193 protein-coding genes and 16 pseudogenes (2 of these 209 only partly in view) are annotated in these 225219 nt (G+C 73.5%); 91 read left to right on the top strand and 118 right to left on the bottom strand.

The genetic code is table 11. The features are described 5' to 3' along the window. The 5 genes and pseudogenes from F3L20_RS14015 to F3L20_RS13995 all read right to left on the bottom strand — a co-directional run. Nucleotides 1–1284, bottom strand: partial view of a vWA domain-containing protein gene (locus F3L20_RS14015; protein ID WP_240810895.1) — the 5' portion only. The gene continues 537 nt to the left of window position 1, outside the view; only the first 1284 of its 1821 coding nucleotides appear in the window; its start codon is at nt 1282–1284; its stop codon lies off the left edge, out of view. Next, complete coding sequence (locus tag F3L20_RS14010) at nt 1281–2342, bottom strand: ATP-binding protein (protein ID WP_150154678.1); 1062 nt, start codon at nt 2340–2342, stop codon at nt 1281–1283. Before F3L20_RS14010 ends, F3L20_RS14015 begins: the two co-directional genes overlap by 4 nt. Nucleotides 2343–2478: 136 nt before the next feature. Continuing rightward, nucleotides 2479–2985 carry a hypothetical protein gene (locus F3L20_RS14005; protein ID WP_150154677.1) on the bottom strand — a complete coding sequence of 169 codons (507 nt, stop codon included), beginning with the start codon at nt 2983–2985 and terminating at the stop codon, nt 2479–2481. Between the two features lie 42 nt (nt 2986–3027). Next, nucleotides 3028–5045: pseudogene (locus tag F3L20_RS14000) on the bottom strand (phage holin family protein). A gap of 153 nt (nt 5046–5198) precedes the next feature. Then, nucleotides 5199–5600 (bottom strand): hypothetical protein, encoded by a 402-nt coding sequence (locus F3L20_RS13995; protein ID WP_150154676.1) that lies wholly within the window; start codon nt 5598–5600, stop codon nt 5199–5201. 83 nt (nt 5601–5683) lie between these two features. Here F3L20_RS13995 and F3L20_RS13990 point away from each other — a divergent pair, with 83 nt between their 5' ends. Together F3L20_RS13990 and F3L20_RS13985 are read left to right on the top strand one after the other, a co-directional pair. After that, nucleotides 5684–6457: an MBL fold metallo-hydrolase gene (locus tag F3L20_RS13990; protein ID WP_150154675.1), complete on the top strand. Its 774-nt coding sequence runs from the start codon at nt 5684–5686 to the stop codon at nt 6455–6457. Next, entirely contained in the window at nt 6454–7107 is a 654-nt protein-coding gene (locus tag F3L20_RS13985; protein WP_382683611.1) for a DedA family protein, read from the top strand. The genes F3L20_RS13990 and F3L20_RS13985 overlap by 4 nt, the downstream gene beginning before the upstream one ends. A gap of 9 nt (nt 7108–7116) precedes the next feature. Here the strand turns inward: F3L20_RS13985 and F3L20_RS13980 are convergent. The 5 genes and pseudogenes from F3L20_RS13980 to F3L20_RS33970 form a co-directional block, all read right to left on the bottom strand. After that, nucleotides 7117–8156, bottom strand: a pseudogene (locus F3L20_RS13980) (MBL fold metallo-hydrolase). Further along, nucleotides 8153–9397, bottom strand: coding sequence for an aminotransferase class I/II-fold pyridoxal phosphate-dependent enzyme (locus F3L20_RS13975; RefSeq protein ID WP_150154674.1), 1245 nt, complete (start codon nt 9395–9397; stop codon nt 8153–8155). Before F3L20_RS13975 ends, F3L20_RS13980 begins: the two are co-directional and overlap by 4 nt. 177 nt (nt 9398–9574) lie before the next feature. Continuing rightward, nucleotides 9575–10480: a hypothetical protein gene (locus F3L20_RS13970; RefSeq protein ID WP_150154673.1), complete on the bottom strand. Its 906-nt coding sequence runs from the start codon at nt 10478–10480 to the stop codon at nt 9575–9577. Between the two features lie 132 nt (nt 10481–10612). Continuing rightward, a complete protein-coding gene (locus tag F3L20_RS13965; protein ID WP_150154672.1) occupies nt 10613–11413 on the bottom strand; it encodes an RNA polymerase sigma factor SigF in 801 nt (266 codons plus the stop codon). A 144-nt stretch (nt 11414–11557) separates the two neighbouring features. After that, nucleotides 11558–11698, bottom strand: a complete 141-nt coding sequence (locus F3L20_RS33970) for a hypothetical protein (protein ID WP_167534522.1) — start codon at nt 11696–11698, stop codon at nt 11558–11560. A gap of 254 nt (nt 11699–11952) precedes the next feature. Between F3L20_RS33970 and F3L20_RS13960 the strand changes: the two genes are divergently transcribed. The 3 genes from F3L20_RS13960 to F3L20_RS13950 all read left to right on the top strand — a co-directional run bounded on the left by F3L20_RS13960 (nt 11953) and on the right by F3L20_RS13950 (nt 13418). After that, nucleotides 11953–12345, top strand: a complete 393-nt coding sequence (locus F3L20_RS13960; RefSeq protein ID WP_024883832.1) for a DUF2795 domain-containing protein — start codon at nt 11953–11955, stop codon at nt 12343–12345. Between the two features lie 28 nt (nt 12346–12373). Then, nucleotides 12374–12799, top strand: coding sequence for a CBS domain-containing protein (locus F3L20_RS13955; protein WP_145826362.1), 426 nt, complete (start codon nt 12374–12376; stop codon nt 12797–12799). 73 nt (nt 12800–12872) lie between these two features. Continuing rightward, entirely contained in the window at nt 12873–13418 is a 546-nt protein-coding gene (locus tag F3L20_RS13950; RefSeq protein WP_145826363.1) for a type 1 glutamine amidotransferase domain-containing protein, read from the top strand. A 140-nt stretch (nt 13419–13558) separates the two neighbouring features. On the opposite strand, the gene F3L20_RS13945 is transcribed toward F3L20_RS13950, so the two are convergent. Further along, nucleotides 13559–13846: a DUF6158 family protein gene (locus tag F3L20_RS13945; RefSeq protein ID WP_150154671.1), complete on the bottom strand. Its 288-nt coding sequence runs from the start codon at nt 13844–13846 to the stop codon at nt 13559–13561. A 60-nt stretch (nt 13847–13906) separates the two neighbouring features. Between F3L20_RS13945 and F3L20_RS13940 the strand changes: the two genes are divergently transcribed. Continuing rightward, nucleotides 13907–15019, top strand: coding sequence for a Vms1/Ankzf1 family peptidyl-tRNA hydrolase (locus F3L20_RS13940; protein ID WP_150154670.1), 1113 nt, complete (start codon nt 13907–13909; stop codon nt 15017–15019). A gap of 12 nt (nt 15020–15031) precedes the next feature. Here the strand turns inward: F3L20_RS13940 and F3L20_RS13935 are convergent, their stop codons facing one another. Then, nucleotides 15032–16651 carry an ABC-F family ATP-binding cassette domain-containing protein gene (locus F3L20_RS13935; protein ID WP_150154669.1) on the bottom strand — a complete coding sequence of 540 codons (1620 nt, stop codon included), beginning with the start codon at nt 16649–16651 and terminating at the stop codon, nt 15032–15034. A 160-nt stretch (nt 16652–16811) separates the two neighbouring features. Between F3L20_RS13935 and F3L20_RS13930 the strand changes: the two genes are divergently transcribed. Then, nucleotides 16812–17633: a methyltransferase domain-containing protein gene (locus F3L20_RS13930; protein ID WP_150154668.1), complete on the top strand. Its 822-nt coding sequence runs from the start codon at nt 16812–16814 to the stop codon at nt 17631–17633. Between the two features lie 35 nt (nt 17634–17668). Here the strand turns inward: F3L20_RS13930 and F3L20_RS13925 are convergent, their stop codons facing one another. The 13 genes and pseudogenes from F3L20_RS13925 to F3L20_RS13865 all read right to left on the bottom strand — a co-directional run bounded on the left by F3L20_RS13925 (nt 17669) and on the right by F3L20_RS13865 (nt 27999). Beyond that, nucleotides 17669–18118: a gas vesicle protein K gene (locus tag F3L20_RS13925; RefSeq protein ID WP_240810894.1), complete on the bottom strand. Its 450-nt coding sequence runs from the start codon at nt 18116–18118 to the stop codon at nt 17669–17671. Beyond that, nucleotides 18115–18303, bottom strand: coding sequence for a gas vesicle protein (locus F3L20_RS13920; RefSeq protein ID WP_024883840.1), 189 nt, complete (start codon nt 18301–18303; stop codon nt 18115–18117). Before F3L20_RS13920 ends, F3L20_RS13925 begins: the two co-directional genes overlap by 4 nt. Next, nucleotides 18300–19079 carry a GvpL/GvpF family gas vesicle protein gene (locus F3L20_RS13915; RefSeq protein WP_150154667.1) on the bottom strand — a complete coding sequence of 260 codons (780 nt, stop codon included), beginning with the start codon at nt 19077–19079 and terminating at the stop codon, nt 18300–18302. Before F3L20_RS13915 ends, F3L20_RS13920 begins: the two co-directional genes overlap by 4 nt. Next, nucleotides 19076–19438 (bottom strand): gas vesicle protein, encoded by a 363-nt coding sequence (locus F3L20_RS13910; RefSeq protein WP_150154666.1) that lies wholly within the window; start codon nt 19436–19438, stop codon nt 19076–19078. Before F3L20_RS13910 ends, F3L20_RS13915 begins: the two co-directional genes overlap by 4 nt. Further along, a complete protein-coding gene (locus F3L20_RS13905; protein WP_150154665.1) occupies nt 19435–20712 on the bottom strand; it encodes an SRPBCC family protein in 1278 nt (425 codons plus the stop codon). The genes F3L20_RS13910 and F3L20_RS13905 overlap by 4 nt, the downstream gene beginning before the upstream one ends. Then, a complete protein-coding gene (locus tag F3L20_RS13900) occupies nt 20709–21410 on the bottom strand; it encodes a DNA primase (RefSeq protein ID WP_150154664.1) in 702 nt (233 codons plus the stop codon). Before F3L20_RS13900 ends, F3L20_RS13905 begins: the two co-directional genes overlap by 4 nt. Next, the gene (locus F3L20_RS13895) at nt 21407–21673 is read right to left on the bottom strand and encodes a gas vesicle protein GvpG (protein ID WP_024883845.1); all 267 of its coding nucleotides are present in this window, start codon (nt 21671–21673) and stop codon (nt 21407–21409) included. Before F3L20_RS13895 ends, F3L20_RS13900 begins: the two co-directional genes overlap by 4 nt. A gap of 4 nt (nt 21674–21677) precedes the next feature. Continuing rightward, on the bottom strand, nt 21678–22451 hold the full coding sequence (locus F3L20_RS13890; RefSeq protein ID WP_150154663.1) for a GvpL/GvpF family gas vesicle protein: 774 nt from the start codon (nt 22449–22451) through the stop codon (nt 21678–21680). Next, entirely contained in the window at nt 22448–22867 is a 420-nt protein-coding gene (locus tag F3L20_RS13885) for a gas vesicle structural protein GvpA (protein ID WP_145826373.1), read from the bottom strand. The genes F3L20_RS13890 and F3L20_RS13885 overlap by 4 nt, the downstream gene beginning before the upstream one ends. 192 nt (nt 22868–23059) lie before the next feature. Then, a pseudogene (gene gvpO / locus F3L20_RS34540) lies at nt 23060–23188 on the bottom strand (gas vesicle protein GvpO); the annotation flags it as partial. 307 nt (nt 23189–23495) lie between these two features. Further along, a complete protein-coding gene (ligD, locus tag F3L20_RS13875) occupies nt 23496–24422 on the bottom strand; it encodes a non-homologous end-joining DNA ligase (protein ID WP_150154662.1) in 927 nt (308 codons plus the stop codon). Beyond that, nucleotides 24419–26266 carry a transketolase gene (locus F3L20_RS13870; protein ID WP_150154661.1) on the bottom strand — a complete coding sequence of 616 codons (1848 nt, stop codon included), beginning with the start codon at nt 26264–26266 and terminating at the stop codon, nt 24419–24421. The genes ligD and F3L20_RS13870 overlap by 4 nt, the downstream gene beginning before the upstream one ends. Beyond that, nucleotides 26263–27999 (bottom strand): NAD(P)/FAD-dependent oxidoreductase, encoded by a 1737-nt coding sequence (locus F3L20_RS13865; RefSeq protein ID WP_150154660.1) that lies wholly within the window; start codon nt 27997–27999, stop codon nt 26263–26265. The genes F3L20_RS13870 and F3L20_RS13865 overlap by 4 nt, the downstream gene beginning before the upstream one ends. 143 nt (nt 28000–28142) lie before the next feature. Here F3L20_RS13865 and F3L20_RS13860 point away from each other — a divergent pair, with 143 nt between their 5' ends. Then, nucleotides 28143–29093, top strand: a complete 951-nt coding sequence (locus tag F3L20_RS13860; protein WP_150154659.1) for a TIGR03557 family F420-dependent LLM class oxidoreductase — start codon at nt 28143–28145, stop codon at nt 29091–29093. Nucleotides 29094–29185: 92 nt separating this feature from the next. On the opposite strand, the gene F3L20_RS13855 is transcribed toward F3L20_RS13860, so the two are convergent. Then, entirely contained in the window at nt 29186–29629 is a 444-nt protein-coding gene (locus F3L20_RS13855) for a phage holin family protein (RefSeq protein WP_150154658.1), read from the bottom strand. Between the two features lie 123 nt (nt 29630–29752). On the opposite strand from F3L20_RS13855, the gene F3L20_RS13850 reads away from it, so the two are divergent. Beyond that, nucleotides 29753–30100: a VOC family protein gene (locus F3L20_RS13850; RefSeq protein ID WP_150154657.1), complete on the top strand. Its 348-nt coding sequence runs from the start codon at nt 29753–29755 to the stop codon at nt 30098–30100. A 25-nt stretch (nt 30101–30125) separates the two neighbouring features. Here F3L20_RS13850 and F3L20_RS13845 read toward each other — a convergent pair whose 3' ends face one another. From F3L20_RS13845 to F3L20_RS13820, 6 genes are all read right to left on the bottom strand, one after another. Next, entirely contained in the window at nt 30126–32084 is a 1959-nt protein-coding gene (locus F3L20_RS13845) for a DUF5107 domain-containing protein (protein ID WP_150154656.1), read from the bottom strand. Between the two features lie 105 nt (nt 32085–32189). Continuing rightward, complete coding sequence (locus F3L20_RS13840; RefSeq protein ID WP_150154655.1) at nt 32190–32747, bottom strand: GNAT family N-acetyltransferase; 558 nt, start codon at nt 32745–32747, stop codon at nt 32190–32192. Nucleotides 32748–32788: 41 nt separating this feature from the next. Continuing rightward, nucleotides 32789–33721: a S66 peptidase family protein gene (locus F3L20_RS13835; protein ID WP_150154654.1), complete on the bottom strand. Its 933-nt coding sequence runs from the start codon at nt 33719–33721 to the stop codon at nt 32789–32791. Next, a complete protein-coding gene (locus tag F3L20_RS13830) occupies nt 33718–35682 on the bottom strand; it encodes an LpqB family beta-propeller domain-containing protein (protein ID WP_150154653.1) in 1965 nt (654 codons plus the stop codon). Before F3L20_RS13830 ends, F3L20_RS13835 begins: the two co-directional genes overlap by 4 nt. Before the next feature lie 5 nt (nt 35683–35687). After that, nucleotides 35688–36992 carry a M20/M25/M40 family metallo-hydrolase gene (locus F3L20_RS13825; RefSeq protein WP_150154652.1) on the bottom strand — a complete coding sequence of 435 codons (1305 nt, stop codon included), beginning with the start codon at nt 36990–36992 and terminating at the stop codon, nt 35688–35690. After that, a complete protein-coding gene (locus tag F3L20_RS13820) occupies nt 36985–37818 on the bottom strand; it encodes a M55 family metallopeptidase (RefSeq protein WP_150154651.1) in 834 nt (277 codons plus the stop codon). Before F3L20_RS13820 ends, F3L20_RS13825 begins: the two co-directional genes overlap by 8 nt. A 175-nt stretch (nt 37819–37993) precedes the next feature. On the opposite strand from F3L20_RS13820, the gene F3L20_RS13815 reads away from it, so the two are divergent. The 7 genes from F3L20_RS13815 (at nt 37994) to F3L20_RS13785 (ending at nt 44666) form a co-directional block, all read left to right on the top strand. Further along, nucleotides 37994–38887 carry an SDR family oxidoreductase gene (locus F3L20_RS13815; protein ID WP_150154650.1) on the top strand — a complete coding sequence of 298 codons (894 nt, stop codon included), beginning with the start codon at nt 37994–37996 and terminating at the stop codon, nt 38885–38887. Between the two features lie 230 nt (nt 38888–39117). Continuing rightward, entirely contained in the window at nt 39118–40302 is a 1185-nt protein-coding gene (locus F3L20_RS13810) for a substrate-binding domain-containing protein (protein ID WP_145826388.1), read from the top strand. A gap of 3 nt (nt 40303–40305) precedes the next feature. Further along, a complete protein-coding gene (locus tag F3L20_RS13805; RefSeq protein WP_150154649.1) occupies nt 40306–41046 on the top strand; it encodes an ABC transporter ATP-binding protein in 741 nt (246 codons plus the stop codon). Continuing rightward, nucleotides 41043–41783, top strand: a complete 741-nt coding sequence (locus tag F3L20_RS13800; RefSeq protein ID WP_150154648.1) for an ABC transporter ATP-binding protein — start codon at nt 41043–41045, stop codon at nt 41781–41783. Before F3L20_RS13805 ends, F3L20_RS13800 begins: the two co-directional genes overlap by 4 nt. Further along, complete coding sequence (locus tag F3L20_RS13795; protein ID WP_150154647.1) at nt 41783–42709, top strand: branched-chain amino acid ABC transporter permease; 927 nt, start codon at nt 41783–41785, stop codon at nt 42707–42709. Before F3L20_RS13800 ends, F3L20_RS13795 begins: the two co-directional genes overlap by 1 nt. Next, nucleotides 42706–43770 (top strand): branched-chain amino acid ABC transporter permease, encoded by a 1065-nt coding sequence (locus F3L20_RS13790; RefSeq protein ID WP_150154646.1) that lies wholly within the window; start codon nt 42706–42708, stop codon nt 43768–43770. Before F3L20_RS13795 ends, F3L20_RS13790 begins: the two co-directional genes overlap by 4 nt. Next, nucleotides 43767–44666, top strand: a complete 900-nt coding sequence (locus F3L20_RS13785; protein ID WP_150154645.1) for an alpha/beta fold hydrolase — start codon at nt 43767–43769, stop codon at nt 44664–44666. The genes F3L20_RS13790 and F3L20_RS13785 overlap by 4 nt, the downstream gene beginning before the upstream one ends. A gap of 67 nt (nt 44667–44733) precedes the next feature. Here F3L20_RS13785 and F3L20_RS13780 read toward each other — a convergent pair whose 3' ends face one another. Continuing rightward, nucleotides 44734–47166 (bottom strand): MFS transporter, encoded by a 2433-nt coding sequence (locus tag F3L20_RS13780; protein ID WP_150154644.1) that lies wholly within the window; start codon nt 47164–47166, stop codon nt 44734–44736. A gap of 166 nt (nt 47167–47332) precedes the next feature. Then, a complete protein-coding gene (locus tag F3L20_RS13775) occupies nt 47333–47779 on the bottom strand; it encodes an SRPBCC family protein (RefSeq protein ID WP_150154643.1) in 447 nt (148 codons plus the stop codon). 158 nt (nt 47780–47937) lie between these two features. On the opposite strand from F3L20_RS13775, the gene F3L20_RS13770 reads away from it, so the two are divergent. From F3L20_RS13770 to F3L20_RS13755, 4 genes are all read left to right on the top strand, one after another. Then, nucleotides 47938–48975: an Rv2578c family radical SAM protein gene (locus F3L20_RS13770; RefSeq protein ID WP_150154642.1), complete on the top strand. Its 1038-nt coding sequence runs from the start codon at nt 47938–47940 to the stop codon at nt 48973–48975. Between the two features lie 133 nt (nt 48976–49108). Continuing rightward, entirely contained in the window at nt 49109–50695 is a 1587-nt protein-coding gene (locus F3L20_RS13765) for an alpha/beta hydrolase (protein ID WP_150154641.1), read from the top strand. Between the two features lie 47 nt (nt 50696–50742). Beyond that, nucleotides 50743–51141, top strand: coding sequence for a RidA family protein (locus F3L20_RS13760; protein ID WP_150154640.1), 399 nt, complete (start codon nt 50743–50745; stop codon nt 51139–51141). Continuing rightward, nucleotides 51138–51662: a GNAT family N-acetyltransferase gene (locus F3L20_RS13755; RefSeq protein ID WP_150154639.1), complete on the top strand. Its 525-nt coding sequence runs from the start codon at nt 51138–51140 to the stop codon at nt 51660–51662. Before F3L20_RS13760 ends, F3L20_RS13755 begins: the two co-directional genes overlap by 4 nt. Nucleotides 51663–51708: 46 nt before the next feature. On the opposite strand, the gene F3L20_RS13750 is transcribed toward F3L20_RS13755, so the two are convergent. Further along, nucleotides 51709–52314 carry an adenylosuccinate lyase gene (locus F3L20_RS13750; protein ID WP_150154638.1) on the bottom strand — a complete coding sequence of 202 codons (606 nt, stop codon included), beginning with the start codon at nt 52312–52314 and terminating at the stop codon, nt 51709–51711. 382 nt (nt 52315–52696) lie between these two features. Between F3L20_RS13750 and F3L20_RS13745 the strand changes: the two genes are divergently transcribed. The 9 genes from F3L20_RS13745 (at nt 52697) to pssA (ending at nt 63604) form a co-directional block, all read left to right on the top strand. Further along, complete coding sequence (locus F3L20_RS13745; RefSeq protein ID WP_150154637.1) at nt 52697–54508, top strand: 3-hydroxyacyl-CoA dehydrogenase family protein; 1812 nt, start codon at nt 52697–52699, stop codon at nt 54506–54508. Nucleotides 54509–54668: 160 nt separating this feature from the next. Then, nucleotides 54669–55484, top strand: a complete 816-nt coding sequence (locus F3L20_RS13740) for a TetR family transcriptional regulator (protein WP_206338893.1) — start codon at nt 54669–54671, stop codon at nt 55482–55484. A 380-nt stretch (nt 55485–55864) separates the two neighbouring features. Next, the gene (gene ccrA, locus F3L20_RS13735) at nt 55865–57208 is read left to right on the top strand and encodes a crotonyl-CoA carboxylase/reductase (protein WP_150154635.1); all 1344 of its coding nucleotides are present in this window, start codon (nt 55865–55867) and stop codon (nt 57206–57208) included. A 14-nt stretch (nt 57209–57222) separates the two neighbouring features. Next, entirely contained in the window at nt 57223–59250 is a 2028-nt protein-coding gene (locus F3L20_RS13730) for a protein meaA (protein ID WP_150154634.1), read from the top strand. Then, complete coding sequence (locus tag F3L20_RS13725) at nt 59247–60209, top strand: HpcH/HpaI aldolase/citrate lyase family protein (protein WP_150154633.1); 963 nt, start codon at nt 59247–59249, stop codon at nt 60207–60209. The genes F3L20_RS13730 and F3L20_RS13725 overlap by 4 nt, the downstream gene beginning before the upstream one ends. Nucleotides 60210–60214: 5 nt before the next feature. Then, nucleotides 60215–60727, top strand: a complete 513-nt coding sequence (locus F3L20_RS13720) for a MaoC family dehydratase (RefSeq protein WP_150154632.1) — start codon at nt 60215–60217, stop codon at nt 60725–60727. 3 nt (nt 60728–60730) lie between these two features. Beyond that, nucleotides 60731–61936, top strand: coding sequence for an acyl-CoA dehydrogenase family protein (locus tag F3L20_RS13715; RefSeq protein ID WP_150154631.1), 1206 nt, complete (start codon nt 60731–60733; stop codon nt 61934–61936). Nucleotides 61937–62106: 170 nt separating this feature from the next. Next, a complete protein-coding gene (locus tag F3L20_RS13710; protein WP_024883881.1) occupies nt 62107–62763 on the top strand; it encodes a phosphatidylserine decarboxylase in 657 nt (218 codons plus the stop codon). Nucleotides 62764–62785: 22 nt separating this feature from the next. Further along, nucleotides 62786–63604 (top strand): CDP-diacylglycerol--serine O-phosphatidyltransferase, encoded by an 819-nt coding sequence (pssA, locus tag F3L20_RS13705; RefSeq protein ID WP_145826599.1) that lies wholly within the window; start codon nt 62786–62788, stop codon nt 63602–63604. A gap of 251 nt (nt 63605–63855) precedes the next feature. On the opposite strand, the pseudogene F3L20_RS13700 reads toward pssA, so the two are convergent. Beyond that, a pseudogene (locus tag F3L20_RS13700) lies at nt 63856–64955 on the bottom strand (glycerate kinase). Nucleotides 64956–65162: 207 nt separating this feature from the next. On the opposite strand from F3L20_RS13700, the pseudogene F3L20_RS13695 reads away from it, so the two are divergent. The 3 genes and pseudogenes from F3L20_RS13695 (at nt 65163) to F3L20_RS13685 (ending at nt 67702) form a co-directional block, all read left to right on the top strand. Beyond that, nucleotides 65163–66285: pseudogene (locus tag F3L20_RS13695) on the top strand (ADP-ribosylglycohydrolase family protein). A gap of 135 nt (nt 66286–66420) precedes the next feature. Then, nucleotides 66421–66924 (top strand): NUDIX domain-containing protein, encoded by a 504-nt coding sequence (locus F3L20_RS13690; RefSeq protein ID WP_150154630.1) that lies wholly within the window; start codon nt 66421–66423, stop codon nt 66922–66924. A 52-nt stretch (nt 66925–66976) separates the two neighbouring features. Beyond that, a complete protein-coding gene (locus F3L20_RS13685; protein ID WP_150154629.1) occupies nt 66977–67702 on the top strand; it encodes an SIR2 family NAD-dependent protein deacylase in 726 nt (241 codons plus the stop codon). On the opposite strand, the gene F3L20_RS13680 is transcribed toward F3L20_RS13685, so the two are convergent. The 5 genes from F3L20_RS13680 to F3L20_RS13660 all read right to left on the bottom strand — a co-directional run bounded on the left by F3L20_RS13680 (nt 67699) and on the right by F3L20_RS13660 (nt 76465). Then, nucleotides 67699–68181 carry a methylated-DNA--[protein]-cysteine S-methyltransferase gene (locus F3L20_RS13680; protein ID WP_150154628.1) on the bottom strand — a complete coding sequence of 161 codons (483 nt, stop codon included), beginning with the start codon at nt 68179–68181 and terminating at the stop codon, nt 67699–67701. The genes F3L20_RS13685 and F3L20_RS13680 overlap by 4 nt on opposite strands. Before the next feature lie 22 nt (nt 68182–68203). Beyond that, complete coding sequence (locus F3L20_RS13675; RefSeq protein ID WP_150157323.1) at nt 68204–69676, bottom strand: AlkA N-terminal domain-containing protein; 1473 nt, start codon at nt 69674–69676, stop codon at nt 68204–68206. 85 nt (nt 69677–69761) lie between these two features. Further along, nucleotides 69762–70655: a DUF72 domain-containing protein gene (locus F3L20_RS13670; protein ID WP_150154627.1), complete on the bottom strand. Its 894-nt coding sequence runs from the start codon at nt 70653–70655 to the stop codon at nt 69762–69764. A gap of 38 nt (nt 70656–70693) precedes the next feature. Then, on the bottom strand, nt 70694–74614 hold the full coding sequence (locus F3L20_RS13665) for a glycoside hydrolase family 2 TIM barrel-domain containing protein (RefSeq protein WP_150154626.1): 3921 nt from the start codon (nt 74612–74614) through the stop codon (nt 70694–70696). Nucleotides 74615–74941: 327 nt separating this feature from the next. After that, complete coding sequence (locus F3L20_RS13660; RefSeq protein WP_150154625.1) at nt 74942–76465, bottom strand: potassium/proton antiporter; 1524 nt, start codon at nt 76463–76465, stop codon at nt 74942–74944. A 357-nt stretch (nt 76466–76822) separates the two neighbouring features. Here F3L20_RS13660 and F3L20_RS13655 point away from each other — a divergent pair, with 357 nt between their 5' ends. Together F3L20_RS13655 and F3L20_RS13650 are read left to right on the top strand one after the other, a co-directional pair. Then, nucleotides 76823–77254, top strand: coding sequence for an NfeD family protein (locus F3L20_RS13655; protein WP_145826415.1), 432 nt, complete (start codon nt 76823–76825; stop codon nt 77252–77254). Between the two features lie 4 nt (nt 77255–77258). Then, nucleotides 77259–78281, top strand: coding sequence for an SPFH domain-containing protein (locus F3L20_RS13650; RefSeq protein ID WP_150154624.1), 1023 nt, complete (start codon nt 77259–77261; stop codon nt 78279–78281). A 236-nt stretch (nt 78282–78517) separates the two neighbouring features. Here F3L20_RS13650 and F3L20_RS13645 read toward each other — a convergent pair whose 3' ends face one another. Beyond that, entirely contained in the window at nt 78518–79561 is a 1044-nt protein-coding gene (locus tag F3L20_RS13645) for a saccharopine dehydrogenase family protein (protein ID WP_206338892.1), read from the bottom strand. 127 nt (nt 79562–79688) lie between these two features. Between F3L20_RS13645 and F3L20_RS13640 the strand changes: the two genes are divergently transcribed. Beyond that, on the top strand, nt 79689–80624 hold the full coding sequence (locus F3L20_RS13640; protein ID WP_150154623.1) for a helix-turn-helix domain-containing protein: 936 nt from the start codon (nt 79689–79691) through the stop codon (nt 80622–80624). 79 nt (nt 80625–80703) lie between these two features. Here the strand turns inward: F3L20_RS13640 and F3L20_RS13635 are convergent, their stop codons facing one another. The 4 genes from F3L20_RS13635 to F3L20_RS13620 all read right to left on the bottom strand — a co-directional run bounded on the left by F3L20_RS13635 (nt 80704) and on the right by F3L20_RS13620 (nt 85555). Beyond that, nucleotides 80704–81216 carry an O-acetyl-ADP-ribose deacetylase gene (locus tag F3L20_RS13635; RefSeq protein WP_145826418.1) on the bottom strand — a complete coding sequence of 171 codons (513 nt, stop codon included), beginning with the start codon at nt 81214–81216 and terminating at the stop codon, nt 80704–80706. Then, the gene (locus tag F3L20_RS13630; protein ID WP_150154622.1) at nt 81213–82622 is read right to left on the bottom strand and encodes a phytoene desaturase family protein; all 1410 of its coding nucleotides are present in this window, start codon (nt 82620–82622) and stop codon (nt 81213–81215) included. The genes F3L20_RS13635 and F3L20_RS13630 overlap by 4 nt, the downstream gene beginning before the upstream one ends. A gap of 155 nt (nt 82623–82777) precedes the next feature. Then, nucleotides 82778–83623, bottom strand: coding sequence for an inositol monophosphatase family protein (locus tag F3L20_RS13625; protein WP_150154621.1), 846 nt, complete (start codon nt 83621–83623; stop codon nt 82778–82780). A gap of 102 nt (nt 83624–83725) precedes the next feature. Then, nucleotides 83726–85555 carry a gamma-glutamyltransferase family protein gene (locus tag F3L20_RS13620; RefSeq protein ID WP_150154620.1) on the bottom strand — a complete coding sequence of 610 codons (1830 nt, stop codon included), beginning with the start codon at nt 85553–85555 and terminating at the stop codon, nt 83726–83728. A 277-nt stretch (nt 85556–85832) separates the two neighbouring features. Here F3L20_RS13620 and F3L20_RS13615 point away from each other — a divergent pair, with 277 nt between their 5' ends. Next, on the top strand, nt 85833–88223 hold the full coding sequence (locus tag F3L20_RS13615; RefSeq protein ID WP_150154619.1) for a beta-N-acetylglucosaminidase domain-containing protein: 2391 nt from the start codon (nt 85833–85835) through the stop codon (nt 88221–88223). A gap of 65 nt (nt 88224–88288) precedes the next feature. On the opposite strand, the gene F3L20_RS13610 is transcribed toward F3L20_RS13615, so the two are convergent. From F3L20_RS13610 to F3L20_RS13585, 6 genes are all read right to left on the bottom strand, one after another. Further along, nucleotides 88289–88966: an N-acetylmannosamine-6-phosphate 2-epimerase gene (locus F3L20_RS13610; protein WP_150154618.1), complete on the bottom strand. Its 678-nt coding sequence runs from the start codon at nt 88964–88966 to the stop codon at nt 88289–88291. Next, a complete protein-coding gene (locus F3L20_RS13605; RefSeq protein ID WP_150154617.1) occupies nt 88963–89934 on the bottom strand; it encodes an ROK family protein in 972 nt (323 codons plus the stop codon). The genes F3L20_RS13610 and F3L20_RS13605 overlap by 4 nt, the downstream gene beginning before the upstream one ends. After that, the gene (locus F3L20_RS13600; protein WP_150154616.1) at nt 89931–90890 is read right to left on the bottom strand and encodes a dihydrodipicolinate synthase family protein; all 960 of its coding nucleotides are present in this window, start codon (nt 90888–90890) and stop codon (nt 89931–89933) included. The genes F3L20_RS13605 and F3L20_RS13600 overlap by 4 nt, the downstream gene beginning before the upstream one ends. An 88-nt stretch (nt 90891–90978) precedes the next feature. Next, nucleotides 90979–92451 carry an exo-alpha-sialidase gene (locus F3L20_RS13595; protein ID WP_150154615.1) on the bottom strand — a complete coding sequence of 491 codons (1473 nt, stop codon included), beginning with the start codon at nt 92449–92451 and terminating at the stop codon, nt 90979–90981. Nucleotides 92452–92476: 25 nt separating this feature from the next. Then, on the bottom strand, nt 92477–93496 hold the full coding sequence (locus F3L20_RS13590) for an acetylxylan esterase (protein WP_150154614.1): 1020 nt from the start codon (nt 93494–93496) through the stop codon (nt 92477–92479). A 252-nt stretch (nt 93497–93748) separates the two neighbouring features. Beyond that, nucleotides 93749–94501, bottom strand: coding sequence for a FadR/GntR family transcriptional regulator (locus F3L20_RS13585; protein WP_150154613.1), 753 nt, complete (start codon nt 94499–94501; stop codon nt 93749–93751). 202 nt (nt 94502–94703) lie between these two features. Here F3L20_RS13585 and F3L20_RS13580 point away from each other — a divergent pair, with 202 nt between their 5' ends. The 7 genes from F3L20_RS13580 (at nt 94704) to F3L20_RS13550 (ending at nt 103522) form a co-directional block, all read left to right on the top strand. Next, the gene (locus F3L20_RS13580; RefSeq protein ID WP_150157321.1) at nt 94704–96257 is read left to right on the top strand and encodes an ABC transporter substrate-binding protein; all 1554 of its coding nucleotides are present in this window, start codon (nt 94704–94706) and stop codon (nt 96255–96257) included. A gap of 75 nt (nt 96258–96332) precedes the next feature. Beyond that, the gene (locus tag F3L20_RS13575; RefSeq protein ID WP_150154612.1) at nt 96333–97283 is read left to right on the top strand and encodes an ABC transporter permease; all 951 of its coding nucleotides are present in this window, start codon (nt 96333–96335) and stop codon (nt 97281–97283) included. Continuing rightward, nucleotides 97283–99256 (top strand): dipeptide/oligopeptide/nickel ABC transporter permease/ATP-binding protein, encoded by a 1974-nt coding sequence (locus F3L20_RS13570; RefSeq protein WP_150154611.1) that lies wholly within the window; start codon nt 97283–97285, stop codon nt 99254–99256. The genes F3L20_RS13575 and F3L20_RS13570 overlap by 1 nt, the downstream gene beginning before the upstream one ends. Next, entirely contained in the window at nt 99253–100278 is a 1026-nt protein-coding gene (locus F3L20_RS13565) for an ABC transporter ATP-binding protein (RefSeq protein ID WP_240810892.1), read from the top strand. The genes F3L20_RS13570 and F3L20_RS13565 overlap by 4 nt, the downstream gene beginning before the upstream one ends. A 123-nt stretch (nt 100279–100401) precedes the next feature. After that, nucleotides 100402–101466, top strand: coding sequence for a lipoate--protein ligase family protein (locus F3L20_RS13560; protein ID WP_150154610.1), 1065 nt, complete (start codon nt 100402–100404; stop codon nt 101464–101466). Nucleotides 101467–101645: 179 nt separating this feature from the next. Beyond that, nucleotides 101646–102311, top strand: a complete 666-nt coding sequence (locus tag F3L20_RS13555) for a hypothetical protein (protein WP_150154609.1) — start codon at nt 101646–101648, stop codon at nt 102309–102311. Between the two features lie 359 nt (nt 102312–102670). Continuing rightward, entirely contained in the window at nt 102671–103522 is an 852-nt protein-coding gene (locus F3L20_RS13550; protein ID WP_150154608.1) for a CAP domain-containing protein, read from the top strand. Nucleotides 103523–103562: 40 nt separating this feature from the next. Here F3L20_RS13550 and F3L20_RS13545 read toward each other — a convergent pair whose 3' ends face one another. The 9 genes from F3L20_RS13545 to F3L20_RS13505 all read right to left on the bottom strand — a co-directional run bounded on the left by F3L20_RS13545 (nt 103563) and on the right by F3L20_RS13505 (nt 115030). Beyond that, nucleotides 103563–105083 (bottom strand): NCS1 family nucleobase:cation symporter-1, encoded by a 1521-nt coding sequence (locus F3L20_RS13545; RefSeq protein WP_150154607.1) that lies wholly within the window; start codon nt 105081–105083, stop codon nt 103563–103565. Between the two features lie 27 nt (nt 105084–105110). After that, the gene (locus F3L20_RS13540; protein ID WP_150154606.1) at nt 105111–106112 is read right to left on the bottom strand and encodes a TIGR03842 family LLM class F420-dependent oxidoreductase; all 1002 of its coding nucleotides are present in this window, start codon (nt 106110–106112) and stop codon (nt 105111–105113) included. A gap of 11 nt (nt 106113–106123) precedes the next feature. Then, nucleotides 106124–107527: a dihydropyrimidinase gene (gene hydA, locus F3L20_RS13535; RefSeq protein ID WP_150154605.1), complete on the bottom strand. Its 1404-nt coding sequence runs from the start codon at nt 107525–107527 to the stop codon at nt 106124–106126. A gap of 70 nt (nt 107528–107597) precedes the next feature. After that, entirely contained in the window at nt 107598–108440 is an 843-nt protein-coding gene (locus F3L20_RS13530; RefSeq protein ID WP_150154604.1) for a nitrilase-related carbon-nitrogen hydrolase, read from the bottom strand. Nucleotides 108441–108595: 155 nt separating this feature from the next. After that, the gene (locus F3L20_RS13525) at nt 108596–110155 is read right to left on the bottom strand and encodes a PucR family transcriptional regulator (RefSeq protein ID WP_150154603.1); all 1560 of its coding nucleotides are present in this window, start codon (nt 110153–110155) and stop codon (nt 108596–108598) included. A 26-nt stretch (nt 110156–110181) separates the two neighbouring features. Beyond that, nucleotides 110182–111468, bottom strand: coding sequence for an aspartate aminotransferase family protein (locus F3L20_RS13520; RefSeq protein ID WP_150154602.1), 1287 nt, complete (start codon nt 111466–111468; stop codon nt 110182–110184). Continuing rightward, on the bottom strand, nt 111465–112307 hold the full coding sequence (locus tag F3L20_RS13515) for a nitrilase-related carbon-nitrogen hydrolase (RefSeq protein ID WP_150154601.1): 843 nt from the start codon (nt 112305–112307) through the stop codon (nt 111465–111467). The genes F3L20_RS13520 and F3L20_RS13515 overlap by 4 nt, the downstream gene beginning before the upstream one ends. Before the next feature lie 172 nt (nt 112308–112479). Further along, nucleotides 112480–114624, bottom strand: a complete 2145-nt coding sequence (locus F3L20_RS13510) for a hypothetical protein (RefSeq protein WP_150154600.1) — start codon at nt 114622–114624, stop codon at nt 112480–112482. Between the two features lie 124 nt (nt 114625–114748). Continuing rightward, nucleotides 114749–115030: a helix-turn-helix domain-containing protein gene (locus tag F3L20_RS13505; protein ID WP_150154599.1), complete on the bottom strand. Its 282-nt coding sequence runs from the start codon at nt 115028–115030 to the stop codon at nt 114749–114751. A 32-nt stretch (nt 115031–115062) separates the two neighbouring features. Here F3L20_RS13505 and map point away from each other — a divergent pair, with 32 nt between their 5' ends. Together map and F3L20_RS13495 are read left to right on the top strand one after the other, a co-directional pair. Then, nucleotides 115063–115833 (top strand): type I methionyl aminopeptidase, encoded by a 771-nt coding sequence (gene map / locus F3L20_RS13500; protein WP_150154598.1) that lies wholly within the window; start codon nt 115063–115065, stop codon nt 115831–115833. A gap of 610 nt (nt 115834–116443) precedes the next feature. Further along, entirely contained in the window at nt 116444–118972 is a 2529-nt protein-coding gene (locus F3L20_RS13495; protein ID WP_150154597.1) for an ATP-dependent Clp protease ATP-binding subunit, read from the top strand. An 81-nt stretch (nt 118973–119053) separates the two neighbouring features. Here F3L20_RS13495 and ggt read toward each other — a convergent pair whose 3' ends face one another. Next, nucleotides 119054–120871: a gamma-glutamyltransferase gene (ggt, locus tag F3L20_RS13490; RefSeq protein ID WP_150154596.1), complete on the bottom strand. Its 1818-nt coding sequence runs from the start codon at nt 120869–120871 to the stop codon at nt 119054–119056. 194 nt (nt 120872–121065) lie between these two features. Here ggt and F3L20_RS13485 point away from each other — a divergent pair, with 194 nt between their 5' ends. Further along, complete coding sequence (locus tag F3L20_RS13485; protein WP_145826444.1) at nt 121066–121827, top strand: hypothetical protein; 762 nt, start codon at nt 121066–121068, stop codon at nt 121825–121827. Between the two features lie 423 nt (nt 121828–122250). On the opposite strand, the gene F3L20_RS13480 is transcribed toward F3L20_RS13485, so the two are convergent. The 5 genes and pseudogenes from F3L20_RS13480 to F3L20_RS13460 form a co-directional block, all read right to left on the bottom strand. Beyond that, nucleotides 122251–122658: a DUF6278 family protein gene (locus tag F3L20_RS13480; protein WP_150154595.1), complete on the bottom strand. Its 408-nt coding sequence runs from the start codon at nt 122656–122658 to the stop codon at nt 122251–122253. A gap of 73 nt (nt 122659–122731) precedes the next feature. Then, nucleotides 122732–123511 carry an exodeoxyribonuclease III gene (locus F3L20_RS13475; protein WP_150154594.1) on the bottom strand — a complete coding sequence of 260 codons (780 nt, stop codon included), beginning with the start codon at nt 123509–123511 and terminating at the stop codon, nt 122732–122734. An 84-nt stretch (nt 123512–123595) separates the two neighbouring features. Then, the gene (locus F3L20_RS13470) at nt 123596–124231 is read right to left on the bottom strand and encodes an MBL fold metallo-hydrolase (protein ID WP_150154593.1); all 636 of its coding nucleotides are present in this window, start codon (nt 124229–124231) and stop codon (nt 123596–123598) included. Nucleotides 124232–124290: 59 nt separating this feature from the next. Next, nucleotides 124291–125583 (bottom strand): 4-carboxymuconolactone decarboxylase, encoded by a 1293-nt coding sequence (pcaC, locus tag F3L20_RS13465; protein ID WP_150154592.1) that lies wholly within the window; start codon nt 125581–125583, stop codon nt 124291–124293. A gap of 533 nt (nt 125584–126116) precedes the next feature. Further along, nucleotides 126117–127116, bottom strand: a pseudogene (locus F3L20_RS13460) (MerR family transcriptional regulator). A 111-nt stretch (nt 127117–127227) separates the two neighbouring features. Here F3L20_RS13460 and F3L20_RS13455 point away from each other — a divergent pair. The 4 genes from F3L20_RS13455 to F3L20_RS13440 all read left to right on the top strand — a co-directional run bounded on the left by F3L20_RS13455 (nt 127228) and on the right by F3L20_RS13440 (nt 129870). Continuing rightward, on the top strand, nt 127228–128064 hold the full coding sequence (locus F3L20_RS13455) for a DUF4397 domain-containing protein (RefSeq protein ID WP_150154591.1): 837 nt from the start codon (nt 127228–127230) through the stop codon (nt 128062–128064). Beyond that, nucleotides 128057–128716 carry a class F sortase gene (locus F3L20_RS34535; protein ID WP_240810891.1) on the top strand — a complete coding sequence of 220 codons (660 nt, stop codon included), beginning with the start codon at nt 128057–128059 and terminating at the stop codon, nt 128714–128716. Before F3L20_RS13455 ends, F3L20_RS34535 begins: the two co-directional genes overlap by 8 nt. A gap of 210 nt (nt 128717–128926) precedes the next feature. Further along, nucleotides 128927–129301, top strand: a complete 375-nt coding sequence (locus F3L20_RS13445) for a hypothetical protein (RefSeq protein ID WP_024883932.1) — start codon at nt 128927–128929, stop codon at nt 129299–129301. 203 nt (nt 129302–129504) lie between these two features. Then, nucleotides 129505–129870 (top strand): ArsR/SmtB family transcription factor, encoded by a 366-nt coding sequence (locus F3L20_RS13440; RefSeq protein WP_150154590.1) that lies wholly within the window; start codon nt 129505–129507, stop codon nt 129868–129870. A 51-nt stretch (nt 129871–129921) separates the two neighbouring features. Here F3L20_RS13440 and F3L20_RS13435 read toward each other — a convergent pair whose 3' ends face one another. The 5 genes from F3L20_RS13435 to F3L20_RS13415 form a co-directional block, all read right to left on the bottom strand. Beyond that, nucleotides 129922–132132: an SWIM zinc finger family protein gene (locus F3L20_RS13435; protein ID WP_150154589.1), complete on the bottom strand. Its 2211-nt coding sequence runs from the start codon at nt 132130–132132 to the stop codon at nt 129922–129924. Continuing rightward, nucleotides 132129–134984, bottom strand: coding sequence for a DEAD/DEAH box helicase (locus tag F3L20_RS13430; protein ID WP_150154588.1), 2856 nt, complete (start codon nt 134982–134984; stop codon nt 132129–132131). The genes F3L20_RS13435 and F3L20_RS13430 overlap by 4 nt, the downstream gene beginning before the upstream one ends. Before the next feature lie 86 nt (nt 134985–135070). Beyond that, complete coding sequence (locus F3L20_RS13425; RefSeq protein ID WP_150154587.1) at nt 135071–135676, bottom strand: sugar kinase; 606 nt, start codon at nt 135674–135676, stop codon at nt 135071–135073. Next, nucleotides 135673–136821 (bottom strand): ROK family glucokinase, encoded by a 1149-nt coding sequence (locus F3L20_RS13420; protein ID WP_150154586.1) that lies wholly within the window; start codon nt 136819–136821, stop codon nt 135673–135675. Before F3L20_RS13420 ends, F3L20_RS13425 begins: the two co-directional genes overlap by 4 nt. Before the next feature lie 233 nt (nt 136822–137054). Then, nucleotides 137055–137792, bottom strand: a complete 738-nt coding sequence (locus F3L20_RS13415) for a GntR family transcriptional regulator (protein WP_206338917.1) — start codon at nt 137790–137792, stop codon at nt 137055–137057. Nucleotides 137793–137920: 128 nt separating this feature from the next. Between F3L20_RS13415 and F3L20_RS13410 the strand changes: the two genes are divergently transcribed. Next, the gene (locus tag F3L20_RS13410) at nt 137921–138943 is read left to right on the top strand and encodes a Gfo/Idh/MocA family protein (RefSeq protein WP_150154585.1); all 1023 of its coding nucleotides are present in this window, start codon (nt 137921–137923) and stop codon (nt 138941–138943) included. A 349-nt stretch (nt 138944–139292) separates the two neighbouring features. On the opposite strand, the gene F3L20_RS13400 is transcribed toward F3L20_RS13410, so the two are convergent. After that, entirely contained in the window at nt 139293–139967 is a 675-nt protein-coding gene (locus tag F3L20_RS13400; RefSeq protein ID WP_150154584.1) for a response regulator, read from the bottom strand. A 58-nt stretch (nt 139968–140025) separates the two neighbouring features. After that, complete coding sequence (locus tag F3L20_RS13395) at nt 140026–141276, bottom strand: sensor histidine kinase (protein WP_150154583.1); 1251 nt, start codon at nt 141274–141276, stop codon at nt 140026–140028. Between the two features lie 179 nt (nt 141277–141455). Between F3L20_RS13395 and F3L20_RS13390 the strand changes: the two genes are divergently transcribed. Continuing rightward, nucleotides 141456–141659, top strand: a complete 204-nt coding sequence (locus F3L20_RS13390; protein WP_150154582.1) for a hypothetical protein — start codon at nt 141456–141458, stop codon at nt 141657–141659. Between the two features lie 52 nt (nt 141660–141711). On the opposite strand, the gene F3L20_RS13385 is transcribed toward F3L20_RS13390, so the two are convergent. Then, a complete protein-coding gene (locus F3L20_RS13385) occupies nt 141712–142140 on the bottom strand; it encodes a ribonuclease domain-containing protein (RefSeq protein WP_150154581.1) in 429 nt (142 codons plus the stop codon). Between the two features lie 180 nt (nt 142141–142320). On the opposite strand from F3L20_RS13385, the pseudogene F3L20_RS13380 reads away from it, so the two are divergent. Then, nucleotides 142321–143072, top strand: a pseudogene (locus tag F3L20_RS13380) (SDR family NAD(P)-dependent oxidoreductase). Nucleotides 143073–143204: 132 nt separating this feature from the next. On the opposite strand, the gene alc reads toward F3L20_RS13380, so the two are convergent. Beyond that, nucleotides 143205–144320: an allantoicase gene (alc, locus tag F3L20_RS13375; RefSeq protein ID WP_150154580.1), complete on the bottom strand. Its 1116-nt coding sequence runs from the start codon at nt 144318–144320 to the stop codon at nt 143205–143207. Nucleotides 144321–144351: 31 nt separating this feature from the next. Then, on the bottom strand, nt 144352–145692 hold the full coding sequence (allB, locus tag F3L20_RS13370) for an allantoinase AllB (RefSeq protein WP_150154579.1): 1341 nt from the start codon (nt 145690–145692) through the stop codon (nt 144352–144354). Nucleotides 145693–145929: 237 nt separating this feature from the next. Between allB and F3L20_RS13365 the strand changes: the two genes are divergently transcribed. Beyond that, entirely contained in the window at nt 145930–146736 is an 807-nt protein-coding gene (locus tag F3L20_RS13365) for an IclR family transcriptional regulator (protein ID WP_150154578.1), read from the top strand. Between the two features lie 105 nt (nt 146737–146841). Here the strand turns inward: F3L20_RS13365 and F3L20_RS13360 are convergent, their stop codons facing one another. After that, nucleotides 146842–147156 (bottom strand): DUF5955 family protein, encoded by a 315-nt coding sequence (locus F3L20_RS13360; protein ID WP_167534521.1) that lies wholly within the window; start codon nt 147154–147156, stop codon nt 146842–146844. A 205-nt stretch (nt 147157–147361) separates the two neighbouring features. On the opposite strand from F3L20_RS13360, the gene F3L20_RS13355 reads away from it, so the two are divergent. Next, nucleotides 147362–147961, top strand: a complete 600-nt coding sequence (locus F3L20_RS13355) for a nucleotidyltransferase family protein (protein ID WP_150154577.1) — start codon at nt 147362–147364, stop codon at nt 147959–147961. A gap of 209 nt (nt 147962–148170) precedes the next feature. Next, nucleotides 148171–149796, top strand: a complete 1626-nt coding sequence (aceB, locus tag F3L20_RS13350; RefSeq protein WP_150154576.1) for a malate synthase A — start codon at nt 148171–148173, stop codon at nt 149794–149796. 51 nt (nt 149797–149847) lie between these two features. On the opposite strand, the gene F3L20_RS13345 is transcribed toward aceB, so the two are convergent. From F3L20_RS13345 to F3L20_RS13330, 4 genes and pseudogenes are all read right to left on the bottom strand, one after another. Further along, nucleotides 149848–150762 (bottom strand): HipA family kinase, encoded by a 915-nt coding sequence (locus F3L20_RS13345; RefSeq protein WP_150154575.1) that lies wholly within the window; start codon nt 150760–150762, stop codon nt 149848–149850. An 84-nt stretch (nt 150763–150846) separates the two neighbouring features. After that, on the bottom strand, nt 150847–151110 hold the full coding sequence (locus tag F3L20_RS13340; RefSeq protein ID WP_150154574.1) for a hypothetical protein: 264 nt from the start codon (nt 151108–151110) through the stop codon (nt 150847–150849). A 20-nt stretch (nt 151111–151130) separates the two neighbouring features. Then, nucleotides 151131–152159 (bottom strand): TerC family protein, encoded by a 1029-nt coding sequence (locus F3L20_RS13335; RefSeq protein WP_150154573.1) that lies wholly within the window; start codon nt 152157–152159, stop codon nt 151131–151133. 105 nt (nt 152160–152264) lie between these two features. Then, nucleotides 152265–153832 (bottom strand): annotated as a pseudogene (locus F3L20_RS13330) (IucA/IucC family protein). 101 nt (nt 153833–153933) lie between these two features. On the opposite strand from F3L20_RS13330, the gene F3L20_RS13325 reads away from it, so the two are divergent. From F3L20_RS13325 to F3L20_RS13315, 3 genes and pseudogenes are all read left to right on the top strand, one after another. Then, nucleotides 153934–155439, top strand: coding sequence for an IucA/IucC family protein (locus F3L20_RS13325; protein WP_150154572.1), 1506 nt, complete (start codon nt 153934–153936; stop codon nt 155437–155439). A gap of 45 nt (nt 155440–155484) precedes the next feature. Next, on the top strand, nt 155485–156756 hold the full coding sequence (locus F3L20_RS13320) for a VWA domain-containing protein (RefSeq protein ID WP_150154571.1): 1272 nt from the start codon (nt 155485–155487) through the stop codon (nt 156754–156756). Then, nucleotides 156756–157551 (top strand): annotated as a pseudogene (locus F3L20_RS13315) (hypothetical protein). The gene F3L20_RS13320 and the pseudogene F3L20_RS13315 overlap by 1 nt, the downstream one beginning before the upstream one ends. Nucleotides 157552–157613: 62 nt before the next feature. Here F3L20_RS13315 and F3L20_RS13310 read toward each other — a convergent pair. The 3 genes from F3L20_RS13310 to F3L20_RS13300 form a co-directional block, all read right to left on the bottom strand. After that, nucleotides 157614–158138, bottom strand: coding sequence for a DUF3291 domain-containing protein (locus F3L20_RS13310; protein ID WP_150154570.1), 525 nt, complete (start codon nt 158136–158138; stop codon nt 157614–157616). A gap of 323 nt (nt 158139–158461) precedes the next feature. Beyond that, complete coding sequence (locus tag F3L20_RS13305; RefSeq protein ID WP_150154569.1) at nt 158462–159010, bottom strand: YciI family protein; 549 nt, start codon at nt 159008–159010, stop codon at nt 158462–158464. A gap of 117 nt (nt 159011–159127) precedes the next feature. After that, entirely contained in the window at nt 159128–159754 is a 627-nt protein-coding gene (locus F3L20_RS13300) for a winged helix-turn-helix transcriptional regulator (protein ID WP_150154568.1), read from the bottom strand. 81 nt (nt 159755–159835) lie between these two features. On the opposite strand from F3L20_RS13300, the gene F3L20_RS13295 reads away from it, so the two are divergent. The 3 genes from F3L20_RS13295 (at nt 159836) to F3L20_RS13285 (ending at nt 162864) form a co-directional block, all read left to right on the top strand. After that, the gene (locus F3L20_RS13295; RefSeq protein WP_150154567.1) at nt 159836–161044 is read left to right on the top strand and encodes a pyridoxal phosphate-dependent aminotransferase; all 1209 of its coding nucleotides are present in this window, start codon (nt 159836–159838) and stop codon (nt 161042–161044) included. A gap of 87 nt (nt 161045–161131) precedes the next feature. Beyond that, entirely contained in the window at nt 161132–162517 is a 1386-nt protein-coding gene (locus F3L20_RS13290; RefSeq protein WP_150154566.1) for an ankyrin repeat domain-containing protein, read from the top strand. A gap of 17 nt (nt 162518–162534) precedes the next feature. Then, entirely contained in the window at nt 162535–162864 is a 330-nt protein-coding gene (locus tag F3L20_RS13285) for a hypothetical protein (protein ID WP_150154565.1), read from the top strand. A 22-nt stretch (nt 162865–162886) separates the two neighbouring features. Here the strand turns inward: F3L20_RS13285 and F3L20_RS13280 are convergent, their stop codons facing one another. Next, a complete protein-coding gene (locus tag F3L20_RS13280) occupies nt 162887–163687 on the bottom strand; it encodes a GNAT family N-acetyltransferase (protein ID WP_150154564.1) in 801 nt (266 codons plus the stop codon). Between the two features lie 192 nt (nt 163688–163879). Continuing rightward, nucleotides 163880–164794, bottom strand: coding sequence for a helix-turn-helix domain-containing protein (locus tag F3L20_RS13275; RefSeq protein WP_150154563.1), 915 nt, complete (start codon nt 164792–164794; stop codon nt 163880–163882). A 159-nt stretch (nt 164795–164953) separates the two neighbouring features. Here F3L20_RS13275 and F3L20_RS13270 point away from each other — a divergent pair, with 159 nt between their 5' ends. The 3 genes from F3L20_RS13270 (at nt 164954) to F3L20_RS13260 (ending at nt 167018) form a co-directional block, all read left to right on the top strand. Then, nucleotides 164954–165862 (top strand): MBL fold metallo-hydrolase, encoded by a 909-nt coding sequence (locus tag F3L20_RS13270; RefSeq protein WP_150154562.1) that lies wholly within the window; start codon nt 164954–164956, stop codon nt 165860–165862. A 97-nt stretch (nt 165863–165959) separates the two neighbouring features. Beyond that, a complete protein-coding gene (locus F3L20_RS13265) occupies nt 165960–166415 on the top strand; it encodes a hypothetical protein (protein ID WP_150154561.1) in 456 nt (151 codons plus the stop codon). Between the two features lie 144 nt (nt 166416–166559). After that, entirely contained in the window at nt 166560–167018 is a 459-nt protein-coding gene (locus F3L20_RS13260; protein ID WP_150154560.1) for a hypothetical protein, read from the top strand. A gap of 79 nt (nt 167019–167097) precedes the next feature. On the opposite strand, the gene F3L20_RS13255 is transcribed toward F3L20_RS13260, so the two are convergent. Further along, entirely contained in the window at nt 167098–167553 is a 456-nt protein-coding gene (locus tag F3L20_RS13255; protein WP_150154559.1) for an ATP-binding protein, read from the bottom strand. 158 nt (nt 167554–167711) lie between these two features. Between F3L20_RS13255 and F3L20_RS13250 the strand changes: the two genes are divergently transcribed. From F3L20_RS13250 to F3L20_RS13225, 6 genes are all read left to right on the top strand, one after another. After that, nucleotides 167712–168539, top strand: coding sequence for a helix-turn-helix domain-containing protein (locus tag F3L20_RS13250; protein ID WP_150154558.1), 828 nt, complete (start codon nt 167712–167714; stop codon nt 168537–168539). Further along, a complete protein-coding gene (locus F3L20_RS13245) occupies nt 168536–168733 on the top strand; it encodes a DUF397 domain-containing protein (RefSeq protein ID WP_150154557.1) in 198 nt (65 codons plus the stop codon). The genes F3L20_RS13250 and F3L20_RS13245 overlap by 4 nt, the downstream gene beginning before the upstream one ends. Then, nucleotides 168730–169374: a hypothetical protein gene (locus F3L20_RS13240; protein ID WP_150154556.1), complete on the top strand. Its 645-nt coding sequence runs from the start codon at nt 168730–168732 to the stop codon at nt 169372–169374. Before F3L20_RS13245 ends, F3L20_RS13240 begins: the two co-directional genes overlap by 4 nt. 58 nt (nt 169375–169432) lie before the next feature. Further along, nucleotides 169433–169855: an acyl-CoA thioesterase gene (locus F3L20_RS13235; RefSeq protein ID WP_150154555.1), complete on the top strand. Its 423-nt coding sequence runs from the start codon at nt 169433–169435 to the stop codon at nt 169853–169855. Between the two features lie 300 nt (nt 169856–170155). Beyond that, nucleotides 170156–171037: a lysozyme gene (locus F3L20_RS13230; RefSeq protein ID WP_150154554.1), complete on the top strand. Its 882-nt coding sequence runs from the start codon at nt 170156–170158 to the stop codon at nt 171035–171037. Between the two features lie 108 nt (nt 171038–171145). Further along, the gene (locus tag F3L20_RS13225) at nt 171146–171796 is read left to right on the top strand and encodes a peptidoglycan recognition protein family protein (protein ID WP_150154553.1); all 651 of its coding nucleotides are present in this window, start codon (nt 171146–171148) and stop codon (nt 171794–171796) included. A 16-nt stretch (nt 171797–171812) separates the two neighbouring features. Here F3L20_RS13225 and F3L20_RS13220 read toward each other — a convergent pair whose 3' ends face one another. The 7 genes from F3L20_RS13220 to F3L20_RS13190 all read right to left on the bottom strand — a co-directional run bounded on the left by F3L20_RS13220 (nt 171813) and on the right by F3L20_RS13190 (nt 177571). Beyond that, nucleotides 171813–173201 (bottom strand): nucleobase:cation symporter-2 family protein, encoded by a 1389-nt coding sequence (locus tag F3L20_RS13220; RefSeq protein ID WP_150154552.1) that lies wholly within the window; start codon nt 173199–173201, stop codon nt 171813–171815. A gap of 282 nt (nt 173202–173483) precedes the next feature. Next, nucleotides 173484–174863: an 8-oxoguanine deaminase gene (locus F3L20_RS13215; RefSeq protein ID WP_150154551.1), complete on the bottom strand. Its 1380-nt coding sequence runs from the start codon at nt 174861–174863 to the stop codon at nt 173484–173486. Between the two features lie 116 nt (nt 174864–174979). Beyond that, nucleotides 174980–175885 carry a factor-independent urate hydroxylase gene (pucL, locus tag F3L20_RS13210; RefSeq protein WP_150154550.1) on the bottom strand — a complete coding sequence of 302 codons (906 nt, stop codon included), beginning with the start codon at nt 175883–175885 and terminating at the stop codon, nt 174980–174982. Between the two features lie 5 nt (nt 175886–175890). Beyond that, nucleotides 175891–176283 carry a hydroxyisourate hydrolase gene (gene uraH, locus F3L20_RS13205; RefSeq protein ID WP_150154549.1) on the bottom strand — a complete coding sequence of 131 codons (393 nt, stop codon included), beginning with the start codon at nt 176281–176283 and terminating at the stop codon, nt 175891–175893. A gap of 6 nt (nt 176284–176289) precedes the next feature. After that, nucleotides 176290–176799: a 2-oxo-4-hydroxy-4-carboxy-5-ureidoimidazoline decarboxylase gene (gene uraD, locus F3L20_RS13200; RefSeq protein WP_150154548.1), complete on the bottom strand. Its 510-nt coding sequence runs from the start codon at nt 176797–176799 to the stop codon at nt 176290–176292. 155 nt (nt 176800–176954) lie between these two features. Then, a complete protein-coding gene (locus tag F3L20_RS13195) occupies nt 176955–177266 on the bottom strand; it encodes a helix-turn-helix domain-containing protein (protein WP_382683770.1) in 312 nt (103 codons plus the stop codon). A 53-nt stretch (nt 177267–177319) separates the two neighbouring features. Next, nucleotides 177320–177571: a hypothetical protein gene (locus F3L20_RS13190; RefSeq protein ID WP_150154546.1), complete on the bottom strand. Its 252-nt coding sequence runs from the start codon at nt 177569–177571 to the stop codon at nt 177320–177322. 108 nt (nt 177572–177679) lie between these two features. Here F3L20_RS13190 and F3L20_RS13185 point away from each other — a divergent pair, with 108 nt between their 5' ends. From F3L20_RS13185 to F3L20_RS13170, 4 genes are all read left to right on the top strand, one after another. Next, nucleotides 177680–178510: a TIM barrel protein gene (locus F3L20_RS13185; RefSeq protein ID WP_150154545.1), complete on the top strand. Its 831-nt coding sequence runs from the start codon at nt 177680–177682 to the stop codon at nt 178508–178510. Nucleotides 178511–178618: 108 nt separating this feature from the next. Continuing rightward, nucleotides 178619–179509 (top strand): 2-hydroxy-3-oxopropionate reductase, encoded by an 891-nt coding sequence (locus F3L20_RS13180; RefSeq protein ID WP_150154544.1) that lies wholly within the window; start codon nt 178619–178621, stop codon nt 179507–179509. A gap of 312 nt (nt 179510–179821) precedes the next feature. After that, complete coding sequence (locus F3L20_RS13175; RefSeq protein ID WP_150154543.1) at nt 179822–180058, top strand: hypothetical protein; 237 nt, start codon at nt 179822–179824, stop codon at nt 180056–180058. 166 nt (nt 180059–180224) lie between these two features. Beyond that, nucleotides 180225–180968, top strand: a complete 744-nt coding sequence (locus F3L20_RS13170) for a TIGR04222 domain-containing membrane protein (RefSeq protein ID WP_150154542.1) — start codon at nt 180225–180227, stop codon at nt 180966–180968. Between the two features lie 72 nt (nt 180969–181040). Here F3L20_RS13170 and gcl read toward each other — a convergent pair whose 3' ends face one another. Continuing rightward, nucleotides 181041–182825 carry a glyoxylate carboligase gene (gcl, locus tag F3L20_RS13165; protein WP_150154541.1) on the bottom strand — a complete coding sequence of 595 codons (1785 nt, stop codon included), beginning with the start codon at nt 182823–182825 and terminating at the stop codon, nt 181041–181043. Nucleotides 182826–183039: 214 nt separating this feature from the next. On the opposite strand from gcl, the gene F3L20_RS13160 reads away from it, so the two are divergent. From F3L20_RS13160 to F3L20_RS13150, 3 genes are read left to right on the top strand one after another with little or no spacing between them, the layout of a single operon-like run. Then, nucleotides 183040–183711: a hypothetical protein gene (locus tag F3L20_RS13160; RefSeq protein ID WP_150154540.1), complete on the top strand. Its 672-nt coding sequence runs from the start codon at nt 183040–183042 to the stop codon at nt 183709–183711. 42 nt (nt 183712–183753) lie between these two features. Beyond that, nucleotides 183754–184299, top strand: a complete 546-nt coding sequence (locus F3L20_RS13155; RefSeq protein WP_150154539.1) for a GNAT family N-acetyltransferase — start codon at nt 183754–183756, stop codon at nt 184297–184299. After that, nucleotides 184296–184763, top strand: a complete 468-nt coding sequence (locus F3L20_RS13150; RefSeq protein ID WP_150154538.1) for a GNAT family N-acetyltransferase — start codon at nt 184296–184298, stop codon at nt 184761–184763. Before F3L20_RS13155 ends, F3L20_RS13150 begins: the two co-directional genes overlap by 4 nt. Nucleotides 184764–184813: 50 nt before the next feature. Here F3L20_RS13150 and F3L20_RS13145 read toward each other — a convergent pair whose 3' ends face one another. The 4 genes from F3L20_RS13145 to F3L20_RS13130 form a co-directional block, all read right to left on the bottom strand. After that, on the bottom strand, nt 184814–185536 hold the full coding sequence (locus tag F3L20_RS13145) for an SDR family oxidoreductase (protein ID WP_150154537.1): 723 nt from the start codon (nt 185534–185536) through the stop codon (nt 184814–184816). A 4-nt stretch (nt 185537–185540) separates the two neighbouring features. Further along, nucleotides 185541–186458 (bottom strand): LysR family transcriptional regulator, encoded by a 918-nt coding sequence (locus F3L20_RS13140; RefSeq protein WP_150154536.1) that lies wholly within the window; start codon nt 186456–186458, stop codon nt 185541–185543. Nucleotides 186459–186523: 65 nt separating this feature from the next. Further along, nucleotides 186524–188137 (bottom strand): AMP-binding protein, encoded by a 1614-nt coding sequence (locus tag F3L20_RS13135; RefSeq protein ID WP_150154535.1) that lies wholly within the window; start codon nt 188135–188137, stop codon nt 186524–186526. Then, nucleotides 188134–189807, bottom strand: coding sequence for an AMP-binding protein (locus F3L20_RS13130; RefSeq protein WP_150154534.1), 1674 nt, complete (start codon nt 189805–189807; stop codon nt 188134–188136). Before F3L20_RS13130 ends, F3L20_RS13135 begins: the two co-directional genes overlap by 4 nt. A 125-nt stretch (nt 189808–189932) precedes the next feature. On the opposite strand from F3L20_RS13130, the gene F3L20_RS13125 reads away from it, so the two are divergent. From F3L20_RS13125 to F3L20_RS35260, 3 genes are all read left to right on the top strand, one after another. Then, nucleotides 189933–190790, top strand: coding sequence for a helix-turn-helix transcriptional regulator (locus F3L20_RS13125; protein ID WP_150154533.1), 858 nt, complete (start codon nt 189933–189935; stop codon nt 190788–190790). 155 nt (nt 190791–190945) lie between these two features. Then, nucleotides 190946–193756, top strand: a complete 2811-nt coding sequence (locus F3L20_RS13120; protein WP_150154532.1) for an ATP-binding protein — start codon at nt 190946–190948, stop codon at nt 193754–193756. A 265-nt stretch (nt 193757–194021) separates the two neighbouring features. Further along, nucleotides 194022–194174 carry a hypothetical protein gene (locus F3L20_RS35260; RefSeq protein WP_167534520.1) on the top strand — a complete coding sequence of 51 codons (153 nt, stop codon included), beginning with the start codon at nt 194022–194024 and terminating at the stop codon, nt 194172–194174. 145 nt (nt 194175–194319) lie between these two features. Here F3L20_RS35260 and F3L20_RS13115 read toward each other — a convergent pair whose 3' ends face one another. Then, complete coding sequence (locus F3L20_RS13115; protein ID WP_150154531.1) at nt 194320–195435, bottom strand: winged helix DNA-binding domain-containing protein; 1116 nt, start codon at nt 195433–195435, stop codon at nt 194320–194322. Between the two features lie 1227 nt (nt 195436–196662). Between F3L20_RS13115 and F3L20_RS13110 the strand changes: the two genes are divergently transcribed. Continuing rightward, entirely contained in the window at nt 196663–197592 is a 930-nt protein-coding gene (locus F3L20_RS13110; protein WP_150154530.1) for a polysaccharide pyruvyl transferase family protein, read from the top strand. Between the two features lie 60 nt (nt 197593–197652). Further along, nucleotides 197653–197973, top strand: a complete 321-nt coding sequence (locus F3L20_RS13105; protein WP_150154529.1) for a DUF3040 domain-containing protein — start codon at nt 197653–197655, stop codon at nt 197971–197973. 57 nt (nt 197974–198030) lie between these two features. Here the strand turns inward: F3L20_RS13105 and F3L20_RS13100 are convergent, their stop codons facing one another. The 7 genes and pseudogenes from F3L20_RS13100 to F3L20_RS13070 all read right to left on the bottom strand — a co-directional run bounded on the left by F3L20_RS13100 (nt 198031) and on the right by F3L20_RS13070 (nt 204423). Then, nucleotides 198031–198927: a glycosyltransferase family 2 protein gene (locus F3L20_RS13100; RefSeq protein WP_150154528.1), complete on the bottom strand. Its 897-nt coding sequence runs from the start codon at nt 198925–198927 to the stop codon at nt 198031–198033. Continuing rightward, complete coding sequence (locus tag F3L20_RS13095; protein WP_150154527.1) at nt 198924–199799, bottom strand: glycosyltransferase family 2 protein; 876 nt, start codon at nt 199797–199799, stop codon at nt 198924–198926. Before F3L20_RS13095 ends, F3L20_RS13100 begins: the two co-directional genes overlap by 4 nt. Then, nucleotides 199796–200792: pseudogene (locus F3L20_RS13090) on the bottom strand (glycosyltransferase family 9 protein). Before F3L20_RS13090 ends, F3L20_RS13095 begins: the two are co-directional and overlap by 4 nt. Before the next feature lie 48 nt (nt 200793–200840). Next, nucleotides 200841–201791 (bottom strand): glycosyltransferase, encoded by a 951-nt coding sequence (locus tag F3L20_RS13085; protein ID WP_150154526.1) that lies wholly within the window; start codon nt 201789–201791, stop codon nt 200841–200843. Continuing rightward, nucleotides 201788–202777, bottom strand: coding sequence for a glycosyltransferase family 9 protein (locus F3L20_RS13080; RefSeq protein ID WP_150154525.1), 990 nt, complete (start codon nt 202775–202777; stop codon nt 201788–201790). Before F3L20_RS13080 ends, F3L20_RS13085 begins: the two co-directional genes overlap by 4 nt. Continuing rightward, on the bottom strand, nt 202774–203409 hold the full coding sequence (locus tag F3L20_RS13075) for a D-glycero-alpha-D-manno-heptose-1,7-bisphosphate 7-phosphatase (RefSeq protein ID WP_431193195.1): 636 nt from the start codon (nt 203407–203409) through the stop codon (nt 202774–202776). Before F3L20_RS13075 ends, F3L20_RS13080 begins: the two co-directional genes overlap by 4 nt. A gap of 13 nt (nt 203410–203422) precedes the next feature. Beyond that, a pseudogene (locus F3L20_RS13070) lies at nt 203423–204423 on the bottom strand (glycosyltransferase family 2 protein). Nucleotides 204424–205158: 735 nt separating this feature from the next. On the opposite strand from F3L20_RS13070, the gene F3L20_RS13065 reads away from it, so the two are divergent. The 3 genes and pseudogenes from F3L20_RS13065 (at nt 205159) to F3L20_RS13055 (ending at nt 206696) form a co-directional block, all read left to right on the top strand. After that, nucleotides 205159–205338: a hypothetical protein gene (locus tag F3L20_RS13065; RefSeq protein WP_150154523.1), complete on the top strand. Its 180-nt coding sequence runs from the start codon at nt 205159–205161 to the stop codon at nt 205336–205338. A 71-nt stretch (nt 205339–205409) separates the two neighbouring features. Then, nucleotides 205410–205848 (top strand): annotated as a pseudogene (locus F3L20_RS13060) (SRPBCC family protein). A 120-nt stretch (nt 205849–205968) separates the two neighbouring features. Then, nucleotides 205969–206696: pseudogene (locus F3L20_RS13055) on the top strand (DinB family protein). A gap of 3 nt (nt 206697–206699) precedes the next feature. Here the strand turns inward: F3L20_RS13055 and F3L20_RS13050 are convergent. The 5 genes from F3L20_RS13050 to F3L20_RS13030 form a co-directional block, all read right to left on the bottom strand. Beyond that, the gene (locus F3L20_RS13050; RefSeq protein ID WP_150154522.1) at nt 206700–207848 is read right to left on the bottom strand and encodes an XdhC family protein; all 1149 of its coding nucleotides are present in this window, start codon (nt 207846–207848) and stop codon (nt 206700–206702) included. A gap of 45 nt (nt 207849–207893) precedes the next feature. Next, the gene (locus F3L20_RS13045; RefSeq protein ID WP_150154521.1) at nt 207894–209351 is read right to left on the bottom strand and encodes an NCS2 family permease; all 1458 of its coding nucleotides are present in this window, start codon (nt 209349–209351) and stop codon (nt 207894–207896) included. Between the two features lie 217 nt (nt 209352–209568). Beyond that, on the bottom strand, nt 209569–211959 hold the full coding sequence (locus tag F3L20_RS13040) for a xanthine dehydrogenase family protein molybdopterin-binding subunit (RefSeq protein WP_150154520.1): 2391 nt from the start codon (nt 211957–211959) through the stop codon (nt 209569–209571). Between the two features lie 2 nt (nt 211960–211961). Further along, nucleotides 211962–212537: a (2Fe-2S)-binding protein gene (locus F3L20_RS13035; protein ID WP_150154519.1), complete on the bottom strand. Its 576-nt coding sequence runs from the start codon at nt 212535–212537 to the stop codon at nt 211962–211964. Beyond that, entirely contained in the window at nt 212537–213427 is an 891-nt protein-coding gene (locus F3L20_RS13030; RefSeq protein ID WP_150154518.1) for an FAD binding domain-containing protein, read from the bottom strand. The genes F3L20_RS13035 and F3L20_RS13030 overlap by 1 nt, the downstream gene beginning before the upstream one ends. Before the next feature lie 341 nt (nt 213428–213768). Between F3L20_RS13030 and F3L20_RS13020 the strand changes: the two genes are divergently transcribed. Together F3L20_RS13020 and F3L20_RS13015 are read left to right on the top strand one after the other, a co-directional pair. Further along, complete coding sequence (locus tag F3L20_RS13020; protein WP_150154516.1) at nt 213769–215460, top strand: PucR family transcriptional regulator; 1692 nt, start codon at nt 213769–213771, stop codon at nt 215458–215460. Nucleotides 215461–215617: 157 nt separating this feature from the next. Then, entirely contained in the window at nt 215618–216385 is a 768-nt protein-coding gene (locus F3L20_RS13015; protein WP_167534519.1) for a hypothetical protein, read from the top strand. 283 nt (nt 216386–216668) lie between these two features. On the opposite strand, the pseudogene F3L20_RS13010 reads toward F3L20_RS13015, so the two are convergent. Beyond that, nucleotides 216669–217426 (bottom strand): annotated as a pseudogene (locus F3L20_RS13010) (GntR family transcriptional regulator); the annotation flags it as partial. A gap of 237 nt (nt 217427–217663) precedes the next feature. On the opposite strand from F3L20_RS13010, the pseudogene F3L20_RS13005 reads away from it, so the two are divergent. Then, nucleotides 217664–218533: pseudogene (locus F3L20_RS13005) on the top strand ((2Fe-2S)-binding protein). 360 nt (nt 218534–218893) lie between these two features. Next, nucleotides 218894–219946 carry a DUF2637 domain-containing protein gene (locus tag F3L20_RS13000; RefSeq protein WP_150154515.1) on the top strand — a complete coding sequence of 351 codons (1053 nt, stop codon included), beginning with the start codon at nt 218894–218896 and terminating at the stop codon, nt 219944–219946. Between the two features lie 88 nt (nt 219947–220034). On the opposite strand, the gene F3L20_RS12995 is transcribed toward F3L20_RS13000, so the two are convergent. Further along, the gene (locus tag F3L20_RS12995; protein WP_150154514.1) at nt 220035–220454 is read right to left on the bottom strand and encodes an ATP-binding protein; all 420 of its coding nucleotides are present in this window, start codon (nt 220452–220454) and stop codon (nt 220035–220037) included. Nucleotides 220455–220665: 211 nt separating this feature from the next. Further along, a complete protein-coding gene (locus F3L20_RS12990) occupies nt 220666–221283 on the bottom strand; it encodes a hypothetical protein (RefSeq protein ID WP_145826536.1) in 618 nt (205 codons plus the stop codon). Nucleotides 221284–221540: 257 nt separating this feature from the next. Here F3L20_RS12990 and F3L20_RS35600 point away from each other — a divergent pair. Next, nucleotides 221541–223278: pseudogene (locus tag F3L20_RS35600) on the top strand (helix-turn-helix domain-containing protein). Between the two features lie 6 nt (nt 223279–223284). Here F3L20_RS35600 and F3L20_RS12980 read toward each other — a convergent pair. Beyond that, nucleotides 223285–225030: a pyruvate dehydrogenase gene (locus tag F3L20_RS12980; RefSeq protein ID WP_150154513.1), complete on the bottom strand. Its 1746-nt coding sequence runs from the start codon at nt 225028–225030 to the stop codon at nt 223285–223287. Nucleotides 225031–225096: 66 nt separating this feature from the next. Further along, on the bottom strand, nt 225097–225219 hold the 3' portion of the coding sequence (locus F3L20_RS12975; protein WP_276615862.1) for a protein phosphatase 2C domain-containing protein. The gene runs 1140 nt beyond the window's last position; the window shows 123 of its 1263 coding nt (coding positions 1141–1263); the start codon falls outside the window, past its right edge; the stop codon is at nt 225097–225099.

Raw genomic sequence — 225219 nt, 5'->3', positions numbered from 1 at the left:
GGGCAGCGGCGGATGGCTGAGCGTGCGGATCTCCTGGACCAGTCCGGCGGGCAGCAGCCCGCGCTCCTGGCGGTCGTGCAGGTCCAGGCCCTGGGCGAGACCGCGCCGGTAGAAGCCGTCGAGGCCGACGCAGTCACGGGGCGGGCCGAGCGGGGCGCCGAGCACGTCGCCGAGTCCCTTGCCGCGCGGGGTGGCCAGGCGCCGTGCGCGGCGGTCGCCCTCGATGCGGTCGTAGACCTCCTCGGCGGACAGCCCGGCGAGGTCCTTGTCGTACAGCAGGCCCTCGGGGATCGTGCCGATGTCCATCTCCACCAGCCAGCCGTTGATGACGAAGTCGCAGGCGACGTTGAAGAGGAACGGGTCGCGCGGGCCGCAGCGGTCACCGTGGCGCAGGGCGGCGTGGAGCATCTCGTGCGCCAGCACGAACCGCCACTCCTCGTCCTCCATGCGCCGCAGCGGGTTGACGTAGATCTCGCCGGCCTCGGCGTTGACTGCGGCGACGGAGATGCCGTGGGCGCGGGCCAGTTCCGCGTCGGCGACCAGGGTCATGCCGGAGGCGACGCCGCCGAGCAGCGGGTAGGAGGAGACGAACCAGCTCAGCGCCTTCTGCCAGGGGCGGCGCGGGGCCGGCGTGCCGTCCAGGCTGTCCCGGCGGCCGCCCGCCATGTCCATCGCGGCGGACACCGTGCGGGTGAGCGCCGTGGCGAACGCCAGCTGGTGGTCCGGCGGCTGCCCGTACCAGCCCTGCCATCGCTCCAGGTGCAGGTCCGCGTCGTCGCCCGCGGTGCCGCAGCGCTCGTAGACGGCGGGGATCCCGCTCCGCCGCCAGGCGGCGGCGAGCCGCTCCTCGTCGCCGTCGGGGTAGGCGGCGGGCAGGTCCTCGGGCGCCTTGCCGACGGGGAAGCCGAGCAGGAAACGGTTGACGACGACGCAACGGGCGGCCAGCTCGCAGCGGTCCGGCTGCGTACGGGGCCCTTCGGCGGCGGGGACATGGCCGAAGCCGAGGTGCAGGACGGCGTGCGCGAGGGCCCACGCCCAGGTCTCCGGGTCGGCCTGCCGGTCGGGGTGGACGTGCAGCACGGCGTCCGAGTCGACGCGCACCAGACCGTCCCGCGGGGCCAGGGCGCAGTCCTCGCGGCGGCAGACGTCGACCTCGACGGCGGCCAGGGCGGGGTTGGCCCGCATCAGCCGCAGCCCGTCGGCGAACCGCTCCGCCGCGAGGTCGCGCTTGCGCTGCCCCTTGCCGCCCTTGGGCTGCGGGCCCTTGCCGCGGGTGCGGCTCACCGGCGCGCCTCCACCAGCCGGGGCATGTCACGGGCCGCCTCGACGAGGAACCACGACGGCAGCAGCGGGTTGCCGTCGGCGTCGGGCGCGATGACGGTCTGGGCGACCTCGACGGAGATCTCGGCGAGCTGCACCAGCAGCGCCTTGGCACGGTACGCGGTCTGCCGGCCGGCCGCGGACATGTGCTCCTTGGTCGCCGGGAGTTCCTTCAGCAGACGGCCGCGGAAGGACTCGGCGAGGTAGTAGAGCAGGTCGCGGTCCTCCGGGCGGTGCGGCCAGCGGGCCTCGCCCTTGAGCACGGCGTCGATGCCGAAGCGGCTGCGCACGATCTTGACGTAGCCGCAGAAGGCGGTGGCGTGCGCGGGGGTGAGCGTGCCGTGCGCGAGGACCTTCAGGGTGTCCTCGTCGAGGTCGCGGCCGAAGGAGTGCAGCGCGTCGGAGAGCATGTGCCACGAGCGGGGCGTGGAGAACGGCTCCTCGGTCTTGGGCGGCTTGGACCACAGGTGGTCGGGACGGTCGGTGAGGTGGTCGATGATCCACGGGTGGATGCCGTTGTTCGCCGCCCACACCAGCCAGTCCTTCGGGGACGCCTCCAGGTGCACGTGGGTGAGGCGGTTGACCAGCGCGGAGGCGATGGGCCGGGCGAGGGCGTTGTCGGTGGAACGGTTGCCGGCGCCGATCACGACGGAGCCCTTGGGCAGTTCGTAGTCGCCGATGCGGCGGTCGAGGATCAGCGAGTAGAACGCCTTCTGCACGTCCGGGGTGGCCGCGTTCAGCTCGTCGAGGAACAGGCAGTACGGCTCGTCGCGGGCGATCGCCTCCGGCGGGCAGAACACCGAGCGGCCGTCGCGGATCTGCGGCACGCCGATCAGGTCCTCGGGGGCCAACTGGGTGCCCAGCAGGCTCACGCACTCCAGCCCGAGGCTCTCGGCGAACTCCCTCACCAGGGAGGACTTCCCGATGCCGGGCGCACCCCAGAGGAACACCGGCCGCACGGTGGCGAGGCCGAGCAGCAGCTCCGGGACACGGGCGGGGGTGACGGTGACGGCTGCCTGCACGCACGAACTCCTGGTTACGGAAAGAGGGACGCCCGAAAGGGGCGCACACGTCGACGAAACCGGTCCCGGGCACTTCGGGGCAGGACGGGCGCCGGATCCAGTGAACTGCGTCGCGCGGAGACGGGGCAACGCCTTTTCAGCGGGGCCGGGCGCGTTCCAGGGTCCCGGCCACCCAGTCGTGGAACACCAGCCGGGGGAAGAGGCGGCCCTCGGTCCGGAAGGGGAAGGCGAAGCCGAGCGTCCCGCGCAGGTCCCGGTGCGCCAGACGGACGTGGGCGTGGGTGTCGGGAACGAAACGGGGGGCGCCATAGGGGCCGATCCGGTTGATCCTCGCGTGGATGCGGTCGCCGTACACCAGGGCGGCGCAGCCGTGTTCCCGCGCCCTGTCCCGGGGGACCGCGTCGACCCAGCGGTGCAACTCGTCGAGGTACCCGTGGCGGGAGAGCTCCCGCAGGTCGGTGCGCTCCGTGCGGGCGCCCCCGTGACCGTCGAGGGACACCATGAGCTGGGGCACCCCCCGGCCGCGGCTCCACCGGCCGGGGAGGTCCCGCACGACACGGTCCAGGACACGCAGGACGTCCGCGCGCGCCGCCGGGTCCACCGCCCGCAGCGTGTCCAGCGTGTACGCGGCCTCCCCGTTCACCCGGCCATCATCGGGGACCGGCGGCGGCGGGACAACGGTCGTTCAGGCCGCGCGTTCGCGGTGGTCCGGCAGCGGCCGGGTGTCCGCCTCCCGCGCCTCGGCCAGCCAGCGGCGCAGGACGTGGTGGACCTGTTCGGCGCCGGCCAGCTCCGTGCCCTCGGGCACCGGGGCGGACAGGACCAGCGGCGACAGCAGGAAGGGACGGGACTGGGCGCCGCCGAGGCCGCCGTGGGAGCCGATCTGCTCCTCGAACGCGAGCACCTCGCCGTCCGCGGGGTCGTGGAAGGAGTTGACCATGATGTCGGCGGTGTGCGGGAAGGTGTGGGTGCGGCGCACGACGTCGGCCGCGCCGGGCCCGAAGGCCGCCAGGGGCCCGGGGTTGTCGTCCAGCTCGTCCAGCGGGATCTCCGCGCCGTACGCGCCGAGCACCACCCCGCCGTGGCGTTCGCTGCGCACCAGCAGGAAGCCGACGCCCGGGTGGTTGGCGAGGGTCGGCAGCAGCGCGGGGTGGCGGGCGTCGATCTCCTCCTTGGTCATCCGGTGCGGCACGTCGGGGAAGGACACCAGGCCCAGGTTCCCGGAGGCCAGCACGACCGGCTCCGAGCCGCGCGAGGGGCGGTACTGCTCGGTGCCCTCCTCGACGGGCCTGCGCAGCGCCGCGCGGACCGCCGCGCGGGCCTCCGCGCCGCTGTGGGTGCGCCGGGCGCGGCGCGGCACGGGCAGGCCGCAGCCGGCCCGCACCAGGTCGCCGAGGGTCAGGCCGTAGCGGGAGCGGAAGGTCTCGCCGGGGCTCTGCCCGTGGTCGGACAGCACCACGATGCGGTACGGGCGGGGCGCGTGCTCGGCGACGTTCGCGATCAGCGCGAGGGCGCGGTCGAGGCGCTGGAGGACCTTGTCGGTGTCCCGGCCCGTCGGCCCGGAGTGGTGGGCCACCTCGTCGTAGGCGACCAGGTCGGCGTAGACGGCGCCGCGGCCGGCCAGCAGGTCCCCCATCACGGCGGCCACCACCACGTCCCGTTCGACGACGGTGGCGAAGGCCCGCACCAGGGGGTACAGCCCGCCGCGCGAGACGCGCGGGCGCTGCCCGCGCATCCGGGCCCGGACGGACTGGCCGATCTCCCGGCCCACCTCGGCGACGAAGGACAGCGCGGTGCGCACGGCGTTGGCGGGGTCGGAGAAGTAGGCGAAGTAGCCCGCTCGGGAGCGGGCCGCCGGTCCCCTGCGGCGGGTGGCTATGGACAGCACCAGCGCCTGCTCGTCGGCCCCGCCGCTGAACAGGTTGCCCCGGCTGGCGCCGCCGTCCGCGAGCAGGCCGGCGTGGCCGGAGTGCTCGATGGCGCGCGCCTGGAGTTCGGCGGCGCTGGTGGGCCGGTTGCACACCATCACCTCGCGGCGGGCCTTCTCGTACCAGCGGAAGGCGGGCACGTCGAAGTTGCTGCCGTGCAGGATGCCGAGCTGGCTGGCACCGGTCTGGCTGGACCAGTCGGTGCGCCAGGGGGTGAGGCGGTGACTGGGGCGGTCGCCGCCGGTGCCGAGCCAGCGGGCGACGGTAGGCATCAGCCCCTTGTCGACGGCGGACAGCAGGACGTCGTGGCCGACGCCGTCGAGCTGCACGAACACCGTGCCGGGAGTCGCGGGGCAGGGCGGGGTGGAGCGCCGTCTTCGGTCCGCGAGCCGGTACAGGCGGCGGCGGTAGGCGTCGTCGTCACGGACGGCGAGGGCACCGCCGGTGGCCGAGGCGACGGCAGACATCACGGCGGCGACCACGACGGCCGTCTCCGGGGCCGCGGAGCCCGTTCGACGGGGTTGACGCGCAGCGCCACCCAGAGCAGGGCGCCGTTGAGGAAGAACACCAGCAGGCCGAGGACGAGGGCGGGCACCAGCAGCAGCAGCCGCACCAGCAGGGGCCAGACCAGGGCGGACAGCAGACCGAAGGCGCCCGCCCCGAGCGCGGCGGTGACCGCGATGTCGGTGGCGCTGCTGCCGTCGGCCGAGCGCAGCCGGAAGTCCGGCAGGATGCCCGCGAGGGCCAGCATGGTGAGCGTGGAGACCACCCACACCGTGACACTCCGACCGATCTGACTGGCGACCCGTCGCCATCGCCCGCCACCCACGCCCCGTACACCTCACGTTCCGGTCTCTGGACCGCCTCCACCCTGTCACAACGGCCTGATGAGGCGTTTCGTCCCCCCTGGTGCGTGGTCCGGGGCGCCTCAGCGGCCGTCGTAACCGGCGGTCGGCATGGACAGCCTGCGGTGCACCCGGGCCTTCATCGCCGCGTCGTACGACGGCTCCGCGCGGCCCACCGTCTCCACCCGCACCCCGCGCCGCGCGCACTCGGCGGTGAACTCCGCCACGGACGACAGCGCCCGCTCCAGCACCCGCAGGCTGGGCGCCACGAACAGGTCGGCGCCGGGACGCACCCCGTCCCACAGCAGGGAGTGGTCGGAGCGCAGGCCGTGCACGAGGAGTTCGCGGGCCACCACGTAGCCGTGCTCTGCGGCCCAGCGCGCGCACATGGTGTGCTGGCCGCGGGAGTCCACCAGGAACGGATCGGCGTCCAGTTCCTCCAGCGGCGTCAGGCTCGCGATGGTCGTGACCCGCACCGGCGCCATGGCGTCCCCCTCACCTCGGGTTTTCGCCGACGACCCTACTCCTGCGCGTAGGCTTCGGGGAGTCGCGCGAAGGAGGCGTAGAGGTGCCGGTGGAGGTCACGTGGTGGGGACACGCCACCTGCACGCTGGAGGACACGCACACACGCGTCCTCACCGACCCCCTGTTCGCACGCCGGCTGGCGCATCTGCGGCGCAGGCGCGGCGCGGTGCCGCCGCCCCCGGCGCTGCGCGCGGACGTGGCGCTGGTGTCCCATCTGCACGCCGACCACCTGCACCTGCCGTCGCTGGCCCGGCTCGCGCCCGGCACCCGGGTGCTCGTGCCCCGGGGCGCGCTCCGCGCGGTGCCGGGGCTGCGCCGGCTCACCGGGCTCGCCGTGAGCGAGGTGGCGCCCGGTGACGTGACGACCGTCGGCCCGCTGGTGGTGCGGGCCGTGCCCGCGCGGCACGACGGGCGGCGGCTGCCGGTGGGCCGCCACCGCGCGCCCGCCCTCGGGTTCGTGGTGGAGGGCGAGGCACGCACCTACTTCGCCGGGGACACCGGGCTGTTCAACGAGATGGCCAAGGAGGTCGGCCCGGTCGACGTGGCGCTCCTGCCGGTGGGCGGCTGGGGCCCGCACCTGGGCGAGGGGCATCTGGACGCCGGGCGGGCGGCCCAGGCGCTGGCACTGCTGGGCGCGGCGAGCGCGGTGCCGGTGCACTACGGCACGTACTGGCCGATAGGGATGGACGCGGTGCGCCCGCACGAATTCCACGCGCCGGGGCACGAGTTCGAGCGCCTGGCCGCCCGGTACGCGCCGGACGCGGTGGTGCACCGGCTCGGGCACGGGGAGAGCGTGCGCCTGGGGGTCACGCGGTGATATCCGCCGCCGCCCTCGGTCAGGCGGCCGGTGTCCTGGTGCCGCCGGCGGCCGTGGCGCCCGAGTCCACCCAGCAGGCCATCGGGTACCCCTCGCTGTTCCTGCTGGTGCTCATCGGGGCGCTGGTCCCGGTGGTCCCGACGGGCGCGCTGGTCAGTTCGGCGGCCGTGGTCGCCGTCCACCAGACGTCGCCCTACGCGATGGCGATGGTGTTCCTGACGTCGTCGCTGGCCGCCTTCCTGGGCGACGTGGCGCTGTACTGGCTGGGACGGCGCGGGATGACGTCGAAGAACGGCTCGCGGTGGCTGGAGGCGATCCGGGAGCGGGCGCCCGAGGAGCGGCTGGCGCAGGCCCAGGAGAAGCTCACCGACCACGGGGTGGCGGTGCTGGTGCTGTCCCGGCTGGTGCCGGCCGGGCGTCTGCCGGTGATGCTGGCCTGTCTGGTCGCGAAGTGGCCGTTGCGGCGTTTCGTGCACGGCAATCTGCCGGCCTGTCTGGCCTGGGCCGCGACCTATCAGCTGATCGGCGTCCTCGGGGGCTCGCTGTTCGACAAGCCCTGGGAGGGGGTGCTCGCGGCGATCGTGCTGACCGTGCTGATCAGCGTGGCCCCGGCGCTGTGGCGGCGGGTGCGCGGCACTCCGGCGGGCTGACGCCGCCGGTCATTCCATCACCCGCGATCCGCCCACCGGCAGGTCCCACAGGCGCTCCCGGGGCAGTCCGGCCGCCTCCCAGGCGTCGCGGACCCGGGTGAGGGGCTCCAGGACGGGTTCCGCGGAGAGCACGAAGGTGCCCCAGTGCATGGGCGCCATGTGGCGGGCCCCCAGGTCCTGGGCCGCGCGGACCGCCTCCTCCGGGTCGCAGTGCACGTCGGCCAGCCACCAGCGCGGGTCGTACGCGCCGATCGGCATCAGGGTCAGGTCGATGCCCGGGTAGCGGCGGCCGATGCGGGAGAACCAGTGGCCGTAGCCGCTGTCGCCGGCGAAGTGCACCCGCACGCCGTCGGGGGCGGTGAGCACCCAGCCGCCCCACAGCGAACGGCAGGTGTCGGTGAGGGTGCGCTTGGACCAGTGGTGCGCCGGTACGAAGTCGAAGCGCACACCGCCCAGTTCGGCCGCCTCCCACCAGTCCAGCTCGGTGACCCGGGTGAACCGGCGGCGGTGGAACCAGCGGCCGAGGCCGGCCGGCACGAACATCGGGGTGTCGCGCGGCAGCCGGCGCAGGGTGGGGGCGTCCAGGTGGTCGTAGTGGTTGTGGCTGATGACGACCGCGTCCACGCGCGGCAGCGCCTCCCAGGCCACGCCGACGGGCGTGACGCGGGCGGGGGTGCCGAGGATGCGCCGTGACCACACCGGGTCGGTGAGCACGGTGAGCCCGCCGATCCGCACCACCCAGCTGGCGTGGCCCGCCCAGGTCACGGCGAGCGTGCGGGCGTCCACGTCCGGCACCGGGCCGGGGCGTACGGCAGGTCGGGGATGCCGGCGAGGCCCTCCGGGGTGGGCCGTACCGCGCCCTCGCGGGCGAAGCGGGCGAAGGCCTTGAGTCCGGGCAGCGGGGCGGTCAGGCGGTCGTGGAAGGCGCGGGGCCACGCCCGGCGCTCGGCGAGCGGACGCGGCTCGGCGAGCGGGGGTGGGACCCGCCGGACGGGGGCCCGCGTCCCCGCTGCGGACGTCGTTCCGGTCGACCGGTGCCGCTGCGTCATCGAGAGGACTCCCATCGCCGAGCGCCGTCACGGAGATCGTCGAAGACCGATGCCAGATGGTGCAACGCGCGTCGCACCTGTGGCAGTTCCGCCGGGTCGTCCGCGTCCAGGCACCGCGCGCGCTCCTCGGGGCTCTCGCCCAGCAGGGGGGCGGTGCACAGCCGTACGCGGTGCGTCTCGAAGTCGTCGCCGAAGCGGTGGCCGCCGGGCGCGGGCATGCCGAGCCGGGCGGTGAGGAAGTCCTCCAGTTCCTGGGCGTCGCCGATGCCCCGCTCGGAGAGCCCGGGCGCCAGGGGGGTGAGGTCGGCGTAGAGGTGCCGGCCGCACCGCGGGGGGCGGGCCAGGGCGCCCGCGGAGACCACGGCGTGATGCGCGGCGGCGGCCACGCGCGCGTGCACGCGGACGGAGGCGGCGACGCGCGCGGTGACCGGTTCGGGTTCGGACAGGGCGTACCCGGCGGCCGCGGCGACGGGGGCGGCCACCCGGGCGTCGAGCGCGGTGAGCACGTCGAGCACGCGCGCGTGCAGCGCGGCGCCCTCCTCGCCCGCGGGGAAGCGGGCCACGGCGGCGGGCCAGCCCGGCGGGAGCAGGGAACCGGCGAGGTCGGTGACGACGGTGACCCGGTCGGGCAGCATCTCGGCGGGGCTGAGCAGCACCGTGTCGTGCGGGTCGTGCAGGGTGTCGCGCCAGGTCTCGTCGCTGACCAGGTGCAGCCCCTCGCCGGCCGCGGCCTCCAGGGTCTCGTGCAGCAGCTCGGGCGGGGCGACGGTCGCCGTGGGGTCGTCGGCGACGGACAGCACCAGCAGACGCGGGTCGCGGCCCTCCGCGCGCATCCGGCGCACGGTCTCCAGCAGGGCGTAGGGGTCGGGACGCCGCCGCTCTCGGCGGGGTCGGCACGGGAAGACGGGTCTGCCGAGCAGACGCGCGTACGGCGGCCACCAGGAGGCGCAGGGCCTCGGTACGAGGACGTCGCCGTCGATGGCGGCGGTCAGCGCGGTCAGCAGGGCGGGCGCGCCGGGGGCGAGGGCGGTGCGGTCGGGGACGGCGGGCAGTCCGCGCCGGTCGCCGTGGCCGCACGCGGCGTCGAGCAGGGTGGCCCCGCCGCCGACCGGCTCGGCGCCGCCGCGCGCGGCGGCGGCCGCCAGGACGCCGGCCAGTTCGGGCAGCACCGGCAGCCCGTCGTCGGGGAACGGCGGCCCGAAGCGGACCGGGCCGTGACCTTCCGGTTCCGTCCGCCGCATCCCTACCTCCGCGCAGTTTCTGGTGCCCCGGTGCCGTGTCCCGGCGTCCGCTCGTGCCGCCCTCGGCGAACTCAGTACCCCGTGACCGGCCCGTCATGAGCACGGTGCCGGATCGCGTGCCGCGCGGCACGGCGGGCGGGGCCGCGGGCCAGGGCGGCGGGACCGAGGGGCCTGGGGTCAGGCATGCGTTCCGCCGGTGCGCCTGCGCAGCACACGGTGCGCGGCGGCGCCGATCGCGCCCGCCATCAGCAGACCGCCCGCGACCTGGGCGGGCACCGAGTCCGTGAAGGCACCGCCCCGGCCGGCCTGGACGCCCTGGTGGGCGGTCGGCGACGGGCAGGGCGTGCCGTGCGTGGCCGTGGGCTTCGGCGAGGAGGTGGGCTTGTGCGTGGGCGACGGGGTGGGCTTCGGCGGGGTGGTCCGGAGCGGGCCGCCCGGGATCGGTGGCCTCGGGTCCACGGCCGTGCGGGCAGGGGCTTTGTGGTCCATGGTCCCGGGGTCCGCCGCGTACGGGTCGGCCGCGTAGGGTTCCGCGGCGTACGGGTCCACCGCTGCGGGGTCCGTCGCTGCGGGGTCCGCCGCCGTACCCGCCGCTCCGGGTGCGCCTTGCGCGCCCGGGGACCCCGCGCGCTCCTCGGCGTCGGCGTCGGCGTCGGCGTCGGCGTCGGCGTCGGCGTCGGGGATCATCTCCTCCCACGCGGTGTCGGGCGCCGCGGGCGGCTCCGCCGCCGACTCGGGCGCGAGCGGGTCCGCCTCGCCGGCCTCCTCGGGCGCGAGGCCCTCGGAGGCGTCGAGGGATGTCGCGCCGTAGAGGTCCGCCTCGGTGAACTCCTCCACGAGGGTCTCCGCCTCGTACTCCTCGACGTCGTGCGCGCCCGGTTTCACGGGGCTCGGCGCCGCGCTCCACGACGGGTGCCCCGGCCGGCTGTGGCCGCCGGTCGGTGACGCGCACGGCGAGGGCGGGGCGGTCCCCCAGACGCCGACGCTGCCCGGGACCGTCCCGGCGGACGCGGCCGGTGCGAGCGCGCCGAGGACGGTGCCGGCGACGGCGGCGAGGGACAGGGCACGGGCGGTGCGGCGCATGGTGCGGGCTCCTTCGAGCGGCGGCTGGGACACGTCGGTCGTCCCGGTGCCATCACAGCCCGCCCGCCTCCGGCCCGCGCGCGGCCGGAGACCATTGGCGGGACCGGACGCGCCCGTGCGGGTGAAGGGCGGTCACTCCTCGTCGGTGTCGCCCATGACCTGCTCCCGCACCCGGCCGCAGCTGCGGGTGATCAGCCGGGAGACGTGCATCTGGGACAGGCCCAGCTCCTCGGCGATGCGGTTCTGCGTCATGTCGTCGAAGAAGCGCATGTACAGGATCGCCCGCTCGCGCTCCGGCAGCTCGGCCAGCCGGTCCTTGACCGCCTGGCGGTCGACCACGGTGTCCAGCGCGGGGTCGGGGCCGCCCAGGGCGTCGCCCAGGGAGTAGCCGTCGTCGCTGCCGGGCATCTCGGCGTCCAGGGACAGCGCGCTGAAGCTTTCCGACGCCGCCTGCCCGGTGCGCACCTCGTCCTCGGTCAGTCCGGCGCACTCGGCGATCTCACTCACGGTGGGGGCGCGGCCCTGGACGGTCCGGGAGAGGTCCTGGGCGGCGTGCCGGACGCGATTGCGCAGCTCCTGGACGCGGCGGGGGACGTGCAGGGTCCACATGTGGTCGCGGAAGTGCCGCTTGATCTCGCCGGTGACGGTGGGCACGGCGTAGCTCTCGAAGGCGTTGCCCAGCTCGGGGTCGTAGCGGTCGACGGCCTTGAGCAGGCCCAGGGCGGCGACCTGGCACAGGTCGTCGTAGCTCTCGCCGCGGCTGCGGAACCGTCCGGCGAGGCGGTGCGCCATGGGCAGCCAGGCCTCCACGATCTCGTCCCGCAGCGCGTCGCGCTCGGGCCCTTCGGGCAGTGCGGCGAGCCTGCGGAAGGCCGCCGCCGTGTCGGGTGCGTCGTCGTGGGGATGCGCCTTGGCGCCGGCTCGGGTGCGCATGGTGCGTCGCAGCTCCCTCGGAGGTGCTCGGGGACGGACGGTCACCGTGGCGACGCACCCGCCGGGACAGGGGCGCCGCGGCGGGGTTTCGCCACCACGGACGTGCCTCCTGTCCGAAGCACTCCAGGTCCGCCTGCCCCCGCGTCAGCCGCGCAAACGTCCCGCGGAGGACTCGCGTGGTTCGGGATCCGCCTCCCGGGGTGGCAGGACGAAGTCCTCGTAGCGGCCCAGCATCAGGATCACGCCGAGCATGAGGGACGGGACGAGCAGGGCGAGCACCGCCATGGCCGGTCCTTCCGGAAGCCGCGTGGGGGCGTGCGCTCCGGGTCACCCGGCGTCCCGCGCCAAACCCCGGCGATGCGCGTCCGCCGGCCGGTCCCGCACCGCCCGCCCGCTTTCCCCCCGGAAGGGCCCGGATCGCCGTCCGGAGGACGACTGCGTCCCGGCTCGGATCCGTCCCGGATCGCGGCCCTTGTACCGGTGTCGGCCCGCGCTCCTCGGGTACGCGGTCGGCACCCCCGAAGGACCTGGAGGGAGACATGCAGCGAGGCAGTGACCGGCTCAGCGTCCACCGTGACGACGAGATGAAGCACGAACTGCAGGGCCTGCTGCGGTCGGGGCATCCGACCCGCACCGAGGAGTGGCACGACCCGGAGCCCGTCGCCGACGACGACCCCGAGGTCGCGCGCGGCCCCGTGACACCGGGCCGCGGTCCGACGTCGCTGGAGTCGACACGACTGGAACTGGCCCGGATCCTGGGCCGCGGGGTGTTCCCCGCGGGTCCCCGTGAACTCATGCGTGCCCTGGACCGGCGGCACGCCCCCGACGCGCTCGTCGAGGCGCTGGAGCGGCTGCCGCGCAAGGACCGCTACACCGGTGTCCAGGAGCTGGCCGAGGCGCTGACCCGGTCGCGGGAGACGGAGACGGCGTGACCGCCCGGCACAGGGAGGCCTGCTGACCATGGCCCAGTACGTGAAGGACGTGATGACTCCCGGGGTGGTCGCCGTACGGCCGGACGCCTCGGTCGTCGAGGCGGCGCGGCTGATGCGCGGCCAGAACATCGGCGACGTGGTGGTGGCCGACGGACAGCGCGTCGTGGGCGTGGTCACCGACCGGGACATCACCGTACGGGCGGTGGCCGAGGGCAGGGACCCGTTCGGGGTGAGCGTGGAGTCGGTGTGCACGCCGGACCCGCTGACCCTCGCCCCGGACGACCCGGTGTCCTCGGCCGTCGCGCTGATGCGGGAGCACGCGGTGCGCCGGATCCCCGTGGTGGAGGGCGGCCTGCCCGTCGGCCTGGTGACGCTCGGCGACCTGGCCGAGGCCCGGGATCCCGGGTCGGCGCTGGCCGACATCAGCCGCGCGGAGCCCGACGACAGCGACTGAACGACGAACCGACCGGCGGACCGATCAACCGAACGACCGACTGACGAAACGAACGAAGGGACGTAGCGCCATCATGCGCATCGCATTTCTGACCGCACCCGAGGGCGTCGAGCAGGTCGAGCTGACCGACCCCTGGAAGGCGGCCGAGGACGCCGGGCACGAGCCCGTCCTCGTGTCGACCCGGTCCGGGGAGATCCAGGCGTTCAACCACCTCGACAAGGCGGACACCTTCCCCGTGCAGGAGGTCGTCGGCGACGCGTCGGCGGACTCCTTCGACGGGCTGGTGCTGCCCGGCGGGGTCGCCAACCCGGACTTCCTGCGGATGGACGACAAGGCCGTCGCGTTCGTCCGTGACTTCTTCGAGCAGGGCCGGCCGGTGGCCGCGATCTGCCACGCGCCGTGGACCCTCATCGAGGCCGACGTCGTGCGGGGCCGCGTGCTGACCAGCTGGCCGAGCCTGCGGACGGACCTCCGCAACGCGGGCGCGACCTGGGTCGACGAGCAGGTCAAGGTCTGCGACCACGGGTCGAACAAGCTGGTCACCAGCCGCAAGCCGGACGACCTGAAGGCCTTCTGCGAGACCTTCCTGGAGGTCTTCACGGCGGAGCGCGCCTCCTAGGCGGTCCGGCGGCCGCACAGGACCTGCGGCAGGAGATGACGGGAGTCCCGCCCGCGCGGGGCTCCCGCTTCGCGTTCAGGTGCCCGAGCGTTTCGTCTTCAGGTACCCGAGCGTTTCGCGTTCAGGTGTCCGTCTCGCGTTCAGCTGCCCGACGAGGTCGGCGTCGCGGAGTCCGCGGCGCCGCGCTCGCGGGCGCCCTCGCGGGTCCGGCCCGGGGCGACCGGGCGGTTCGGGTTGCGCCGCAGGTACTCGCCCTCCAGCTGGGCCATCCGCTCGTTGTGGGCGCGCAGCGCGTCGTTGGAGCCGTACAGCAGCGTGTCGTGACGCGTGCGGTGGATGGTCTCCAGTTCCTTCATGAGCTGCTGGTCCTCCAGGCGGTTCGGGTCGACTCCGGTCATCATGCTGCCCCGCTCGTCGTGTGCGTTCATGAGCCCCGGGTACCCGCCCGGCGGCACGGGCACCACCCCGAACGGCAACCGGGAGGGACCATGGACCTCGCATTCCTGAACCCGCTCTACGAACGTCCCGGCCCCTGGGCCTCCGTCTACGTCGACACCTCCCGGCACACGGAGAACACCCCGCACGAACGCCGGCTCACCGCCGAGGCGATGGCGCGGGAACTGGCCGGCCAGGGCGCCGGCGAGGCCACCTGCACGGCGGTGCGGCAGGCGCTGGAGGAGCTGCGGCACTCCGGCGAACCGCACGGCCGCGCCCTGTTCGCCCGGGACGGTGAGGTGGTGCTGGACCCGTCGCTGGCCCGGCCCCCGCAGCGCGACGGGGCCGACTGGGCGCCGCTGCCCCGGGTCGCGCCGCTGCTGGAGCTGGCCGGTGAGGACCCGGTGTGCGTCGTCGCGTACGTCGACCGCGCGGGCGCCGAGTTCGAGCTGCGCAGCGCGCTCGGCCGGGAGGACGCCGGCGGCGTCACCGGGCAGCGGCACCCCCTCCACCGGACCGGCACCGGCGACTGGTCCGTGCGCCACTTCCAGCTGCGGGTGGAGAACACCTGGGAGCACAACGCGGCGGAGATCGCCGACGCGCTCGCCGTCTGTCAGGAGGAGACCGGCGCCGACCTGGCGATCCTGGTCGGTGACGACCGTGAGCGGCGGACGGTGCGCGAGCGGCTGCCGCAGCGGATGCGGGGCATGGTCGCCGAGGCGTCGCACGGCGCCGGGAGCCGGCTGCTGGACGAGGACGTGGAACGGATCCGCGCCGAGCATGTGCGCGACCGTACGGCGGCCGAGCTGGAGCGGTTCCTGGCCGCCCGCGGCCCCGACGACGAGGGCCGGGCGGGCGCCGTGGAGGGCGTGCCGGCACTGGTGGAGGCGGCCCGGGAGCACCGGATCGAGGAGTTGCTGATCCGGCCGGACGGCCCGGACGCGCACCGTGAGGTGTGGATCGGCGAGGACCCGGACCAGCTGGCGGTCCGGCGCACCGACCTCAAGATCCTCGGCGAGCAGAACTCCTGGGCGGCACGCGCGGACGACGCGCTGATCCGGTCGGCCGTGACGACGGACGCGCCCGCCCTCTCGGTGGCCGCGGCGCCGGACGCGGGCGGCGACGCGCCGGTCGGCGGGCTGGGCGCGCTGCTGCGCTGGAGGTGACCCGCCCGCGGATCACCTCGCGCGTTCCACCCGGCGTTCGTCCCAGACCGGTTCGGATGTCTCGCGGACCCTGCCGTCGCTGCCGAAGACCAGGAAACGGTCGAAGGAGCGGGCGAACCAGCGGTCGTGCGTGACGGCGAGGACCGTGCCCTCGAAGCCCTCCAGGCCTTCCTGGAGGGCTTCGGCCGATTCCAGGTCCAGGTTGTCGGTGGGCTCGTCCAGGAGCAGGGCGGTGACGCCCTGCAGCTCCAGCAGCAGGATCTGGAAGCGGGCCTGCTGGCCGCCGGAGAGCCGGTCGAAGGTGCGCTCGGCCTGCTGGGTCAGCTCGTAGCGGCGCAGCCGGGACATCGCGGCGCCCCGGTCCTGGGAGTGCTCGGTCCACAGGATGTCGAGCAGCGTGCGGCCCAGCAGTTCGGGGTGGGCGTGGGTCTGCGCGAAGTGTCCGGGCACCACGCGCGCCCCGGTCCGCCAGGCCCCGGTGTGCGCGACGTCCTCGCCCGCGAGCAGGCGCAGGAAGTGTGACTTGCCGGAGCCGTTGGAACCGAGCACCGCGACCCGCTCGCCGTAGAAGACCTCCAGGTCGAAGGGTTTCATCAGGCCGGTCAGTTCGAGCTGCTCGCAGGTGACGGCGCGGACGCCGGTACGGCCGCCCTTGAGGCGCATCCGGATGTCCTGCTCGCGCGGCGGCTCGGGCGGCGGGCCCGCCTCCTCGAACTTGCGCAGCCGGGTCTGGGCGGCGCGGTAGCGGGAGGCCATGTCCGGGCTGTTCTCCGCGGCCTGGCGCAGGGTCAGCACCAGCTTCTTCAGCTGGGCGTGCTTCTCGTCCCAGCGGCGGCGCAGTTCCTCGAAGCGGGCGAAGCGCTCGCGCCGGGCCTCGTGGAAGGTGGCGAAGCCGCCGCCGTGCACCCAGGCGTCGGCGCCCGCGGGCCCCGGTTCGAGGGAGACGATCTTCTCGGCGGCCCGGGCGAGCAGTTCGCGGTCGTGGGAGACGAACAGGACCGTCTTGCGGGTCTCCGCGAGGCGCTCCTCCAGCCAGCGCTTGCCGGGCACGTCCAGGTAGTTGTCCGGCTCGTCCAGCAGCAGCACCTCGTCCGGGCCGCGCAGCAGCGCCTCCAGCACCAGCCGCTTCTGCTCACCGCCGGAGAGGGTGCGGACCTGGCGCCACTGGGCCTTGTCGTAGGGGACGCCCATGGCGGCGGTGGTGCAGATGTCCCACAGCGTCTCGGCCTCGTACCCCTGGGCCTCGGCCCAGTCGGCGAGCGCCTGCGCGTAGCGCATCTGGGCGGCCTCGTCGTCGACCGTCATGATGGCGTGCTCGGCTGCGTCCACGGCGCGGGCGGCCTCGCGGATGCGGGGCGGCGCCACGGACACCAGCAGGTCGCGCACGGTCGTCTCGTCCCGTACGGAGCCCACGAACTGGCGCATCACGCCGAGGCCGCCACTGACGGCGACGTTCCCGCCGTGCGGGGTGAGCTCGCCGGAGAGGATGCGCAGAAGGGTGGTCTTGCCCGCGCCGTTGGGTCCCACGAGCGCGACGACGGCGCCCTCCCCCACCCGGAACGACACGTCGCCCAGGAGAGCCCTCCCGTCGGGGAGGTGGTACTCGAGGTGCGCGGCTTCCAGGTGACCCATGGCGCGATTCTGCGGGGCGCCGGCGGCCGGTGGCAAACGGGTTTCCCCCGGCCCGTCCCGGCTCGGCATCCGTCCCGCATGATGAAACGCGGGTCTCATCATGCGGCCGTCGCGCGTAACGTGGACGTCCTCCTACGACAGTGGAAGGGGTGGGCCTGTCATGCCGCACGCACGGGAGACCGCCGTCTACACGCACGGGCACCACGAGTCGGTGCTGCGCTCTCACACCTGGCGCACCGCGGCGAACTCGGCCGCGTACCTCCTCGGGGCGCTGAAGCCGCACATGCGGATCCTGGACATCGGCTGCGGGCCCGGCACCATCACGGCCGACCTGGCCGCACTGGTGCCCGACGGACACGTCACCGGTCTCGACCGGGAGCCGGGCATCCTGGAGCGGGCCCGGGCGGAGGCCGGCGAGCGGGGCCTTGCGAACGTCGGCTTCGCGGTGGGTGACGTGCACGCGCTGGACTTCCCCGACGACACGTTCTGCGTGGTGCACGCCCACCAGGTGCTCCAGCACGTGGGCGACCCGGTGCGCGCGCTGCGGGAGATGGTCCGGGTGACGAAGCCCGGCGGGTTCGTCGCCGTACGGGACGCGGACTACGCGGCGATGACCTGGTATCCCGCCTCGCCCGGCCTGGACGACTGGCTGGACCTGTACCGGCGGGTGGCGCGGGCCAACGGCGGCGAACCGGACGCGGGCCGGCGCCTCAAGGCGTGGGCACTGGCCGCGGGGCTCACCGACGTCAGCGCGACGTCGAGCACGTGGACCTTCTCCACACCGGAGCAACGTGACTGGTGGAGCGGCCTGTGGGCGGACCGCACGGTGGCGTCCGCCTATGCGGGACAGGCCGTCGACACCGGGCACGCCACCCGCGGACGGCTGGCCCAGGTGGCCGGCGCGTGGCGCGAGTGGGGTGCCCGGGACGACGGCTGGTTCGCCGTGCTGCACGGCGAGATCCTCTGCCGCAAGGACGCCTGACCGGCGGTCCGGGGAGAGGCGGGCCGCCCCGGGAGTCAGTCCCGGGGCAGCAGCGGACCGAGCGGCCCGAGGTCGAGGTTGAGGTCCTCGGGGCGCAGGCCGTAGCGGTTGCGCAGCTCGGCCATCCGGTCCTCCAGGAGCATGAGGGTCAGTCCGACCCGCTCCTCCTGTTCCTCGGTCAGGTCCCCTTCGTCGAAGCGGCGCACCGCCTGGCGCTCCATGAGCTGGCGCAGGAGTTCGACGACGGTCAGCACCAGCTTCACCAGGTCGCGCTCCACGGTGTCCGGCTCCAGGTCGAGCCGTCGGCGGCGGCCGGCGTGCGGATCGCGCGGTTCCGGACGCGTGTCGAAGGACGCCTCCGGAGCCAGTGCGGACCGCCCGTCGACGGCGTCCGCGCCGACGTCGGACACGGTGAAGGGCTGCGGCGCGTCGGGCGCGTGGTGACGCGGCACGTCGGGCGCGTGGTGGCGCGGTTCGTCGCTCAAGGGGACTCCTCGAAGGGCGAGGGGACCTGCTGGTTCACCGAGCTGATGAGCGCGTTGAGGTCGATGCGGACCAGGTCCACGTCCGCGATCCGCAGCGTGATGTCGCCGGTGATCACCACGCCCCCGGCCAGCAGCCGGTCGAGCAGGTCGACCAGGGCGATCTCACGCCGTTCGACGACGGTCACGAGCCCTCCTCCCCGGTGTTCTCCTCGCCGGCGAAGGAGTAGGCCGCCCACGGCCCGGTGAGTTCCACCCGGAGTCCGGGGACGTCGTCCTTCGTCCGGTCCACCTGCTCCACGAACTGCTCCGACTCCGCCCGCGGCACCAGGTAGGCCGCGTTCAGCACGTTGCGCCCGCGGGCGCCGGACAGGGTGGGGTTCTGCGGCGCGTGCAGCCGGGAGTCCTCGGCGAACCCGGCGAGCGTGCCGTGCAGCCGGGTGGCGAAGGTCTCGGCCCGCTGCCACTGGTCCTCCCGCGACCGCGTCTGCTGACGGCGCCGGCGCAGGTAGTCCCGTCCGGACATCGCCGCCGGCTCGGGCGCGGAGGCCTGCTCCGGCTCGTTCTGCGGCTCCAGGAAGACCTTGACGCCCCACTCGACCCGGCCCTCGAGCCGGTCCAGCCGCCGCAGGAAGTTCTCCTCGCGCTCCTCGATCATCGACCGTACGCCGCTGTCGTCGCGGAACACGGTGCCGAGCCGCAGCGGCAGCGGCGTGGTGACGGTGGTGAGCGCGTCGATCACCCCCTGGTGCGCCCGCGCGACCGCGGTCAGCCAGTCGAGGTCCTCCAGGTGCGCGCGCAGCGGCTCCTCGGCGAAGTCCTCCTCGGGCACATGGCTGACCACGGCCACCAGGTCGTGGTGCGGCACCAGCCGGGGCGGGTCGCCGGCCACCCCGGTGAGCTGGGCCTGCAGCGGCGTGCCGAAGGGACGGCAGACCGCGTAGACGTAGCGCAGTCCGGTCACGGGGTCTCCTCCTCGGCGCGGCGCTGCTCCAGCTGCTCCTCGGCGCGACGCGGCGCCAGCTCCTCCAGCCGGGCCAGGCGCTCACGCAACTCGGCGTTCTCACGCGCCAGTTCGTCCCGCCGGGCGCCCGAGGAGAGCGCCGGGTCGGACTCCCACCAGTCGATCCCCATCTCCTTGGCCTTGTCCACGGAGGCGACGACGAGGCGCAGCTTGATGGTGAGCAGTTCTATGTCCAGCAGGTTGATACGGATGTCGCCCGCGATCACCACCCCCTTGTCCAGCACCCTTTCCAGGATGTCGGCAAGGTTGGCGCTGCTGCCCTGGCCATAGGGGTCGGGGAGTCGGCTGGGGGTGGTCATCGGCGGCTCCGGCCCTCGGTTTCCTCGTGCCCGGCCTCGTCCTCGGCCGGTTCGTCGTCCTCGTACTCGTCGTCGTCCTCGTCCTCGTAGTCCTCCTCCGGGGGCACGCCCTCCTCGTCCTCGTCCTCGCCGTCGGCGGCTTCCTCGTCCTCGTCCTCGTACGGGTCGTCGGTCTCGGGGGCGCCGGCCTCGTCCTCGTACCCGTCCTCGGGTTCGGTGCCGTCGTCCTCCTCGTCCTCCTCGTCGTACGCGTCCTCGGGCTCGGTGCCGTCCTCGTCGGCCTCCTCGTCCTCGGCCTCGGCGTCCGCCTCGGTGTCGGGCTCGCCCTCCTGGTCCTCGGACTCGGAGTCCTCCTGCTCGCCCTCGGCGCCCTGCTCCTCTTCCTCCTCGGCCACGGCGTCCTCGTGGCTGCGCACCACCTCGCCGTCGCGGATCTCGCCGCGCCAGCTGTCCTCGGCCTCGCCCTTGATCGTGATGAAGCGGGCGAAGTTCTTCAGGTCGAGCCGGGCGCGGCGGCCCTGGGAGCGCCAGATGTTGCCGGTCTTCTCGAAGAAGCCCGAGGGGTAGTACTCGATGACCAGCAGGACCCGCGTCAGGTTCTCGGCGATCTGGTGGAAGGAGACGACGCCCTTCATCGTGCCCTTGGCGCCTTCCGTGGACCACGCGATGCGCTCGTCGGGGACCTGCTCGGAGGTCGTCGCCTTCCAGCTGCGGCTGGACCACCAGATCTTCGCCTGCCAGTCCGAGGTGGTGTCGTCGGACTTGTTGGCGCTCTTGACGCCCTTGGCGAAGGTGCTGAAGTCCTGGTACTGCGTCCACTGGTCGTACGCCGTGCGCAGCGGCACACCGACGTCGATGTACTCCATGATGACGGTCGGCTTGTTGCCGGACGACTTCTTGCGCTTGCCCTTGCCGCCGCCGCCCAGGTTCTGCAGGGCGCCCTTGACGTTGTCCTTGGCGCGCGTGGCGCCGAGCTCGACGGCGGTGCGCAGGGGGCCCTTGCCCTCGGCGAGCTTCTTGCCGCCGTCTGCGGCGAGCTTGGCGAACCCGGGGCTGTTGCCCTCCGCGATGTCGTTGAGCTTGCCGGTGGTCTCGCCCAGCTTCTGGCCGACCCCGCTCAGCAGCCGGGTCGCCTGGGCCGCGAGGTAGTCCTGGACCTCGCTCTTGAGCCGGTCCGCGGCCTCGCTGTGGGCGATGTCGGACAGGGGGTTCTTCGTGGCGCCGTCCGCACCGTCACGCGCGGCGGACGTGGCCTTTCCCACGGTCTCGGTCATCGCTCACCGCCTCCCTTCGAGCTACGGGAACGGGCGCCGCCGCGGGAGGCGGACGCGCTCTTCTTCGCGGCCGTCTTCTTCGCGGCGGTCTTCTTCGCGGGCGCGGTCCGCCCGGACGCGGCCTTCTTCGCCGGGGCGGACTTGCGGGCCGGAGCCTTGTCGGCCGCCTTCCGCGCCCTCCGCCCGGCGTCCGGCTCGTCACCCCGGTCGTCGGTGTCCTCCGCGCCGTCCGTGTCGTCGGCGTCCTCCGCGCCGTCCGTGTCGTCGGCGTCCTCCGCGCCGTCCGTGTCGTCGGCGTCTTCGGCGTCTTCGGCGTCACGGTCCTCGGAGGTGCCGGTGTCCTCGTCCTCGTCGTCCTCCTCGTCCCGGTCCTCGGCGCCGCCCCCGGCCAGCTGGCCGCGCACCTCGGCGGTGCGGCCGTGCAGCCGGTCGGCGAGCGAGCTGATCTGCCGCTCGACCAGCGCACCGGAGGCCGCCTTGCCGACGCCGCGCAGATCACCGCGGACCTGGTCGCCCAGCTCCTTGAACTGCGGGTTGTCGCGCAGCTGCTGCTGCACCAGGTCGGCGACCGCCTTCGGGCTGAGGTTGAGCTTCTTGCCCGCCACCAGCCCGCCGACGGCCAGCGCCATTTTCAGCTTCTTGGTCCGTCCGAGGAGATATCCGGCCCCGATGGCGAGGCCCAGTCCCGTTCGATTCATCGTTGTGCCGTCCCGTCCCCAGTACCCGCGCCCGTGCGCGTCGCGATCTCCAGCCGGTCCAGGAGTGCGTCCTCCTGTTCGTCGAATTCCTCCTCGGTGATCTCCCCGGCCTCCAGCAGTTCCTCCAGCCGGGCCAGCTCGGCACGGATGGTCGCGGGGTCGTAGTAGATGCGTTCCGCTTCCTGAAGGACCTGCCGGATGGCCCAGGCGCCGCCGCGCGCCGGGGCGAGCGGCAGCAGCAGCACTTCCGAGATCAGGCCCATGACGTCACCTCGTTTCGGTGTCCGTCCCGCCGGCCGCCGTGCCCGCGGGCTCGGCGGGGCCGGGCTCGACGAAGCTGTACGGCGGCAGCGGGCCGTTCAGACGTATTTCCAGGTGGGGCATGTCCGAGCGGGCCTGCTCCACCGCGGCCAGGAACTCCTCCGCCGTCTCGCGCTTGACCAGGTACGAGACGTTGGCGAGCCAGCCCGTGGACTCGGGGCCCACGCTCTCCGCGTCGGCGATGCCCCGCAGCGCGTTCTCCAGCGCGGCGCCGTCCTCGGCCTCCCGGGCCTTGACCGCTTCGGCGACCATCTCGCCGAGGCGGATCTTGTCGTCGTAACTGCCGCCCCCGGACTGCCGGTTGGCCTCCGCGAGAGCGCGGATCTCCGGGTTCAGCGCCATGACGTGGTGCAGGACGGCCTCTTCCACGTGGTTGGCCTTGACGTTGTACTCGACGCGGTCGTCGAGGGCGCGCAGCCGCTCCAGGTAGTGGTCGGCCCGCTCGGCGAGGACGCCGGTGACGGACTCGTCGTCCGGGGCGACACTGCCGAACCGCATGGGCAGCACGCAGCCGCCCGCGCCGATCTCACTGAGCACGTTCTGGTGGGCGAGCAGCTCCCTGCGCTTGGGGCGCAGTCCCTCCGGCGCGTCGCTGACGACGGCCGCGAGGTCGCCCTGGGTCAGCACCCGCACCTCACGGGCCGGGTCGCCGACGCCGCCCATGCCCTCGGGCAGGGTCGGGTGCGAGGCCGCCGTGATGCCGTAGACGTAGGTGCTCACTCCTGCTCCTCCTTCCGGCGGGACGTGCTCTTACGGGCCCGCGGACGCGACTCGGTCTCTCCCTCACGCCCCTGCTTGAAGGCGTCGGAGATGGTCTCGGCGGCGCCGGAGAGGGCGCCCTTGGACTTGCCGCGGGCACCGGACTCGGTGACCTCGCCGACGATCTCGGGCAGCCCCGGGCTCTTGCGGGGTCCGGCCTCGAGGTCGAGCCGGTTGCACGCCTCCGCGAAGCGGAGGTAGGTGTCGACGCTCGCCACGACGACACGGACGTCGATCTTGAGGATCTCGATGCCGACCAGGGACACGCGCACGAATGCGTCGATGACGAGCCCCCTGTCCAGAACAAGCTCAAGCACGTCGTAGAGGCCGCTGCTGCCGCCTCCACCGCCGGACTGCTGTGCCGGTACTACTGTCATGCCGGCCCTTCCTCCTTCTTGTCGGTGGGTGTGGTCTCTGTACGTGTGGGCGCGCGAGGGCGGCCTAGCCGCCGGACCTGCGCCCGTCGGCGCGTCCGCGCTCGTAGCGGCGGACCCTCCGGTACCCGGTGAGGTCCCGTCGGGGTCCAGCTCCACCTGGTAGCTCGCCATCAGGCTCATCGTGTCGGGTACCCGCTCCAGCTCGAGGACCTCGACCTCCAGCGCCCAGCCCTCCGAGGTCTGCTCGAAGGACGACACGGACTCGGCCTCCATGCCGGTCAGCTCCGCGAGCTGCTCGCGCGCCTGGCGCAGCACCTGCATGGGCTTCGGCTTCTTCCGTTCCGTGGTGCTCTCGGTCGTGTCGCTGTCGTTCTCGGGCCGCTTGCGGGGTGCGGTTCGTTTACGGGGCGTGCGTGAGGTCCGGGCCTGCTGGGAGCCCTGGCCCTCACGGGGGTCCTGAGATTCCTGTGAATCCTGTGACTCTTCGGTGTTCTTCGTGTTCGACATGGCCACCTCCCCCTCCGTGTGGCCGCAAGCGTGTTCGCCAAACCTCCGTACCCTCACCCGGTTGCCACGTCCGGGTGTCGTCGCCGGTCGGAAGGGGGAAGCGCTCCCGCGCGCCGTCGGTTCAACCACGCAGGGCGGCGAGCCGGCGGCGCGCGGGAGCGAGGGAGCGTCCCCTGCGCGACAGCCCGGACCAGGGGCCGGCGCCGGCCTGCTCGACGGCGTTCTCCACCGTCCAGCGGCGGGCGTGCAGCTCGGGATCGTCGAGCTGGTCCCAGGTGATCGGGGTGGCGACGGGGGCGCCGGGCAGGGCACGGACGGTCCAGGGGGCGACGGCGGTCTGCGCGTAGGCGTTGCGCCCCACGTCGAGGTACAGCCGGTCGCCGCGGTCCTTCTTGCGGGCCGCGGTGGTGAGCCGGTCGGGGTGGGCGTCCGCCAGCGTGTCGGCGACCTCGCGGGCGAACTCCCGTACGGCGTCGAAGTCCTCGCTGCCGTCCAGGGGCACGATCACGTGCAGGCCCCGGGACCCGGTGGTCATCAGGGCGGAGGGCAGGGCGAGTTCGCCGAGCAGCTCCCCCAGCCGGCGGGCGGCCTCCCGCACCGCCTCGAAGTCGTCGCCGGACGGGTCGAGGTCGAAGACCAGCCGGTCGGGGCGGTCCACGTCGTCGGCGCGGGAGAGCCAGCGGTGCAGCGTGACGCCCGCCTGGTCGACCAGGTAGAGGAGGGTGGCGGTGTCGTCGCACACCGTGTGCGTGACGGTGCCGCCCTCCTTGGCGACCTCGGCCCGCCTGATCCAGTCCGGATAGCTGTCGGGGGTGTTCTTCTGCATGAACGCCGGTCCGCCGAGGCCGTCGGGCCGCCGGTCCAGCATCAGCGGCCGGCCCCGCAGGTGCGGCAGCATGTGCCGGGCGACGGCCCGGTGGTAGTCGACGAGGTCGCCCTTGGTGTACGCGCGGGCGTCGTCGTCGCCCGGGAGGAGCACCTTGTCCGGGCGGTGGATCTCCACCCGGCGGCGGCCGGCCCGTACCGTGCGCGACCCGCCGTCGCTCACGACACGATCGCCTCCCCCACCAGCAGCCGGCCGGCCGCGGCGATCGACTCGGCGTCGATGCCGGCGATGTGCAGCTGCTGCTCCGGGGAGGCCGAGCCCGGCACGTTCCGCACACCCAGCCGCACCAGCCGCGGGACGGGACGCCCGTCGCCGAAGGCCTCCGCGACCGCGTCGCCGAGGCCGCCCTCGGGGTGGTGGTCCTCGACCGTCACCAGACAGCCGGTCTCCTCGGCGGCGGTGCGCAGCGTCTCCCGGTCGACCGGCTTCACCGAGTACAGGTCGACGACCCGTACGGCGATGCCCTCGTCCGCCAGGGCGTCGGCGGCGGCCAGCGCCTCCGGCACGGTGACACCGGCGGCGACCAGGGTGAGCCGGTCGTCGTCGGAGGAGCGCAGCACCTTGCTGCCGCCGACCGGGAACTCCTCGTCGGGGCCGTAGAGCACCGGGCTCTCGCCGCGCGAGGTGCGCAGGTAGCGGATGCCGTCGAGGTCGGCCATGGCGGCCACCAGGCGGGCCGTCTGGTTGGCGTCGCACGGGTACAGCACGGTGGAGCCGTGCACCGCCCGCATCATCGCCAGGTCCTCCAGGCCCATCTGGCTGGGCCCGTCCTGGCCGATGGCGACGCCCGCGTGCGACCCGACGAGGTTGAGGCCGGAGCCGCTGACCGCCGCCATGCGGACGAAGTCGTGGGCGCGGGTGAGGAAGGCGGCGAAGGTGGAGGCGTACGGCGTCCAGCCCCGCGTGGCGACCCCGACGGAGGCGGCGACCATCTGCTGCTCGGCGATGTAGCACTCGACGTACCGCTCGGGGTGCTCCTTGGCGAAGAACTCCAGGCGGGTGGAGTCGCCCACCTCGCCGTCCAGGGCCACGACGTCGCCGCGGGCGGTGCCGAGGGCGGCGATCGCCTCGCCGAAGGCGTTGCGGGTGGCCACCTCCTCGCCCTTGTCCCAGCGGGGCAGCTCGGGGGTCGCGGTCCGGCGGGCGGGGGTGTGCCCGTCGGTGGCCGGCGGGTGGACGGTGATCCGCAGGTCGCGCGGGCCGCCGAGTTCGGCGATCGCGTCCTCGGCCTCCGGAAGCGGCTTGCCGTGCAGCCCCTCGCGGTCCTGCACGGACTTCACGCCCTTGCCCTTGAGGGTGCGGGCGATGATCGCGGTCGGCTGGCCCCGGGTGGACAGGGCCTCCCCGTAGGCGCGGTCGACGGCGTCCACGTCGTGGCCGTCCACCTCCACCGTGTGCCAGCCGAACGCCTGGAAGCGGCGGGCGTAGGCGTCGAGGTCGTGGCCGTGCCGGGTGGGGCCGCGCTGGCCCAGCCGGTTGACGTCCACGATCGCGGTCAGGTTGTCCAGGTTCTCGTACGCGGCCTGCTCGGCCGCCTCCCACACCGAGCCCTCGGCCAGCTCGCTGTCGCCGCACAGCACCCACACCCGGTAGTCGGTGTGGTCCAGCCGCTTACCGGCGAGCGCGATGCCGACGCCGACCGGCAGGCCCTGGCCCAGGGAGCCGGTGGCCGTCTCGACCCAGGGGAGCTTGCGGGGTGTGGGGTGCCCTTCGAGCCGGCTGCCGTCCTTGCGGAAGGTGAGCAGTTCCTCGTCGTCGATGGCGCCCGCCGCCTTGTAGGTGGCGTACATCAGCGGGGAGGCGTGGCCCTTGGAGAGGACGAAGCGGTCGTTGGCCGGGTGGTCGGGGCGCTCGAAGTCGTAGCGCAGGTGGTTCGCGAAGAGGACGGCCATCAGGTCCGCCGCGGACATCGACGACGTGGGGTGCCCGGAGCCGGCGGCGGCCGCCGCCCGGACACTGTCCACGCGCAACTGCTGTCCCAGCTCGGCGAGTTCACCGGTGTTCATGCGTCTCCTTCGGTAAAACGGTCGGTGCGCCGTACGGGCCCGGGCGCCACGTCGGGGCCGGGCTCCGGCTGGTCGGGCGGCGGGGCGAGGTCGGACGTGCCCCGCACGGGCTGGTTCCTGGCGGGTTCGCCACCGGGCCGGTTCTTCGCCGGTTCACCGCCCGGCTGGTTCTTGGCGGGCTCACCACCGGGCCGGTTCTTCGCCGGTTCGCCGCCGGGCCGGTTCTTCGCCGGTTCACCGCCCGGCTGGTTCTTGGCGGGCTCACCACCGGGCCGGCTCTTCGCCGGTTCGCCGCCGGGCCGGTTCTTCGCCGGTTCGCCGCCGGGCTGGTTCTTCGCGGGTGCATCTTCCGGGCGGGCCGTGGCCGGCCGGCCGCCGCCGTCGGGCGGACTGCCGGACGGGCTGCCCGAGGGGCGGTCGGTCCCGGGCCGGCCCGGGACGCGTGCCACCTCGGGGGACGCCGTGTCCAGGGGCACCGACCAGGACCGTACGAGGCCCAGCTGCACGGCCTGGCGTGGCAGTACCGCGTCGAGCAGCCAGTCGGCGGCCACCCGCACCCGGTTGCCCGGCATCGCGGCCAGGTGGTAGCCGCGGGTCACCGCACCGGCCGCCGCCCCGGAGAGGTTGACACCGAGCGGGTTGGCGGCGGCCTTCACACCGCCGAGGTCCACGACGAACCCCAGGTCCTTGTGGCGGTACGCGCGCCGCTCCCCGTCGCCGAAGGACGCGGCGATGTTCTGCGCGCACACCTTGCCCTGCCGCCAGGCGTGCTGGGCGGTCATCGGGGTGTAGGAGCCCGGCTTCTCCAGGTCGGGCACCGCGGCGGCGTCACCGCACGCGAACACCTCCGGCCGGCCGGGCACCTGCAGGTGCGGGTCCACCAGCAGCCGGCCGCGTTCCAGGGGCAGCCCGAGGGACTCGGCGAGCGGGTCGGGGCGTACACCCACGCACCACACCAGGGTGCGGGTGTCCACGAACTCGCCGTCGGTCAGCAGCACGCCGTCCGGCGTGGCCTCCTTCACGGACGTGCCCATCCGCACGTCCACGCCCCGTTTTCTCAGCACCGTGTCGGCGGTGCGGGAGAGCCGTTCGTCCAGCTCGGGCAGGACCCGGTCGGCGATGTCCAGCAGCATCCAGCGGGGCCGCATCCCGGTGCGCAGGGGCTGCTTGGCCACCTGCGCGTCGGTGAACAGCTGGCCGTGCGCGGCGACCTCCGTGCCGGTGTAACCGGCGCCCACGACGACGAACGTGCACCGGGAGGCGCAGCGTTCCGGGTCGTCGGTGGCGGCGGCGAGCTCCACCTGCCGGGTCACGTGGTCACGCAGGTACAGCGCCTCGGGCAGGCCGCGGAAGCCGTGCGCGTGCTCGGCGACGCCCGGGATGGGCAGCAGCTTGTTCACGCTGCCCGCCGCGAGCACCAGACGGTCGTAGGTGAGGGTGCCGCCCTCGCCCTCGGGGCCGGTGTAGTGCACCTGGCGTCCGTCGAGGTCGATCCGGTCGGCCTCGCCCAGCACCAGCTTGACGTGCGGCAGCGTGCCGGTCAGGGACACCGTGACGCGGCGCGGCTCCAGGATGCCGGCGGCGACCTGGGGCAGCAGGGGCAGGTACAGGAAGTAGTCGGTGGGGTTGAGCAGGATGATGTCGGCACGGCCCTTGGCCGTTTTCGACAGGGTCTGGGCCGTGCGGTATCCGGCGAAGCCGGCACCGACGATCACAATGCGGGGTCGACTCACGGTTCGCCTCCGGCGCGGTCGCGTACGTCGGGAGACTTCCGCGTCCCCCTGTGCGGGACCGCCAAACGTCCGGCCGGTTGCCGCCGGGCCGCCCGGGTACCCGGGCCGCGACCCGGACGGCCCATGTCACGGAGGCACCCCCCATGCCCCAGTACGGCTACTTCCTCTCGTGCGAGCAGTACGGTCCCGCCGAGCTGATCGAGCAGGCACGCATGGCCGAGCAGGCCGGCTTCCAGGCGCTGTGGATCTCGGACCACTACCACCCGTGGAACGACGAGCAGGGGCAGAGTCCCTTCGTCTGGTCGGTGCTCGGCGCACTGTCCGAGGCGGTGTCCCTGCCGGTGGGCACGGCGGTGACCTGCCCGACCGTGCGGACGCACCCGGCGGTGGTGGCCCATGCGGCGGCGACCGCCGCGGCGATGTCACCCGGCGGGTTCCGGCTGGGCGTGGGTACGGGCGAGGCGCTGAACGAGCACGTCGTCGGCGGGCCCTGGCCGCCCGCGCACGTCCGCCTGGAGATGCTGGAGGAGGCCGTACAGATCATGCGCCGGCTGTTCTCCGGCGAGGAGGTCAACCACCGCGGCACGCACTACACGGTGGAGAACGCCCGGCTGTACACGCTCCCGGACGAGCCGGTGCCGGTCGACATCTCGGGCTTCGGCCCGGCGGCGACCGCGCTCGCGGCGCGGGTGGGCGACGGCTACATCACGATGATGCCGGACGCCTCGATGGTGGAGCAGTACCGCAAGGGCGGGGGCGGCGGGAAGCTGATCAGCGGCGGCACGAAGGTCTGCTACGGCGCCGACCGCGAGGAGTGCGTGCGCACGGTGCACCGGCTGTGGGCGAACGAGCTGCTGCCCGGTGAGCTGGGTCAGGTGCTGCCCTCGCCCAAGCACTTCGAGCAGGCGCAGACGCTGGTCACCGAGGACATGGTGCGCGAGAACCGGGTGTGCGGCGACGACGCGGACGAGCACGTCGCCGAACTGCGCCGGTTCGCCGACGCGGGCTTCGACCGGATCTACGTCAACCAGATCGGTCCGGATCTGCAGGGCTTCTTCGACTTCTACCGCACGAAGGTGCTGCCGCAGCTGTAGGGCACGGCCGTGGGTGGGTACGGCGCCGGTGCGGCGCCGTACCCACCCACGGTCCCGTGAGCCTGCGGCTCGGGGTGCCGGCGGGCGGTGGGTCAGGAGTGGTCGGGGCGCGGGTCGTGGTCGGTGGCGGGGTCCGGGTGGGGGACCGCCGTTCCGGCCGTCGGGGGTGTGGACGGGACGGGGGGCACGGTGCCGGGTGCCGGCCGCGCGGACGGTGCCGCGTGGGACGTGCCGGCGGCGGGCGGGGTCGGGCGGGCTGCCGTACGGAGGGCGTAGGACAGGGCGGCCAGGAGGACCGCCGTGATCAGGGCCGCCGCCCAGCCCGGCAGGGCCAGGTCCAGGGCGAGGCCCACCGCCAGGGCGACCGCCGCGCCCGCGTAGAGCGCGGCGGCGCCGGAACCGGCGTACAGGGCTGCCTTGCGCCGCTGCCCCCGCGTCTGCTCGCGCAGTTCGGCGCGCACGGACTCCCGGGCCACCTGGGCCAGTTCGTCCGCCAGGTGCTTGTCCAGATGCTGCAAGTGCTCCAAGCGCTGCATGGCGTGCGGGTACCCCGCACCCGGGGCCGAGTAACTCCCGTCGGCCGTAAGGCGGGAGAGAGGGGTGTGGAGATCACCCGCACCCCCGCCCCTCCCGCGTGCCGCCCAACTAGGCTCGTGGTCATGGAGATTCTGGGTGCCACACTGCGCGTCTGCGTCGACGACATCGAGACCGCCATCCCCTTCTACGAGCGTCTGTCGGGCGGCGCGGCCCTGCGGTTCGAACGGGGCGGCGTCCAGGTCGCCGCCGTGGGCTGCTTCCTGCTGATGAGCGGTCCCGAGGCGGAACTGGACGTGCTGCGCAAGGTCGCCGCGACCATCGCGGTCCAGGACGTCGACGAGACCCGCCAGGTGCTGGAGGAGATGGGCGCGGCCGTCCTCGCGGGGCCGCTGCCCACCCCCGTCGGCCGCAACCTGATCGCGCGGCACCCGGACGGGGCGGTCTACGAGTACGCGGACCGCCGCTCCTGACATACCGACACGGCGTGACGTCCCGTCACGGCGTGGGTCGCATCCTGAAGTCGTACCGCTCGGGCAGTGGTTCCTCCGTGAGCCGGGCCCACAGCCGCCCGATGACCTCGTCGCCCTCCCGCAGGTCGGCGACCTGGAAGCCCGCGTCGAACACGGCGCGGGCCTCCTCCCGCCGGCCCTCGGCGAGCAGCAGGCCCGCCTCGATCAGCCGGAAGCGTCCGCGGGCCCGGGTCGCGGGGGCCAGCCGCCGCCACACGGACCGGGCGTTCTCCGTACGTCCCACCGCGAGCAGCGCCTCGATCGCCTCCCGCCCGAGCGCGGCGACGACGGCGGTCCACTCCCCGTCCGGTTCCCCGGCCTCACGGCACAGGTCGTCGAAGGCCCGCACATAGCGGTCGGCGGCGCGCTCGGGGTGGCGTTCCTCCCGGTCGGCGACGGCGAGGCAGCGCAGCACCGGCCAGGACGGGCCCGGCTGCGCCAGCCCGCGCTCCCAGCTGCGCACGGCCTGCGCCCGGTCGCCGCCGTGCCACTGGGCGACGCCCAGGTGGTACTCGGTGAGACCGGTCGCGGGCGCCGTCTCCAGCATGTCCCGCCAGTGCCGGGCCACCAGCGTCCCGCCCGGCGGCCGGCCGGCGGACGGCTCGGGCAGGGAACCGGCGCGCAGCAGACGCAGCCACGGCTCCTGGTCGTCGCCCAGGGTGGACTCGTCGAAGGGCGTGCCGGGCAGCTTCCACCCGGTGCGGAGCACTTCGAGGGCGCCCCAGCCGGACCCGGCGGCCAGCCGCTCGCCGGGTTCGGTGTCGGCGCAGGGCAGCCAGGCCGCGTAGGCCGCCTCGACGTCGGCGCGCGGCAGGACACCCTCCAGGCGGGTCTCGGCCTCGTCCAGGACCGCGCCCCACTCCCCCTCGCGCGGCGCCTCGAAGGGCCCGTACGCCTCCAGCCAGGACACCTCGCTCTCCGGCTCCAGCCGGACGTGTTCCAGCTGGGTGCGGGCGAGACCGGCCTGGATCTCGCAGTAGCCGGCGGTGCCGGGTTCGGTGAGCCACTGCTGCCAGCTCCGCCCGCCGGGTCCGCGGCCCCACACGAACAGTTTCCGCCCGCGCAGCGTGTCGGTGGAGGTCTGCACGAGGCCGTGGCCGTCGGCGTCCAGTGCGGCGATCCAGCGCCTGCGGGCCTCGGGGACCTCGTAGAAGTAGTCGGCGGCGTAGGTGCTGTTCGGCGGGTAGGTGCGGTCGGCGCCGTCGTACTCCGGGACGGGGACGCGGCGCAGGCGCTGCTCGTAGCCGAAGTGGTAGGCCTCCTCGGCGGGGGCCAGCACGCGGCAGTCCTCGGGGACGGCGATGTTGGACCACCAGTAGGTCGGCACCTGCCGCTCGTGCGGGTTGCGGATCCGCGCGCCGACATAGAGGAAGTCGGAGCCGTCCGGCAGCCACAGGTCGACCTGGAAGGGCAGGTCGCGCAGCCGCTCCCACTCCCACAGGCGGAGCATCTCCCCGCCGTCGGGGGCCGGGACGACGGCGGCGTGCACCGGTGAGCAGGAGAGGGTGGTGTGGCCGGTGGCGCCGATGTTCCATTCGATGCCGCCGGAGAACCAGGCGCCGTTGAGGGCGAAGTTGGCGGGCTGGAACACCGGGTTCACGTACAGCAGTTCGCGGCCCGTGGGCTTGTGGACGAGGGAGGCGATCCGGCCGCCGAGGCCGGGCAGGACGGTGGCCCGCAGCCGGTCGTTCTCGATGACGAGGGTGTCGAGCCGGCGTGGCTCGCGGTCACGGCCGTAGCCGTCGCGGACCGGAACCGGCAGCAGGCTGCGCAGGGGGGCGTAGCCGATCTGCCGGGCCATGTCGCGCGGCAGGTCCTTCTTGTCACGGTCCTCGATGCGGTGCATCTCGTCGAGGGGCCGCAGGGCGGGCAGGGGGTTGTCGGGGCCCAGCTGTGCCGCGGGCAGCGTCAGTACCTCACGTCGGATCGTCGTCACGATCTCCATGGAAGCCGCCGGACGCCCGCCTGAACAGAGGGCCGTCACGAGTACGTTCCGCGGGGGCGGCACCGGGCGCCGCACGGAGGGCACGACCGGGAGCCGCGCCCCCGGTCAGGCGCCGGGCGTCAGCATCTCGCTGGTGAGCGCCCAGCGTTCGTGGTCGCGCCAGGCGCCGTCGATGTAGAGCATCTTCGGGGAGAAGCCCTCCTTGCGGAAGCCGCAGGCGCGGGCCAGGGCGATGGAGGCGGCGTTGCCGGGCTGCACGTTGATCTCCAGCCGGTGCAGCCGCATCGGTCCGAAGGCGTACCGCGCGAGGAGGTCCAGTGCCTCGCGCATCAGCCCGCGTCCCGCCGCGTGGGCGAAGGCGCCGTAACCCAGCGCACCGCACAGGAAGCCGCCCTCGACGATGTTGTTGATGTTGACGAACCCGGCGAGGGCGCCGCCGGCGTCCTTCTCGCAGACCAGGAACCCGGCCTTGGTGGGGTCGTCGGTCAACCGCTTCGCGTACGCGGCGTAGGCGGGCGCCGTGTCCGGCGGGAACAGCCAGGGGTGGTGCAGGTCCTTGCTCTCCCGGGCGCGTGCGGTGAACTCGGCACCGTCGGCCTGGGTGAAGTGACGGAGCCCCACGCGGCGGCCTTCGGTGAGGTAGGGGGAAGCGGTGTGCGGCACCCTGTCACCCTACGACGGCGTCCGGCCGCGCGCGGCGGGGCTCAGCTCAGCGCGGGTTCCTCCAGGGTCAGGGTGCCCGCGTCGGCGTCGAGTTCGGCGGCGACCCCGAAGGGGAGGGTCAGGGCGTCGTCGCAGTGGCCGAAGCCGAACTGCTCGGCCACCGGCACACCGAGACCCCCGAGCCGGTCGGCGAGCAGGGCGCGCACCTGGTCGTACGGATCGCACTCGGCCCAGGAGCCGAGCAGCACCCCGGTGACGCCGTCGAGGTACCCGGCGCGCAGCAGCTGGGTGAGGTAGCGGTCGAGACGGTAGGTCTCCTCCCCCACGTCCTCCAGGCACAGCAGTCCGCCGCGCGCCGAGCCGTGGGTGTGCGGGGTGCCGATGCCGCCGACGATCAGGGAGAGGCAGCCGCCGAGGGTCACCCCGCGGGCCCGCCCCGGCACCATCGCGGTGCCGTCGGAGCGGATCGTGCGGACCGACTCGGGGGCGAAGAGGGTCGCTCTGAGGTGTTCCTGGGCGCGGGCGCTCTTGACGAAGTCGACGCCGGCGGCCATCGGCCCGTGCAGGGTGACCAGGCCGAGCCGCACCGCGAACGCCTCGTGCAGCGTGGTGATGTCGCTGAATCCAACGAGCACCTTCGGCCCGGCGGCCCGCATCGCCTCCCAGTCGAGGGCATCGACCATGCGCTGGGCGCCGAACCCGCCGCGCGCGCAGATCACCGCGTCGACGGACGGGTCGCACCAGGCGTCCTGCAGGTCGACGGCACGGTCGGCGTCGGTGCCGGCGAGATAGCGCAGCTCACCGTGCCGGTCGAGGACGTGCGGGGCGGCCACCGGGTCGAGACCCCAGCCGCGCAGCACGTCGAACCCGGCCGCGAGCCGCTCCTCCGGAAGGGGACCGCTGGGGGCGACCACGGCCACCCGGGCGCCGGGGGCGAGGCGGGGCGGCCGCCGCAGCGGCGCGAGCGCGGTCACTGCTCCAGCTCCAGGACGGGGACGCCGGACACCTTCAGCTCGAACACCTGGGCGTACAGGGACAGCTCGGCCTCCAGGGCGCGCACCATGGTCTCCGCGCGCCGGAAGCCGTGCCCCTCCCCCTCGAAGGTGAGGTAGGCGTGCGGGACGCCCCGGCCGGCCAGCCGGGCCAGGAACCGCTCGCACTGCACGGGCGGGCAGATCACGTCGTCGAGTCCTTGGAGCAGCAGGAACGGCGCGGTGAGCCGGTCGGCGTGGGTGGCGGGCGAGCGCTGCTCGTACCGCTCGGGCACCTCGGCACGCGGGCCGATCAGGGTCTCCAGGTACTGGGACTCGAAGTCGTGGGTCTCCCCCGTGCCCCAGCCGGTGAGGTCCAGCACCGGGTAGATGATCGTGCCGCAGGCGTAGACGTCGGTGGTGGTGAGGGAGGCGGCGGTGGTCCAGCCGCCGGCGCTGCCGCCGCGCACGGCGAGCCGGTCGCGGTCGGCGGTGCCCTCCTCGGCGAGGGCGAGCGCGACGGCGGCGCAGTCCTCGACGTCGACCACGCCCCACTGTTCGCGCAGCCGGTTGCGGTAGGCGCGTCCGTAGCCGGTGGAGCCGCCGTAGTTGACCTCGGCGACGCCGATGCCGCGCGAGGTGAAGTAGGCGATCTCCAGGTCGAGCACCAGCGGCACCCGGCTGGTGGGGCCTCCGTGCGCCCAGATCACGTACGGGGGCAGCTCGCCCTCGGGGCCGGCGCAGTCCGGGTTGCGCGGCGGGTAGACCTGGGCGTGGATCTCCCGGCCGTCCGGTCCGGTGAAGGTGCGGACGTGCGGCTCGGGATAGTAGGCGGGGTCCACGGCGTCCTGGTGCGCGGAGCCGATGACGCGGGCCCGGCCGGTCCTGGTGTCCAGCTCCACCACCTCGTGGGAGCTGGCCGGACCGGCGCCGACGGCCACGACCCGTTCGCCGAGCGCCGCGAGGCCGGGGGTGAACTCGCTCCACGGGCCGGCCGCGTCGACGACCTCGCAGGTCTCCGGATCGAGCACGCCGAGCCGCAGGGCGCCCTTGCCGTGCAGGACGGCGATCAGTCCGCCGTCCAGCGGGGCGAACCAGCTCAGGCCCAGCTTCCACAGCGGCCCGCCGAACTCCTCCGGGCGCGGACAGACCGGCTCCCCGTCCCGGTAGAGGTTCCACCAGCCGGTGCGGTCGCTCGCGTACAGCAGGCGGCCGTCGCCGGTCCAGTCGGCCTGGGCGACGGACTCCTCGGGTCCGCCGGCCACGGTGCGGGCGCCGCTCAGGGTGCCGTCCGGGCGGACGTCGGCGACGAGCAGCTCGGTGCCGTCCCACGGCATGCGGGGGTGGTCCCAGCCGATCCAGGCGGCGCGCGTTCCGTCCGGGGAGAGGCGCGGTCCGGTGACGAAACGGTGCCGCCCGTCGGTCAGTTCCCTCACGGCGGTCCGGTCGCCGGCGGCGGAGCCGTCGAGCGGCACGGCGGCCAGGACCCGGCGTACGTCGCTCGGGCCGTCGCCGGTGAACTCCTCCAGGACGCACCACACCTCGTCGCGCTCCGGCAGCACCACGGGGTCGGCCCAGCGCAGCCCCAGCCCGACCGGGGAGACCGGGGTGAGGGGGCGGGGCTCCTCGCCCGGCTCCCAGCGGTACAGGCGCTGGTCGGGGAAGTGCGCGAACACCACGAGCGGGCCGTCGTCGCGCACGGTGCCGGCCCAGGGGCGGCCGCCGTACTCGACGACCCGGCTGCGCACGTTCCACGGGGCGGGCAGCACGGACTCCTCCGTGCCGTCGGCGTGCCGCCGCACCAGGGTGCGCCGGCCCGCCTCGGCGGGCCGGGGTTCGGTCCACCACACCTCGTCGCCGACGAAGCCCGCGAACTCGGGACTGCCGTCGTGCGCCGCGGCGGTCGCCGCGTCGACGGGCGAGGGCCATTCGCCGTACGCCAGGGTCTGCACTGTCTCCCCCACTTGTTTCAGGCCGACCGCAGGAACCGGTCGAGCACCCGGACACCGAACTCGAGCGCCTCGACCGGGACGCGCTCGTCCACTCCGTGGAAGAGGGCCTGGTAGTCGAAGCCCTCGGGCAGCTTCAGCGGTGCGAAACCGTAGCCGGTGATGCCGAGCCGGGAGAACTGCTTGGCGTCGGTGCCGCCGGACATGCAGTAGGGCACGGTGTGCGCCCCGGGGGCGAACTCCTCGACGGCCTCCCGCATCCGGGCGAACGTCGGCGAGTCGACCGGCGCCTGCAGCGCCACCTCGCGGTGGGCGAACTCCCAGTCGACGTCCGGTCCGGTGAGCCGGTCCATGGTCGCCCGGAACTCGTCCTCGGCGCCCGGCAGGAAGCGGCCGTCGACATGCGCCACGGCCTCGCCCGGGATCACGTTGACCTTGTACCCGGCGTCGAGCATCGTCGGGTTGGTGCTGTTGCGGACGGTGGCCTCGACGAGCTTGGCCGCACCGCCGAGCTTGTCCAGCAGGGCGTCCACGTCGGACAGGTCGGCGTCGACGCCGTACACGGCGGCGATCTCGGTCAGCGCGGCCCGCACGGTCGGGGTGAGCCGCAGCGGCCACTCGTGCTCGCCGATGCGGGTGACGGCGGCGGCGAGGCGGGTGACCGCGTTCTCCTGGTTCACCTTGGAGCCGTGTCCGGCCCGGCCGCGGGCGGTGAGCCGCATCCAGCCGGTGCCGCGCTCGCCGGCCCCGATCGGGTAGAACTGCCGGCCCTGGCCGTCGTGGAAGGTGTACGCGCCGGACTCGCTGACGCCCTCGGTGCAGCCCTCGAAGAGGCCGGCGTGCCGGTCGGCGAGGAAGCCGGCGCCGTCCGCCGCGCTCGCCTCCTCGTCGGCGGTGAAGGCGATGACGACGTCACGGCGGGGCCGCACGCCCTCCCGCGCCCAGGACCGCACCACGGACAGGATCATCGCGTCCATGTTCTTCATGTCGACGGCGCCGCGTCCCCACACGACGCCGTCGCGGATCTCCCCGGAGAAGGGGTGCACGCTCCAGTCGGCGGGCTCGGCCGGCACGACGTCCAGGTGGCCGTGGAGCAGCAGCGCGTCGGCGGACGGGTCGGTGCCCTCCAGGCGCGCCACGACGTTGGTCCGGCCGGGGGTGCGCTCCAGCAGGACCGGTTCGAGACCGGCCTCGGCGAGCCGCGCCGCCGCGTACTCGGCGGCCGGCCGCTCGCGGCAGTCGCCGCCGCCCCGGTTGGTCGTGTCGATCCTGATGAGGTCGGACGTGAAGGTCACGACCTCCTCCAGGGCCCGCTGGTCAGCCATACTGCTCCTCCACCGCGGCCGAGGCGATCGTGGTGACCGCCTTGAAGGTGCGGATTGAGTCGTACATGGTGTCGCTGGTGTACAGCACCTTGCGCTCGCCGGTCCGGGACACGCCCGGGACGACGGTGACGGAGGTCGCCAGGTGCTCGGCGTCGAACTCCACCGCCACGGTGAACGGCCCCCCGCGGACCGGTTCGTGGCGCACCGCCAGCGCGGCCGCCTCCCTGGCGGCCGCGTGGATGTCGGCGGCCGTGCGCGCAGGGGTGCGGCACACCGCGGCGTAGCGCGACACGTGGTCCTTGACGGCGACCTTCAGCGCCTCGGGCGCGTAGCCGAGGGCGTCCTCGCAGGCCACGTCGTCGCCGGTGACCAGGATCACCGGCACGCCGTACTCGGCGGCCACGTGCGCGTTGAGCAGGCCCTCGCTGGCCCGTACGTCGTTGAGCCACACGCCGGTGATGGAGTTGGCGAGGAAGGTGTGCGCGAGGACGCCCTCCATGCCGGCGCCCGCGTGGTAGCCGATGAAGGCGATGCCGTCGACGTCGCCGTGCTGCACGCCTTCGACCATGGACAGGGACTTGTGCCGGCCGGTCAGCATCTCGGCGCGCTCGTCGAGCCGCTCCAGCAGCAGGTTGCGCATGGTCCAGTGCGCCTCGTTGATCAGCACCTCGTCGGCGCCGCCGTCGAGGAAGCCACGGACGGCCGCGTCCACGTCGGACGTGAACATCGACCGGCACCGCTCCCACTGGGGCGTCCCCGGCAGGACGTCGGCCGGCCAGGTGACACCGGTGGCGCCCTCCATGTCGGCGCTGATGAGGATCTTCATGCGGCACACGCTACGTCGTCCCGCCGACGTCCGGCCACCCTGTGGAAAACTCCCACCGGTCCAGACCACTGACGCACTCCCCGGTGCGGGGCAGCCGTCCCCGACCTGCGCGGATGCCCGCCCGGACCTACCGTGAACGGGACGAACGCCCGCCACGGAGCACCAGGAGCGTCGTATGCCGGTCACCCGGAACCCCTTGGAGGGAAGGACCGCCGTCGTCACCGGAGCGGCGCGCGGGCTGGGCGCGGCTCTGGCCCGGGAGCTGTCCGCGCGCGGCATGAAGGTGGCGTTGCTCGGACGGGAGGAGCGGACGCTGCGGCAGGTGCGGGAGGAACTGCCGGGCGAGGGCGGCTGCTGGGAGGTCGACGTCACCGACGACCGGGGACTGGCCGAGACCGGCGCGGACATCCGGGCACGTCTCGGACCGCCGTCCGTCGTCATCGCCAACGCGGGGGTCGCCGAGGGCGGGCCGTTCCCCGAGTCGGACCCGGCGGTGTGGCGCCGGGTGATCGAGGTGAACCTGGTCGGCAGCGCGGCCACCGCCCGCACGTTCATCGGGGACCTGACCGGCACCGCCGGCTACTTCCTCCAGGTGGCGTCACTGGCGTCGATCGGCTCGGCGCCGCTGATGAGCGCGTACTGCGCGTCCAAGGCGGGTGTGGAGTCGTTCGCGCACTCCCTGCGGGCGGAGATGGCCCACCGGCACGTGGGGGTGGGCATCGCCTACATCAACTGGACCGACACCGACATGATCCGGGGTGTGGACGACCATGCGGTGCTGCGCGAACTGCGCGGGCACATGCCGGCCCCGGCCCGGAAGGTGTACCCGGTGGAGCATGTGGCCGGGCGGCTGGTGGACGCGGTGCAGCGGCGCCGCCCGTCGGTCTACGTGCCGGGCTGGCTGCGCGCGACCCAGCTGGTGCGCGCGGCGATGCCGCCGGTGGTGACGGCGCTGTCCCGGCGCGAGCTGCCACGGCTGGCCGCCTCCCGGCCGTTCGAGGCGACGGGCCTGCTGGGCGCCGGGGGCCGCGCGGACCAGGAGGCCTCGCGGCACCGCAGCACGTCCTGACCTACGCGCCCCCGGACGGGCGCAGTCGTCGCTTCTCTCGTGACGGCCCCCTGGACGCCGCAACGACGTTGGCCCGCACCATGGTTGGTCGCCCTCTCATGTGTGCGGGCCACATTGTGGCTGGATCTGGCGCGGAACACACTGCCGGATACCGCTCAGCGCACAGTGATCATCCGTGACCGATCGTGCCGCTGGAGTCGTCCGCCGTCGCATCGAGGAGCCGTACGGTCATGCGTAGACCCCTTTTCCTGTCCGCCGCCGTGGCCCTGCTCGCCACCGCCTTCACCGCCGGCTGTTCCAGCCCCGGCAGCAGCACCGCCTCCGGTGCCGAGGAGGTGAAGGTCGCCCTCATCACCTCCACCAGCGGCCCGCTGGCCTCGTACGGAGAGCAGTACCTGCGGGGCTTCGAGGCCGGCCTCGACCACGCGACCGACGGCACCGGCACCGTCGACGGCGTGAAGGTGACGGTGCTGAAGGACGACGACGGCGGCGACCCCGCCAAGGGTGTCTCCCTCGCCAAGCAGCGCATCGGGCAGGGCGTGCCGATCATCGCCGGCTCCGCGGTCTCCGGTGTCGCCACCCAGATCGCGCCCGTCGCCGCGCAGAACAAGACCCTCTACATCAGCGGGCCCGCCGCCACCGACGCGCTGACCGGTGTGAACCGCTACACCTTCCGCTCCGGCCGCCAGACCTACCAGGACGTGCTGACCGCCAAGCACATCCTGGGCGACTCCCCGGGCAGGAAGGTCGTCGTGCTGGCCCAGGACAACGCCTTCGGGCAGGCCAACGCCGCCGCCGTCACCGCCGTCCTCGGCACCGGCGGCACCACGGTGAGCGAGGTGCTGGCCCCGCCCGCCGCCACCGACCTGACCCCCGTGGCGAGCAAGGTGAAGGCGGCCCGGCCGGACATGGTGTTCGTCGCGTGGGCCGGGGACACCGCCCAGTCGATGTGGTCCACCCTCGACCAGCAGGGCGTGCTGGACGCCGCCACCGTCGTCACCGGCCTGGACAGCAGGGCCAGTTACCCGGTCTTCGGCAAGGCGCGCGAGAAGGTGACGCTGCTCGCGCACTACGTGCCCGGCGCCGCCGGAACCCCGGAGGCCGAGGCGATGCGGGCGTACTTCGGGAAGAAGAAGTGGCAGGAGGACCTGTTCACCCCGGACGGCTTCAACGCCGCGCAGATGGTCGTCGAGGCGGTCCGGGCGGGCGGCGCGAAGGGCGACACCGACGCCATGGTGAAGGCCCTCGAAGGCTTCTCGTTCTCCGGGGTGAAGGGGCCGAACACCGTGCGGGCCGCCGACCACGCGCTGCTGCAGCCCACGTTCCAGGCGCGGTTCACCGGCGAGGGAGCGCCGCGCGTGTCGCGGACCTTCTCCGCCGAGCAGGTCGCCCCCGCCGAGTCGAGGATCGGCTGACGCATGACGCCCGTACTGCAACTGGAGCGGCTGAGCTGGTCGGTGGGCGGAGCTCACATCATCGACGACGTGTCGCTCGCCGTGCGCGAGGGGGAGCTCCTCGCCGTCATCGGCCCCAACGGGGCGGGGAAGACGTCCCTGTTCAACCTGATCACCGGACTGACCTGGCCGACCGGCGGCGCCGTCCGCCTCGACGGCCACGACATCACCGCCCTGCCCCCGCACCGCCGGGTGCGCCGGGGCGTCGGACGGACCTTCCAGTCGTCGTCGGTGTTCGCGACCATGACGGTCGCCGAGCACGTCGACCTGGCCGCCCGCTCGGCCGGGGTGCGCCGGATCGGCGCGGCGGACGTGACCGGCGTCCTGGACCGGGTCCGTCTGGCCCACCGGTGCGCGGACCTCGCGGCCGGCCTCTCGCACGGCGACAAACGCAAGCTGGAGCTGGCGATGCTGCTCGCGCCCACCCTCGGCGCGGGCTCGTCCGGCTCCCGGCTGATGCTGCTGGACGAGCCGATGGCCGGGGTGGCCTCCGAGGAGACCGGAGAACTCACCGACCTGATCCGCTCGTTGCACCATGACGAGGGCCGCACCGTGATGCTGGTCGAGCACCACATGGACGTGGTGCTCGGCCTCGCCGACCGGGTCGCCGTCATGCACCACGGCCGGCTGCTCGCCGCCGCGAGCCCCGCCGAGGTGATGGCGGACGCCACCGTCCAGCAGGCCTACCTGGGAGACGAGCTGTGACCGCGCCACCGATCCTGCGCGTCGAGGGCCTCGACGTGGACATCGCCGGGTCCCGCATCCTGACCGGCGTCACCTTCGACGTCCCCGCCTCCGGTGTGACCGCCCTGCTGGGCCGCAACGGCGTCGGGAAGACGACGACCATCCGCGCGGTGCTCGGGCTGCTGCCCGACGGCGGCCGGGTGACCGCGGGCCGCGTCACCTTCACCGGTGACGACATCACCCACGAGCCGACCCACCGCACGGTGCGCCGCGGCATCGGTTACGCCCCCGAGGACCGCGGGGTGTTCGCCGGACTCACCGTCGCGGAGAACCTCGCCCTCGCCGAACGCCCGGGGGTACCCCACCACTACGACCTGGTGCACGACCTGTTCCCGGAACTCGCCGCCCGCCGCGACCAGCGCGCCGGCACCCTCTCCGGCGGCCAGCAGCAGATGGTCGCCCTCGCCCGGACCCTGCTCAACGACAACACCCTGGTCGTCGTCGACGAACCCACCAAGGGGCTCGCCCCCCGCGTGGTCACCGAGGCCGCCGAGGTGCTGGAACGGGCCGCCGAACGCGTGCCGTTGCTCCTGGTCGAGCAGAACCTCGCCGTGGTGCGCCGGCTGGCCCGCAGCGCGGTCGTGCTGGACGCCGGCCGGGTGGTGCACACCGGCGACGCCCGCGACCTGCTCGCGGACACCGCCCGTACGACCGCGCTGCTGGGTGTCGGCAGCCGCCCGGACCACGGAGCCGCCTGATGGACACCCTCGTCCTGCTCACCCTGACCGGACTGGGCCTCGGAGCCCTCTACTTCCTCATCGCCTCCGGACTGGCGCTGATCTTCGGCCTGATGGACGTGCTGAACTTCGCGCACGGCGCGTTCCTCACCGTCTCCGTCTACACCGCCTGGCGCACCGCCGAGACGGTCGGCGGGCTGCCGGGGCTGCTGCTCGCCGCCGTCGTGGGCACACTCACCGGACTGCTGCTGGCGGCCGTGGTCGAACTGGTCCTGATCCGGCGGCTGTACGGCCGGGTCAAGGAGCAGATCCTGGTGACCGTCGGCCTGTCGCTGGCCGTACCCGCGCTGGTGCAGACCCTCTGGGGCGCCGACGCCCGGCCCTTCCCGGTGCCCGACGCGCTCGCCGGCACCGTGGGCGTCCTCGGCGCGCGCGTGCCCGTGAACCGGTTCCTGCTGATCGCGGTGGCGCTGCTGGTCCTCGCCGGCATCCACCTGTTCCTGTCCCGCACCCGCTACGGGCTGATCGTCCGCGCCGGGGTCGAGGACCGCGCGATGGTCACGGCGCTCGGCATCGACGTCACCCGCGCCTTCACCCTGGTCTTCGCGCTCGGCGGCGCCCTCGCGGGCCTCGCCGGTGTGCTCGGCGGCCTCTACTTCGGCTCGCTCTCCCCGCATCAGGGGACGTCGCTGCTGGTGTTCGCGTTCGTCGTGGTGATCATCGGCGGTCTCGTCCCGATCACCAGTGTGGCCCTGTCCGCGCTCAGCGTGGGCCTGGTGCAGCAGTACGCCAACTACTACGCGGGCGGCTACGGCGACCTGGCCGTCGTGTTCCTGCTGGCCGCCGTGGTGCTGGCGCGGCCGGCCGCCGGGACCGGGTCACCGCTGACGCGGCTGCGCCGCGCGCTCACCGCACCCCGCACCCGATCCGCAGGAGGCACGGCATGACCGCCGCCCGTACCCCGCGGGCCACCCCCGCCGCCGCGCCGGTGGATGCGGCTGCCGCACCGGCCGGCCCCGCACGCCTGCGCCGGCTGCGCCCCCTGACCGTCCCGGTGGCGGTGCTGCTGGTCCTCGCGCTGCTGCCGTACTCGGCGCTGGACGTCCCGCTCCTGCTCGACGGGCCGGTCAACTCCCCTGGTTCCCTTCAGCTGTTCGCGCTCTGCCTGGTCTTCGGCGCGCTCGCGCTCGGCTACGACCTGATGTTCGGGCGCACCGGGCTGCTCTCGTTCGGCCACGCCCTCTACATCGCCGGGGGCAGCTACGGCACCCAGCTCGCCATGACCGAGCTGGGCCTGAGCCTGCTGCCGGCGGCCCTGCTCACGCTGGTCCTCGGGGTGCTGGCCGCGCTCGTCCTGGGCGCGGTGTCGCTGCGCACGCTCGCGCTCGGCAGCGTGGGGTTCGCGATGGTCACCCTGGCCTTCGCGCAGGCGGGCTCGATCTACGTGGAGCGCAACCCGGGCGGTCTCACCGGGGGTGAGGAGGGGCTGCCGCTGTTCGTGGACGGGGTGCCGGACGCCCTGGTCGGCGTGCAGAACACCGCGAACGTGTACTGGCTGGCGCTCGCCTACCTGGTCCTGGTCGCCGCCGTGGTGTGGACGGTCACCGCCCGCCCGGCCGGCCGGGTCTGGCAGGCGATCCGGGACAACGAGCAGCGGGTGGCGGTCCTCGGCCGCAGCCCGTTCGCGCACAAGCTGGGCGCGTTCGTGCTCGCCTCGTCCCTCGCCGTGCTCGGCGGGGTGCTCCACCTGCTGGTCACCGCGGGCGCCACCCCGCACACCTCCACGCCCGAGTTCACCCTGACCCTGCTGGTGATGGTCGTGCTGGGCGGCAGCGGCACCCGCTGGGGGCCGGTCGTCGGCGGGGTGCTGTTCACCTATCTCGACCAGCGGCTCGGCGGCTGGGACCTGGGGGTGGAACCGATGCTGATCCTGGGCAGTCTCTTCGTCCTGGCCGTCTACCTGGCACCCGGCGGGATCACCGCCCTCGGCCGAAGGAGAAGCGCATGACCACGTCCGGGTCCGCCCTCGCGCGGGATCTGACCGTCCCGGTCCACGGCGGCCGGCTCGCCGTCACCCACTGGCCGGGCGACGGCCCGCCGGTCGTCGCCCTGCACGGCATCACCGCCAACTCGCTGGCCTTCGCCGCGCTGGCCGACGCCCTGCCCGGCATCGACCTGTACGCCCCCGACCTGCGGGGCCGGGCCGGGAGCGCGGAACTGCCCGGGCCCTACGGGCCGGGCGCGCACGTCGACGACGTGGTGGCGCTGCTCGACCACCTGGGGCTCGCGCGGGCGGTGCTGGTGGGCCACTCGATGGGCGCGTTCGTCGCCGCGCTCGCCGCCGCCCGTCATCCGGACCGCTTCCCGCGCGTGGTGCTGGTCGACGGCGGGCTGGGCTTCCCGCCGCCCCCGGGCACCGACATCGACGCGCTGCTGAAGGCGGTGATCGGGCCGGCGATGGACCGGCTGTCGATGACGTTCGAGAGCGCCGGGGACTATCTGGCGTTCTTCCGCGCCCACCCGGCGCTCGCCCCGCACTGGGGGCCGCAGGTGGCCGGCTACGTGACGCGGGACCTCACGGGCCGGGCGCCCGGGCTGCGCAGCAGTTGTGTGCTGGACGCGGTGCGCGCGGACGGCGCCGCAGTGCTCCACGACCCGGAGGTCCTGGCCGCCGTGCACCGGCCGCAGGTGCGCGGTGAACTGCTGTGGGCCGAGCGGGGGTTGCTCGACGAACCACAAGGGCTGTACGACGCCGGGCGCGTCGCCGCGGCCGCCCTGGACCCGGCACGGATGCCGGCCCGCCGGATCGACGGCACGAACCACTACTCGGTCCTGTTCCGGCCGGCCGTCGACGAGGTCGCCGCCGCCGTACGGGACGCGGTGGACGCGCCGGCCGGGGGGTGAGAGGACGGTGGACCGGAGCCGAGGAGGGGGGCGGCTCCGGTCCACCGGGGGCGGGGTGCGGGGAGGGTCAGTCCTCGTGCCCCAGCTGGAGGTCACGTTCGGTGCGGCCGCCGCCGGCCACCTGGAGGACGGTGGCGACCGGCGGGTAGCCGGCGGCGATGACCGTGTACTCGCCGGACGACAGGTCGACGAAGCGGAAGGTGCCGTCGGGGCCGGTGGTGAGGGTGTCGACGACGTTGCCCGCCGCGTCGAGCAGCGTCACCCGCGCGTCCTCCACCGGCCGTCCGCCTCCGGCCCGCACGGTGCCGCGCAGCACCGCCCCGCCCGCCAGTTCCACGTCCTGCCGGGTCTCGCGGGCCGCCTGCACCGTGACCGGCAGGGCCGCCGGACGGAAGGCGGGGGCGCTGGCCGCGAGGGTGTACTCCCCCGCGACCAGTTCGGTGATGACGTAGCCGCCCTCCCGGCCGCTGCGGGTGCTGGCGACGACCTCGCCGTGCACGTTGGTGAGGGTGACGGCGGCGTCCCGCACGGGGGTGCCGTCGGCGGTGAGGACGCTGCCCGCGAGCCGGCCGGCGCCGCCGAGGACGACGTCGAGCTCGACCGGCCGCTCGCCGACGGTCACGGAGACCGCCTGCGGCTGGTGGCCGCCGGCGGCGGCGATCAGGACGTACGAGCCCGGTCCTGGCGTGGCCAGCGCGTACCGTCCGTCGGGGCCGCTGGCGCCGCGTCCGGTCTGCTGCCCGGAGACGTCGATGAGGGTGAGGGCCGCGTGCGGCACGGGGGTGGCGTCGGGGTGCTGGACGGTGCCGCAGACGGGGATGCCGCCGCTGGGCGCGGAGCGGGCCGGCGGCACGCGGGGGTCGAACCGCGGTGCTTCCTGGGCAGGGTCGGCGGTGGGGGTGTGGTGGGACACCAGTGGTTTCTCCTTGAGGAAGAAGGCGATGAGCAGGCCGAGGACGAGCACCGGCACGAGGTAGAGGAAGATGCGCGGCATGGCGTCCGCGTAGGCCTGGATGTAGGCGTCGCGCAGCTCGGGCGGCAGGGCGTGCACGAGCTCGGGGGTGATCGACTCGGCGTCGGCCGGTGCGCCGGCCGTGCCGGCCGGGAGGCGCTCGGCGAGCGCGTCGGTGAGCCGGCCGGCGAACAGGGTGCCGAAGACGGCGGCGCCGACGCTGCCGCCGATCTGCCGGAAGTAGTTGTTGGCGCTGGTGGCGGTGCCGAGGTCCGCGGGACGCACGGAGTTCTGCACGGCGAGGATCAGGACGGGCATCACCATGCCGATGCCGGCGCCGAGGACGAACATCCAGACGCTGTAGTGCAGCCGCGGGGTGTCGGTCTCCAGGCGGGACAGCAGCCACATGCCGACGACGGACAGGGCGGCGCCGACGATGGGGTGGCCGCGGTAGCGGCCGGAGCGGCTGATCATCTGGCCGGAGACGATGGACGTCCCGACGATGCCGCCCATCATGGGGAGCATCAGCAGTCCGGACTCGGTGGCCGAGGCGCCGTCGACCATCTGCAGGTAGGTGGGCAGGTAGCTGGCGGCGCCGAACAGGGCGACGCCGATGACCAGGCCCACCAGGCCGGTGACGTTGAAGACGGAGTCGCGGAACAGCCGCAGCGGGATGAGCGGTTCGGCGGCGTGGCGCTCGACGGCCAGGAAGGCGGCGGTGGCCGCGACGGCGCCCGCGCCGAGGCCGAGCACGGTGCGGGAGCCCCAGGCGTACTCGGTGCCGCCCCAGCTGGTCAGCAGCACCAGGCAGGTGGAGGCGGCGGTCAGCAGCAGGGTGCCGAGCACGTCGAAGCGGCGGCGGCCGGTGGGCTTGGGCAGTTTCAGCACGGCGGCGACGACGGCCATGGTGACGAGGCCGAAGGGCACGTTGATGTAGAAGCACCAGCGCCAGGAGTGGTGGTCGGTGAAGTAGCCGCCGAGCAGGGGTCCGGCGACCGACGCGAGGCCGAAGGCGGCGCCGATCAGGCCCATGAAGCGGCCGCGCTGCCGCGGGGGCACGATGTCCGCGATGATCGCCTGGACGCCGATCATCAGGCCGCCCGCGCCGACGCCCTGCACCGCGCGGTAGGCGATCAGCTGGTCCATGGTGGTGGCCCGGCCCGCGAGCGCGGAGCCGACGACGAACACCAGGATGGCGAACTGGAAGACGCCCTTGCGGCCCAGCTGGTCGCCGAGCTTGCCGTACACCGGCAGTCCGACGGTGGCGGTGAGCAGGTAGGCGGTGATCGCCCAGGACATCTTGTCCAGGCCGTGCAGCTCCCCGACGATCCTGGGAAGCGCGGTGGCGACGATCATCTGCTCCAGGGCGGCGAGCAGCAGCGCCAGCATCAGGGCGACGAAGACCAGCCGGACCCGGCCGGGGCTCAGGGCCGGTCCGGTCTCCGGGGCCGGGGACGGCGGGTCCCCGGCCGGTGGCACGGGGGGCGGCGGCCCCCCGGCCGATGGAGCCGTGACCGGCTCGTCCTGCGTCAGAGTGATCCCGCCCACGTGCCGCTCTCCTCGTCGCACTGCCGGACAATTCCCGCGTAAAAGCGACAACTACGAGCAAGCGCGACGAGTTACGGCACGGAGACGGTCCGCCGAGAGATCACCCGAACCGGTGACGGAGGATTCAACTCCGTGTCAGCTCATCGGAGTTGGCGGCGACCGCCCCTCACTGCTTCTCGACCTCCGCGGCCAGGCGGGCCAGGACGGCGTCGTGGATGCGGGCGAGGCCCTTGGGGGCGAAGGTGCGCTCGAAGAAGCCGCCGATGCCGCCCGCCCCGTCCCACACGGTGGTCACGACGACCCGGGAGCGGCCCTCACCGGCCGGCGTGACCCGCCAGGTGGTGACCATCGAGGAGTTGCGGTCCTTCTCGACCAGCTCGCCGTCGGTCGGCTCGGTGACCTCCAGGAGGCAGTCGCGCACCCGCTTGCTGGTGGCCCGGAGCTTCCAGTGCACGAGGGTACCCTCTCCGTCACCGCCCTCACGGACCTCGTACTCGCTGTACTGCTCGGGCAGCAGCTTGGCGCGGGTGCCGCTGTAGTCGGCGAGGGCGTCGAACACTGTCTCCGCGTCCGCCGCGACGATCCGCTCCGTGGTGGCCTCGACCTGCGCCATCGCTTTCCTCCAGGGCTGGGTTCTCCAGGGTCGGGGCAAGCCAACCACCCCCGTGCCCGGCCGCCCAAATCGGGGTTCCGGAAGTGACCGAAGATGTCGCTCGCACGATCAAGGGAACATGTGTTCTATTCTGTGGCCAGCGACACCGAGGAGGCGTCATGCGCTGGGAGAACCTCTCACCGGACTCCGAACACAGCCGTGCCGACACCGCGCTGTTCGGCGCGGAGGCGGTCACGACCCGCACCTTCGACACGCCCGAGTTCCGTGGCATCACCTTCCACGAGATCCGGGCCCGCTCCATCGTCAACCGGGTGCCGGGTGCCTCCCGCATGCCGTTCGAGTGGACGGTGAACCCCTACCGGGGCTGCACGCACGCGTGCGTCTACTGCTTCGCCCGCAAGACCCACAGCTACCTGGACCTGGACACCGGGCTCGGCTTCGACAGCCAGATCGTGGTCAAGGTGAACGCCCCCGAGCTGCTGCGCCACCGGCTGGCCTCCCGCTCCTGGCACGGCGAGCACATAGCGATGGGCACCAACGTCGACTGCTACCAGCGCGCGGAGGGCCGCTACCGGCTGATGCCGGGCATCATCGAGGCCCTGCGCGACCACGCGAACCCCTTCTCGATCCTGACCAAGGGCACACTGATCCTGCGCGACCTGCCCCTGCTGCGGCAGGCCGCCGAGGTGACCGACGTCGGCGTCTCGGTCTCGGTGGGTTTCACCGACGAGGAGCTGTGGCGCACGGTCGAGCCGGGCACCCCGGCGCCCGAACGGCGGCTGGACGTGGTGCGCGCCTTCACGGACGCCGGCATCGGCTGCGGGGTGCTGATGGCGCCGGTGATCCCGTTCCTGGGCGACCGTCCGGAGCAGCTGAGGGCGACCGTGCGGGCCATCGCCGCGTCGGGTGCCACCTCGGTCACCCCGCTGGTGCTCCATCTGCGGCCCGGCGCCCGCGAGTGGTTCATGTCCTGGCTGGCGGAGCACCACCCGCATCTGGTGGCCCGCTACGAGCGGCTGTACGCCGAGGGCGCCTACGCCCCCCGGTGGTACCAGCGCCGGATCACGCGTCAGGTGCACGACCTGGCCCGGGAGTACGGCATCGGCCCGGACCGCGCGGAGGCGCGGCGCCGCGTCCCGGCCCCGGCACCCGAGGAACCGGAGGCGGAGCTGCCGACCCAGCTGACGCTGCTCTGAGGGCATCCGAGCGCATCCGGCGGCCCAATTGGGTCAACAACTGACGGAACACGTTCAGGTGGGGCGCCACATCGGGACGATGCCGCGTGAGCCGTGAGTGTCGCGGTCCGCAGCACATCGTCCTGGGAGAACCATGAGAAAACGCGCAGCCGTGCTGTGCGGCGCCGCCGCCGTCGTCGTGGCCTCGGGCCTCACGGCCGTGCCCGCCGAGGCCGGCGCCCCGCACGCCCCGGAGACGTTCCGCGCCGCCGCGCCCGCCTGGAAGAAGTGCGGCACCGACGACTACCCGACGCTGCAGTGCGCGTCCGTCGAGGTGCCGCTCGACCACGCCGCCCCCTCCGGGCGCACGATCACGCTGGCGCTCTCCCGCGTCCCGCACACCGCGAAGAAGTACCAGGGCCCGCTGCTGGTGAATCCGGGCGGCCCGGGCGGCAGCGGACTGACGCTCGCCGGGTTCGTGGCAGCGTCGCTGCCGAAGAAGGTGGCCGCCGAGTACGACGTCATCGGGTTCGACCCGCGCGGGGTGGGCGACAGCCGCCCGGCGCTGGACTGCGTGCCCGGCCACTTCGACGCCGTACGCCCCGACTCGGTGCCCACCTCGCCCGAGGTGGAGCAGGCCAACCTGAGGCGCGCGAAGTCCTTCGCCGAGGCGTGCGGCGAGAAGTACGGGGACCTGCTGCCGCACATGACCACCACGGCCGCCGCGCGCGACCTGGAAGTCGTCCGGCAGGCGCTGGGCGCCGAGCGGATCAACTACTTCGGCTACTCCTACGGCACCTACCTCGGCACCGTCTACGCCAAGCTGTACCCGCAGCGGGTACGGCGCCTGGTGCTGGACTCCGTGGTCGACCCCACCGGCGTCTGGTACGACTCCAACCTCGACCAGAACCAGGCGTTCAACTCCCGCCACCGCGCCTTCATGGACTGGGTCGCCAAGTACGACGCGACGTACCACCTGGGCACCGACGCGGAGAAGATCGAGACGGCCTGGTACGCGATGCGGTCCGCGCTGAAGGAGAACCCCGCGGGCGGGAAGGTCGGCGCGGCCGAGCTCGAGGACACCTTCGTCCCGGGCGGCTACTACAACGGCTACTGGCCCTACCTCGCCGAGGCGTTCGCCGCGTACGTGAACGACGACGACGCCGAGCCGCTGGTCGAGGCGTACGAGAACTTCGGCGCGAACGACGTCGCCGGGGACAACGGCTACAGCGTCTACACGGCGATCGAGTGCCGGGACGCCGGCTGGCCGCGGGACTGGGCACAGTGGCGCAAGGACAACTGGGAGATGTACGAGCGGGCGCCGTTCATGTCCTGGAACAACGCGTGGTACAACGCACCGTGCGCGTTCTGGCCGACCGAGTCGGTGCGCCCGGAGCGGATCAACACGACCGGCCAGGTGCCGCCGGCGCTGCTGTTCCAGGCCACGGACGACGCGGCCACGCCGTACCACGGGGCCGTCACCCTGCACCGCCGGCTGGAGCGCTCGGCCCTGGTGGTCGAGTCGGGCGGCGGCAACCACGGCATCACCCTGAGCGGCAACGCCTGCCTGGACCGGCACCTGGCGGCCTACCTGGCCGACGGCACGGTGCCGCGCGGCAGTCACGGGGACGCCGACGCGGTGTGCGCGGCGCTGCCCGACCCGAAGCCGCTGACGTCGAAGGCGGCGCCCGGCACGGCCCGCGGCTCGGTCCTGCACGGCCTGCTCGGCTCCCGCATCTGACGTTACCCAGGGGCGGTGGCGCGCGGCGGTGGGCCATGATGATCCGCATGACCCACCTCACGCGCATACCCGCCCCCGACGGAGTGGCGCCCGCGGCCCAGTACACCCACGTGGTGACGGGCACGGGCCGCCTGGTCGCCGTCTCCGGCCAGCTCGCCCTGGACGAGGACGGCGCACTCGTCGGTGAGGGCGACGCCGGGGCGCAGGCCCGCCAGGTCTTCGAGAACCTCCGGCGCTGTCTCGCGGCGGCCGGCGCGACGTTCGACGACGTCGTGAAGCTCACCTACTTCGTGACGGACATGACGCACCTGCCGGCCGTCCGCGCGGCCCGCGCCGCCCACGTCCCCGACGACCGCCTCCCGGCCGCCTCCGCCGTCCAGGTCGCCGCCCTGGTCCGCCCGGAGTTCCTCCTGGAGGTCGAGGCTCTCGCGGTGGTCCCGGCATGACCGGCCCGCGTATCCGTCCGATGACCCCCGACGACTGCGCGGGCGTCGCCGGGATACGGGTCGCCGGGTGGCGGTACGCGTACCGGGGGCTGGTCCCGCAGGCCCACCTGGACGGGATGGACGCCGGGGAGGAGGCCGAGCGGCAGCGGGCGCGGCTGGCGGCCGGCGACGGCAGCGTGGTCGACCTGGTCGCGGAGGCGGCGGACGGCACCCTCGCCGGGTGGGCCGCGTACGGCCCGTACCGGGACGGCGACGTGCGCACCGAGGACGCGGAGCTGTACGCGCTGTACGTGCCGCCGGAGCGCATCGGCCAGGGGCTGGGGCGCGTCCTGCTGGCCGAGGTGACCGGCCGTTGCGCGGCGGCCGGCCACCGGCGGGTGTTCCTGTGGGTCCTCCGGGACAACGCGCGCGCCCGGCGCTTCTACACGGCCGCGGGCTACACGGCGGACGGCACCGAGGAGCACTTCGAACTGGCCGGAATCCGGGTCCCCGAGGTGCGGTACGTGCGGGAACTCGTGTGAGCGGCACGCTGCCGGGGCCGGGCGGCGGGTGACGGCCCGTCATCCTCTAGCGCTGCCCGGGGATCCGGCCGCGCGCGCTCCCCTGGCGGGGGATGCGGGCCAGGGCCCGGACCGCCGCCTGGGCCAGTGCCGGGTGGGCGAGCGCCTCGCCGAGGACGGACTCCGCGCGGGGGTCGCCGAGTGCGCCCAGCCCTTCCACGCAGGCGAGCGCGACCCGTCGGTAGGGGTCCTGGGGGCGCAGCCGCCGCCGCAGGGTGGTGATCAGGGCCGGGACCGCCTCGGGGGCGCGCAGCTCGATGAGCAGGCGGACCGGGTGCAGGGCGTAGGCGACGCGCAGTTCGTTGGTGGCGAGGGCGGCCGCGGCGCGGGCGGTGCGCGGGTCGCCGAGGCGGGCCAGGGCGTGGGCGGCGGCGGCGCAGCGCGGCGGGTCGCGGTGGTTGAGCAGCAGCACCAGCGCCTCGAACGCCCTCCGGTCCCCGGCGGTCCCCAGCCGGAACGCGGCCAGTTCACGGGCCCACAACGGCTGTCCTGGAGCGGTGAGGACGCCGGCCAGGACGTCGTGGTCGTCCGTGGCGGCCAGCCGCTCGAAGGCGGCCGATCCGCCGGCCTCCGCCCGTAAGCGCTCCGTGAGCGTTCGCAACTCTTCGTCCATGCGACGAGGTTAGGGCGGTCACACCGGGCGCGGGAGCTACCTCACAAATCCGGGGGCTGGCGCGCTCGTTACCCGCGGGTTAATCTCAGACGAGCGAGTTACCCACTCGCACCCTCCTCACAGCGGTCTGGTGACGCGGCCGCTGATGGGGGCACCTCCCACGCCCTTCGGGCAGTGGGGGACGCAGTCGGTTCGGTACCCCGTGTACCGCAGTACGGCTCGGCCCCGGGACAGGGCCGGTCGGATCCTCCGCCGCTTCGCCGGCGGACCGGGCGTGTGCGCTCGCAGCCCGGCCAACACCCGCATCCAGCACGCACCCGGTGCGCCTGTCGGCGCACCGGGGCGCGGCTTCCGTCGTCACCCTCATTCCTGGAGTCCCGCGATGGCCACTCCCCTGTCCGACACCCCCCTGTCCCCGCTCCGGACGATCGCCGTGGTCGGCCTCGGCACGATGGGCACCGGCATCGCCGAGGTCCTGGCCGCCGCCGGCCGCGACGTCGTCGGCATCGACATCAGCGAGGCCCAGGCCGCGAAGTGCGTCGCCGCCCTGGAGGCCTCCACCGCCCGGGCCGTCGAGCGCGGCCGGCTGACCGGCCGGCAGCGCGAGGAACTCCTCGCCCGGGTCACCACCGCCACCGCCCTCTCGGCCGCCGCCGACGCCGACCTGGTGATCGAGGTCGCGCCGGAGTCGTACGAGATCAAGCAGCAGATCTTCCGTGAGCTGGACGGCGTCGTGCGGCCGGACACCGTGCTGGCCACCGGCACCAACGCGCTGTCCGTGACCCGGCTGGCCGCCGACTCCGCCCACCCCGAGCGGGTGCTGGGCATGCACTTCTTCAACCCGGCGCCCGCGATGAAGCTGGTCGAGGTCGTCTCCAGCGTGCTGACCGCGCCCGCCGCCGTCACCGCCGTCACCAACCTCGCCCTGGACCTGGGCAAGGAGCCGGTGGCGGTCGGCGACCGGCCCGGGTTCGTCGCCGACGGCCTGCTGTTCGGCTACCTCAACCAGGCCGCCGCGATGTACGAGGCCAACTACGCCTCCCGCGAGGACATCGACGCCGCGATGCGGCGGCTGGCCTGCCTGCGGCCTGCCGATGGGCCGCTGGCGCTGCTGGACCTGATCGGCGTCGACACCGCCCGCACCGTCCTGGAGGCCATGTACGCTGCCTCCCGCGACCGGCTGCACGCCCCCGCGCCGGTCCTCAAGCAGCTCAGCGAGGCGGGCCTGACCGGCCGCAAGGCGGGCCGGGGCTTCTACACCTACGAGGCGCCGGGCAGCGGCACGGTCGTCGAGGACGCCCTCACCCCGCGCGAGAACGGCCCCTCGGCCGCGGGCCGTGCGGTGCGCTCGGTGGGCGTGGCCGGCTCGGGCACGATGGCGTCCGGGATCGCCGAGGTCTTCGCCAAGGCGGGCTTCGAGGTCGTCCTGGCCGCCCGCAGCGAGGAGAAGGCACAGCGTGCCAGGGCACGCATCGGCACGTCGCTGTCCCGGTCGGTCGACAAGGGCCGGATGACCGCCGAGGCGGCCGCGAGCACCCTGGACCTGATCCGTGCGACGGGCACCTACGACGACTTCGCCGACGTCGACCTCGCGGTCGAGGCGGTCGCCGAGGACCTGGAGGTCAAGCGGCAGCTGTTCGCGACGCTGGACAAGGTCTGCAAGCCGGGCGCGGTGCTCGCCACCACCACCTCCTCCCTCCCGGTCGTCGCCTGCGCCCGCGCCACCTCGCGCCCGCAGGACGTGATCGGCATGCACTTCTTCAACCCGGCGCCGGCGATGAAGCTGGTCGAGGTGGTGCGCACGGTCCTGACCGGTGACGACGTGCACGCCACCGTGCGGGAGGTCTGCGCGAGGATCCGCAAGCACGCCGTGGACTGCGGGGACCGGGCCGGGTTCATCGTGAACGCGCTGCTGTTCCCGTACCTCAACAACGCGATCAAGATGGTGCAGGAGCACTACGCCACCCTCGACGACATCGACGCCGCGATGAAGCTGGGCGGCGGCTACCCGATGGGCCCGTTCGAGCTGCTGGACGTCGTCGGGCTGGACGTCTCGCTGGCCATCGAGAAGGTGCTGCACCGCGAGTTCCGCGACCCGGGTCTGGCCCCGGCGCCCCTGCTGGAGCACCTGGTGGCCGCGGGCTGCCTCGGCCGTAAGACCGGCCGCGGCTTCCGCGAATATGCCAAGCGCTGAGCGGTACCCCGGCGAGCCGCTCCCGGGCGGTGCCGAGTGGGGCGGGCTGCTGGATCCCGACCGGTTCCCGCCGCCCGCCCGCACCGCCCGCCCCCGCCCCCCGAGGCGGGGAAGCCCCGGTCACGCGCACCGAGCTGCGCGCATGCAGTACGTTCAGGGCATGTCCCAGCCCGCCAAGTCCGTACGTACGCCAGCCACGACCGAGCCGCCGGAGTCCACCGCCGGCTCGCGTGCCGCCGCCCAGCGGCTGAAAATGCGCCGGGAGCTCGCGGCCGCCGCGATGGAGCTGTTCGCGACCAAGGGGTACGAGGCGACCACCGTCGACGAGATCGCGGCCGCTGCCGGGGTGGCCCGCCGCACGTTCTTCCGTCACTTCCGCTCGAAGGAAGAGGCGATCTTCCCGGACCACGACGACACCCTGGTCCGCGCCGAGGCGGTGCTCAACGCCGCCCCCGCGCACGAGCATCCGCTCGACACGGTGTGCCGGGGCATCAAGGAAGTCATGAAGATGTACGCGGCGCGGCCGGACATCTCGGTCGCCCGCTACAAGCTGACCCGCGAGGTCCCGACGCTGCGCGAGGCGGAGATCGCCTCGGTGGCCCGCTACGAGCGGCTGTTCACCCGCTATCTGCTGGGCCACTTCGACGAGCACGCGCATGACGACGACGCCAATGACGACCCGCTGCTGGCGGAGGTCGCCGCGTCCGCGGTGGTCACGGCGCACAACCACGTGCTGCGGCGCTGGCTGCGGGCGGGCGGCCAGGGCGATGTGGAGGCGCAGCTGGACCACGCCTTCGCGATCGTGCGGAAGACCTTCGGCACCGGGATCATGGCGGGCCGGCGCTCCGCCGCCCCGGCGCGGCCGGCCACGGTCACGGCGTCCGCCCACGACGAGGTGCTGGTGACGGTCGCCCGGACCGACGCCCCGCTGGACGAGGTCATGCGGGCCATCGAGCAGGCGCTCAAGGAGCGCTGAACCACTCTTCACCGCTGTGATGACGGCCACCCCTCAGGGTGGCCGTTTTGCCATGTCAGGGGCGCTTTTCACCCGCACTTCCGGGCCGTTTCGATCGATCATCGCTCATCTGATGCGTAAAGATTTCACCTGAGCCCAAGTTCTGGCACGCAGTGCCTTGCCGACTGACACGGCGTGCCATACGTTGAAGGAGTCCGGGCGCGTCCCGGCGGGTCCACAGCCCGCACGTCCGGACGCCTGCGTCACAGGCAACCTCCCGCGCACACCACGCGCTGCCGAAGCACCACCGCCGAACCGACGGCACCCCTCAACCCTCAGCAGCACACCGACGTAACCCTCAGCGCCCCTCCCTCAGGGCGCCCATCGCCGGAGGCAACACCGTGACCGTCAAGGACATCCTGGCCGCGATCCAGTCGCCCGACTCCACGTCGGAGGACTTCGCCGCCCTGCCGCTTCCCGAGTCGTACCGCGCGATCACCGTGCACAAGGACGAGACGGAGATGTTCGCGGGCCTCGCCACCCGCGACAAGGACCCCCGCAAGTCGATCCACCTGGACGACGTGCCGCTGCCCGAGCTGGGCCCCGGCGAGGCCCTGGTCGCCGTGATGGCCTCCTCGGTCAACTACAACTCGGTGTGGACGTCGATCTTCGAGCCGCTGTCCACCTTCGGGTTCCTCGAGCGCTACGGCCGCACCAGCGAGCTGGCCAGGCGCCACGACCTGCCGTACCACATCATCGGCTCCGACCTCGCGGGCGTCGTGCTGCGCACCGGTCCCGGCGTGAACTCCTGGAAGCCCGGCGACGAGGTCGTCGCGCACTGTCTGTCCGTCGAGCTGGAGTCCTCCGACGGCCACAACGACACGATGCTCGACCCCGAGCAGCGCATCTGGGGCTTCGAGACCAACTTCGGCGGCCTCGCCGAAATCGCGCTGGTGAAGTCCAACCAGCTGATGCCGAAGCCGGACCACCTCAGCTGGGAGGAGGCCGCCGCCCCCGGCCTGGTCAACTCCACCGCCTACCGCCAGCTGGTCTCCCGCAACGGCGCCGGCATGAAGCAGGGCGACAACGTCCTCATCTGGGGCGCGAGCGGTGGCCTCGGCTCGTACGCCACCCAGTTCGCGCTGGCCGGCGGCGCCAACCCGATCTGCGTCGTCTCCAGCGACCAGAAGGCGGAGATCTGCCGGAGGATGGGCGCCGAGGCGATCATCGACCGCAACGCCGAGGGCTACAAGTTCTGGAAGGACGAGAACACCCAGGACCCCAGGGAGTGGAAGCGCTTCGGCAAGCGCATCCGCGAGCTCACCGGCGGCGAGGACATCGACATCGTCTTCGAGCACCCCGGCCGCGAGACCTTCGGCGCCTCGGTCTTCGTCACCCGCAAGGGCGGCACCATCACCACCTGCGCCTCGACCTCGGGCTACATGCACCAGTACGACAACCGCTACCTGTGGATGTCCCTGAAGCGCATCATCGGCTCCCACTTCGCCAACTACCGCGAGGCCTGGGAGGCCAACCGCCTCATCGCCAAGGGCAAGATCCACCCCACGCTCTCGAAGACCTACGCCCTGGAGGACACCGGCCAGGCCGCGTACGACGTGCACCGCAACCTCCACCAGGGCAAGGTCGGCGTGCTGTGCCTGGCGCCCGAGGAGGGCCTCGGCGTGCGCGACCACGAGAAGCGGGCCAAGCACATCGACGCCATCAACCGCTTCCGTAACGTCTGAGGGCGGGCAGGACCATGACAGAGCGTCAGAAGGACCGTCCGTGGCTCATGCGGACGTACGCCGGCCACTCGACCGCCGAGGCGTCCAACGAGCTGTACCGGCGCAACCTCGCCAAGGGGCAGACGGGGCTGTCGGTCGCCTTCGACCTGCCGACCCAGACCGGCTACGACTCCGACCACGTCCTCGCCCGCGGCGAGGTCGGCCGGGTCGGAGTGCCGGTCGCGCACCTCGGTGACATGCGCCGGCTGTTCCAGGACATCCCCCTGGAGCAGATGAACACCTCGATGACGATCAACGCCACCGCCATGTGGCTGCTGGCGCTCTACCAGGTCGTCGCCGAGGAGCAGGGCGCGGACGTCACCAAGCTCCAGGGCACGACCCAGAACGACATCGTCAAGGAGTACCTGTCCCGCGGCACCCATGTGTTCCCGCCGGGGCCGTCGCTCCGCCTGACGACCGACATGATCGCGTACACGGTCTCCCACATCCCCAAGTGGAACCCGATCAACATCTGCAGCTACCACCTGCAGGAGGCCGGGGCCACGCCGGTGCAGGAGATCGCGTACGCGATGTCCACCGCGATCGCCGTGCTCGACGCGGTGCGTGACAGCGGCCAGGTGCCGCAGGAGCGCATGGGCGACGTGGTCGGCCGCATCTCCTTCTTCGTGAACGCGGGCGTCCGCTTCGTCGAGGAGATGTGCAAGATGCGCGCGTTCGGCCGCATCTGGGACACCGTCACCCGCGAGCGGTACGGCATCGAGAACCCCAAGCACCGCCGCTTCCGCTACGGCGTCCAGGTCAACTCACTCGGGCTGACCGAGGCGCAGCCGGAGAACAACGTCCAGCGCATCGTGCTGGAGATGCTGGCCGTCACCCTCTCCAAGGACGCCCGCGCGCGTGCCGTGCAGCTGCCCGCCTGGAACGAGGCCCTCGGCCTCCCCCGCCCCTGGGACCAGCAGTGGTCGCTGCGCATCCAGCAGGTCCTCGCCTACGAGAGCGACCTGCTGGAGTACGACGACATCTTCGAGGGCTCGAAGGTGATCGAGGCGAAGGTCGAGGAGCTGGTCGCGGAGGCGACCGCGGAGATCGGGCGGATCCAGGAGATGGGCGGCGCGATGGCCGCCGTCGAGTCCGGCTACCTCAAGTCCCAGCTGGTCTCCTCGCACGCCGAGCGCCGGGCGCGGATCGAGTCCGGCGAGGAGAAGATCATCGGGGTCAACGCCTTCGAGTCCACCGAGCCCAACCCGCTCACCGCCGACCTGGACACCGCCATCCAGACCGTCGACCCCGCGGTCGAGGCCCGGGTGATCGCCTCGCTGCAGCACTGGCGCGACACCCGCTACCAGCCGCCCTTCAACCACCCGCGCCCCTGCAAGGCGCTGGAGAAGCTGAAGGAGGCCGCGCGGGGCACCGACAACCTCATGGAGGCCACCCTGGAGTGCGCCCGGGCCGGCGTGACCACCGGCGAGTGGGCCGGCGCGCTGCGCGAGGTGTTCGGCGAGTTCCGCGCGCCGACCGGGGTGTCGTCCGCTCCCGTGGCGGTCGCCGCCGAAGAGGGATCCCCCCTGTCGGACGTCCGCCGGAAGGTGGAACTGACGGCCAAGGACCTCGGCGTGGGCAAGCTGCGGTTCCTGGTCGGCAAGCCGGGCCTGGACGGTCACTCCAACGGCGCCGAGCAGATCGCCGTGCGGGCCCGCGACGCCGGGTTCGAGGTGGTCTACCAGGGCATCAGGCTCACCCCGGAGCAGATCGTGGACGCCGCGCTGGCGGAGGACGTGCACGCGGTCGGCCTGTCCATCCTCTCCGGATCGCACGCCCAGCTGGTGCCGGACGTGCTCGACCGGCTCCGTGTGGCCGGCGCCACGGACATTCCCGTGATCGCCGGTGGCATCATCCCCAGCGGTGACGCCGAACAACTGCGGGCCGCGGGAGTCGCCGCGGTCTTCACCCCGAAGGACTTCGACATCACCGGGATCATCGGCCGCATCGTCGACGAGATCCGCACCGCGAACAAGCTCGACCCCCTGGAGGTCCCCGCATGACCACGGTCAACCGCCTTCGCCCTCGGCGTTCCTGCCTGGCGGTACCCGGCTCGAACCCGCGCTTCCTGGAGAAGGCCCAGGGCCTCCCGGCGGACCAGGTCTTCCTGGACCTCGAGGACGCCTGCGCCCCGCTCGCCAAGCCCGGGGCGCGGCACACCATCGTCAAGTTCCTCAACGAGGGCGACTGGACCGGCAAGACCCGCGTGGTGCGCGTCAACGACTGGACGACCGAGTGGACGTACCGGGACGTCGTGACGGTCGTCGAGGGGGCCGGCCAGAACCTCGACTGCATCATGCTGCCGAAGGTGCAGACCGCCCAGCAGATCGTCGCCCTGGACCTGCTGCTGACGCAGATCGAGAAGACGATGGGCTTCGAGGTCGGCCGGATCGGCATCGAGGCGCAGATCGAGAACGCGCAGGGCCTGAACAACGTCAACGAGATCGCCCAGGCCTCCCCGCGCATCGAGACCATCATCTTCGGCCCGGCCGACTTCATGGCGTCCATCAACATGAAGTCGCTGGTCGTGGGCGAGCAGCCGCCCGGCTACCCGGCGGACGCCTACCACTACATCCTGATGAAGATCCTGATGGCCGCCCGCGCCAACGACCTCCAGGCGATCGACGGCCCCTACCTCCAGATCCGCAACGTCGACGGCTACCGCGAGGTCGCGCGGCGCGCCGCCGCGCTCGGCTTCGACGGCAAGTGGGTGCTGCACCCCGGCCAGGTCGAGGCGTCCAACGAGATCTTCTCGCCGTCGCAGGAGGACTACGACCACGCCGAGCTGATCCTGGACGCGTACGACTACTACACGTCCGAGGCGGGCGGCAAGAAGGGCTCCGCGATGCTCGGCGACGAGATGATCGACGAGGCCAGCCGCAAGATGGCCCTGGTCATCGCGGGCAAGGGGCGCGCGGCCGGGATGCGGCGCACGTCGACGTTCGAGATCCCGGAGGCCTGAGGACCATGCAGTTCGGACGCACCTACGAGGAGTTCGAGGTCGGGGCGACGTACAAGCACTGGCCGGGCAAGACGGTCACCGAGTACGACGACCACCTGTTCTGTCTCCTCACCATGAACCACCACCCGCTCCACATGGACACCAACTACGCCGAGAAGACGACGGACTTCGGCAAGAACGTGGTGGTCGGGAACTACATCTACTCCCTGCTGCTCGGCATGAGCGTGCCGGACGTCTCCGGCAAGGCCATCGCCAACCTGGAGATCGAGTCGCTCAAGCACGTGGCCCCGACCTTCCACGGCGACACGGTCTACGGGCAGACGACCGTCCTGGACAAGTGGCCGTCGAAGTCGAGGAACGACCGCGGCATCGTGTACGTCGAGACCAAGGGCTACAAGCAGGACGGAACCCTGGTCTGCGTGTTCCGCCGCAAGGTGATGGTGCCGACCGAGACGTACATCAAGGAGCGCGGCGGCGAGCAGCCCGGCCGCCCCGAGCTGAAGGAACAGGGGAAGTAAGCGATGGCCCGTCTCGCCCAGACCTCCGGTCTGACCGACGTCCAGCGGGAGATCCTCTCCACCGTCCGGGACTTCGTGGACAAGGAGATCATCCCGGTCGCCACCGAGCTGGAGCACCGCGACGAGTACCCGCAGCAGATCGTCGACGGGCTCAGGGAATTGGGCCTGTTCGGTCTGATGATCCCCGAGGAGTACGGGGGCCTGGGCGAGTCCCTTCTCACGTACGCGCTGTGCGTGGAGGAGATCGCCCGCGGCTGGATGTCGGTCTCCGGCATCATCAACACGCACTTCATCGTGGCGTACATGCTCAAGCAGCACGGCACGCAGGAGCAGAAGGACCACTTCCTGCCCCGGATGGCGGCCGGCGACATCCGCGGCGCCTTCTCGATGTCGGAGCCGGGGCTGGGCTCCGACGTGTCGGCCATCACGTCCAAGGCGGTGAAGGAGGGCGACGAGTACGTCCTCAACGGCCAGAAGATGTGGCTGACGAACGGCGGAACGTCGTCCCTCGTGGCCGTTCTGGTGCGGAGTGACGAAGGACACCCCGAGGGCACCGCGCCGCACAAGTCGATGACCACCTTCCTGGTGGAGAAGGAGCCGGGCTTCGGCGAGGTCCGCCCGGGCCTGACCATCCCCGGCAAGATCGACAAGATGGGCTACAAGGGTGTCGACACGACCGAGCTCATCATGGACGGCCTGCGCGTTCCCGCAGATCGGGTGCTCGGCGGCGTCACCGGCCGAGGTTTTTACCAAATGATGGACGGGGTCGAGGTCGGCCGCGTGAACGTCGCGGCGCGTGGCTGCGGCGTCGCTCAGCGTGCCTTCGAGCTGGGTGTCCAGTACGCCCAGCAGCGTCACACTTTCGGCAAGGCGATCGCCGAACACCAGGCCATCCAGTTCAAGCTGGCGGAGATGGCTACCAAGGTGGAGGCCGCGCATGCGATGATGGTCAACGCAGCACGCAAAAAGGACTCCGGGGAGCGAAACGACCTTGAGGCAGGGATGGCGAAGTACCTCGCCTCCGAGTACTGCAAGGAGGTCGTGGAGGACGCCTTCCGGATCCACGGCGGCTACGGCTTCTCCAAGGAGTACGAGATCGAGCGCCTCTACCGGGAGGCACCGATGCTGCTGATCGGTGAGGGCACCGCCGAGATCCAGAAAATGATCATCGGCCGCCGACTGCTCGAAGAGTATCGATTCCAGGGATAGATGTCCGGATACGGGGTGTTTTCTTGAGGAAGAGGATCACACCCCGTATGCACTCTTCGGCCGCCGACTTGGTTGTCTGGCTTACCCAGTTGCGGCCGGGAGCCGCTACGATCGCCGGAAAGCCGCCGTCCCCCGCAGTTGCGCGGCATCATCCGCTACGAAGGTCATCCATGCCCCACAGCCAAACCTCTGCACACCGCGACAGCCTCGCCGGCGTACGCCTCGCGCGCGGAGCATCGCCGTGGCTTCTGCCGACCGTCGCCACCGCAGCCGTGAGTCTGCTCCGCGCCCGCCGCTCGGGCGCCGCCAAGGCCGTCGCCGTCCCCGCCACCGCACTCGCGGCGGGGATGCTGTGGTTCTTCCGCGACCCCGAGCGCGAGATCGCCCAGGGCAGGGTCATCTCGCCCGCCGACGGTGTGGTGCAGAGCATCATGCCCTGGAAGGACGGACGCACCCGCGTCGCGATCTTCATGAGCCCGCTCAACGTCCACGTGAACCGCGCCCCCCTGGCCGGCACGGTGACGTCGGTGGAGCACATCCCCGGTGGCTTCGTTCCCGCCTTCAACAAGGAGAGCGAGAACAACGAGCGCGTGGTGTGGCACTTCGACACCGAGCTCGGTGACATCGAGATGATCCAGATCGCCGGCGCGGTGGCCCGCCGCATCGTCCCCTACGTGCCCCAGGGCACCAAGGTCGAGCAGGGCGAGCGCATCGGCCTGATCCGCTTCGGCTCGCGCGTCGACATCTACCTGCCCGAGGGTGTGGAGGTCGATGTCGAAGTGGGTCAGAAGACCGTGGCTGGGGTGACTCGCATTGACCGTGGTTGATCCCGAGACCCAGGCCGGCTGGGTGCCGGAGGCCGACGAGGCGGACGACGACGAGGAGATGCCCCTGTCGCTGCGCCTGTCGATAGCGGACACCCTCACGCTGGGCAACGCCACCTGTGGCTTCATGGCGGTGTACTTCACCACCACCGGCATCCTGATCCCCCATCTGCAGGGCAGCCAGGAGACCGGCATGGCCCGCCACAGCGCGGCCACCGCCGTCATCCTGATGCTGTGCGCGGCGGTCTTCGACCTGTTCGACGGCCTGGTGGCGCGCAAGCTGCGCTCCTCGCCGATGGGCGCCGAGCTGGACAACCTCTCGGACCTGATCAGCTTCGGTCTGGCGCCGGCGTACTTCGTCCTCGTCTACGGCATGGTCGCGGACGACGCGCACCAGAGAGTGGCCGCGGTCGGCGCGATCGTGGTGCTGCTGGCGGTGGTGCTGAGGCTGGCGAGGTTCTCCTGCGTCACGGTGAAGGACGGCACCTTCCAGGGCATGCCGTCGCCGTTCGGCGCGCTGACGGTCGTGTCGATCGTGCTGCTGGAGCTGCCGTTCGTGGCGACGCTGCTGGCGATCATCGGCACGGCGTGGCTGATGGTGAGCCGCGTGGAGTACCCGAAGCCGCGGGGCCGCCTCGCGGTGGCGATGCTCTCGTGGATCGTGCTGTCGATGGGGCTGCTGGCGGCCTGGGCGTTCGACGCGCCGAGCGGTCAGCTGCTGCTGCAGACGGGCTGTGCGCTGCAGCTGGTGATGGGCGCGGTGATTCCGCTCTTCGCCACGGCACGGCGGGTGAACAACTTCCGCGACAACCGTCGCGAGGCGCGGGCGGCGCAGCTGCCGTAACGCTGCCGCTGGGCCTTGGGCCCCGGACCCGGTTCGGGTCCGGGGCCCTTTGTCTGCACCGGGCGTGCGGCGGGACCCTCCTGGGGCTCCGCCCGCACCCCCGGGCCTTCGCCCACCCACCGCCCGTCCCGGGTGTGCCGTCCAGCCCGTCCGGCGTTCGAGGACGAGGCCCGTCAGGGCCGAAAGGGGGGTCCGGGGGCGCAGCCCCGCAGTCGGGTGGGAAGGGGCGGCGGGGGCGAGGAACCCGTTGGTCAGGTCAGGTAGTCCTGGGCGATCCGCTCCCCCGTGCGTTCCAGGATCGGGCCCGCGTCGGCGATGCACACCGCCACGTCCGGCTCCAGGTCCGTCAGGGCGTACGCCCGCCGGATCCCGGCCTTGCCGAGAACCTCCGGCGCCAGCGCCAGCCGCCCGCAGACCGCGATCACGTCCTTCCCCGCGGCCCGCGCCGCCGAGGCCACCCCCGCCGGCGCCTTCCCGTGCAGCGTCTGCTCGTCCAGCGACCCTCGCCCGTGATCACCAGATCGGCCCGCTCCAGCGCGGACGCGAACCCCAGCACGTCCAGCATCACCTCGATGCCCGGCCGGAACCGCGCCCCGAGCAGCAGCGCCCCGAAGCCGATGCCGCCCGCGGCGCCCGCCCCCGGCGATCCCGCGAGCGCGGATGCGTCCAGCACCATCGCGTAGTGCGCCAGTGCCGCGTCCAGCCGCTCGACGTCCTCCGGCGAGGCGCCCTTCTGCGGCCCGTACACCGCCGCCGCGCCCTTGGGCCCGGTGAGCGGGTTGTCGACGTCGCTGGCCAGCACGATCTCCACGGACCCGAGCCTCGGGTCGAGACCGGACAGGTCGGCCGACGCCAGCTCGGCCAGCGCCCCGCCGCCGGGCCCCACGGGCTCGCCCGACGCCGTGCGGAACCGGGCGCCCAGCGCCGCCAGCATCCCCGCCCCGCCGTCGGTCGTCGCGCTGCCGCCGACCCCGAACACGATGCTCCGCGCGCCCGCGTCCAGCGCGGCCCGCACCAGCTCCCCGGAGCCGTACGTCGAGGCGGTGAGCGGCGCGAGGATCCCGTCGGGCAGCCGCTGCAGCCCGCTGGCCTCCGCCATCTCCACGACGGCGGTGCCGTCCCGCAGCGCGTAGGCCGCGGTCACCTCGTCGCCGAGCGGGCCGCGGACCCGCACCTCGTGCCGTGCGAACCCGGCCGCCACGGCCGCCGCGACGGTGCCGTCGCCGCCGTCGGCCACCGGCAGCGCCTCGACCTCGATGTCCGCCCGGACCCTGTGCAGCCCGGCCGTCACCCGCTCGGCGACCTCCACGGCCGTCAGCGACCCCTTGAACTTGTCCGCGGCGATCAGCACCCGCTGTGCCGACGGCTTCGTACGCGTACCGCTTCCTGCAGCGTCCGCCACTTGCCTTCCCCTCGCTCATCGGGCCCCGCGCACGCCTGCGTGCCGGGGCCGGTCGCGCCGCTGCGACCCTAACCGCCGCACGCCGTGCCCGTCATGTCCGACCGGCCCGTGGACCTGTTCCGCGCACAACCGCCCGGAAACGGGTAGACCGGTCCCATGACCGCCACGACCGACGTGACCGACGGGCCCGACGTCACCGACGGGCCCGGACTCGCCGACCGGATCCTCGGCGGCTGGCTGGGCCGGATCGCCGGAAACATGCTGGGCAAGCCGGTGGAGCAGGGCGAGGTGTGGACGCGCGACCGCATCGACCGCTACCTGCGGGCGACGGACGCGCTGCCGCTCTACCGACTACGCGCTGCCGCTCACCGACTACCTGCCCGGGCCGCCGTCCGAGAGCGAGGAGCGGGCGCTGCGCCCGGAGTGGCGGTACTGCGTGCGGGGCCGGGTGCACGGCAGCTGCCGGGACGACGACGTCGACTACGCGATCCTCGGCCTGCACCTGCTGGAGACCCACGGCTTCGGGTTCAGCACCGAGCAGGTCGGCGACCTGTGGCTGCTGCGGCTGCCGTACCTGCAGACCTTCACCGCCGAGCGGGCCGCGTACCGCAACCTCGCCGGCGGTCTGAAGCCGCCGCTGACGGCGACGTACGACAACCCGTACCAGGAGTGGATCGGCGCGCTGATCCGGGCCGACGTGCACGGCTGGACCTCGCCGGGCGCCCCGCGCCGGGCCGCCGCCCTCGCCCGCAAGGACGCGGTGCTGTCGCACACGGGCAACGGCGTGTACGGCGCGATGTGGGCGGCGGCGCTGGTCGCGGCGGCGTTCACGGCGCCGACGGTGCGGCAGGCGGTGGACGAGGCGCTGACGGTGATCCCGGCGAGCAGCCGGCTGGCGCGCACCGTGCGCCGGGTGACGTCCCTGCACGGGAGCGGCCTGTCCTGGGAGGACACGCTCTCCACGCTGGAGGAGGAGACGGCGGGCCTCGGCTGGATCCACACGGTTCCGAACGCCGCCGTGCTCACCGCCGGCCTGCTGTACGGCGACGGCGACTTCTCCCGGACCGTGGCGCTGACGGTGCGGGGCGGTCTGGACACCGACTCCAACGGCGCGACGGCCGGTTCGGTGGCCGGCGTGATGTGCGGCGCGGCGGCCGTGCCGCAGCAGTGGAAGGAGCCGCTGCAGGACACCGTGCGCAGCGCGGTCTTCGGGTTCGACGGGGTGCGGATCAGCGAGCTGGCGGAGCGGACGCTGCGGCTGGCGCAGGCGGCGGTCTGAGCCCCTGTCGGCGTCGGCCGTGCTCCGGCGTGTGCGCCCGTCGTGTCGATCATGGGACGGCGTGTGCTGCCGTGCGCCGTCGGGGCAGGTGGCGACCGCCCCGGTGAGGCCCGTCGGCGCCGTTACCCTTCCCGCATGACCACCACGCAGGACACCCAGGACTTCGCCAGCTACGTCGCCTCCCTCCCCCGTGTCCTCGCCGGGGCCGCCGCGCTCTTCCGCGACGCGGAGGGGCGGGTGCTGCTCGTCGAGCCGAACTACCGGGAGGGGGGGGCGCTGCCCGGCGGCACCGTCGAGTCGGACGACGGGGAGAGCCCGCGCGACGGGGCGCGGCGGGAGACGGCCGAGGAGATCGGCCTGGACCGTGAGCTCGGCCGGCTCCTCGCGGTGGACTGGGTACGGACGCCGGGCGTCCCGCCGCTGGTGGCGTACCTGTACGACGGCGGTGTGCTCGGTGCGGACGAGCTGCGGGCGATCCGGCTCCAGGAGGAGGAGCTGCTGTCGTGGCGGCTGGTGGAGCGCGAGGAGATCACCGCGCACCTGCCGGGCTCCCTCGGCCGCCGGGTGCTGGCCGCCCTCGACGTGCTCGCCGACGGCTCGGGCACGGCGGAGCTGGAGGACGGCCACCGGGTGCACTGACCCGCCCGGAATCCGCTCGCCGCGCGCGCCCCTGCCGCCCTACCCTCGCCGCATGAGCAAGCCCCTCGTCGCCCTCCTGACCGGCGCCGGCGTCAGTACCGACTCCGGCATCCCCGACTACCGCGGGCCCGCCGGACTGTGGCGCCGCGACCCGGACGCGGAGAAGCTCGTGACGTACGAGTACTACATGGCCGACCCGGAGATCCGCCGCCGGTCGTGGCGGATGCGGCAGGAGAATGCCGCCGCGCTGCCCGAACCGAACGTCGCCCACCGCGCCGTGGCCGAGCTGGCGCGGTCCGGGGTGGCGGTGCGGGTGATCACGCAGAACGTGGACGGGCTGCACCAGCTCGGCGGCATGCCGGACCGCAAGGTGCTGGAACTGCACGGCACGGCGCGCACCGTCGTCTGCACCACGTGCCGTGCGCGGACGCCGATGGAGGACGCCCTGGCCCGCCTGTCGGCCGGCGAGGAGGACCCGCCGTGCGCGGACTGCGGGGGCATCCTGAAGCCGGCGACGGTGATGTTCGGCGAGGCGCTCGACCCGGTGGTGCTCGGGGAGGCAGTGGCGATCACCAAGGCGTGCACGGTGTTCGTCGCGGCCGGCACCAGCCTCCAGGTCCACCCGGCCGCGGGCCTCGCCCAGGTCGCCGTCGAGCACGGCGCCCGCCTGATCGTGGTCAACGCGGAACCGACGCCGTACGACGCCCTCGCCGACGAGGTCCTGCACGAGCCGATCGGCACGTCCCTGCCGGCGTTGCTGCGCCGGATCGCCGCCTAGAACAGGGGCGTCCCGCGTTCGAAGTCGAGCAGGCGCCGCTTGCGGTCCAGGCCACCGCCGTAGCCGGTGAGACCGCCGGTGGAGCCGATGACCCGATGGCAGGGCACGATGATGCCGACCGGGTTGCGGCCGTTCGCGAGTCCGACCGCGCGGGAGGCCTTGGGGTTGCCGAGGAGGTCGGCGAGCCGGCCGTAGGTGCGGGTCTCGCCGTAGGGGATGCGCGTCAGCTGCTCCCACACCCGGCGCTGGAAGGGGGTGCCGTGCAGGCGCAGGGGGACGGTGAACTCCTTCAGGTCGCCCGCGAAGTAGGCGGCGAGCTGTTCCTTCGTCTCGGCGAAAGGGATGTCGTCGGGGGCGCCGAAGGTCTCCTCGGCCGGGCGGTGCCGCTGGCCGGCCATGTAGAGGCCGCACAGGACGCCGTCGTCGGCGACGAGGGTCAGGGGCCCGTAGGGGCTGTCGATCACGGTGTGCTGTCTCATCGGCTGTGGGTCCTCCGCTGCGTCAGGCCGGCAGGAAGTTGATCGGGTGGCTGTCGGTCGCCCAGAGGTACTGGACGGCGTAGGCGCGCCAGGGGCGCCAGGCCGACGCGCGGGCGGTGAGGGCGGACGGGGTGGACGGGAGGCCCAGGTCGCGGGCGGCGCGGCGGACGCCGAGGTCGGTGGGGAGGAAGGCGTCGGGGTCGCCGAGGGCGCGCATGGCGATGACGTCGGCCGTCCAGGGGCCGAAGCCGGGGAGGGCGAGGAGCGCGGCACGGGTCGCGGACCGGTCGCTGTCGGCGCCCAGGCGGAGGTCGCCGTCCGCGAGCCGGCGGACCAGGGTGGTCAGGGTGGTGCGGCGGGTGCGGGGCATGGCGAGGGCGTCCGGGTCGAGCGCGGCCAGTTCCTCCGGGGCCGGGAAGAGGTGGGTGAGGCCGCCCTCGGGGTCGTCCACGGGGGTACCGTGCGCGGTGACCAGGCGGGCCGCGTGGGTGCGGGCGGCGGCCGTCGTCACCTGCTGGCCGAGGACCGCGCGGACGGCGAACTCCGCCTCGTCGACCGTGCGCGGCACCCGGCGGCCGGGTGCCTTGTCGACGAGGGGCGCGAGCGCGGGGTCGGTCCGCAGCTGCTCGTCGACGGCGACCGGGTCGGCGTCGAGGTCGAGCAGGCGGCGGCAGCGGCTGATGGCGACGGTGAGGTCGCGGGGGTCGCTCAGGGCGAGCCGGCAGGCGATGTGGTCGGGGCGCGGGGCCAGCGTCACGATGCCGTGGCCGTACGGGAGCCGCAGCGTGCGCCGGTAGGCGCCGTCCCTCCATTCCTCCACGCCGGGCACGGCGGTCGCGGCGAGGTGGCCGAAGAGGTTGTCGGGGTGGAGCGGGGCACGGAACGGCAGGCGCAGGGAGAGCGTGCCCGGGGTGTCGCGGCGCGCGGTGTCCCGCGGGGTCCGGGCGCGAAGGTCGCTCGGGGTGAGCGCGTACACCTCGCGCACGGTGTCGTTGAAGGTGCGCACGGAGGAGAAGCCGGCCGCGAAGGCGACGTCCGCCATCGGCAGGTCCGTCGTCTCGACGAGCGTCCGCGCGGTCTGCGCGCGCTGGGCGCGGGCCAGGGCGAGGGGTCCCGCGCCCAGCTCGGCGTACAGCTGGCGTTCGATCTGCCGGGTGCTGTAGCCGAGGCGGGCGGCGAGTCCGGTGACGCCCTCGCGGTCGACGACGCCGTCGGCGATCAGCCGCATGGCGCGGGCCACGAGGTCGGCCCGCACGTTCCACTCCGGGGAGCCGGGGCTGGTGTCGGGGCGGCAGCGCTTGCACGCCCGGAACCCGGCCTGCTGGCAGGCGGCCGCGCTCGGGTGGAAGACCATGTTCTCCGGCTTGGGCGGGACGACCGGGCAGCTGGGGCGGCAGTAGATGCCGGTGGTCAGGACGGCGGTGTAGAACCAGCCGTCGAACCGTGCGTCCTTCGACTGCACGGCGCGCACGCAGCGCTCGGTGTCGGTGTACATCCCCTGGTGCATGTCTCCAGGGTCGGCCACGGGGGCGTGGCCGGTCTGGCGGAAATCCGACATGCGGGTCCCGGGGCGTACGGGTTCACCCGCCGGGTGCCGCCAGGAGCTCCCGCATCGTTTCCGCCGCCCGTACCGCCGCGTCGCCGCAGCAGTTGTTGAACAGCACGTGGAGTTCATCCGTCCGCTGTGCCGCGCGGCGCAGGCGCGGCACCCAGGCGGCGAGTTCCGTCACGTCGTAGTCGTGACGGAAGCGGTCCTCCTTGCTGCCCCTCCCCCATGCCCCGCTGCGGCCGTGGAACCGTACGACCGCCAGGGCGGGGCGGGTGACCGGGAGGACGGGCGGCAGGGAGGCGGTGAGTCCCTGGGCCATGTCGACGCCGACCGTCGTGGCGCCCAGGGAGGCCAGCAACTCCCACGTCTCGTCCGCTCGTTCGGGGTGCCACCAGGCGGGGTGGCGGAACTCGACGGCGAGCTGCCAGCCCTTGGTGCGTTCCGCGCAGTCCTCCAGGAAGCGTTCGGCCGGGGCGCCGGGGGTGAACCAGGGCGGGAACTGGAACAGTACGGCGCCCAGCCGTCCGGCCGTGCGCAGGGGATCGACCGCCTCGGCGAAGCGGCCCCACACCTCGTCCAGCAGGGCGGGGTCGGCCGGTCCGCGTCCGCGTGCGTGGCCGTGTCCGGAGGTGGGCGCGCGGTCGCGCAGGTCGGCCGGGAGCGCCTCGGGGCGGGTGGGGTGCCCGGTGAGCAGGGAGAACGCCTTCACGTCGAAGCGGAATCCGTCCGGGGTGCGCTCCACCCACAGTTCGCTGTTGCGTCGGCGCGGCAACGCGTAGTAGCCGGAGTCCACTTCGACGACCGGCAGCTGTTCCGCGTAGTGCCGCAGCCGCCCTTCGGCGTCGCGCCGTCCGCGTGGATACCAGCCGCTCGCGACGAGTTGGCGGTCCGTCCACGAGCAGGCGCCGACCAGGATGTCACCCATGGGAGCCCGGTTACCCGGGCTCCCATGAGTGTGCCGGGTCATCGGGTGGCAGTGGGCTTGCGGGAGAGGGCGAGCGCCCGGTCCACGTCGGTGAGCGGGCGCAGCCGGTAGGTGTAGGCGTAGTCGCGGTCCGCGAAGAGCTTGAACTCGTCGTGGGTGTGCGCGCCCCAGCTGTCGTCGCCGCCCACGCCCATCTGCCGGTGGCCGACCCGCAGCACGACCGCGTCCCGCGGGGTGAGCTGGTAGTCGTGGCGGACTCCGGCGGACAGGTCCTCCGGGGTGAAGTGCGAGGCGTTGATCTCCAGGAGGGGTTCGCCGGACACCAGTAGCCCGTGTCCGTCGCGGCCGGTCAGGGCGGCCCAGCGGACGTCGGTCTTGTTGCCGTTCTCCTGGGGGCGGATGTACGGCGTCCACTGGTCGGCCACCGTCGAGGTGTAACGGCCGACGTCGGTGCCGTTGTTGCGGTCCCAGTGGTTCTCCTCGGGACCGCGCCCGTAGTAGTGCAGGCGGTCCAGGCGGCGGGGCAGGAACAGCAGCGTGCCGACCTCGGGGAGGTAGGGGAGGTTCGCGGCGCCCGGGTGGAGGGTGTTGTCCACCTTGATCTCGCCGTGGCCGAAGACCGTGTACGTGGTGGAGTACGCGGACGCGACGGTGGTGGGGAGGGTGCCGGTGACCCGGATCTCGACGGCCCGGTCGTCGAGCGCCCGTACGGTGACGCCGGTGACCGTGCGCCGGGCGCCCGCGTCGCGCCAGGTCCGGTTGCGCAGGTGCTGGCCGTTGCCCCGGTCGTTGTCGGTGGGCGCCCGCCAGAAGTTGGGCACCGGCCCGGAGGTGAGCAGGCGGGTCCCGCCCGCCCGGTAGTCGGTGAGGAGGCCGGTGCGCCGGTCGACGGTGACGGAGAAGCCCTGGCCGGTGATCCGGATGTCCTCCTCGCCCACCTCGTGGCGCAGCGCGGGAACTCCCGCGAGGGGCACGGGCACCACGGCGGGACTGTCGGCGTCGAGCGGGAGCTGGTGCCGGGCCACCTCGAAGCCGGCCTCGGCCCAGGGGGTGCGCTCCCGGGTGGTGAAGGACAGCTGGAGGAAGAACTCCGTGCCGGGGGCCGGGTTCCGGGGCAGGCGCACGGGCAGTTCGACGGTCTTCTCGGACAGCGGCGCCACGTCGAGCTGGTCCCGGGTGAGCCGTCCGCCGCCGACCACCTCGCCGTCGGCGACCAGCTCCCAACGACCGTCGAACTGACGGAGGGTGGTGAACAGGTACTCGTTGGTGAGGGTGACGGCGCCGGTGCCGCCGCCGGGGGTGCGGGCGGCGCCGATCGCCTGGTGGACGCGTTTGATCTCGGCGGCCTTGCCGGTGAGCCCGCGGTCGGCGGTGAGGATGCCGTCGGCGACGAAGGCGCCGTCGTTGGGGTTGTCGCCCCAGTCACCGCCGTACGCGAGGAAGGTCCTGGCCTCGGGGCGCTCGCGCTCGGCCCTCACCGTGGCGGCGTCGAACCAGAAGCGCACGCCGTCGTCGCCGGGTGCCCGCTCCTCGGAGGCGAGTTCGGCCGCGGTGAGGGCGCGGGCGTGGACCCGGGCGCGGCGGATCGTGCCGTCGAACTCCCGGGTCTGGTTGTCCGCGTCGGAGGCGAGGGACAGCGGGGCGGTGTTGCTCGTGGGCCGGCGGTCGGTGGTGCGGGTCGCGCGGACGGCACCGTCGACGTGCAGGGTGAGGGTGCCCGCGTCGGCGTCGAAGACGCCCGCGACATGGTGTTCCCGGCCGCTCCAGTCGTCCGGCACGGGCCAGTTGACGGCGATCCACTCGCCGCCGGAGTGGATGAAGAACTCCACCGTGCGGTCGGTCTGTTTGAGGGCGTACTGGGTGTCGCCCTTGGCCACGATGGGCTGGTGGTAGCCGGGCACGCCCGGCGTGAACCACGCCTCCAGGGTGAGGGAGCCGGTGAGGTCCAGGCTGTCGTGCCGTTCGAAGACGGTGATGCCGGACAGGCCCTTGTCGCGGTCGAGGCGGCCGCGGGTGGCGAGGATCTCGCCGCGCAGCGCCGCGGGTCCCGACTCGGTGAGCAGGGTGCGGTCGGGCACGGGGGTGTGCAGGGACTGGTCGGCGAAGTCCCAGATCCAGCCGCCCTGGAGGACGTCGTGGCGGCGCACCACGTCCCAGTACTTCTTGAAGTTGCCGTTGGAGTTCCCCATGGCATGGGAGTACTCGATCATCACGTACGGGCGGGTGTCGGCGGTGTCCCGGGCGCGCTGTTCCACGCGGGCGGGGCTCTCGTACATGCGGGAGCGGATGTCGCTGACGCCGGGCCGGTCGTCGCCCTCGTACTGGATGACGCGGGTGGTGTCGTAGGAGCGGATCCAGTCGTGCATGGCGGTGAAGGTGGAGCCGCCGCCCGCCTCGTTGCCGAGCGACCAGATGACCACCGAGGGGTGGTTCTTGTCGCGGTGGACCATGTTCTGCGCGCGGGCGACGCAGGCGGCGGTCCAGTCGGGGTGGTCGCCCGGGTAGCGGTCGCGGATGCCGTGGGTCTCGAGGTTGGTCTCGTCGACGAGGTAGAGGCCGTACGCGTCGGCGAGTTCGTACCACAGCGGGTTGTCGGGGTAGTGCGAGGTGCGGACGGAGTTCATGTTCATGCGCTTGACGAGGGTGATGTCCCGGACCATGTCCTCGCGGGTGAGGGCGGTGCCGCGGGCCGGGTGCATCTCGTGGCGGTTGGTGCCGCGGAAGGACACGGGACGGCCGTTGATCCGCATCAGCCCGTCCTTGAGGGCGAACTCCCGGATCCCCACGCGGTGGGAGAGGGTCTCGACGACCGTGCCGGCCGGGTCGCGGAGCTGGAGGACGGCCGTGTAGAGGTACGGGTCCTCGGCCGACCACAGCCGGGGGCGGGGCACGGCCCGGGAGGCCCGTACGGTGACGTCCCGGCCGGCGTCGACCGTGCCGAGGTCGGCGGTCCGCCGCAGCGGCCGTGACCACACGGCGTGCCCGCGCGCGTCGTACAGCTGCGTCTCGACGGTGTACCGGCCGCCGCCCGCGCCGTCGCCGTACGCCCGCACGTGCGCGGTGACGTCCAGCTCGGCGGAGGTGTACGTGTCGTCCAGCGGCGTCTCCAGCTTGAAGTCGCGCAGGTGGACGGGCGGGGTGGAGTACAGGAAGACCGAGCGGAAGATGCCGCTCAGCCGGATCATGTCCTGGTCCTCCAGCCAGTCGCCGTCGGAGTAGCGGTACACCTCCACCGCGATCTGGTTGGTGCCCGGGCGGAGGTGGTCGGTGACGTCGTACTCGGACGGTGTGTAGGAGTCCTCGTCGTAGCCGGCCAGTTCGCCGTTGATCCACACGTAGTGCGCGGACTTGACGCCCTCGAAGTGCAGGAAGACGCGGCGGCCCCGCCAGTCGCGCGGGACGGTGAAGGTGCGGCGGTACTGGCCCACCGGGTTGTAGCGGGTGGGCGCGGCGGGCGGCTGCGGCTCCTCGCCCTGGCCGTTGGGGCCCCAGTAGGGGTAGGTGATGTTCAGGTAGATCGGGAAGTCGTGGCCGTGCAGCTGCCACACCGACGGGACGGGGATGGTGTCCCAGTCGCGGTCGTCGGTGTCGGTGCGGTGGAAGTCGGGATCCCGGTCCTCCGGGCGGTCCGCGTAGGCGAACTTCCAGGTGCCGTCGAGGTCGAGCCGGTACGGGGAGCGGGTGCGGTCGGCGGCGAGGGCCTGGGGGACGCCGGCGTACGGCATGAGCGTGGTGTGCGGGGCTTCGGTGCCGACCCGGAAGACGCCGAAGTCGTTCCACTCCGGCGGGCCGTCGTCCGGCAGCGGGCGTGGGCCGGCCGCGTGCGCGGCGCCGGACGGGGCGGACAGGGCGAGGGCGCCGAGCGCGGCGGCGCCGGACTCCAGGAGACGGCGGCGGCTGACGACCGGCCGTCCGGGGCGGGCGGGACCTGCGGCGGGAGACACGTGCGGGTGCGGCATGACCGTGGCCTTCCTCGGTTCGACAGGGCACTGCACGGACTGAGGGCGCGTCGGATCCCCCGACGGCGCGGCGTCACGGCGGCGACGTCACCCCAGGGGAGAACCACGACGGGTGGTGACGGTGCGACTACTGGGCCCGCCACACCCTAGGACTCGCACACAAACGAAGCAATGATGCCGTCGGACTCTGTGCGGTCGTGGTGGTTCCGCACGGGCCGAGACCCGGACGGGCCACGGTCCGTACCCGCCACGGCCGGGACGCGCCACGGTCCGCGAGCGCCGGGGTCCGCGAGCGCCGGGGTCCGGACGCGGCAAGCCCGCGTCCCGTCAGCTGCCGGTGGTGGTGCCTTCCGGTTCCGGCGTGCCGTGCTCGCCCAGCCAGCGGGCGAGCTTGCCGCTCCGGCCGATGGCCCGCAGCCGGCGTTCGGCGTCCTCGCGGTTCTCCGGACTGGCGATGAGCAGGAGTTCGTCGCCGGCGCGCAGCACGGTGTCGCGGTCCGGCACCAGTGTGGTGCCCTCCCGGACGATCAGGGTGAGAACGGTCGGGGGCGGCAGCCGCAGTTCGAAGACGGCCACACCGTGCAGCTGGGAGCTCTCCGGGATGCTCACCGTCAGCAGGTCGGCGTCCAGGACGTCGAGCGGCGCGGCCTCCACCTGGATCTCGCGCAGCGCGTCGCCGCGCACCAGGCCCAGGCGCCGGGCGACGGCGGGCAGGGTGGGGCCCTGAAGCAGGGTGAACAGGGCGACCAGCACGAACACGATGTTGAGGATGTCGCGGGCGTGCGGCACGTCCTCCACCACGGGGAAGGTGGTGAGCACGATGGGGACCGCGCCGCGCAGGCCCGCCCAGGAGATGAACGCCTGCTGCCGCCAGGGGACGCGAAACGGCAGCAGGCAGAGCAGCACGGAGACGGGGCGGGCGATCAGCAGCAGCACCAGGCCGACGACGAGGGCGGGCAGGATCGCGGCGGGCAGTTCGCTGGGGTCGACGAGCAGGCCCAGCATGACGAACAGGCCGATCTGGGCCAGCCAGCCGGTGCCCTCGGCGAAGGACCGGGTGGCGGCGCGGTGCGGCAGCTGCGAGTTGCCGAGGACCAGGCCGGACAGGTAGGCGGCGATGATGCCGCTCGCGCCGGCCGCGCCGGCGGCGGCGAAGGCGATGATGCCGAAGCCGACCGTGGCCAGCGGGTACAGGCCCGTGGCGGGCAACGCGATGTGGCGCAGGGCGACGGCGCCCAGATGGCCGATCACGACGCCCAGCAGGCCGCCGACCACGAGCTGGAACAGCAGGCTGCCGAAGAGGGGCCCGATCGCCGGGATGTCGCTCGTGGTGGTGGAGAAGACCAGCACCAGGATGATGGTCGGCGCGTCGTTGAAGCCGGACTCGGCCTCCACCAGTCCGGTCAGTCTCCGCGGCAGGGGCAGTGCCCGCAGGACGGAGAAGACGGCGGCGGAATCGGTCGAGGAGACGATCGCCCCCAGCAGCAGCGCCACGTTCCAGTCCAGGCCGAGCAGCCAGTGCGCCCCGGACGCGGTGACCACGACGGAGATCACCACGCCGAGGGTGGCCAGCACACCGGCGGGCGCGACCAGCCGCCGGACGTCGCTCCACCGGGTGGTCAGACCACCTTCGACGAGAATCACGGCCAGGGCGGCGGTGCCGAGCGCCTGGGCCAGCTGCACGTTGTCGAACCGCAGGCCGAGCCCGTCCTCACCGGCCACGATCCCCACCGCGAGGAACAGCAGCAGACTGGGCAGACCCACCCGGTGCGCGGTACGGGCGGCGGCGATACTGGCCAGCAGCACCGTGCCCGCGATGAGCAGTGTCAGGTACAGCTCGGGCAAGGTCATCAATCGGTTCCTCGTGCCGTCCTCTGCCGTCCGCCGCCCCCGGCCCCGCCGTCGGCGCCGTGCCTCACGATCACACCGGGCGGAGCGGCGCAGGCGCACATACACGCCAGGTGGAGGCCGGCGCCGACGGGGTCAAGAGGGCTCTTCGAACCCTCACCCGGCGGGGCGGGTGGCCGCCATAAGGGTCACCACCCAATTGGAGGCGTGCCGGACATGTACGACGGGAATGCTCGGTGCACGGATCTCGGTTCCCGGGCCGCATCTGGGTAAAGTGGTCGCAAAGGTGCCGGTTCCCGCCGCTGTGTACCGCCGGCACTCCGGCCGAAGCCCTCCACCCCGGGTGAGAAGAGGCGCGACATGGACTCCTGGCTGATCTGGCTGATCGTCGCGGCCGTGCTGGCCGTGGCGGAGATTCTCACTCTCACCGCCGCCCTCGGGATGCTGGGCGTGGCCGCGCTGGTCACGGCGGGGGTCGCCGCCGTCGGGATGCCGCTGGGGGTCCAGCTGGTCGCGTACGCCGTCCTCGCCGCCGTGACCCTGCTGTTCGTACGTCCCCTCGCCCTGCGCCACGTGGTGCGGCCGCAGGGTCCGCGTTTCGGTGTGGACGCGCTGGTGGGCAAGCCGGCGCAGGTGCTGACGGCCGTGTCGGGCACCGGCGGCAGGGTCCGCATAGACGGCGAGGAGTGGACGGCCCGCAGTTACGACGAAACGCTGGTGATCTCACCCGGAACGACCGTCGACGTCATCGAGATCAGTGGCGCCACCGCGATCGTCTACCCACGGGACTGAAGCCATGGACATCTCCGCCTCGCTCATCGCAGGCCTGCTGGTCGCGCTCCTCGCGATCTTCACCGTCGTGCGCGCGGTCCGTATCGTGCCGCAGGCGCGCGCCCGCAACGTGGAACGGCTGGGCCGCTACCACAAGACCCTGAACCCCGGCCTCAACCTCGTCATCCCGTACATCGACCGGGTTCACCCGCAGATCGACCTGCGGGAGCAGGTCGTCTCCTTCAAGCCGCAGCCGGTCATCACCGAGGACAACCTGGTCGTCGAGATCGACACCGTCCTGTACTTCCAGGTCACCGACCCGCGCGCGGCCTTCTACGAGATCGCCAGCTTCCTCCAGGCGGTGGAGCAGCTGACCGTCACCACGCTGCGCAACGTGGTGGGCTCCATGGACCTGGAGAAGACGCTCACCTCCCGGGACACCATCAACAGCCAGCTGCGCGGCGTGCTGGACGAGGCCACCGGCAAGTGGGGGCTGCGGGTCAACCGGGTGGAGATCAAGGCGATCGACCCGCCGCAGTCCATCAAGGAGGCCATGCAGAAGCAGATGCGCGCCGAGCGGGACAAGCGGGCCGCGATCCTGGGTGCCGAGGGGCAGCGCCAGTCGCAGATCCTCACGGCGGAGGGTGACAAGCAGGCGGCGGTGCTGCGCGCCGAGGGCAACCGGACCGCCGCGATCCTGGAGGCCGAGGGCCAGTCGCGGGCCATCGACGAGGTGTTCCAGGCCGTCCACCGCAACGACCCCGACCCCAAGCTCCTCGCCTACCAGTACCTGCAGGCGCTGCCGCAGCTCGCGCAGGGCCAGGGCAACAACTTCTGGGTGATCCCGAGCGAGATCACCAGCGCGCTGCAGGGTGTCTCCAAGGCGTTCAGCGAGGTGCTGCCGCCCTCGCCGGCCACCCGGGAGAAGCCCGCCGCCGACGACGCGGCCGCGGCCAAGGCGGCCGACGACACGGCCGAGGCGGCACAGGCCGCCGCCGAGGCGGTGGCGGACGCGGCGGAGGCGGACGGCCGCCCGCCGCGGGCCTGAACGCACGCGGCGGGCGCAGGGTGGCCGACCCGAGCGGGGCCCGCCGTACGCGGCCGTGCGGCCCACCGCGCAGGGGCCCGTGGCCGCCACGCGGGGTGTCCGGCCGGCCACGGCAGAGCGCCGTTGGCCGTACATACGCCGCGGCTGCGTACGCGACCGCGGCGCGACCGTAAGGACAGCCGCCCAGGTGCGTGTGGCTCGCTGCGGGCACGCGTCCGGCGTGGTGGTCGGCCTGGTCAGGCGTTCTGCTTCCGCGGGTGCAGGTCGAGTGTGATGTGCGGGTCGAGCGCGTGCAGGAAGTCGGGGGCGTCGAAGATCTCGCCGGCTGAGGCGACGCCGACGGTCCTGGTGCGGCCGGTCAGGACGCGTTCGAGAGCCTCGGTGACGAGGGGCGCGGTGACGGCGTAGATGTCCTGGCCACTGGCCGTGGCCCGGCGTTCGGCTCCGCCGGAGCGGACGACGACGTCGACGAGGAAGGTCTGGTTCGAGCGCCCGCGCTCGTCGGCGGCGGTGGGGGCCGGCGTGTGAGGGGCGGCGACGTCTCGGGCCGCCTCGGCGCTCATGTAGGTGGTCACCTCAGGGATGGAGAGGTGCTGGGGGACGGTGACGACGTCCGCCATCGTGAACTCCCCGATCACCGGCCGGGATCCCATCGGTTCCGGGAAGGTCCACTCCAGGGTGGGCGCGGCGTCGGTGCGGCGCTCCCACTGTCCGCCGCTGTAGCGCAGGCGGTGGGCGCCGCGCCGCTCGCGGGAGACCGCGCCCGAGAGCCGGGTACCGGCGGTGGGGTGCCAGTCGCTGAGGGCGTAGGCGATGTGTGCCTCGTCGGCCTCGGTCCAGTCGCCCATCGCCGTGGTGGTCAGCAGGTCGCCGAGGCCGCCGAAGAAGGCCATGGCCGGGACGATCACCGCTTTCGCGTCCCGGGCCCGCTCCCGGTAGCGGGCGAAGGTGTCGAGGTTGGCCTCGAGCTCGGCGGCGACGTCCAGGTAGGGGATCCCCGCCCGGAGCGCGGCCTCGACGACAGGGCCGGTGGTCGACGCGAAGGGGCCGGCGCAGTTGATGACCGCCGCCGTGCCCGCCAGGGCCCGATCCAGCGAGGCCGGGTCCTCGACCGACGCCACCCGGGCCTCCTGCCCGTGTTCGCGGGCCATCTCCTCCAGGGTCCGCACGTTGCGCCCGGACAGCACCGGGACGAAACCGCGTGCGGCCAGCTCCGCGACCACGAACCGCCCGGTGTGACCGTAGGCGCCGAACACCGTCACCAGCTGACCTGACCCCATGGAACTCTCCCGTGTGCTCGAACGCCCGCCGCGAGGTCGATCCGCTGCGGCCTGACATCCCCATCCTGTCCCTCCGGCAGCGCCGCGCAGGAGTGTCGGAAACGACATGTCACGTACAGTTCCGGACATGCCCTCCGTTGCGCTGGCCGTCACCGACGGCATGCTCCACTACGAACTGTCCGTGGCTCTGGAGGTCTTCGGGGCCGACCTGACCCACGTCGTGGACCCCTGGTACGACTTCTCCCTCTGCGGGAGCGGTCCGGTGTCCGTGGACCGCTTCCGCCTGGAACCCGACCGAGGACTCGACCACCTCGCACACGTGGACACCGTGATCGTCCCCGGCTGGGCCGACACCGACCGCGACCCGCCCGCCGAGCTGGTCGAGGCGGTACGTGCGGCCCACGCGGCAGGTGCCCGCGTGGCCTCACTGTGCACGGGCGCTTTCATCCTGGGCGCGGCGGGACTGCTCGACGGCAGGCGCGCCACCACGCACTGGGCCCACACACGGGAACTGGCCCGGCGCCACCCGGCGGCCGCCGTCGACCCGGACGTCCTCTACGTCGACAACGGCGACGTCCTGACCTCCGCGGGCAAAGCCGCCGCCATGGACCTGTGCCTGCACCTGGTCCGCCTCGACCACGGCTCGGCCAACGCCAACAAGATCGCCCGACGCCTGGTCACCCCGCCCCACCGGGACGGCGGCCAGGCCCAGTTCATCGCCACGCCCCTCCCCGCCCCGGGCAACCATCCCCTGGGGGAACTCTTCCCCTGGGTGCTGGAGCGGCTGGACCAGCCGCTGACCGTGGAGGACCTGGCCCGTCGAGCCGGCATGAGCTCACGTCACCTCGGCCGCCATTTCAAGCACCTCACCGGCACCACGCCACTGCAATGGCTGCACACCCAGCGCCTTCGCCACGCCCAGGAACTGCTGGAGACCACCGACGCCACCGTGGACACCATCGCCGCGGTCACCGGCATGGGCACCGCCACCACCCTGCGCCGCCACTTCCACCGCAGCGTCGGCGTCCCGCCCGACGCCTACCGCCGCACCTTCCGTCCGTGAGGAGCGCCCAGGCCCTCACTGCAAGGAGAACAGTTCCCGGACAGGTGCCGGCACCGCGGGACGGGCTCAGGCGCGCCGGTCAGGTCGTCCGGGCGGTGAAGGCCCGGTAGGCCCGGTCGTCGAAGAGGACGAAGGTCACTTCCTCGACCGCCGTGTCCGTCGCGCGGACCGTTTCCACGGCGATACGGGCCGCGTCGTCCAGCGGCCACCGGTAGACGCCGGTGGAGACCGCGGGGAACGCGACCGTACGGGCGCCCAGTTCGTCGGCGACGCGCAGCGACTCCCGGTAGCAGGAGGCCAGCAGCGCGGAGCGGTCCTCGCTCTCGCTGTACACCGGCCCGACCGTGTGGATCACCCAGCGGGCGTCCAGCCGGCCGGCGGTCGTGGCGACCGCCTGCCCCGTGGGCAGCCCCCTGCCGTACCGGGAGGCGCGCAGGGCGCGGCACTCGGCGAGGATCTCCGGGCCGCCCCGCCGGTGGATCGCGCCGTCCACGCCGCCCCCGCCGAGCAGGGACGAGTTGGCCGCGTTGACGATCGCGTCTGCGCTCCGGCGGGTGATGTCGCCCTGGACGAGGGTGAGGGTGGGGGTCATGTCTGGCGGAGCCTCCTCCACACCGCCTTGGCGGCGTTGTGCCCCGGCATCCCGTGCACGCCCGGACCGGGCGGGGTGGCCTGCGAGCAGATGAAGACGGCCGGGTGCGGCGTCGTGTACGGGGAGAGGGACAGCTTGGGACGCAGCAGGGTCTGGAGCCCCGAGACCGCGCCGGTGGCGATGTCGCCGCCGACGTAGTTGGCGTTGCGGGCGGCCAGTTCGGGCGGTCCCGCGGTGGCGCGGGCCAGCACGCGGTCGCGGAACCCCGGGGCGAAGCGCTCCAGTTGGCGCTCGATGGCGTCGGTGAGGTCGCCCGTCCAGCCGTGCGGGACGTGGCCGTAGACCCAGAAGACGTGCTTGCCCGCCGGGGCGCGGGTGGGGTCGACGACCGAGGGCTGGACGGTGATGAGGAAGGGCGCGTCGGGGGCGCGGTTCTCCCGGGAGGCGGCGCGCAGCGCGGCGCCGATCTCCGCGCTGTCGGCGCCGATCTGCACGGTCCCGGCGGTGCGCGCCTCGGGGGCGGTCCACGGCACGGGCCCGTCCAGCGCGTAGTCGATCTTGAAAACGCCGGGGCCGTAGCGGTAGCGGGCGTAGTGGTCGCCGAAGCCGGCGATGCGGGCCAGCGCGGTGGGCGAGGTGTCGAAGACGTACGCCCGGGCCGGCGGCAGGTCGTCGAGGCGCTTGACCTCGTAGTCGGTCTGGACGGTGCCGCCGAGTTCGCGCAGGTACCCGGCGAGGGCGTCGGAGAGGGCCTGGGAGCCGCCGCGGGCGACGGGCCAGCCGCGGGTGTGCGCGGCGAGGGCGAAGACGAGGCCTATGGCCGAGGTGGCGAAGCCGCTGAGCGGGGCCATCACATGGGCGACGAGGCCGGCGAAGAGGGTGCGGGCCCGCTCGTCGCGGAACCGCCGGGTCAGCCAGGTGGACGGGGGCAGGCCGACGAGGCCGAACCGGGCGAGGGTGACCGGGTCGCGCGGCAGCGCGGTCAGCGGCAGCGACATGAAGTCGCGGACCAGGGTATCCCACCGGGGCAGGAACGGCGTCACGAGGCGGCGGTAGGCGCCGGCGTCGCGCGGTCCGAAGGAGGCCGCCGTCTCCGCGACGGACCGGGACAGTACGGCCGCCGTGCCGTCCGGGAAGGGGTGCGCCATGGGCAGCTCCGGGTGCAGCCACTCCAGGCCATGACGCTCCAGGGGCAGGGCGCGGAAGGCGGGCGAGCTGACGGCGAGGGGATGGGCGGCGGAGCAGGGGTCGTGCCGGAAGCCCGGAAGGGTGAGTTCCTCGGTGCGGGCGCCGCCGCCGACGGTGTCCTTGGCCTCGAAGAGGGCCACCGAGAAGCCGCGCCGGGCCAGCTCCACGGCGGCGGTCAGCCCGTTCGGCCCCGCCCCCACCACGACCGCATCGAGCATCGACGGCACCTTCGGACTCCTTCGTCAGCCGACGGCCACTTGAGGATCAGGATATGCCCGGCCGTGAACGATCTCGGCGGGCCTTCGGTCACACGGCCCGGACCGGGCCCCGCGTCCGGTGAGGGATCCGGGATCCGGCGACCGCCGTACGGCGGTCAGACGGCGCGCGACAGCAGCTCCACCACCCGCCGCGCGGTGGCCTCGTCGCGGGCCGCGGTGAAGGGCAGCGTGTTGCCGCCGCGAATGTCGTAGGGCCGCCCCGCGCGGGTGAGGTGGGCGCCGCCCGCCTCCTCCACCAGCAGCAGTCCGGCCGCGTGGTCCCAGGCCAGCTCCCAGTTGAACGCGGTGGCGTCCAGCTCGCCGCGGGCCACGGCCAGGTACTCCAGGCCCGCCGAGCCGCAGGGGCGTGGGGCGACGCCGTCGGTGCGCAGGCCGAGCAGGGCGCGCTTCTGCTCGTCGGTGGTGAAGTCGGGATGGGAGGTGGCGACGCGCAGGTCCCGGCCCGCCTCCGGGGAGCCGGAGCGCAGCGGCTCGCCGTCGAGGCGGGCGCCCTGTCCGCGGACGGCGGCGGCCAGCAGGCCGCGGGCGGGCGCGTAGGTCCAGGAGGCCCGCACCACGCCGTCGAGGGCGAGGGCGACCAGGGTGCAGAAGCCGGGCTCGCCCCGCACGAACTGGCGGGTCCCGTCGACGGGATCGACGATCCAGACCGGCGCCCGGCCCCGTATCGCCTCGTAGGAGGCCGGGTCGGCGTGCACCGCCTCCTCGCCGACCACCGCGGAGCCGGGCAGCAGGAGGGGCAGCTGCCGGGTCAGGTACAGCTCGGCGCCGCGGTCGGCGTCGGTGACCAGGTCGTGCGGTCCGCTCTTGCGGTCCACCTCGTGCTCGGCGAGGCGGCGCCAGCGCGGCATGATCTCCCGCGCGGCGGCCTCACGGACCGCTTCCTCCACGTCGTGGGCGTGCCGGGCCAGGAACTCGTCGATGGTTGCGTCGGTGTCGATCACTCCTCCATGAGAGCACGTGTCACCGACAGCCCCCGCCCCGCCCGGGGCGATCTCGGGTGCGCGCGGGCCGGAAATGGGCTGCCCGCCCCGTGGTCCATGGGCTCAGCGGCCCACCGCGTACCCCTGCCCGCCGCGCGGGTTGGCGGCCGCGGAGAGGACGCCGGTGTGCGGGTCGCGGGCCACCGCGCACAGCCGCCCCTCGGACCAGGCGTCGCCGACCGTGACGTCGTGGCCGCGGCGGCGCAGCTCCTCGACGACCTCGGGGTCGGTACGGGACTCGACGGTGACGCTGCCGGGCCGCATGCCGCGGGGGTGGAAGGAGCCGGGGAAGCTGTCGTTGTGCCAGTTCGGGGCGTCGATGGCGCCTTGGAGGTCGAGTCCGCCGCGCACCTTGGCGCGCAGGGCGACGGCGAGGAAGAAGTGGAGCTGCCACTGGTCCTGCTGGTCCCCGCCGGGGGTGCCGAACGCCATGACGGGCACCCCGTCGCGCAGCGCGAGGGACGGGGTGAGCGTGGTGCGGGGGCGGCGGCCCGGGGCGAGGCTGTTGGGCAGCCCCTCCTCCAGCCACGTCATCTGCAGCCGGGTGCCGAGCGGGAAGCCCAGTTCGGGCACGACGGGGTTGGACTGGAGCCAGCCGCCGCTGGGCGTGGCCGAGATCATGTTGCCCCAGCGGTCGACGATGTCGAGGTGACAGGTGTCGCCGCGGGTGGAGCCGTCGGCGGAGACCTCGGGTTCGCCGGGCACCGGGGAGGTGGGGCTCTTGGCGACGGTGGGCTCTCCGGCGCCCGGCGCGCTCGCGGCCTCGCGTCCGGTGGCCGCGAGGCGGGCGAGGGCGGCCAGCCGGGGGGTGCGGCCGCCGGGGCTGCCGGGGCGCAGTGCGTGGGAGGCGCGGGGGCCCACCCTGGTCCGGCGTTCGGCGTTGTACTCGGCGGACAGCAGGTCGTCGAGCGGCACCTCGGCCGCGTCGCCGTACCAGGCCTCGCGGTCGGCCATGGCGAGCTTGCAGTTCTCGATCAGCAGGTGCAGGTAGGCGGCGGAGCCGTACGGCGGCAACTCGGGCGGGAGCAGGGCGAGTTGCTGGAGCAGCACCGGTCCCTGGCTCCAGGGTCCGGCCTTGCACACGGTCCATCCGCCGAAGTCGTACGTCACCGGGTCCTCGTAGCCGGCGGACCAGGCGGCGAGGTCGTCGGCGGTCAGGGTGCCGGTGTGGTGCTCGCCGCTGGTGTCCAGGGTGGGGCGGGCGGACTGCCGCAGCAGCGCCTCGGCGACGAAGCCGGTGCGCCACACGTCCCGGGCCGCCTCGATCTGCGCCTCCCGGTCGCCCGCCCCGGCGACCTCGGCGAGCAGCCGCTTCCACGTGGCGGCGAGGGCGGGGTTGCGCAGGAGTTCACCGGGGCGCGGCGACCGGCCGCCGGGGAGGTAGACCTCGGCGGAGGTGGTCCACTCCGTCTCGAACAGCTCGCGCACGGTCTCCACGGTCTCGCCGACGCGTTCCACGGGCGGGTGGCCGTCCTCGGCGTAGCCGATGGCGTACTTCAGGACGTCGGCGAGGGGCTTGGTGCCGTGGTCGCGCAGCAGGAGCATCCAGGCGTCGAAGGCGCCGGGCACGGCGGCGGCGAGCGGTCCGGTGCCGGGGACCAGGTCGAGGCCGAGCGACCGGTAGTGGGCGACGGTGGCCCCGGCGGGGGCGACGCCCTGTCCGCACAGCACGCGCACCTCGCCGTCGGCCGGTGCGAGGAGGATCGGCACCTCGCCGGCCGGGCCGTTGAGGTGAGGTTCGACGACGTGCAGCACGAACGCCCCGGCCACGGCCGCGTCGTAGGCGTTGCCGCCGTCCTCGAGGACGGCCATGGCGGACTGGGAGGCCAGCCAGTGGGTGGAGGACACCATGCCGAAGGTGCCCTGAAGGGTCGGTCGGGTGGTGAACTGCATTCCCTGCCCTCGGTGTTCGCGTCGTCCGGCCCCGTCCGTCACCGCCCGGTCCGGGCCGGCCGGCCTCGGCCACTGCCGCACGCAGGGTAAGCGCGTGCTGCCGGGGTACGCCACCCCCGGGGCCGTACGGGGCTGCCCGTTGGCCGGAGTGAAGCCGGACCGCGAAGAGGTCTAGACCCCATACGTCTTACGTCTTACCGTCGGTGGTCGGCAACATCCTCGCGCACAAGCCGATTTCCCGGTCCGTACCCATGCTGGAGGTCTCGTGGGAAGACGCATGACAACCCTGACGGTGCTCGGCGCGTGCTTCGCGCTCGCAAGCACCCTGACGGCGGGGGCGCCCTCGGCCGGAGCCGCGCAGGCGGGTCCGCGCGCGGCCGCCCCCCTGCCGCCGGTGACTCCCGTCCCGCAGTCGATGTCCCGCGCCGGTGACGACGTCCCCGTCACGGGACGCGTGATCGTCGTGGCGGACGCGGACACCGACGTCCCCGCGCGCACCCGTCTCGTCGCGGAGCTGAAGGGGCACGGCGCCGACCGGGTCGACGTCGTCACGCCCGGGAACGTCCCCCGCGCCGCGGCCGGTGTGCTGACCGTGCGGCTCGGCCCGGCGGCCCGCCCCGACATGGCGGAAGGGCTCGCCGGCACTGCCGTACCCGACCACGCGGAGGGCTACGCCCTGCGGGTCGGTCGGGCCGGTCGGGGCGCCCAGGTCGTCCTGGGCGGCACGGACGGCGCCGGCCAGTTCTACGCCGTGCAGACGCTGCGGCAGTTGTTCGTCCGCTCCCCGGGCGGCGGCTGGAAGGTGGCCGGCGCCCAGGCCGGCGACTTCCCGTCGATGCCGCTGCGCGGCACCATCGAGGGCTTCTACGGACAGCCCTGGACGCACGCCGAGCGCCTCGACCAGATGGACTTCTACGGCGACGTCAAGGCCAACACGTACGTCTACGCGCCCAAGGACGACCCGTACCACCGGGGCAAGTGGCGCGAGCCCTACCCGGCGGACAAGCTGGCGGAGCTGGGCGAGCTGGTGGAGCGGGCCACGGCGAACCACGTGCGCTTCACCTTCGCCGTCTCGCCGGGTGAGTCGATCTGCTACTCCGACCCGGCCGACCGCAAGGCGCTCAAGGACAAGCTCCAGGCGCTGTACGACCTGGGCACCCGCGCCTTCTCCGTCCCCCTCGACGACATCGACCACAGCCGCTGGAACTGCGAGGCCGACCGGGCCGCGTACGGCGAACCCGGCACCGGGGCGGCCGGGCTGGCGCAGGCGGACCTGCTCAACGACGTGCAACGCGGCTTCGTCGCCACCCACGAGGGTGTGTGGCCCCTGCAGATGGTGCCGACCGAGTACTACAACCACACGGAGTCGGCCTACAAGCGGGCCCTCCGGGAGGAATTGGACCCCGCGGTCGAGGTGATGTGGACCGGGGTGGGCGTCGTGCCCACAGGGATCACGAACGAGGACGCGGAGCAGGCCGCCAAGGTTTTCGGCCGCAAGGTGTTCGTCTGGGACAACTATCCGGTCAACGACTTCGGCAACACCGGCGGACGGCTGCTGCTCGCGCCGTACGACAAGCGGGAGGCGGGCCTCTCCGACCACCTCTCCGGCGTCGTGGCCAACCCCATGAACCAGCCGTACGCCAGCAGGGTCGCCGTGTTCGGCACCGCGGACTTCGCCTGGAACGACCGCGCGTACGACGCGGGCCGCAACTGGCGCGCCGCCATGTCCTACCTGGCGGGCGGCGACGCGAAGGCCACCGGCGCCCTGCTGGTCTTCGGCGACCTGGAGCACATGGCCCCGACCTTCGGTGACACCCCGTGGCAGCCCCAGGCCCCCGAACTCGCCCGGCGCGTCCAGCGGTTCTGGACGGCGTGGGACGAGGGCGACCGGACCGGCGCGGTGCGGGCCCTGCGCGCGTACGCCACCGCCGTGGAAGACGCGCCGGCCACCATCCGTTCCGGTGCCGTGGAGCGGGGCTTCGCCGTCGACGCGGCGCCCTGGCTGGACGCCACCGAACTGTGGGGCACGGCGACGGTGCGGATGCTCGACGCGCTCGCGGCGCGGCAGGCCGGGGACCGCGAGACCTCCGACCGGCTGCTCGCCGAGTCGGGCGAACTGCAGCGGCAGGCCCGCGCCGTGCGGACCGACCCGCCGCGCAACGCGTGGGGCGCGGTTCAGCCCAAGGTCGGTGACGGGGTGCTCGACGCCTTCCTCACCCAGGCCGAACTGCGGCTGCGGCTGTGGGACTCCACGGGCGGCGCGCGGAACCTGGCACCCGAGGGGACGGCGTCCGCCTCCAGCGTGGAGCAGGACCTCGACCGGCTGGCCGCCCGGTACGTCAACGACGGCCGTCCGGACACGCGTTGGGCGTCCGGCTACGCGGACGACGCGTGGGTGCAGATCGAACTGGCCGCGCCGACGAAGGTCGCCGCGGTGACCGTGGCCTGGGAGAGCGCCTGCGCGACGGAGTACGCCGTGCAGACGTCCGTGGACGGGACGACCTGGCGGACCGGGTCCACGCAGCGTCCGGAGTCCTGCGGCAACGACGTCGTCCGGCTCCCCGCGGACGAGGCCGTGCGGTACGTCCGTGTGCAGGGCGTCGAACGCAGGACGACGTGGGGCTACTCGATCTACGAGCTGGGCGTCTACGGGACGCCCGCCTCCTGAACCCGTGACAAGGGGCAGCCGCCCGGAGGTGTCTCCGGGCGGCTGCCCCTTCCACCCGTCCGCGCTCAGCCGGACGTGAGCCCGGCGACGAACGTCGCGGTCAGCGCGGTCGGGGCGGTGATGGCGGTGCCCACGACGACGCCGTGCGCACCCGCCGCCAGCGCCGCGGCGGCCTGCTGCGGCGTCGCGATGCGGCCCTCGGCGATCACCGGCACGGCGAGCGCACCGGCCAGGTCGGCGACGAGGGCGAGGTCCGGCGCGGTCTGCACCGGCGATCCGGGAACGTAGCCGGAGAGGGTCGTCCCGACGAAGTCGGCGCCCTCCTCGGCGGCGTCACGGCCCTCGTCGAAGGTGGACACGTCGGCCATGACCAGGGCGCCCGCCTCGTGCACGGCCTCCACGAGGTCGGCGAAGGTGCTGCCGTCGGGGCGCGGGCGGGTGGTCGCGTCGGCGGCCACGACGGCGGCCCCGGCCTCCACGAGCGCGAGCGCGTGGCGCACGGTCGGCGTGATGAGGACGCCGCTGTCGCCGTCCTTCCACAGGCCGATCACCGGGAGATCCACGGCCGCGACGGTGGCGGCGACGACCTCCGGGTCGTTGACGCGTACGGCCGCCGCGCCGCCGGCCCGCGCGGCGAGGGTCATGCGGACCAGGGTGTCGGTGTGCCGCATCGGGTCGCCGGGCGGGGCCTGGCAGGACACGATCAGTCGGCCCTTCAGGGCGTCGGCCAGGGGCAGGGTCATCGCGGTGCTCCGGTGGTGCGGTCGGGGTGGTGCAGGGGCAGGGTCGAGGTCAGCGCGGCCGCGCCGAGGACCCCGGTGTCGGGTCCGCCCCGCGGCGGTACGGGACGCAGCCCCTTGAGGGGCGGCATGAGTTCACCGGTGAAGGCGGCGTGCAGGGCGTCCAGGTACAGGGCGCCGATGCGGGGCACCCCGCCGCCGACGACCACACGGTCGGCGCCGAGCGCGTTGGCGAGTCCGCCCAGGGCGCGGCCGGTGGCCTCGGCGCCGAGGACGACGGCGGCGACGGCGTGCGGCTCGCCCCGGGCGGCGCGGGCGGCGACCGTCTCCAGGCGCTCGGCGGGGGTTCCGCTCATGCGGGTGTAGTGGGCGGTGATGCCGGGGCCCGCCGCGATCGCCTCGAGGTGGCCGGTGGCACCGCAGGTGCACGGCAGTCCCTCGGCCTCGGGGCTCGGCAGATGGCCGAGGTGCCCGGCGACGCCGGCCGCTCCGTGCAGCATCCGCCCGTTCACGGCGACGGCGCCGCCCACGCCGGTGCCGACGGCGGCGTAGATCATCACGGACGCCTCCCGCCCGCGGCGTCCGGTCAGTTCCGTGGCCGCCGCCGCGCGCACGTCGTTGTCGCAGGCGACGGGGAGGCCGGTGCGGGTGGCGAGTCCGGCGGCCAGGCCGGTGCCGGCCCAGCCGCGGATGGTGTCGGTGGCGCTGGTGACGGTTCCGGTGGCGGGGTCGACGACCCCGGCGGCGGCGACACCGATCGCCGCGGCTTCCCGCGTCCGTACCGCGCGGGCGGCTCTGCCGAGGGCGTCCAGCACGACCTCCGCGCCCTCGGTCGCCGGGGTGGGCAGGAAGTGCCGGTCCAGGACGGTCCCGTCGGGGGCGACCAGGGCAGCGGCGATCTTCGTGCCGCCCAGGTCGAGGCCGATCACCGGAGCGTCGTCCGGACGCCGTCCCCGTATGCGTCCCCTCATCGGACCGGCAGCAGGCCGGCGCCGCGCAGCCGCTCCTCGACGAAGGAGACCGACGCGTCGCCCAGCTGGATCTGCGGGGCGGCGGTGGTGCCCTCGGCGAACACCCCGAGCAGGCGCAGCGCGTGCTTGAAGGCGCCGATGGCGGACGCGTTGCGGCCCATCTCGCTCTCCGGTCCGGCGTCGACCATGCCGAACAGCTCCACGAGCCGCTCCTGTTCCTTCCCTGCGCGGTCGAGGTCACCGGCGCGCACCGCGTCGTAGAGGCGTACGTAACCGGCCGGGTCCACGTTGCCGAGGCCCGGTACGACGCCGTCGGCGCCGGCCAGCAGGGCGGCGTCCACGGTGAGTTCGGACCCGGTGAGGACGCTGAAGCCGGGGGCGGGGCCGTCGGCGCGGCCGTGGCGTCCGCCGAGCTCGACGAGGAGCCGGCGCAGGCCGCCCTCGTCGCCGCTGCTGTCCTTGAGGCCGGCGAGGGTGCCGTCCTCGGCGAGCTCGCGGACCAGGGCGACGGAGAGCTTGCTGTGCACGGAGACCGGGAGGTCGTAGGCGTACAGCGGCAGGTCGACGCGGGAGCGCAGGGTGCGGAAGTGGTGCGCGATCTCGACGGGGTGGGTGCGGGCGTAGAACGGCGCGGTCGCGACCAGGGCGTCGGCGCCGGCCTCGCGGGCGGCCTCCGCGTGGACGAGGACGCGGGGCGTGGTCATGTCGATGACACCGGCGAGCACGGGGACCCGCCCGGCGACGGCCTCGACGACCCTACGCAGGACGGTCTCCCGCTGCCGGTCGGTGAGGAAGGCGACCTCACTGCTGGAGCCCAGGGCGAACAGCCCGTGCACTCCCCCGCTCACGAGGTGCTCCACGTGCCGGGTGAGGGAGGCGGTGTCGATCTCGCCCGACGCATCCAGGGGGGTGCAGACGGGCGGGACGACGCCGCGGAGGGGCTGGGACGAGGACATGGGTGTCTCCTGGGCTGTGCGGATGGTGGTACGGGGGCCCCGGGCCGCCCGCCGCCGCGTGGCGTGCGGGCGGCCCGGGGCGCCGGGGTCAGGACGTGGTCACGGTGAGGGTGCCGTCACCGTAGGACCGCTGGCTGCCGCGGACGAGGTAGGCCGCGGTCGTCGGCGCGGCGCCCGCGGTGGCGTTCGCCGGGACGGTGACGGGGATCTTCATGTTGGCGCCCTGGCCGGGCTTGAGCGCGGGCACGGTGACCGTGGGGGCGCTCCAGCCGGACGGCAGGGTCAGCGAGACCGAGCCGGAGGGGAGGTCCCTGTCGTTCTGACTGACGACGCGGACGGTCACCTCGGTGGTCCTCCCGGCGGGCAGGGACGCGGGCGGGGTGACGGTGACGGGCGCGCAGACGCCGCCGAGCCACTGCACGTCGAAGGAGGAGTAGGTGATGTGCTGGTAGTTGGCGCGCTCCCAGAGCAGGCCCACCCGGTCGTTGCCCGCGGTGCCGGTGCCGAGCGGCGTGAGGGTGGAGTAGGCGGCGGCGCCGGACTCCACCGTCTTGCGGACCGGCCAGTTCTGCCCGTTGTCGCAGGACAGGCGGACGGTGAGGTTGCTGCGGCTGTTGGTGGTCGCCGTGTTGCTGAACATCAGCCACTGGGCCCGGGGATGGGTGGCCGGCACGTCGGGTGCGAAGCGGGCGACGGACCCGTTGTTGGCGGGGTCGGGCAGCTCCTTGTCCTGCTGGAACGGCGTGTAGGTGACGCCGCCGTCGGAGGAGTACGCGACCGTGCGGTAGGGGGCGGAGCGGTTGTTGAGCATGATGCGGCCGTCGGACAGCTCGACGGTCTTGTTCTCGTCGCCGCCGGGGCCGACGGGCGTGCCCATTTTCCAGGTGGCGCCGTGGTCGTCGCTGTAGGCGCTGACCGCGTAGTTGGCGCCGTTGTTGCGGATGGCGTACTGCTGGATCAGGCGGCCCTTGTAGGTGCCGTTGCGCACCTGGATGCCCTCGCCGGAGGCGGCGAACATGCCCGCCCAGGCCGGGTTCTTGATCTCGGCGGTGATCCGCTCGTGCGTCCAGGTCAGGCCGTCGTCGTCGGAGTAGCTGTAGTCGGCCTGGAGGACGTTCGGGTCGCTCTCGTCGTTGCCGGTGCCCGAGCCGAAGAAGCCCTGGTTCACGGAGGCCGCGTAGAAGACGAACACGCGGCCGGTCTCACGGTCGACGAGGAGGCTGGGGTCGCCGAAGCCCTTGGGCGCGGCCTCCTTGCGGATCACCTGCTGGGCCTGCCAGGTGGTGCCGCCGTCGGTGCTGCGGCGCAGCACCACGCCGAGGTTGCCGGGCAGGTCGCCAAGGGTGGGGCGGGCGTCGTAGGCGGCGAGCAGCGTGCCCTTGGTGGTGCGGGTCAGGGCGGGGATGCGGTAGTACGGGGAGCCGCTGCCGGCGGTGGCGATGTCCTGCGAGACGAGCGTGCCGGGTGCGGGGACGGCGGCCTGCGCGGCGGGGGTGCCGGCGACCAGGAGGGCCAGGGCGGCGCCCGCGGTGGTGACGGCGAGAGTGGCTCTGCGCTGCATGAACGTGCCTCTTCTCGGTGAGGGGTCAGGCGAGCTGGGGATCGTGCAGGGTGGAGACGCCGGGGTCGGCGGGCCGGGAAGTGGAGAACAGCGCCCGTACCCAGGCGAGTTGTGCGCGCCGGTGGTGTCCGGCGCCGCCCTCGTGGCCGTTGAACTCGTAGACCTTGAGGTCCTTGGCGCCGCCGTAGAGGTGGTAGGCGGCGAAGCAGGTGGAGGGCGGGCAGACGGCGTCCATCATGGCGATGGAGAACAGGGCCGGGGCGGTGGCGCGGGCGGCCAGCAGGGCCGCGTCGACGTAGGACAGCGTGGTGAACACCGTCTCGACACGGTCGCGGTGCAGGCTCAGGTACTCCGCGATCTCGGTGTAGGGCGGTGCGCCGGCGATCAGTGCCGCGCGGCGGATGTCGCACAGGAACGGGGTGTCGGGCATGACGCCGGCGAGTCCCGGGACGAGTCCGGCGACGGCGAGCGCGATGCCGCCGCCCTGGCTGTGTCCGGTGACGACCACGCGGTCCGGGTCGACGGCCGGGTGGGCGCGGGCGGCCTCGGTGAAGCGCACGGCGTCGGTGTGGACGCGCCGGTAGTAGTGGTCGTCGGGGCTGTCGACACCGCGGGTCAGGAAGCCGGGCACGTCGCCGTGCAGGGAAGCGGTGTCGGGGGTGGCGCCGGCGGCGGTGGACCAGCCCTGGCCGCGGGTGTCCATGATGAAGTGGGCGTAGCCGGCGTTGGCCCAGAGCACCTGCTCGTGCGGCAGTCCGCGGCCGCGCCCGTAGCCGAGGAACTCCACGACGCAGCCGAGCGGCCCCACGGCCCCGGCGGGCAGGTGCAGCCAGCCCCGCACCGGTTCGCCCGCGAAGCCGGGCACGGTCACGTCGTAGGTCGTCACCTGGGTCAGGCCCGTGACCTCAAGGGTGTAGCGCGGGGGTGCGCCGGCCGCGCGCGCCGTGCGCAGGGTGCGGGCCCAGAACGCGTCGAGGTCGGCGGGTTCGTCGAGGTCGGGGCGGAGTGCGAGGCACTCGGCGAGGGTGAGGTCCGTGAGCGGCATGGAAGGGCCCCGGTGGGGTGAGGCGTGCGCGCGGCGCAGCGCGGTGACGGGCAAGAGCAGACGTCTGATGTCTGCTGTCCTGGGACCCTAGAGACCGGGCACACGGCCGTCAAGTGCCCCCGAGAAGCGGAGACCGCCCCCACGTGACGGACGGGACCGCGCCTCCATGGCGTCGGGATCGCCCCGCCCCCGCAAGGGAACGGCGGATGCGGCCCCCGGCGACTGGGGCCGCATCCGCCGTGTCGGCGCCGGTCAGCGGCGCGCCCGGGCCTCCGCGATGCGCTGCCGCACGGGCTCGTAGTGCTCGCTCAGCGCCGCGGCGAACTCGGCGGCGTCCCGTTCGCGCACCGCGTCCACGATGCGCTGGTGGTTGGCGATGGTGGCCGCCTCGTGCTCGTGCGTGAAGACGTCGAGGTGCGGCGCGACGATGACGTAGACGTCCCAGAACGCCGAGGAGAGCTGGCCGATGAGGTCGTTGCCCAGAGGTGCGAGCAGCAGGGTGTGGAAGGCGCGGTCGGCCTCGACGAAGCCGTGCCCCTCTCCGGCGCCGGCCCGGCGCATCTCGTCGACCAGCCCGGCCAGCCGGTCGATCTGCTGGTCGCTGAGCGCCTCGACGAGCCGCTCGGCCATGCCCCGCTCGAACAGCTCACGGACCTCAATGAGGTCGCTCATCACCTGGAAGTCGTCGTCCGGGCTGAGCAGTCCGCGGAACGCCAGGCTCTCCACCAGCGCGGACAGGCTCAGCCTGCCCACGTAGGTGCCGTGCCCGTGCCGCACCTCGACGATGTCGAGGGCGGTGAGGATCCTGATCGCCTCGCGCACGCTGGAACGGCTGGCACCGAGCGCCTCGCACAGGGCGGGCTCGGTCGGCAGCGGGTCGCCGGGGCGTAGCTCGTTGCGCAGAATGTACGACTTGATCCCGTCCACGACCTCCTGGCGCAACGGCTGTCGCACCGCCTTGGGTTCCGGTTCGGCACCCCGAATCGCCCTTTGTCCCACCGCCACCTCTTGACCCCTCTCCCTTGCCCGACTACGTTCCCACGCTATCAAGCATCAGACATCAGACGTCTGATGCATCTCGGCGAGATACGTTCACGCCCGAGCGTCGTACAGAATCAGCCATTCCGCTTCCTCGCCCGTCTTTGACTCCCGCCAGGAGGGTTCCTTGACCCCGCGCAGCGCAACCGGCGTCGACCGCCGCACCTTCATGAGATACACCGGCGCCCTCGGTGCGGCGACCGCCATCACCGCGGGCCTGTCCGCCTGCGGCGGTCCGGGCAGCACCGGTGACGGCTCCGGTGGTTCCGGCGGCGGCACCGACACCATCGAAGCGGGGCTGTCGTACCCGCTCTCCACGGGCTTCGACCCCATGGTCACCTCCGGCGCGACCCCGTTCGCCGCCAACATGCACATCTTCGAGGGTCTGGTGGACCTCGACCCGGCCACGCTGGTCGCCCGGCCGACGCTGGCCACCGAGATGCCGAAGAAGATCAACGCCACCACCTACCGGGCGACCCTCCGCAAGGGTGCCACTTTCCACGACGGCTCGCCGGTCACCGCCGAGGACGTGGTGTTCAGCTTCGAGCGGGTCCTCGACCCGAAGAACGCCTCGCTCATGGCGCAGTTCGTGCCCTTCGTCGACCAGGTGACCGCGGTCGACACGACGACGGTCGAGTTCAAGCTGAAGTACGCCTTCGCCCTCTTCCCCTCGCGGATATCCGTGGTGCGGATCGTGCCGAAGAAGATCGCCGGCGCCGACGCCAAGGCCTTCGACGCCAAGCCGGTCGGCTCCGGTCCCTACCGCTTCGTGTCGGCGGTCCGCGAGGACAAGATCGTCATGGAGGCGTACGACAAGTACAACGGCCCGCACCCCGCCAAGGCCAAGAAGATGGTCTGGCACCTGATCTCCGACCCGTCCGCCCGGGTCAGCGCGCTCAAGTCCGGCCGGGTCCAGGCCATCGAGGACGTGCCCTACATCGACGTGAAGGGCATCACCGGCAAGGACAAGGTGGAGTCCGTCCAGTCCTTCGGCCTGCTCTTCCTGATGTTCAACTGCAAGGACAAGCGCTTCGCGGACAAGCGGGTGCGCCAGGCCCTGCACTACGCGCTCGACACCGAGAAGATCATCTCCACCGCCCTGCTGGGCAACGCCGAGGCCGCCACCGGCTACGTGCCGGCCACGCACCCCGACCACCGCGAGGCCGCCACCGTCTACGGCCACGACCCGGCCAAGGCCAGGAAGCTGCTCGCCGACGCGGGCGTGGGCAAGCTGTCCTTCACCCTGCTGCTCACCGACAACGGCTGGGTCAAGGACATCGCTCCGCTGATCAAGGAGAGCTGGGCCGCGGTCGGCGTCGAGGCCAAGCTCGACATCCAGCAGTCCGCGGCGCAGTACGCCAAGATCGACAAGGGTGACTTCGAGGCCCTGGCCGCGCCGGGCGACCCGTCCGTCTTCGGCAACGACGCGGACCTGCTGCTGCGCTGGTTCTACTACGGCTTCTGGCCGGAGAACCGCTACGGCTGGGCGGGCAGCGCCGCCTACAAGAAGGTCAAGTCGCTGCTGGACAAGGCCGCCGCGGAGGCCGACGAGGCGAAGCGCACGGAACTGTGGGCCCAGGTGACCGACACGGTCGCCGACGAGGCCGCCCTGTACCCGGTGCTGCACCGCAAGCTGCCCACCGCCTGGCGGGACGGGACGCTGCCCGGGTTCAAGCCGCTGCCCACCACCGGGCTGTCCTTCATCGACGTCGGCCGCGCCTGACCCGCACGCCCCGGCCGACGGGCCGCCGCGCCGTGACGGGCGGCGGCCCCCGCCCCAATCGCTAGGAACCTCACGATGGTTGCTTTTCTCCGGCTCGCGCTGCGCCGCGTCGCGATGATGCCGGTGATGATCCTCGGCATCGCCCTGCTGGTCTTCGTCGTCCTGCAGTTCTCGCCGGCCGACCCCGCCTACAACGCCCTCGGAGACAGCGCGAGTCCCGAGGCACGTGCCGCGTTCGCCGAGGAGAACGGTCTCAACGACCCGCTGCCCGTCCGGTACTTCGCCTTCCTCGGCGATCTGGTGCAGGGGGACCTCGGGGTCACCGTGGCGCCCAGCCAGCCGGTCGCCGACCGGATCGCCAACGCGTTCCCGCTCACCCTCCAGCTGACGCTGCTCGGCCTCACGCTGGCCATCGTGCTGGCCCTGGCCCTCGGCGTCACCAGCGCCGTGTACCGCGACCGCTGGCCCGACCAGGTCTTCCGGGTGCTGTCGATGATCGGCATCGCCCTGCCCTCGTTCTGGATCGGTGTCCTGCTCATCCAGCAGTTCGCGCTGAACATGCCGGTCCTCCCGACCGGCGGCTACGTCAATCCGGCCGACTCCTTCACCGGCTGGCTGCAGAGCCTCACCCTGCCCGCCGTGGCCCTCGCCCTGCCGGTCGCCTCCTCGCTGGCCCGGCTGATCCGCACCTCGATGGTCGCCGAACTCGACCGGGACTACGTGCGCACCGCCCGCGGCAGCGGCCTGCCGCCGTCCCTGATCATCCGGTCGGTGCTGCGCAACTCCCTGATCACCCCGCTGACCGTGCTCGGCGTCAAGGTGGGCTACATGCTCAGCGGCGCCGTGGTCATCGAGGCGATCTTCGACCTGCCCGGCATGGGCAAGCTGATCCTCGAAGGCGTCAACGGGGGCGACGTGGGGCTGGTCCAAGGCACCGTGCTGACCATCGCCGTCGCGTTCCTCGTGGTCAACGTCGTCGTCGACCTGCTCTACCTGCTCGTCAACCCGCGCATCAGGACGGTGTGATGTTCGCTCCACGCTCCCTCGCCGAGCGGCTCCGGCCCGGCACCCGCCTGCGTCGCCTGCCCGTGCCCTCCCGGATCGCCCTCGCGGTCCTCCTCGTCGTCGTGCTGGGCGCCGTCTTCGCACCGCTGCTCACCCAGGACCCGCTCGCCACCGGCACCCCGGCCCTGCCGCCGGGCGCCGACCACTGGTTCGGCACCGACCGGGCCGGCCGCGACGTGTTCGCCCGCGTCGTGCACGGCGCCCGCTACTCCCTGGTCATCGGGTTCGGCGCGACCCTCCTCGCGCTGGCCATCGGCTCGTCCCTGGGCGCCCTGGCGGCCACCTCGCGCAAGTTCGCCGACGAGTCGGTGATGCGCACGCTGGACGTCGTCATGTCGTTCCCGCCGATCGCGCTGGCCGCCGTGCTGGTGGCCGTGTTCGGGGCCAGCGTCCCGGTCATCATCTTCACCATCGCCTTCGTCTACTCCCCGTCGCTCGCCCGGGTCGTCCGGGCCAACGTGCTGGAGCAGTACGGCGAGGACTACGTCGCCGCGGAGCAGGTCGTCGGCGCCCGCCGCCACTACATCGTGGCCCGGCACGTCGCCGTCAACTGCGCGGCTCCGGTACTGGTGTTCGCGACCGTCATGGTGGCCGACTCGATCATCTTCGAGGCGAGCCTGTCCTTCATCGGCGCGGGCGTGCAGGACCCCGACCCCAGCTGGGGCAGCGTGCTGGCCTACGGCCGGCAGATCCTGCTCTCCGGCGGCTGGTGGGCGACCCTCTTCCCGGGCCTGTGCCTGCTGATCACGGTGCTCGCGCTGAACGTCCTGTCCGAGGGCATGACGGACGCCGCCGCCTCCCCGGACAAGGCCCGCGCCGACGGCGGCGACACCGTCGAGAAGATCGCCGCCGCCGAGCCTGCCGCCGACCGGACCGCCGCCGACGCCGCGCTCACCGAGCTCGCCACCCGGATCGAGGCCACGGAAGGCGCCGTGCCGCCGCTGGCCGAGGACGCCGCCGACCTGCTCGTCGTACGCGACCTGTCGATCCGCTTCCCCGACCGCTACGGCGACATCGCCGTCGTCGACGGCATCTCCTTCACCGTCCGCGAGGGCGAGACGCTGGGACTGGTCGGCGAGTCGGGCTGCGGCAAGTCGATCACCAGCCTGGCCGTCATGGGCCTGCTGGCGCGCAACGCCGTGGCGACCGGCGAGATCCTCTACCGGGGCCGTGACCTGCTGAAGCTGTCGCCCCGGGAGCGGCGCGCCCTCATGGGCCCGGAGATCGCGATGGTCTACCAGGACGCCATGTCGTCGCTGAACCCGTCGGTGCTGATCGGCACCCAGCTCAAGCGGCTCACTTCCCGGGGCGGCACCCGGACCCCGGCCGAACTGCTCGAACTGGTCGGCCTGTCCCCCGAGCGCACCCTGCGCAGCTACCCGCACGAGCTCTCCGGCGGCCAGCGCCAGCGCGTGCTCATCGCGATGGCGCTCTCCCGCAGCCCGCGGCTGCTGATCGCCGACGAGCCGACCACGGCGCTCGACGTGACCGTGCAGGCCCAGGTCGTCGAGCTGCTGGTGAGGCTGCGCGACGAACTCGGCTTCGCCATGGTGCTGGTCTCGCACGACCTGGCCCTGGTCGGCGACCTCGCCCACCGGGTCGCGGTCATGTACGCCGGGCAGGTCGCGGAGGCCGGTGACACCCGGGCGCTGCTGACCGACCCGGCGCACCACTACAGCCGGGGCCTGCTGGGCTCCGTCGTCTCGCTGGAGGCGGGCGCCGAGCGGCTGCACCAGATCCGCGGTGTGGTGCCCGCGCCGAAGGCGTTCGGCGCCGGCTGCCGGTTCGTCTCGCGCTGCACCGCCGCCACCGAGCTGTGCGCCACCACCCCGCCGCGGGCCACCGACCGCGGCGACTCCCCCGACCACCTGTTCGCCTGCCATCATCCGGCGCCCGTGCGCCCGTCGGCCAAGTCGCTGGAGGGTGCCCGATGACCGCCCCCGAGGAAACCATGACGGACCCGCTGGTCCGGCTCGACGGCATCCATGTCCGGCACAAGGCGCGCAGCGGAGGCATCCTGCGCCGGGACGCCGTGCACGCCCTGACCGACGCCTCGCTGGAGGTCCGGCGCGGCGAGATTCTCGGCCTGGTCGGGGAGTCGGGCTGCGGCAAGTCCACCCTGGCCCGGGTGGTCACCGGGCTCCAGCGTCCGACCGAGGGTCAGGTGTACTTCAAGGGCCAGGACCTGTGGACGATGCCGGCGGCGGAACGCCGCAGCCGCTTCGGGGCAAGCGTCGGCGTGGTCTTCCAGGACCCGTCCACCGCCCTGAATCCGCGCCTTCCGGTACGGCGGATCCTGCGGGACCCGCTGGACGTGCACGCCCGGGGCACCCGCGCCGGGCGTGAGCAGCGCGTCGAGGAGCTGCTGGACCTGGTGGGCCTGCCCGGGCACACCCTGGGCGCGCTGCCCGGCCAGCTGTCGGGCGGGCAGCGTCAGCGGGTGGCGATCGCCCGCGCGCTGGCCCTGGAGCCGGAGCTGATCGTCGCCGACGAGCCGACCAGCGCCCTGGACGTGTCGGTGCGCGCGCAGATCCTCAACCTCCTGGTGGACCTGCGCGCCCGGCTCGGTCTGGCGATGGTCTTCATCTCCCACGACGTGCAGACCGTGCGGTACCTGGCCGACCGCATCGCGGTGCTGTACCTCGGCCGTGTGGTGGAGGAGGGCCGGTCCGCACAGGTCACGGGCGGCTCCCGGCACCCGTACACCGAGGCGCTGCTGTCGGCCACGCCGAGTCTGCTGGAGCGTCCGGAGCGGATCGTGCTGCACGGTCCGGTGCCCTCGGCGACGAACCCGCCGTCCGGCTGTCCGTTCCGCACCCGCTGCTGGAAGGCGGACGACGCCTGCGCCACCGTGTTCCCGGCCGTCTCCGACGGCCCGGACGGCCACCGCTGGCACTGCGTCCACCCGCAGCCGGCCGCCGGGCCCGACACCGTCCCGGCCGCCCACGCGGTCTGACCGCCGACACCGGCGGGGCCGGGATCCGTCCCCCACCCCGTCGGTGTCGGCGCCGGCGGGGAACGGGGGAACATCTCCCTTCCCGCCGGTGTTGGCGACCAGGGGTACAGGAGAGGCGGAGTCGTGCACGGTGAGTACAAGGTCCCCGGCGGCAAGCTCGTCGTCGTGGACATCGACGTGGAGGACGGCGCGCTGCGTCACGTGCGCGTGGCGGGCGACTTCTTCCTCGAACCCGACGAGGCACTGGACGCCGTGAACGGCGCCCTGGAGGGCGCCCCGGCCGACACCGACGCCGCCGGTCTCGCCGCGCGCATCGACGCCGCCCTGCCCCAGGGCACCGTGATGTACGGGCTCACCTCGGAGGGCGTCGGCATCGCGGTGCGCCGCGCGCTCGCGCACGCCACCGACTGGACCGACTACGACTGGCAGCTCGTCCACGAAGGTCCCCAGCCGCCCGCGTTGCACATGGCCCTGGACGAGGTACTGACCGCCGAGGTCGCCGCGGGCCGGCGGCCTCCGACGCTGCGGGTGTGGGAGTGGGCCTCCCCCGCGGTGATCATCGGCAGCTTCCAGTCGCTGCGCAACGAGGTGGACGCCGACGGCGCCCGCCGGCACGGCGTCGACGTGGTGCGCCGCATCTCCGGCGGCGGGGCGATGTTCGTGGAGCCCGGCAACACCATCACCTACTCGCTGTCGGTGCCGGAGGCCCTGGTGCAGGGCCTGTCCTTCCAGGACAGCTACGCCTACCTCGACGACTGGGTGCTCGGCGCGCTCGGCGACATGGGCATCAAGGCCTGGTACCAGCCGCTGAACGACATCGCCACCGACCAGGGCAAGATCGCCGGCGCCGCGCAGAAGCGGATCGTGGGCCCCGGCGGCGGACCCGGCGCGGTGCTGCACCACGTGACGATGTCGTACGACATCGACGCGGACAAGATGCTCGAGGTGCTGCGCATCGGCAAGGAGAAGCTGTCCGACAAGGGCACCAGGAGCGCGAAGAAGCGGGTGGACCCGCTGCGCCGGCAGACCGGCCTGGCGCGCGAGGAGGTCATCGGGCGGATGGTCGATTCCTTCCGCGCCCGGTACGGCCTGACGGAGGGCAAGGTGACGGACGAGGAGCTGTCGCGCGCGCGGGAACTCGTGCGGACGAAGTTCACCTCGCCGGAGTGGGTCGCCCGGGTGCCCTGACGCTCAAATCCCCCTATTCGCAGAGGAACAACGGCAACCGGCCGCCGCCGCGGGACCACCCCGTCACCGCGCGCCTACGGAGCGAGTTGAGCCCTTCCGCACCGTGACGATGCGTGTGACACTGGCGTCCCGTCCGCTGTGCGGACCCCCTCCGCACCGTCCCCCACGAGAAGTGCGCCGTGCGTTCCTTGCCTCTGCCGATCGCCCTGACCGCCCGTCTGTCCCCGGTGGTCGTCCTCGCCGCGGCCGGATGGGCGCTGTCCTCCGGCCCGCTGGCCCCGCCCGAGGCGCCCGAGAAGAAGCCGACCGGGAAGACGGCGGCCCAGTCCCCGACCGCCCCGTCCGAGACGCGGGCGGTGAAGACGTACGCCGCGGCGCCCGCGCCGTGCACCGCGCTGAGCGCCACGACCGTCAAGTCCCTTGTGCCGGGCGCCAAGACGGCCGGCAAGGAGATACCGTCCACGGACTCCGGCCTGCGCCGTACCTGCTCGTGGAACGCGCTCAAAGGCTACGAGTACCGCTGGCTCGACGTGTCGTTCGAGGTGCTGGACTCCGACGAGGCGGCGGAGCAGTCGTACGGCGGGCGGCTGGAGGAGAAGAGCGGCGGGGGCGCGGTGCCGGGGGTCGGTGACGCCGCGTACTCGGTCGTGAACCTCACCACCGAGGACAAGCAGCAGACGCGTGAGGGCGTCGTGGTGGCCCGCTCCGCCAACGCGCTGGTGATCGTCACGTACAACGGCAGCGACTTCGAGTCGAAGAAGGCGCCGGGTACGGAGGAGATCAACAAGGGCGCGATCAAGGCCGCCAAGGAAGCGGTGGCCGCGCTGACGAAGGCGCGAGGCTGATCCGGAACCAATGGTTCCGTGACATCTGTCACAGCCCGTTCCCGATCTGACCGGGTCGGTTAGTAGACCTCGCGGCGGCGACATGGGGGACTTGTCCGTCTTGGCCGGACAGCGGACCGGGCCCGTGCGGGCGGTGGTCCGGCCGGGATCCGCAGGACCCCGGTCCGTCGGCGCAGGGCGCTTTCTGACGCGACGCCAGACGGTCCGCCCGGCCTCGTCCGGGCGGACCGGCACGCTCCCCCGCCCGTCGCAAGGCCCTCGTGGATCTACGAAAGCGAGTAGTAGACCGGCCCTTTGCGCCCCGCGCCGGGCCGTCCCAAGAATGACCAGCCTCCGCACACCGAGGGGTGAGGTCACGTATGGGAAAGCATCGCCATCAGCAGAAGTACCGGCGGACGGTCGTCGCCGCGGTCGCCGTCGGCGTCATAGGCATACCCTCGGTCGCCATGGCCTGTACCGACTGGCCGGACGGCGGGCAGCGGGAGGACCGCACGACCGCGGTGCCGTCCGTCGGCGAGGACCGCTGGGACGGACCCGGCTGGTACGGCCGCTGGCGCAGCCAGCACGACGCCGACCCCACGCCGGTGGCGTCGGACTCGCCGAGCGCCTCCGCGAGCCCGACGAAGGAGAGCCGCAAGCAGCACGGCGGCAAGCAGTCCCACAAGCCGAGGAAGAAGGCAGGGTCCACCACCGCGGCCCCCTCCTCCACCACGGCGGCCCCGAAGCCCACCACGGCCGCCCCCAAGCCCTCGGCGTCGTCGCCGACCGCGTCCGCCCCGAAGCCGACGACGGCCGCCCCGAAGCCCACGACCGCGGCTCCGAAGCCGCCCGCCACGGCCTCCGGCGCCGTCGCCCGGGTCGTGGAGCTGGTCAACGCCGAGCGTGCCGGGGCCGGCTGCTCCCCGGTGACGGCCAACGCCACCCTGAACACGGCCGCGCAGCGGCACAGCGAGGACATGGCGTCGACCGGAACCATGTCGCACACCGGCTCGGACGGGTCGGACCCCGGTGCCCGCATCACCCGCGCCGGTTACACCTGGAGCACCTACGGCGAGAACGTCGCCTACGGCTACTCCACCCCGGAGCAGGTGATGCAGGGCTGGATGACCAGCCCCGGCCACAAGGCGAACATCCTCAACTGCTCGTTCAAGGAGATCGGCGTCGGCCTGTCCGGCACCTACTGGACGCAGGACTTCGGCACGGCCCGCTGAGGCCGGCTTCCCCGGGCGCCCCCGGGGCGGCGGCGGGCCCTCACACCCGCCGCCGCCCCGCCATGAGCGCGACGTACACGACGAGCGAGGCCGCCAGGCCCACCGCCCAGCCGTAGTCCGCGAGGGGCTTCAGGAAGGGAATGAGCCCGTCCTGCGGGAAGGGGCCCTTGCCCGGGGCCGAGTGGGAGCCGCCCACCGCGAGCACCCCGCCGACCGCGAAGGCCACGACGGCGTGCACGTTCCAGCCGGAGGTGTACCAGTAGCGTCCGCCCGGCGTGTACAGGTCGGGCAGGTCCAGCACCGTGCGGCGCACGATCCAGTAGTCGGCGATGAGGATGCCGGCGACCGTGCCGAGCAGCCCGCCGACCAGGCCGAGCCAGGTGAAGATGTACAGCTCCGGTGTCTCGGTGAGCTTCCACGGCATGATGACCACACCCACGACACCGGTGATCAGCGCGCCGGCGCGGAAGCTGATGAGGCGCGGCGCCAGGTTCGCCAGGTCGTACGCCGGTGACACCACGTTGGCGGCGATGTTCACGGAGATCGTGGCGACGAGCACGGTGATCAGCGCGAAGAGCAGCCCGAAGACGTTGTCGGTCTTGGCGGCCAGCTCCACCGGGTCCCAGAGGGCGGCGCCGTAGACGGCCTGCGAGCCGGAGGTGACGAACACCGACAGCAGCGCGAACAGCGTCATGGTGGTGGGCAGTCCGAGCGTCTGCCCCCAGACCTGGGCGCGCTGCCCCGCGCCGAAGCGGGTGAAGTCGGGGATGTTGAGGCTGAGGGTCGACCAGAAGGCGATCATGCCCATCAGGGACGGGAAGAACACCGGCCAGAAGTCGGCGCCCCAGCCCAGCTTCGAGGGCTGGTCGAGCAGCGGACCGAGACCGCCGGCCTTGTTCGCGACCCACGCCAGCAGGACCAGCGCGCCCACGATGACGAACGGCGCGGCCCAGTTCTCGAATCGCCGCAGCGTCTCCATCCCCCGGTAGATGATGGCCAGTTCGAGCGCCCAGAACAGCACGAAGCACACCCACAGCGTCCACGGCTGGCCGCCCACCTCGGACGCCTCGGCCCAGCCGCCGAACAGCTTGCCGAGCAGGACGAAGATGCCCTGGCCGCCGATCCAGGTCTGGATGCCGAACCAGGCGCAGGCGACCCCCGCCCGGATCAGGGCGGGCAGATTGGCGCCGCGCAGCCCGAAGGAGGCACGGGCCAGCACCGGGAACGGGATGCCGTACTTGGGGCCGGCGTGCCCGGTCAGCAGCATCGGCGCGAGCACGATGACGTTGGCGAGCGCGATGGTGAAGACGGCCTGCTTCCAGTCCATGCCGAGCGCGACCAGCCCGGACGCCAGCAGCCAGGACGGGATGTTGTGCGCCATCCCCACCCACAGGGCGGTGAAGTTGTACGTGGTCCAGCGGCGGCGGGCCAGCGGTACGGGCAGCAGGTCGTCGTTGACGAAGCGGGCATCGGTGAGGGCGGTGCCCGGCGGGAGCTCGACGCGCCCCGCCGGGTCGGGTATGGGATTCTCGGACGGCGCCGGCGGAACGGTCGCGGTCATGGGCGTGCCTTTCGCAGTGGTACCGGTTCAGTCGCTGAGTGCCGGGATGATCTCCGCGCCGTACGCGTCGATCGTCGTTTCCTGCGCGTCGTGCATGTCGTACACCGCGAACTGGTCCACGCCCAGGTCGCGCAGTGCCCGCAGCTTCTCGATGTGCGCCTCGGGCGGGCCGAGGAGGCAGAAGCGGTCCACGATCTCGTCGGGCACGAAGTCCGTGGACGGGTTGCCGGCCCGTCCGTGGTGGCTGTAGTCGTAGCCTTGGCGGCCCTTGATGTAGTCGGTCAGCGCCTCGGGGACCATGCCGGAGTGGTCGCCGTAGCGGGAGACCAGGTCGGCGACGTGGTTGCCGACCATCCCGCCGAACCAGCGGCACTGCTCCCGGGCGTGCGCGAGGTCGTCGCCGACGTACGCGGGTGCGGCGACGCAGATGGTGACCGCGTCCGGGTCGCGGCCCGCCTCGGCGGCGGCGTTCCGTACGGCCTTGACCATCCACTCGGTGAGGAAGGGGTCGGCGAGCTGCAGGATGAAGCCGTCGGCCTTCCGTCCGGTGAGGGCGAGCGCCTTGGGGCCGTAGGCGGCCATCCAGACCGGCAGTTTCCCGTCGCGCACCCACGGCAGCCGCATCGGTTGTCCGTCCACCTCGGCCTCGCGCCCCTCGGCGAGGTCGCGGATCACGTCGATCGCCTCGCCGAGCCGGGCCAGGGTGTTGGGCCTGCGTCCGGCGACGCGCATCGCCGAGTCGCCGCGGCCGATGCCGCAGACGGTGCGGTTGCCGTACATGTCGTTGAGGGTGGCGAAGGTGGAGGCGGTGACCTCCCAGGTGCGGGTGCCCGGGTTGGTGACCATCGGGCCGACGGTGAGGGTCGTGGTGTGGGCGAGGATCTGGCTGTAGACGACGAAGGGTTCCTGCCACAGCACGGCCGAGTCGAAGGTCCACCCGTGGGTGAACCCGTTGCGCTCGGCGCGCTTCATCAGGCTGATGACCCGCGAGGCCGGCGGGTCGGTCTGCAGGACGAGGCCGAAGTCCATGCGCTCCGCTCCTAGGTGAGGTACTGACAGGTGGAACGCGGGGTGTAGACGCCGTGTCCGGCGTGTCCGGTGTACTCCCGGTCGGTGACGACGGGGACCCCGCGCGAGAACACGGTCTCGACGCGGCCGGTGACCCGCTTGCCCTCATAGGCCGAGTAGTCGACGTTCATGTGGTGGGTGTCGGCGGACATGACCTGCTCGGCCGCCGGGTCGTAGATCACCACGTCGGCGTCGGCGCCCGGCGCGACGGTGCCCTTCTTCGGGTACAGGCCGAACATCCGGGCCGGGGTGGCGCAGGCGATCTCGATCCAGCGGCGGCGGGTGATGTGCCCGTCGAGGACGGCCTGGTGGAGCAGGTCCATGCGGTTCTCCACGCCCGGCAGCCCGTTGGGGATCTTGGAGAAGTCGCCGCGGCCGAGTTCCTTCTGGCCGGTGAAGCAGAACGGGCAGTGGTCGGTGGAGACCACCTGGAGGTCGTTGGTGCACAGGCCCCGCCACAGCGCGGCCTGGTGCTCCCTGGGGCGCAGGGGCGTGCTGCACACGTACTTGGCGCCCTCGAAGTCCGGCTCGGCGAGGTTGTCGGTGGACAGGAACAGGTACTGCGGGCAGGTCTCGCCGAAGACGTTCAGTCCCTGGTCGCGGGCCCTGGCGAGTTCGGCGACCGCCTCGGTGGCGGAGACGTGCACGACGTACAGCGGGGCGCCGGCGACCTGCGCGAGCCGGATGGCGCGGTGGGTGGCCTCGGCCTCCAGGAGTGCCTTGCGGACCTCGCCGTGGAAGCGGGGGTCGGTCTCGCCGCGGGCGAGGGCCTGCTCGACGAGGACGTCGATGGCGATGCCGTTCTCGGCGTGCATCATGATCAGGCCGCCGTTGTCGGCGGAGCGCTGCATGGCGCGGAGGATCTGGCCGTCGTCGGAGTAGAAGACGCCGGGGTAGGCCATGAACTGTTTGAACGAGGTGACGCCCTCCTCCACGAGGAGGTCCATTTCCTTGAGCGTCTCGTCGTTCACGTCCGACACGATCATGTGGAAGGCGTAGTCGATCGCGCAGTTGCCCTCCGCCTTGGCGTGCCAGGCGTCCAGGCCCTCGCGCAGGCCGCGCCCGACGCTCTGCACCGCGAAGTCGACGATCGTGGTGGTGCCGCCCCAGGCGGCGGCGCGGGTGCCGGTCTCGAAGGTGTCGGAGGCGAAGGTGCCGCCGAACGGCAGCTCCATGTGGGTGTGCGCGTCGACCCCGCCCGGGATCACGTACTTCCCGGTGGCGTCGACGGTCCGCTCGGCGGTGAACGCCTCGGCGGCGGGGGTGCCGGAGGCGGCCAGGGCCGCGATGCGGCCGTCTTCCATGAGGACGTCCGCGTGTAGTTCGTCGGAGGCGGTGATGACCAAGCCGCCGCGGATCACGGTGCTGGTGCTCATGTCCGGGTCGCTCCTCGATGTGGGTGCGTGCGGGTTGTTCGTGGTTGGTCGCGCAGTTCCCCGCGCCCCTTCAGGGCGCTGTCAGGGGGCCGTAGGCGCCCGGGGCGCGGTCGCGGTAGAACTGCCAGCGGTCGCGGACCTCGCGGAGTTGGGCCAGGTCCAGGTCGCGGACGACGAGCTCGGTCTCCTTGTCGCTGGCGACCTCGCCCACGAAACGGGCCTCCGGGTCGACGAAGTAGCTGGTGCCGTAGAAGTCGTTGTCGCCGTACTCCTCGACGCCCACCCGGTTGATGGCGCCGACGAAGTACTCGTTGGCGACGGCCGCCGCCGGCTGTTCCAGCTGCCAGAGGTAGCCGGACAGCCCCCGGGAGGTGGCCGACGGGTTGAAGACGACCTCCGCGCCCGCGAGTCCGAGCGCGCGCCAGCCCTCGGGGAAGTGACGGTCGTAGCAGATGTAGACGCCGATCCGGCCGGCCTGTGTGTCGAAGACGGGCCAGCCGCTGTTCCCCGGGCGGAAGTAGAACTTCTCCCAGAACCCCTTGACCTGCGGGATGTGCGTCTTGCGGTACTTGCCGAGGTAGCTGCCGTCGGCGTCGATCACGGCGGCCGTGTTGTACAGGACGCCGGGCTGCTCCTCCTCGTACATCGGGAGCACCAGGACAAGGCCCAGCTCCCGGGCGAGGCGCTGGAAGCGCTCGACGACCGGACCGTCCGGGATGCGTTCGGCGTACTCGTAGAAGGCGGGGTCCTGCACCTGGCAGAAGTACGGCCCGTAGAACAGCTCCTGGAAGCACAGCACATGAGCGCCCTGCGCGGCCGCGTCGCGGGCGGCCTGCTCGTGGACCTGGATCATCGATTCCTTGTCGCCCGTCCAGGCGGTCTGGAAGACGGCGGCTCGGATCACTCGGCTCATCGGGACCTCCGGTCGCTCGGTGTGCAGTGAGCCTAGGAAGCGGACGAGCGCGCTTTGAGTGGCAGCGTGTCACGTCTGCCGGGGTGCGGCGTGTCACCGTGTCATCCGCGGACGATCCCATGTGTCACCGCCGTTGCCGCAGGTGGTCGCTCGTTTCAGTGGTGTTGCGCGTCGTGCGCGAGGAGTGCGATGTGCAGGGAGGCGGCCTGTTCGAAGTCGTCCAGGTCCACCCCCAGCCGTATCTGTATCGCCTCCAGGCGGCGGTACAGCGCGGGCCGGGAGACGTGGTGCAGCTGCGCGGTACGGGACTTGTTGCGGCCGGTCGCCAGGTACGTGCGCAGCACCGGCAGGAGGTCCTCGCCGGGGTCGCACAGCAGCCCCGCCAGCTCCCTCTCGGCGAACGACTGCACCTGCGGCTCGTCCCGCAACAGACGGATCAGGCCCCGCAGATGGACGTCCCGCAGCCGCACCACGGGCGGCAGGTCCAGGGCGGCGGCGGAGTCCGCCACCGCGTCCGCGACATGCCGTGCCTCGCGCAGCCCGGCGGGCACGTCCTCGAAGGAGGTACGGGCGCCGGCGGCCGCCACCACGACGGGCCCGTCCGCCGGTTCGGCGCGCAGCCGGGCCGCGAAGTGCGCGGTGAGCGCCTCGGCGTCCTGGTCACGGGCGAGGCTGAGCAGCACGGCGGTCGCGGTGGCCGACAGCTCCCCGGCGACGCCGGGCAGGCCGAGCAGCCGCAGCACGCGGTCCAGCGGGGCGGCCCGGCGGCCGTGCACGACGAGCGGCACGAAGGTGCGCCGGTTCACCGGCAGCCCGGCCGCCCGCGCCCGGGGCAGCAGGTGCCGGGCCGGTACGGCACCGCCGACCAGGTCGGTCACCAGGCTCAGCGCGGACTGTTCCTCCCAGGAACCGTCCGCGCCGCCGAGCATGCGGTGCAGCACCAGGGCCTCGGCGCCCCGGTCGGCGAGCAGCCGCCCGGTCTCCGTGTCGCCGCGGTAGCCGCACAGCACCAGCCGGCCCCAGTGCCCGCCCCGCCCGCCGAGCTCGGCGCGGATCCAGCCGTCGCCCTCGCTGCGGCCGGCCTGCCGGGCGATGCGCTCCCAGTCGCGCAGCACGTCGTCGACGGCCGGCCGCTCCCCCGCCGTGCCGAGGACGCGGTGGGCGAGGTTGGTGACGACGACGGGGCAGCCGCTGTGCCGGGCGATCTCGTCGAGCAGCCGCTGGAGCGGGGCGCCGCCGGTGATGAGTGCGGTGAGTTCGGTGCGGACCGCCTCGGACAGGCTGACGGCGGCGAACTTCCGCCGCACCAGCCGGGACTGGACCTCCTCGGTCAACTGGGCGAAGGGGAACGGGCGGTGGAGCACGACGAGGGGAAGCTGGCAGCGTTCGGCCACCCGCCGCATGGTCTCCGGCGGGGACGGGAAGGCCCGGCCGAGGCCCAGGACCACGGCGGAGGCCTCGGCGCGGTGCAGGGAGCGGACGTACTCCGCCTGCTTGTCCTCGTCGCCGGCGAGCAGCACCCCGGTGGTGAGCACCATCTCGCCGCCGCTGAGCATCACCCCGACGTCGGCCGCCTCGGCGACGTGCACCCAGCGCACCGGCCGGTCCAGCCGGCCGGCGCCGGCCACCACCTCGGGCTGTCCGGCGAGCACCCGCTCCAGGGCGAGGACCTGCCGGACCGAGAGGGACGGTGCCGGTGGCTCCCAGGTCGTCATGGCGGCGTCCTCCCGTGCGTGTGGGGCTACTGGATGCTCCTCAGGGCGTCCTCGAGGATCGCGGCGCCCTCCTCGGCCTCCGCGACGTTGAGGGAGAGCGGCGGGGCGACGCGCAGGGCGCTGGTGTCATGGCCGCCGCCCTTGCCGATGAGCAGGCCGCCCCTGCGGGCCGCCTCCAGGACGGCGGACGCCGCGGCCGGGTCGGCCTCGTCGGTGCCCGGTGTGCTGAGCTCGATGCCGATCATCAGGCCGCGTCCGCGCACCTCCCGGACGGCCGGGACCTGCGCGGCGGCGGCCCGCAGCCGTTCGATGAGCAGCCCGCCGACCCGGCGCGCGTTGCCCTGGAGGTCGTGTTCCAGGAGGTAGTTGAGGTTGGCCAGGCCCGCCGCCATGGTGATCTGGGTGCCGCCGAACGTCGAGATGCTGTTGGCGTCCAGGCAGTTCATGATCTCGGCGCGGGCGACGACCCCGCCGATGGACATGCCGTTGCCGATCCCCTTGGCGAAGGTCAGCATGTCGGGCGGGCCGCTGCGGCCGTGCGCCTGCCAGCCCCAGAAGTGCTCGCCGGTGCGGCCCCATCCGGTCTGCACCTCGTCGGCGATCCACAGGACACCGCGCTCGTGCAGCACCTCACGGAAGGCCGCGTAGAGCCCGTCGGGCGGGGAGGTGAAGCCGCCGACGCCCTGGATCGGCTCGGCGATCAGCGCGGCGGGCGGGCGGGTGTGTCCGAGGAGGTCCTTGAGGTCGTCGACGCAGGCGGCGACGAAGTCGTAGTCGTCGAGGCCGGCGAACGGGCCCCGGGTGCGGACCCCGCCGTGCACGTAGAGGGTCTGCAGCGGGGAGAGCGAGGTGGGGGACCAGCCGCGGTTGCCGGTGATGCCGACGGAGCTGAAGGAGCGTCCGTGGTAGCTGTTGCGCATCGCCAGGACCGTGTTGCTGCGGCGGTAGGTGGTGGCGAGCAGCAGGGCGGTGTCGTTGGCCTCGGTGCCGGAGGTGGTGAAGAAGACCCGGGCGTCGGGGATGCCGCTGAGCGTGGCGATCCGTTCGGCGAGGTCCACCATCGGCCGGTTGAGGTAGAGGGTGGAGGAGTGCAGGATCCGCCCGGCCTGTTCGGTCACCGCCTTGGTGACCTCGGGCAGGGCGTGGGCGGTCATGGTGGTGAGGATGCCGCCGAAGAAGTCGAGGTAGCGGTTGCCCCGGGAGTCCCAGACGTGGCGTCCCTCGCCATGGGTGATCTCGAGGGGCTCGTCGTAGTAGAGGGCGAGCCAGTCGGGCAGCACGGAGCGGTGGCGGCTCAGCAGGTCGTCGTTCACGGCCGCACCAGCCCTTCGTAGGCGTCGGGGCGGCGGTCGCGGTAGAAGGCCCACTGCTGCCGCACCTCGTCGACGAGGTCGAAGTCCAGTTCCCGGACCACCAGTTCCTCCTTGCTGTCGCTGGCGAGGTCGCCGACGAACTGTCCGCGCGGGTCGACGAAGTAGCTCGTGCCGTAGAAGTCGTTGTCCCCGTACTCCTCGACGCCCACGCGGTTGATGGCGGCGACGAAGTACTCGTTGGCCACGGCGGCCGCGGGCTGTTCCAGCTGCCACAGGTGGGCCGACAGACCGCGGTGCGTGGCCGACGGGTTGTAGACCAACTGGGCGCCGTTGATGCCGAGTTGCCGCCATCCCTCGGGGAAGTGGCGGTCGTAGCAGATGTAGACGCCGACCTTGCCCACGGCGGTGTCGAAGACGGGCCAGCCGAGGTTGCCCGGGCGGAAGTAGAACTTCTCCCAGAAGCCCTTCACCTGCGGGATGTGGTGCTTGCGGTACTTGCCGAGGTAGGTGCCGTCCGCGTCGATCACGGCGGCGGTGTTGTAGTAGTGGCCGGACTGCTCGATCTCGAAGACGGGGGCGACGACCACCATGCCGGTCTCGCGGGCGAGCTCCCGCATCCGGCGCACGGTGGGGCCGTCGGGGACCTCCTCGGCCCAGCGGTAGTGCTCGGCCTCCTGGACCTGGCAGAAGTAGGGGGCGTTGAACACCTCCTGGAACCCGATGACCTTCGCGCCCCGCCGGGCCGCCTCGCGGGCGTGCTCCTCGTGTTTCGCCAGCATGGACTCGGTGTCGCCGGTCCAGGTGGCCTGGACCAGGGCGGCGGTTACGACGTTGGGCATGAGCTGCTGCTCCTTCGACGCGACGTCAGCGCCTCTACGCCCGTAGAGACGGCCGTAGAGGGACGAACGTAAGCCTCCCGGACGGCCTTGCCAAGACCATCGTCGTGCGGGCCGTGGAGTCGATCCGGATTGACACCCCTGTGGGTGAGTCCGCCCGGCCGCCGGCCCCCGGTCAGGCGGCCAGTCCCGCCACGCGCAGGGCGTGCAGCACGTCCCAGTGCCGCTCCTCCGAGACGCCCCGGGCCGCCGTCAGCAGCAGCGGCACCAGGCGCCGGGGGTCGGGGGCCGCGGTGCGGGCGGCGTCCTGCGGGGTGCGCATCCGGACACAGGCGTCCAGCAGGGCCCGCAGCTCGCGGTGGCGGCTGCCTTCGGCCAGGGCGAGGGCGGCCTGGCCTATCTCGTCGGCCGGCCGTACGACGCCCTGCCGCAGGATCTGCTCGCCGTCCTCCGCGCGGCCCGCCTCGGTCAGCGCGTCGGCGGCGGCGACGAGGCGTTCGGCGGGCAGCGACGCGGCCGCCTCCCACAGCAGGGTCGCCCAGTCGGCCCCCAGTCCGGCCCGCTCCATCTCGTCGGCCAGCAGCGGGAACCGTACGGCGGGCCAGTAGGCGGCGTCGTTCAGCACGGCGTGCGCCTCGCCGGCGCGTCCCTCGCGGCGCAGTCGTACGAGGGTGCGCACCAGGTGTCCGGCCTGCCTCAGGTCTTCCACGCCGGCCCGCTCCCCGGCAGGCGGCCCAGCCTGCTCGGCCTCGTCCGCGGCGGCCCCGGCGAAGCGGGCGCCGCGGGAGACGGAGGCGGCGACGGGCAGTTCCGGGACGGCGGCGGCCGGCGCGACGACGGGCGCCTCCCCGCCGTCCTCCACCCCGGCGAACCGAGCACCGCCGCGCCGCCGCTTGCGGGGCGGCGCGGGCGGGTTGCCGTCGGCGGGCGGGGCCGGCGGGACGTGCTGCTGCGCGGCGCGCAGTTCGGGAGGTACGGGTTCGGGGGCCGGGTACTGCTCCTGCCGTGAGCGGGGCGGAGCCGGCCGCGAGTGCTCCGCCTCGACGCTCGGCTCCGGGCGACGCCCGCGCGGGGCGGGGCCCGGGGCCGAGCGGTCTCCGTGCCCGGTGGCGTCCGGGGCTGGGCCCGTGTGCCGCTGCGGACCGGGAGCCGGGATCGGGCGATACCCCGGCTGGGCCGCATCCGCGGCCGGGCCTACGTGCTGCTGCGGGCCGGGGGCTGGAGTCGGGCGCCGTCCCGGCCCGGGGGCCGGGTTCGCGTGCTGCCGCGGACCGGGCCCGGCCGGGGTCGGGCGACCCTGCCGGGTCCGGTCCGAGTCCCAGTTTCCGTGCTGCTGCGGGGCGGGACCGGAGCGGCTCGGGGTGGCGGGGCCGAGCGGGGCAGGACCGCCCGGCGACGCGGCACCGGCGGGGTGCGCGGGACCGCCCGGTGACCCAGGGCCGGCGGGGTGCGCGGGACCGCCCGGCGACGTAGGACCGGCGGGGTGTGACGAGCCGCCCGGCGACGTAGGACCGGCGGGGTGCGCGGGACCGCCCGGCGACGCGGGACCGGCGGGGTGTGACGAGCCGCCCGGCGACGTAGGACCGGCGAGGTGCGCGGGACCGCCCGGTGACCCAGGACCGGCGAGGTGCGCGGGACCGCCCGGTGACCCAGGGCCGGCGGGGTGCGCGGGACCGCCTGGCGACGCGGGACCGGCGGGGTGCGCGGGACCGCCCGATGACCCAGGGCCGGCATGCGGGGCGGCGTCGCTCCGTGCTGCCGTGCCGGTGGGACAGGACGCGTACCGGTCCGTGGGAGCCGTGTTCGTGCGGGTGCGCCGGTCGAGGGCCGCCATACGGGCGGTGAGTTCCGCGCAGCGGGCGGCCGCACGGCGGTGGTCGTCCTCGGCCCAGGCGAGGTCGTTGCCGAGGGCGTCGGCTTCCTCGCGGCCGGCTGCCGAGGCGAGCCGGCGCGTCAGCTCGGCGCGGCGGTCCGCCGCGTACCGCTGCTCGCGCAGCATGACGTCGAGCCGGTCACTCAGGGCCTGCCGGGCACCGGGCCGGCCGTCGAACGCGGTGGTCGCCTCGGCGTACAGCAAGCGCGCCCGCGGAGCCTCCGCCTCGGCGACCGCGGGTCCATGGGCGGCGGCGAGATCCTGGAGCAGGGACTCCACCACGTCCCAGGGCGGCGGTTCGCGTCCTTCGAGACACGCCCGCATGCCGTCGGGGTCGCGCTGCCAGAACACCAGGCACCAGCCCGCGTACCGGTCCAGCCGTGCCAGCAGGTCCCGCAGGTGGTCCGTGAACTCCCGGACGGCGTCCGGAAGTTGCTCCGCAGCCATAGTCAACTCCCGCCGGATTCCGGAGTACTCGACTCCGTAGGTAACACCCGGCGTGTTACGGCGGCGCTACGGCGAGTTTACCGGCGGGGTGCGGACACGGCACCGGGAGCGGCGCCACCCCCGCTCAGGCGGCGATCGACGCGTCCGGGGTGTCCGGCACCTCCTGCGGCGCGCAGCGACCGATCAACGCGTCCATCGACAGCCCGAGCGCGCCGGCCAGCGCGGCCACGGTGAAGAACGCGGGGGTCGGGGCCCGCCCCGTCTCGATCTTGCGGAGGGTCTCCGCGGAGATGCCGGCGCTCGCGGCGACGTCCGCCATGCTGCGGGATCCGCGCGCCTCGCGCAGCAGCCTGCCGAGCCGCTCGCCGCGTTCGCGCTCTTCGGGGGTCAAGGGGGTGCGCACCATGCCCCCATTCTAATACCGGTATAGTAATTGGCATGGTGGAGCTCAAGACCGACGCATCGATCGATGCCATGTACGAGGCCGGACAGGTCGTCGCGAGCGCGCTGACGGCCGTACGGAAGGCCGCCGGCGTGGGCGTGTCCCTGCTGGAGCTGGACGAGGTGGCCCGGGAGGTGCTGAACGTGGCGGGCGCGACCTCGCCGTTCCTGGGGTACCGGCCCTCGTTCGCGCCCACGCCGTTCCCGGCCGTGATCTGCGCGTCCGTCAACGACGCGATCGTGCACGGCATCCCGGACGGTTACCGGCTGCGTGACGGGGACCTCGTGTCCATCGACTGCGGCGCCCAGCTGGGCGGCTGGGCCGGGGACTCGGCGATCAGCTTCGTGGTGGGGACCCCGCGCCCGGCGGACACCCGGCTGGTCGAGACGGCCGAGCGGGCGCTCGCGGCGGGCATCGAGGCCGCCGTCGTCGGCAACCGCATCGGCGACATCGCACACGCCATCGGCACCGTGTGCCGCGGCGCGGGCTACGGGATCATGGAGGACTACGGGGGCCACGGCATCGGCCGGCACATGCACGAGGACCCGCCGGTGCCGAACGAGGGCCGGCCGGGACGCGGGCTGCCGCTGCGGCACGGCATGGTTCTGGCGATCGAGCCGATGCTGATCGCCGGCGGCACGGACGCGTACCACGCCGCCCCGGACGGCTGGACCCTCCGCACCAACGACGGCACCCGCGCGGCCCACACGGAACACACGGTCGCGATCACGAACGCGGGACCCCGCGTCCTGACGGCGCGGGACTGAAGCGGGGGCCGGCCCGGCAGCCGGGCCGGCCCTTTCCGTGGGTGACGGAGCCCGATGCCGATGCCAACAACCGGCGCCGCACCGCGCCCGGCGGTGGGCCCGCGTCGTACGGTCCCGGCCCGCGGCGCCTCACCCGCCCCGATACCCGGTGCGAGCCGCCTCACCCCACCCCGACACCGGGCTCACCCGGCGACAGCCCGGTGCGCGCCGCCTCGTCGCACCCCGGCGGCGGGCCTGCGTGCACGGTCCCGGCCCGCAGCCGCCTCGCCGCGCCACGGTGCCGTGTCTGCGCGGTGGGGGCCCTGTCTGCCACCCCTCGCCACGGCGTCGCGCCGGAGCTGACCGGCACGGTTCCCTCCCGGTGCCGTGCCGGTTCCGCCCGGTGCCGATGCCGGTCGCAAGCGGTGCCGGCCCGTGCGCGGGGCGCCACCCCACGCGGGGCCGCGCGCGGGGCGCCGGCCCCCTCCCCTGCCGTGCGGCGCCCGGGATTCCCCCGCCGGGGACGAACCTGAACATGCCCGCCCATACGGATCGTGTCATCGTGGGATGAGCGCGGCTCGGCCGGGTTACCCGGCTCCGGCACGTCGACCCAGCGAAGGAACGGATGACGATGACGAGTGGTTTCGTCGGCCCGGAGGGTGACCCGTTCGCAGAATTCCTCGCCCGCTTCTTCGGCGGACAGCGCCCCCGCCAGATCGACATCGGCAGGCTTCTCAGCCAGCCCGCCCGGGAACTCGTGCGCGGCGCCGCCCAGTACGCGGCCGAGCACGGCAGCCGTGACCTGGACACCCAGCACCTGCTGCGTGCCGCCCTCTCCGCCGAGCCGACCCGGAGTCTGCTCAGCCGGGCGGGCGCGGACCCGGACTCGCTGGCGTCCCAGATCGACGACCGGTCCGGGCCCGTGCAGCACCCTCCCGGCGAGGCCCCACCGCCGACCTCGCTGTCCCTGACGCCCGCCGTCAAACGGGCGCTGCTGGACGCGCACGAGATGGCGCGGGCGAGCGGGGTCGGCTACATCGGCCCCGAGCACGTGCTCAGCGCCCTCGCCTCCAACCCCGACTCGGCGGCCGGCCACATACTGAACGCGGCCCGCTACACCCCCTCAGGCCCGCCCGAGGCGCCGGAGGCCCAGCAGCCCCGCACCGAGCGCCCCCGGCCCTCGTCGGGCACCCCGACGCTGGACAAGTACGGCCGTGACCTCACCACGCTGGCCCGCGAGGGCCGTATCGACCCGGTGATCGGGCGGGACGTCGAGATCGAGCAGACCGTCGAGGTGCTGTCCCGGCGCGGCAAGAACAACCCCGTGCTGATCGGTGACGCGGGCGTCGGCAAGACCGCCGTGGTGGAGGGGCTGGCCCAGCGGATCGCCGAGGGGGACGTGCCCGACATCCTCCTCGGCCGGCGGGTGGTCGCCCTGGACCTGACCGGCGTGGTCGCCGGCACCCGGTACCGGGGCGACTTCGAGGAGCGGATGAACAACCTCGTCGACGAGATCCGCGCCCACTCCGACCAACTGATCGTCTTCATCGACGAACTGCACACCGTGGTCGGCGCGGGAGGCGGCGGCGAGGGCGGTTCGATGGACGCCGGCAACATCCTCAAGCCGGCCCTGGCCCGCGGCGAGCTGCACATCGTCGGCGCGACGACCCTGGAGGAGTACCGGCGGATCGAGAAGGACGCGGCCCTGGCCCGCCGCTTCCAGCCGATCATGGTGCCCGAGCCGACACCCGCGGACGCGATCGAGATTTTGCGCGGCCTGCGGGACCGCTACGAGGCGCACCACCAGGTCCGTTACACCGACGAGGCGCTGGTCGCGGCCGTGGAGCTGTCCGACCGCTACCTCAGCGACCGGCGGCTGCCGGACAAGGCGATCGACCTCATCGACCAGGCGGGTGCCCGGGTGCGGCTGCGGGCCCGTACCAAGGGCACGGACGTCCGCGCGATGGAACGGGAGGTCGAGCAGCTGACCTGCGACAAGGACCAGGCGGTCGCGGACGAGCAGTACGAGCAGGCCATGCATCTGCGGGACCGCATCACGGAGCTGAAGGAGCGCATCTCGCAGGCCGGCGGCGGCGACGAGGTCGACGAGGGGCAGAGCCTGTGGGTGGACGCCGAGGCGATCGCCGAGGTGGTGGCCCGGCAGACGGGCATCCCGGTCAGCAGGCTCACCGAGGAGGAGAAGGACCGTCTGCTGGGACTGGAGCAGCATCTGCACCAGCGGGTGGTGGGCCAGGAGGAGGCCGTACGGGTCGTCTCGGACGCCGTGCTGCGCTCCCGCGCGGGCCTGTCCAGCCCGGACCGGCCGATCGGCAGCTTCCTGTTCCTCGGCCCGACCGGCGTCGGCAAGACGGAGCTGGCGCGGGCGCTCGCCGAGGCGTTGTTCGGCAGCGAGGACCGGATGGTCCGGCTCGACATGAGCGAGTACCAGGAGCGGCACACGGTGAGCCGCTTGGTCGGCGCCCCGCCCGGGTACGTGGGGCACGAGGAGGCGGGTCAGCTCACCGAGGTGGTGCGCAGGCACCCGTATTCGCTGCTGCTGCTCGACGAGGTGGAGAAGGCTCACCCGGACGTCTTCAACATCCTGTTGCAGGTGCTGGACGACGGCCGGCTGACCGACTCGCAGGGCCGCACGGTGGACTTCACCAACAGCGTGATCGTGATGACCAGCAACCTCGGTTCCGAGGTCATCACCCGGCGCGGCGCCACCCTGGGCTTCGCGACCGGCGGTGCGGAGGCCGACGAGGAGGCGCGGCGGGAGCAGATCCTGCGGCCGCTGCGGGACCACTTCCGGCCCGAGTTCCTCAACCGGATCGACGAGATCGTGGTGTTCCGCCAGCTCACGCCCGAGGAACTGCGCCAGATCACCGACCTGTTGTTGGAGAGCACCCGCCGCCGGCTGAAGGGCCAGGACATCAGCGCCGACTTCACCGACGCCGCCGTGGACTGGCTGGCCGAACGCGGTTACGAACCGGAGTACGGTGCCCGGCCGTTGCGCCGCACCATCCAGCGGGAGGTCGACAACCAGTTGTCCCGGCTGCTGCTGGACGGCCGGGTGCAGGAGGGTGGCCGGGTGACGGTGGACGCGCAGGACGGGCGTCTGGTGTTCCGTACGCAGGAGACGCCGGCTCCCGAGCTCTGACCCGCCGGTACGGCACGGCCCGGCACCCCCGGTCAGGGGTGCCGGGCCGACGGGTGTGAGGGGCCGGCGGATGACGGGCCGCTACCGCCTCGGGTGGACGACCATCGCCGAGCCGCCGCCCCGGCGGACCTTCTCCGCCGCGGCGAGCCAGGCTCCGCCGGGCAGCCGCTGCACGCCGGTCGTGGCGCCGATCTCCGGGTTCTCCCGGAAGGAGTGCCCGATGGCCTCCAGACGCTGCCTCAGCTCGCTGGTGAAGAGCCCGGGTTCGAGCTCGGTCTGCGCGGCGTTGCGCTGGCTGGCGCGCGGCGCGGCGATCGCGTCGACGAGCGGCAGGCCACGGTCGAGGAAGCCGGTGAGGGTCTGCAGCACGGTGGTGATGATGGTGGCGCCGCCGGGTGAGCCGAGCGCCACCACCGGCCGGTCGTGCCGGTCGAGCACGATCGTCGGCGCGATGGACGAGCGGGGCCGCTTGCCGGGGCCGGGCAGGTTCGGGTCGTGGACGGCGGGGTTCGCCGGGGCGAAGGAGAAGTCCGTCAGCTCGTTGTTGAGCAGGAACCCGCGTCCGGGGACGGTGATGCCGCTGCCGCCGGTCTGCTCGATGGTGAGTGTGTAGGCGACGACGTTGCCCCACCGGTCGGCGGTGGTCAGGTGCGTGGTGTTCTCGCCCTCGTACGTCGTCGGCGCGGCCGTGCCGCCCGTCGCGCACGGCGTCGGGTGGCGGGGGTCGGCGGGCGCGACCGGGCTGGTGAGGACGGCGTCGTCCTTGATCAGGCAGGCGCGTGAGTCCGCGAACCGCTGCGAGAGCAGTTCCTTCGTCGGTACGTCCTCGAAGGCGGGGTCGCCGACCCAGCGGCCCCGGTCGGCGAACGCGATGCGGCTCGCCTCGATGAACCGGTGCAGGTAGCGGACGTCGCTCGCCTTCGACAGGTCGGTGCGCTCCAGGATGTTGAGCGCCTCGCCGACCGTCGTGCCGCCGGAGGACGAGGGCGCGATGGAGTAGACGTCGAGACCCCGGTACGAGGTCTTGGTCGGGGGCTGGGACTTGGCACGGTAGGCGGCGAGGTCGCGCAGCGACAGGTCGCCCGGGCGCGCGTTCCAGCCCGACGCCGGGTCCACGGGCGGCTTGTTGACCGTGTTCACGATGTCGCGGGCGAGGTCGCCCCGGTACAGGGCGTCGACACCCTTGCGGCTCAGCTCGCGGTAGGTGCGGGCCAGGTCGGGGTTCTTGAAGGTGGAACCGACGGCGGGGAGTTCACCGCCCGGCAGGAACAGCTTCGCGGTGTCGGGGAAGTACCGGAAGCGGCTCTCGTTGGCGGCGGTCTGCGAGCGGAAGGTCCCGTCGACGGTGAAGCCGTCGCGGGCGAGCCGTTCGGCGGGCTCGAGGACCGTGCCGAGCTCCCTCTTGCCCCACTTGTCGAGCGCCCGCTGCCAGGTGGCGGGGGTGCCGGGGGTGCCGACGGCGAGTCCGCTGCTGACGGCCTCGGCGAACGGGATGGGCGTGCCGTTCTCCAGGAACAGGCCGGAGTCGGCGGTCAGCGGGGCGGTCTCGCGCCCGTCGAGGGTGTGCACGGTGCGGGACCGGGCGTCGTAGTACACGAAGTAGCCGCCCCCGCCGATGCCGGCCGAGTAGGGCTCGGTGACGCCGAGCGCGGCGGCGGTGGCCACGGCCGCGTCGACGGCGTTGCCGCCCCTGCGCAGGACCTCGATACCGGCCGCGGTGGCGTCCGAGTCGACGCTGGAGACGGCGCCGCCGTGACCGACGGCCACCGGCACCTTGGGCATGGGCCGGGCGTGTGGGGCGGGCTCGCCGCGGGGGGTGGGCGGCGCGGCCGCCCCCACCGACACGACGGCGGCGGTGACCGCGAGGACCGCGAGATTCCGTGCGACAGGGCGACGCATCCGCACCTCCAGTAAAGGGCCGTGCGGGCAGCTTAGTTCGTCGCCATGCCCGCGTCAGGGAGGCCGTACCGGGCGTGCCGCGCCGAGCGGCCCACGGACGTACGGGGGCGAACCGCCGCGGGTGGGCCCGGCCGGCCGCGTCCATACCCGGGCGTCGAACACGGGTTTGCCCGGGACCGCTAGCATGCGCGCCCATGAATGACGACGTGCGCAACATCGTGCTCGGTCTGGTGGCCGCGGGCATCAGCGCCAGCCTGGGCTGGATCGCCCGTACCTACCTCTGGAAGCGCAAGCTCCGGCGCAAGCAGGCATTCTTCGGACTTCCTGACAACTCCGAGTCGTTGCTCGTCGTCAACCGCGACCCGGCGACGGCGGAACCCGCGGTGCACCGCTTCGACGTGTTCGCGCTGCTCGAACTCTCCGCACTGATCAAGGACTGCGGGGCGCACGCGCAGGTGGTCACCCAGGACGCGGCGCACCAGGGGTTCGGCGAGCGGACGGAGTTCTGCGTCGGCGGGCCGGGGTCGAACCGGCGGATGGTCGCGCACATGGCGGCGATGCTGCCGGGTGTACGGGTCAACGTGGACCCGGAGCCGGGCCCGGACCGCGGCGCCTTCCGGATAGGCTCCGACCTCTACCGCATGGAGCCGGGCGTCTCCGAGTACGTCCTGCTGGCGCGGCTGACGGCGGGGGAACGGCGGGACACCCGGCCGGTGTTCCTCTTCTGCGGCCAGCGGGCGATCACCAACCAGGCCGCGACCCGGTACCTCGCCCGCAACCACGAGCGGCTGGCCCGCAAGTACGGGTCCGGTTCCTTCGTGCTGCTCCTGAAGGTGATCAACTCGCAGGCGTACGGACCCGATGTGGTGGAGCTGGTGGCGGACGTCAGCAAACCCGCGCAGACGGCACTGCCGGCTCCGGATCCGGCCCCGCGCACGTCCCACCGCGCGGACTGACCGGGGTCCGCCGGCCTCAGGCTCCCCTGGGAGGCGGCCTGGGCCCCGTAGGGGGCGGGTGGGGCACCACCCGCCCGGCGCGCAGCTGACCTTCTCCTCGTCGGCGGGCGACCGTGGTTTCGGTCGCTGCCGCCGCGAGCAGTGATCACCGGCTGCCGCCGGACGGGTCCGGCCTGTGTGATCCGCCGCCCCGGCTGGGCGGGCGGTCCCCTCCCGGAGGCGGTGTCCCCGCTTGCACCGCGAAGTCTCTCCCCCCACCGGGACGGAGGGAACATCGTAGTCGAGGTCCGGACGGACCGGTTTCCGTACGTCATGTGGTCGCCGCAACGTATCCGGGCAAGATCGCCAGGACGACGCGACACGCACTTTTCGGTCATAAGCCGTATTTACGGCGGGTGATGGGGCGCGCGAGCGGGGCGCGTGTCAGTCCTCCGCGACCTCGGCGTACCACTGCGACAGCTCCGGCACGCCGTCGGCCGCCCACCGGTGCCCCGCGTCCACGACGTCGAACTCCCGTCCGCCGGTGAGGTGTACGACCGGCTGGCCGTCGGCGCGGAGCTCCCAGGCCGCGCCCGGCACGGTGCGCACGATGACGGTGCCGAGGTACAGACCCGCGTCGTTGCCCAGCCAGTCGGAGGTGTCCTCGTCGTCCCGCCACCTGGGGACCAGCTGGTCCAGCGCCTCCAACGAGGCCGGGCTGTCGTCGAGTCGGACTCCCGCCCCGTACGCCTGGGAGCGCAACAGCGCGCACTCCGCCAGGAGTTCCGCGAGACCCGCCGGATCGGGAAGTTCGTCCTTCCGGCGCCGCTTGCCCAGGAACGGGATCTTCATTTCTCCAGCCTGTCATTCGAACCGCCGCGCGCAAACAGGCGCGCGGGGTCCTTCGACGGCCGGCCGGGCCTTGTTACACGTCCAGGTCGACCACGACCGGCGCGTGGTCCGAGGCGCCCTTGCCCTTGCGCTCCTCACGGTCGACGTAGGAGTCGGTGACCGCCTTGGCGAACGGCTCGTTGCCGTAGACCAGGTCGATGCGCATGCCGCGGTTCTTGGGGAAGCAGAGCTGGCGGTAGTCCCAGTAGGTGTACGGGTGGTCGTACTTGAGGGGGCGCGGGACCACGTCCGACAGGCCGGCCTCGCGCAGGGAGGCGAGGGCGGCCCGCTCGGCGGGCGTGACGTGGGTGGCGCCCTCGAAGGCGGCGCGGTCGTAGACGTCGTCGTCGGTCGGGGCGATGTTGTAGTCGCCGAGGACCGCGAAGGGGCGGTCGCCCGCCGCGTCGCCGGCCACGGCCGCCTTCAGCGCCTCCAGCCACTGCAGCTTGTACGCGTAGTGCGGGTGCTCCACCTCGCGGCCGTTGGGCACGTAGACCGACCAGACGCGGACCGGGCCGCAGGTCGCGGAGACGGCGCGGGGTTCGACGGAGCCGTCGTACCCGGGGTCGCCCGGGAGCCCCTTGACGACGTCCTCCAGGCCGACGCGGGAGAGCACCGCCACGCCGTTCCACCGGCCGGTGGCGTGCACCGCGGACTCGTACCCCAGCTCGCGCAGCTGGTCCACCGGGAACTGGGCCTCGGCGACCTTGGCCTCCTGGAGGCACAGCACGTCCGTGCCGCTGCTCTCCAGCCAGGCCAGGAGCCTCGGCAGGCGGGCGGTGATCGAGTTCACGTTCCAGGTCGCGATGCGCATGCCTCACAACCTACCCGCCGGGTCCGACAACGCTCGACCGGCGGCCGCCGGCTGTGGACGACCGCGCCGACGGGCCCCGCGCGGTCAGAGTTCGACCGCTCCCCCGGGGGCCAGGCGCAGGTGCTCGGAACCACCGAGGGCGCCGATCTGGCGGTCGTAGACGGGCCGGGCGAGGTCGGCGAGCAGCGCGTCGTGGATGTCGTACGCCCGTTCGGGACGGACCTCGCGGACGTAGTCGATCACCTCGGCGATCTTGTTCCAGGGTGCCATGACGGGCAGCATCAGCGTCTCGACGGGGTGGCCGGGGACGGTGAGCGCGTCGCCGGGGTGGAACAGCTTCCCGCCGTCGACGAGGTAGCCGACGTTGGTGACGCGCGGGATGTCCGGGTGGATCACGGCGTGCAGTTCGCCGTGGACCTGCACGTCGAAGCCGGCGGCGGTGAAGGTGTCACCGTGCCCGACGGTGTGCACACGGCCCGGGAACGCGGCGGAGATCTGGTCGGCGACCGACTTGAGGGTCCAGATCTCGGCCGCCGGGTTGGCCTCCATCGCGGTGCGCAGCCGGCCCTCGTCGAAGTGGTCCGGGTGCTCGTGGGTGACCAGCACCGCGTCCGCGCCGACGGCGGCGTCCTCCTCGCTGAACCCTCCCGGGTCGAGGACGAGGACGCGTCCGTCCTTCTCCAGCCGGACGCAGGAGTGCGACATCTTGATGAGCTTCATGGCTCCATCGTGCATCCGGTGCCCGGAGCGGCGCGCGGGGGACCGGACCCGCTGCCGCGTCACTCCGGCGGCGTGGTCTCCTCGCGCACGACCTGCTGGGCCACCCGGAAGGCGCCGCTGGCCGCGGGGACGCCGCAGTAGACGGCCGCCTGCAGCAGCACCTCCTTGATCTCGGCCGGGGTGAGCCCGTTGCGCAGCGCGGCGCGGGTGTGCACGGCGAGTTCGTCGAGGTGCCCGCCCGCGACCAGGGCGGTCAGCGTGACGCAGCTGCGGGTGCGGCGGTCGAGTCCCGGGCGGTCCCAGACCTCGCCCCAGGCGTACCGGGTGACCAGCTCCTGGAAGTCCTCGGAGAAGGCGTCGGTCTGCTCCAGGATCCGGTCGACGTGCGCGTCGCCCAGCACCTCGCGGCGCACCTTGATGCCGGTGTCGTACGGGTGCGCCCTGCGCCTGCGGGGGGCGGCCGGGGCGATCTCGGCGACGGGGGCGGGCTGCGCGGGGGCGACGGCCGGGACGGGCGGGCGGGGCACGGCGGCGGGCATGACGACGTGGCCGGTCGCGTTGTCGGGAAGGGGCTGCCAGGCGGTGGAGAAGTGCCGGACCAGCAGGTCGGTGACGGCGGCGGGCTGCTCCACCGGCACCAGGTGGGAGGCGCCGGGTACGACGGCGAGCCGGGCGTCCGGGATGCCGGCGACCAGGGTGCGGGCCTCGGCGGGGCCGGTGACCTGGTCCTCGGAGCCCACCAGCACCAGGGTCGGAACGCCGACGCTGCCGAGGCCCGCCCGGACGTCGAAGGAGGCGAGCGCCTCGCAGGCGGCGATGTAGCAGCCGGGGTCGGTGGTGCGGACCATCTGCACGGCCCACTCGGTGATCGCGGGCTGGGCGGCGGCGAACCCGCCGGTGAACCAGCGTTCGGGCGCCGAACGGGCGATGGGGTCCAGGCCGTTGGTCCGCACGATCACCCCGCGCTGCCGGAACTCGTCCGCGGTGCCGAAGCGGGGCGAGGCGGCGATCAGCGCGAGGGACGCGAGCCGCTCGGGGTGGCGCAGGGCCAGCTCGATACCGACGGCACCGCCGAGGGCGCAGCCGGCGTACCCGAAGCGCTGCACGCCGAGACCTTCGAGGGTGGCGAGCAGCCGGGTCGCGAGGTCGGTGACCGAGGCCGCGGGGTGGGCGGGGGCGCCGCCGTGCCCCGGGAGGTCGAACCGGAACACCCGCCACTGCTTCGTCAGCTCGGGAATCTGGCGGTCCCACATGTGCCAGGTGGTGCCCAGCGAGGGCCCCAGGATCAGAACCGGAGCGTCTTCTGGTCCGTCGAAGCGGTATTGCAGGGTGTTCGGTGCTGTCTCGCTCACCCGTCAGACCCTCTCACGTCTCACGCAATGTCACGTGGCCGGGGGAATCACCGACGGTCGACCGCCCCCCACGCCACGCCACGTCCGGTACTGCCGGAACCCTAATGGATGGAGCGGAGACTTCTCCGGCGCACGCTTCATCCCGGGCCTCCCGATACGACCGAAAAACACACGTTCGAACCGCCGTCCCGCTCGTTGCGCCACAGGAGCGGCCATGCATCCGCATGACACGTTCACGAACTCCGCACGATCCACGCCCGCCGCGAGCGCCCCTCCGGTGCGGCTACGCCAAGGAGCTCACGCGCGCCGGGACCGCACGGCGGACGTGCAGGCGTCTTCCGGGGCGGTCAGATCTTCGTCGCCGTGTCCGAAGGCCCGGGCGCCGATCGTGTCGACGGGGAGAGGACGCTGCGGCCGAGGGGATGAGGTGGTGGTCGACGCGCGTCGGGCCGTCCCGGTGGGTTCGGCGCTCGATCAGGCCGTTGTCCTGGAGACGGCGCAAGGCAGGCCGCAGGCCGGGGGGCTGGTGTGGGTCAGCGGGGTGCCAGGGTCTCCAGGGTCGTCACCGCCTCGGCCAGGCCCGTGGCGCGGGCCGTGCCGGGGACCGGGCGGCCCGACCAGCCGGGGCCGAGGGTGAGGACGTAGGGGCTCCGGCGGGCGCCGCGCACGCCCCACTCCATGGCGGCGACGTGCTGGGCCAGCGGGCGGCTCGCCGTGGCGCGGGACTGGGCCCACAGGGCGACGGCGGCCGGGCCGGTCCTGCGCACGGCCGCGATGAGCGACTCCACCGGCAGGGCGCCGCCGAACATCCGCACCGGGACGCCCCGTTCGGTCAGCGCGGCGGCCAGCACCTCCAGGGCGAGGGTGTGGTTCTCCCCGGCACGCAGGCGAGCACCGTGGTGGCGCCGGGGCGGTCGGGGACCGAGTCCGGTGTGCTGCGGCGGAGCGCGCCGGAGACGTGCCAGGACAGGAAGTGCTCGACCTCGACGTACCTCTCCCCCGAGCTCTCCCACTTGCGGCCGACGGCCTGCAGGGTCGGCACGATCACCTCGGTCCAGGCGGCGACCAGGCCGTGCTCGCGCATCGCGTCGAGCAGCAACCGCTCCAGCGCGGTCGCGTCGAGGCGCAGGGCCGCGCGGGCGATCCCCTTGCACTCCTGGCGCGCGTCGCCGAGGCTCAGGCCGCTGCCGGCCCGGGCGCGGGCGGGCGCGCGGCGGGCGGGCGGCGGCCGCGCCGGGCGGGCCGGGCCGCGGCGGACGGCTCCTCGGTGCGGGCCAGGCGCGCGGCCTCGGCGGGCGCCAGGCCCGTCGCGGTCAGCGCGCACATCCGCTCCAGCCGCGCCACGTCCGCCGGGGCCCACCTCCGGTGCCGGCCGCCGGTGTGCAGGTCGGGGCCGAGGCCGTAGCGGCTGTCCCAGGTGCGGACCGTGGTGGGTGCCACCCCGAGGCGCCTCGCCACCTCGCCCGTGGTCAGCCCGCCCTGCGGTACGTCCTCGCCGGCCCCGGGCCCGGCGTTCTCCGTGCGCTCGCTCATACGACCACTGTACGACGCACAAACGACGCATGTTGTCTGCGTCGGTTCTGTGTTCCGACACTGGGGTCAGTCCCGCAGCCGGCGGCGACTCCTTCGAAAGGGATGATCCCCATGCGCTCCCGTATCCCCGTTGCCCTCACCGCCTCGGCCGGCGCCTGCGCCCTCGCGCTCGGTGTCGGCGCACCCGCCATGGCCGCGTCCTCCGCCGCCCAGGACACCGCGAACGTGTCCGTCATGCACGGCATCCCCGGGATGACGGTCGACGTCTACGCGAACGGCGACGAGCTGCTCAGTGATTTCAAGCCCGGCACGGTGACCGAGCCGCAGTCCCTCGACGCCGGCACCTACGACATCCAGATCTTCGAGGCGGGCCAGGGCCCCGACGGCACGCCGGCCCTGGAGAAGGAGGTCAAGGTGGCCGAGGGCGACACCGCCACGATCGCCGCCCACCTCACGGCCGACGGCAAGCCCCAGCTGACCACGTTCGCCGACGACGTGTCCAAGGTCGACGCGGGCAAGGCGCGCCTGACCGTCCGCCATGTCGCCGCCGCCCCCGCCGTGGACGTCCGGGCCGGCGGTCAGCCCGTCTTCACCGGTCTGACGAACCCCGACGAGGACACCGCGGTGGTCGACGCGGGCACGGTCAACGCCGACGTGGTCCTCGCCGGTACGGACACCGTGGCCCTCGGCCCGGCCGACCTCAACCTGGAGGAGGGCAGCAGCACCGTCGTCTACGCCTGGGGCAGCGCCGAGGACGGCAACCTGGCTCTCGCCACGCAGAAGTTCGCCGGCATGGAGTCGATGCCGAAGGCCGTGCACGCGGGCGGCGACGGCGCCGCCGTCTCCGCCAACTCCACGGAGTGGACCCCGGCCTGGGCCGCCGTCGGCGGAGTCGTCGCCGTGGCCGGTGTGCTGGCGGCTCGCCGCTTCGGGGGCCGGCGTGGCTGACACCTCGCGCCGGCGCACCCGATCGGCCGTGACGGCCGCCGCCCTGGCGGTCGTCACGGCGTTCGTGCTCGGCTTCCTGCTGCTGACGCAGGCGCGGGAACCGGCTGCCCCCGTGGCCGACTTCGGCGCCGCGCCGTCGGCTCCGGCGGCCACGGCTGGTGCGTCCGCCGCGCCCCCGCCGCCTGTGGCCGACCGGCCCCGGGAGGCCGCACCCGAGCGGATCCTGGTGCCCGGTGCCGGTCTCGACGCCCGCGTCGACCTCGTGGGCGTGACTGCGCAGGGCGACATGACCGTGCCGGGCGACCCCGCCGTGGCCGGCTGGTACCGCTACGGTCCCGCGCCCGGCAGCTCCCAGGGATCGGCCGTGCTGGTGGGGCACCTGGACAGTGACACGGGTGACCTGGGCGAGTTCGCCGTACTGAGGGACGTACGGCCCGGGGACACCGTCGAGGTACGGCGGGCGGGGGACGGGCCGGTGACGTACCGCGTCGTGTCGCGCGTCACCGTTCCGAAGGACGAGCTGCCGCCGTCCGCCTTCCGCCGCGGCGGGCCCCCGGTGCTCACGCTCATCACCTGCGCCCCGCCGTTCGAGCCCGAGCGGGGCGGCTACCGGTCCAATCTCGTGGTCACCGCGGAGCCGGTGGTCAACTGACGGTTCCCGTGCAGGCGTTCGGAGTCCTTCGACCTCACTTCGCCCACACGGCAGTTCCCTGGCGCACGCATTCGATCATCCGGGGACATCCCCGAAAACCCGTGCCCTCGGGCCGGTGTCGCGCGCCTACGGTTCCAGCGCGGCCAGGGGCGGGTGGGCTGCCCCGTGGAGGCCGCCGCGAGCACACAACGACTGGAGAGGGAGACGCCCGTGGCAACTGTGGAAGTGTCGCTGAAGGACATCATGACCGTCGTCGAAGGAGCCCTGGGAGCGGCCGTCGTCGACTACTCGAGCGGCATGGCGCTGGGAACGCTGGGCGGGGGGAAGGACCTGGACCTCACCGTCGCGGCGGCCGGCAACACGGATGTGATCCGCGCCAAGGTGCGCACGATGGAGCTGCTGGGCCTCACCGGACAGATCGAGGACATCCTCATCACGCTGGAGTCCCAGTACCACCTGATCCGGCTGGTCACCGGCCGCAGCGGCAACGGCCTGTTCCTGTACCTCGTGCTGGACAAGTCCCGTTCGAACCTGGCGATGGCCCGCCACCAGCTCAAGCGGATCGAGGAACAACTGGAAGTGTGAACCGCCCCGGACCCCGGCCGACGCGCGCCCATGATGTGAAGAATTCTTCAAGTCGCCACATGAACATGGCCCCAAGCCATGGGCGCGCGTCACGCCGAGCCAGAAGGATCGGCGGCGAAGGACGGCACATCGTGCGGCGGCGCCCACGCCGGGCGCCGCCGCGCCCTGGAGAACATTCCCGACGCGGCAGGGAGCGCGCACCCATGCAAGTCCCCCTCTACCAGGCCAAGGCAGAGTTCTTCCGGATGCTGGGGCACCCGGTGCGCATCCGGGTCCTGGAGCTGTTGCAGCACGGGCCCGTGCCGGTGCGGGACCTGCTCGCCGACATCGACATCGAACCGTCCAGCCTGTCCCAGCAGTTGGCCGTGCTGCGCAGGTCCGGCATCGTCGTCTCGGTACGGGAGGGCTCCACCGTGACCTACGCCCTCGCGGGCGGCGATGTCGCCGAACTGCTCCGCGCCGCCCGCCGGATCCTCACCGAACTCCTGGCCGGGCAGAGCGAGCTGCTGGCGGAGCTGCGGCAGGTCGACGTGCCGGTGCCGACCGCGTCGGGGAGCGGGGACGGTTAGAAGCCCGTCAGAGGACGGGGACTCGAGAGCGGGGACGGCCGGGACCCCTCCTCACGGGTCGCCGAGGGCGTCGAGGCCGGTCAGGGCGCCGACCGGGTCCGGGTCGGGGGTGCCCCGCGGCCACCAGTCGTCCTGGTCCGGTTCCGACTCGTACGCGTACCAGAGGTGGTCGCGGCCCAGGCGGAGCTGGACATGGCCGCGCGGGTGGGTGAGGCGGTTGCGCCAGGGCCGGAAGGCGGGAAGGTCGGCGGCGAGCAGCAGGGGGCGGGCGCGGTCGAAGCGGCCGGCCGGGGGGTCCCAGGGCTCCTCCAGCACGGCCAGCCCGGTCGGGCCTCCCTGGCGCCAGGCGGCCACCGCGCGCGCCAGGTCGCCGGGGGCGCGGCCGGCGGCCCGGGCGAGGGAGGAGTACAGCGCGCGGGTGCCCGCGGTCAGTCCGGAGCCGGGGCGGGCGGCGGCCAGTCGCACCGCGTCGTGCCACAGGGTGAGCGGGCCGACCGGGTCACGGCCGGTGGTGAGCAGGGCGTGCGCGCGGGCGGCGGCGTCGGTGGCGAGCTGGTCCAGCGCGAACGGGTCGGGCCCGCCGGGCGATGCCGGGTAGACGGGCGGCTGCTCCGGGTGCGGCGGCGGGGGCAACGGCGCTGGTGGCGGCGGGAGTTCGGGGCCGCGCCGGGCCAGGGCGTCGGTGGCCCGTATGCCGGGCAGCGGCTCCGGTTCCTTCCCCTGGACGGCACGGGCGGCGCGGGCCGCGCTGAGCCGGGACAGCGCGTCGATCACCTGGCGCTCGCTCCGCCCCCGCAGCAGGAGCAGCACGAACGGGTCCGCGTCGAGCAGCCGCGCGGTCTGGTAGCAGAGGGCCGCCGCGTGCTTGCACGGGTGCCCGGAGTCGGGACAGCTGCACCGCGGGGCGAGGTCGCCGGGGCCGGGCAGCAGCGGGACCCCGCAGTCGGCGAGGGACTGCGGCATCTCCTTGTCCAGCAGCGCCGCGATGTGGCCGGGGCGTTCGGCGGCGGCGTCCAGGAACCGCTCCCAGTCGGCGTCGTCGAACGTCCGCAGCCGCACCTGCACCCGGTAGGGCCGGGCGCGGCTGCCCCGGACGTACGCGAGGACCAGTCCGGGCGTGACGGTGATAGCGTCGACGTGTCCCTGTTCGGCGTAGCCGCGTCCGCGGGCGAGCCGGGCGGGGTCCAGCGCGCCGTCCTCCAGGGCGGTCACCCACGCCCTGCCCCACCAGGTCTCGGCGAACCGCCCGGCGCCGTCCGAGGAGCGGGGCGGGAACGGCGGGAAGGTACGGCGCAGGTCGCCGTCCCGCGCGGGGGCGGCCATGGAGGACGGGGCGACGGGGGACGCCGCCGCCGGTTCGCCGGTGAACCGTGCGCCTCGCGCGGTCCCGGACGCGGGGTGCTCGCGGGCGGGCGGCTCGGTATCCGGCCTGCGACCCGGAACGTCGCCCGGTGCGTCCGGGGCCGGGTCGTCCGCCGTGTCGGGCATGCGGAAGGCGTCGGCGAGGGTCTCCCGGATCTCCCGCGCGCGGCGGTCGGCGGCACGGTCGCCCCGCGTGGTGCGTGGCACCCTGGGCGCGGGTGCCGGCGCCCGTCGGGTGCGCATGGCCTCGTCCACCTGTTCGCGGGCGCGGGCCCGCGCGGCTTCCTCGCGTGCGGCACGCAGCGCCTCCCGCGCGATGTCACCGGGGCGGTGGGCCGACGGCTCCGCGCCGTCGCCGGTGGCGGGGGTGGCGGCCTCCGTCTGCTGGGCGGAGCCGGCGCCGTCCTCCGGGCCGGGGGCGGGGGTCTCGACCGGGTTCGGGCGCGCTTCGTCGGTTGTCCCGTCCTCGGCGGGAGACGGGCCTCCGGTCGCCGTGACCTCCGTATCCTCCGTGTCCTCCGTGACCGTCGTGTCCGCGTACGGGGGCACGTCACCCGTCGGCCCTCCGGCCACCGCGTCCGAGGCCGGCCGGGGCTCGTCGGCCACCTCCGCGGCGGCCTCGGCGCCGGACTCCGGCCCGGGTCGCGGCTCCGGTGGCGGCTCGGCAGAGGCACCCCGCCGTGCCCGCAGCGCGCGGTGCAGGGCCTCCCGGGCCGCGTCGGACGGACGCGGGGCGTGAGGCGCCGGGGATGCCTCCCGGACCGGCGAGGGCTCCTCCCCCGCCGACGACCCGTCCCGCACCCCGCCCCGCGACTCGTCCTGCGAGGTCTCCCCCTCCGGCGCCCGCGCCCGCGCCGCGCGCAGCGCCTCCCGCGCCTCCTCCGACGGCCGGGGTGTCATGCCGACCTCCGCAGGGACACCAGGTCGGACAGATCACGGTCGGACAGCTCGGTGAGCGCGGACTCGCCCGAGCCGAGGATCGCGTCGGCGAGGGCCCGCTTGGACTGAAGCATCTCCGCGATGCGGTCCTCGACCGTGCCCTCGGTGACCAGCCGGTGCACCTGGACGGGCTGCGTCTGGCCGATGCGGTACGCGCGGTCGGTGGCCTGCTCCTCCACCGCCGGGTTCCACCAGCGGTCGAAGTGGACGACGTGACCCGCCCGGGTCAGGTTCAGTCCCGTCCCCGCCGCCTTGAGCGAGAGCACGAGGACCGGCACCGCACCGCTCTGGAAGCGGTCCACCATCCGCTCCCGCTCGGGCACCGGCGTACCGCCGTGGAGCAGGTCGACCGGGACGGCGCGCTCGGCGAGGTGGCGGGTGATCAGGCGGGCCATGCCGACGTACTGGGTGAAGACGAGGGCCGAGCCGTCCTCGGCGAGCACGGTGTCCAACAATTCGTCCAGCAGGGCGAGTTTGCCGGAGCGGGCGGCGAGGCGGTCGCCGGCCGGGGCGTGTTCCTCCTTCAGGTACAGCGCGGGGTGGTCGCAGATCTGCTTGAGCGCGGTCAGTAGCTTGAGCACCAGCCCGCGGCGCCCCATACCCTGCGCGGTCTCGATGGCGAGCATCGACTCGCGCACCACCGCCTCGTACAGCGCTGCCTGTTCGCGGGTGAGCGGCACCGGATGGTCCGTCTCCGTCTTGGGCGGGAGCTCGGGGACGATGCCCGGGTCGGACTTCTTGCGCCGGAGCAGGAAGGGGCGGACGAGACGGGCCAGCCGCTCGACCGCCTGCTCGTCCTCGCCGGTCTCCACCGCGCGCGCGTGCCGGGCGCGGAAGGACTTCAGCGGGCCGAGGAGCCCGGGGGTCGTCCAGTCCAGGAGCGCCCACAACTCGGAGAGGTTGTTCTCCACGGGGGTGCCGGTGAGGGCGACCCTGGCGGGGGCCCTGATGGTGCGCAGCGCCTTGGCGGTCGCCGAGTGCGGGTTCTTGACGTGCTGCGCCTCGTCGGCGACGACCATGCCCCAGCGCTGTTCCGCGAGGGTGGGCGCGGCGGAGCGCATGGTGCCGTAGGTGGTGAGGACGAAGCCGCCGTCCAGGTCGTCCAGGGCGCGGTCGGGGCCGTGGAAGCGGCGTACGGGGACGCCGGGGGCGAACCGGGTGATCTCCCGCTGCCAGTTGCCCAGCAGGGACGCGGGGCAGACCACCAGGGTGGGTTCGGGGCGGGCCCGCTTCAGGTGCAGGGCGATGAGGGTGACGGTCTTGCCGAGGCCCATGTCGTCGGCGAGGCAGCCGCCGAGGCCGAGGGAGGTCATGAGGTCGAGCCAGGCCAGGCCGCGCAGCTGGTAGTCGCGCAAGGTGGCGTCCAGGCCGGGCGGAGGCGCCGCGGGCCGCACGCCGGCGGTCAGGCGGTCGCGGAGGGCGGCCAGCGTCCCCGCGGGCACCGCCTCCACCGTCTCGCCGTCGACCTCCGCCTCCCCGGTGAGGGCGACGGACAGGGCGTCGACGGGATCGAGCAGCCCCAGGTCGCGCTTGCGGGCCTTGCGGACGAGGGCCGGGTCGACCAGTACCCACTGGTCGCGCAGCCGGACGACCGGGCGGTGCGCCTCGGCCAGGGCGTCCATCTCGGCCTCGCTGAGCGGGTCGCCGCCCAGGGCGATCTGCCAGCCGAACCGCAGCAGGTCCTCGCTCTCGAAGAAGCCGGTGCCGTCGGTCGCCGAGCCGGGCGCGGGCCGGACGACGGCCGTGGCGGTCAGGTCCTGCGCGAGGTCGCGGGGCCAGTGCACGGCGACGCCGGCCGCCGCGAGCCGGGTGGCCGCCACTCCGAGCAGATCGCTCAACTCGTCCTCGGACAAGGCCAGTACGTCCGGCACGTCCTGGTCGGCGAGCCGGTCGAGCGGGGGCCAGACGCGGGCCGCCCGGCGCACGGCGAGGGCGGCGTCCACCCGGGCACGCGGCCCGAAGCCGTGGTCCGCCCCGCCCGACCACAGGGCCGCGGCGTCGGCCACCAGCGTCGGGTCGGAGAGGCTGTGCACCTGCACGACCGCCGCGCCCGCGCCCCGCGCGCCGCCGGCGGTCTCCCCGGTGTCGAAGAGGTCGTGGGCGGACAGGTCGAGGCGGAGCGAGACCCGCACGCCCGCGTCCATGCCGGCGGCGACCTCGGCGGCCCAGTCCCGGGCGCCGGGCAGCCGCTGGGGCCGCCGCGCGGCGAACGGCAGTCCGGAGGCGTAGGGGGCGGCGGGGGTGCGGGGCAGGGTGTCGGCGACCGCGTCCAGGAAGGCACGGACGAGCGCCTCGGGCCGGGGCAGGCGCAGGGGGCCGGGTCCGGGCAGCGGCACCGCGTGGCCCTCGTAGGGCAGGGCGGCGGCCACCCCGCGCAGGTGTGCCACGTCGTCCGGTTCGAGCGGGCCGGCCCGCCAGGCGTCGTGTCCCTCGGCGGTGAGGCCGGGCAGCAGGCGGCCGCGGGCGGTGAGCCGCAGCGCGTGCAGGGCGGCGGCGCCCCAGCAGGCGGTCGCCGGGTGGGCCGCGGGGTCGTACCGGGCGGCGACCAGCAGGGGCAGGGCCTCGTCCACGGGCAGGGAGAGCGCGGGGACGGTGCGCCGGCGCACTCCCGCGCCGTGCGGCCGGACGACGGTGAGGTCCGTCCGCCGGTCACCGTCGCCCTCGTCGGAGGGCAGGGCCGCGCCCTCGGGGTCGTAGAAGGCGATCCGCCCGTCGCGCGGGAGGGGGGCGGGCAGGAACACGGCCGGGAGGTGCGACGGCGCGACGGGTCCGTCGCCCGTCCCGGACACCGCCGTCACGGTCGCCTCGCTCATACGCCTTGTCACCTCCCCGCCCGCCGTCGGACCAGTCGTCTTCGACTTTACGGGCGGGGTCCGACAATCGGCTCCGGCACCCGGGGTCAGGGCACGGTGCGGGCCACGACGTACACCCGGGGGTAGCCGGGTTTGTCGTGGTTGACGACCACGTCGTGGGTGGGCGCGGGGTTCTCCTGCTTGTGCACCAGGCCGGACCAGGTGCCGGGTCCGTCGAAGGTCCAGCCGGTGACGTCGCGGTCGCGCTCGTTGATGGTGAGACGGTCCTCCTTCAGGTCCTTCTCCGCCATGCCCATGCTGGTGAGGAAGGCGGTCAGGCCCGCGTCACTGGTCTCGAACTCGACGTACAGGCGGCTGGTCTTCCAGTTGTTGGTCTCGTACGAGGCCACCCACCAGGCCGGATGCGGTATCGGCACCTGGTAGATGCGGCGCTGGAGCTTCGACGGCCAGCCCTCGGTCAGGCCGGTCGCGGAGTACTTCGCCTCCTTGTCCTTGCCGCTGGCCCGGCTCTGGTTCGCGGAGATCACCAGGTAGCCGGCCGGGACGCCGATGAGCAGCACGATGATCAGGAGGGTGAGGGCGCGGCGGCGGATCATGTGCCGCCGGTCCTCGCCCGGCTGCGACCCGCCCGCGCCGCCCGGCCCGCCGGGGTGGCCGGGGTCGCCCGTCAGCGGGGGAAGCTCGCCCGTCACAGCGACTCCGGGCTCGTACGGCGGGCCTCCGCGAAGCGCTCGTAGCGCTCGTGCCGCTCGACACGGCGGCGCTTGGCGCGGCGGAAGCGGCGGGCGACGAGGCGGGCCAGGTCGGCGGCGCCGACCATGCCGGCCTCGGGGCCGAGCTGGGCGCGGACGATACGGGCCTCCGGGCGGTAGCCACGGCCGGTGAGCTGCCGCTTGAAGGCGTCCCGCGCGGGGCCGATGAGCAGGTCGTCGGCCGCGGAGACACCGCCGCCGATGACGAAGCAGGAGGGGTCGAGGGCGGCGGCCAGGTTGGCGATGCCCACGCCGAGCCACTGTCCGATGTCCTGGAGCAGTTCGATGCACATGGCGTCGCCCTCGCGGGCCAGCTCGGTGATCATCGGACCGCTGATGTCGGCGATGTTGCCCTTGACGTGCTCGATGATCCCGTAGGCGACCGGGGAGTCGGCGGCGGCCAGCTCCTTGGCCTCGCGGACCAGGGCGTTGCCGGAGCTGTACTGCTCCCAGCAGCCGCGGTTGCCGCACGGACAGCGGTGGCCGCCGGGGACGACCTGCATGTGGCCGAACTCGCCGGCGACGCCGTACTTGCCGCGCTTGACCTTGCCGTCCTCCAGGATCGCGCCGCCGATGCCGGTACCGAGCGTGATCATGACGAGGTTGTCCTCGTCCCTGCCCGCGCCGAAGCGCCACTCGGCCCAGGCGGCGGAGTTGGCGTCGTTGTCGACGAGGACCGGGACGGCGAGGCGGTCGGCGAGGCGGTCCCGGAGGGGTTCGTTGCGCCAGGACAGGTGGGGGGCGAAGAGCACGCGGTTGCGGTCGGCGTCGACCCAGCCGGCCGCTCCGATGCCGACGGCGTGTACGTCGTGCCGGTCGGACAGGTCCAGCACCAGCTCCACGATGGTGTCCTCGACGACCTTCGGGCTCTTGGACTTGTCCGGGGTCTCCGTGCGGAGCTTCTCCAGGATGTTGCCGTCGGCGTCCACGACGCCCGCCATCACTTTGGTGCCGCCGATGTCGATGCCCACGGTCGGGACCCGGGGGGCCGACAGGTGGGAGCGGCGCTCCCGGGTGCCGACCGTTCTCAGGACGGTGGCGCGCCGGGATCCGATGGGGGCGGTGAAGTCGCGGTAGGTGCTCATCGGGTGCGATTGTGCCGCACGGGAACGCCGATCGCGGTACCGGGCAGGTGACGGGGTACGCCGGATCCGGCACCGTAAACCGACGGCGGCGGGCCTTCCCCCGTTCGCGTCCGCACCGGTTCACGGTGCGCGCGCCGCGTGCCTGTGGATCCGGTCACATTGTCCGGACAATGCGACGACCACGGCGACGGCCACGCCGCTCACGGCGCCGCGGGCCCTTACGGGATCGGCGTTCAGTTCCGTACCAGCAGCTGGAACTCGAAGGAGTACCGCGCGGGCCGGTAGGTGTGGGTGCCGTACTCCACCGCGCGGCCGGTGTCGTCGAAGGTCACCCGCTGCATCGTGAGCAGCGGGGCGCCGGGCTGCTCACGCAGCCGCTCGGCCTCGACGGCGGTGGCGGCCCGCGCGCCGATGGTCTGCCGGGCGCTGTGCAGGGTGATCCCGGCGGCCCGCATCAGCCGGTACAGGCCGGTCGCCTCCAGCTGGCCGGTGTCCAGGTCGAGCAGGGCGGGCGGGATGTAGTTGCACAGGTACGCGATGGGCTCGCCGTGCGCGGACCGCAGCCGCTCGATGCGGTGCACCTCGGTGCCCTCGGTCACCCCGAGCGCGGCGGCGACCTCGGCGGACGCGGTGACCATGGTGTTGACCAGCACGGCCGTGCCGGGCCGCTGTCCGGCGGACTCCAGGTCGTCGTAGAGGCTGCTGAGCTCCAGCGGGCGTTTGACCTGGCTGTGCACGACCTGGGTGCCGACCCCGCGGCGGCGTACCAGGAGGCCCTTGTCGACGAGCGACTGGATGGCCTGGCGGACGGTCGGCCGGGACAGGCCGAGCCGTGCGGCCAGCTCGATCTCGTTGCCCAGCAGGGTGCCGGGGGTCAGGGTGCCGTGCTCGATGGCGGACTCCAGCTGCTGGGACAGCTGGAAGTACAACGGCACGGGGGAGCCGCGGTCCACGCTGAGCTCCAGCTGCACGGTCGGGTCCACTTCTGGTTTCGGCACGGGGTGAGCGTAGTCCGGCGGACTGTTGACGGGAAGTCGTGTAGTTCGGTTGTCCGGACATACGCATTGACAGGGAGCGGTGCGAGCCCCACTTTGTTTCCATGCGCATCGGGGTCATCGGTACGGGCCGCATCGGCACCATTCACGCCCACACACTCAGCAGGCACCGCGAGGTCGGGTCCCTGATCCTCACGGACGTCGATCCGGCGCGGGCCCAGGCCCTCGCCCACCGGCTCGGCGAGACGGCGGCGCCGGGGGTGGACGAGATCTACACCTGGGGAGTGGACGCCGTGGTGATCACCGCGGCCACGTCCGCGCACGCCGATCTGATCGGCAGGGCGGCCCGCGCGGGGCTGCCGGTCTTCTGCGAGAAGCCGATCGCCCTCGATCTCGCCGGGACCTTACAGGCGATCACGGAGGTGGAGACCGCCGGGACGGTGCTGCAGATGGGCTTCCAGCGGCGGTTCGACCGGGGTTACACGGGCGCCCGTGAGGCGGTACGGGCGGGCAGGCTGGGGCGGCTGCACACGGTGCGGGCGATGACGAGCGACGCGGAGCCGCCGGCCCCCTCGCGTCTGGCGCAGTCCGGGGGGCTGTACCGGGACAGCCTGATCCACGACTTCGACATCCTGCGGTGGGTGACCGGCCGGGAGGTGGTGGACGTCTACGCCGGCGGGTCGGACGCCGGTCCCCCGGTGTTCCGCGAGTCGGGCGACGTCGACACCGGCGCGGCGCTGCTCACCCTGGACGACGGCACCCTCGCCACGGTCACCGGGACCCGGCTGAACGGCGCCGGCTACGACGTACGCATGGAACTCGCCGGGGAGCTCGACCAGATCGTGGTCGGCCTGGACGACCGTACGCCGATCGCCTCCACGGAACCGACCGGGCCGCCGGCCGCGGACAAGCCGTGGACGGGCTTCCTGGAGCGGTTCGGGCCCGCCTACGAGGCCGAACTGGTCGCGTTCGTCGAGGTGGTCCGGGGCGAGCGGCCCAACCCCTGCGACGGCCGTGAGGCCCTGCGGGCCCTGCTGATCGCGGAGGCCTGCGAGCGGTCCCGCCGGGAGCGCAGACCGGTCCGTCCCACGGAACTGCTGAGCAGCGCCACGGAGGCGCTGGCCTAGAGCGCGTTCGGAGTGCCGGGTGCATCCCGTACGAAGCCAGGCACCCGGCACGCCGGGAGCACGCACCGGACGCCGCGGGGCCGCCCTCCGGGCGAAGGTGAGCGCGTTGTCCGCCGCGTGGCGGCGAGGACCCCGCCGTGCGGGAAGCCGTTCTGCTGGTGCCGGCCGTCGCGGACGTCGATCTCCAGGGTCGCCCCGCCGTCGCCGAAGTCCGTGGGCCGGGCGCCCAGCAGCCTGCTGAAGGGCCGCGCGTCCAGCAGCCGCCGTGCGGTGGCGAGGGCGAGTTCGGGGGCGAGGTCATGCTGAGGGCCCGGGACGGGCGGACGATGAGCGGGCCGGACGACGGACGTCAGGAACTCCCGGTCTCCTCCAGCAGTCCCGCGTCATGGGCGAGCAGGGCGATCTGCACGCGGTTGTTCAGACCGAGCTTGGCCAGGATGCGCGAGACGTGCGTCTTGACGGTGGCCACGCTCATGTACAGCTCGGCGGCGATCTCCGCGTTGGCCAGGCCCCGGCCGACCGCGACGGCGACCTCGCGTTCGCGGTCGTTGAGCCCGGTGACGCGCTCCCGCGCCCGGGCCCGCCGCGTGTCGCCCGCGGCACCGGCCGCGTGGGCCATCAGCTGCCGGGTGACCGCGGGCGACAGCACCGGGTCCCCGGCCGCGACGCGCCGTACCGCGGCGACGATCTCGGCGGGCGGGGTGTCCTTGAGCACGAACCCGGCGGCGCCCGCGCGCAGGGCGCGCAGCACCTGGTCGTCGGCGTGGAAGGTGGTCAGCACCACGACCTGGGGAGCGTCCTCGCGGGTCCGCAGCGACTCGGTCGCGGTGAGACCGTCGACGGACGGCATCCGGATGTCCATGAGGACGACGTCCGGGCGGGTGCGGTCGACGAGAGTCCCCACCTCGCCGCCGTCGGCGGCCTCGCCGACGATCTCGATGTCGCCGGCCCCGCCCAGCATGAAGGACAACCCGGCCCGCACCAGCGGGTCGTCGTCGACGAGAAGCACGCGGATCGCAGTCATGGGCGGTACGTAATCACGGCCGGGCGGGACGGGGACACTCCGAGGGGTGGGGCGGGAGTCATCGCCATGGCAGCCGTGCCCGTACCTCGAAGCCGCCGTCGGGGCCGGGGCCGTGCTCCAGGGTGCCGCCGGCCAGGGTGGCCCGTTCGGTGAGGCCGATCAGTCCCTGCCCGGCACCGGGCACGGCCGGTACGTCCCCCTCGGGGGCGGGGTTGCGCACGGTCACCGCGAGGTCCTCCCCCGGCCCGCCGGCGACCGACACGGTGACCTCCGTGCCGGGCGCGTGCTTGCGGGCGTTGGTCAGGCCCTCCTGGGCGATCCGGTAGGCGGTGCGGCCGACGGACGCGGGGACGTCGGCCGGATCGGTGACCCGCTGCTCCAGGGTGACCTTCATGCCCGCCTGCCGGGACTCGGCGACGAGGGAGTCGAGCGCCGCGAGCGTCGGCTGCGGCCGGCCGCCGTCCTCGCTCTCGCCGGCCCGCAGCACCCCGATGATCTCCCGCAGGTCCTGCAGTGCCTCGTGGGCGCTCTCCCGGATCACGCCGGCCGCCCGCGCGACCTCCTCGCGCGGGGCGTCGGGCCGGAACTCCAGAGCGCCCGCGTGCACGCTGAGCAGCGTCAGCCGGTGCGCGAGCACATCGTGCATCTCGCGCGCGATGGCCTCGCGGGCCAGCCGCTGCGCCTGCTCGGCCCGCAGCCGCGCCTCCGTCTCGGCCCGCCGGGCGCGGTCCCTGAGGCTCAGCATGAGCTGCCGCTTGGAGCGGACGAACATGCCCCAGCCGACGACGGCGACCGTCAGCACGACGAGCAGGACGACCGCGGCGGCATACGGCAGGTCCGGATCGGGACGCCACCAGAAGTACAGCGGTACGAGCGCCAGCTGGACGCCTGCCACCCAGGCCACGTACCGGAAGGGCCGGTGCACGGCGAGTGTGAACAGGGCGATGACCGCCACGCCGCCGGAGGTCTCCGAGACGAAGCTGACCGGCATCATGACCGCGGCCAGGGCGAACGGCCACCGCCGGCGCAGCCAGACCGCGCCGCACGACAGCGCGCCCAGCACCTGGTCGGCCACGCTCACGAACCGGGGGAGATCGGGGGTGTTGTCGAGCGTGTCCGCGCCGAGCAGTCCGATCAGGACGGCCAGCAGGAAGCAGGCGAAGTCGACCAGCCAGTCGCGGGCGGTACGCCGGGGCCGGCGCCCCGAGCGGGCGGCGTCCGGGTCGAGTTCGTGGATGAGGGCGGACGGGAAGAACCACCTGGGCCCGGTGAACACCGGGGCGGTCCGCGTCGCCTTGTCATCAGTCACGGTCGGCAAATCTATGCGGAGAACAGCGCGCGGGACGCCCCGCCGGCGGGATCCTCGACCGAAGTCGGGCAGGCGGCGACTTTCGGCGTCCCGGACCGCGCCGGTCGTCCTCCTCGGTCGGAAAGGGCTCGCCCCGCGGCCGATGTGGGTGGGGGGTCCGCGGGGCGAGAGTCGGGGGCATGAGGAAACTGCTGGAGGTACTGGGCTTCGTGGCCGTGCTGCAGGGGGTGGCCGGTCTGGTGACGGAGTTCACCGACTGGAACTGGGGCCTGGTGCGGCGGACCGGGTTCTTCGACGGGTACGAGATCTACGCGAGCGTCGCCCTGCTGGTGCTGGGGATCGCCCTGTTCGCCGTCGCGGAGAGCCGGAAGCCGGGCGGGTGACCGACAGGCGGCCGGCCGCCGCCCCGTCCCCGGTGCCGCGCCGCCGTCCTGGTCAGCAGGTGTGGTCGACCAGGTCGAACGACGCGTAGTGGTCGGCGGTGTAGTAGTCCTCCTGGTACTCCTCACCGGTCACGATCCGGCGGGCGCCACGGGTGGGGGAACCGGGCGTGATCACCGTGTACTCGTGGTAGTAGCCGCTCGACCGGTCCGGCAGGACGCCTTCCCGGTTCTGGAAGACGGTGCCGTCCTGCTCGAACGGGAAGGGACCGCCCTGGTCGATCAGGCCGAGGGTGTCGTGCGCCTCGGCGGGCAGGTCGCTCGCGCAGATGTCACCGACCGCGAGGACGGACGCCGCGGCGACGGGGGCGGCGGGGGCGGCGTGGGCCGCCGGCGCGGAGAGGGCTCCGCCGCCGCCCAGCAGAAGGACGGACAGAAGGGCTGCTGCGGCGCCGGACCGGGCCGCACGTGGGGGGAATCGCATATCCCATGATGACGCGCGTAGACGCTGGCATGTCAATGTCAAGTACATGGAGTTTTCGGTGCGGTCCGGTGAGTTTCCCGTGACGTGACGTGCGGCCGCCGTCCGCCCCGGACCTCCGGGGCGCAGGTCGACGTCCGTTCGCCGCCAGCACGGCGGGACGAGTGGCGGTGGGATGGGCCCATGACCACGTACACGATGGAGAAGACCCTGCTCGGCAAGGCGGCGCTGGTGACGGGTGGCGGCCGCGGCATCGGCGCGGCGACGGCGCTCCGGCTGGCGCGGGAGGGCGCCGACGTCGCGGTGACGTATGTGAACGGCAAGGAGGCCGCGGAGGACGTCGTACGGGCCGTCGAGGCCCTGGGGCGGCGCGCGGTGGCGCTCCGGGCGGACGCCGGCGACCCGGAGGAGGCGCCGGCGGCGGTGGGCGCCGCGGTCCGTGAACTGGGCCGCCTGGACGTCCTGGTGAACAACGCGGGCGTCGGCGTGCTCGGCCCGCTGGAGACCCTCTCCCCGCCGACGTGGACCGGGTGCTCGCGGTGAACGTGCGCGGTGTCTTCCTGGCCTCGCGCGCGGCGGCGGCCGTGCTGCCGCGCGGGGGCCGGATCGTCACCGTCGGCACCTGCATGACGCAGCGGGTGCCCGGCCCCGGCGGGACGCTCTACGCCATGAGCAAGGCGGCGCTGGTGGGGCTGACCAAGGCGCTGGCACGGGAGCTGGGCGAGCGTGGGATCACGGCGAACATCGTCCACCCCGGGCCGATCGACACGGACATGAACCCGGCGGACGGCCCGTACGCGGCCGGGCAGGCGGCGGCGACCGCACTGGGGCGTTTCGGCACGGCCGCGGAAGTGGCGGAGACGATCGCCCACCTCGCGGGCGCGGCGTACGTGACCGGGGCGGAGTTCGCGGTGGACGGAGGGCACGCGGCCTGAAGTCCGTCACCCTGGGCCGGGCCCTGAGGAGCGAGGGCGCCCGGCCCGAGGGATCAGGCGCCCGCGCGGGATCGGCCGCCGAAGTCCGGCACCCGGCACCGGAGTTGACGGGCCGCCCGCCGTTTCCCGTGCTCAGCCGCCGAGTTCCTGTCGGCGCGCTTCCAGGGCCGCCTCGCCCTGGTCGGTCAGGGAGCCGAACAGGCGCAGGCGGGAGATGCCGCCGTCGGGATGGATGTCCACGCGCGCGTGGGTGCCCACCGCCGGTTCCGGGAGGACGAAGCGGTGGTTGGTGTCGGGCTGCAGGCGGGTGCGCGGCAGGACCTCCCGCCAGTCGGCGTCCTCGCCGTCCCGCACCGACACCGACGCCCAGCCCGCCGCGTTGCCCTTGAGGTAGGCGGTGTCGATCTCCAGGGCGCGGATCCGTGCCTGCGCGACCAGGCGGTAGCTGATCCAGTCGTGCCCCCGGTCGCGGCGGCGCCGGGTCTCCCAGCCGTCGTCCATCTTCAGGGAGCGGCCGGGCCGGATGGTGTTGGCGGCCGGCGAGTAGAAGAGGTCCGAGGCGTCCAGCACCCGGCCGCCGTTCTCCAGGGCCACCACGTCGAAGGTGCCGAGCGCGGTGAGCCAGGCCAGGTCGGGGACGACCTCGCCGTACACCCGCAGCCGGGCGATGCCCCCGTCGGGGTGCTGGTTGAGGCGCAGGTGGGTGAAGCGCTGTTCGGCCGTGACGGCGAAGCCGTTGGCCGCGTGGCCGCCGATGGCGGTGCGCGGCACCAGCGTCGTCCACTTCACGTCGTCCGCGAGCAGGGCCGCGGGCGACGGGGAGCCGTCCACCGCGGCGCCCTCGACCGACACCGCCTGCGGGTGGTTGCCGCGGAAGTGGGCGGTGTCGACGACGATGCCGCGGACGACGCCGGGCGTGCCGAGACGGATCAGCGCCCAGTCGTGGTCGTCGTCCGTCGGCCAGGGGTGCCCGGCGGAGGTGCCGCGCCGCCTACGGGTCTCCCAGCCGTCCATGATCTTGCCCTTGTGCCCGAAGCGTTCCGGGTCGAAGACGGCGCGCCCGGGCAGCAGGAGGTTCTCGCGCTGGGCGAAGAACTCGTCGTTGGCGGCGATGACACCGGCGCCGAGCCGGCGGTCGGCGAGGTCGGCGAGGTGGGTGAAGGGGAAGTCGGCGGAGCGGTAGTCCGCGTACGGGTCGCCCCCGCCGTAGGGGTGGGCGTCGCCGGTGAAGGTCTCGATCGCCGTCACGGTGATGTGATCCTGCCTTTCGGGGGTCGGGTCAGTCGGGTCGGGTGAGGAGCAGGCCCTTCGGTGCGGTGAACTCTCCGTCGGCCAGGATCCGGTGGCCGCGCAGCCAGGTGGACCTGACGACGCCGTACAGGGTGCGGCCGGCGTACGCGGTCACCCGGTTGCGGTGCTGGAGGGCGGCCGGGTCGACGGTGAAGCTCTCGTCGGGGGCCAGGACCGCGAAGTCGGCGTCGTGGCCGGGCGCGACGGCGCCCTTGCGGGCGTCGAGTCCGGCCAGCCGGGCCGTGCGCGTCGCCATCCAGCGGACCACGTCGTCCAGGGTGTGGCCGCGCCTGCGGGCCTCGGTCCAGACGGCCGGGAGGCTGAGCTGGAGGCCGGAGATGCCGCCCCAGGCGGTCGCGAAGTCGTCCGTCTTGAGGTCGGCGGTGGACGGGGAGTGGTCGGTGACGACGCAGTCGACGGTGCCGTCCGCCAGGGCCCGCCAGAGCAGGTCCTGGTTGGCGGACTCACGGATGGGCGGGCAGCACTTGAACTCGCTGGCCCCGTCCGGGACCTCCTCCGCGGTGAGGGTCAGGTAGTGAGGGCAGGTCTCGACGGTGACGCGGACGCCGTCCGCCCGGGCCTCGGCGAGGAGGGGCAGCGCGTCGGCGGAGGAGAGGTGGAGCACGTGCACCCGGGCGTCGAACCGCCGCGCCTGCTCCAGGAGTCGGGCGATCGCGGTGTCCTCGGCCCGGCGCGGGCGGGAGGCGAGGAAGTCGGCGTACCGGGGGCCGCCCCGCTGCGGGGCGTCGGCGAGGTGCTCGGGATCCTCGGCGTGCACGATCAGCAGGCCGTCGAAGGCGGCGATCTCCGCGAGGGAGCGTGCCAGTTGCTCCTGGTCGAGGTGCGGGAACTCGTCCACGCCGGACGGTGAGAGGAAGGCCTTGAAGCCGAAGACTCCCGCCTCGTGCAGCGGGCGCAGGTCCGCGACGTTGTCGGGGAGGGCGCCACCCCAGAAGCCGACGTCGACGTGTGCCTTGTCGGCCGCGGTCTTCCGTTTGACGCGCAGGTGGTCCACCGTCGTGGTGGGCGGGAGGGAGTTGAGCGGCATGTCGACCAGCGTGGTGACACCGCCGGCGGCGGCCGCGCGGGTGGCGGTCCAGAAGCCCTCCCACTCGGTGCGGCCGGGGTCGTTGACGTGCACGTGGGTGTCGACCAGGCCGGGCAGCAGGACGTCTTCGCCGAGGTCCTCCAGGCGGGCGCCCTCGGGGACGGGGGCGTCGTGCGGCAGGACGGCCGTGATGGTGCCGTCGGCGACGGCGACGGACGCGGCGCGCGTTCCCTCGGGGGTGACGACGCGTGTCGAGCGCAGCACCAGTTCGACGTCGGGCACCCGGAGCCTCCTGCACGTCAGCGGAAAATTCAACGTTCTGTTGAAGGAGTGTTCCCCTCGGCACCCGCCGCGTCAAGGGTCCGCCTGCCGCCCCGGCCGCCCGGACGGCAGCTCTGGACGATTCCACAAGGCGGAATTACACTTTCGGAACGCAGAACGTAGTTCCGTACAAGCGGGCTGCCGGGCGGCCGCCGGGTAGGCTTCTGCCCTCCCCGCCAGTCCCGGAAGGAACGCACCGTGCCGACGTCCAGCGCCAGCACCACCGACTCCGCCCGTTCCGCCGCCAGTGGCGGCGTGCAGTCCCTCGAGCGCGCCTTCGACCTGCTGGAACGGATGGCGGACGCGGGGGGCGAGGTCGGCCTGAGCGAGCTGTCCGCGAGCAGCGGCCTGCCCCTGCCGACGATCCACCGGCTGATGCGCACCCTCGTCGCCTGCGGCTACGTACGCCAGCAGCCCAACCGGCGGTACGCGCTCGGCCCGCGCCTGATCCGCCTCGGCGAGTCGGCGTCCCGCCTGCTGGGCACCTGGGCCCGGCCGTACCTGGCACGCCTGGTGGAGGAGACCGGCGAGACGGCGAACATGGCCCTGCTGGACGGGGACGAGATCGTGTACGTGGCGCAGGTGCCGTCGAAGCACTCGATGCGGATGTTCACGGAGGTGGGGCGGCGCGTGCTGCCGCACTCCACGGGCGTGGGCAAGGCCCTGCTGGCCGGCTTCCCGCCGGAGGAGGTGCGGTCCCTGCTGGGCCGCACCGGCATGCCGGCCGCGACGGAGAAGACCATCACGACGGCGGACGGCTTCCTCGCGGCGCTGGAGGACGTCCGGCGGCAGGGGTACGCCATCGACGACAACGAGCAGGAGATCGGCGTCCGCTGCCTGGCCGTGCCGGTGCCGGACGCCCCGACGGCGGCGGCCATCTCCATCTCCGGCCCGGCGGGCCGGGTCACGGAGGCGGCGACGGAGAGGATCGTGCCGGTGCTCCAGCAGATCGCCGCGGAGCTGTCGGAGGCCCTGACCACCCCGGGCTCGGGCCCGAACGCCTGACCCCCGAGGACGGCCCGCCGGCCGTACACCGCCGTCCGGGGCGGGCTTCCGCCCCGGACGCAGCCCTCCGACACGCCGCCCGTGAGCCGCTCGTAGGAACGTGCGTCAGGGGCGAGGGGGCGGGCCGAAGAGATCGACCGCCTCACGGAGCTCCCGCACGCCCTGCCCGAGTGCGCTCACCGAGCCGATGGCGCCGGCGACCAGCAGCAGGGAGCGGCGCAGGCGCGGGATGTCGGGATGGTCGGCGGCGGCCAGGCCGGCCAGTGTCGCGAGTTCCTCCTCCGCGATGCTCCGGTCCCGGAACTCAACGCGATGGGCGGCGAGTTGGCGACGTAAGCGGGACACGGCGGAGCGCAGCCCCGTCACCCGCGGGTCCACCTGACTGCCGGGCACACACCTCTGGTCCACGCTCCGCAACACGGTCCTCCCCCTGGCAGGTCGTCGTGCGCCTCCCCTGACCGGCCCAGCGCGCCCCCGTGGAACCGGTGCGCGCCAGTAAACGCCACCCCGGGGCCTTTGCGCCAGTCCGCTGCGTCATCGAGTTGTTCCGCAGCGTGACACCGTGGCCCAAGGCATCCTTCCCGTACACCCCGGACCACGGGCGGTGGTGGGGTATGCAGGACTCATGACGGACGACGAGAACCGGGTGGTCGGCCTGCTGCTGGCCGCGGGCGGCGGGCGCAGGCTCGGCGGGCGCCCCAAGGCACTGCTCACACACCGGGGGCGCCCTCTCGTGGAGCACGCGGCGCGGGTGTTGCGCGCGGGTGGCTGCGCGGGCGTGCACGTGGTGCTGGGGGCGCGCGCGGACGAGGTGCGCGCCCGCGCCGTACTCCCGGACTGCGTGCTCGTGGACAACCCCGACTGGGAGCAGGGCATGGGGTCCTCCCTGCGGGCGGGGCTCGCCTCCCTGGCCGGCGCCGGAGCCGGGGCCGCGCTGGTACTGCTGGTGGACCAGCCGGGGATCGGCCCGGAGGCGGTCGCCCGGGTGCGGGCCGCGTACCGGTCGCCCCAGTCGCTGGTCTCGGCGGCCTACGACGGCGTACGCGGCCATCCGGTGCTGTTCGGCGCCGCGCACTGGGCGTCGATCGCCGCGACCGCCGCCGGCGACCGAGGTGCGCGCGCCTATCTGAAGGAGCACGCGGACCGGATCGAACGCGTCGAGTGCGGCGACATCGCGCAGGCGTACGACATCGACACCGAGGCCGATCTGACGCACCTTGAATGAGCCGGTGCGCCCCGCCGGGGCGGGCGAGGCACCCCGCGCCACCGTCCCTCGCCCCGGAGATTCTCGACATCAACAAAACATTGAACTTCCACCATGAGGAAACTACTATCCACTGATCAAAAGCCCCTTGCCCCCGCAGGGGCCGCTCCCGCCGTACCCGGGCCGCCCGGCACCCGGTGCCCCCCGCACGCCGAAGGAAGTGACAGCTGATGTCCGCACCAGCGCCGTCCCCGCTGGCCATCGTCGACGCCGAACCCCTGCCGCGGCAGGAGGAGGTCCTCACCGACACGGCGCTCGCCTTCGTGGCCGAGCTGCACCGGCGGTTCACGCCCCGGCGTGACGAGCTGCTCGCCCGACGCGCGGAGCGCCGCGCCGAGATCGCCCGCACCTCCGCCCTCGACTTCCCCCCCGAGACGGCCGCGATCCGCGCCGACGACTCCTGGAAGGTGGCCCCGGCCCCGCCGGCCCTGGAGGACCGGCGCGTCGAGATCACCGGCCCGACCGACCGCAAGATGACCGTCAACGCGCTCAACTCCGGCGCGAAGGTGTGGCTCGCGGACTTCGAGGACGCGTCCGCTCCCACCTGGGAGAACGTGGTCACCGGCCAGCTGAACCTGATCGACGCCTACACGCGCACCATCGACTTCACCGACCCGGGGTCCGGCAAGTCCTACGCCCTGCGCCCCGAGGAGGAGCTGGCGACGGTCGTCACGCGGCCACGCGGCTGGCACCTGGACGAGCGGCACCTCACCGACCCGGACGGCACCCCCGTGCCCGGCGCGCTCGTCGACTTCGGCCTGTACTTCTTCCACAACGCCAAGCGGCTGATCGACCTCGGCAAAGGCCCGTACTTCTACCTGCCGAAGACGGAGTCGCACCTCGAGGCCGGGTTGTGGAACGACGTGTTCGTGTTCGCGCAGGATTATCTGGGCATCCCCCAGGGCACCGTCCGCGCCACCGTGCTCATCGAGACGATCACGGCCGCCTACGAGATGGAGGAGATCCTCTACGAGCTGCGCGACCACGCCTCCGGGCTGAACGCCGGTCGCTGGGACTACCTGTTCTCCATCGTCAAGAATTTCCGTGACGGCGGCGAGAAGTTCGTGCTGCCCGACCGCAACGCGGTCACCATGACCGCCTCGTTCATGCGCGCGTACACCGAACTGCTCGTCCGCACCTGCCACAAGCGGGGCGCGCACGCGATCGGCGGTATGGCGGCGTTCATCCCGTCCCGCCGGGACGCCGAGGTCAACAAGGTCGCCTTCGAGAAGGTGCGCGCCGACAAGGACCGCGAGGCGAACGACGGCTTCGACGGCTCCTGGGTGGCCCACCCCGACCTGGTGCCGGTCGCCATGGAGTCCTTCGACCGGGTGCTCGGCGACAGGCCGAACCAGAAGGACCGGCTCCGCGAGGACGTCGACGTCAAGGCCGCCGACCTCATCGCCGTCGACTCCCTCGACGCCAGGCCGACGTACGCGGGCCTGGTCAACGCCGTGCAGGTGGGCATCCGCTACATCGAGGCGTGGCTGCGCGGCCTGGGCGCGGTGGCCATCTTCAACCTGATGGAGGACGCGGCCACCGCCGAGATCTCACGCTCCCAGATCTGGCAGTGGATCAACGCGGGCGTCGTCCTCGACAACGGTGAGCGGGTCACCGCCGAGCTGGCGCGCAAGGTCGCCGCGGAGGAACTGGCAGGGATCCGCGCGGAGGCCGGCGAGGAGGCGTTCGCGGCGGGCAACTGGCAGCAGGCGCACGACCTGCTGCTGAAGGTCGCGCTCGACGAGGACTACGCCGACTTCCTCACCCTGCCGGCGTACGAGCAGCTCAAGGGCTGACACGGAGGGCGGGGTCCGGGGCGGTACGCCGTCCGGGGCCCCGCGCCGCCGTCAGCCGAGGTGCGCCGACCAGTCCTGCTGCGCGGCGGGCTTGCCGTGCAGGTCGGGGACGCGTTTGAGCCAGTCGGGGCGCTGCGACCGGGTCCGCGCGGCGCGCCGGGCGTTCTCCTCGGCCAGCTCGCCGGCGCTCGGGAAGTCGGTGGGCAGCCAGGCCCGCGAGGCCCGCGCGCGGGAGTGCAGGTAGGTCACGTACGCCTCGCGGACCGCGTCCGGGCCGGCGAAACGGGGGTCGTCCGCCAGCCAGCCGTCGGGAACCTCGGCGGCGATGGACCGCAGCAGCTCCTCGGTGACCTTGGGCGCCAGTTCGGCGTCGGCCGCGCGTACGTCGGGACCGAAGCGGCCGAGCGCGTGGTGCCGGAAGTCGTAGGCCTTCGCCGGGTCGGAACCCTCCCAGCGGTGGTGGAAGACCAGGGCGGCCCCGTGGTCGATGAGCCACAGCCGCGGGGGCGCCACGCCGAGCGTCGGCCAGACCACCAGGTTGGAGCTGTGCACGGTCCGGTCCACGTTGACCGTGAGGGCGTCGAGCCAGACGATCCGGCCGGCCTCCAGCGGATCGACGGGGAACACCTCCGCGACCTCCGGGGTGAGGTCGCGGGCGCCCGGCAGGTAGTCCATGCCGAGGTTGGTCCCGGCGCTGGCGGCGTGCAGCTCGCGCACCTCCTGGTGGGGTTCCGCGTCCGCGATCGCCGGGTCGAAGTCCACCAGCACCAGCTCGGGGAAGCGCAGGCCGAGCGCCCGCGCCAGCTCCCCGACGATCACCTCGGCGACCAGCGCCTTGCGGCCCTGCGCGGAGCCGGTGAACTTCACGACGTAGGTGCCGAGGTCGTCCGCCTCGACGACGCCGGGCACCGAGCCCCCGGAGTGCAGGGGCTCGACGTAACGGGTCGCGGTGACCTGCTTCAGCATGCTCCGGCCACCCCATCCTCGTACGACGTCGGACAGGCATCCTAACCGCGTGGGGCGGGCGGGCCGGAGGGCCGGCGGGTGCGGTCAGGCGGGCGGGCCGGCCTCCATCTCACGCCGCTCGGCCGGCCTCTCCGTCCGGCGCCCGGTGTCGGGGCGGACGGTGTCCGCCGGCACGAGTTCGGGGACGTAGGCCTCGCAGTCGGGGTTGTGGCAGGGGCCCGCCCTCCAGTGGGGGACGTTGATGCCCATGGTCTTGTGTCGTTCGACGACGGTCTCCACCGGCTGCCGGCACGAGCCGCACACCAGCTCGGTCTGCCGGGTCCCGTCGCGCTTGCGGTCGCTGCTCATGCTCCCACTTTACGCCCGTTTTACTCATGTTTGCCCGGTTGTTGCCCGGGCTCCTCGGCCCTGGGCTCCTCGGCCCCGGACTCTCCGGCCCCGGGTCCCTCGGCCCCGGCCTTCTCGGCCGGGGGCCGCAGCACGCTGACCGCGATCGACACGGCCAGGACGACGACGATGACGGCGAGGCTCACCAGGGACGGAATCTCGGGGACGGCGGTGCTGACGGTCTCGTGGGTCGCCTGGAGGACGAGCTTGACGCCGATGAAGCCGAGGATCAGGGCCAGGCCGACGCTGAGGTAGTGGAAGCGGTCGAGCAGCCCGGCCAGCATGAAGTACAGGGCGCGCAGGCCGAGGATGGCGAAGGCGTTGCTGGTGTAGACGATGAAGACGTCGCTGCTGACGGCGAGGACGGCGGGCACGCTGTCGACGGCGAAGACGAGGTCGGCGGCCTCGATGGCGGCGACGACCGCGAGCAGCGGGGTCGCCACCCGCTTGCCCGCCTCCTTGACGAAGAAGTGCGGCCCCGCGTACTCGTCGCGCACCGGGATCACCTTGCGCAGCAGCCGGACCGCGACGCTCTTCCCCGGGTCGAAGCTCTCGTCCTCGCCCTTGAGGATCTTGTACGTGCTCCAGAAGAGGATCGCGGCGAAAACGAACAGCACGGCGGTGAAGCGGCTGACCACCGCCACACCGGCGGCCAGGAACAGTCCGCGGAAGACCAGGGCGCCCAGGACGCCGAGGAAGAGCACGTGGTGCTGATAGGCCCGTGGCACTCTGAAGTAGCTGAAGATGAGCGCGAAGACGAAGAGGTTGTCGACGGACAGGCTCTTCTCCAGCAGCCAGGCGGTGGTGTACTCCACGCCCGCGTCCGTGCCGACCACGAGGAAGACCACGCCGCCGAAGACGATGGCCAGGCTGATCCACCCGGCACTCCAGGCGGCCGCCTCGCGGAAGCCGATGACGTGCGCGGTGCGGTGCGCGAACAGGTCGATCGCGAGGGACACCGCCACGGTGACGCCGAACACGATCCACAGCCAGAACGGCACGTCATGCACGGGCCGGCCTCCTCGGGGCATGGTCGCCTGGCAGTCCCCCTCGTCCCGAGTCTGGGGCATGGGACCGGTCGGCGCCTCTCGTCGCCGCCGGCCGGGTGCCCGCGCTCAGCCGCCGGACAGCGGGTTGGGCAGGGGGCGGTAGCGGGCCGCGGCGCCGTCGGCGGCGGTCCAGCGCAGCAGCAGGTTGGTCTTGGCGGGCAGGGTGGGGGCGGACAGCAGGGCGGGGATCTCGGGCAGGTCGTGCCGGGCCAGTTCGCGGCGGGCCGCGGGCCAGGGGTCCAGGCCGGGGTGGTGTTCGGCGAGCGCGGCGGCGATCTCCATGAGGTGGTTGACGACCAGGCAGTACACCAGGCGCTCCCACCCGGCCTCCCGCGACACCGTGGGCAGGCCGTCCGGGCGGGCGGTCCCGGCGAGCAGTTTCACGCCCTCGGCGTCGCGGAAGAGCGCCCGCACGGGCAGGCCGGCGCCGTCCACGGCGATCAGCGTGTTCTGCAGGTGGGCCTCCAGGACGACGCCGTGGCGGTGGAAGGCCGTGAGGGCGGGGGGCACCACCCGGGACAGGTAGGCGTCCCACCAGGCGTCCGGCCGGGAGGTGGCGGCCAGCGGGTCGCCGTCGAAGCCCTCCACCAGGGCGGCGGCCAGGTAGGGGGTGGCGTCCGGCGGCAGGTGGCCGCGCAGTCCGTCGCGGACCACGACGGCCAGTTGCTCGACCGCGAAGTCCGCGGTGCGGTGGCCCCGGTCGCTCAGCCACGCCCCGTCCGCCGGCCGGCCGCTCGCGGCGAAGGCGTCGCGTACGGCGGTGTCGGTCGCGCGCAGGCGCAGCAGGTCGTGCTGCCACAGCCGGCGGATGTCGTTGGTGATCCGCACGTCCAGGCTGAACTTCAGGAACAGGTCGTCGCCGGGCGCGTACACGGTGCGGACGGCCGCCGTGGGCCAGACCGGGGCGGCGGTGGTGCCGAGCCGGAGCAGGCGGCCGTCGGCGAAGGCGGGGGCGAGGTCGCGGGCGGCGAGGTCGAGCTGCCAGGGGTGGGCGGGCAGCAGGCGGTAGCCGGGCGGGGCGGTGCCGAGGCCGTCCAGGGCGGCGGTGTCGCCCTCCTCGACCACGCTGTCCTCGCGCACGCCGAGCAGGACCAGGGGGAAGCGGGCGTACGCCTCGGGCGCGTACGGCAGCCAGGCGGCCGCGGGGCCGCCGCCGCGGGCCTTGGGGGCGGGGTGGTGGGTGTGGCCGGTGACCAGGGACTGTTCGGAGAGCAGGTAGGGGTCGTCGGGCGGGGTGGCCCGGGCGCGGGCGGCGAGCAGCGCGGCGACCGCGTCGCGGCTGTCGAGCATCTCGACGGGCAGCTCGTGGTTGGACCGGCCGGTGTGCCGGCGCAGTTCCTCGGCGACGAGTTTGACCAGTTCGGTGTGGTCCACCGGGCGCCAGGCGCCGACCGTGTACACCTCGGGGTCGCTGGGGCGCCGGGTGCCGCGCACCCGCAGCAGCCGGTCCGCGTGGGGAGGCGGTAGGTCCGCCGGCCGTCCTCGGGTGCCCCGGAGGCGGGCCCGGGCAGGGGCTCGGCCACCTCGCGCAGCAGGCAGTTGAGCAGCGGTACGGCCGCGTGGGCGTCGGCTCGCCCGGCCAGGCCGGCGCGGCTCGCCACGTCGTCGTCTGCGGGCGGGGGGATGAGATCCACGCGTTCTGATTCCCTACGGTTCTGTCCGGCGGAGACGATCAGTATGTCTGGCAGCGTCCCCCCGTACGTCCCACCTTTCCGCCGATCCGAGGAGTCCGCCCGTGCAGCGTCCCCCCACCGCCGAGGACGGGATCGCCGAGGAACTGGCCGTCGTACGGCCCGGTCTGCTGACCGCGTACACGGCGGCGCTGCCCGCCGCCCGCGCGGCGGTGCTGACCCGGCTGTGGCGCGGTCTCACGCACGATCCGCTGCCGTGGGTGGCGGGCCGCGCGGAGGGCCGCGCGGGTCTCGTCCTGCGGCTGGCGGACGGGCGGCGGCTGGAGGGCCCGCGCCCGGACCCGTACGCGACGGACGCCTACGTGACCGTCGTGCGGCTGGACGGGGTGGCGTACGAGGATCCGGCGCGGCTCGTGACGGACCTCGCTGTGCCGCACTCCACGGCGTTCGCCGATGAACTGGCGCACAGCACGGCGTCGTTGGCGTTGTCGCGGGCGGGGCAGGAGGGGGCCGGGCGCGGTCTGCCGGTGCGGGACTGGGAGTGGGAGCAACGGGTGGTCGACGGGCATCCGTTCCATCCCAACTGCCGTGCCCGGCTTGGGTTCTCGGTGGCCGAACAGCTCGCCTACGGACCGGAGCACCGCCCGGTGGTGGAGCTGGGGCTGCTGCCGGTGCCGGCCGGGGAGTGCCTGGTGACCGGGGTGTGGCCGCAGCGGCTCCGGGAGGGGGGCCGGGTGCTGGTGCCGGTGCACCCCTGGCAGGCGGCGCACGTGCTCAAGCGGTCGGGCGAGGGGGTGCTCGCGGCGCATCCGCTGATGGCGCTGCGCACGCTCGCGCTGCCGGACGGGCCGCAGGTGAAGACGGCGCTGAGCGCGCGGCTGACGTCCTCGGTGCGGGACATCTCGCTCGGGTCGGTCGCCGCGTCGGCGGTGCTGTCGGACTTCGGCGAGGCGGTGGCGGCGCGCACGGACGGGCTGCTGCACATCACCCGCACGCTGGGCGCGGTGGCGGCCGGGTCGTCCGATCTGGCGGCCCTGCTGCGTGAGTCGCCGGAGGAGTACGCGGGTCCCGGGGAGCGGGTGGTGCCCGTGGCGGCGCTCGCCGTCACGGACCTGCCCCGCTCCCCCGCGCGGCTGGCCCGGCTGGCCCGGCTGGCGCTCACCGCCGGGCTGCGGCTGCTGGAGCTGGGGGTGGCGCTGGAGGCGCACGGGCAGAACCTGCTGGTGGTGCTGTCGCCGGACGGGGACCCGGTGCGGCTGGTCTACCGGGACCTGGCCGATCTGCGGGTCTCCCCGGCACGCCTCGCCCGGCACGGGATCGCCGTACCGGACGTGCCGGACCGCATGATCACGGACGACGCTTCCGCCCTGCGGCGCAAGCTGTTCGGCTCGCTGGTGGCGGGCGCGCTGGCCGGGACGGCGGGGTCCGGTCCGGCGCTGCGGGCGGCCCTGGAGGACGCCGTACGGGATCTGCCGCGTACCGGTGACCTGCGGGCGCTGCTCGACGAGCCGCTGCCGGCGAAGGCGCTGACGCTGATGCGGCTGTCACCGGGAACGGCCGGCGACCAGTGGGCGGAACTGCCTAATCCCCTTCAGGCCGGCCCCGGGTGACGGCCCGTTTTGGAGTGCGGCGCTCCTGATCAATAGGATCCGCCGATGATCAGAAGAACACGGCCGGTGGCAGGCGCCATAGCCCTGCTCGCCGCCCTCACGGCCGGGATCGCCTTCCCGGCCGGGGCGGCCGCCGGTGAACCCACGGGCCAGGACGCGCCCAAGGTCGACCTCGTCCTCGACGTGAGCGGCTCGATGCGCGCCAAGGACATCGACGGCCAGTCCCGGATGGCGGCGGCGAAGCAGGCGTTCAACGAGGTGCTGGACGCGACGCCGGAGGAGGTGCAGCTCGGCATCCGCACCCTCGGTGCCGACTACGCCGGCGACGACCGCAAGGAGGGCTGCAAGGACACCGCGCAGCTCTACCCGGTCGGCCCGCTGGACCGCACCGAGGCGAAGACGGCGGTGGCGACCCTCGTCCCGACCGGCTGGACGCCGATCGGCCCGGCGCTGCTGAAGGCGGCCGGCGACCTGGACGGCGGCGACGGCTCCAAGCGGATCGTGCTGATCAGTGACGGCGAGGACACCTGTGCCCCGCTCGACCCGTGCGAGGTGGCCCGCGAGATCGCGGCCAAGGGCATCGGCCTGACCATCGACACCCTGGGCCTGGTCCCGACCGCCAAGCTCAGCCGGCAGCTCAGCTGCATCGCGGAGGCGACCGGCGGCACCTACACCTCCGTCGAGCATCAGGACGAACTCACGGATCGCGTCAACGAGTTGGTGGACCGGGCGGCCGAGCCGGTGGTGACCCCGGTGGCCACCGAGGGCGCCGACGCGTGCGAGAAGGCACCCGAGCTGAAGTCCGGTCTGTACACCGACCGTGAGGAGTTCGGCCAGCAGCGCTGGTACCGCGTGGAGCTGCTCGCCGGGCAGGAGCTGCGCGCCTCCGTGAGCGTCGCGGCGGACCGCGCCGTGCGTCCCGACCACGGGCTGCTGATGCGTGCCGTCACCCGGCACGGCCGGGAGATCGTGCGCGGCGAGGCCACGGGCACCGGCCGCACCGACGTGCTGTCCACCGGCCTGCGCTACCCCAAGCCGGAACGGGACGACGACGGCGACAAGCCGGCCACGGAGACGGTCTGCCTCGCGGTGACCACCTCCTTCTCGGCGGACGCCGGGGTGAAGACCACGCCCGGTCTGCCGCTGGAGCTCACCGTCGACGTCGTGGACGGTCCGGACGGTGCGAGCGACGTCGCCTCCTTCGGCCTCGGCCGGGGCTGGTGGCTGCTCGGCGCCCTGGTCCTGACCGGATTCCTCGCCGGTCTCGTCTGGGGCTGGCTGTCCCGCTGGCGGGTCGCTGTCTGGAGGACCAACTGATGCGCGCCGTACGTGTACTGAGTGCCGCCCTGCTGACGCTGGGCCTGGCCGCCGCGCCCGCCGCGGCCGACTCCTCGCCGTCCCGGAGGCCTCCGGGACAGCGGCGGGACCCGCGCGGGGACGTCCTTCCGCACCGCGACGGAGGTCGAGCAGGGGCAGACCGCCACGGCGCGGGCCTCCACGGGCGACTACCTGTACTGGTCGTTCCCCGCGGACGCGGGGCAGCGGCCGACGGTGAGCGCGACGGTGAAGCTGCCGGACAGCCACGCCTCCCAGACCTGGCAGGTCGACGTGTACGACGGGCTGCGGCGCCGCCAGGCCTGCCAGTACGGCGCCCAGACCCGCGCGGCCGGACAGGGCACGACGACCGTTGAGCTGGCGTGCGTGCTGCGCACGGTCCGCGCCTGGTCGGAGCCCTGGGCCAACGACCCGCTGCCCGGCACGTACTACGTGCGACTGACGGCGCTGAAGCTGACGGCGGACGACCTGGGCCAGCCGGTCGACGCCGAACTGCGTGTCGAGTCCAAGGACATGGGCGGCGCGGCGGCCGTGGACGGCGTGCTGTCCGAGCCGCTGGTGCCGGGGATCGCGTCCCGGCCGGAGGAGGAGGCGGACGGCTCCTCCTCCGCCGTGCTGGCCGGTCTGGAACCGGAGGACGGCTGGACGTCGGGCTGGTGGTCCGACCGCTGGGTCTGGACGGCGGCGGGCGGCATCCTGGCCGCCCTGGCAGGCGTCTTCGGCTACCGCCTCACCCGCGGCCCGGGCCGCCCACGACACGTCCCGCCGGGGGCGTAGGGGTCTCGCTGGTTGGAAGGCCCGCCCCGCGCGGGCCTTCCGTCCGTCCGTCGCCGGTATCTTCAGGTCCGGGCCGGGGTTCCCTCCGGGGTGAACGGCTGGTGGAACGTGAAGTGTCGGGGCACGGGGCCGTGGGCGTGGAGGCGCTCCAGTCCGTCCACACCCTCCTGCCAGGTGGGGGTCACGTCCTCGGGGACCCACCAGAGCACGTGACTGGGGTGGCGCGACCTCTCGAACCAGTCGTGGCGCCTCTTCAGAGCGTCCCGGTGGAGACCGGTGTAGACGGCGTCGAAGGCGGAGCCCAGGTCGGTCCAGAGGGAGAGGGTCGTGGCCAGGGCGGTGGTGTCCGCCGTGCGGCCCTTGCCGTACCAGGCCGGTACGGCGAACTCCCCCCACGCACCCCAGTCCGCCCCGAAGAGCACGCCCTGCTCACCGCCGGCCGGTTCGGCGCGCGCGAGGTAGCCCGGGTGCGCGCCGATCCTCCGGTAGACGTCCGCACCGATGGCGTAGAACTCGCGCGTGGCGGGCGAGGGATCGGCGAGGGGTGCCTGGAGGACGCCGAACGTGTACAGCGCAAGACGGGGCATGCGTCTCTTCCTGGTCGGGGGTGAGGAGGGATGCGCCAGGGCGCGGATCCGCCGAGGACCAGGTGAAGGTAGCCCCCTCCGCGGGCCCTGTCGAAGTTGCGTTCTCCTCGCCGGAATGGCCTCCGGCGCACGGCACTTGAACTACCGGTCCGGCGTCTGCACCGGGTGCGCGGGCCGGCAGGGAGCGCGGGCATCGGATGCCGACCGGCCGCCGTCCGCTCCTCCGGTTCCCAGGCGCGGAGCAGGCCGGGCAGTCCCGCGTCTGCGTCGAGGCGCTGGGACGTGTGGTCCGGGAACGGCATGAACCCGTGTGCCTTCCTGGCTCATCGACGCCCGCCGAACTCCCAGTTGTGGACCTCGATGGCCGCGTACCCGTCCGGATTCAGGACGGCTCGTGCCGTCCCCGGATCCGTGGCCCGGAGCAGTACCGCCGTACCCAGCCAGGTGTCGCCGTCGTCGGACAGCAGAGGTCCGTACGCCACCAGTCCGTCCCTGTCGGGCGGCAGGGCGAGGTCGGCGGTCGGGCCTCCGCCGAGACCGAGCACCAGGTAACGGTTGCCGCCACTCGGGCCACCGGGGAAATCCCACATGGTGCGCCCCAGCACGTTGCGCCACCGGCGCAGCAGCACGTCCCGGTACGCGCCGGCCTGGTAGCCGGGTTCGTCGAAGGCGAATGCGCGGGCGGCCGCGGGATCGGGGAGGTCGACGATGTGCACGCTGCCGGTGGGTGTTTCACCGTTGTCGGCGAACGTCGGGCCGCGAGCGATCAGTTCCTTCGCGTACCGGTCCATGTAGGACCAATGCCGCTCCAGCAACTCCTCGCGCAGCGCAAGGGAGCCGGGTCGGTCACGGTGGTAACAGAAGAACTCCATGACCACGGACCCTGCCTCTGCGAGGGGCACCGTCTCAAGCGGGCGGCTCCGCTTCGGAACTGGTTGCCGCGCGGGGCGAGACGGTGCGGGCGGTCGAGGTGCACCGCTGGGAAGCGGTCAGGCGTCCCGGAGCTGCTTGGCGAGCGGGGTGTCGCCCGCTACTTCGACGTGGCCCGTGCGGATCGCCTCGGCGAGGGGCAGGGTGCCTCGGCTGACGGCTGTGCAGGTGGCCGTGTCGAGGGTGAGGACCGCGTCCGGGTCGCGCGGGGCCGGGCCGTCGCCGTGGACGGGGCCCTCCTGCGCGCCGACGTGGAGGTGGAAGCGGCCCTCCTCCAGGCGTACTTCGACAAGTCCCTCACCCTTCAGCGACCGCAGCAGCGGCAGCGCGAACCAGTGGGCGCGCACCGCGTCCGTCGGGCGGCGTTCGCCCAGTTCGGGTTCGCCCCACGTGCCGAGGGCCTGGAGCACCGGAAGCAACTCGCGTCCACGCGACGTGAGTTCGTAGACGTACGCCGCTCCCGGCGGCGGGAGGCGGCGGCGGGTGGTGAGGCCGTCGCGCTCCATGTCCTTCAGCCGTGAGGCCAGCACGTCCGTGCTGACGCCGGGCAGGTCCGCGTGCAGGTCGGTGTAGCGGCGCGGCCCGGCCAGCAGTTCCCGGACGATCAGCAGGGTCCAGCGGTCGCCGACGACGTCGAGCGCGCGGGCGGCGGAACAGTACTGGTCGTAGCTTCGGCGAGGTGGCATGCCTCGCAGTCTAGACAAGTTGTTGGACTTTCCAAGCGTCCACTTGGTAAAACCAAGTAACACCAGAAACCGGAGGGGCGCATGGAGTTCCGGCAGTCGAGCAAGCTCAGCGAGGTCTGTTACGAGATCCGCGGTCCGGTCATCGAGCACGCCAACGCGCTGGAGGAGGCGGGGCACAGCGTGCTGCGCCTGAACACCGGCAACCCGGCCCTGTTCGGTTTCGAGGCGCCCGACGAGATCCTCCAGGACATGATCCGGATGCTCCCCCAGGCGCACGGCTACACCGACTCGCGCGGCATCCTCTCCGCCCGCCGGGCGGTGGCCCAGCGCTACCAGACCCTGGGCCTGGAGGTCGACGTGGACGACGTCTTCCTCGGCAACGGCGTCTCCGAGCTGGTGTCCATGGCCGTGCAGGCCCTCCTGGAGGACGGCGACGAAATCCTCATCCCCGCGCCGGACTTCCCGCTGTGGACGGCGGTGACCACCCTGGCCGGCGGCAAGGCCGTGCACTACCTCTGCGACGAGCGGGCCGACTGGTACCCGGACCTCGACGACATGGCCGCGAAGATCACCGACCGCACCAAGGCCGTCGTCATCATCAACCCCAACAACCCGACAGGAGCGGTGTATCCGAAGGCGGTCGTCGAGGGCATCCTCGACCTGGCCCGCCGGCATGGCCTGATGGTGTTCGCCGACGAGATCTACGACCAGATCCTCTACGACGACGCCGTGCACCACTCGGCCGCCGCGCTCGCCCCCGATCTGGTCGTCCTGACCTTCTGCGGCCTGTCGAAGACGTACCGCGTGGCCGGCTTCCGCTCGGGCTGGCTGGTGGTGACCGGTCCGAAGCAGCACGCGAAGAACTACCTCGAGGGCCTGACCATGCTGGCCTCGATGCGCCTGTGTGCCAACGCGCCCGCGCAGTACGCGATTCAGGCCGCGCTCGGCGGCCGGCAGTCGATCCGCGAACTGACCGCCCCGGGGGGCCGGCTGCGCGAACAGCGTGACATGGCCTGGGAGAAGCTGAACGAGATCCCCGGCGTGAGCTGCGTGAAGCCGAAGGGCGCGCTGTACGCGTTCCCGCGCCTGGACCCGAAGGTGCACAGGATCCATGACGACGAGAAGTTCGTCCTGGACCTGCTGCTCCGGGAGAAGATCCAGGTCGTCCAGGGCACGGGCTTCAACTGGCCGTCCCCCGACCACTTCCGCATCCTCACCCTGCCCCACGCGGAGGACCTGGAGGCGGCGATCGGCCGCATCGGCCGCTTCCTGAGCGGGTACCGGCAGTAGGCGTCCACCGGGCCTGGCCTCGGAAAACTCGTGGGGCGTCCGGAGTTGAGCGGGTTAGCATCACCCGACTCGACGGGGCGGGGGGACATGAGCGGCGCTGAGCTGGTGGCGGCGGTCGGGCGGGGCGACGAGCAGGCCGTACGGCGGCTTCTGGAGGCGGGAACGGATCCGGACACGCGTACGGCGGAGGGGCTGCCGGTGCTGTGCCGCGCGATCGCCGCCTACGAGGCCGACGTTGCGGAGGCACTGGTCGAAGCGGGCGCGGACCAGGACCGCGAACTGCCTGATGGCACAACTCCGTTGGTTCGTGCCGTCGACGGCGGCTCACCGACGACGGTGACGGCCGTGCTGGGCCGGGAACCCCGGCTTCGGCTGCCGGAGAGCGTGCGGGCGGCACTGCTCGCCCGGGCCCGGCGGTGGTACGAGGAGGGCGCGGAGGCCGTACTGCGGCAGCGCACGGACGCGCCGGGCCCGGTGAACAGCACCACCGTCATGGACGACGCGTACCACCGGGTCGCGGAGCTGAGGCTCGGTGGACAGACGGTCCGTGGCGGCCAGGGGGCGATCCTCACCGACCTGGAGTGGGCCTTCCGCGTCCTCACCCCCGTGGATGAGCTGGTCGCCCGCGCCGTCGCGCAGGGGGACCCCGACCATGTCGACTGGTCGGCCGCCCAATGGGTCCTGTATCAACGCCGCAGCAAGGAAACGTGGTCTGCGGTCGCAGCCCATCACACCGCTCCGTCGGCGACGGCACGCCGCTTCACGCTCGACGTCCTCTGGCTGCACCTCATGAACCCGTGGCTGTCCTGGCGCCACACCTACGAGAAGGAGACGGCTGACCTCCTCGTCGAGTGGGCCGCCCGCGGGGAGCCCGACACCGCCGTCCTCACCGAGTTGCTGCGTGTACTGGGCGAGACGGAGCACGCCGGAATTCCCACGGTGGGGCTTCAGTACACCCGGCATCCACACCCGCGCGTCCGGGCGATGACTCCGGATCTCCTGGTCCTGTGGGGTGACGGCCCCGCCGTCCTGGCGAACCGGGACGCGCGGCGCGCGCTGCTCGAACTCGCCGGCGACGAAGACCCGGACGTGCGCGCACGTACCGGTGGGGCCCTGGGCGCGGTCCTCGACGGCGCCGACACCGGCATGGTGGACGCCGTCGTCACTCTGCTGCGAGACCCCACCCGGGAGACGCGGGCGGCGGTGGCTGAAGCGGTCGCGGCCCGCCCCGTCCGTGCACCCGCCGTTGCCGACGCCCTGTACGCCCTGCTCGGCACGGAGGACTTCAGGACCCGGCTGAACGCCACGTACGGCCTCCTGCGCCGCGACGACCCGCGCACGGAGAAGGCCGTGGCCCGCCTGGGCACCGCCCCTCCTGGTCACGAGGACGACCACCGCGTCTCCGCGATCCGGCACTGGCAAGGGGAACGGGACCGTTCCTCAGGTGTGCCGGGGGAACCGCCCGCATCGTGATCGCGTCGGACCAGGGCATGAGGGAACACAGACTGGGCTGCGCCGGCGTCCTCCTGGCGGCTGCGGGCGCCGCCGTGGCGGCGGTGCTCACATGGGCGCCGAGGGCACGCGTCAGCGTCCACGGCGGGTTCGAAGGCCGGCAGCGAGACCTGAGCGTCCTCTACGTCGACCTGCCCCTCGTCGCCGCCGGCGGGGCGTTCGTCCCGCTCGCCGTCTGGCTGCTCACCCTGCGCACGCTGCGCCGCCCGTGGCTCGCCGCCGCGGCCGCGACGGGAGCGCTCGTCCTCGGGATCTGGGGCCTGCTCAGTTGGTGGACGCCCAACCGGCCCCCGGAGATCGTGTACTGACAGCCGTAGCGGTGCCGGCCGGTCACTGCGCCAAGGCGTAGAAGCGCATCGGGGAGTTCGGGCGGAAGCCGATGCGGGGGTACACGGGTGCGCCGGCGGCGGTCGCGTGCAGGGTCGCACGCGTCGCCCCCGTGGCCAGGGCGCCCTCGTACAGGGCCTTGCGTGTCACCGCCTCCCCGTAGCCGCGGCGCTGCCACCGCGGGTCGGTGGCGACGAGCAGGACGAAGAGGCGCCCTTGTGCCTCCACCGTGGCGGCGCAGGCCACGGGGGTCTCGTCGCGTACGGCCAGGTAGGCGTGCACGCCGTGCTTCCACAGCGTGGAGTCGGCGAGGCCGTCACGGCCGTCCTCGACCGGGAAGCCGTAGGCACGTGAGTTGATGTCGGCGTAGGCCCGCAGATGCTCCTCGGTGGTCACGCGCACGAACGTCAGGTCGGCGTGGTCCGGATCGGGGAGGGGCAGCATATCGCCGGCCATGCCCGTACCGGGGAAGGCGTACGCGAGGCCGGCCCGCTCGGCGGCCGTCCCCAGCGTCGCGCGTGCCTCGTCGTCGAGGAGGTCCTCGAAAACCCACAGGAACCCCGGGCGGCTCTTCGCCCGCATGATCTCCGCCGCTTCCTTCAGGCGCCGCTCCATGAGATCGGCGCCCGTGCCGACACCGGTCAGGGTGACGCAGTTCCAGAAGGCGAACCGGCAGTCGGCCCAGCGGACGGCGATGCCCGGCAGGTCACGGACGTCTGCGTCCGGCTCACGGTCGAGCACCATGGTCCGCCAGACGGCGGCGAGTTGTTCCATCGATTCGACGGAGTCTGCGAGATCGTGCACGGGCCGTCCTCTCCGGTCGCCGGGTGTGCGGAGCCCTCCGGGCGGTACGCGGTGTACCCGCCCGACACCCAGCAGTCTGCCCGCCGGCTCCCCTCCGGCGCGCCGTGTCGCACGAGTCCGCCCGTTCGAGCCCTGCAACGGAATCGGCTTCGGTGTCGGGCCCTCCCGACGTGTCGTCGGCGAAGTCGGTGATCAGGCGTCGGCGTGCGTCGCCGGGAAGGCGTTCTCGTCGCGTCCACGCCCTGCGTGCGGCCACGTGCCGCCACGCGTCCGGTGGAGAGCCTCCAGGGCCGCCGCCGAGGGGGAGCCGGGTTCCGCGGTGAGGGTGATGAGGGACTGATGGGGTTCCTGCGGGACCTGGAAGGTCTGCTGGGTGACCGTCAGGTCCCCGACCAGCGGATGGGTCAGGGCGTAGACGTCGCGGCCGCAGGTCTCGACGGTGTGCCGGGCCCACAGTCCGGCGAACTCGTCGCTGAGGCAGGACAGCTCGTCGACGAGGGCGGTGAGGCAGGTGTCACCGGGGTTGCGGGCGGTCAGGGTGCGCAGGTTGCCGACCACCGCGCGGGCCTTGGCGGGCCAGTCGCGGTAGAGGGCGCGGGTGGGGGCGTCCAGGAAGACCAGCCGGGAGAGGTTGGGGCGGGCGTCGGGGGTGTCGGGCCCTGCGGGGTCCAGGTGTCCGGCGAGGAGGGCGTGGGCGGTCGTGTTCCAGGCCAGGACGTCGTTGCGGCGGCCCACGACGAGGGCGGGCATATGGGCCATGGTGTCCAGCAGCATGCGCAGATCGGCGGAGGCGTGCTCCGCGCGGGGGGACGCCGGGCGGGTGCGGTGGCCCGTCGTGGACAGGACGTGCAGGTGCTCCCGTTCGGAGGCGGTCAGGCGCAGGGCGCGCGCGATCGCGTCGAGGACCTCGGCCGAGGCGTTGCCCTGCTGGCCCTGTTCGAGCCGCGTGTAGTAGCCGGCGCTGACCCCGGCGAGCATCGCGACCTCCTCCCGGCGCAGCCCGGGCACCCGGCGCCGGTCCCCGTACCGGGGCAGGCCGGCGTCGTCGGGGCTCAGCTGCGCCCGTCGCGCCCTCAGGAACTCGCCGAGCGGTGATCCGCTGTCCATGACGCCAGTATGCGCGGCGGCGGCCTTCGCAGCCTGCACCCGTCAGGGGTAGGCAGGAGCGGGACTGGTCGCTTCGGGCGGGGGCCCGCAGAGTCGATCACACGATGCGCCGCGGATGTCGTGTCCGCGGCCCGCCCCCGCTCCGAACGAGGGAGACCCATGCCCACCACCACCCTGACTCTGGGGAACGTCGAGATCACCCGCGTCATCGAGTTCTCCGAGCTCTCGCCGATGACGACCGACGTGTTCTTCCCCGGCAGCAAGCCGGAGGAGTGGCAGCGTCACGCCGCCCTGCTGGACCCGGACCACTGGGAGCCGAGTACCGACCTGACCCGGGTCGCCACCCAGTCGTGGGTGCTGCGCAGTGAGGGCAGGGTCATCGTGATCGACACCGGGGCGGGCAACGGCAAGTACCGTCCCCTGCAGCCGATCTGGTCGTACCTGGACACGGACTACCTGGCCGGCCTCGCCGCGGCCGGCGTACGCCCCGAGGACGTCGACCTCGTCGTCAACACGCATCTGCACGACGACCACGTCGGCTGGAACACCCGCCTCGACGGACGCGACTGGGTGCCGACCTTCCCGAACGCCACGTACCTGATGCCGCGGCCCGACGTCACGTACTGGCACCCCGACAACCTGCATCGCACACAGTTCGGGCGGGGCAACCAGAACGTGTACGAGGACAGCATCCAGCCGGTGATCGACGCGGGGCTGGTCACGACGTGGGAGGAGTCCTACGTCATCGACGGCAGCCTGCGGCTCGCACCGGCGCCCGGGCACACCCCCGGTTCCTCGGTCATCCACCTGGAGTCCGGGGGCGACAGGGCGGTCTTCGCCGGTGACCTGCTGCACGGCGCCGTCCAGATCCACGAGCCGCACCTCAACAGTTGCTTCGAGGAGGACGAGGAGGGCGCCCGGGCCAGCCGGGCACGGATGTTCGCCTACGCGGCCGACCACAACGCCCTCGTGTTCCCCGCCCATCTGCCCGGCCAGGGTGCCTTCGAGATCCGCCGAGAGGGCAGCGGCTTCGGGCTGGCCCGGTGGGCGCCGTTCTCCCGTACATAGCAGGGCAGTCGCACCGCGCCCACGCCGCGCGGGTGGTGTGCCTCACAAGGACCGAGCACGCCGCGCCCCGTCTGCCGCGGGATGCCATCATCCTCGAATGGCCCACGACGTCGTGTTCTTCCTCGCCCCCGACGACGAGACGGCCGCCTCGACGCGCCTGCGGGGACCTGGTGCGGCATTCGAGTCCGTGACCTGCCGTTTCATCGAGCCGGACAGTGCCATCGCCGAGTGGGACATGTACTTCGAGGCGCCGTCGCCGGAGGCCCCGCCGCTTGAGCAGCTGTATGCGTGGCGGCCATGGCCGGAGTGGGTCACCGCCCCCTTGAACGACGGCGTCGAGGTGCTCGCTCTGCCGAAGCGGCTGACCCGGGCCCTCGGCGAGGCGAGTTCCGCCCAACTCGAGGAGCTCGCGAGCCGCTGGGTCACGCGGCTTCGGGCCGAGGACGGTGACGACATGACCGACGACGATCTCCTCGCGGTGCTGCGGGGCGTCGCCCGCCTCGCAGCGTCTGCGGCGCATACGGGCGGCGGCCTCTACAGCTGGAGCTTCTGACTGCGTCGCGTGCTGTCTTTCGAGCACTCCCCGAGCGCAAGCCGACTCGACAGTAACTCTCCGGCGATGACAGCACATTGACAGGTTTCCGGCCGCCGCTTCGGAGCAGGTGGGTATACGCCACTGGGGAGGGGTTTCCAACGCATGCCTACGTTCCGCCGCCGTACCCGCGCCATCACCACCGAGACCGTGCCGGCACGGGGGGCGGCCTTCGCCCTCACCGTCGAGGACGTGCAGGTGCTGGAGCGCGTCACCCGCCATGCGCGTACCCAACTGCTTCGGCACGCCAGGGAGAGGGATCTGGAGGTCGTCGACGAGGCGAGCGGCCACTGGCTGATGCTCACGCTGTCGGAGCGCGCCGGTGCCGCCCGCGCCCTCGGCCACGCCGGGATACCGATGCTCGTGGAGGAGGCCGAGACCGTGCGGGCCGTGGTGCTGAACCTGGAGTCCTACGGTGGGGAGACGATGGCTCTCGCCGAGGGCTACGAACTCCTCGACCGCATCACCCTGCTGAGCCGGCTGCCCCGGTCCGTCGCGCTCGTCGGAGGTGTCTTCACGCTGCCGGACGAGACCCCGGAGGTCGACGCCCTGTCCACCACGTGACCCGGTCGGCGCGGTCCGCTCGGTCCGGCGGGGGCCGGCCCCGTCCTCGTCGACCTGCGGCGCGTCACCCCGGCGGCCGTCACCCCAGCGGGACTTCGCACCACACCGTCTTGGTGTACGGGTCGCCGGCGGTCGTGCCCCAGTGGGTGGACAGCGCCTCGACCAGGAGCAGGCCGCGGCCGGACTCCGTGTCCTGACCGGCGGGGGTGAGCGTGCCGACGGACGGCGGGCGTCGGTCGGGGCGGGCGTCCGTGACCTCGATACGGAGCGTGGCGTCCTGCGCGTACAGGGTCAGGCGGAGGGCGAAGTCGCGGCCCCGCACCCGCCCGTGCCGTACCGCGTTCGTGGCCAGCTCGGCCACGAGCAGGGACGCCGTGCGGTTGCCCTCCGCGTCGTACGGCCATCCCCACGCCGCCAGTTGCCCCGCCGCCAGGTGGCGGGCCAGCCGGGCGCCCCTGGCCGTGGCCGAGAGGCGGATACGGAAGTGGCGGACGGGTCCGGTGTGTTCGTCCACCGGGGCGATCTCGACGTTCATGTCACTCAGCGTGGCCGTCCGGCTCCGCCGTGAACAGTACCGGCGGCCGGACCCGGACGTGCCGTACGGAAGCTGTCCGGGCCTGTCCGGGCCGCGACGCGTGACATGCGGCGCCCTCGCCGTGTTGAACACCGGGCGGAGCACGGAGGTGTGGGGACATGAGCGTGGAACCTTACGGGGCGGACGAGGAGTCGGCGGCCGTCCTGCGGACCGTGGGCCGCGTCATCAAGATGTGCCGCGAGCGGGCGGGGCTGACCCAGGCCGCCCTCGGTACGCAGATCGGATACAGCGAGGAGCAGGTCTCCTCCGTCGAGCGCGGGCGGCGGGCGCCGATGGAGGAGTTCCTCGACGCGGCCGACCGTGTGCTTGAGGCCAACGGCCTCATCGGCGCCCTCAAGGGGGACGTGGAGAAGGCCCGCTTCCCGAAGAAGGTCCGGGATCTCGCCCAGTTGGAGGCTCAGGCGGTCGAGCTGTGCGCCTACGCCAACCATGTCGTGCATGGTCTGTTGCAAACGCCCGAGTACGCACGGGCGCTGTACGGGATGCGGCGGCCTCCCTACAGCGACGAGCAGGTCGACGAACTCGTCGTGGCACGCCTGGCGCGTCAGCGCGTCTTCGACGAGCAGCCGGCCCCGGTCTTCAGTTTCGTCCAGGAAGAGGTCACGCTGCGCAGGCCACTCGGGGGCAGAATGGTCATGCGCAAGCAGCTCGAACATCTGTTGGAGGTGGGTCGACGGCGGAACGTGGAGATCCAGGTGCTGCCCACGCAGCGCGAGGACCACGCGGGCCTGGCGGGGGCGCTTCAACTGCTGCGGCTCAAGGACGGTCACACCGTGGGCCACGTCGAGGTCCAGCTGCTCAACCGGCTGATCTCCGACCCGAAGGAGATCCAGGTCCTGGAGATCCGCCATGGCATCATCCGGGCGCAAGCGCTCACACCTCGTGAGTCGCTGGCCTTCATCGAGAAAGTGCTGGGAGAGACATGACGGCGCAGTCGCGCACCGAACTGACCTGGATCAAGAGCAGCTACAGCACGAACGACGGGCCTGAGTGCGTGGAGGTCGCCTTCGCTCCCGACACGGTCCACGTACGCGACTCGAAGCACATACCGGGCCCCCGCCTCACCTTCTCCCCCACCCAGTGGGCCGCCTTCCTCCCCTACGCGTCGGGACGCCGATGACCCGACCGCTCACCGCCGCCCAGCGCCGGCTGATCGAGGCCGCCGATCCCGGGACCGGGCGTCTCAAGGGGACCGAGGCCCAGCTCGCCGCGCTGGTGAAGCGCGGGCTGGCCTTCCGGCACCCGCGGCCCCCGCACGACCACTTCCTGACGCCCGCCGGGCACCGCGTACGGGAGGCGGCACCGGACGCACCGCCCGAGCAGAGCGCGCCGCAGGCGAACGCGTCCGCCGGTACCGGGGTGTTCGCCGCCCGGGCCGGCGGTGAGGCCGTACCGCCCACCGAGGGGCCCGCCCGCGCGCGCGAGGTCCGCAGCGCATGGCAGGGCATGCTGGAGTTGCGTCGGATGACCAACCCCGACGGGTCGACCGACCGGCCCTGCGGATGGGAGCGCACGCACCTGGTGCAGGCCGCCGCGCTCGCCCTGGAGGCGGCCGGGCACCGGCCCGCCGGGTCGGACGGCGAGGGCGGCTACCGGGTGCGGGAGACCCCGCAGCCGGACGCCGTCGCCGTGCGCGCGCCGGACGCCACGGCACTGCGGGCGTGCGCGGACACCCTGGAGGCGGCCGGCTGGCAGGCCGGTGAGTACACGGAGCCCCGGACGCGGGCCCGTTACGTCCTGGCCTCCCCGCGCCGCGTGTGAGGGGCGTGCCAAGATCGGTGGATCGGGCAACGAACCGAGCAGGCGTGAAGGGGACGCAGTGAGCAAGCCGTATTCCGTCCGCGTGACCGTGCGTGGATACGAGACCGACGTGCAGGGCCACCTCAACCAGGCCGTGTACCTCAACTACGCGGAGCACGCGCGCTGGTCGCTGCTCCAGGAGGCGGGGATCACCCAGGCCCGGCTGCAGTCGCACGGCGTGGGGCCGGTCGCCCTGGAGACCACCATCCGCTACCGGCGTGAGCTGCTGGCCGGTGACGAGGTGGACGTGTCCTGCGTCTTCCACTGGAGCGGAGGCAAGACCTTCACCATCGAGCAGACCATCACGCGGACGGACGGCACGGTCTCGGCCGAGATCAGTGCCGTGGGCGGTCTGTTGGACCTGGAGAAGCGCAAGCTGGTGGCGAACCCGCAGGACGTCTTCCGGGAGCTGACGAAGGACGCCGCCCTTTTCGGGCTGTAGCCCCGCGCCGCAGGGCCGCCGGGGCGTCAGAAGGCGTGCCGCAGACCGGGTTCCGGGACACCGGAGCCCGGTTTCCTGTTTTCATCCGATGAAAGTTTCCTCCGTTCGGCTCCCAAGTTTCCTGGCCATCCACTCCTACAGTGGACCAGACCACCAGAGAGACAAGGAGACTCTTTACACGCTGTGAATCTACGTGCGTAACTAATGACGCGCGCACGTCAAACAGCACGGAACTGCCCAGGTGGCAGCGGCCGACGTCACCTCCTTCTCATCCCCACATGTGCCAGGAGGCAAGTCCCCATGCAGGTACTCCCCCACGTCTCCCGCCTCGGAAGACGCACGGCCACCGCGCTCGGCGTCCTCGGCGCCGCGCTGGCGCTCACGGCCACGACCGTCGGCGGCGCGACCGCCGTACCGCAGCCCGACCCGAGGCCCCTCAACGTCAAGCCCGGCCAGGCCTACATGGGCGTCGGCGCCCGCATCCACGAGGGCGTGCCCGCCGAGGACCCGGGGCGGGGCCTGCTGGCGCCCACCGACGGCGTCCAGGGCATCGACGTCTCGCACTGGCAGGGCAGCATCAACTGGACCTCGGTGCGCAACGCCGGCATCCAGTTCGCCTGGATGAAGGCGACCGAGGGCACCAATTACAAGGACTCCCGCTTCAACACGAACTACCCCGCGGCGCACTCCGCGGGCGTGATCCGAGGCGCGTACCACTTCGCGCTCCCCAACGCCTCCAACGGGGCCACCCAGGCGACGTACTTCGCGAGCAACGGCGGGGGCTGGTCGCGCGACAACCTGACGCTGCCCGGCGTCCTGGACATCGAGCACAACCCTTACGGGGCGATGTGCTACGGCCTGTCCACCACGCAGATGCGCACCTGGATCAACGACTTCTACACCACGTACAAGGCGCGCACGAGCCGCGACGTGGTGATCTACACGACGGCGAGCTGGTGGAACACCTGCACCGGCAACTGGACCGGCATGTCGGCCAAGAGCCCGCTGTGGGTGGCTCACTGGACCTCCGCCGCGTCGCCGACCATCCCGAGCGGCTTCCCCACCTGGACGGTGTGGCAGTACACCGACGCCGGCTCGGTCTCCGGCGTCTCCGGCAACGTGGACCGCAACAAGTTCAACGGGTCCCGCGACCGGCTCCTGGCGCTCGCCAACAACACGTGACGGACTGACAGGTCCGCGGTCACGCGCTCACGCGGTGGGGCCGGCCGTCCTCGGACGCCGGCCCCTTCCCGCTTTTCCCCCACCACCGCCCTCTCCCGAGGAGTGCCCGTGCATCCCAGGAACGTCCTCCGGCGCCGCCTCCTGATCGCCGGCGCGGCCGGGCTGGCCGCCGGCGCCGTGTCCGGCGTCGCGCACGCGCGCGGCGCCGCCGTGCAGCCGGACATCGACGCCACCAGGACCTGGGGCGCCCGGTCCCCGCAGGGGACCGTCAGCGTCCTGCAGTACCGGCCCAGCCGGATCGTGGTCCACCACACCGTGTCCGACAACTCCACCGACTACTCCCGCGCCCAGGCGCACGCGCACGCCCACTGGGTGCAGGACCTGCACATGGACGACAACGGCTGGGTGGACACCGGCTACACCTTCCTGGTCAGCCGCGGCGGCTGGATCACCGAGGGCCGGACCGGCAGCCTCACGGCGCTCACCGGCGGGCGGACCTTCGTGCTCGGTGCCCACACCTCCGGACAGAACACCGCGGCCATCGGCATCGCCTGCGAGGGCGCGTACCACGCGGGTGCCGAGCCGCCGCAGGCGCAGTGGGACGTGCTGGTGACCCTGTGCGCGTACGCCTGCGACCAGTACGGCATCGCGTCCACGCAGATCTTCGGGCACAAGGACTACGGCACGACGCAGTGCCCGGGCGTCTACCACGACATGCTGCCGCAGCTGCGCGCGGAGGTGGCGGCGGCCCGGGCCTGACCGGGCCGCCGGACCGTCAGGGGACCGCCGGCGCCTTGCCCTGGGAGGCGAGTTCCTCACCCGTCTCCATCGGGTGGGTGACGTCGGCGGCCTCGCGGCGGCCGTTGCCCAGGTGGTTGAAGACGAGGTTCAGCAGGACGGCGACCACGCAGCCGGTGGAGATACCGGAGTCCAGGACGATGCGGGCGGTCTCCGGGAACGCGTGGTAGAACTCCGGGGCGCTGATCGGTATGACGCCCACGGCGAGCGAGACGGCGACGATCAGGACGTTGTTGTCCCTGTCCAGGCCCGCCTTGGCGAGGGTCTGGATGCCGCTGGCGGCGACCGAGCCGAAGAGGACCACCCCGGCACCGCCGAGCACCGGGCGCGGTACGACGGCGATGAGCGAGGCGGCGACCGGACACAGGCCCATGAGGACGAGGAAGCCGCCGCCGGTGGCGACGACGAACCGGCTGCGGATGCGCGTCATGGCGACGAGGCCGATGTTCTGGGCGAACGCGCTGCACATGAAGCCGTTGAACAGCGGGGAGATCGCCGAGCCGAGGGTGTCGGCGCGCAGGCCGGCCGCGATGGTCCTCTCGTCCGCCGGGCGCTCGACGATCTCACCGAGGGCCAGCATGTCGGCGGTCGACTCGGTCATCGAGACCACCATGACCACGCACAGCGAGAGGATCGCCGCGAGCTGGAACTGCGGGGCGCCGAAGTGGAACGGGGTGGGGAAGCCGACGAGGTCCGCCTCGGCGACCGGGGAGAAGTCGGTGACCCCGAACGGCACGGCGATGAGGGTGCCGGCCACCATGCCGAGCAGGACGGCGATCTGCTTGACGAAGCCGCGGGTGAAGCGGCGCAGCAGCAGCACGACGAGGAGGGTGACGGCGGCGAGGCCCAGGTTGGTGGCGGAGCCGTAGTCGCCTGCGTCGGGGCTCGCTCCCTGCGCCCAGCCGAAGGCGACGGGCAGCAGGGAGACGCCTATCAGGGTGATCACGGTGCCGGTGACCACGGGCGGGAAGAACCGCACCGCCTTGCTGAGGAAGGGCGCGGCGAGGAAGCCGAGCAGTCCGGCCACGATCACCGCGCCGAAGATGACGGGCAGCGCGTCCTTCTTGTCGTCGGTGGAGGCGACGATCGCGGTCATCGGGGCGACACCGGCGAAGGTGACGCCGTTGACGAAGGGCAGCCGGGCGCCGATCTTCCAGACGCCGACGGTCTGCAGGAACGTGGCGAGCCCCGCGGTGAACAGGCAGGCGCCGGTGAGGAAGGTCAGTTCGGCGGGGGTGAGACCGACGGCCGCGCCGACGATCAGGGGCGGGGCGACGACACCCGCGTACATGGCGGCCACGTGCTGCAGGCCGGTCGTCGCCATCTTCGGCGCGGGCAGTTTCTCGTCTACGGGATGGTCGGCCACTGCGGTGTTCCTCCGGTCGGTTGCACGCCGGTGCCGGCGTGGTTGTCAGGGAGGTGGTGCGGGCGGGCGTGGGGTACCTCCCGCTCGAGTGCGGCCGAGCGTGGGTGGGAGGGACGAAGACGTCCGGTGGAGCTGCCACGGGGGCGTGGGACGGGGTGGTGAGCCGTCTCCGGGGCGCGCCGGAGCGCGCCCCGGAGACGGCCTCCGCGGATCCCGGCGCACCGGGGTCCGCGGTCTCCGGGCCGGGAGCCGTCCCTCACGGCCCGGAGACGTGCGGGGGATTCAGTTCCGCGCGGCGATCCCGGCCAGCCTCCGCGCCTCGGCGCGGGTGGTGCGGGCGATGGCGTCCTCGTCGGCGGTGAGCAGCCGGTCGTTCTCCACGATCTGACGGCCGTTCACGAAGGACGCGGTGACCGGGGCTGCGGCGCCGAGGACCAGCGCGGTGACCGGGTCGGCGATGGAGGCGTGGGCGAGGGTGTCCATGCGCCAGAGCACCAGGTCGGCGAGCTTGCCCGGCTCCAGGGAGCCGATCTCGTCCGCCCGGCCCAGCACGCGCGCCCCGCCGTGGGTGCCCAGACGGAGGGCCTGGCGTGCCGTGAGGGCCTTCTCGCGGTGGGCGCCGAGGCGGTTGACCAGCAGGGCGTTGCGCAGTTCGGTGTGGAGTTCGCCGGACTCGTTGGAGGCGGTGCCGTCCACGCCGAGGCCGACGGGGACGCCGGCCGCGAGCATGTCGGGGACGCGGGCGATGCCGGCGGCGAGGCGGGCGTTGGAGGACGGGCAGTGGGCGACGCCGGTGCCGGTGCGGGCGAACGCGGCGATGTCGGAGTCGTTCATGTGGACGCAGTGCGCCATCCACACGTCCTCGCCGAGCCAGCCGGTGGACTCGAAGTAGTCGGTGGGGCCCATGCCGAACCGTTCGTGGCAGAACTTCTCCTCCTCCACGGTCTCCGAGCCGTGGGTGTGCAGCCGTACGCCGAGGCGGCGGGCCAGCTCGGCGCCCTGGCGCATGAGTGCGGTGGAGACGGAGAACGGGGAGCAGGGGGCGACGGCGACCTGGGTCATCGCGCCGGGCGAGGTGTCGTGGTGGCGGCGTACCGTCTCCTCGGTGGCGGCGAGCGCGTCGTCGAGGGTCTCCACCGCGAAGTCCGGGGGCAGTCCGCCGTCGGACTCGCCGCGGTCCATGGAGCCGCGGGCGAGGGTGAAGCGGACGCCCATGTCGCGGGCGGCGGTGACGATCGCGGCGGACAGGTCGCCGGAGCCGCGCGGGAAGACGTAGTGGTGGTCCATGGCGGTGGTGACGCCGCCGCGGGCCATCATCGCGAGGGATCCCTGGGCCGCCGCGTGGACCATCGCCTCGTCGATGCGCGCCCAGGTCGGGTAGAGGGCGACGAGCCAGTCGAAGAGGTTGTGGTCGGTGGCCAGGCCCCGGGTGAGCCACTGGTAGAAGTGGTGGTGGGTGTTGACCAGTCCGGGGGTCGCGAGATGGCCGGTGGCGTCGATCCGGCGGACGACGTTCTCCAAGGCCTCGGGGGCCGGCCCCGCGCCGAGCGACTCGATGCGGTTGCCGGCGAGGACGAGGTGGCCGGTGGCGTACTCGGTGTCCGCCGCGTCGACGGTCGCGATCGCACAGTTCTCGATGACGGTGCGCCGGTCTGCTGCCATGGTGCGTCCTTTTCGCGTACGGGGAGAGGGCACGGCAGGACCCTGGGGGTTTGAGTGCCGTGGCCGGGAGGGGCGGGGCCCGGGTACCCGGCCACGGGTGCCGAAAGGGGGTGCGGTCAGAGGTTGGTGAGGTCCACCGGTATCCGCGGCTCGCAGCCGTCCCTGAGGACCGTGGCCTCGATCAGCCCGTAGGGGCGGTCGGAGGCGAAGTACACCGCTCCGTCGGGGGTGTCGTTCTTGAGCCCGAACGGCTCCAGGTCGACCAGGAAGTGGTGGCTGTTCGGGAGGGAGAAGCGGATCTCGTCGACCTCGTCGCGCTCCTCGATGACGCGGGTGCCCATCTGGTAGAGCGTCTGCTGGAGGGAGAGCGAGTACGTCTCGGCGAAGGCCCGCAGCATGTGCTGCTTGACCTCGGCGTACGAGGCGTCCCAGTCAGGCATCTCCCGCGCTTCGTCGGTCCAGTTGAACCGCCAGCGGGCGGAGACCGAGGTGGCGAGGATGCGGTCGTAGGCCTCCTTGAGCGTGGTGTAGCGGTCCTTGACGTAGCCCCAGAACTCGGAGTCGGTGGAGTTCATCACCGTGAGGTCCTTCAGACCGGAGACGACCTCCCAGCGCTCACCGTCGTAGGTGACCTGGGTGAGGCGGGTCTCCTGGCCCGCGCGGACGAAGGAGTGCCTGGCCTCGCCGGAGGTCTCGATGCGCTCCCAGGCGTACTCCTCGATGCGGATGCGCGCCCGGTGGATGGGCTCCTGCGAGGTGACGAAGTGGCGGGCGAGATGGATGCCGAACTGCTCGGCGGACTCGATGCCGTGCTCCTTGGCGAAGGCGAACACCGTGTTCTTGGTGGTGTCCGTCGGCAGGACGTTCGCGTTGGAGCCGTTGTAGTGGACGTCGTCCATGTCGCCGGAGAGGGCGACGGAGACGTTGAGGTCCTTGATGTGGTGGGTGGCGCCGTCCCGCGTGATCTTGACGACTCGGTTCTCTGCCTTGCCGTACTGGTTCTGTCCCAGGATCGTGGGCATGGGTGCTAGCTCCCTCGGTAAACGGAGTAGCCGAACGGGTTGAGCAGCAGCGGTACGTGGTAGTGCTCGCCGGCCGTGACGGCGAAGGTGATCGCCACCTCGGGGAAGAACACGGCACCGCTGTCCCGATGCGCGGGGGCGTCCTGCTGAGCCTCGGCCTTCTTCTTCAGGAAGTACGGCTCCACCTCGAAGTCGAGCCGTACGTGGGTGGTTCCCTCCGGCAGGGCCGGCAGGTCCTTGCACCGCCCGTCCGCGTCGGTCGCGGACCCGCCGAGCTCCTGCCAGGCGGCCTGCCGGCCGGGGCGGGCGGAGAGGCGGACGGCGACGCCCCCTGCGGGGCGGCCCACGCTGGTGTCCAGGATGTGCGTGGACACGGAGGCGGTGGTGTCGGTGCTCATGCGAGGTCAGTCCTCTTCGACGAGTCGGGTCAGCCGGATGCGGTTGATCTTCCCCAGTTCGGTGCGGACGATCTCGCGTTCCTTCTCCGGCGGGTTGCCGAGGCGCTCGCGCACGGCGTCCCGCATCTCCTCGGCGCTGCGGCCGGTGGCGCAGATGAGGAACACGTGGCCGAACCGCTCCTGGTAGGCCAGGTTCAGTTCGAGCATCTCGGCCCTGAGCCCGTCGCCGGCCCCGGACATGCCGCTCTGCTCCCGGGCGGAGGCCGGATCCCCCGGCTCGGGGCGGCCGATCGGCGGGTGTCCGGCCATCGCCTCCGCCAGGTCGGCCTCGGTCAGCTCGGCCATGGCGGCGTCACTGGCGGCGTAGAGGCCGTCGGGGGCCGCGTACGGCCGGGCGGCGAGCAGCCGCCGGGTCCAGGCGGTGGAGGCGCAGACCTCGTGGAGCGCGGCGGACGCCGCGTGCTCCTCCAGGGCGTTGAACCGGGTCAGGCCCGGGGGCGTGGATGTCGACGTCACGGGAGCCTCCTGGCCGGCGAACGGCCGTGTGCGGCGAACGGGCGTGCCGACAGTGAACGCCGTCACGCAGCAGGCGTCAACAGTTTGTTGAAAATTCCGGGTGACGTTTGGGTGAGGCGGCCCGACCGGACTCCTTGAGGGCACCGTGCCTCGGCTCAGGCGCCCTTTTCCCGGTTGAGGTAGTTGTAGACGGTGAAGCGGCTGACGCCGAGCGCGCTCGCCACGGTCTCCACGCCGTGCCGCACGGCGAACGCGCCGCGCGCCTCCAGACCGCGGACGATCTCCTGCTTCGCCTTGCGGTCGAGGTCCGCCAGCGGCTTGCCCTGACGGCGCTCCAGCGCGGCGAGGATGTGGTCCAGGGAGTCCGCGAGCTGCGGCAGCCGTACGGCGACGGCGGCGGCACCCTCCCAGGTGAGCACCACGTCGTCGGGGCCGGCCTCGTCCGGCGGGACCAGCTCCGCACCCATGGCGTCGACCAGCGGTTTCACCGCCGCAATGAAGGCGCCCTCACCGGTCGCGGTCACCGGTCGTCCTCCCCGACCACGTTGATCTGGAGCGAGACGCGGGTGGCGCCGGCGGTCAGGCTGCGCCGCAGCAGGGCGTCCACGGCCGAGAGCACGGCGTCGGCGCGGCCCTCGGCGGTGTTGCCGAACGGCCCGACGTCCACCGCGTCCAGCTCGGCCGTCTCGATGACCTCGCGCGCCACCACGGCGTGCTCGGGCGCCTCGTCGAGGTCGAAGGGCTCGGTCGTGAACTCCACTCGCAATCGCACGGGGCCAACCTACCGACCTCTTGACAGCCCTTCACCCGCGCAGGCAGTCTTCCAGTACGCAGAAAAACTATTTCGCTATACGGAAAACAATGAAGGGAGCGCGGCCCGATGGGATTCGCCGACCAGCGCTTCACCGTCAACCTGTCGATCCTCTTCACGGAACTCCCGCTCCTGGAGCGTCCCGCGGCCGCGGCCGCGGCCGGCTTCACCGCGGTCGAGCTGTGGTGGCCCTGGACGGACTCCCCCGTGCCCGAGCGGTCCGAGCCGGCCGCGCTGCGCACGGCGATCGAGGACGCGGGCGTCCGCCTCACCGGCCTGAACTTCTACGCCGGTGAGCTGCCCGGCCCGGACCGGGGCGCGCTGTCCCTGCCCGGCGAGGAGTCCGCGCGCTTCCGTGCCAACGTCGAGGTGGCGGCCGGTTTCGCCGAGTCCCTCGGCTGCCGCGCGCTGAACGCGCTGTACGGCAACCGGGTGGACGGCGTGGACCCGGGCGAGCAGGACGCGCTCGCCCTGGAGAACCTCGTCCTGGCCGCGCGGGCCGCCGACCGGATCGGCGCCGTCCTGCTGGTCGAGGCGCTCAACCGGGCCGAGTCGCCGCATTACCCGCTGGTGTCGGCACCGGCCGCGGTGGAGGTCGTCGACCGGGTCAACGCGGCCACCGGACTGGGCAACGCCCGCTTCCTGATGGACCTGTACCACCTGGCCATGAACGGCGAGGACCTGCCGGCGGTGATCGACCGCCACGCGGAGAAGACAGGGCATGTGCAGATCGCCGACAGCCCCGGACGCGGCGCGCCCGGCACCGGCTCGCTCCCTCTGGAGGAGCTGCTGGACCGGCTGCGCAAGGCCGGATACGACGGCTGGACCGGCCTGGAGTACAAGCCCGGGGACCGCCCGAGCGCGGCGGCCTTCGACTGGCTGCCGCGCGAGGCCCGCTGACCCGCGCCGGGCAGGGCCGGGTGCGCCGGCCCACGGCGCCGGGCCGGCCACCACGGCGCGGGGCCCGCTCCCCCACCCCCTTATCGAGACGTACCGAGAGGCACCCTCATGAGCACTCTTCCCAAGGTCGCCTGGATCGGCCTCGGCATCATGGGCTCCCCCATGTCCGAGAACCTGATCAAGGCGGGCTACGACGTCACCGGCCACACCCTGGAGCGGGAGAAGCTGGACCGGCTGACCGCCGCGGGCGGCACCGCTGCGGCTTCCGTCGCCGAGGCCGTCCGCGACGCCGACGTGATCGTCACGATGGTCCCCGCCTCCCCGCAGGTGGAGGCCGTCGCGTACGGGCCCGACGGCATCCTGGAGAACGCCCGCCCCGGCGCCCTGCTGATCGACATGTCCTCGATCACCCCGCAGACCTCCGTCGACCTTGCCGCTGCCGCGAAGGAGAAGGGCATCCGGGTGCTCGACGCCCCGGTCTCCGGTGGTGAGGCCGGCGCGATCGAGGCGGTGCTGTCCATCATGGTGGGCGGCGAGCAGACCGACTTCGACGAGGCGAAGCCGCTGTTCGAGGCGCTGGGGAAGACGATCGTGCTCTGCGGTCCGCACGGCTCCGGGCAGACGGTGAAGGCCGCCAACCAGCTGATCGTCGCCGTCAACATCCAGGCGTGCGCCGAGGCCGTGGTCTTCCTGGAGAAGTCCGGCGTCGACCTGGCGGCGGCGCTGGACGTCCTGGGCGGCGGACTGGCCGGCTCGACCGTGCTGGCCCGCAAGAAGGACAACTTCCTGAACCGGGACTTCAAGCCCGGCTTCCGGATCGACCTGCATCACAAGGACATGGGCATCGTCACCGACGCCGCCCGCACCGTCGGCGCCGCGCTGCCCGTGGGTGCCGTGGTCGCCCAGCTGGTGGCGAGCCTGCGCGCGCAGGGCGACGGCGGCCTCGACCACTCCGCGCTGCTGCGGGCGGTCGAGCGGCTGTCCGGCGCGCGGGTCTGACCCACCCCCCAGAACTCCGGGCGGCGCCGGCGCCGACATCAGTCCTGTCGCGCCCAAGGCGGCGGCGCCGCCCGGAACCCACGGCCCGCACCGCGACGCCGTACGGCCCGGATGAGGGGTGGCCGTACGGCGTCCGCGGTGCGGGCGGGGCGAGGGCGCCGCGGCGGCGCGCGAGCCAGTGCGGTGGTCAACGCCGCGGCCCGTCTCCTACGACCTGAGGGGAGACGCCCCGCGGCCGTCGCCGCCGCCGCGGCCCCGAGCCCACCGTCCTCCCGGCGTGCGGATCCGCCCGGACCGCAGCAGCCTGGGGGCATGGCACATCCGACGGAGCACCCGCACATCGTGGTCCACGCGCCCGCCCTGGACGGCTCCCGGCGGGTCACCTCCGACGACGCGACGCTGGGCGTCGCCACGCACACCGACGACGTGGGCGGGATCCTGCGCCTGGCCGACCTGTACGTCACCGACGTCGAGGACGCGGACTTCATCGAGTGGCAGGGCGGCGGCCCGGACGACTGGCCGGGACTGTCCGAACACCACGACTCGTGAGCGCGGCCTCTACGGCAACGTCCGTAGGGCGGCTACGGCAGCCTCAAATGAACCTCTGAAAACGGCCTCCCGAGGCTTGGGCGGGCCCCGCGAGCGGAACCATCCCCGCACACGGGGCCCGTCGGCACGGGGGCGGCGGGCCCCCTGTCCGAGGGGGTGGCCTGTCATGGCCGACACCGCGCGCGTCCGGGAGACGCCGCACGAGCTCGCCCTGCTGGCCGGAGGTCCGCGCGCCACCGTCATGGTGGCCGTCGTCGCCCTGCACCTGCGCGGCGCCGTCGAGCCCGGCGCACGGAACACGGTGGTGGCGGTCGACAACGAGGCGGGGCGCGCACTGCCGCCGCTGCCGACGCCGGACGGGATCCTCGCGCCGGAGAACGACGTCCCGGCGGAACTGCGGGTGCCGTACCTGGAGAGCGCGGTGTGCCGAAGGCTGCACGAGCCGTGCCACGTGCGGGAGTTGCTGCGGGACCCGGACGTCCGGTGGGCGGTGGCCACGCTGAAGGTCGGGTTGGCGGACGCGGGCATGGTGAGTCCGCCGGCGCTGGGTACGACACGGGCGGCACGCCATCGCCTGCACCTGCTGCGCACCGCGTACCCCGTCCCGGCGAGCCGGGACGGTGAGGGCCTCTCCGACGAGGAGAAGCTGCTGTCCGTCGCCCTGCACGGCCAGGCGGCCCTCCGCGTCGTCGTCCCCCGCTTCGCCCTCCGCGCGGGTCTCTCGGAACGCGGCCGCCTACGCCACAGGCGTGCCCTGCGCCGCTTCTCCGGCACCTCCGGCTCCTCGGGCACCTCCGGGGGCGGATACGCGGGCCCCCACTACTGCGGCGGCGCGTTCAGCTGCGCGGGCGGCGAGGGTAGCGGTGGCTGCGGAGGAGGAGGGGGCTGCGGCGGGGGCGGTGGGAACTGACAACGGACCGGAAGGGGCGGGCCCCGGGGTCACCTCTGTGTGCCTCCGCGGCCCGCCCCTTCCGTGTGCGGGTCAGACCTTGAGGGGCCGGACCGCCGTCGGGGCATGGCCCGCTTCCGTCGCGACGGGCTCGAACTCGACCACGTTGCTTATGTCGTTGGTGGTCGACATGGCGATGTTGGTGACGCGTTCCAGGATCGCCTCGACGACCACCGGCACCCGGTACTCCGCCGCCAGCTTCTTCGCCTGTTCGAAGGCCGCGCCCAGTTCGTTCGGGTCGGTCACGCGGATCGCACGGCAGCCCAGGCCTTCGGCGACCTTGACGTGGTCGACGCCGTAGACGCCCAGCTCGGGGGTGTTGATGTTCTCGAACTCCAGGTTGACCTGGAAGTCGATGTCGAAGGCCCGCTGGGCCTGACGGATCAGGCCCAGGTAGGCGTTGTTGACCAGGACATGGACGTACGGGATCTTGTGCTGCGCCCCGACGGCCAGCTCCTCGATCATGAACTGGAAGTCGTAGTCGCCGGAGAGGGCGACGACCTGGGCCTCGGGGTCGGCCTTGGCGACGCCCAGCGCGGCGGGGACGGTCCAGCCGAGCGGGCCGGCCTGGCCGCAGTTGATCCAGTGACGCGGCCGGTAGACGTGCAGCATCTGGGCACCGGCGATCTGGGAGAGGCCGATGGTGGTGACGTACCGGGTCTCGGGCCCGAACGCCTTGTTCATCTCCTCGTACACCCGCTGCGGCTTGATCGGGACATCGTCGAAGTGCGTACGGCGCTGCAGCGTGGCGCGCTTCTCCTGCGCGGCGGCCGCCCAGGCGGAGCGGTCGGGCAGCCGGCCCGCGGCCCGCATCTCCTCGGCGACCTCGACGAAGAGCTCCAGTGCGGCGCGGGCGTCGGAGGCGATGCCGTAGTCGGGGGCGAAGATGCGGCCGATCTGGGTGGGTTCGACGTCGACGTGCACGAAGGTGCGGCCGGCGGTGTAGACGTCGAGCCGTCCGGTGTGGCGGTTGGCCCAGCGGTTGCCGATGCCGAGGACGAAGTCGGACTCCAGGAAGGTCGCGTTGCCGTAGCGGTGCGAGGTCTGCAACCCGACCATGCCGGCGTTGAGTTCGTGGTCGTCCGGGATGACGCCCCAGCCCATCAGGGTCGGCACGACGGGCGTGCCGGTCAGCTCCGCGAACCGCACCAGCAGGTCGGCCGCGTCGGCGTTCACGACGCCGCCGCCCGCGACGATCAGCGGGCGCTCGGCGGCGTTGAGCATGCCGAGGGCCTTCTCGATCTGCGCGCGGGTCGCGGCGGGCTTGTAGACGGGCAGCGGCGCGTAGGTGTCCGGGTCGAACTCGATCTCCGTCGTCTGCACGTCGACCGGCAGGTCGATCAGCACCGGTCCGGGGCGGCCCGAGCGCATGAGGTGGAAGGCCTGCTGGAAGACGCCGGGCACCTGCGCCGCCTCCAGGACGGTCACGGCCATCTTGGTGACCGGCTTCGCGATCGACGCGATGTCGACGGCCTGGAAGTCCTCCTTGTGGATCACCGCGGTCGGCGCCTGGCCGGTGACGCAGAGGATCGGCACGGAGTCACCGGACGCCGAGTACAGCCCGGTGATCATGTCGGTGCCGGCCGGGCCCGACGTGCCGATGCACACGCCGATGTTGCCCGGGTGCGTACGGGTGTAGCCCTCCGCCATGTGCGAGGCGCCCTCGACGTGGCGGGCGAGGGTGTGGGCGATGCCGCCGGACGCCTTGAGGGCCGCGTAGAAGGGGTTGATCGCCGCGCCGGGGACACCGAACGCGACGTCGACGCCCTCGCGCTTGAGGATCTCGACCGCCGCGCGGGCAGCCGTCATTCGAGCCATGGAGTACTCCTGCTTCGGCTTCTCGGATTCGCACTCCCGTCGCGCCCCGCCGTGAGCTTCTTCCGCATGATGGAAAGTTATTTCTGCTATCTGGAATGAATGTAAGAGGGATGGGGGAAGCCCGTCAAGAGAGCGGCGAGTGCGCGGCAAGTACGGGACACCGGCGTGCGGGTGGAGGACGATGGACCCGCCTCGAGAACCACGGGAGTGGACCATGTCCGAGAGCGTGCCGGTGCGCTGCCCCGACTGTCGGCGCTCGCACCGCTACACGGCACCGGCGTACCCCTGCGCCTGCGGCGCCCCCGTCGCCGCGCCGCTGGACCCGGACCGGGTCCCGGGCCCCGTCGGGCAGCGCGCGTGGCGGGAGGAATGGGTGAGCGTGCGCTGCGGGAGCTGCGGCCTGCGCGGCGAGTGGCCGCACCCCGAACTGGGCTGCCCCTGCGGGACGGTGCTGCGCATCCCGGTGGCGGGCGAGGAGGCGTCGGTGCCGGCCGGCAGGCCGCGGCGCCCCGCCGTCCCCGTGGTGCCGATCCGCACCGCGCGGGACGCGGTCACGGCGGCCGTGCTGTATCTGCGGCGCCTCGGTCACGAGGACATCCGGCGCGCGGACCAGCGGCCCACCTCCGGCATCGGACTGGCCGGCCGGGGCGTACTGGCCCAGCTGGACCCGTCGTCGCGGCCGGCGACCCCGCGGGACGTCGAGTGCCTGTGGCTGACCGCCATGACGGAGTCCGCGTCCTGCCTGTACTTCTCCCTCCCCGGTTACACCGACGAGGCCCGCGCCCGCGCCGACACCCTGGACGTGCCGCTGTTCCTGCTCGACCTCACCGGTGTCCCCCGGCCCGTGAACGCCGCCGCCGACGCGCTGGACGCCGACGCGGACTGAAAACCCGGAGACGGGCACGCCGGGGCGTCCCATACTCGGCGCATGCGCATCCGTCCCGCCGCCCGCGCCGAACTGGCCCGTCTCCAGGAGATCGAACGGGCGGCCGGTGTCCCGTTCCGTGACGTCGGCATGGCGGACGTCGCCGACGACGCACCGCCCGCCCTGGAGACCCTGGAGCGTTACCGGCGGGCGGGCCGCTGCTGGGTCGCGGCCGACGCCCGCACGGACGTACCGGCCGCCTATCTGATCGCCGAACCGGTGGACGGCGCGCTCCACGTGGAGCAGGTGTCCGTCCACCCCGACGCCGCCCGCCGGGGCGTGGGCCGCGCCCTGCTCGCCCGCGCCGCGGACCGCGCCCGGGAGGAGGGCCTGACCGCCCTGACCCTGACCACCTTCACCGAGGTCCCGTGGAACGCCCCCTACTACGCGCGCCTGGGCTTCCGCACGCTGAGCGAGGCCGGACTCACCCCGGGGCTGCGGCGGATCCGCGCCGAGGAGGCGGCCCACGGTCTCGACCGGTGGCCGCGCGTCTGCATGCGCCTCGAACTGCCGCACTCCGGCGGGACGTCCGGCAGACTGTCCGGATGACGGTCAGACCGGCACGTGAGCGCGACTTCCCGGGCTTCCTCGACCTGGCGGCCCAGGTCGAGGAGTGGTTCGGGCCGATGGTCGAGGAGCCCGGTTTCCACGACGCGGTGCGCGAGCACATCGCCGCGTCCAGGGCGCTGGTCGCCCCCTCCTCGGGGCCGGACCTCCTCGGCGGGCTGCTCTTCGGGGGAGAGGCGCCGACGTACCACGTGCACTGGCTCGTCGTCTCCCGCCGGGCCCGCGGCACGGGCGTCGGCCGCGCGCTGATGGAGGAGGCGACACGACGCTGGGTGCGCGGCCCCGGCGAGATCGAGGTGGTCACCTTCGGCCCCGACCACCCCGGGGCCGTCGTCAGCGGCGCCCGTGTCTTCTACGAGCGCCTCGGCTTCACCCCCGCCGAACCCGCCGCCCCGGGCCCGGAGGGCGGCTCCCGACAGGTCTTCCGCCGGACGGTGGGCTGCTGATCGCCGCGTGCCGGGCACCCGGGGGCAGTCGTCCCGGACGTCTCCCGGCCTCAGGCGGCGAGGGTGCCGCCGTCGACGACCGACACCGTGCCGGTCACGTAGTCCTGGTCCATGAGGGCGAGGAACGCCTTGGCCGCGTCGTCCGGCTCCGCCACACGGCCCAGTGGGAGGGACGCGGCGAGACCGGTGTACATCTGCTCCCGTTCCGCCTCGCTCATCCCCGACCACAGCGGCGAGCGCACGACCCCGGGCGCCACGACGTTCACCCGCACCGGCGCCAGTTCCACGGCGAGACTGCGGGCGGCGGACACCACCGCGCCGCAGACCGCGGCCCCCAGGGTCCATCCGGGGCCGCCCTTGAAGGCCGCCGTGCCGCTGGTGAGGGTGACGGACCCGCCCGGTGCGAGATGCGGTACGGCCAGCCGGACGGCCTCGAGGGCGTGGAACAGGCGCAGGGCGAAGAACGCGCTCGCCCGGTCGACCGTGTAGTCGGCGAGCGGAAGGCCGGTGAGATTCTCACCGGCGGTGTAGGCGAGGTGGTCGAAGGTGCCGATCTCGTCGAAGAGGGCCGCGACCGCGTCGCCGGAGCTCGCGTCCACGGCCCGTCCCACGACGCCGGCCGGCAGCTGTGCGAGAGCGCGCTCGACCGATGCGGCCCGGCTCGAGGCGATGGTCACCGTCGCTCCGGCGTCGGCGGCGCGCCGGGCGACGGCGAGGCCGATGCCGCTGGTTCCACCGAGGACGACGATGCGGGAGGAAGCGTTGATGGTCATGTGTTCAGGGTCCGTCCGGGACCGCCGCCGCGTCCAAGACCCTTTCCGTCGTCAGTGATGCCCGCAGGGTATGAGCGAGCGCGATCGCGTGGTTCAGCGCGGCCGAGTCGCGCCCGGCTGCCCGGGCCACGCCGACAGCGCTCGGCGCCAGCCCTGCCACCGGACGGGCGACGACGTCGGTACGGGTGTAGAACCGGGCCGTCGACACCGGGAGGAACGCCACCCCGGACGATGCGGCCACCCGCTCCAACTTGATCTCCACCTCATGCGGATAATCGCCCCCGGTCCGCACCGGCAGGCCACGCGCGAGCCGGGCCTCACGCCACTCGGGAGCCGCGTCCGGGGACTGGAGGAGGTCGTACTCGGCCAGGGCGTACAGGCTCAGCTCCTCGGCAGCGGCGAGGGGATGCGACGCCGACAGGACGACGATCCGCTCCTCCCGGAACAGTGGCTCGACCTGGAGACCCCGGTGCGGAACGGGAAGGCGCACCAGACCGAGATCGACACGGCCGTCGAGGATCGTCTCCACCTGGTCGTGCCAGCCCGTGCGGACGAGGTCGATCCGGATGCCGGCGTGCCACTGCCGCAGGCCCTGCACGATGGGCGTGACCAGCAAGCCCGGCATGAAACCGATGGCCAGCCGCTCGATCCCCTGGGCGGCCTGACGGGCACGTCGTTCCAGGGCACCGGCCGACCGCAGCAGTTGCCGTCCGTCCTCCGCGATGGCCCGGCCCGCGTGGGTCAGGTCGGTGCCCCGCGTCGAGCGGTCGAACAGGACCACACCGAGTTCTCGTTCGAGCAGCGCGATCTGCCGGCTGAGCACGGGCTGGGCGATGTGCAGCTCCTGCGCCGCCCGGCTGAAACTGAGCGTGTCGGCGACGGCCACGAAGTAGCGCAGACGCCGCAGATTGAGCTCCGACATGCACAAATCCTACGGCGCGAGGAGCGGCACCGGCGCGACGAGCGGGAGCACGGTGCGAGCGGGGCTCAGCCGGTCCCGTACCTCTCGCGCAGCTCGATCTTGCGGACCTTCCCCGAGACCGTCATCGGGAAGGAGTCCAGGAGTTCGAGGCGGCTGGGGACCTTGTAGTGGGCCAGGCGGCCGTCGCAGTACGCCTTCAGCTCGGCCAGGGTGAGCGGGTCGGCCGCATCGCGCGGGACGACACAGGCGAGGACCTCCTCGCCGTACCGCTCGTGCGGGACACCGACGACCTGGACGTCCGCGATCTTGGGGTGGGCGTGGAGGAACTCCTCGATCTCGCGCGGATAGATGTTCTCGCCGCCCCGGATGATCATGTCCTTGATGCGGCCGACGATCTCCACGTAGCCGTCGTCCCGCATCACCGCCAGGTCACCGGTGTGCATCCAGCGGCCCCGGTCGACGGCCTCGGCGGTCCTCTCCGGCTCGTCCCAGTAGCCGAGCATCACGCTGTAGCCGCGGGTGCACAGTTCGCCGGACGTGCCGCGCTGCACGGTGACGCCGGTGGCCGGGTCGACGATCTTCACCTCGATGTGCGGCAGCACCCGGCCGACGGTGCCGGTGCGGTGCTCCAGGTCGTCGTCCCTGCGCGTCTGGAGCGACACCGGGGAGGTCTCCGTCATGCCGTAGCAGATGGAGACCTGCTCCATGTGCATCTCGGCGACCACCCGCTTCATGACCTCCACCGGGCACGGCGAGCCCGCCATGATGCCGGTGCGCAGCGAGGAGAGGTCGTACGAGGCGAAGTCCGGCAGGTTCAGCTCGGCGATGAACATGGTGGGCACGCCGTACAGCGAGGTGCAGCGCTCCTGCTGGACGGCCGCCAGCGTCGCCGCCGGGTCGAAGGAGGGCGCGGGGATCACGACGCAGGCGCCGTGCGAGGTGGCCGCCAGATTGCCCATCACCATGCCGAAGCAGTGGTAGAAGGGCACCGGGAGGCACACCCGGTCCTGTTCGGTGTAGCCGATCGTGCGGCCCACCCAGTAGCCGTTGTTGAGGATGTTGTGGTGGGAGAGCGTGGCGCCCTTCGGGAAGCCCGTGGTGCCCGAGGTGTACTGAATGTTGACCGGGTCGTCGCAGCTCAGGCCCGCCGCGACGGCGTCCGCGCGCTCGGCCGGGACCTCGGCGGCGGCCTCGGTGAGCGCGTCCCACGACGGGTCGCCGATGTAGACGGTCTCCCGCAACCCCGGGCACGCGCCGCGCACTTCGTCCACCAGCGCGCGGTGGTCGGTGCCCTTGTGCGCGAGGGAGGACACCAGCAGGGTGACGCCGGACTGCCGGAGCACGTACGCCAACTCGTGCGACCGGTAGGCCGGGTTGATGTTCACCATGATCGCGCCGATGCGGGCGGTGGCGTACTGCGTCAGTACCCACTCGGGGCAATTGACCGCCCAGATGCCGACCCGGTCCCCCGTGCCGATGCCCTTGGCGAGCAGTCCGCGCGCCAGCTCGTCGACGGCGGCGCCGAACTCGGTGTAGGTCCAGCGCCGTCCGGACACCACGTCGACGAGGGCCTCACGGTCGGGCCAGGCGGCGACCGCGCGGTCCAGGTTCGCGCCGATGGTGTCGCCGAGCAGCGGGGTGGTGCTGGTGCCGTGGGTGTACGACAGGGGTGCGCTCACCGGAAGTCCTCCTCGCGGTACTCGCCGGTGGATCCGGCCGCCGTCGCCTCGCGCAGCTCGATGCGGCGGATCTTGCCGGAGACGGTCTTGGGCAGCTCCCCGAACTCCAGCCGGCGGATCCGCTTGTAGGGCGCGAGCGTCTGCCGGGAGTGGTCGAAGAGCACCTTCGCGGTGTCGGGACCCGGCTCCCAGCCCTCGGCGAGCACGACGTACGCCTTCGGGACGGCCAGCCGCAGTTCGTCCGGCGCGGGCACCACGGCCGCCTCGGCGACCGCCTCGTGCTCCAGCAGGGCGCTCTCCAGCTCGAACGGACTGATCTTGTAGTCGGAGGCCTTGAACACGTCGTCCGCGCGCCCGACGTAGGTGATGTAACCGTCCGCGTCGCGGGAGCCGATGTCACCGGTGCGGTAGTAGCCGCCGGCCATCGCCTCCGCGGTGCGCTCCGGATCGCCGTGGTAGCCGGTCATCAGGCCGACCGGGCGGTCGGCGAGGTCGAGCGCGATCTCGCCCTCCGTCGCGCCGGGCGCGCCGGAGACCGGGTCGAGGAGTTCGACGCGGTAGCCGGGGCTGGGGCGGCCCATGGAGCCCGTCTTGAGGACCTGGCCGGGGCTGTTGGAGACCTGCACGGCTGTCTCGGTCTGCCCGAAGCCGTCCCGGATGGTGACCCCCCAGGCGCGCCGTACCTGCTCGATGACCTCGGGGTTGAGGGGTTCGCCGGCGGCGACGACCTCGCGGGGCGGGGTGCGCAGGCGGCCCAGGTCGGACTGGATGAGCATGCGCCACACGGTCGGCGGGGCGCAGAAGGTGGTGACGCCCGCCTTGTCCATCTCGGCCAGCAGGCGGGGTGCGTCGAAGCGGGTGTAGTTGTGCAGGAAGACGGTCGCCTCGGCGTTCCACGGGGCGAAGAGGTTGGACCAGGCGTGCTTGGCCCAGCCGGGCGAGGAGATGTTGAGGTGCACGTCACCGGGGCGCAGGCCGATCCAGTACATGGTCGCCAGGTGCCCGATCGGGTACGAGGTGTGGGTGTGCTCGACCAGCTTGGGGCGGGCGGTGGTGCCCGAGGTGAAGTACAGCATCAGCGGGTCGTCGGCCAGGGTGGGCCCGTCGGGGGTGAACCGGTCGGGCGCGCCGTACGCGTCGGCGTACGGCAGCCAGCTCCCGCCGGGCTCCTCCCCCACCGCGATGCGGGTGTAGGCGCCGGGCACCTCGTCGAACTTCGCGGCGTCGGCGGAGCGGACGATCACATGGCTGACGCGGCCCCGCTCGACCCGGTCCCGCAGGTCGGCGGGGCCGAGCAGCGGGGTGGCCGGGATGACGACGGCGCGCAGTTTCATCGCGGCCAGGGCGGTCTCCCACAGTTCGGCCTGGTTGCCGAGCATCACCAGCACCCGGTCCTCGGCGGCCACGCCCCGCTCCCGCAGCCAGTTGGCCACCCGGTCGGAGCGGCGGGCCAGCCCGGCGAAGGACAGGCGGGTCCCGCCGCCGTCCTCCTCGACGAGGTGCAGGGCCGTGCGGTCGTCGCCGTCGGCGATCACGTCGAACCAGTCGAGGGCCCAGTTGAAACGCTCCGGCCGGGGCCAGGTGAAGTCCCGGTAGGCGGTGGCGTAGTCCTCGCGGTGTTCCAGCAGAAAGTCCCGGGCCCTGCGGAACTGCTCCGTCCCCGTCGTCATGCGTCCTCCTCGGTGCCGGACCTTGCCGGGCGGCTCACCGCCATCGTGTAATCCGTGATGCAGGTCTCACTACCCCCGAACGGGGGTGTGCGCCCGCACACGGGCCGCGGTGAAGGGGCGATCAGGTGACAGCAGACCCGGCGAGGACGGGCGAGGTGGCGGAGATCCGCAGTGCGCTGGCCCGGCTGCGGCGTGCGACGGGACTGCCGGTCGCGTTCGGAGGGCTGGTGGTGCCGGGGCGGTGGCAGGTGCGGATCAGCGAGCTGAGCGGCACGGCCACCCCGGCGCTCAGCGCGCTCGCGGTGACGTCGGGCAACGGTCTGGGCGGCAAGGCGGTGGCGCTCGCCCGGCCGTGCGCGGTGACGGATTACTCCGTCTCCCGGCAGATCAGCCACGAGTACGACGCCCCGGTCGCCGCCGAGGGCCTGCGCGCGGTGGTGGCGGTGCCGGTGGTCGTACGGCGACGGGTGCGTGCGGTGCTCTACGGGGCGCTGCGTACGGCCCGGCCGCTCGGCGACCGCACGCTCGGGGAGGCGGTGCAGGCGGCGCGGGACGTGGAACAGGCCCTGGTGGTGCGGGAGGAGGCGGAGGAACTGCTGGCGGCGGCGCACCCGGTGCCGGGGGCGGGCCCGCCCCGGGAGCCGGCGGCGGGCGCGCACCGGGAGCAGGTACGGGAGGCGCACGCGGCGCTGCGGGCGCTGGCCCCGCGGATCACCGACCCGGCGCTGCGGGCGGAGCTGCTGGACGCGTGCGCCCTGCTCACCGCGCGGGAGGCGCCGTCCGGTGCGGTGCGGCTCGCGCCCCGGGAGGTGGACGTGCTCGCCTGTGTGGCGGCGGGGGCGACGAACGGCGCCGCGGCCGAGCGGCTCGGGCTGACGGCTGAAACCGTCAAGGCGTATCTGCGGTCCGCGATGCGGAAAATGGGGGCCCGGACCCGGGGCGAGGCGGTGGTCGCCGCCCGCCGGGCCGGGTGGTTGCCGTAGGTTTGCGGTGTTCTCCCACGGACGGTATTACCACGAGTAGCCCAATGGATTTACCGAAGATCGGCCCGCTGTAATTTGCCTCACTACACCGTCCGCCCGGAATTGAGGAGCCTGTTGCCTAATATTGGCCAGGACACGCCACACGGAGGGGAGCGGTGACCGTGCGACGGGACGACAAGGAGCCTGCCAGGTGCCGCCCCGACCTGGTCATCGGCCGGGAGGAGCTGGTCTCCGACGCGAGGGAACAGCTCGCGCGCGGCGGCAGCGTGCTGCTCCACGGCCCCGCCGGAATAGGAAAGTCGACCGTGCTGCGGGCACTTGCGGCGGAAAACGCGGGTGCCACGTCCCGTGTGTTGCGCTGCTCGGCCACGGAGTCCGAATCCCATCTGCCGTTCCTGGCGCTGGCGGATCTGTTCGGTCTGGTGCTGGACGAGGTGGCCCCGCGGCTGCCCGCCGCCCAGCGCACGGCGCTGGAGTCGGCGCTCACCGGGCGCGGCGAGTCCACCCTCCAGCGGGACGGCCTGGCCCTGCGGCTCGCGGTGCTGTCCACGCTGCGCGCGCTGTCGGCCGAGGGCCCGGTGCTCGTGGTCGCCGACGACCTGCAGTGGCTGGACCCGGCCAGCGCCGAGCTGCTCGGCTTCGCCGCCCGGCGGCTGGGCGACAGCCCGGTGCGCATGCTGTGCGCGGTGCGCACCGAGGGCGAGGAGTACGACCGCCATCTGCGCGCCTGCCCGCCGGACACGCTGACCGTGCGCCTCGGCCCGTTCTCCCGCACCCAGGTGTCGGCGCTGCTCGACCACCGCGGCTACACCAGCCTGTCCCGCTCGACGGTGCGTGACATCCACCGCACCAGCGGCGGCAACCCGCTGTTCGCGCTGGAGCTGGGCCGCGCCCTCGCGGAGAGCCCCACCCGGCCGCGCCCCGGTGAGCCGCTGCCGGTGCCGACCTCGCTGCGGGCGCTGGTCCTCAGCCGCCTGGAAATGCTGTCCGACGAGGCCCGCCGCACCCTGCTGGTGGCCAGCGCCGGTGCCCGCCCCACCCTGGCCCTGCTGCACGCGGCCGGCCGGGACAACGCGGAGGCCGAGACCGCCCAGGCCGCGTCCCTGGGGCTGCTCATCACCGACCCCGAGGACCCCGCGCTGCGCTTCACGCACCCGCTGATCTCCGCCGCCCTCTACGCGGAGGCGCCGGCGCGGGAGCGGCGGGCCGCGCACACCGCGCTGTCCACGGCGGCCTCCGACCCGATCGAACGGGCCCGGCACCTGGCGCTCGCGGCTACCGGCCCCGACCCGGAGGTGGCGGCCCGGCTGGCCGAGGCGGCCGCGATGGCCCGGGACCGCGGGGCACCGTCGGTCGCCGCGTCGCTCGGGCTGCTCGCCGCCCGGCACACCCCGGCGGACGGCACGCCTGCCCCCGACGAGCGGCGCCTCCAGGCCGCCGAGGACGCGATCACCGCGGGCGAGGTCGACCTGGCCCGGGACATAGCCCGCGAGGTGCTGACCCGGGCGACGGTGCCGGCCGAGCGGGTGCGGGCGTGGATGGTGGTCATCGAGGCGGCCGGGCAGGCGCTCGGTGAGGTCGACGCGGTGTTCCCGCAGGTGCTCGCGGACGCCGGGGACGACCCCCGGCTGCTCGCCCTGGTCCACTACCAGCTCGCCTGGCGCGAGGTCGTGGTCAACGGCGACTTCGCCAAGTCCCGGCAGGAGGCGGCGCACGCCGCCGAGCTGGCCGCGCGGGGCGGGGACCGGCGCACCGAGCTGATGGCGCTGGCCTTCCAGTCGTCCACCGAGACCCTGATGGGCCACCCCGACGCCCCCGCCACCATCCGGCGGGCGCTCCAGGAGCCCCAGGACCCCGACGTGGCCAGCCACCACAACGGCGCCGCGATGGCCCGCTTCCGCTGGCTGCTGATGAGCGACCAGCTCCCCGAGGCCCGTACGGCGATCACCGCGCTGCTGCGGGAGGCGCGACGGCGCGGCATGGTCGAGAGCGAGGTGCACTTCTCCCGGCTGCTCGCCGACACCGAACTGCGCTTCGGGCACTGCGGACGGGCCCTCGACCTGGCCGGGGAGAGCCTGCGGCTGGCCCGGGACTCAGGGATCGGCGAGAGCGCGTCCGCGATGCTCGCCTCCATGGCGGAGGCGTCCGGCGGTGACGTGGACCGGGCGCTGGCTCTGGCCCGGGAGTCCGCCGACCACGCCGAGGTGGACGGCGACCAGTTGTACCTGTCCCTGGCCCTGGCGGCCCTCGGCTACGGGCAGCTCGTCTCCGGCGACGCGCAGGCCGCGGTGCGCTCGCTGCGCCGGGTCCGGGAGCTGGAACAGGGCATGGGCATCACCGACCCGGCGCGCGGCCGCTGGCAGGGCGACCTCGCCGAGGCGCTGGTGCGGATCGGCGAGCCCGGCGAGGCGCAGGAGCTGATCAACGTCACGCGGGTGCACGCGCTGCGCCTGAACCGGGCGAGCGTACTGGCGGTGCTGGACCGCGCGGAGGCGCTGGTGCGAGCGGCGCGCGGCGAACACCAGGCGGCCGTCGCCCAGTTGACGTCGGCACAGGAGCGGCTGGCCAAGCTGGGCTACGGCCTGGAGGAGGCGCGGGCCGCGTTCGCGCGGGCGCGGCTGCGTTCGCGGGGTCCCGGTCCGGCCGGGTACGACGAGGCGGCCCGGCTGTTCCGGCGCTGCCGCGCGCTGCCCTGGCTGCGGCAGGTCGACGAGGCCGTGGCGGCCGGTCCGGCGGAGGCCGAACCGGTGCCCGCGGCGACCCCGGCCGCGCTGGACGGGCTCGCGTCGATGGAGCGTCAGGTCGCGGCGCTGGTCATGGAGGGAGCGACCAACCGGGAGATAGCCGGGCGGCTGTTCATCAGTGTCAAGACCGTCGAGGCGACGCTCACCCGGGTCTACCGCAAGCTGGGCATACGGTCCCGGGTGGACATCGTGCGGCTGGCGGCGGGGCGCCGCGCGCCGTAGGTGACCCGGGTCACGGCGCTTCCACGGCCCGTGGCACGATGGGAACGTGCCCGGCGCCGCTTCGGCCACCGTGGCCGGAAATGCACCGGCGCGAGCCCGGCGACCGAGGGTTTTCCCTGTCCAACTCCCTTAGGGGGTTCCCTCATTGGGGCGCCCCCTGGACCGGTCCTAGCGTGTGACACGTGCCGATCGCCCGGGCACGTCGGGGCCGCCCCCGATACCCGGCCCCCACCGTGCGACCCCCACCGGCAACTGGAGGAGACCCATGCCAGGGCTCACCCGCACCAGACGGTCCGCCACCGGACGCGCCACTGCCGCCGCGCCCGCGCCCGCCCTCTCCTCCTCCGCCGTCCTCGTCCTGACCGCCGACACGGGACGCGCCGCCGCGTCGCACCGCTGTCCGGGGGCGACCCCTTGATTTCCTGAGCAACCCTCAGGTCACGACCAGGGGGCGTTGCGGGCTTCCACGAGCAGCCCGCAACGCCCCCTCTCCATGTCCGGGTCCTTGTCGGGCTCCACGGGCGGGTCCACGTCCGGGTCCACCGCCGGGTCCCCGTCCGGGGTCAGTCCCGCACCGTCCCGAAGCGGATGTCGTACGCCGCGCCGGGGTGCATGACCCCCAGCATCCGCTCCGCCTCGGCGGTGACCTCCTCACGCGCCGCCTTGTGGAGCCGTCCGAAGGGCTCGATGACGAGGGCGTCCTCGTCCAGCCGCCACAGTCCTGCCAGGAAGCCGTCCACGAGGAGGGTGCGGTAGGCGATGTTCCCCTTCCAGTGCCGGCCCTTCAGCTCGGCCGGGACGACCCGCGAGCGGTCCGCGTGCGAGAGCAGCAGGTTGTCGAACTCCGGCAGGAAACGCGGCGGGGCCGGGGTGTCCGGGCCGGGGCGGGGCGCGTCCGGGAGGTCGAAGAGTTCGGTGCCGTTCTCGTCCCGGAAGGTGACCAGCCGGGGCCGCAGGCGCTCGAAGGCGTCCCGGAGCCGGGTGAGTCCGGCCCAGGTCTGCATGTCCTTCACGGACGCCGGTCCGAAGGCGGCGAGATACCGCAGCACGGTGTCGTCCGGTGCGGGGGCCGGCTCGGCGGGGCGGCCCAGCCAGTGCTCGGCGGTGGTCAGCCGGACCTGTCCGCTGCGGCCCCACAGCCCGCGCGGGGTGACCTGCACCAGCGGCAGCTTGCAGCGGGCGGCGATCGACAGGACCAGCGGGTCGGCGTCCGGCCACTCGGTCAGCAGGATGTCGCGCAGTTCCTTCATGGTGCGCGGTTCGGCCTCGACGAGCCCGCGGGCGCGGTCGGCCAGGCGGTCCAGGTCGACGCCGGCCAGCCCCGACCGGAACAGGTGCAGCTCCCGGTCGCGGGCGGCCTGCACCAGGGGCCGCAGGGTCAGGCAGTCGTCGGCGGTGTGGGTGTGGATGGTCGAGCGGAGGGTGACGATGCGGACCACCGTGCGGTCGGCCATGGGCCCGGACAGCGCCTCGGGGACGAAGCCGTCGAGCCGGGCGGCGAGCGCGTAGTACGGCGGCTTGACGTTCTGCGCCTGGAGGCCGACCAGGTGCGCGACCGCGTCCGTCGCGGACATCGGTGAGCGGCGCAGCAGCAGCTGCCGCTCCAGGGTCGCCCGGTTGAGCGCCCGGCTGCCGAGCACGGGAGCCGACGCCGTGGTGGTCCGCTTCGTCTTCGTCATGGGTTCACGCTAGCGGGGCAGTAGGTCTGATTGTGTCCTCTTTGCCGCGCCGGGACAGCTCTCGCAACCCTGGACAAAACGCGGCGGACTGTAACGCCACGGTGCCCGAACGGCGCTGAATCCTCTGGGGCCGGACGCCGGCCCCTCGTAGTCGTCCCCCCACGAAGGAAACCCCCCATGACATCCTCCGCCCCCTCCCCCGACGGCCTGCCGGTCTACGACCGACTCGTGCGTGAGCGCGGTGACGTCGTGGCCGAGGTCCGCGAGGTGGCCGAGCGGACCCAGTTCGAGGTCCGCCAGGCGCTGGCGGGCACGGTCCGTCCCCGTCAGCCCCAGGGCGGCACCCGCCCGCCCCAGAGCGGCCCCCGCCGGCCCCAGCACCCGGGGCTGCCGCAGGGGGCGGGGCAGGGTCATGGTCCGGGGCAGGCACAGGCTCAGGGTCAGGACCAGGGGCCGGCGCTGCCTCAGCGGCAGGGGCAGGGGCCCGGGCACCGCCGGGACCTGGGACAGGGTCAGGGCCGGGACTCGGGGCAGGGCCGCAATACCGGACAGGCTCAGGGGCCGGGGCACGGTCAGCGCCCCGAGCCGGGGCAGGGTGAGCAGCTGCCGCAGAGTCCCGGAGGCCAGGCGCAGGGGCAGGGGCACGAGCCGGCGCAGGGTGAGCGACAGGGGCAGAGGCCTGGACCGGGGCAGGAGCAGGAGTCCGGTCCGACGCACGGACAGGGGCAGGGCCCGGGCAGCCGCGGCGCCCGGGACCGGATCAGGGCCAGGGCAGGGCAGGAACAGGGACTTGGGCAGGAGCAGGAGTCCGGTCCGACGCACGGACAGGGGCAGGGTCCCGGGCAGCCGCGGCGCCCGGGACCGGCTCAGGGCCAGGGCAGGGCAGGAACAGGGACCGGGCAGGCGCAGCGACCCGGGCCGGAGCGGGGTCATGGGCTGCCCCGGCGCCCGGGACCGGCTCAGGGGCAGGGGCCCGGGCAGGCACAGGGACCAGGGTTGTCGCAGCGACCCGGCCCGGGCCAGGTACCCGGGCGGGCGCAGGGACCCGGGCACGCCCCGGACAGCCGGCGGCCGCAGGGAGCTCAACGGCCGCAGGGCGTCCCGCAGCCGACGGGCCCCCGCGGGCAGGACGGCGACGGATGGCAGGAGGCGCCGCGGCCCGACGCCGGCTGATCCCGCCCGCGCCGCGCCGATTGCCCTCCGGCCCGGAGGGGCACTCGGTGCGCTGTGCACGACGAACGGCTGAGGAAACCGAACCGGGTCCTCCTGACCGGCTGGTTCAGCTTCCGCGACGGGGAGGCGACCGCCGGGGACGTCCTCGCCCTGCGCCGGGTCGAGGACGTACTGCGCGGGACCGGCATGGCGTACGACGTCGTCTGGAGCCCCGGCTTCCGGCCGGACGCCCTCCACTTCGACGGCGTACGCCCCCACGACTACTCGCACCTCGTGTTCGTGTGCGGTCCGCTGCACGGGCCGCAGATCGAGGAGCTGCACCGGAGGTTCGCGCACTGTGTGCGGATCGCCGTGGGCACGTCGGTGATCGACCCCGACGGCCCGGCGGTGACCGGCTTCGACCGGGTGCTGGCACGGGACGCGCCCGGCAGCGAGCCCACCGAGGACCTCGCGGCCCGCGCCCCGTCCGTGCCCCCGCGGCCCGTGGTGGGGGTGATCCTGACCCACGGGCAGCAGGAGTACGGTCCGCAGCGCCGGCACGGGCAGGTCGCCGAGCAGGTGACACGCTGGCTGGCCGGCAAGGACTGCGCCCGCCTCGAACTGGAGACCCGGCTCGACACCAGGGACTGGCATCTCAGCGCGACCCCCGCGCAGGTGCAGTCCGTGCTGTCGCGGCTGGACCTCGTGGTCACCGACCGGCTGCACGGACTGGTGCTGGCCCTGCGGGTCGGCACACCGGTGCTCGCGGTCGACCCGGTGGCGGGCGGTGCGAAGCTGACGGCGCAGGCGCGGGCCTGCGGCTGGCCGGCGCTGCTGGCGGCCGAGCAGGCGGACGGGCGCCGGCTGGAGCGCTGGTGGGACTGGTGCCTGACCTCGGGCCGGGTGGCCGCGCGGCAGGCCCGTGAGACGTTCCGGGAAGGCCGGGTGCCGGACGGCGCGGACCGTCTGGTGGAGGCGCTGACGGCCGGTTCCGCCGCCGGTTAGGGCGGACGCCCGCCGGGCACTCGGAGGTCCGTCCCTTTGGCGGTCGTTGGAGGAGAGACGGTGTCCATCGGTCGGCTCCCCGTGCACGAACAGCACATCCTCGACGAGATCGAGCGGTCGCTGCGGCGCGACCGCCGGCTCGACCGGCTGCTGCGCGGGCGACCGGCCCGTCGGCGCCCCGACGTCAAGCGGCTGCTGGGCCGTCCCGCGACCTGCCGGCCCCGCGGACGGACGGTGGCCCTGCTGGTCGCGGTGTCGGTGGCCCTGGTGGTGACCGGCATCGTCACCTCGGCACCATGGGCGCTGTGGACCTTCGCCGCGGTGTGGCCCGTGACGCTCTTCGCGACGTTCCGCCTCCTGTGCAGGTGGTCCGGCAGCTGACCCTCGCGGGCCCGGGCGGGCGGTCCTCCCGGAAGAGCGCGCCGCCCCGCCTCCCCGTCAGCCCGTGTAGCGGCGGGCCCTGCTGGTGCGTTGGGTGGGTTCCAGCAGGCGCAGGCGGGACTCCACCTCGTGCGGGAGGACCCGCCGTTCGCGCAGCACCCAGGGCAGGGCGGCCGCCGCCTCGGTGAAGGCGAGCAGCGACGTGGTGTCGCGCGGCACCGTGCGGGCCAGGTTCAGCGTGCGGCGCAGCGCGGGCCCGACGGGCCGCCGCAGCCAGGTGAACCACAGGGTGTTGCGGATGCCGTGCCGGCGGCGCAGCGTCGCGTCCCGCGCCTCGGACGCGTGGTGATGGACCGTGAGGTGGTCGGCGTACGTGAGCCACCAGCCGTCGGCCGCGAGGTCGGCGGCGAGCAGTTCCTCCTCGCCCCCGAGCCACAGCTTCGGGTGGAAGCCGCCCGCCGTGCGGAAGGCGTCGGTGCGCAGCACGGTCGCGGCGGCGAGGAAGGAACCGAGCGCGGGACCGGGCAGCCACGGCGGTGCGGGCAGCGGGGACTCCCGCAGTTCGGTGACGATCGGGTCGTCGGTGCCGTGCGGTTCGACGATGATCCGCGCGGTGACCGAGACCACGGCCCGGTGCCGGTCGAGCAGGTCGGCCGCGCCGGACAGGGAGCCGGGCGACCACCAGGAGTCGTCGTCGCAGAAGGCGACGTAGGGCGTACGGACCTCTCGCACGGCCAGGTTGCGGCCGACCGCGCCGAGGTTGCGCCCGGGGCGCAGCAGCCGGACCTGTGGGTGGCGGCGGGCCACGGCGTCCGCGGTGCCGTCGGTGGAGCCGTTGTCGGTGACGATCACCTCGGGCCGCTCCGGGAGTTCGGCGAGCCGGCCGAGGGTGCGCAGCAGCTCCGGGCGCCGGTTGTGGGTGATGACGACGACGGTCGTGCGCGGGTCGGTCATGCGGTGGTCCCTTCCGGCTCCAGCAGGCGGGCGGCCCGTTCCACGTGTGGGGGCAGCGGCCGGCGGTCGCGCAGGGCCGCCGGCAGCCGGGTGAGGGTCTGGCCGAGGGCGCGCCGGGCCGTCTCGTCGGCGCGCGCCTCGGCCGCGAGCACCCTGGTGCGGGCGAGGGCGTAGGGGACGGGGCGGCGCAGCCAGGCGGTGAGCACCTCGTTGCGGCGCTGCTGTGCCGGGCGGCCGGGGCGGGCGGAGGTCGCCGGGTGGTGATGGGCGACGACGTCCGGGCAGTGGGTGACGCCCCAGCCGCGGGCGGCCAGGTCGTAGGCGAGGCAGGTCTCCTCGCCGCCGAAGAACAGCAGCCGGTGGAAGCCGCCGGCGTCGAGGTAGGCGCTGCGGCGGACCACGGCGCCGCAGGCGAGGAAGCCGAGCACCTGGGTGCCGGGGAGGTCGGCGGCGGGGCCGAGCGGGGAGGCGGCGAGGAGGCCGTTGAGCGGGTCGGGGACGGCGTCCGGGCCCACGAGGGTGCGGGCGGCGATCAGCCCGAGCCGGGGATGGGCGTCGAACAGGTCGGCCGCGCGACTGAGCGCGCCGGGCGCCCACCAGGAGTCGTCGTCGCTGAACGCGATGTACGGGGTGCCGAGGACCCGGGCGCCGTGGTTGCGGGCGAGGGCGCCGTGGTTGACGGGCAGGGTGAGGACGCGCACGTGGGGGAAGTCGCGGGTGACCATGGCGGGGGTGCCGTCGGTGGAGGCGTTGTCGGCGACGAGGATCTCCGGCCGCTCGGGCAGGTCGCTGAGGTGCCGGAGCGTGACGGCGAGCCGTTCGCGGCGGTCCCGCGTGGCGATGACGACGCCGGTGCGGCGGTGGCCGGTCATGGCGCGGGCTCCCCGGGGGCGGGCAGGCGGTGCAGGGCGTCGAGGACCTCGTCGGGGGTGATGCGCAGCAGGGCGGGGTCGGGGCGGCCGGCGTGCGGGTCGCCCTCGGGGCCGTGCCACAGCGCGAGGTGGCGCGGGTGTGCGGGCGGACCCCAGTGGGCCGGCGGCACCGGGCCGAACAGGGTGACGGTGGGCGTGGCGTGGGCGACCGCGAGGTGGGCGACGCCGGTGTCGCCGCTGACGACCGCGCGGGCGCCGGCGACGAGGGCGGACAGCCGCTCGAAAGGCGGCCCGCCGGAGAAGACGTCGGTGTCGGGCAGCCGGGCCTGCTTGGCCAGCCGGGCCACGAGGTCGGACTCGTGCGCGCCGCCGGTGACGACGACCCTCAGCCCGCGCTCGCTCAGGGCGGTGGCGACGGCCGCGTACCGCTCGACCGGCCAGCAGCGCGCGGGCGCCCCGGCGCCGGGTGCAGGACGACCGCGCCGGGCGCGGGCGAGGGGCGTGCGGGCGGGGCAGCAGCAGGTCGGCGGGGTCGGCGTCGAGGCCGTACGCGCGGAGCAGGCGGCACCAGCGGTCCCGTTCGTGTTCGTCCCGGTACCAGGGCGGGCCCTCGATGTCCGGGGTCTGCGGATGCGCGAAGGCGAACAGCCGCGGCGGGCGGAGCGCTTGCAGCAGGCGGTGGCTGGGCGGCCCGTTGCCGTGCAGGTCGACGGCGACGTCGGGGGGCGGCCCGGTCCAGTCGAGGGTGCGGGGGACGGCCCGGCCGGGCGCGGAGGCGGGCAGCAGCCGGTCGACCGCACCGGTCGCCTCGGCGACGGGGCCCAGGTCGGCGGGCGCGGCCAGCACCACCTCGTACCCGGGGAACCCGCGCCGCAGCGCCCGCAGCGCGGGCACCCCGGCGAGCAGGTCCCCGAGCCCGAGGGCCCGCAGCACCAGCACGCGGGGCGCGGGGTGCCGTCCGCGTCCGAGGGGAGGCCGGCGGGGCGCGGGCACAGGGTCAGGTCCCTTCACGCGCGGACGGGGACGCAGACGCGGCGCGGATCATCGGGTGACCTCCTTCAGGAGGCGTTCCCAGTCGTCGAGGAAGCGGGCGAGGCCGTAGCGGGCGAGGGCCGCCGCGCGGGCGCCCTCGCCGACGCGGCGGGCGCTCAGCGGGTCGGCCACGAAGTCCCGCACGGCGTCGGTGAGGACGTCGACACGGTTGGAGACGACGCCCGCGCCGGGCGGCACCGCCTCGGTGACCTCGGTGGTGGCGAGGGCGACGACGGGCATGCCGAGGTGCATGGCCTCCAGCAGGGACAGGCCGAGGGAGGTCCAGCGCACGGGGTGGACGTAGACGCGGCGGCGGGCCATCTCGGCGTGCAGCCGGGCCTGGGTCAGTTCGTGCGAGCGGCACCGGTCGGCGGGCAGACCGAGGTGCCCGGCGAGTCCCTCGGTGCCCATGCCGAACACGTCCAGGGGTGCGGCGGCGGCGAACTCCGCCAGCAGGTCGGTGCCGGTGGTACGGCCGCGCCGCACCGGCTCGTTGACGACGACGGCGGCGTGCGGCAGCTCCCCCGTCCACAGCGGGCCGGGGTCGACGACGCCGTGCTCGATGACGGTGGCGGGGGTGGAACCGGCGTCCCACATCAGCCGGTTGAAGTGGGTGACGTGCACGAGGGTGACGCCCGGGAGGTCCGCGGCGGGGTGCCGGGTGTCGGGGACGTCGCCGTGCGGGGCGTTGTGCTCCAGGTAGACCAGGGGCGGGCGGCGGCGCAACCACCGGTCGACGAGGCCGAGTTCGTGCGGCCGTTGCAGGACGACGACGTCGATGTCCTGCTCGGCCAGGCGCTCCGGCGGCACCTCGACGACCGAGTCGGGCCAGTCGAAGGTGCGGGCGCGGCCCAGTCCGTCGGGTCCGCGGTCCGGGGTGACGGGGACGACGTAGGTGTGCGGTCCCTGCACGAAGGCCGTGGTCCACGACCCGTGCACATGCCACAGCAGGATTCTCATGCCACCTCCACGAGCTTGTCGACCGCGGCGACGACGTCGAGCGCGGTCACGGTGTCCAGGCAGGGATGGCCCGGAACGGGGCAGCGCCGGGCGCGGCTTCCGGCGCAGGGGGCGTCCTGGTCGCCGAGCAGCAGGTAGGGCACGCCGTAGGGGCGCCAGCGCTCGGCCGGGACGACCGGCGCGAACAGGGACACCACGGGGGTGCCGACGGCGGCGGCCAGATGGGCAGGGCCGGTGTTGCCGACGACGACGCAGTCGGCCCCGGCGAGCACCCCGGCGAGCTGCGCGGCGTCGGTGCGGCCGCCGAGGTCGACGGCGCGGTCGCCGGCGACGTACGCGGTCAGGTCGCGCTCGCCCGCGCCGCCGGTGACGACGACGCGCCGCCCGGCGGCGGCGAGTTCCCGTACCGCCTGCGCGCACCGTCCGCGGCTCCAGGCGCGGGCGGGCACGCTGGCGCCGGGGTGGACGACGACGTACGGCCCGCCGCCGGTCAGCGCGTCGGCGGCGGGCGGCGGGAGCACCCGGAGCCGGCCGTCGTCGACACGGGGGAAGCCGGCGGCCTCCGCGAGGTCCAGCGCGGCCTCGGCCTCGTGGGCGTGCGGGGCGCGGTGGTGGCGTACGTCGAGGAGGCTGCCGGGGTAGTCCTCGCTGTCGGCGGCGATGAAGGGGACGCCGGCCAGCCGCAGCAGCAGCGCGGTGGGCAGCGGGGACTGGTGGTACGAGGTGAGGACCAGCGCGGCGTCGGCGTCGACGGAGGCGACGAGCGCGTCGATGTCCCGCCGGTCCACCGGCGGCGGCTGGAACCCGGTCCACGGCGACTTCCAGACGAGCACGTCGTCCACCCCGGGCAGCAGCCGCGCGGCGGGCACCCCGTGCGGCCCGCACAGCAGCGTGACGTGGTCGGCGCGGGCGGCGACGGCCCGTACGACGGGCCCGGCGAGCAGCACGTCGCCGAAGCTGTCGAGCCGGGTGACGAGGGCTTTCACAGGTACCTCCCGGTCCCGGGCGGCCGTGCTCGCGGGCCGGCGGGCCCGGGTCCGGCAGCGGGCCGTCCGGGCGGCTGCCCCACCAGGCCGGCCCCGGCGTACGGACCGGGCGGGAGGTTCTCCTCCCAGGGCGGGCCGTCGAGGATCAGCGTCACGGCGGTGAGCAGGTCCGGCGCCACGTACGGGGCGGCGGCGGTCTCCTCGGGGCGGGTCACCGGCGTGGGGACGAGGACGGCGTGCGCGCCGGCCCGCCGGGCGGCCTCGACGTCGGAGCCGATGTCGCCGACGACGACGCAGTCGGCGGGGTCGGCGCCCAGGCGGCCGGCGGACCGGAGGATCATGCCGGGCCGGGGCTTGCGGCAGGGACAGCCGTCGTCCGGGCCGTGCGGGCACACGGCCCATGTGTCGAAGGGACCGAGGAGTTCCTCGACGCGTCCGTTGACGCGGGCGGCGTCGGCCTCGGTGAGCAGCCCGCGGGCGATGCCGGACTGGTTGGTGACGACGCCGGTGCGGATCCCCCGGGCGCGCAGCGCGTCGAGGGCCTCGCGGGCCCCGGCGACGGGGCGCACACGGCCGGGGTCGGCGTTGTAGGGGACGTCGTGGACCAGGGTGCCGTCGCGGTCGAACAGCACCGCCTTCACGGGCTCATCGGGCGGGCTCCCGCCAGGACGGGGCGTTGCGGTGGCGCCAGGTGCCGGCCAGCCGGTGCCAGGTCGCGGCGGGCGGGATGACCACGCTGGTGGCGAGGACGGTCGCCACCTCGTCGGGGTGCGCGGGCCGGGCACGATGCGCGAGCGGGCGAACTCGGCGGTGCCGGCCGCCCAGCCGGCCGCGCAGGCGGCGGCGGCCCGGCGGTGTCCGGTGGCGGCGAGGGCGCAGGCGGCGGCTCCGGCGGCGGTGATCGCGGCGTGCCGGCGGATCCGGCCGCGCGGCGCGACCGCCTTGGCCCACCAGTCGGGGCCGTGCAGCCGCCGCATCAGGGCGTCGTCGGCGTGCACGCGCTGCCGGTGGACCGACGCCCAGCGGGAGGCGGCGCGCACGGGTGCAGGGTGGTGCGGGACCCCTGCGGATGCGCCAGCCGGCGTCCAGGAGCCGCAGCGCGAGGTCGGCGTCCTCGCGGAAGGCGCGGGGAAGCGTTCGTCGAAGCCGCCGACGCGGCGCAGGGCCTCGGTGCGGTAGGCCATGTCGGCGGTGATCCAGCGGGCGCGGGCGTGTGCGGCGGTGCCGCGCTCCCAGTCGGTGGGGCGGCGCCCGCCGGGCAGCGGCACGGTGATGACGCCCTGCACGCCCGCGGTGTCGGGGGTCGCCTCGTCGAGGTCCTCCAGGAGTTGCGCGCACCAGTGCGGTCCCACCTGGACCCCCTCGTCGACGAAGACCACCCAGGGCTCGGTGACGGCGCGCAGCCCGGTGTTGCGGGCGGCGGGGCCGCGGTTCTCCCCGGTCAGCACGGTGGTGCGGGCGCGCAGGTCACCGAGGACGGTCAGCGCGTGTTCCAGCGGCGCCGGGTCGGGCTCGGGCTGCTCGGGCCGGTCGTCGACCAGGACGATGCGGTCGGGGCGCGGGCCGTGGGCGGCGGCCAGTGCGGCGAGGCAGTCGGCGAGGGTGTCCCCCACCAGGGTGGGGACCACGACGGCGTACGGCGTCATCGCGGGGCCCTCCCTCTGCGCACGGCGTACGGCCCGGCCGCGGTGGGGCGGTTGTGGTGGTGCTGCTGCTCGTGGAACGGGGCGTGGTCACCGGCGTCGTGCATGGGAGTGGGCTCCGTCCCTGCGTATGAGGAGTGCTGCGGGGTGGCGGGTGCCGCGGCCGAGCTGCCTCAAACCTTTTGACCCAGCTTGCCCCGCTCTGCACCAGCGTGCCCCGGGGTGGCGGTCGGCGCAGGTCGGAGGCCGCCTCCGCCGCGACCTGAACCAGAACAACGTTCATCCATCCGGCCGACACCGGCCGGCGACCTCCAGGAGCACGGAGACCTGCGCACCGGCACACCGGTGGCGCGACTACCCACAGGCTGGGTGGGTCCAGGGCAGCCCCCCTCAGGGGCACGGGAACTGCGCGACCGGCCCCCGACGGCCCGCACCCGGCGTACGACAACACCCGGCACCCCACTCACCGCAGGCACACTGCGCAACCCGGCGCCACGAGGCCCCGCCTGCGCCCACCCGTGCCGCCCCAGCGGCACGACTGCCCGCAGGCTGGGTGGGTTCAGGCAGCGCCTCTCAGGGGCGCGGGGAACTGCGCGACCAGCCCTCGACGGCCCGCACCCGGCGCACGACCGCGCCCGGCACCCCGGTGACCGTCGGGGGACACCACGCGACGCGGCGCTACGAGGCGCCGCAGGCGGGCGCCGACCCCGCGGGGCGGCTGTCCGCACGAGGTGGGCAGTGCCCCTTGAGGGACGCGGGGAACTGCGCGACCAGCCCTCGACGGCCCGCATCCGGCATGAAGCAGCACCCGGCAGGCCGGTGGCCGTCAGCGCCGCTGAAGGCCCGGGCTACGTGTTCGTGACCGTGCCGCAGCTGCTCGCCCCGGGGAAGGCGGAGCCCGGCGCGGTCCACCGCTGACAGCCCCGGCCGCACGGGTGCACCGCCCGCACGGACGCACCCCCGGCCGGCCGCCGATCCTAAGATCCCCCGTGGCCACCTTCCAGCTCCACCGCACGGCTCCCCTCCCCTCGACGAGGCGTGGCGCAGGCTCACCACATGGCCCCGGCACGGCGAGGTGGTCCCGCTGACCCGCGTCACCGTGACCACTCCCCCGCCCACCGGCGAGGGCACCGTCTTCGTCGCCCGCACGGGCCTCGGCCCGCTCGCCTTCGACGACCCGATGGAGGTGACGGTCTGGCGGCCCCCGGCGGGCGGCACCCCCGGGTTCTGCCGGCTGGAGAAGCGCGGCCGGGTTGTCACCGGCTGGGCGGAGATCGAGGTGGGGCCCGGTCCCGGCGGCCGGGCCGGCGTGGTGTGGCGGAGAACATCCGGGTGCGTTTCCTGCCGTCCGCATGCGACGCGCTGCTGGCCCGCGCCGGCCGCCAGGTCTTCGGCCGGGCGGTGAACCGGCTGCTGCGGAGGGCCTGAACCACCGGTCCCGGCGGTCTCCGCATGCGAGGGTGTGCCGAAAAGCGGTCGCGCCCCCGGGCGCGGGACCACTACCTTCCCCCTGGCATCTGGACGCAACCCGACGACAGGGGGCCTGACATGGGCACCGAGGGCGCACGGACCGACCGCTTGGGCATCCTGCTGGAGCAGTTCGACAAGGCGACGGACATGGCCCGTGCGCGACTGGCGGGACTCGGCGACGAGGAGTACCTCTGGGAGCCGGTCCCGGGTGCTGGTCGATCCGGCCCCGGGCCGAGGCGAGGACTCCCCGGGCGTTCGGCCCCGGCGAGTGGGTGCTCGACCTGGGCGACCCGGACATCCCCGCGAGCGAGTACGCGGAGGTCGCCCGGCAGGCGGCGAGCGGGATGAGCGTCGACAAGATCGCCGAGGACTGGAGCGTGAGCATCGAGCGGGTCGAGGAGGTCCTCGCCCACACCGGGGAACCGGAGCCCGACGAGACACCGCTCACGACCATCGCATGGCGGCTGGGGCATCTGCACTACGAGTTCGCGGGCGGCTGGGAGTGGGCCTTCGGCGGACGGAAGCAGGACCCCAAGCTGATGGTCGACTTCAGCCCTTCCGCCGCCGTGACGCTCCGGCGGTTCTGGTCGGCGGTCGACCGCTGGCGGGACGGGATCGCCGGCGTCACCGAGGAGCAGCTCGACACGATCGGCTTCTCGCAGTACCCCTACGGTTCCGACGCCGACGACCCGTTCGTCGGTGTGATCGCGGGAGCCAACCTGGAGTTCATCCACCACATGGCCGAGATCGCGCTGCTCCGTGACCTGTGGCGGGTCCGCCACACGCTGCCGGTGGACGCCCGGTAGCGCTCAGGCCACCGAGCCGATGCGGCGTGCCGGGGTCCCGGTGTCGTGGTGGATCGGGGTGTGGGCGCCGGTGAGGGCGGCGCCGCTGCCGCCACGGCGGTCGGCGACGATCTCCGCCGCGATGGACAGGGCCGTCTCCTCCGGGGTGCGGGCGCCCAGGTCGAGGCCGATGGGGGACCTGAGGCGGGCCAGTTCCAGGTCGGTCACGCCGGCCTCGCGCAGCCGGGCGTCGCGGTCGAGGTGGGTGCGCCGGGAGCCCATCGCGCCGACGTAGGCCACCGGCAGGCGCAGGGCGAGCTTCAGCAGCGGTACGTCGAACTTGGCGTCGTGGGTGAGTACGCACAGCACCGTGCGCGCGTCGACCGTGGTGCGGGCCAGGTACTCGTGCGGCCACTCGACTACGATCTCGTCGGCCTCGGGAAAACGCGCCCGGGTGGCGAACACGGGGCGCGCGTCGCACACCGTGACGTGGTGGCCGAGGAACGTGCCGACCCGTACCAGGGCGGCCGCGAAGTCGATCGCGCCGAACACGATCATGCGGGGCGGCGGCACGGACGACTCGACCAGCACGGTGAGCGGCGCCCCGCAGCGCGAGCCCTGCTCCCCGATCTCCAGGGTGCCGGTGCGTCCCGCGTCCAGGAAGGCGCCCGCCTCGGCGGCGACCGTGCGGTCCAGGTCCGGGTGACCGCCGAAGCCGCCCTCGTACGTCCCGTCGGGGCGGACCATGAGCGCGCGGCCCCGCAGGTCGTCCGGGCCGTTCACGACCCGGGCCAGCGCGGCCGCCCGGCCGTGGGCCGCCGAGGCGAGCGCGGAGGCCAGGACGGGGCGGCCGGGGTCGGCCGCCCGTACCGGGGTGACCAGGACGTCGATGATCCCGCCGCAGGTCAGACCGACGGCGAAGGCGTCCTCGTCGCTGTAGCCGAAGCGCTCGAGGACGGTCACGCCGTCCTCGAGCGCCCGCACGCACAGCTCGTACACCGCGCCCTCCACACACCCGCCGGAGACCGAGCCGACCGCCGTGCCGTCGGCGTCGACCGCGAGCGCGGCGCCGGCCCTGCGGGGCGCGCTGCCGCCGACCGACACCACGGTGGCGACGGCGAAGTCACGGCCCCGCGCGACCCACCGGTCCAGCTCCTCGGCGATGTCCAGCATGTCTCGCTCTCCTCAACTGCGGTGGTACGGAAGTAAATCGCGGCCTCAGCGCACGCCCAGCCAGCTCTCGATCGGGGCGAGGGCGAAGAACACCAGGAAGATGAGCGCGAGGCCCCACATGAAGGCGCCGACCTCCCGCGCCCTGCCCTGGCCGGTCTTGACGGCGACGTAGGAGATGACCCCGGCGGCCACGCCCGCGGTGATCGAGTAGGTGAACGGCATGACCACCACGGTCAGGAACACCGGGATCGCGGTGGCCCGGTCGGCCCAGTCGACGTGGCGGGCGTTGGACATCATCATCGCGCCGATCACCACCAGGGCCGCGGCGGCGACCTCCCCCGGCACGATCGCCGTGAGCGGAGTGAAGAACAGGCAGGCGGCGAAGAAAAGGCCGGTGACGACGGAGGACAGGCCGGTGCGGGCCCCCTCGCCCACGCCGGTCGCCGACTCGACGAACACGGTCTGGCCGGAGGCGCCCGCGACCCCGCCGATCGCGCCGCCCGCGCCGTCGATGAACAGCGCCCGGGACAGGCCCGGCATCCGGCCCTCGTCGTCGGCGAGTTTCGCCTCCGTGCCCACGCCGATGATGGTCGCCATCGCGTCGAAGAAGCCCGCCAGCACCAGCGTGAAGACGATCATCCCGACGGTCATCGCGCCGACCTCTCCCCAGCCGCCGAACTCGACGTGCCCGAAGAGCGTGAAGTCCGGCATCGACACCGCGCCGCCGTGCAGTTCGGGCGGACCGCTCGCCCACTGCTCGGGGTCGATCACGCCGAACGCGTTGAGGGCGACGGCCAGTACGGTGCCGCCGGCGATGCCGATGAGGATGGCACCGGGCACGCCCCGGGCCTGGAGCACGAAAACAGCGAGGAGGGTGACGGCGAACAACAGGACGGGCCAGCCGGCGAGTTCGCCCGCCGGGCCGAGGGTGACCGGGGTGGACTCGCCCTGGTGGACGAAGCCGGCCTTGTAGAAGCCGATCAGGGCGATGAACAGGCCGATGCCCATGGTGATCGCGTGCTTCAGGGCGAGCGGGATGGCGTTCATGATCATCTCACGCAGGCCGGTGACGACCAGGAGCATGATGACCACGCCGTACATCACGCACATGCCCATCGCCTGCGGCCAGGTCATCTGCGGGGCGACCTGCGAGGCGAGGACACCGGAGACGGAGAGGCCGGCGGCGAGCGCGAGGGGCACCTTGCCGAAGAAGCCCATGAGCAGCGTGCTGAGGGCGGCGGCGAAGGCGGTGGCCGTGATGAGGGCGGTGGTGGCGAGGGTGTTCCCCGCGGCGTCCTTGCCGGACAGGATCAGGGGGTTGAGCAGGAGGATGTACGCCATCGCCATGAAGGTGGTGGTGCCGCCGCGCACTTCGCGAGCGACGGTCGATCCTCTGTGGGTGATGTGGAAGTAGCGGTCCAGCCAGGACCGTCCTGCCGGGACGCGGGATCCTGTTCCCGCGTCCTCGGCTGTGGTCGTCGGTTGCAGTGACTGTTGGGTCATGTGGGCCTGCTCCCAAGGTTCATAGGGGCACCCGGCGCCCACCGGGGTGGTGGGGACGGGATTTGGGGAGGTGCACGACCCGGGGGACGGCCCGAGACGAACGAGGTGGTGCCGGGGCGGGGTGGGGGGTAAGCGCCTGCCCGGCGGTAGGTGCCGCCGCGCCCACCCGTGCCGCCCTGCGGCACGACTGCCCGCAGCGGCGGGCGACTTCAGGGCGTCAGCCCTCCTTCGTCACCGTGAGGTGTTCCGGGCGGACCGGGGTCCTGTTCAGGTCCAAGCCCGTTGCTGCTCGGATTGCTGCCAGTACCGCCGGTGTCGAGGACAAGGTCGGGGCCTCGCCGATGCCGCGCAGGCCGTACGGCGCGTGGTCGTCGGCGAGTTCGAGCACGTCGACCGGGATGGTCGGCGTGTCGAGGATGGTGGGGATGAGGTAGTCCGTGAAGGACGGGTTCCGTACCTTCGCGGTCTTCGGGTCGACGATGATCTCCTCCATGACGGCCACACCCAGCCCCTGGGTGGTACCGCCCTGGATCTGGCCGACGACCGACAGCGGGTTGAGCGCCTTGCCGACGTCCTGCGCGCAGGCCAGCTCGATCACCTTCACCAGGCCGAGTTCGGTGTCGACCTCGACGACGGCGCGGTGCGCGGCGAAGGAGTACTGGACGTGTCCGTTGCCCTGTCCGGTGCGCAGGTCGAAGGGCTCCGTCGGCCGGTGCCGCCACTCCTCCTCGACCTCGACGGCCTCGTCGCCGAGGACGTCGACCAGGTTGGCGAGGACCTCGCCGCCGTCGGTGACGACCTTGCCGCCCTCCAGGAGGAGTTCGGCGTCGGCCCAGGCGGGGTGGTAGGAGCCCAGCTTGCGCCGGCCCAGGTCGAGGACCCGCTCCCGGACCAGCTCGCAGGCTTTCTTGACCGCGCCGCCGGTGACGTACGTCTGACGGGACGCGGACGTCGAACCCGCCGAGCCGACGCGGGTGTCGGCGGGGTGGATGGTCACCTGGGCGACGCCCAGCTCGGTGCGGGCGATCTGCGCGTGGACGGTGACGCCCCCCTGGCCGACCTCCGCCATCGCGGTGTGCACGGTGGCGACCGGTTCGCCGCCGACCACCTCCATGCGGACGCGGGCGGTGGAGTAGTCGTCGAAGCCCTCGGAGAACCCGACGTTCTTGATGCCGACCGCGTAGCCGACGCCCCGGACGACACCCTCGCCGTGCGTGGTGTTGGACAGGCCGCCGGGCAGCTGGCGTACGTCGGCGCCCTCGCTGGACTCCCACTGGCGCTCCGGGGGCAGGGGCATCGCCTTGACACGGCGCAGGAGTTCGGCGACCGGTGCCGGGGAGTCGACGGGCTGCCCGGTGGGCAGCAGGGTGCCCTGTTCCATGGCGTTGCGCTGCCGCAGGTCCACCGGGTCCAGGCCGAGCCGTGCCGCCAGCTTGTCCATCTGCGCCTCGTAGGCGAAGCACGCCTGGACCGCGCCGAAGCCGCGCATCGCGCCGCAGGGCGGGTTGTTGGTGTAGAGCGCGATGGCCTCGATGTCGACGTCGTCCACGGCGTACGGCCCGACGCCGAGCGAGGAGGCGTTGCCGACCACGGCCGGGGAGGCGGAGGCGTACGCGCCGCCGTCGAGGACGATGCGGGCCTTGACGTGGGTCAGCGTGCCGTCCGCGGTGGCGCCGTGCTCGTAGTGCAGCTTGGCGGGGTGGCGGTGGACGTGGCCGAAGAAGGACTCGAAGCGGTTGTAAACGATCTTGACGGGCTTGCCGGTGCGCAGGGCGAGCAGGCAGGCGTGGATCTGCATGGACAGGTCCTCGCGCCCGCCGAACGCGCCGCCGACGCCGGCCAGGGTCATCCGCACCTTGTCCTCGGGCAGGCCGAGCACGGGTGCGATCTGGCGCAGGTCGGAGTGGAGCCACTGGGTGGCGATGTAGAGGTGGACGCCGCCGTCCTCCTCGGGCACGGCGAGGCCGGACTCGGGGCCGAGGAAGGCCTGGTCCTGCATGCCGAAGGTGTACTCGCCCTCGACGATGACGTCGGCCCGCTCCCGGGCCGCCGCGACGTCGCCGCGCACGATGGGCTGGCGGTGCACGATGTTGGGGTGCGGGACGTGCCCGATGTGATGGTCGTCGCGGTCCTCGTGGATCAGGATCGCGTCGGGGGCGGTCGCGGACGCCTCGTCGGTGATCACCGGCAGTTCACGGTACTCCACCTTGATCTTCGCGGCGGCACGGCGGGCCGTCTCCGGGTGGTCGGCGGCGACGATCGCGACCGGTTCGCCGTGATGGCGGACCTTGCCGTGGGCGAGGACGGGGGTGTCCTGGATCTCCAGGCCGTAGTGCTTCACGTCGGTGGGCAGGTCGTCGTACGTCATGACGGCGTACACGCCCGGGGTGGCGAGCGCCTCGGCCGTGTCGAGGGAGACGATCTCGGCGTGGGCGACGGTGGAGCGCAGGATCTGCCCCCAGAGCATGTCCTCGTGCCACATGTCGGACGAGTACGCGAACTCGCCGGTGACCTTGAGGGTGCCGTCGGGGCGGAGGGTGGACTCGCCGATGCCGCCCTTGGTGCCCGAGCCTTGTGTGATCTTCGTGGGAACGCCGTTCGTGGGCATGCTCAGACCCCCTCGGACCGGCGGGCGGCCGCGAGGCGGACCGCGTCCATGATCTTCTCGTAGCCGGTGCAGCGGCACAGGTTGCCGGAGAGCGCCTCGCGGATGTCCGCGTCGGACGGGCTGGGGTTGCGCTCCAGCATCTCGTCGGCGGCGACCAGCAGACCGGGCGTGCAGAAGCCGCACTGGACGGCGCCGGCGTCGATGAACGCCTGCTGCACGGGTGACAGTTCGGTGTCCCCGCCGGCCTGCGAGTCGGTGCCCTGCGCCCGCCACCCCTTGGCCTCGTCGAGGGAGGTGCCGCCGGTGCCGCCGCTGCCGCAGGCGCGTTGCCGGGCGAAGTCCGCCAGGCCTTCCACGGTGACGACCTCGCGGCCCTCGGCCTGGCCGGCGGCGACGAGGCAGGAGCACACGGGCACGCCGTCGAGCCGTACCGTGCACGACCCGCACTCGCCCTGCTCGCAGGCGTTCTTGGAGCCGGGCAGGCCGAGGCGCTCGCGCAGGACGTAGAGCAGGGACTCGCCCTCCCAGACGTCGTCGGCTTCCTGGGGCCGTCCGTTGACGGTGAAGTTGAGGCGCATTACGCGGCTCCCTCCGTGGTGCGGTGGGTGCCGCGGTACGACTCCCAGGTCCAGGTCAGGGTGCGGCGGGCCATGACGCCGACCGCGTGACGGCGGTAGTTCGCGGTGCCGCGCACGTCGTCGATGGGGTTGCAGGCGGCGGCGCACAGATCGGCGAACCGCTTGGCGACGGACGGGGTGACGATCTTCCCGTTGTCCCAGAAGCCGCCCTCCTCCAGGGCCGCGTTGAGGAAGTCCTCGGCGGCCCGGGCCCGTACGGGGGTCGGGGCGGCCGAGCCGATGCCGGTGCGGACCGTACGTGTGCGGGGGTGCAGGGCGAGTCCGAAGGCGCACACGGCGATCACCATGGCGTTGCGGGTGCCGACCTTGGAGTACTGCTGGGGTCCGTCGGCCTTGTCGATGTGGACGGCGCGGATCAGCTCGTCGGGCGCGAGCGCGTTGCGCTTCACGCCGGTGTAGAAGTCGTCGACGGGGATGCGGCGCGACCCGCGCACGGACTCGACCTCGACCTCGGCGCCGGCGGCGAGCAGGGCCGGGTGGGCGTCACCGGCCGGGGAGGCGGTGCCGAGGTTGCCGCCGACGCCGCCGCGGTTGCGGATCTGCGGGGAGGCGACGGTGTGGGAGGCGAGGGCGAGACCCGGCAGCTCGGTGCGCAGGTGCTCCATGATCGCCGAGTAGGGGACGGAGGCACCGAGCCGTACGCTGTCCTGGCCCACCTCCCATTCGTACAGATCACCGATGCGGTTGAGGTCCATCAGGTACTCGGGACGGCGGTGGTCGAAGTTGATCTCGACCATCACGTCGGTGCCACCCGCAATCGGCACAGCGGTGGGGTGCTCGGCCTTCGCGGCGAGCGCCTCCTCCCAGCTGGCGGGGCGAAGGAAGTCCATGACCGGCTCTCTTCTTCGTCTCGTGGGGCGTACAGATTGAGCCAATCCGTGTGCGGCGGGCCCGGCTCGTTCATGCGGTGTTCACGCGGAGTGCGCCCAGTACACCGCCGCGTACTCCGCCCGGGTCAGTCACGGAAACCATGAAGGAGTTGGCTGGCCATCGCGGGCATCTTGTAGATTCGTATGAACGGAGAGCCTCAGTAACCTCCCTGTCTTCCTCCAGAAACAGAGAAGTGGACCGGGGAGCGGTAGACCTCGCTGATCGGCCACCCCACGGGCCTCCCGGAACCATCCCTTCACTGCCTCACGGCTACCGAGACAAGGAAACGGCGGCGACGAGAATGCGGCTGCGCGCACTGCTGGACACCGACGCGCTGGGCCTGAAGCTGCTCGGCGGCGAGGACGAGCTGGACCGCGGCGTGCGGGGCGTGATGACCACCGACCTGCGGGACCCCAGCCGCTACCTCTCGGGCGGCGAGCTGGTGCTGACCGGTCTCGCCTGGCGCCGCGACGCCGCCGACTCCGAGCCGTTCGTACGGATCCTGGTGCAGGCCGGGGTGGCCGCGCTGGCGGCCGGCGAGGCGGAGCTGGGGGATGTCCCGGACGACCTGGTCGTGGCGTGCGCGCGGCACCGGCTGCCGCTGTTCGCGGTGCACGAGTCGGTGGCGTTCGCGACCATCACCGAGCACGTGGTGCGGCAGGTGTCCGGCGAGCGCGCCGGGGACCTGGCGGCCGTGGTGGACCGGCACCGGCGGATGATGACCTCCGGCCCGGCAGGCGGGGGGCCCGACGTGGTCCTGGACCTGCTCGGCTCCGACCTGGACCTGCGAGCCTGGGTGCTGTCGCCGACCGGCCGGCTGATCGCGGCACCGAAGGAGGACGCGGGGGCGCGCGGGGGCGCGACCGCGCTGTCCGCCGAGGCGTGCGCGCGGCTCGCCGCTGAGCACCTGGCCGCCGTGCGCACCGGGCGGCGCGGGCCGCACCGGGTGGTGCTGGGCCAGACGACGTACAGCCTGTTCCCGGTGCGCGGCAGCGGGCATGCCCCGTCCCCGGCGCGGGAGGGCCGGGAGACGGCGCTGTCGGACTGGCTGCTGGCGGTCGAGGCGGACGCCGGGGACTGGGCCGAGGAGCGGCGGGACCTGCTGCAGGGCGTCACCCAGCTGATCGCCGTGGAGCGGGACCGCCGGGACGCGGCGCGCACGGTGCGGCGCCGGCTGGCGCAGGAGGTGCTGGAGCTGGTGCAGACGGGCGCCGCACCCGCGGAGATCGCGGCGCGGCTGAGGGTGGCGGCGCCGGTGCTGCTGCCCGGTCTCGGCACCGCCCCGCACTGGCAGGTGGTGGTCGCCCGGGTCGAGTGGGAGGACGGGGAGGACGACGGCGGCGCGGTGACGCAGGCGCTGCTGGAGGAGATTCTGGTCGACCCGGCCTCGACCGGAACCGAGCCGTCCGACCGGATCGCGGTGGCGCACACCGGGGACGAGGCGATCGCGCTGGTCCCGCTGCCCTCGGTGACCGGCGAGCACGACGACGGCGGCGCCGGAGTGCTCGCCGACGCCCTGCTCGAGTCCGTGCGCGGCCCGCTGACCGCGGGGCTGGACGGCGACGGCCGGCTCACCGTGGGCGTGTCCGCCGCGGTGCACTCGGCGGAGGGGCTGCGCGGGGCGCTGGAGGAGGCGCGGCACGCGCGGCGGGTGGCGGCGGCGCGTCCCGGCCGGGTGTGCGCGGCCGGGCACCAGGAGCTGGCCTCGCACGTGCTGCTGCTGCCGTTCGTCCCCGACGACGTGCGCCGCGCGTTCACCGCCCGGCTGCTGGACCCGCTGCGCGAGTACGACCGGCGGCACCGCGCCGAGCTGATCCCGACCTTGGAGGCGTTCCTCGACTGCGACGGCTCGTGGACCCGGTGCGCGTCCCGTCTCCACCTGCACGTCAACACGCTGCGCTACCGCGTCGGCCGCATCGAGCAGTTGACGGGTCGTGACCTGTCGCGCCTGGAGGACAAGCTGGACTTCTTCCTGGCGCTGCGGATGAGCTGAGCCCTCACTCGGACTCCCCCGTTCCGGTCCGCGGCCCATGACTTTGTGAAATCCTTCACCCGCCCTCTTGGCCGGGCCCGGTGGTTCGTGCTGAGATGCGGCCACCACTCAACAGCTCGATGGCGTGCTCGGGGAGGGCAACGTGGCGCATACCGCCATGTCCGGTGACGGAACGACCGCCGATGACGATCCCCTCCAGACGGCGGTGTGGCGGTTGCGCTCCCGCGCCTGCTGGGTGGACGCGGCCGCACTGCTCACCCCCGCCACCCCCCGGACGTCCCTGCAGCGGGCCTCGCTGCTGGTGGAGCGGTGCCTCTACACGCAGGCCGGGTGGGAGGACGCGGAGGACGCCCTGCGCACGGCCGAGGCGATGGCGCACACCGACGACGAGCGGGGCGCCGCCGCTTGTGAACGCGGGTACTTGGCCTACGCCGCCACGCTGTTCCAGGTCAGGGACCGGGCCGACGAGGCGCGGGCCGCGCTGGGCCGGGCGGCGGCACTGATCGCGCCGGGCGCGGCGGGCCGGGCTCTGCTGGACTTCCGGCGAGGGCTCATCGCGGAGAACCTCACGCGCTCGCCGCAGGCGGCGCGGGCGGCCTACCGGCGGGCCCACGCGGGCGCCACCGCCCACCCCGACCCGCTGCTGCTCTCCGCCACCTGGCGCCATCTCGCCGGACTCGCCCTGCGTGAGGGCGAGTTGACGGAGGCCCGGCACGGGTTCGCGGAATCGCTGCGGATCCGCGAGGAACTGGGCTACCTCGTCGGTACGGCGCCCGCGCTGGTGTCGCTCGCGGACACGGAGACGGAACCGGAGGCGTCGCGGCTGCGCGAGGAGGCCCGCCGCCTGTTCCGCCTCCTGGGCGGCGTCCCCACCTGGCTCGCCCACCGCCTCGCCCCGCCGGAGACGGACGCGGCGACGGCGTGAGGGCCCTTGCGGGTGCCTCGTTCGGGTGAACCGGGGGGTGGGCGCGCTCCGCGATCCGGGATTCCCCGCGCCCGGTGACGCGTCCGCGGCCCGGCTCAAGGCACCCGAGCGCGTTCAGTGACCCAGGACGCGGGGCACCGGGGAGACCGTTCGAGGATGCGGCGCCCGGCGCGCGGGGATCCGGGGCGCTCGCGGCGCGTCCGAGGGGCCGGGGCACCCGAGAGATCCGTTCGAGGGCCGGTGCTTGAGACGGCCGGGGTGCCGGAGGGGTGCCCCTCCTACCCGCCCCGGTGAAGTGCTCCCCCACCAGTGCGCGCACCACGTCCAGGTCGCCCGCGATCAGCGCGTCGAGGAGCGCGGTGTGTTCGTGGGCGTCCGCGATCAGTTCGGCGCGGCTGCCGCCGCCGGGGGCGCCGCCCACCAGCGGCCACTGGGCACGACGGTGCAACTCCTCGGCGATGCCGACCAGTTGTTCGTTGCCGGCGAGCGCCAGCACCGCGCTGTGGAAGGCGCGGTCGGCGTCGGCGTACGTGGCGCGGCAGCCGGAGGACGCGGCCCGGACGGTGGCCTCGGCGAGCGGCCGGAGCCCGGCCCACCGTTCGGCCGGCACGGTACGGGCCAGCCGCAGCATCACCGGCACCTCGATCAGTGCCCGACCTCCGCCAGCTCGGCGATCTCCCGCGCGCCCCGCTCGACGACCCGGAAGCCGCGGTTGGGGACGACCTCGACCGCGCCCTCCTGGGTGAGCTGCTGCATGGCCTCGCGGACGGGCGTCGCCGAGACGCCGAACCGCTCGGCCAGCACGGGCGCCGAGTAGACCTCGCCGGGCCGCAGGTCACCGGAGACGAGGGCGGTGCGCAGGGCGGCCAGGACCTGGCCGCGCACGGACGACCGCTGGACGGAGTGCCGGGGCCGGGCGAGGGCGAACTCGCCGTGCGTGTGCTCCCCCCGCGCGGAGCCGCCGTCCCCGGGGCCGGCGAGCCGGTCGCGCCCGGTGTCGCGGCGCCGGTCCGCGCCGGAGGCCGCGGGCTGGGCGGGCACCCGGTGGCGGCCCTGCGCGGCGGGGCGGCGACCGCCTCCTCCGTCCCGCGGAGCCCGTGCCCTGCTTCACAAGGTCCTCCAGCGGACGTGTCGGTACTTGGGGTCATTACGGGGGGTTGGCCCCCGTGCGTCAAGCACCTTATGCGCATCGGACGCCAGTTCACATCTCACCGATCTTCGGTAAGGTGAGGCTTACCTTTTATTGCCTGGCTCCACGAGACGTGAAGGGGTGGTCCCATGGCCGTGCCCGGTTCGGCTGTCGCGGACGCGTACGCCGCCTGGCGGAGGCCTTCCCCGCCTTCGCCGTCACCGAGCTCGGCGCCGACGAGGCGACCCCCGGGGCGGCGGCTGGATCGCCGCCGCCGACCTCGCCGCAGGCGGGGACGCGCTGGAGGCCTTCCTCGCCTGGGACGACACACAGGTGCTGCGGGACTACGGCCGGCAGGCCCGTCCGGACGTGATCGCCAGCTTCGGCCTGCACCGCTACGCCTGGCCGGCCTGCCTGCTGATCACGGTGCCGTGGTTCCTGCACCGCCGGGTGCCGCGCTACCCCGTGACGCATGTCTCGTTCGACCGTGGCGCCCCCGGCCTCGCCGTCGGCCGCATGGCGGTCCGCCCCGACGGCTTCGCCTGCCTGCCGGACGACCCCGCCGCCGCCTGCCCGGCGCCCGGGTGGTGCCCGACGAGGAGGCCCTGCGGGCGGAGGTGCGTGCGGCGGTCGCCGAGCACCTGGAGCCCGTACTGGCCGGGTTCGGCCCCCGGATGCGCCGGCGTGGCCGCGCCCTGTGGGGCATGGCGACCGACGAGATCGTCGAGAGCCTCTGGTACGTCGCCCAGCTGCTCGGCGAGGAGGAGCGGGGCATGCGCGAGCTGGAGCTGCTACTGCCGGGCGCGACCAAGCCGTACGTCGGCGCGGCGGCCTTCCGCCGGCTCGCGGGACCGGACGCCGAGCCGGCCGCCGCCACCCGGGAGCGGGTGAGCTGCTGCATGTTCTACACGGTGCGTCCGGCGGACGTCTGCGCCACCTGCCCGCGCACCTGCGCCAAGGAACAGGTCCCGGCGCGGACCCGCGAGCGGGCCACTGCCCTGGCCGCGCAGGCCAGTTGACACGCTGTCGACAACAGCGGGGCTCCGCGCGCCGTAAGATCGTCCGGCCGGTACGTCAGGGCGGTCGCCGCGTCGGCGTGCCCTGTCGGTGCGCCGCCCCGGTGCGCATCGCGCCGCGGAGGTCACGAGCACTTCACAATTTCCCCACCTCTCGCGGGAAATTTCCGCGGAACCATCCGTACGGGTAGTCTTATTCGAACTCAACTCCCGCCCCTCACAAGGCAGTTCGAGCAGAATGCCGCCCTGGGCACCCCCCTTGCACTTCGATGGCGGCCTCTTGCCCCGAAACCCCCTGGGGGTCGTCGGGATTGGGCCACTATGGCGGGCGTTACGCCCTATCCCAATGCAAGGGACCCCTAGATGAGACTGACCGACATATCGCTGAACTGGCTCCTTCCGGGCCTCGTGCTGCTCCTTGGCATGCTGACGGCGGTGGCGGTGCTGGCGCGCGGGAAGCGTTCCTCGGTCAAGGACACCGGTGCGGACGACTCGTGGGAGCGCAGCGAGGAGCGCCGGCGGCGCAAGGAGGCCCTCTACGGCACCGTCTCCTACGTCCTGCTGTTCTGCTGTGCGGCCGTCGCCGCCGCGCTCTCCTTCCACGGACTGGTCGGCTTCGGCGAGCAGAACCTCGGCCTCTCCGACGGCTGGCAGTACCTCGTCCCCTTCGGTCTGGACGGCGCGGCGATGTTCTGCTCGGTGCTCGCCGTGCGCGAGGCCAGCCACGGTGACGCGGCCCTCGGCTCGCGCATACTCGTGTGGACGTTCGCCTTCGCGGCCGCCTGGTTCAACTGGGTCCACGCGCCCCGCGGCATCGGCCACGCGGGCGCCCCGCACTTCTTCGCCGGTATGTCCCTCTCCGCCGCTGTGCTGTTCGACCGGGCGCTGAAGCAGACCCGCCGGGCCGCCCTGCGTGAACAGGGCCTGGTGCCGCGGCCGTTGCCGCAGATCCGGATCGTCCGCTGGCTGCGCGCCCCCCGCGAGACCTACCGCGCCTGGTCGCTGATGCTGCTGGAGGGCGTGCGCAGCCTCGACGAGGCGGTCGAGGAGGTGCGCGAGGACAAGCTGCGCAAGGACGAGACCAAGCGGCGCCGGCGGGAGCAGCAGCGGATGGAGCGGGCCCGGCTCAAGGCGATCAGCCGGGGCCACCGCGGCGTCGGCGGCGGCCGGGGCGGCGGGCGCGAACTGGAGGCGCCCACCGTGGAGCGCGACTCCGACGTGGTCTCCGCGGAGCCTGCCATAGCGACTCCGGAGGCCCTGCCCGCGCGCGCCCCGCGTCCCTCCCTGCAGCCCGTGCGCCGTTCCGGCGCTGACGCGACGACCGTCGACCTCACGGCCGAGGACGACACGCAGGCGCTGCCCCGCCTCGACTCCCTGGAGCGCAAGCTCAAGGACCTGGAGCAGCAGTTCGGCTGATGCCCTTCACGACGGGACGCGGCGTGGGGGACGCGGTTCGGGACCGCGTCCCCCACGCCGCGTCCGTGTTCGCGTCCCTCGGGGTCCCTCACGCCGCGTCGGCGTCCGCCTCCGTGTCCGGGCCGAGGGCGAACCAGACGGACTTGCCCACGCCGTGCCTGCGGACGCCCCAGTCGTCGGCCAGGGACTCGACCAGCACCAGGCCCCGTCCGTGCGTGCTGTCGTTGCCGGCCGGCGGGCGCGGCCGGGGCTCGCGGGCGGTGAAGTCCCGTACCTCCACGCGCAGTCCCCAGGAGCCCACGGCCGCCGTGAGGACCGCCTCGCGGTCGGTGTGGACGAGTGCGTTCGTCAAGAGTTCGCTGGTGAGCAGTTCGGCGACCGCGGAGCGTTCCGGGTCGCACCGGTGGCGTAACAGCTCGCGCAGGGCGCGGCGGGACTCGGACACCGCCCGAAGGTCCGCACGTCCCAGTGTGCGCCTCAGCCGATCCGCCGAAGCCTGACTTCTCATGACCCCCGCCCGCGTGCCGATGCCGATTCCCCCTGCTGCACCTACACGGGAATGCTTGCCCGGTCGTTCACCCGGCAGTCATACGGAGCGGACGTGAGTCGTTGTTGGCCGAAGTGCAACGGCCACACAACCGCGCGGGGCCGTCCTCCCGACCCCCGTGGCGAGAGGACGACCCCGGCTTCTCACAGTGGTCGCGGAGAGTTCAGGGACCTCAGTAGAGCTTGGTGACGGCCTTCTTCGCGGTCTTCTTGAACGCGGCCACCGGGGCGCCGTCGAAGTCGCCCATCTGGCCCCAGCCGACGACGGTCACGGTCCTGCCGTCCCGTCCCACGGCCAGCAGGTTGACGTCCGTGGCCCCCCAGGTCGTCTCGGTGTGCAGCCCGTGCACCGTCGCCCCCTCCTCGACGGGCAGCGTGCCGTAGAACCGGCCCTCGGCGGTGACGTCCGGGTAGGTCCGCTCGATCCGGTCCGCGCAGGTGCGGATCTCCTTGTTCAGGCGGGCGGCCAGCGCCTTGCCCTTCGCGGCGGACCCGGTGACGACGGTGACCTGCACGGCGCCCGTGTCCAGGTCGGTGTGGAACAGCCGGTGCCGGTAGTCGTACGCGGGTACGCCCTCGCCCAGGCAGTAGGCGAGCTGCTCCGGGAAACCGTCGGTGACGGGGCCCGCGGTCCAGCCGGTCGGGTGCGGGGGCAGCTCCGAGGCCGCCAGGAACGTGGGCGCCGGCGCCTTCTTCGGAGCGGCGCCGGCCGGTGCGGTGGCGGCCGCCCCCACGGCGAGGGCGGCGGCGGTGAGCGCGGCGAGCGCCGCGACACGAGTGCGGATGGGCATGGGTGTCCCCCGTGAGGTGTGCGTGGTGGAATGGCGAGGCGTGCACCGCGACGGCCGGGATGGTCCGTCCGGGCCGTCGGGGCGGTTCGCGATACCCAGAGCTTCGGCCGCCGTCGGGGGCCGGCGCAAGCGTCGCCGCCCGATTCCCCGGCATGGAACCATCCCAGCCTGTCTGACGTGCAGTGATATGGGGTGCCTGGGATGCCCGTCCCAGGGCCCGGCCGTGCGGGACGGACGAGGTGGGGGTGACCGGGCCGGTGTCGGCACAGGACGACGACGTCACGCGGTTCGCGGAGCTGCTGCGGGAGCTGAAGGGGCGTACGGACCGCAGTTACGGCTCGCTGGCCCGCCGCCTGCACATGAACACCTCGACGCTGCACCGCTACTGCGCCGGGGACGCGGTCCCGTCGACTTCGCCCCGTCGAACGCTTCGCGGCGCTGTGCGGCGCGTCGGACGCGGAACGCCTGGAACTCCACCGCCGCTGGCTCCTGGCGGTCGAGGCACGACGCCGGCCACGGGGTGGCACGGGGCCGGCGGCGACGGCGCCCGACTCGGCGAGGGAGGCCGGGGCGTCCGGCGGGCCCGGGGAATCCGGTGAGCCCGGCGGGCCCGAGGAACCCGGCGGGCCGAGGGGGCCCGCGGAGCCGGGCGAGACGGAAGGGCACGCCGGGCCGGTCACGTCGCCCGACGGCGACCGGCCCGACGCCCCGCCGCACAGGGACCCGGGCGCCCCCGCCCGGCGCGGGGAAGGGTCCCCGGAGCACGAGCGCGGACACCGCACCCGAGCGGGCCGTGACGCCGAAGCCGCGTCCGCCGGCTCACTGGCGGACGGCGCGGGCGAGGACCGTGGTGCGGTGCCGGTCTCCGGCGCTCCCGGAGCCGGTGACGCAGCGTCCGGGTCCGCCGATGCGGGTGCGGAGGGCGCCGGCCGCTCCGGCGGCGACGGGGCGAAGGTATTCGGCCCGTCGGAGTGCGGGGACGGGCACGACGGCGATGTCGTCAGCGGGCCGGTCGAGCACAACGGCGGACGCAAGAGGCGTGGGTGGCGGCGGAAGCGGGTCGTCGCGGCGGCCGCCGCCGTGTGCGCCGTACTCGCCACCGTCGGGAGTCTGTCGTTTCTGCCGGACGAGCGGCGGACGCCGGCCGGGAGCGACACTGCAGGGGCATCCGAGGAGGACGGGTCCGGGGCGCGCCCCGGGAACAGCGCGGCGCCGGGACGGTCCGTCGCGCCGTCCGTGACCGGTTCCGCCTCCGCCCCGGCCGCACCCTCCCCGTCCGGTTCCTCCTCCCCCGGGCACCGCGGAGGCGGCAAGGCGTCCAGCACGCCGGGGGACTCCGGCGCCTCCACGGCGTCACGGCCCGCGCCCGCCGGGGCGGCGCCCCTCACCTGGTCCGTCGACTCCCACGCCTGGTCGTACGGCTGCGGGCACGACTACGTCGTGGCCAGGCCGCCCGCGCGGGTGCCCCCGCCGCCGGCCCCGCAGGACGCCCGTACCTGGGCGGTCGCGCAGGGGGCCGTGCACGGCGAGGAGACGCTGGTGGAGCTGTCGGTGCAGGGGAAGTCCGACACGGCCGTCGTGCTCACCGGGCTGCGCGTCCGCGTGGCCGGCCGTTCCGAGCCCGCGCCGGGGAACGCGTACGCAATGGACCAGGGCTGCGGCGGCGCGCTGACCCCGCGTTACTTCGACGTGGACCTGGACCAGGACCGGCCCATCGCCCGCGCGGTCGCCGGGAACGACGCGGGGACGCCGATCCCGGCGGTGCGGATGCCGTACCGGGTGTCGGCGTCCGACCCGGAGGTGCTGATGGTGACCGCCCGCACCCGGGGCTGCGACTGCCGCTGGTACCTGGAGCTGGACTGGTCCTCGCAGGGCCGCACCGGCACCGTGCGGATCGACGACCGGGGCCGCCCCTTCCGCACCAGCGCCATCGACGGCCTGCCGCACTACGAGTACGACACGCTCAACCGCTCCTGGCGCCCGCGCGCGAACTGAACGCTGCTACGGGCGCGGCACGTTGCGCAGGTTGGAGCGGGCCATCTGCACCATCCGGCCGACCCCGCCGTCCAGCACGATCTTGGACGCCGACAGCGCGAACCCCGTCACCATCTCCTTGCTGATCTTCGGCGGGATGGACAGCGCGTTGGGGTCGGTGACCACGTCGACGAGCGCCGGGCCCTTGTGCTTGAACGCTGCCTTCAGCGCACCCCCGAGTTCCTTCGGCTTCTCCACCCGCACCCCGTAGGCACCGCAGGCGCGGGCGACGGCGGCGAAGTCGGGGTTCTTCATCGCGGTGCCGTGCGAGGGCAGTCCCGCGACCAGCATCTCCAACTCCACCATGCTCAGCGAGGAGTTGTTGAACAGTACGACCTTCACCGGCAGGTCGTACTGGACGAGGGTGAGGAAGTCGCCCATCAGCATGCTGAATCCGCCGTCGCCGGCCATCGCCACGACCTGCCGGCCGCGGTCGGTGAACTGCGCCCCGATCGCCATCGGCAGCGCGTTGGCCATCGAGCCGTGGGAGAAGGAACCGATGATCCTGCGGCGGCCGTTGGGCGAGATGTAACGGGCCGCCCAGACGTTGCACATGCCCGTGTCGACGGTGAAGACGGCGTCGTCGTCCGCCATGTCGTCCAGCACCGACGCCACGTACTCCGGGTGGATCGGCACGTGCTTCTCCACCTTGCGGGTGTACGCCTTCACCACCCCCTCGAGCGCGTCGGCGTGCTTTTTCAGCATGCGGTCGAGGAACTTGCGGTCGTCCTTGGCGCGCACCCGGGGCAGCAGACAGCGCAGCGTCTCCTTCACGTCGCCCCACACCGCGAGGTCCAGCTTGGACCGCCGGCCGATGATCTCGGGCCGCACGTCCACCTGGACGATCTTCACCTCGTCGCCGGGCAGGAAGGCGTTGTACGGGAAGTCGGTGCCGAGCAGGATCAGCAGGTCGCACTCGTGGGTCGCCTCGTAGGCGGCACCGTAGCCGAGCAGCCCGCTCATCCCGACGTCGTACGGATTGTCGTACTGGATCCATTCCTTGCCGCGCAGGGCGTGTCCGACCGGGGCCTTGATCTTCCCGGCGAACTCCATCACCTCGGCGTGCGCGCCCTTGGTGCCGGCGCCGCAGAACAGGGTGACCTTCCCGGCCCGGTCGATCATGTCGACGAGGCGGTCGATCTCGTCGTCGCCGGGGCGGACCGTGGGCCGGGAGGTGACCAGGGCGGTCTCCGGCGCCTGGTCGGGGGCGGGTTCGTCGGCGAGGTCGCCGGGGAGGGAGACGACGCTGACGCCGGAACGGCCGACCGCGTGCTGGATGGCGGTGTCCAGCAGCCGGGGCATCTGCCGGGGGCTGGAGATCAGCTCGCAGTAGTGGCTGCACTCCTGGAACAGCCGGTCGGGGTGGGTCTCCTGGAAGTAGCCGAGGCCGATCTCGCTGGAGGGGATGTGGGAGGCGAGGGCGAGGACGGGCGCCATGGAGCGGTGGGCGTCGTAGAGCCCGTTGATGAGGTGGAGGTTGCCGGGCCCGCAGGAGCCGGCGCAGGCGGCGAGCCGGCCGGTGACCTGGGCCTCGGCGCCGGCCGCGAACGCGGCGGTCTCCTCGTGCCGGACGTGGATCCAGTCGATGGCGGAGTGGCGGCGCACGGCGTCCACGACGGGGTTGAGGCTGTCACCGACCACGCCGTACAGGCGTTTCACTCCCGCGCGCACGAGGATGTCGACGAACTGTTCCGCGATGTTCTGTTTGGCCATGGGTTCCGTCTGCCCCTCGGGTACCGGAGATGCCTGACGGAATCCATGAATTCACACCGGACGCGCTCACGCCTCCCAGACGGCGACGACCGTACGGTCGTCGGCGTACCCCTTCACCCGGACCTGGGTGTCGGCCAGATACGCCGTCAGGCCAGGTGGTTCGGGATCCGACCACCGGTCGGCCAGGTG

It is taken from the genome of Streptomyces tendae (assembly GCF_008632955.1).
Lineage (GTDB): Bacteria > Actinomycetota > Actinomycetes > Streptomycetales > Streptomycetaceae > Streptomyces.
The sequence above is the reverse complement of the archived record's forward strand: the minus strand, read 5'-3'. Positions and strand labels throughout refer to the sequence as shown.

What these genes read in the sequence shown, in the direction of transcription:
- F3L20_RS13285 (WP_150154565.1), top strand. Translation starts at nt 162,535, where the DNA reads ATGAGGGAACACAGACTGGGCTGCGCCGGCGTCCTCCTGGCGGCTGCG.
- F3L20_RS13630 (WP_150154622.1), bottom strand. Translation starts at nt 82,622, where the DNA reads ATGCTCGATGCGGTCGTGGTGGGGGCGGGGCCGAACGGGCTGACCGCC.
- F3L20_RS13035 (WP_150154519.1), bottom strand. Translation starts at nt 212,537, where the DNA reads ATGCGCCTCAACTTCACCGTCAACGGACGGCCCCAGGAAGCCGACGAC.
- F3L20_RS13170 (WP_150154542.1), top strand. Translation starts at nt 180,225, where the DNA reads ATGGCCGACACCGCGCGCGTCCGGGAGACGCCGCACGAGCTCGCCCTG.
- F3L20_RS13115 (WP_150154531.1), bottom strand. Translation starts at nt 195,435, where the DNA reads ATGACGAAGACGAAGCGGACCACCACGGCGTCGGCTCCCGTGCTCGGC.
- F3L20_RS13785 (WP_150154645.1), top strand. Translation starts at nt 43,767, where the DNA reads ATGACCACGTCCGGGTCCGCCCTCGCGCGGGATCTGACCGTCCCGGTC.
- F3L20_RS13295 (WP_150154567.1), top strand. Translation starts at nt 159,836, where the DNA reads ATGGAGTTCCGGCAGTCGAGCAAGCTCAGCGAGGTCTGTTACGAGATC.
- F3L20_RS13770 (WP_150154642.1), top strand. Translation starts at nt 47,938, where the DNA reads ATGCGCTGGGAGAACCTCTCACCGGACTCCGAACACAGCCGTGCCGAC.
- F3L20_RS33970 (WP_167534522.1), bottom strand. Translation starts at nt 11,698, where the DNA reads ATGGCGGTGCTCGCCCTGCTCGTCCCGTCCCTCATGCTCGGCGTGATC.
- F3L20_RS13885 (WP_145826373.1), bottom strand. Translation starts at nt 22,867, where the DNA reads ATGACAGTAGTACCGGCACAGCAGTCCGGCGGTGGAGGCGGCAGCAGC.
- F3L20_RS13765 (WP_150154641.1), top strand. Translation starts at nt 49,109, where the DNA reads ATGAGAAAACGCGCAGCCGTGCTGTGCGGCGCCGCCGCCGTCGTCGTG.
- F3L20_RS13660 (WP_150154625.1), bottom strand. Translation starts at nt 76,465, where the DNA reads ATGACCTTGCCCGAGCTGTACCTGACACTGCTCATCGCGGGCACGGTG.
- F3L20_RS13480 (WP_150154595.1), bottom strand. Translation starts at nt 122,658, where the DNA reads ATGAAGATCCCGTTCCTGGGCAAGCGGCGCCGGAAGGACGAACTTCCC.
- F3L20_RS13580 (WP_150157321.1), top strand. Translation starts at nt 94,704, where the DNA reads ATGAGATACACCGGCGCCCTCGGTGCGGCGACCGCCATCACCGCGGGC.
- hydA (WP_150154605.1), bottom strand. Translation starts at nt 107,527, where the DNA reads ATGAGCACCAGCACCGTGATCCGCGGCGGCTTGGTCATCACCGCCTCC.
- F3L20_RS13605 (WP_150154617.1), bottom strand. Translation starts at nt 89,934, where the DNA reads ATGAGGGGACGCATACGGGGACGGCGTCCGGACGACGCTCCGGTGATC.
- F3L20_RS13750 (WP_150154638.1), bottom strand. Translation starts at nt 52,314, where the DNA reads ATGGACGAAGAGTTGCGAACGCTCACGGAGCGCTTACGGGCGGAGGCC.
- F3L20_RS13100 (WP_150154528.1), bottom strand. Translation starts at nt 198,927, where the DNA reads ATGACCGACCCGCGCACGACCGTCGTCGTCATCACCCACAACCGGCGC.
- F3L20_RS13565 (WP_240810892.1), top strand. Translation starts at nt 99,253, where the DNA reads ATGACCGCCCCCGAGGAAACCATGACGGACCCGCTGGTCCGGCTCGAC.
- F3L20_RS13850 (WP_150154657.1), top strand. Translation starts at nt 29,753, where the DNA reads ATGGAGATTCTGGGTGCCACACTGCGCGTCTGCGTCGACGACATCGAG.
- F3L20_RS13045 (WP_150154521.1), bottom strand. Translation starts at nt 209,351, where the DNA reads ATGACCCAACAGTCACTGCAACCGACGACCACAGCCGAGGACGCGGGA.
- F3L20_RS13610 (WP_150154618.1), bottom strand. Translation starts at nt 88,966, where the DNA reads ATGACCCTGCCCCTGGCCGACGCCCTGAAGGGCCGACTGATCGTGTCC.
- F3L20_RS13540 (WP_150154606.1), bottom strand. Translation starts at nt 106,112, where the DNA reads ATGGACTTCGGCCTCGTCCTGCAGACCGACCCGCCGGCCTCGCGGGTC.
- F3L20_RS13950 (WP_145826363.1), top strand. Translation starts at nt 12,873, where the DNA reads ATGCGCATCGCATTTCTGACCGCACCCGAGGGCGTCGAGCAGGTCGAG.
- F3L20_RS13910 (WP_150154666.1), bottom strand. Translation starts at nt 19,438, where the DNA reads ATGACCACCCCCAGCCGACTCCCCGACCCCTATGGCCAGGGCAGCAGC.
- F3L20_RS13575 (WP_150154612.1), top strand. Translation starts at nt 96,333, where the DNA reads ATGGTTGCTTTTCTCCGGCTCGCGCTGCGCCGCGTCGCGATGATGCCG.
- F3L20_RS13440 (WP_150154590.1), top strand. Translation starts at nt 129,505, where the DNA reads ATGCAAGTCCCCCTCTACCAGGCCAAGGCAGAGTTCTTCCGGATGCTG.
- F3L20_RS13155 (WP_150154539.1), top strand. Translation starts at nt 183,754, where the DNA reads ATGCGCATCCGTCCCGCCGCCCGCGCCGAACTGGCCCGTCTCCAGGAG.
- F3L20_RS13300 (WP_150154568.1), bottom strand. Translation starts at nt 159,754, where the DNA reads ATGCCACCTCGCCGAAGCTACGACCAGTACTGTTCCGCCGCCCGCGCG.
- F3L20_RS13470 (WP_150154593.1), bottom strand. Translation starts at nt 124,231, where the DNA reads ATGAAGCTCATCAAGATGTCGCACTCCTGCGTCCGGCTGGAGAAGGAC.
- F3L20_RS13720 (WP_150154632.1), top strand. Translation starts at nt 60,215, where the DNA reads ATGCAGTTCGGACGCACCTACGAGGAGTTCGAGGTCGGGGCGACGTAC.
- F3L20_RS12990 (WP_145826536.1), bottom strand. Translation starts at nt 221,283, where the DNA reads ATGCCCATCCGCACTCGTGTCGCGGCGCTCGCCGCGCTCACCGCCGCC.
- F3L20_RS13895 (WP_024883845.1), bottom strand. Translation starts at nt 21,673, where the DNA reads ATGGGCCTGATCTCGGAAGTGCTGCTGCTGCCGCTCGCCCCGGCGCGC.
- F3L20_RS13085 (WP_150154526.1), bottom strand. Translation starts at nt 201,791, where the DNA reads ATGAGAATCCTGCTGTGGCATGTGCACGGGTCGTGGACCACGGCCTTC.
- F3L20_RS12995 (WP_150154514.1), bottom strand. Translation starts at nt 220,454, where the DNA reads ATGAGAAGTCAGGCTTCGGCGGATCGGCTGAGGCGCACACTGGGACGT.
- F3L20_RS13140 (WP_150154536.1), bottom strand. Translation starts at nt 186,458, where the DNA reads ATGTCGGAGCTCAATCTGCGGCGTCTGCGCTACTTCGTGGCCGTCGCC.
- F3L20_RS13620 (WP_150154620.1), bottom strand. Translation starts at nt 85,555, where the DNA reads ATGCAGTTCACCACCCGACCGACCCTTCAGGGCACCTTCGGCATGGTG.
- F3L20_RS13690 (WP_150154630.1), top strand. Translation starts at nt 66,421, where the DNA reads ATGACCACCACGCAGGACACCCAGGACTTCGCCAGCTACGTCGCCTCC.
- F3L20_RS13570 (WP_150154611.1), top strand. Translation starts at nt 97,283, where the DNA reads ATGTTCGCTCCACGCTCCCTCGCCGAGCGGCTCCGGCCCGGCACCCGC.
- F3L20_RS13600 (WP_150154616.1), bottom strand. Translation starts at nt 90,890, where the DNA reads ATGTCCTCGTCCCAGCCCCTCCGCGGCGTCGTCCCGCCCGTCTGCACC.
- F3L20_RS13185 (WP_150154545.1), top strand. Translation starts at nt 177,680, where the DNA reads ATGGGATTCGCCGACCAGCGCTTCACCGTCAACCTGTCGATCCTCTTC.
- F3L20_RS13650 (WP_150154624.1), top strand. Translation starts at nt 77,259, where the DNA reads ATGGACATCTCCGCCTCGCTCATCGCAGGCCTGCTGGTCGCGCTCCTC.
- F3L20_RS13805 (WP_150154649.1), top strand. Translation starts at nt 40,306, where the DNA reads ATGACGCCCGTACTGCAACTGGAGCGGCTGAGCTGGTCGGTGGGCGGA.
- F3L20_RS13940 (WP_150154670.1), top strand. Translation starts at nt 13,907, where the DNA reads ATGGACCTCGCATTCCTGAACCCGCTCTACGAACGTCCCGGCCCCTGG.
- F3L20_RS13965 (WP_150154672.1), bottom strand. Translation starts at nt 11,413, where the DNA reads ATGCGCACCCGAGCCGGCGCCAAGGCGCATCCCCACGACGACGCACCC.
- F3L20_RS13030 (WP_150154518.1), bottom strand. Translation starts at nt 213,427, where the DNA reads ATGGACTTCCTTCGCCCCGCCAGCTGGGAGGAGGCGCTCGCCGCGAAG.
- F3L20_RS13905 (WP_150154665.1), bottom strand. Translation starts at nt 20,712, where the DNA reads ATGACCGAGACCGTGGGAAAGGCCACGTCCGCCGCGCGTGACGGTGCG.
- pucL (WP_150154550.1), bottom strand. Translation starts at nt 175,885, where the DNA reads ATGCCCACGATCCTGGGACAGAACCAGTACGGCAAGGCAGAGAACCGA.
- F3L20_RS13900 (WP_150154664.1), bottom strand. Translation starts at nt 21,410, where the DNA reads ATGAATCGAACGGGACTGGGCCTCGCCATCGGGGCCGGATATCTCCTC.
- F3L20_RS13945 (WP_150154671.1), bottom strand. Translation starts at nt 13,846, where the DNA reads ATGAACGCACACGACGAGCGGGGCAGCATGATGACCGGAGTCGACCCG.
- F3L20_RS13995 (WP_150154676.1), bottom strand. Translation starts at nt 5,600, where the DNA reads ATGGCGCCGGTGCGGGTCACGACCATCGCGAGCCTGACGCCGCTGGAG.
- F3L20_RS13230 (WP_150154554.1), top strand. Translation starts at nt 170,156, where the DNA reads ATGCAGGTACTCCCCCACGTCTCCCGCCTCGGAAGACGCACGGCCACC.
- F3L20_RS13810 (WP_145826388.1), top strand. Translation starts at nt 39,118, where the DNA reads ATGCGTAGACCCCTTTTCCTGTCCGCCGCCGTGGCCCTGCTCGCCACC.
- F3L20_RS13305 (WP_150154569.1), bottom strand. Translation starts at nt 159,010, where the DNA reads ATGGAGTTCTTCTGTTACCACCGTGACCGACCCGGCTCCCTTGCGCTG.
- F3L20_RS13510 (WP_150154600.1), bottom strand. Translation starts at nt 114,624, where the DNA reads ATGGCTGCGGAGCAACTTCCGGACGCCGTCCGGGAGTTCACGGACCAC.
- F3L20_RS13615 (WP_150154619.1), top strand. Translation starts at nt 85,833, where the DNA reads ATGACAACCCTGACGGTGCTCGGCGCGTGCTTCGCGCTCGCAAGCACC.
- F3L20_RS13545 (WP_150154607.1), bottom strand. Translation starts at nt 105,083, where the DNA reads ATGACCGCGACCGTTCCGCCGGCGCCGTCCGAGAATCCCATACCCGAC.
- F3L20_RS13740 (WP_206338893.1), top strand. Translation starts at nt 54,669, where the DNA reads ATGTCCCAGCCCGCCAAGTCCGTACGTACGCCAGCCACGACCGAGCCG.
- F3L20_RS13665 (WP_150154626.1), bottom strand. Translation starts at nt 74,614, where the DNA reads ATGCCGCACCCGCACGTGTCTCCCGCCGCAGGTCCCGCCCGCCCCGGA.
- F3L20_RS13870 (WP_150154661.1), bottom strand. Translation starts at nt 26,266, where the DNA reads ATGAACACCGGTGAACTCGCCGAGCTGGGACAGCAGTTGCGCGTGGAC.
- F3L20_RS35260 (WP_167534520.1), top strand. Translation starts at nt 194,022, where the DNA reads ATGCCAGGGCTCACCCGCACCAGACGGTCCGCCACCGGACGCGCCACT.
- F3L20_RS13435 (WP_150154589.1), bottom strand. Translation starts at nt 132,132, where the DNA reads ATGACACCCCGGCCGTCGGAGGAGGCGCGGGAGGCGCTGCGCGCGGCG.
- F3L20_RS13265 (WP_150154561.1), top strand. Translation starts at nt 165,960, where the DNA reads ATGGCCCACGACGTCGTGTTCTTCCTCGCCCCCGACGACGAGACGGCC.
- F3L20_RS13505 (WP_150154599.1), bottom strand. Translation starts at nt 115,030, where the DNA reads ATGGTGCGCACCCCCTTGACCCCCGAAGAGCGCGAACGCGGCGAGCGG.
- F3L20_RS13745 (WP_150154637.1), top strand. Translation starts at nt 52,697, where the DNA reads ATGGCCACTCCCCTGTCCGACACCCCCCTGTCCCCGCTCCGGACGATC.
- F3L20_RS13040 (WP_150154520.1), bottom strand. Translation starts at nt 211,959, where the DNA reads ATGCCCACGAACGGCGTTCCCACGAAGATCACACAAGGCTCGGGCACC.
- F3L20_RS13795 (WP_150154647.1), top strand. Translation starts at nt 41,783, where the DNA reads ATGGACACCCTCGTCCTGCTCACCCTGACCGGACTGGGCCTCGGAGCC.
- F3L20_RS13160 (WP_150154540.1), top strand. Translation starts at nt 183,040, where the DNA reads ATGTCCGAGAGCGTGCCGGTGCGCTGCCCCGACTGTCGGCGCTCGCAC.
- F3L20_RS13975 (WP_150154674.1), bottom strand. Translation starts at nt 9,397, where the DNA reads ATGCGGCGGACGGAACCGGAAGGTCACGGCCCGGTCCGCTTCGGGCCG.
- F3L20_RS13680 (WP_150154628.1), bottom strand. Translation starts at nt 68,181, where the DNA reads ATGAGACAGCACACCGTGATCGACAGCCCCTACGGGCCCCTGACCCTC.
- F3L20_RS13020 (WP_150154516.1), top strand. Translation starts at nt 213,769, where the DNA reads ATGCGGCTGCGCGCACTGCTGGACACCGACGCGCTGGGCCTGAAGCTG.
- F3L20_RS13215 (WP_150154551.1), bottom strand. Translation starts at nt 174,863, where the DNA reads ATGGCAGCAGACCGGCGCACCGTCATCGAGAACTGTGCGATCGCGACC.
- F3L20_RS13275 (WP_150154563.1), bottom strand. Translation starts at nt 164,794, where the DNA reads ATGGACAGCGGATCACCGCTCGGCGAGTTCCTGAGGGCGCGACGGGCG.
- F3L20_RS13290 (WP_150154566.1), top strand. Translation starts at nt 161,132, where the DNA reads ATGAGCGGCGCTGAGCTGGTGGCGGCGGTCGGGCGGGGCGACGAGCAG.
- F3L20_RS13790 (WP_150154646.1), top strand. Translation starts at nt 42,706, where the DNA reads ATGACCGCCGCCCGTACCCCGCGGGCCACCCCCGCCGCCGCGCCGGTG.
- F3L20_RS13270 (WP_150154562.1), top strand. Translation starts at nt 164,954, where the DNA reads ATGCCCACCACCACCCTGACTCTGGGGAACGTCGAGATCACCCGCGTC.
- uraH (WP_150154549.1), bottom strand. Translation starts at nt 176,283, where the DNA reads ATGAGCACCGACACCACCGCCTCCGTGTCCACGCACATCCTGGACACC.
- F3L20_RS13730 (WP_150154634.1), top strand. Translation starts at nt 57,223, where the DNA reads ATGACAGAGCGTCAGAAGGACCGTCCGTGGCTCATGCGGACGTACGCC.
- aceB (WP_150154576.1), top strand. Translation starts at nt 148,171, where the DNA reads ATGTCCGCACCAGCGCCGTCCCCGCTGGCCATCGTCGACGCCGAACCC.
- F3L20_RS13970 (WP_150154673.1), bottom strand. Translation starts at nt 10,480, where the DNA reads ATGCGCCGCACCGCCCGTGCCCTGTCCCTCGCCGCCGTCGCCGGCACC.
- F3L20_RS13845 (WP_150154656.1), bottom strand. Translation starts at nt 32,084, where the DNA reads ATGGAGATCGTGACGACGATCCGACGTGAGGTACTGACGCTGCCCGCG.
- F3L20_RS13345 (WP_150154575.1), bottom strand. Translation starts at nt 150,762, where the DNA reads ATGCTGAAGCAGGTCACCGCGACCCGTTACGTCGAGCCCCTGCACTCC.
- F3L20_RS13820 (WP_150154651.1), bottom strand. Translation starts at nt 37,818, where the DNA reads ATGAAGATCCTCATCAGCGCCGACATGGAGGGCGCCACCGGTGTCACC.
- F3L20_RS13930 (WP_150154668.1), top strand. Translation starts at nt 16,812, where the DNA reads ATGCCGCACGCACGGGAGACCGCCGTCTACACGCACGGGCACCACGAG.
- F3L20_RS13095 (WP_150154527.1), bottom strand. Translation starts at nt 199,799, where the DNA reads ATGACCGGCCACCGCCGCACCGGCGTCGTCATCGCCACGCGGGACCGC.
- F3L20_RS13955 (WP_145826362.1), top strand. Translation starts at nt 12,374, where the DNA reads ATGGCCCAGTACGTGAAGGACGTGATGACTCCCGGGGTGGTCGCCGTA.
- F3L20_RS13250 (WP_150154558.1), top strand. Translation starts at nt 167,712, where the DNA reads ATGAGCGTGGAACCTTACGGGGCGGACGAGGAGTCGGCGGCCGTCCTG.
- F3L20_RS13685 (WP_150154629.1), top strand. Translation starts at nt 66,977, where the DNA reads ATGAGCAAGCCCCTCGTCGCCCTCCTGACCGGCGCCGGCGTCAGTACC.
- F3L20_RS13410 (WP_150154585.1), top strand. Translation starts at nt 137,921, where the DNA reads ATGCGCATCGGGGTCATCGGTACGGGCCGCATCGGCACCATTCACGCC.
- F3L20_RS13320 (WP_150154571.1), top strand. Translation starts at nt 155,485, where the DNA reads ATGATCAGAAGAACACGGCCGGTGGCAGGCGCCATAGCCCTGCTCGCC.
- ggt (WP_150154596.1), bottom strand. Translation starts at nt 120,871, where the DNA reads ATGCGTCGCCCTGTCGCACGGAATCTCGCGGTCCTCGCGGTCACCGCC.
- F3L20_RS13815 (WP_150154650.1), top strand. Translation starts at nt 37,994, where the DNA reads ATGCCGGTCACCCGGAACCCCTTGGAGGGAAGGACCGCCGTCGTCACC.
- F3L20_RS13825 (WP_150154652.1), bottom strand. Translation starts at nt 36,992, where the DNA reads ATGGCTGACCAGCGGGCCCTGGAGGAGGTCGTGACCTTCACGTCCGAC.
- F3L20_RS13180 (WP_150154544.1), top strand. Translation starts at nt 178,619, where the DNA reads ATGAGCACTCTTCCCAAGGTCGCCTGGATCGGCCTCGGCATCATGGGC.
- F3L20_RS13145 (WP_150154537.1), bottom strand. Translation starts at nt 185,536, where the DNA reads ATGACCATCAACGCTTCCTCCCGCATCGTCGTCCTCGGTGGAACCAGC.
- F3L20_RS13935 (WP_150154669.1), bottom strand. Translation starts at nt 16,651, where the DNA reads ATGGGTCACCTGGAAGCCGCGCACCTCGAGTACCACCTCCCCGACGGG.
- F3L20_RS13755 (WP_150154639.1), top strand. Translation starts at nt 51,138, where the DNA reads ATGACCGGCCCGCGTATCCGTCCGATGACCCCCGACGACTGCGCGGGC.
- F3L20_RS13525 (WP_150154603.1), bottom strand. Translation starts at nt 110,155, where the DNA reads ATGACGACCTGGGAGCCACCGGCACCGTCCCTCTCGGTCCGGCAGGTC.
- F3L20_RS13640 (WP_150154623.1), top strand. Translation starts at nt 79,689, where the DNA reads ATGCCCTCCGTTGCGCTGGCCGTCACCGACGGCATGCTCCACTACGAA.
- F3L20_RS12980 (WP_150154513.1), bottom strand. Translation starts at nt 225,030, where the DNA reads ATGGCCAAACAGAACATCGCGGAACAGTTCGTCGACATCCTCGTGCGC.
- F3L20_RS13595 (WP_150154615.1), bottom strand. Translation starts at nt 92,451, where the DNA reads ATGCAGCGCAGAGCCACTCTCGCCGTCACCACCGCGGGCGCCGCCCTG.
- F3L20_RS13310 (WP_150154570.1), bottom strand. Translation starts at nt 158,138, where the DNA reads ATGCCCCGTCTTGCGCTGTACACGTTCGGCGTCCTCCAGGCACCCCTC.
- F3L20_RS13530 (WP_150154604.1), bottom strand. Translation starts at nt 108,440, where the DNA reads ATGAGCCGAGTGATCCGAGCCGCCGTCTTCCAGACCGCCTGGACGGGC.
- F3L20_RS13245 (WP_150154557.1), top strand. Translation starts at nt 168,536, where the DNA reads ATGACGGCGCAGTCGCGCACCGAACTGACCTGGATCAAGAGCAGCTAC.
- F3L20_RS13015 (WP_167534519.1), top strand. Translation starts at nt 215,618, where the DNA reads ATGTCCGGTGACGGAACGACCGCCGATGACGATCCCCTCCAGACGGCG.
- F3L20_RS13130 (WP_150154534.1), bottom strand. Translation starts at nt 189,807, where the DNA reads ATGACGACGGGGACGGAGCAGTTCCGCAGGGCCCGGGACTTTCTGCTG.
- F3L20_RS13150 (WP_150154538.1), top strand. Translation starts at nt 184,296, where the DNA reads ATGACGGTCAGACCGGCACGTGAGCGCGACTTCCCGGGCTTCCTCGAC.
- F3L20_RS13725 (WP_150154633.1), top strand. Translation starts at nt 59,247, where the DNA reads ATGACCACGGTCAACCGCCTTCGCCCTCGGCGTTCCTGCCTGGCGGTA.
- map (WP_150154598.1), top strand. Translation starts at nt 115,063, where the DNA reads ATGGTGGAGCTCAAGACCGACGCATCGATCGATGCCATGTACGAGGCC.
- F3L20_RS13715 (WP_150154631.1), top strand. Translation starts at nt 60,731, where the DNA reads ATGGCCCGTCTCGCCCAGACCTCCGGTCTGACCGACGTCCAGCGGGAG.
- F3L20_RS13495 (WP_150154597.1), top strand. Translation starts at nt 116,444, where the DNA reads ATGACGAGTGGTTTCGTCGGCCCGGAGGGTGACCCGTTCGCAGAATTC.
- F3L20_RS13390 (WP_150154582.1), top strand. Translation starts at nt 141,456, where the DNA reads ATGAGGAAACTGCTGGAGGTACTGGGCTTCGTGGCCGTGCTGCAGGGG.
- F3L20_RS13255 (WP_150154559.1), bottom strand. Translation starts at nt 167,553, where the DNA reads ATGAACGTCGAGATCGCCCCGGTGGACGAACACACCGGACCCGTCCGC.
- F3L20_RS13240 (WP_150154556.1), top strand. Translation starts at nt 168,730, where the DNA reads ATGACCCGACCGCTCACCGCCGCCCAGCGCCGGCTGATCGAGGCCGCC.
- F3L20_RS13485 (WP_145826444.1), top strand. Translation starts at nt 121,066, where the DNA reads ATGAATGACGACGTGCGCAACATCGTGCTCGGTCTGGTGGCCGCGGGC.
- F3L20_RS13655 (WP_145826415.1), top strand. Translation starts at nt 76,823, where the DNA reads ATGGACTCCTGGCTGATCTGGCTGATCGTCGCGGCCGTGCTGGCCGTG.
- F3L20_RS13675 (WP_150157323.1), bottom strand. Translation starts at nt 69,676, where the DNA reads ATGTACACCGACACCGAGCGCTGCGTGCGCGCCGTGCAGTCGAAGGAC.
- F3L20_RS13645 (WP_206338892.1), bottom strand. Translation starts at nt 79,561, where the DNA reads ATGGGGTCAGGTCAGCTGGTGACGGTGTTCGGCGCCTACGGTCACACC.
- F3L20_RS13960 (WP_024883832.1), top strand. Translation starts at nt 11,953, where the DNA reads ATGCAGCGAGGCAGTGACCGGCTCAGCGTCCACCGTGACGACGAGATG.
- F3L20_RS13635 (WP_145826418.1), bottom strand. Translation starts at nt 81,216, where the DNA reads ATGACCCCCACCCTCACCCTCGTCCAGGGCGACATCACCCGCCGGAGC.
- F3L20_RS13000 (WP_150154515.1), top strand. Translation starts at nt 218,894, where the DNA reads ATGAGACTGACCGACATATCGCTGAACTGGCTCCTTCCGGGCCTCGTG.
- F3L20_RS13195 (WP_382683770.1), bottom strand. Translation starts at nt 177,266, where the DNA reads ATGGGTGCGGAGCTGGTCCCGCCGGACGAGGCCGGCCCCGACGACGTG.
- F3L20_RS13400 (WP_150154584.1), bottom strand. Translation starts at nt 139,967, where the DNA reads ATGACTGCGATCCGCGTGCTTCTCGTCGACGACGACCCGCTGGTGCGG.
- F3L20_RS13515 (WP_150154601.1), bottom strand. Translation starts at nt 112,307, where the DNA reads ATGCCCAACGTCGTAACCGCCGCCCTGGTCCAGGCCACCTGGACCGGC.
- F3L20_RS13550 (WP_150154608.1), top strand. Translation starts at nt 102,671, where the DNA reads ATGGGAAAGCATCGCCATCAGCAGAAGTACCGGCGGACGGTCGTCGCC.
- F3L20_RS13050 (WP_150154522.1), bottom strand. Translation starts at nt 207,848, where the DNA reads ATGCTGGACATCGCCGAGGAGCTGGACCGGTGGGTCGCGCGGGGCCGT.
- F3L20_RS13340 (WP_150154574.1), bottom strand. Translation starts at nt 151,110, where the DNA reads ATGAGCAGCGACCGCAAGCGCGACGGGACCCGGCAGACCGAGCTGGTG.
- F3L20_RS13670 (WP_150154627.1), bottom strand. Translation starts at nt 70,655, where the DNA reads ATGGGTGACATCCTGGTCGGCGCCTGCTCGTGGACGGACCGCCAACTC.
- F3L20_RS13590 (WP_150154614.1), bottom strand. Translation starts at nt 93,496, where the DNA reads ATGCCGCTCACGGACCTCACCCTCGCCGAGTGCCTCGCACTCCGCCCC.
- F3L20_RS13775 (WP_150154643.1), bottom strand. Translation starts at nt 47,779, where the DNA reads ATGGCGCAGGTCGAGGCCACCACGGAGCGGATCGTCGCGGCGGACGCG.
- F3L20_RS13860 (WP_150154659.1), top strand. Translation starts at nt 28,143, where the DNA reads ATGCCCCAGTACGGCTACTTCCTCTCGTGCGAGCAGTACGGTCCCGCC.
- F3L20_RS13260 (WP_150154560.1), top strand. Translation starts at nt 166,560, where the DNA reads ATGCCTACGTTCCGCCGCCGTACCCGCGCCATCACCACCGAGACCGTG.
- F3L20_RS13420 (WP_150154586.1), bottom strand. Translation starts at nt 136,821, where the DNA reads ATGAGCACCTACCGCGACTTCACCGCCCCCATCGGATCCCGGCGCGCC.
- F3L20_RS13475 (WP_150154594.1), bottom strand. Translation starts at nt 123,511, where the DNA reads ATGCGCATCGCGACCTGGAACGTGAACTCGATCACCGCCCGCCTGCCG.
- F3L20_RS13355 (WP_150154577.1), top strand. Translation starts at nt 147,362, where the DNA reads ATGACGGACGACGAGAACCGGGTGGTCGGCCTGCTGCTGGCCGCGGGC.
- F3L20_RS13430 (WP_150154588.1), bottom strand. Translation starts at nt 134,984, where the DNA reads ATGAGCGAGGCGACCGTGACGGCGGTGTCCGGGACGGGCGACGGACCC.
- F3L20_RS13175 (WP_150154543.1), top strand. Translation starts at nt 179,822, where the DNA reads ATGGCACATCCGACGGAGCACCCGCACATCGTGGTCCACGCGCCCGCC.
- F3L20_RS13710 (WP_024883881.1), top strand. Translation starts at nt 62,107, where the DNA reads ATGCCCCACAGCCAAACCTCTGCACACCGCGACAGCCTCGCCGGCGTA.
- F3L20_RS13855 (WP_150154658.1), bottom strand. Translation starts at nt 29,629, where the DNA reads ATGCAGCGCTTGGAGCACTTGCAGCATCTGGACAAGCACCTGGCGGAC.
- F3L20_RS13385 (WP_150154581.1), bottom strand. Translation starts at nt 142,140, where the DNA reads ATGCGATTCCCCCCACGTGCGGCCCGGTCCGGCGCCGCAGCAGCCCTT.
- F3L20_RS13455 (WP_150154591.1), top strand. Translation starts at nt 127,228, where the DNA reads ATGCGCTCCCGTATCCCCGTTGCCCTCACCGCCTCGGCCGGCGCCTGC.
- F3L20_RS13760 (WP_150154640.1), top strand. Translation starts at nt 50,743, where the DNA reads ATGACCCACCTCACGCGCATACCCGCCCCCGACGGAGTGGCGCCCGCG.
- gcl (WP_150154541.1), bottom strand. Translation starts at nt 182,825, where the DNA reads ATGGCTCGAATGACGGCTGCCCGCGCGGCGGTCGAGATCCTCAAGCGC.